Here is a 228,982-nt window from a genome sequence, read left to right as displayed (position 1 = left end):
TCAGCAACCCTGCCATGGCGGATGCGCCTGCGAACCAGAGGATGGCGATGGTGCTGATGTCGTAGACAGTTCCGAAGCCGTCGCCGAGGAATTTGTGGGCGAGGTAGGCGAGCGCGCGGCCCTCGGCTTTGCCGCCGTCTTCGAATTCGGCGGCGGGGATCAGCATGACGGTGGTGAAGCTGGACGTGATGAGGAATGAGCTCATGATGATGGCGGCGGTGGTGAGGAGTTTGTGGGCGCCTTTGATCCGGCCTGCAGGGTTGGCTTCGGTGTCGGTGGCGTGGCCCTTAATTTGGGGCATGACGGCGACGCCCGTCTCGAACCCGGAGAGCCCCAGTGCCAGGCGCGGAAACACCAACAGTGCCAGGGCAATCATCATGATGGGGTCGCCGTGGGAGGTGGTGAGCGCGGTCCACCAGTCGGTGATGACGCGCGATTCCGTGAAGAGGTGGGTTATGGATACTGCGATCACCACAAGGTTCAATGCAAGGAACGCAGCCACCAGGACCACGGCAACGTTGATGGCTTCCTTGAAGCCGCGGAGGAAGACAATGCCGAGGCCTGCGATCAGCGCAATCGTGATGACCACTTGCTGGCCTTCAAGGAAGTGCGGGGCGAAGGGGTTCTCGATGAGGTGGGCCGTGGCGTCGGCGGCGGAGAGCGTGATGGTGATCATGAAGTCTGTTGCGGCAAAGCCGAGGAGCGCCAGGACGAAGAGCTTGCCTCCCCAGCGCGGAAGCAGGCGTTCAAGCATGGCGATGGAGCCTTCGCCGCGTGGGCTTTCCTTCGCCACGCGCCGGTATACCGGGAGGGCGCCGGCCAGGGTTGCGAACACCAGGAGCAACGTGGCCAGCGGGGACAGCAGGCCGGCGGCAAGCGCTGCGATGGCAGGCTGGTAGCCGAGGGTGGAGAAGTAGTCCAGGCCGGTGAGGCACATGACCTTCCACCAGGCTTGTGGCTTGTGCGAGTCCGATGGTCGGCCGTGTGGTCCCTGCCGCTTCCCTGAGGTGTCCGGCATTCCTTCCAGCAGCCATGGTTTGAGCTTGAAGGAATGTTTGGGCTTATCGGCCGGGTCGGCCGGAGGCCTCGTCAGGGTGGTCACGGTGTCCTTTCGTGCAGCAGGATGCTGCTTCCGCTAGGAGCGTATGGCCGCGATCGACGCCGGGACCCCCGTTTTTATGGAATCTTAACGCCCGCTGTGACCGGCATCTCATGACGTCTGCAGTCAAATCTGCTTTGTAAACATGTGATGCTTATTAGACAACTTTGAGTGTATGATGGGAGTCACAACCAGTGATCCAATCACCCCATCTACTCAAGGAGTGGCACATTTTGGAAGAGCTCCGTATTGAGGCCAACGGGAACCTTGGCCCCATCGATTCATCCCGCATCCCGCGCTACGCCGGTGCCGCCACCTATGCCCGCCTGCCCCGCCTGGACCAGGTTTCCAAGGCCGACGTCACAGTAGTGGGCGTCCCCTTCGACTCCGGCGTTTCCTACCGCCCCGGCGCCCGCTTCGGCGCCAACCATGTACGCGAGGCCAGCCGCTTGCTGCGCCCGTACAACCCGGCGTGGGACGTCAGCCCGTTCGAGAACATCCAGGTTGCCGACGCCGGCGACATGGCTGTGAACCCCTTCAACATCAACGAGGCCATTGAGACCATCCAGCAGAACGCGCTGGACCTCACGGCCAACGGCAGCAAGCTGGTCACCCTTGGTGGCGACCACACCATCGCCCTCCCGCTCCTGAGGGCGGCAGCGGAACGAGCCGGTGAGCCCATTGCCATGCTCCACTTCGACGCTCACCTGGACACCTGGGACACCTACTTCGGCGCCGAATACACGCACGGCACCCCGTTCCGCCGCGCAGTGGAGGAAGGCATCCTGGATACGGAGGCCATCAGCCACGTCGGTACCCGTGGTCCGCTGTACGGCAAGAAGGACCTCGACGACGACCACCGCTTCGGCTTCGGAATCGTCACCTCCGCAGATGTCTACTACCAGGGTGTCCTGGAGACCGTGGCCAAGATCCGCGACCGCATTGGCAACCGTCCGCTGTACATCTCTGTGGACATCGACGTCCTGGACCCGGCCCACGCACCCGGCACCGGCACCCCCGAAGCGGGCGGCATCAGCAGCCGCGAGCTCCTGGAAATCATCCGTGGCTTCCGCGGCATGAACCTCGTCGGTGCGGACATTGTGGAAGTCGCCCCGGCCTACGACCACGCAGAGATCACCGGCGTTGCAGGCAGCCACGTGGCCTATGAACTCGTGACCCTCATGGCGGATAACGCCGTGGAAGGCGACCGGCTCGGCGCCCCCAACGGCTACGCGCAGCAGGCACTCGGTGCCCGCATCGCGGAGCTCGCGCAGGCAACCGGAGCAGCCGGGGACCAGCGATGATCGATTTCGATCCCGGCACAGCAGCCCCCACCAAGGGGACCAACCAGCGCAACGGCGGGGACCTCGTCGTCGAGACCCTTGAAGCGCTGGGCGCGAAAACCGTTTTCGGTATTCCCGGCCAGCACGCGCTGGGCCTCTTTGACGCCATGGGCCGCGGCAACCTGCACTTCGTCTCTTCGCGTGTGGAGAACAACTCGGCCTTCGCAGCGGACGGCTACTCCCGCGCCACCGGCGAGGTAGGTGTGCTGTTCCTGTCCACCGGTCCTGGCGCGCTCACCTCCCTGGCTGGCCTTCAGGAGGCCTACGCCACCGGCGTTCCGATGGTGGTTGTGGCGAGCCAGATCCCGCTCGACGGCCTGGGCGCACGCCGCAAAGGCATGCTGCACCAGCTTGATGACCAGAAGGCCTCGGCTGCCAACGTCACCAAGAGCCAGCGCCTGATCCAGCACGCCTCGGGCATCCCGTCGGCCATCCAGGACGCTTGGACCGAAGCTATTTCCTCGCCGCAGGGACCCGTATGGATCGAGATTCCGCAGAACGTCTTGCTGGATCCCATCATGGTTCCTCCGGTGGAGGACGCCCTCGCTGAGGCATTCGACAACCCGCCCCGCGTCGAGCTGATCCGCGAGGCCGTGAAATGGCTTTCGACGGCGGAGCGTCCAGCGATCATCGCAGGTGGCGGTACCCGCCGTGGTCGGGCTGAGAAGTCGCTGCTCTCCATCGCCGAGCAGCTGCGCGCACCGGTCATCTGCACCCCCGGCGGTAATGGCGCGTTCCCTTGGACCCACGAGCTGTCCCTGCAGTCCTGGATCGAGGACCGGTACATGACCGACGTCCTGGAGGATGCCGATGTCCTGATCGTGATTGGCTCATCCCTGGGTGAAGTGACCTCCAACTACTTCACGTTCGAACCCCGCGGCCGCATCATCCAGATCGACGCCGAACCCCGCGTCCTTGAGTCCAACCGACCAGGCCTGGGCATCCGCGCCGACGCCGGCCAGGCGCTCGCAGCCCTGGATGAAGCCCTCGCAGCAGCGGGTGCAGCGGACTCGACACAGCGTTCCTGGCACGGCACCAGCCCTGAGGACGTGGTCAAGGAGTCCCTGGCCAAGGTCAAGGCACGTCTTGAATCACAGGATCTGGCCAAGGAATTGAAGTTCATGGCTGACATCCGAGAGGCTGTCCCGGCCGACATGCAGACGTTCTGGGACATGACCATTTCCGCCTACTGGGGCTGGAGCTGCTGGGACGCACGGCAAGGACAATTCCACTCCGCCCAAGGCGCCGGCGGCCTCGGTTACGGCTTCCCGGCGGCAATTGGCGGCGCCGTGGGACTGGAATCCACCGGCAAACCGAGCCGCGTGCTCGCAGTTTCCGGTGACGGATCTTCCATGTACTCCATCTCCGAGCTCGCCACCGCCAAACAGCACAACGTCCCGGTCACCTGGCTGATCGTGGACGACGGCGGCTACGGCATCCTGCGCGAATACATGGTGGGCGCCTTCGGCCAAGCCACCGCCACCGAACTAGCCCGCCCGGACTTCGTGAAGCTTGCCGAGGCCTTCGGCGTCCCGGCCCGCCGGGTCGCCCCCGAGGAAGTGGGGGAGGCGCTCAAGGCGTCCTTCGAAGCGGACGGACCCAACGTCGTCGTGGTTGAAACACTGCTGAAGATGTTCGGCCCTACTCACCTGGACGACTAAACAACTAAACAACCAAAACAGTCAGCCCCCGCACGGTCATCCGTGCGGGGGCTGACTGCGTTGTTGGGCCCGCTCTGCGCTCAATTTCGGGGAAATAGGGCGCAAAGCGGGCCCCACAAGTGCAAACTCATCGCATCTTTAGTTTCCCAAAGCAATCAAACTGAGTTATAGTTGCTTTAGGCAAACAAAAAGAGGGGTGTTTCGCATGTCCGTCGGTTCTGCCACAGCAACCGATCTTGTGCATCAAATCTTCGATCTCCAGCGCACGCTGCGCTGCGTGGTGACCGCCCACATGGCCCGCGTTCCCGACGTCGGAATGGCTGTGCAGGGAGTGATGCGGTTCATCGGCGAGGGGGAGGCCCGCGCCACGCAACTGGCCACGCGCCTGGGTGTCAGCGCACCGGTCCTCAGCCGGCACATTACTGAACTCGAGGAGCTTGGCTTTGTGGTCAGGCGGCCTGATCCTGCCGACGGACGGGCTCAACTTCTTGCCCTGACGGAGGAGGGCGCGGCGAAACTGCGCGAATTCGAAGAACAACGCAGCGTGAGACTGCGGGATTACCTGGCGGATTGGAGCGAGACTGACGCCCTCGAGGCCTCCCAGGTGATCAACAAACTCACTGTGTCCCTCAAGGACTCAATCCGGGCAACGGCGGCCGGCTCCATCACAACAAACCAAACAGCTTAGGAGCCCACGCATGGCTGCACCAGCACTACAAAACTCCCAGGCGGTGGACGCCTCAGTTAACGCCCCGGCCAACAAAGCCGCCGCTCCCATGACCCACCGGCAGATCATGGAAGCCCTGACGGGGCTCCTCGCCGCCTTCTTCACCGCGATCCTCAGCAGCACGATCGTTGCCAACGCACTGCCCACCATCATGTCCGAGCTCAAAGGCACGCAGACCGACTTCGCCTGGGTCATCACGGCCGCGCTGTTGGCGAATGCTGCCACCACGCCCATCTGGGGCAAACTTGCCGACCTCTTCGACAAGAAGCTCCTGGTCCAGCTGAGCATCATCATCTTCGTGGCCGGTTCGGTGATGGCCGGCCTGTCGGAAACCATCCCGCTGCTGCTGACCGCCCGCGTCATCCAGGGTGTTGCGATGGGTGGCCTCACCGCCTTGGCGCAGGCGATCATCGGCTCCATGATTCCGCCGCGCGACCGCGGCAAGTATTCCGGTTACATGGGTGCCGTCATGGCCGTTGGCACTGCCGGTGGCCCGCTGCTGGGCGGCTTCATCGTTGACAGCCCGCTCGGCTGGCGCTGGACGTTCTTCGTCTGCGTACCGCTCGCCGTCGTCGCGCTCATCCTGCTCCAGGTGACCCTGAAGATCCAGCACATCAAGCGCCCCGCCAAGATCGACTGGCTTGGTTCCGTCCTGCTGACGTCCGGCGTGAGCCTGCTCCTGATCTGGGTGTCCTTCGCCGGCAACCCGGACTACTACGACTGGTTCTCCTGGCAGTCCGCGCTCATGGTAGGTGGCGGGGTAGCCCTTCTGGCGCTTCTGGTGCTGGTGGAAACCAAGGTTTCGGAGCCCATCATTCCGCTCAAGATCATCTCCGAGCGCACCACCGCACTGGCCATTGTTGCCTCCGTTGCCGTTGGTATCGCCATGTTCGGTTCCTCCACCTTCCTGGGCCAGTATTTCCAGGTAGCCCGCGGCGCCACGCCCACCGAGGCCGGCTTGCTGACGCTGCCGATGATCGCCGGCAACCTGATCGGTTCCGTCGCATCCGGCATCCTGATCAGCCGTTTCGGCAAGTGGAAGAGGTTCCTGGTTGCAGGGTCCGTCCTCCTCATCGGCGGCCTCGCGTTCGCCGGAACCATGGACCACACCACTGAACTGTGGATCGTGGCGATCTACACCGGCGTATTCGGCCTTGGCCTCGGCATGCTGATGCAAAACCTGGTGCTTGCTGTTCAGAACACGGTCCAGGCCAAGGACATCGGAACCGCCAGTGCTTCGGTGGCGTTCTTCCGCTCGGTGGGTGGCGCGATCGGCGTATCCGTCCTGGGTGCCATCATGTCCAACCATGTGAAGGACCTTGCCGTTGAAGGCATGGCTGCGGCGGGCATTCCAGCCCAGGGCGGGGCGTCCGGAGCCAGCATGGACCTGGCCGATATGCCCGCTCCCATTGCCGAGATTATGCGCGCTGCCTACGGTGACGCGACAGCGCAGATCTTCCTGATTTCAGCGATCATTAGCGTCGTTGCCCTTTTGGCTGTGCTGTTCATCAAGGAACGTCCACTGCGTCGCACAGTTGATGCCGCTCCGGAGAAGGAACTCATTGCCACGGCTTCGGGAGACGCCGGAATGTCACTTGACACGGCGTCGATGGACGCGGTGAAAGCTTCCGACGGCGGCACACGCCTCTTGGGTGCCGACTCTGCGGTTCCAGGGGGCGGGCGTCAGGTTCAAGGACGCGGGAGCCATGTCCCCTTGGGCGACCGTCAGGTTCCGAACTCGGAGTCCGGATCCGACCTTGACCTCGAGTTTGCGCGGATCCTCACACAGGAACGACCCCAAGGCACGGCTGATGCGAAGGACGTCCAGGAGCAACTCTCACGTACCCAGTACGTCCTTGCCGAACAGCAGCTACAGCTCAGCCGCGCCAACGTGGAGCTGCAGGCTCGGTTGCGGGAGCAGCAGACCATTGCTGAGCAGCAGGCCCAAACCGCGGAGGAGCTCGCCGCGATCCGCAAGGAACTCAAGCACGAACGCAGGCAGCAGGAACGGATGGCGTTGTTGCTCCTCCAAGGCGTCGAAGCCCGGCCGGAACACGGCAAGCACGCGGGGTAACTGCGTTACAGATCCTGCCCAGGTTCGAACTGCCGGCGTAGTAGGCGGGCGTGGCGAACAAGGGCGGGAACGAAAGCGCCGGCTGGGTGACCAGCCGGCGCTTTGCTGTTGTGTCCTGCTCCATCGGGAGCACCTGCGACACAGGAAATACTCCGCTGGGATGATCTTTTCCGTAAGTTGTTTCGCCCGGGCAACGGATTTCGTAGAGTGGGGAGGCTAATACTGTCAGCCCCTGCTGCCAAACTTCTCTTATCTCATTCACGCACTCTTTCTAAGGACCCGTGGGCATGCTTGTCACCCTTATACGGCGCTACTCCAAGCCGTATTTGCCGCAGATTGTGGCTGTGCTGATTTTTCAGTTGGCGTCCACCATCGCCACGCTCTACCTCCCAAGCCTCAACGCCAAAATCATTGATGAGGGAGTTTCCCGCGGCGACACCGACTTCATCTGGCAGACCGGTGCGCTCATGCTCGCTGTCGCCCTCGGACAGGTGCTTACCGCGATCATTGCCGTGTACTTCGGCGCCCGCGTTGCCATGGCCATCGGCCGGGACCTGCGCCGGAGCGTCTACCGGCAGGTCAGTAGTTTCTCCGCCCAGGACGTCAACCGTTTTGGTGCTCCCACGCTGATCACCCGCGGCACCAACGATGTCCAGCAGGTACAGATGCTGGTGCTCATGGGCCTGAACTTCATGGTTTCCACGCCCATCATGTGTGTTGGCGGCATCATCATGGCCCTCCGTGAGGACCTCAACCTCTCGTGGCTCGTATGGGTTTCCGTTCCGGTCCTGGTGGCCGTCGTGGGCTACCTCGTAGTCCGACTGATGCCGCTGTTCCGTTCCATGCAGACCAAGATTGACGCCATCAATGGTGTGTTGCGCGAGCAGATCATCGGTATCCGCGTGGTCCGCGCCTTTGTCCGTGAACCCCACGAGGCGAAGCGCTTCGGCGACGCCAATGAAGACCTCACCGCAGTATCTGTGAAGATCGGCAACCTGTTCGTCCTGATGTTCCCGGCCATCGGCATGATCCTGCACCTGTCTACTGCTGCCGTGCTGTGGTTTGGCGGCCAGCGTGTGGACTCCGGCGATATGCAAGTGGGTGCGCTGACTGCCTTCCTTCAGTATCTGTTGCAGATTCTGATGGCCGTCATGATGGGCACGTTCATGGCCATGATGATTCCCCGCGCGTCCGTCTGTGCAGACCGCATCGGCGAGGTGCTCGACGTCGAGCCTTCCATTCACAACCCCACCTCAGCGGTGGTGCCGGCCGAAAAGAAGGGACGCGTGGAGTTCCGCGACGTCACGTTCAAGTACCCGGGCGCGGAAGCCCCAGTGCTGAGCAACATCTCTTTCACCGCAGAGCCGGGCAAAACCCTCGCCATCATCGGGTCCACGGGCGCAGGCAAGACCACCCTGGTCTCGCTGCTGCCGCGGCTTTACGACGTCGCCTCGGGTGACGTACTGCTCGACGGCGTGCCCGTCACCAAGATGGACGCATCCGAGATCACCAGTCGTGTTTCCGCGGTTCCGCAGAAGCCGTACTTGTTCTCCGGGACCATCGAGCACAACCTGCGCTTCGGCAAGCCCGAAGCTACGGACGAAGAACTGTGGGACGCCTTGGAGACGGCACAGGCCAAGGGCTTCGTCGAAGAAAAGTCATCCGGCTTGAACCGGCGCATCGCCCAGGGCGGCACCAACGTGTCCGGTGGCCAGCGCCAGAGACTGTCCATTGCCAGGGCGTTGGTAACCAAACCGAATGTGTACCTGTTTGATGATTCGTTCTCGGCTTTGGACGTCGCTACCGACGCAAGGCTGCGCAAGGCCTTGAAAGCCAAGACCCGCGACGCCACGGTCATCATCGTGGCCCAGCGCATCTCAACCATCGCGGATGCGGACGAAATCCTCGTACTGGATAACGGCCGGATCGTTGACCGAGGAACTCACGACGAACTGCTGGAGACGTCACCCACGTACCAGGAAATTGTTGAATCCCAGCTGAGCGTGGAGGAAGTGGCATGAGCGAGCAGAACCAGCAGAAGAAGCGTGGCTGGGCTGTTAAGGCAGACGCCGCCCAGGATGCCAAGGCAACAGCCGAGGCTGAGGTAGCAACCGAAGCGCTTGACGACGAGGACTTCGTCGAAGAGGAATACGTCCCTTCCGAAGCCGACGGCGGCATGTTCGGCGACGTCCCGGCCAAGAAGGCCAAGGCTTTTTGGCCGTCCGCAAAGCGACTCATGGGCCTGCTGAAGCCCGAGAGCGTTGGCGTTTACATCGTGATCGGCCTTGTGATTGTCTCGGTGGTCCTTAACGTGATCGCCCCCAAGGTTCTGGGTAGTGCCATGGACGTCATTTTCGGCGGCGTCATGGGCAGGCAGGTCCCCGAGGGTGTCTCCCAAGAGCAGTTCGTGGAGCTCATGCGCCAGGAGGGCCAAGGCAACTTTGCGGACATGGTTTCCAAGATGGAACTCACCAACGGGATCGACTTCCCCAAGCTGACGTTCCTGATTTCGATCGTGCTCCTCATGTACTTCGTGGCCAATATCTTCCTGTGGGCCCAGGGCTGGTTGCTCAACAGGATCGTCATGCGGGTCATCAAGAAGCTCCGCAACGACGTCCAGGCCAAGCTCAACCGGCTCCCGTTGAATTACTTCGACACCCGCCAGCGTGGCGACATCCTGTCCCGCGTGACCAACGACGTCGACAACGTCCAGCAGGGTCTGCAGCAGGCTTTCTCCCAACTGGTCAGCTCCGTGCTCACAGTCCTGGGCATCACGGTCATGATGTTCATCGTGTCCTGGGAGTTGGCGCTGATTGCCTTGATCGCCTTGCCGTTGTCCGGCATTGTTGCGGGCGTTATCGGTGCCCGCAGCCAGAAGCTCTTCGCCGCGCAGTGGAAAAACACCGGCGCACTGAACGGCCAGATCGAGGAATCGTTCTCCGGCCACGACCTCGTGAAGGTGTTCGGCCGCGATGCCGACATGCTGGAGCGTTTCGACGAGAAGAACGACGAACTCTACAAGGCATCCTTCGGAGCACAGTTCGTATCCGGCGTGATTTTCCCGGCCATGAACTTTGTGTCCTACCTGTCCTATGTCGGCATTGCCGTGGTGGGCGGCCTGCGTGTTGCCTCGGGCTCCATGAGCCTCGGCGACGCCACGGCGTTCATCCAATACTCGCGTGAATTCACCCAGCCGCTGGGTCAGATTGCGGGTATGGCCAACATGCTGCAGTCCGGCGTTGCCTCCGCAGAGCGCGTCTTCGAGTTCCTGGACGCCGATGAAGAAGTTGAAGAGACCGGTACGCGCCACCTGCCCTCCAAGACCGACGGCCATGTTGAGTTTGAGCATGTCTCGTTCAGTTACGTGGAGGACAAGCCGCTCATCGAGGACCTGTCCTTCGCCGCAGAACCTGGCCATACCGTTGCGATTGTGGGACCCACGGGTGCCGGCAAGACCACGTTGGTGAACCTCGTGATGCGTTTCTACGAGCTCAATGCCGGCCGGATCACCTTGGACGGTGTGGATATCAAGGACCTCAGCCGCTCCGAGCTGCGGTCCAAGGTGGGCATGGTGTTGCAGGATGCCTGGCTCTTCGGCGGGACCATCTACGACAACATCAAGTACGGCAACCTGGACGCGACCGAAGACCAAATCATGGAAGCGGCCAAGGCCACCTATGTGGACCGCTTCGTGCGTGCCCTTCCGGACGGTTACCAGACGATCATCGACGAAGAAGGCAACAACGTCAGCGCCGGTGAAAAGCAGCTCATCACCATCGCCCGTGCCTTTGTCTCCGATCCTTCCTTGTTGATCCTGGATGAAGCCACGAGCTCCGTGGACACCCGTACCGAACTGCTGCTGCAGAAGGCCATGGCAGCGCTCCGAACGGACCGTACGAGCTTCGTGATCGCCCACCGCCTTTCCACCATCCGAGACGCCGATACCATCCTGGTGATGGAGAACGGCAAGATCGTGGAGCAGGGTAACCACACCCGGCTGCTCGCCCTCCAGGGCGCGTACTACCGCTTGTACATGTCCCAGTTCGCGGGTGAGGAAGAGATCGCAGTGGACGACTCGACGGCGGTGCACAGCTGAGCACGGAATCCGCAGCACCCCAGCGCATAGAGGTCCTTGTGCCCATGCGCTGGGGTGACATGGACGCCTACGGGCACATTAACAATGTCCAGATTGTGCGCATGCTCGAGGAAGCCCGTATCGCAGCCTTCGGGCCGCCCCGCGGTGCGGGCCTCCCCGGCGTAGAACCTCCTGCCGCCCTCTTCAACGATGTTGAGGAGGGCGTCATGACCCTCGTGATTGAGCACAAAGTCCGGTATGTCCGGACGCTGGACTACCGCAACATCCCCGCTGTCGTGGAGATCTGGGTGGGTGCAGTCAAAGGCGCAAGCTTCGATCTCCACTATGTGATTAAGGACCCCGTCACGCGGGAAGACTGCGTCAAAGCCACCACTCACTTGGCTTTTGTCGCCGAGGCCACCGGGCGGGTCCTCAGGCTCACGCCCGAGCAAAAGGAAAAGCTGGAGAGGTACAAGGCTTGACCTCCGGGGCACGTAGAGTTTCAGCATGAAACTTGAAATTGCCGTGGTCAGCGCGGCCGGTGCCGGCACGGCTGCTGCCGAAGGCGCTAACCGAGTCGAGCTCTGCAGCGGCCTCGAACTTGGTGGCATTACGCCCAGCCAAGGGCTGATGGAGGCAAGCGTGGAGCACGTGGATGGGCGCTTGGAAATCCATCCGCTGATTCGCTCAAGGCCCGGCGATTTCCGTTACTCGGCATCGGACGTGGACACCATGGTCCACGAGATCCGCCACCTGCTGGCCCAGGGAGCGCACGGTGTTGTGGTCGGGGCGCTCACTCCGTCCGGAGAAGTGGACGTTCGTACTGTTCAGCGCCTGGTTGACGCCACCAAGATGTCCAACTCCGAAGCCCAGCTGACCTTCCACCGGGCCATCGATCAATCGCAAGATCCTTTCGCGGCCCTGGAGCAACTCATCGAGCTGGGCTTTACCAGGGTGCTGACCTCCGGACATGAACCCACCGCGGGAGCAGGCCTACGCACGTTGGCCACGATGGTGGAGCGGGCAGGCGGCGCAGTGGAGATCATGGCCGGTGGGGGATTGTCCCTGGAAGACATCCCGGCGATGCATTCAGCGGGCCTGGACGCCGTCCACCTGTCCGCGAAGAAGACCGTCTCCACCCTCGGGGATGGGGCGATTTCCCTTGGCACGCAGGACGGCAGCGATCCAGCAGCCTACACAGTCACCGATCGTGAGGTTGTCCGTGCCGCCCGGGCGAAAGTCAACGCGCTGAACCTGGCAGCCTCCGGATAAGCCGGTTGTCCAATCTCGCCGGGCAGAAATGCCAGTGTCGCCGGGCAGGAATGCCAGTGAGTACGCATCGCAATAAGTCTTTACAGTGGTCCCGTGTCCGCCAATGATTGAAGGATTCACCAGCTCGGTGACAAGCACCGGAAGCTACCTTCAGGAGTCCCAGCGATGCCGCTGCCCGCGCCGGTTTCACCGGCCCTCATGTCCCGTCCAGGAACCAGCAGAAGCAGTAGGCTGACTGAAGCCCATCCGGAGGTGGGATGTGGCATCGGGACGTGGGACAAATTGCTCTACGGCAACCACCGATTTGTGGTGGAAGTGGCCCAGGACGGTGCTGGATCATCCGAAGCCCACAGGCTGGTCATCCCGTGGCGTCGGCAGGACAGCAACCCGGCCTCGGTTGAGGTCATCGTCGTGTCGGAAAAGACCGGTACCAGGGTCCGGAACGTGATCCTGGAAGAGGCCACCCGGGAGTCCGGAAGCATCGTTTTCGACCCCATTGATGGCCACGGAACCTACTTCGTCTATTACCTGCCCTACGCCATGCTGGGGAAAGCCCACTATCCCCAGGCGCAGTACCTGCCGTATCGTTCGGCCGCAGACCCGGCGTGGGCTGCAGTGATCGGGCGTTCAGCGTGGGTGCCCGCGAAGACCGGGCTACCGGACACTGAACTACCCCGGGCAACGGTCCTCCGCTACGAGGCGGCCAGTGAGCGCGACTCCTTCGCGCCGATGAACTTCACGGCCCGCACTGACGAGCTGGAGCAATTACACCGGAGCCACGCGGGCGAGGCCTTCCTGGTGTTTCCGGAGGACCGCCTGAATCCCATCTCGATGCACAGGGACCTTCCAGCACACTGGGTGCTCAACGGACCGGCGAGAACCTTCACTGGCGATGCACAGGCGGGGGAGGACTACGTGGTCCAGCTTGGGCTGTACGCGCAGGAGGATCTCGACGGCGTCGCAGTCGAAGTGAGCTCGCCGGCCGGGGGACATTGCATCAACACCGACGGGGTGGACCGTCTGGGCAGGCCATGGCACAGGGCCCTGACTGTTCCGACCGGGAACGTGCAGGCACTGTACGTGATCCTGCCAGTCCCTCGGAACGCCGCCGACACCACCTTGGACGCGTTGGTCAGAATCTCCGCTGCTGGCAAAGCCGCCCAAGAGGTTGTGGTCAGGCTGAATGTGGCCAGCGAAAAGGACGGCCCGGCGATTGCCGCAAGCGGCTCCGGCGATCCGCGTTTTCTGCGCCGCCTGGCGTGGCTGGATTCGCGCGTGGCCCAGGACGCGGAGCTCGTCAGGCCTTTCACGCCCATCACTTTGGACGAATCGAGCAGGACGTTGGGGATTCTGGGCAGGTCCCTGCGGCTTACGGAGTCAGGACTCCCGGCGCAGGTGACGTCTACCTTCACTGCAGCTGTCACAGCAACTGATGGTCTCGCCGTCGAGATTTTTGATGCTCCGATGCGGCTGGACGTGGAGGGCATTGATTGGACCCACGGCGAGCTCACCTTCACGCAGGAAGGACCGGCGCGGGTCTCGTGGCAGTGCAGCTGGACGGGCCGGAAGGACAGCAAGGCAGCGCTGGCGGTGGAGCTGAACGGCGTTCTCGACGCCGATGGAGCGGTTTCGTACTCGCTGCGGCTCAGTTCCGAGCGGACTCTGGACGTGCCCGACGTCGGCCTGGGGCTCGAGTTTCATGAGGCTGCGGTTCCGCTGGCCATGGGGTTGGGTGTTCCGGGTGGACGCCGGCCGAAGACCTTGACCTGGATGTGGGACGTGGCGGGGAAGAATCAAGACGCGCTGTGGCTGGGGAGTGTGAACGTCGGGATCCAGCTGACCCTCCGGGATGGCGGATATGAACGGCCGCTCAACACCAACTTTTACCGGGAAAAGCCGTTGGTGGAGCCGGAATCGTGGGCCAATCGTCAGCCGGCCAGCGGCGAAAGCACAGTCCGCGGCGGGGTCATGCTGCGGACCGTTGGAAACGCGGTGAAGCTGAACGCCTTCAGTGGCGCCCGTAGACTGACTGCGAATGAGCCACTGGACTTCGATTTCCGCCTGGTGCTGACGCCGTTCAAGCCGATCGAGCCCGGCAAGCACCTTGGAAAACGGTACTTCCACGCTCCTGAAAATCCGGCGGACATCAAGGCTGCGGGAGCCACCGTTGTCAACATCCACCACGCCACCGCACCGGCGCCGTTCATCAATGACCCCCTGCTGACCCAGGACTCGCTGCGGAACTACGTTGCCGAGTGTCATCGGCAGGGTCTGAAGGCCAAGGTGTACAACACGGTCCGCGAGCTCACGTTCCACAGCCCGGAGCTGTTGCCGCTGCTGCACCTGGACCATGAGATCTTCAGTGACGGCCCAGGGAAGGGACACATCTGGCTTCAGGAACATGCCGGGAGCGGCTACGTTTCAGCGTGGTTCGCGCCCAACGTGGATGACATCGCAGTGGTGGCCACGGGCGAGTCACGGTGGGAGAACTTCTACGTCCGCAGCATGCAGGAACTGGCCGGCGGTGACGACGGGATCGACGGTATCTACCTGGATGACATTGCCTATGACCGCCATGCCATGTTACGAGTCCGCAAGGTCCTGCAGAGGGCCTGCGAGGCGCGAGGTGTGGACGGGCCGGAAATAGACCTTCATTCCGCCAACCAGTTCACGGCCCACGACGGCTATGCGTCCTCAGCCAATCTGTACATGGAGCACCTGCCTTATGTGGACAGGCTGTGGCTGGGGGAGTACTTCGATTACGACACCACAGACCCCGACTATTGGCTGGTGGAGCTTTCCGGCATTCCCTTCGGCCTCATGGGCGAGATGCTGGAAGGTGGTGGCAACCCGTGGCGTGGCATGGTGTTCGGTATGACGGGCCGGGCACCCGCCGTGGATAACCGCCCGCTCTGGGAGTTCTGGGCCGAAACCGGGCTGGAGCATGCCTCGATGACAGGGTTCTGGGACCCACAAGCACCAGTGAAGACAATCCACCCGGACGTGCTGGCCACCACGTGGCTCACGGAGCGCGGAATGGTTATAGCGCTGGCGTCATGGGCCGAGGAAACTGAGCATGTGACGTTGATATTCGATGACGCTTCTGCCGCCACCAGCCGCCTGACAGCCCCGGCCATCCGCGGGTTCCAGTCCGCCGCGAGCTACGCGCCCGGCGAAGCCATCACCCTTGAGCCGCAGGGCGGCCTCCTTCTCACGATCGGATACTGACGTGGCCAGCACCGCAAGTTCCAACCTCACCGTCACCACTATCTCCCTGACAATGGCCGAGCTCGGCCCTCTCAATCCCTTGCCGGTGGTGGCAGCCGAACTGGACCAGCCTTACACGGTGGGCGAGGGTGTTCCTGAGGAGCTCCAGGCGTCGGCCCGCTATGGAGTGGTGCCCAACGTTTACCCGTACCTCATGCAGGACGGTTACAGCCGCGAGGCGGCACCGAGGGAACTTCCCGCCGTCGTGCTTGAAAACAGCAAGCTCAAGGTGACCGTCATCCCGTCCTTGGGTGGCCGCATCTGGGAGCTGTTCGACAAAAACACCGGTAAGCAGCTCCTTCACACCCACGATGCTCCGCAGCTGGCCAACATTGCGCTGCGCAAGGCGTGGTTCGCTGGCGGACTGGAATGGAATATCGGCACCCGTGGCCATTCGCCCACCAGCTGCGATCCGCTGCATACCGCGATTGTCCACACTCCGGACGGCAATCACATCCTGCGCGTGTGGGAGTACGAGCGGCTGCGGGAAGTGGTGTTCCAAGTGGACATCTGGCTCCCCGCGGATTCGCCTGTGGTGTTCGCCGCGGTCAGGCTGCGGAACCCGAATGATCACGATGTCCCCATGTATTGGTGGAGCAACGCAGCCATCCCGGAAACGGATGGTACTCGGGTCATCGCTCCGGCGGACGAGGCTTTCAGCAGCGACTACGCCACGGACATCACCCGGGTTCGGCCCACTGACCACGAAGGGTATGACGGCACGTGGCTGGTCAACAGCCCGCACGCGGCGGACTTTTTCTTCGACATCGATCCTTCCGAGCGGCGCTGGGTTGTGGCAGCGGACGACGACGGCGATGGGCTGGCCATGCTCTCCACGGGCCTCCTGCGGGGAAAGAAGCTCTTCGTGTGGGGCCAGGGACAGGGTGGCAAACGGTGGCAGGAATGGCTGAGCCCTGGCGCCGGTCCCTACGCCGAAATTCAGGCAGGCCTCGCTCAAACGCAGTTTGAACACTTGGTCATGCCGGCGGGTGCCGAGTGGGCGTGGGTTGAGGCTTACGGGAACGGGCATCTTGATCCGCAGACCTCGCACAGTGGCGACTGGGACGCTGCGGTGGCACACGCCGGCGAGCGTTTGGAACAGCTCCTGCCGCACGAGGAACTCGAAGCCATGCTCCCGGCAGCCGTCGGCAATGCGGACGTCCCGCCGTCGAAAATGCTGCTGCACGGCAGCGGGTGGGGTGTAGTTGAGCGTGCCCGACGGCAGAAAACCGGTAAGGGCTGGGTTGACGAAAGCGGGACCCCTTTCGTGGATGAGAGCGTCACGGCGGAGCAGGAACCGTGGCTCGGGTTGCTGCATGGAAGGACGTTCGACGGCGCACCCAGCTTTGTCGCGGGGGCGGCCTGGGAAGGGTTGCTGGCCGAACAGGACACCCCTGAAGCAAACGTCCACCTGGCCACCATGAAACACGCCCGGCAAGACCTGGACGGCGCGAAGACGTTGTACCGCGAGGTGCTCTCCGCGAGCGAGGTAAGGCCTGGCATCAAGGCGCTCGCGCATCGAGGAATGGGCTTGGCCCTGCTCGCCGAGGGGCAGGAAACGGAGGGACTCGCTGAGCTTCGAAGCGGCGTTGAGGCTGACACCATCAACACAGCCTTGCTCACGGAAGCGGTCACACTCAGCATCCGGCACGGGGACCCTGCCATGGCGCTGGAACTGGTCGAGGGGGCACCCAAGGCGGCTGCCGCCGTCGGACGTTTGAGGTTCCTGAAGGCGCTGGCGCTCGCACGTACGGGAAATGCCGGTGAGGCGGCTGCCATCCTGCGTGCGGGCGTCGAGATTCCAGACCTCCGCGAAGGCGAGGACGCGATCGCGGCGTTGTGGGAAGAAGTGTGCCCCGGAGAACCGGTGCCGGCGGCGTACCAGTTTGGGATGCACTAGCCGTGCCGCGGTGTGGCCTCCGGCATATCCGGGGCTTTCTCTGAAAGCGTGTTCAGGACATCTGACGAGCCGAAACCAAGGAGCACCGATTGATCCCCGAAATTGCAGGACTTCCGCCCCTGGAGTGGACGTCGTCTGCTGGTCACGCCAGCTATGACCAGGCAGAGGGGACGCTGACGCTCACGGCAGCACCCGGCGTGGACTGGACCAACGACTCTCTTGGGGGAGAACCGCAGCATGGTGCCACTGCACTGGGCTTCAGGGCTCCTGCGGCTTTCTCGCTGTCGGCGAGGGTCTTGGTGGCCTCCCCAAGGACAACGTTCGACGCCGGCGTGTTGAGTTTGTGGGCGGACAGCGACCACTGGGCCAAGCTGTGCTTCGAGTATTCACCGCAGGGTGAGGCGATGGTGGTCAGCGTGGTGACCAATACCTATTCCGATGATTCCAACGGGCCTGTAGTCACTGCTCCATGGGTCTACCTGCGTGTGAGCAGGGTGGGGCCGGGCTGGGCGTTTCACTCGTCACCGGATGGCCGGGAGTGGTCCTTCGTCCGACTGTTCAGGCTGGACACCGAGAAGCCGGTGCACGTCGGGTTCCTGTCGCAGGCGCCCATGGGTGAGAGCTGCGAGGCACGCTTTGACGCTATCGAATTGGCGGAAGAACCTCCGGCGGACTTGCGCGACGGGAGCTAGCAGGGCTCCTGAAGGCGGAGTGGCGGGCCTGTTGATATCCAGATGCTTGGTTAATCCAAACAGGGTAAGTTGGCATGGTGATTCCCTCCGTAAAAACTGCCACTGACCGCGCCCCCGGAGTCTCCAAGGAGATCGAGGATGCGGCCTGGTATGTGCTCGGTCCGGCGCTTCACGGGAAACCTTCGGCGCTGGACGGCAGGACACTAACGTGGACCGCGGAAGCCTCGGGCGAGTTGCTGGAACGGCTCGAACGCGGGGTGGAGGACTCCAAAGCCCCCATGATGACCAACCTGCGGCAGAACCTGGAGGGTGCGTCCCGGGAGGCGAAGCTGCTGGCTGTGGAATTGCTGTTCCTGCAATCGTTGCCCCTCGCGCACGAGGTCAAGTCCCTTAGGGTGAAACGCGCCAGGGTTGCCGAGGCTGCGTCCTGGGTTGAACCGCCCATCGAGCTGCCGGAAGAACTCTATGAGGGCATGACGGACCACGGTGTCATTCGGGATCGGACGGCAGAGTTTAACTGGACTATTTGGGATCACTTGAGTTGGCTGTGCCGGTTCGTGGCCCACGTGGACAGCCAAAGCACCGCCACCATCAACCAGGCGCTCTCGGACCCTTTGGCGTTCCACGAACTCGCGGCAGGCACGCCCGAAGACCAGCCGGCCTTGCGCCGCAGCATCGAGTACTTGGTGTGGCCGAGTTACTTTGAACCGGTGGTGGCGGATGTTGAACGCCAGGAGATCCGGGACGCTTTTGCTTCGCTCGTGGGCGGTGCCAAAGGTGATTCGGACGAAGACATCACCGCGGACATCCACCGCATCCGCCTGCACTTGGACGAGCAAGCCGGGCAGCGCATCGACTGGTACGCCCGCCAACTGGTGAGCCAGTGGCGCAAGGTTGGAGATCCTGGTCGACGCTCGTGGCTCCTGCGCACCCATCACGACAATGCGGACCTCCTGGCCGCGTGGGTTGGCGAAGAGAAGGCCACCTTGGACGTGGAGCACCTGCGCGCCCTCACCGCAGGCGTCACGGCAGGTGTGGTTCAGCATGCCGTGGACGAGGATTACAAACATCTGGGCTACGTGGAACGGGAAGACACCAAGACAGCTGTCTTTGCTTTCCTGACGGTCATGAAGCCGGGCGACCTCACCCTGTACCAACACGCCGGCCGGGTGCGCGTGGGTGTGGTTCTTGGCGAACCTGAACACCACGAGGACAACCGGCGTTTCCGTCGTAAGGTCCGCTGGTTCGAAGACAGCTACGCCATCCCGGAGCTTCCCCGCCACGCACAGCGGCAGCTCTCCACGCCCGGGATCATCGTGGACGTCACCAGGGTCATCCAAGCCCTGCAGGAGCTACTCCCTGTGGAGGCCGAGACCGACGGTGAGGACGAAGCCCCGCCCACCACGGTCGTCGAGGTTGTCCAGCAAGGCTTCCGCCCCCTGACGGAAGAGTTCGCAGATTCGCTGCACATGGACCTGGAACCACTCAAGGAGATCGCCGAACTCCTCGAAGAGAACCGTCAGTTGGTTCTTTACGGTCCGCCGGGTACCGGGAAGACGTTCCTGGCCAAGCACCTCGCCGCCGAACTCGCAGGCGACAGCACGGACGAACGCGTGAAGCTGGTGCAGTTCCACCCGTCGTACGCGTATGAGGACTTTTTTGAGGGTTACCGCCCGGACAAGACTGACGACGGGCAGGTCTCCTTTAAGCTCGTTGCAGGACCCTTGCGGCGGCTCGCGGAGGAGGCAGCCAAGACGGAGAACGCGCACAAGCCGTACTTCCTGATCATCGACGAGATGAACCGCGCCAACCTGGCCAAGGTCTTCGGCGAGCTCTACTTCCTGCTGGAGTACCGGGATGACCGCATCTACCTGCAGTACAGCCCCAATGAGCCTTTCAGCTTGCCGGACAACCTCTACATCATCGGCACCATGAACACTGCGGACCGCTCCATTGCCATGATGGATGCCGCCATCCGCCGTCGTTTCGCGTTCATTGAGCTGCACCCCAAGGAGGAGCCGATCCGCGGCACCCTGCGTCGCTTCCTCGAAGCCCGCGGGCTGGGTACCCTCAACGCAGACCTGCTGGACGCGCTCAACGACGCGATCGACGATTGGGACAGGGACCTGATGATCGGTCCTTCCTACTTCATGAAGAACGCGGCCCAGAACCCCACTGGCCTGCGCCGTATCTGGAAGTACGAGCTCATGCCGCTCCTGGAGGAGCACTACCACGGACAGCTGAACCGGGCACAGTTGGAGGAACGCTTCGGCCTGGACCAGTTGCTGGGACGTCTTGCAGCACGCTAAAGCCATCCCGCCCAGGCCGGGTCGGGCACCTGTCAGTGCCGGACCTCGGCACATCGTCATGGATGAGCTCTCCCGTGGCGTTGTGGACAAGCTTGATCCCCAATCGGCGGCGTTCATCAACACCAGCGGCCTGGCCAAGGCGTCGCCCATGGGCATGGGCCTCTACAGGATTGAGCCCGTTGGCAAGGTGGGCTCAGTCCGGACCGCCTCAGTGCAGCTGGAAATCCGTCCCAAGGATCGGCTTGGCCTCAGCCGGCTTCTTTTCCTGCTCAGTTACGCCGGGGAACAGGGTTTCCGCGATCATTCAGTGGAGGCCGTGGAGCACCCGGACCTGTGGAGTGCGCTCGCGGAATCGCTCGCTCAGTTGGCAGATAAAGCCCTCAGCCGTGGCGTCCTGCAGGGCTATCTGACCGTGGAAGAATCGCTGCGCACCGTCAAGGGCCGCATTCGTATCTCCGACCAGATCTCCCGACGCCCGGGGATGATGGTGCCTCTGGAGGTTTCCTATGACGAGTTCACGGAGGACATCGCGGAGAACCGGATCCTCCGTGCGGCGTTGGAGCGCATGGGCAAGGTGCCAGGTGTCCGACCCGACGTCCTGAGCCGCTTGCGGCAGCTCAAAGGAAAGCTCGACGCCGTTACCCGGCTTCAGTCCGGAGCACCGCTGCCGCCGTGGCGCGCCAGCCGGATGAACCTCAGGTATCACGCCGTGCTGCGTCTGTCCGAGGTAATTCTTCGGAACGCTTCCGCCGAGGCGGGCGAGGGCAAGCAGCAAACCGCGTCCTTCGTGGTGGACATGGGCCAGGTCTTCGAAGAATTCGTGGGTACTGCCCTGAGGTCCGCCATGAGCGCGCACCCGGGGGAGATGCGCCTCCAGTACGGTGCCTTGCTCAATGAAGCCGTGCGGGACTCGGACCGCCTGACGGTACGTCCCGACGCCGTCCACTTCCTGGGTGGCCGCCCCGTGGTGGTCTATGACTCCAAATACCAAGCAGCTTCCGACGCCGGTGCCTCCCTGAGCGCCGACCACTACCAGTTGCTGGCGTACTGCACTGCACTCAGGGTTCCCACCGCTTGGCTCGTCTACGCGGGGGCGGGGGAAATGAAGCTCCGCCGCATTCTCAACACGGACATCGACATCGTGGAGTACCCACTGGACCTGTCCCTGACGCCGTCGGAAATCCTGGCCGCCGTAGCTGACTTAGCCGAACAGTCGTGGGGCGAAGTAGTACGCCAAGCTGTGGCGGGCCGGTCGGCGTCGGACTAGCCTGATAACTAAATCTTCACGGATGGAGGCATCATGGCCCGCAAGAAATCGTGGCGCGATATGACCAAAGGCCAACGGATCATGCTGTTGGTTAGTGGCGCGGTGAATATGGCCCTTTTGGGTGCTGCGCAGAGAAGCATCGGCAAGACCCCGGACGATCAGATCCGCGGCAAGAAAGCCATCTGGCGCGCGGTCTCCTTCATCAACTTCTTCGGGCCCGTCAGCTACTTCCTGTTCGGCCGCCGTCGGGATGCAGAGATGGGCAAAGCGGCAGCTGAACGCTGAAGCTCAGGCGGGCATCTTCACCGTAAAAGTGGTGCCCCGGCCTGGTTCGCTTTCCAGCGTGATGGTCCCGCCGTGCGCTTCAACAATGGCTTTGCTGATGGGAAGCCCAAGGCCAACGCCGGGAATGGTGCTGTTGCGGACGCCGCCGGCGCGGAAGAACTTGGTAAAGGCCTCCGCCTGCTCCTCTTCGTTCATCCCCATGCCTGTGTCCTTGACCCGGCAGAAAACAAAGTCCTGGTCCTCCCACGCCGCTACTTCCACGTCCCCGCCGTCGGGGGAGTATTTGATGGCGTTGGACACCAGGTTGTCCAGTACCTGCGCAATCCTTGATGAGTCAACGTGCGCTTCCAACGCTTCGGGGAGATCCACGGAGAGCCGGATGCCGGCCTTCGCTGCGCGTGGTTCTGCAGAGTTGACGCTGCCCCGCACCAGCTCGGCCACGTCCACGGCGTGCGGCTGAATGACCATCTGGCCCGACCGCACGGCCAGGAGGTCCGAGACAAGGGTCAGCAGCCGCTCGGCATTGCGCCTGACAATATCGAGTTGCTTGCGGGCCCGGGCATCAAGAGCGTCCGGCTCGTCCAGGATGAGCTCGACGTAGCCCAGGATGGACGTCAACGGGGTACGGAATTCGTGGGAGACATTGGCAACGAAGTCGTCCTTGGCAGCCAGTGCATTCACCAGGTCCGTGACGTCGCTGAACACCACCACCGAACCGGCGAACTTCCCGGCGTCGTCCACCATGGGGCGTGCGCTCGCAGTGAACGCGCGTTGATCGCTTCCCGAGCCCAGCCATACCAACTGGTCGGTGAACCTTTCGCCCAGGACAGCACGACGCACCGGTCGGCGGTCCGCGGGCATCGGCGTGGTCCTGTCCGTGTCGAAGACCAGTAATTGGGATTCGTTGGGATCGTCATTACCGGGGGGAGTGGCCAAGGCATGTGTTTGGCGTTGGCGTCGGTTCATGAGGATGTCGTGCCCCTCGCCATCAACAGCCACCACGCCCAATGGCAGGGCTTCCATGACAGTGTTGAGAAGGCGTTCCTGCTTGGTGCTGACGTCCAGCGCCTCATTGAGTGCCTCGTCTTTTTGCTCCAATGCGCGTTGCTGGCGCACCATGCTCAGTGTCAGGACGCTGACGGAAACTCCAATGCCCAGCATGAGGATGGGAAACAGGAAGGGCTTGGTGAAGTCTTGTTCGCTGAGGGTACCGCGCACGAATAGGGGTACCCAGACGATGCCCAACGGTCCAAGGAACGACATGGCTATGGCGAGCTTCGGGTACAACCCTGAAGCGCATAACCAAATCACGGGCAGTACCACCAGGACACTGAGGCCGGTGATGGATTCCACGGCACCTTCGCGTGCGAAACCGATGGAGATCATGTCCAGGATGGGGATGGTGAGGAAGCTGGCGAACGGCAGCCGGTGCCACGGCACAATAATGCACAGTGCCAGGAGGAGTGCTTGGCTCAGCAAGAAAATGAGGAACAGCGGATTCTCAAGTGTGGCAGGGAAATACAGCCAGACCAGGATGGCTGAAATACAGACACACACGGACAACGGCAGCTGGCTGAGGACAACGCGCATACGCAGGGTATGTTCGTGGAACGAGCGCTTAAAGACCAGTAGTTTCTTCTTTTCACCAATATCCCAAGTTGAAGGGTGGGTCATGGCACATCCACCAAAGATGCGGAAGAAAGTCGGTTCATGAGATCAGCCTAACCATAATGGATATACTTCTGGGGTTATCGAAGGGGCTGAGGGGCAGCGATGAGTGAAGCACGTGTGGGGCTGGTCATTGAAGATGACCAGGATATCCGGGAATTGGTACGCGTAGTTCTATCCCAGGCGGGATTTGATGTACACGTCGCGTCCACGGGATCCGCAGGCGTGACATCGGCCCGTGAGCTGAATCCGGATGTTATTACTTTGGATCTGGGGCTTCCCGATATTGATGGTTTCGAGGTAGCGCGCCAGATCCGGAAGTCTTCAGACGCCTACATCATCATGTTGACGGCACGCGCCGAAGAGCTGGACACCCTCATGGGTCTCGAAGCCGGCGGCGACGACTACCTCACCAAGCCTTTCCGTCCCCGGGAACTGCGCGCCCGTGTTGAAGCCATGATGCGAAGGCCCCGCGCGTCGTCGGAATCCAAGAACGTGCCGGCAGAAGTGGACCCCGAAGTGAGCCACAACGGCCTGGCCGTTTCTGCCGGTTCCCGCACGGCGGTCCTGAACGGCACAGAGCTTAGGCTGACCCGCACCGAGTTCGACCTCCTGCTCGCATTGCTGGAGACCGGACGGATTGTGCGGACCAAGGCAGACCTCGCGCGTCGCCTCCGCAATGAACCGTACGACGTCGGCAGTTATGTCAGCGACGCAGACGAGCGTGCCGTCGAGGTACATATGGGGAACCTGCGCAAGAAACTTGGCGACAGCATCCAAGCGCCGCGCTGGCTCGAGACGGTCCGCGGCGTCGGTTACCGGCTGGCTCCCTCAAGCAACAACTGAACAAGCCCAACTGGGTCGCAGTAGTGCGCGTTTTGAGCGCTCATAACGCGCACTATTGCGACCTATTTGGGTAAGCCGACGCGCAGAGGCTCTCCAGTTAACGTGAAGATTGTTACGAGAGAGGGGTTTCCAGCTCGTCGATCGTGCCGAAGACGAAGCGATCGATTTCCTTGACCTGAGGGTTCAGCTCATCCAAATGATCGCCACTGGGCAGCAGGCGGATGCTGATTTCCAGCTCCGTCGCGAGGCGGTGCATGCAGATTGCGCCCACCATCTGGCTTGACGTCTTTAGGCTCAGCACTGCATCCATGGCGTCTTCCATGTCCAGTTTTTCCAGTGCCCGATGCAGCCGTGAAACCCGCCACGGCAGCAAGGCTATATAGTTCCGGACGAAGGCGCCGATGATGGCTTGGTCGCCGCCCAGCTCAGCTTGGAGTTCGGTGAGGACAGTGCGATCCACCAGGGCGTCGGTGCACTCGTCATACTCAGACACCAAACCCCTCCTGCCGCCAAACAATAGATTCACGATTCAACAGTAGGACCCGTGGAACTTCCGCAGCGCCATAAAACCAAAGATTGATCCAATCTTGAGCGGACTCAGAGGCACTCTTGATCTCCGCCCAACACAGTGGTGAAAAGCAGATCTGGGTGTTTCCAGTCTGAATCAGGAGACGGGAAACAACATGGATAGCGGTGCTCGCCCGTCACCGGGCCTCATGCTCATCATCGTGGTCTGCATGACCGTCCTGTTGGGGATTGGCGGGTCGGCTGCCTTCACGCTGTGGCAGCAGAACTCCCACACCGGTGTCACAGATCAACCCGTGGAGTCCGCGCCGACCACCACCACCGCACCTTAGTGCGCCACTGATTCCAGAAACGCCGTGAGTCGGTCCTCGAGCATTGATCTGTCCCCAAGTTCGCACTCCCACACCGTGAGCACCTGCCAGCCAGCAGCCTCCAACTGCGCCCGCTGCAGCGCGTCCCTTTCGCGGGTGCGGGTTCGCTTGGTTGCCCAGAACTCCGCGTTCGCTGCTGGAGCATGTTGCCCTGCTTTGCAGTCATGGAAATGCCAGAAGCAGCCGTTGACGAAAATGACCTTGTGCCGGCCCGCGAACACCAGATCCGGGCGGCCGGGAAGCTTCGTCGCTCCGGCCTGTCCGTGCAGCCGGTACCGGTAGCCTTTCGCGTGCAGGAGTTTGCGGACCAGCAGCTCAGGTTTGGTGTTCTTCCCACGGATTTTGGACATGTTGCGACTGCGCTGCTCCCGCGTCAAAAGGTCCCGGCTCCCGGCCATACATCCAGCCTACCCAGGCTCCACGGTCACTGTTCGGGGTGCCTGGAAGGACAGCAGCCGGATCCAGTCCGGGTTTGAGTCACGCAGCCGGACCCCCTTGAGGGCCGCTGCTGTTTCATGAACGACGACGGCGGCCTCCAGCTCTGCGAGTTTGGCGCCGAGGCAGCGGTGGATCCCGGAGCCGAACGCCAACCCGTAGGGAGTCGGGCCGGAACGGTCACCGCCGGGAAAGCCAGCCCCGGAAGGATCAGCGTTTGCCGCATCGGCGTCGGCTGTTTCGGCCCAGGGGAATCCGTGGTTGCCGGTTAATTCCAGCAGGATCTCCTCACCTGCCGCGATGGGCCGTCCGTCCAAAACGGTGTCCTGGGTTGCCATCCGCCGCCATGTAGGAACGGATGACTCGGTCGCGAGGACGTGCCGGACCAAGCCGCGTGCCTTGAGCCCGGAAGCTGCCTCGCTCCACGAGATGCCCCGGGAGCCCTCCACCAACCGGAACAGGGTGGTGCTGATGAGTTGGGTGGTGGTCTCTTGCCCGGCGATCAGCAGGAAGTAGCCCAGCGAGCAGATCTCCGGTGTGCTCAGCCCGTGGCGGGCCAGCGCGTTGAACAGGTTGGGGTCAGGCGCGGCCACGGACTCCAGAACCAATTCCCTCAACCAGCGGTAGAAGTCCGCTGCGCTGTGTGCCAATTCGAGTTGACGGTCAGCATCCGGCCAACCCCAGAACAGTTCCAAAGAATCCAGGCTCCACGCCTTCAAAGCAGGCAAGTCGCGGACCGGCAGCCCCAACATTTCCAGCATGACGATAGCGGGGGGATTCGCGGCCACTGCCTGCACCAGGTCCACGCTGCCTTGGGCTTCCAGCAAGCGCATTGCGCGGGCTGCCGATTCCCGGGCCAGGCCGCGAATGCGGGGTTCCATGGCCGTAACTTTGACTGGGGTGAAAAAACCCGCCACCACTTTCCGGATACCGGCATGGGTCTCGGTATCGTTGCTCGCCAGGATAGGCGGCAGCGCAAATCTGGCCTTCTGCAGTATGCGAAGGGCCTGCCCGCTCAACGGAGTTACCGCCAGCAGGGCGTTGGCCGGGCTGAAATCCTGGGGCCGGTGCAGTACTTCCCTCACCAGGTCCGGGCTCCGGAACACCCGGTAAGGACAGCCGCCGGACCCAGGAAGCCCCACTTCGGCAGCCATCGCCGCGCTCATGCCGGCAACCCTTCCAGCCAATCGCATGCTTGAGCGCGGAAAACGGCAGGATCCAGTCCGGAGGCATCGGAAGGTACCGTACCCAGGAACGGAACGGGCCACGACGCGATGGTCGCTCGATTACTGAGCTCCACCGCCCCCGGCGTCGCTGGCCAGCTCCCCAAGACCACCCCCACCACCGGTAGGGCCCTGGTGTCCAATGCCTCCAGCGTCAGCGCCGTGTGGTTCAACGTGCCCAGCGCCGGCCGTACCACCACGGCAAAACCAGCCATGCCACCAAGGTGCGTGCCTAGGTCAGCCAGCGTCCCGCCGTCGTGGTCCAACTCCACCAGCAACCCACCGGCACCTTCCACCAGCACGTGGTCATGGCGGACAGACAACTCACGGATCCGCCGGACATGGGCGGCGAGAAGCGGCAACGTGACCTCATCCAGCGCGGCGGCAGCGACGGGAGCCATGGGCTCTTCAAGAACGACGCCGGCTTCCGCCGTCAGCGGATCCGCCAACCTCACCACCTCGGCGCAGTCAGAATCACCCAGCACATTTCCGCTTTGGCATGGCTTGTAGACGGCAACTGAACGGCCGCGTCCGTGAAGCGCGGCGGTGAGGGCCGCCGTCGTGATGGTCTTTCCGACGCCGGTATCGGTACCGGTGACCAGGATGACGGGAGGCAGTTTCATGATGTTCTTTCCAGGATGATGCGCAACGTTGCGCAGGCTTGCTCGATGTCGCCGGGTGTGAGGGTGGCCCGCGCCGTGAGGCGAAGGCGGGACACCCCATCCGGGACGGACGGTGGACGGAAGCACCCCACGCTGACGCCCGCCCCGTGTGCCGCTTTGCTGGCTGCGAGGGCAGCTTCGGCGGACGGCATAGGGATGGACTGGACTGCTCCAGCGGAACGGTCGACGGCGGTGCCGAGCCTCTCCAGCGCGGGTCGCAGTTGGGCAACCAAGGCGGCTGCATTGTGGTGGACAGCCGCGGCTCGCCACGGCTCGCCCCTGATGACGCCGATGGCTGCGAGAGCGGCGGCTGCCGCTGGGGGAGTCAACGCGGTGTCGAAGATGAAGCTTCTGGCCCGGTTTACGAGGTGCTCCCTGATCAGGGATGAGCCGAGGACAGCGCCGCCTTGGCTGCCGAGCGCCTTGGAGAGGGTGGCGGTGACGATCACGTTGGGATGTCCTACCAACCTGGTTCCTGCGACGGCGCCGTGCCCGGCATTGGGCCCGTTGCCCGTGACGCCCAAGCTGTGGGCTTCGTCAATCAGCAGCATGGCGTCGTGTGCTTCCGCCAGCTGCAGGAGTTCCGGAAGCGGTGCCGCATCCCCGCCCACGCTATAGATGGACTCCACGGCGATGAGCGCCCGCGGCTGGGTACGGTTGGCCAGTTTCTCCGCCGCGTCCTCCGCGCTGTTATGCCTGAAATTCCTCAGCTCGGAGCGACTCAACCGAAAGCCGTCGATTAACGAGGCATGGCATTGCTCGTCGGCCACCATCAACGTCCCTGGTCCGCCCAAGGCAGTGGTGACGCCGAGGTTCGCGAGGTAACCGGAGGAAAAGACCAAAGCTGCGTCCGTCCCTACCAGCTCAGCCAGTTCGTGCTCCAACTCCAGGTGCAGTTCGGTAGTGCCCGCCACCAAACGCGAGGACGTGGCGCCGGTGCCCCACTTCACGATGGCTTCCCGCGCCGCATCGGCGAGCCTGGTATCAGTGGCCAAGCCGAGGTAGTCGTTGCCGGCGAGATCAATCATCCCGTCGTCCACCCCACGGACCTGCGGCGTCCGCACCAAGCCCCGGCGCTCGCGGACCCGGGCTTGCTCCTGCAGCCACCGGGTCATTGCGATGCTCACGCAGCCACCCTTCGTTGGGAGGTTTCCGCCACGGCAGCCACCATTGCTGAGGCCATCACGCCCACTTCGGTGGCGGAACTGATGTAGGGCGGCATCGCGTAGACGAGGTTCCTGAACGGGCGTACCCACACTCCGCGTTCGACGGCGGCGCGCGTCACCGCAGTGACGTCCACTGCGTCTGTTAACTCAATGACTCCTACAGCGCCGAAAGCGCGGACGTCCGCAACGGCGTCGAGCTTCAACGCAGGAGCCAAGCCGGTCGCGAGACCGGCGCCAACGCGTGACACGTCCTCACGCCAAGCGCCCGTGGCGAGGATGCCGAGGCTTGCGTTCGCCGCAGCGCATGCGAGGGGATTGGCCATGAAGGTGGGCCCATGCAGGAGTGCCCCCGCTTCGCCTGCGGAAACGGTGCGGGCAACCTCGTCTGTGCACAGCGTCGCAGCGAGCGTGAGGTACCCGCCGGTGAGCGCCTTGCCGACGCACAGAATGTCCGGGACAACGCCCGAATGATGCGAGGCAAAGAGTTCTCCGGTTCGCCCGAAGCCCGTGGCGATCTCATCCAAGATCAGCAGCAAACCGTGATGGTCCGCGATGTCGCGCAGGATCCGCACGCACTCGGCCGCGTACATGAACATGCCGCCGGCGCCTTGCAGCATTGGCTCCACGATAATTGCAGCGAGTTCGTTGGAATGCTGCCCGGCCAGCTCTTCCACGGTTGCCCGCCACTGCTCGATGGCTGCTGAGTCGGTTGCTGCCGGGGTGGCCGTTGCAGCCGCAGGCGGGCGCGGTGCAAACACGTTGCCCGCCAGCAGCCCCGGGAAGGACGAATGCATGCCGTCCACAGGATCGCAGACGCCCATGGCCGCGAACGTATCCCCGTGGTAACCGCCCCGGATGGTCAGGAAACGCTGCCGTTTGGGCCGGCCGCCCGCCGTTTGGAATTGCACAGCCAGTTTGAGGGCGACCTCCACGGAGATGGAGCCCGAATCTGCCAGGAAGACGCGTTCCAGACTTCTGTCCGGTTCGCCCGGTGCCATTGTCAGCAGTCTTTCCGCGAGTTCCACGGCAGGTTCATGGGTGAGCCCGCCGAACATCACGTGGCTGAACCTGGTGAGCTGTCTTTGGATGGCGGCGTCCATGATGGGGTTCCGGTAGCCATGGATCACCGACCACCACGACGACATCGCATCCAGCACCTCATGCGTCCGCCCCTCTTCATCGCGCAGGTGCAGCGCCACGCCGTCGGCCGCTTCCACTTCCCACAATGGCAGCGTCGCCGAGGCCGGCGCGTACGGGTGCCACAACGCAGCGCGGTCGCGCTCGATCAGCGAGCTCATGACATCAGCCTTCCGTGCCGGGAACACTCCGCAGCCCACCCCATCGGTGTGACCTGCACCTTCATGCGTCGTTTGCACTGCGGGCAAAAGCGCGGAGGCTCCATCGACAGGCGCTGTTGGCAGCTGTGGTGGGTGTCCGACGTCGAGCCGTCACCGCTGCCGTCGTCGTCACCGCCGCAGTGCCCGCAAAAGTGCTGTGAGACTGCGGTGGTCACAGCGACTTCTGGAATTCCTTGATGGGCATGTTGAGCTCCATCAGGAGGTTCAGGTCGGCGTTGGCGGGGCGACCCAGCGTGGTGAGGTAGTTGCCCACGATCACAGCGTTGATGCCGCCGAGCAGGCCCTCGCGGGTTCCGAGGTCGCCGAGGGTCAACTCGCGGCCGCCCGCGTAACGGAGCACAGTGCGTGGCATCGCGAGCCGGAATGCGGCGATGGCACGGAGGGCGTCCTTGCCGTCCATGATGCCTTGGTTCTCCAAGGGCGTGCCGGGGCGGGGGTTGAGGAAGTTCAAAGGGACTTCGTGCGGTTCAAGGGCTGCAAGCTGGGCGGCCAGTTCCGCCCGTTGCGCCACGGATTCGCCCATGCCGATCAGCGCCCCGCAGCACAGTTCCATCCCGGCAGCCTTGACCATGGCACAAGTCTCCAGGCGCTCCTCATAGCTGTGGGTCGTAACGACCTCGGGGAAGTAGCTGCGGGCTGTTTCAAGGTTGTGGTTGTAACGGTGCACGCCCCACTCGGCCAACTGGTCCACTTGGCGTTGCGTGAGCATGCCCAGGGAGCAAGCGATGTTGATGTCCACTTCTTCTTTGATGCGGTCGATCGCGAACTTGATCTGGTTCATGAGTTTGATGTCCGGGCCCCGGACTGCCGCGACGATGCAGAACTCGGTGGCACCCGTGGCGGCGGTTTCCTTGGCGGCCTTGACGAGCTCGGGGATGTCCAGCCACACGCCGCGAACGGGGGAGTCGAACAAGCCGGACTGGCTGCAGAAGTGGCAGTCCTCAGGGCAGCCGCCGGTTTTGATGGAGATGATGCCTTCCACTTCCACATCTTCGCCGCAGTGCTTGAGGCGAACCTCGTGGGCGAGTTGCAGGGCTGCGGGGATGGCGTCGTCTGGAAGCTCGAGGATTTCCATCAGTTGGGACTCGTTCAGGCCTTCGCCCCGTTCGAGGACCTGCTGGCGGGCGGTTTCCAGGATCGCGTAGGCAGCGTGTTCCTGACTTGCTTGAGGTGTTGGGGTTGTTTGGGTGGTCATGTCCTTGACGGTATCCGTGCTGGTGACGCGCGATTTTGTGGGGTGCGTACAAACGGCGCTGACTGATTTTGGAGCTGAATGCGCGTGGCAGCCGATACAGAAGTTACAGCTGTGAAACATGCACGTGACTGAATTGACGCGCTGCATGACTAGCGTCGTGGGCGAGGCACAGTCCCCGACGAAAGCGACTACGAATGAGCGACGACAAGACAAGTACCGCAACACTGGAGCCGACGACGGCGGCAGGCACCGCCGTCGGAATCGGCACTTCGGGGGCACCCGCGGCAGGCAACGCCGACGCAATGAGCGCGGCGAAAGAGAGCCTGGAGGATTACACGCTCCGGTTCGCGCCGCGCTCGTACCGCAAGTGGAGTGCCGGGGTTGTTGCGACGAGTGCGCTGGGTGGGATCGCCTACCTGGCGGACTTCTCGATCGGCGCGAACATTGGAATCGCTTACGGAACAGTGAACGCAATTTTTGGCATCATTGTGGCAGCAGTGATCATTTTCGCCACGGGTTTCCCGCTGGCGTACTATGCAGCCCGCTACAACATTGACCTGGACCTCATCACCCGCGGCTCAGGATTTGGCTACTACGGCTCAGTGGTCACCAACATCATCTTTGCCACCTTCACTTTCATTTTCTTCGCCCTCGAAGGCTCCATCATGGCCCAAGGGCTGCAGTTGGGTCTCGGCATCCCACAGTGGATCGGTTACGCGGTGTCCACCGTCATCATCATTCCGCTGGTGATTTACGGAATGAAGACTTTGGCTACTTTGCAGGTGTGGACTACGCCCCTGTGGCTGCTGCTCATGGTGGTTCCGGTGGGCTATCTGCTCCTGTCCCACCCCGAGAGCATCGAGGCCTTCTTCGCTTTCACCGGCGCTTCCGGCGAGGGTGGCCCCAACCTCGCTTCGGTGATGCTGGCCGCAGGTGTCTGCCTGTCCCTGATGGCGCAGATCGCTGAACAGATCGACTACCTTCGCTTCATGCCGCCCAAGACGGCCGAAAACAAGGGTGCTTGGTGGCGCGCCGTGATCCTCGCCGGACCGGGCTGGGTCATCTTCGGTGCGATCAAGCAGATCATCGGCCTGTTCATCGCGATCTACCTCATCGCCAAGCTCGACCCCGCTGCTGCCGTCCACGCTAACGAACCCGTCCACCAGTTCCTGGGCGTCTACGAAGAGATGATGCCCGCATGGCTCGCAATGACCTTGGCAGTGGTGCTGGTGGTCATTTCGCAGATCAAGATCAACGTCACCAACGCGTACTCAGGCTCGCTAGCTTGGACCAACTCCTTCACCCGCATCACCAAGACCTACCCGGGCCGCATGGTGTTCGTGGTGGTCAACCTGGTCATCGCGCTGATCCTGATGGAGTCGAACATGTTCGAGTTCCTCAACACGATCTTGGGTTTCTACGCCAACTGCGCCATGGCCTGGGTTGTCACGGTTGCCTCTGATATCGCGATCAACAAGTACCTGCTGAAGATCTCGCCCAAAGTCCCGGAGTTCCGCCGCGGGATGCTCTACGCCGTGAATCCCGTGGGGTTTGTGTCCATGCTCGTCTCTGCCGGGGTATCCATCGCAGTGTTCTTCGGGGCGTTCGGTGCAGTTGTCCAGCCGTTCTCACCAATCTTCGCCGTGGGCTTGGCTTTGGTGCTGCCGCCCGTGCTGGCTTTGCTGACCAAGGGCCGCTACTACCTTCGCCGGACCGACGACGGCATCGACCTCCCCATGTTCGACGCAGAGGGAAACCCCAGCGACGAGAAGCTGCTCTGCCACGTCACCGGGCTTGAGTTCGAACGCCCGGACATGCTCCGCTCAGCCCAGGACGGACCCGACGGCGAACCCTTGTTCATCTCGTCCCTCGCCTTGTCCACGGATAAGTCTGGCGAGCTGGTGCTGCCTGCCCAAAAGTAGGTCCCCTGACCCAAGTAAGTAGCAGTTAAGCGCGTTTTGAGTCGTCATAACGCGCACAACTGCTACTTACTTGGGTGCACGCAGAACGCCCCGGGTTCCTTTTCGGGAGCCGGGGCGTTCGCGGGTGTTTTTCGTTCAGTGTGTGCTGTGGTGCCTACTTGTCGAAGGCGTCCTTCGCGGTGTCCTTGACGTTCTCGCCCGCCTGCTTGGTCTTGGCAGCCGCTTGATCAGCGACACCTTCGGCCTGCAGCTTCTCGTTGTTGGTGGCGTCTCCCAAGGCTTCCTTCGCCTTGCCGGAAACTTCTTGTGCCTTGTTGCTGATCTTGTCTCCGAGTCCCATGGGCCCTCCTTCGATGTAATCCAACACTGACGATTGCTAGGCTAACGAGCAATTCTGGGTACTTCCTGAACGGCGCAAAATTGTAAGCATGCTTACACTGTGAGCATGGCTGAGGAGACCCGCGACGAAAAAACGGAGCAAACCGACCTTGACGAGGACATCGCCATGGCGTTGGTGAACCACGTCATCAACACTCCGGACGATTCCGAGGGCACGGATCCGAGGACCAAGTATCCGTCCGAAGAATTCGAGCCGCAGACCCAGGACTATCCCGGGTGGACCGAGGGCATGAATCCCCGGCCTGATCACGGCGAGCAAAGCTATATGGGACACCACCGAATGATGGGCATGCGGGCATTGATCACTGGCGGTGACAGCGGGATCGGCAGGGCGGTGGCCATTGCCTACGCCCGCGAAGGCGCAGATGTTGCCTTCACTTACCTCCCCGAAGAAGAACAGGACGCCGAGCAAACCGTCCAGCTCATCGAAGACGCCGGCAGCAGGGCCTTGGCATTGCCCGGCGATTTGCAGGACGAGGAATTTTGCCAGGAAGTCATCGCCCAAACTGTGGCCGAATTCGATGGGCTCAACGTCCTGGTGAACAACGCGGGCTACCAGATGACCACGAGCCACGGCATCGAGGACCTCAGCAGCGAACAATTTGACAGGACGTTCAAAACCAACGTCCATGCGTTGTTCTGGCTTACCAAGGCCGCCTTGCCGCACATGAAGCCCGGCGCCGCAATCATCAACACTTCTTCCATCCAGGGTTACCATCCGAGTCCGTCGCTGATCGACTATGCAGCCACCAAAGCAGCCATCAACAGCATGACCTTCTCTTTGGCAGAGTCACTCGGACCCAAGGGGATCCGGGTCAATGCTGTGGCTCCGGGTCCCGTGTGGACACCCCTGCAGCCGCCCACGCAGCCCGCGGAAAAGATCGAAAAGTTCGGCCAGGACACTCCACTTGGCAGGGCGGGGCAACCTGCCGAACTCGCCGCCACCTACGTCCTCCTGGCAACTGAGGAATCCAGCTACATCTCCGGATCCGTCATCGGTGTGACCGGTGGAAAGCACTTGGCCTAGGGGAGCTGGACTCTGCGCACGCGCCATTGGCTTCGCCCATGTTGTTTCAGAGGAGGGGGACGAGCTCCTCACGGATCCAGCTCCGCAGTTGGGTCTGAGTGGTGGTGACGATCGAACGTTCCTGCTCGGGCACGAAGCCTTCTCGCAGCCCGGTGGACATCCCCAGCACCGCGTCCGCCATGGCGGACGGCATGCCAGCCTGGAGGTACTGCTCGCGCATCTGCTCGTCGGCGATCCGCTCGACGCGCACCTCTCGACCGAGCTCCTCCGCGAGGATCTTCGCGACCTGCGTCCATGTCAGGTCTTCGGGGCCGTGGACGGCTTGTACGCGGCGTCCGCTCCACCCGTGATTCAACAAGCTGAGCGCGGCCACCTCGGCGATGTCCCGCGGTGCGACCCAGCTCATCGGGGCGTCGACGGGCTGTACGGTCTGGAGCAGCCCGGTCTTCACCGACTCCGCCTCGAACAGCAGGTTGGTGAAGAAGTAGCCGCACCTCAGGTACGTGACGTCCGCGCCGGAGCCGTCGAGGGCGACTTCCGTCTCCGCGAGGCCGTCGATCTCGCCCGCGCCGTGTCGCTTCTCCGCGCCGACGCTGCTCTGAAAGACGACCCGTCCGATCCGGTTCGCCTCAACTGCGGCGACAACGGACTCCGACGCGCGGCGATAGTCGCCCATCGGGTCGGGGGACTCAGTGGGCGGATCGACCCAGTAGACCGCGTCGACGCCGACGGTGGCCGAAACGACCTGACCCGGCTCGCGCGAGTCCGTCGTCACCAGCTCGACGTGCGCGGCGAGGGCAGCGGGAATGTTCTCGGGGTGGCGGGTGAGCAGCATCGGCCTGACGCCGGCCCGGATGAGCATCCGCGTCAGATGTCGGCCGACGTTGCCTTGAGGTGTTGTGACGGCGATCTTCATGGACTCCCTTTCTTCCGTTCGTGCTTCCACGCTATAAGCAGATGCGGCCCCATTCTGGCCGCATCTTGGGTGATCATGGATCTATGGACTCCCCCTCGACACGGTCGCTGGAGTTGCTGGCGCTTCTCCAGACGGGGCGGGCGTGGACCGCACACGACCTCGCGGCCCGCCTGCGGGTGAGCGCGCGCACCGTGCGCCGGGACGCGATGCGTCTTCGCGGCATGGGTCACGACGTCAGCTCCCGCCCGGGCCCAGGTGCTCTGTACGCACTGCGGCCGAGCATGAAGATTCCTCCGCTGCTGCTCAGCGCGGACGAAGTTTCGACGATCATCACGAGCCTGCTGGTCCTGGAAGCGTGGCTGCCGGATGATGCCACAGCCGCGACGGCGCGCACGAAGCTCGAACAGGTGCTGCCCGGCGGCCTGCGGCGGCGGGCCGCAGCGGTGGCGCTGTCGACACAGGTTCTACGCGAAGCTCCTGCGTCCGTGGACTGGGAGCTTGTCGGCACGATCGCTGACTCCGTCGCGACGGGCGTGCGCCTCGGGTTCGACTACACGGACCAGCATGGCCGCCATTCGCGCCGCACGGTCGAGCCCTATCGACATCTCCTGCGGCAACAGTACTGGTACCTCGTCGCTTATGACGTTGACCGAGACGACTGGCGTCTCTTCCGACTCGACCGGATGCAGGCCTCCACAATCTCGCCCGGGCCACATGCGTGTCGCGCCTTCCCTTGGAATTCAATTGAGGACTGGCTCACAAGCGACTTCGGAGCGAGCGACGCACAGTAGACCTACCCTCATTCATCAAAAACGACCGGGCCTGGCACCGCCGGCCTCAAGCAGAACCCTACGTCCGGTACCCCTGCTCGTACTGATCGGAACCATGGCGTCAGTGATGAAATCACCCGCCTGCATCCCGGCCCAAAAAACCTGCAAAAGATCAGGTCGCAAATGAATCGAGTACCCCGCCGTGACAACACCCATCCGCTAAGTGTTGCAATCACCGCAAGAACCCTAGGATCCTTTACCGGGCGCTCAGGAATTCGCGATGATTCCAAGAAACGGCAGCGCCCCCAACGGGAGGGATCTCCAAACCCGCATCCGCGGTCCTAACCAGACACATCATGCGGTGTCCGAACAGAGAGGCGTATGTGGCTTGTTTCTCGAATATGTCCAGAAGGAGATGGGCAGTCAGCGCGTCCTTGCCCGCGAAAGCTTCATACCCGTCAATCACGAGAACTAGTCCGGTGTGCTCTGCGGACCATCCATAGGATCGAACAGCAACGTCGCTTAGACAATCGTTGAGGGCGTTGAGGTTTGAGCCGTAGTAACCGGGAAACTCAAGGACCCGGGCCATGTCCTGGTGCATGTCGCCCTGCGATTGCCACGCAGCTGAGTCGACCTGCACGACTTTATAGCCGTGGTTTCGTAGCCACGAGATTGCCTGTCGACAACCTGACGCCCATCGCCAACGAGACGCCAATAGCCGCTGGCTCATTGGACGCTGCTGAGCTCATTTGAGGATCCGTTGACGGGCGCCCCCGTGGTCTGTCCAAACTTTCAACTGTCGGCGCTGGCCTTCTTTCGGGCTCCCAGAACGCAGAACTCGTTGCCTTCTGGATCCTCGAGTACAGTCCACGGCTGCTCGCCTTGACCTACATCGACCCTGCGGGCACCCAGAGCGACCATCCGCTCGACTTCGGCGGCTGGATCGTCCGGCCGAAAATCGAGGTGAAGACGGTTCTTTGTCACCTTCGAATCTGCCACTGGAACGAAGACTAAACCTGGCAACCGGTCCGGTGCAGAACGAATTTCGAACTCATCGTCAGCTTCCAAAGTCACGACCCAACCCAAAGCTTTGGCCCACCAAAGTCCAAGCTCAGCCGGTCGTGCCGAATCGACAATTACTTGTTCCCATTCAAGACTCATGCGTTCCACTCTACTGAGCCCGGTCCCTGCCCGGTGAAGAATCCCTGCGGTCACCCGGGCGTCCGCTGAACCACAGGCTTTCGGGTGCCAAAGTCAGCCGACGCTTGCACCGGAGACTCGCGATGTGGACCATAGGAAGCCCTTGTTATTGCGGGAAGCAATAGAACTGGAGCGCCCAAGGGCGCTTTCCGCATCGCGCGAAGCGTTGCTTGAACGCTAGCACTCCCTTCCCACGAACAAAGGAACTGCGCTCAGGCTCGCATTTATCTGACTACGACTACGACATCGTCCCTGTTCGCCGAGCTGGCTGCCTTCCTCACACTGGCGGAGGAGATTGACACCACGGTTCGCTTCGTCCTGGGTTGGATGTCGAAGTCGTTCCCCTGGCGTTGTGGCTGCGGTCCGTCGCCCTGGGAGTCTGTTGGTGAAAAGCTGCGGTCCGAGTTCGAGATAAGCGGCGATCTGGACCTATCGGACAATAGCGAGTACGAATCAACTTCACTTACACCTACGCGTCCGCCTAGCAGAAACGGTTGGCCGACACTGGTGATTAGCACCGCCGCTAAAGGATCGGCTAGCGGCACGCGGTCCGCGCCTCTGTCCGGGGCGGGTATGCCGGGCTTGCTTTACTGGGGGAATGGAAATATCCGATGGCGAAGACCGCACTCTCCACGCTGAGGGGCTAATCAATGGCCGCGATCTCGGAGGGCTCAAACGTGCCGACGGGACCTTCACACCACGTGGGGTATTCTTCCGCAGTGAAAATGCTGACTTGCTCACCCCGGGCGGGTGGGAATCCCTCTACGACGCCGGGATCCGCACAGTCGTCGACCTGCGTCAACAACGGGAGCGGGAGATGGACATCCAGGAGCGACCTCCGTGGCTCACAACCGTCCACGTCGATCTCGACGGCTTGGAGAACACCGAATTCTGGGCAGGCTACTGGAACAACGGTCTGGTGGGCACAGCCCTCTATTTCCTTCCGCACCTCACTGCAATGCCAGAACGCGCAGGCGCAGCTCTTTCGTCGATCCTGAACGCGCCCCCGGGCGGTGTCCTTTTCCATTGCATGGGTGGCAGGGACAGAACTGGGATTGTTGCCATGCTCCTGCTCTCGGCGGTGAGCGTCCGGCAGGAGGCCATTGTCCACGATTATCTGGAAACAGTGAGACTTGGCGATCTACGAGCTGCTAGCAGCAATCGGAACAGTGCTGAACCCCAGCTCAACGAACTCTGTGTACGCCACGGAACGACCACGGAGGGAGCGTCCCGAGATGCGTTGGCCGGCTTTGAATTGGACGATTTCATTGTGGCGGCAAGGCTTAATGACGAAGACCGTAACGCACTTGCTTCCTGGCGCGGTAGCGTCGACTGCCGTCGTGCAGGACCCGTGATCTGAAGCTGGAGCTACTGCTACATGGAATAAGCAGTCGCAGTGTCCGGTGAAGGATCCTTTACCCGGCGTCCCGCCGTAGGGCCGTCCGTGCTGAGAACGGGGCACGGAGGATTCTCGTCCACAGTGACCGGTGCGAGCGGGGGCGGGGTGAAGCGCCGCACTCCCGTTCAGCACGATCCAAGCCTTCTTTGATGAGCGCATCATGCAGGGGCCGGAAGAATATCGGCCAAGTGAATACCGCTGCTCCGCTCAGTGAGATACCAAGCTCGTGCCGGAGCAGCGTTGAGTTTTCCGCGAGGCTCATTGCGGTGAAGGAATGGCGTCCGTTAAAGCCCGCTGGGCTGCTGAACTGGAATTCGACCCGCCGTCCTGGTTCGTATGAGGTTACGAAATAGCGCACTGGACCGTGCCCTCCAGTCGAGCCCACACTGAGCGGCCCGTCTAAGCGCATCGCCGGCCATTCATTCCGTGGCCAGAGACGATCGTTCTTGCTCGCGAGCGAATCGATCAGCATTCCTACTTCTTCCGCCGACGCAGCGATTGCTCTCTCATGCACGTTATGGACCATGCGACGAACCTACCGTTCTTCGACCCGTCATCGCCCGGCTAAACCCAGGAGAGCGCCCGATAGCCGATCCGTTACCGGGCGGCTATCTCTATCGGGGCTTCCAGCAGTTGGCTGCCTCTGCTGGACGTTGGCGCCGTCACTTGGACAGAACCGACGGACATCGCCGCTAAAGACTGAGGAGGAAGCACGGTTCTGCGTGGCTCAACTATCCCTCCTTATGCGCCTGTACTCTGGAAACCTTGCGGTCTAGCCGCCCCAACATGTTGCTGAAGATTGAGGATTCGAAGATGGTCCATCCTGTCGCACAAAGGACAGCAGGCAGCCTCCCCAAGGTGCTTCGAACATCAAGTTACCTCTGGCTTTCAGCCGCAATCCTAGCTTGCATTCAGCCAGTCATCTTGATTGTCACGCGCGACGCAGGCGCCGTTGTAGTGCTCGTTATCGGTCTGGTCCTCCTTCTATTTACGGTTATTCAAATCCAGGCAGCATTGGGACTCCTTCGAGGTCAACGCCGCGCGAGGATAGTTCTTTCTATCTTGGCTGTTTTGGCTCTCGGAGGAGTTTTCAATCTCGTCCTGACGCCTCTCGCAGGTGCGGTCCTGATCTTGACGTTTGCCGGTTCCGTGCTGATGTGGATGCCAGCATCCAGCGGATATATCCGACAATGCGGCCCCTCCAGCGATCAAGCGCCAGCTCGCGAGTCCCAGCTCTAGAACTGGTAGAGCAGTGCCTTCCTTCCTCCGCTTGGCCTCATCCCGGTAAGGGATCCCCCTGCGGGGCGCTTGGACGCCCTTAAGCCGGTCCTCCACTGGCCTTCCTTGTTTTCGAACCAAATACACTGGGGCGAACTGCGGTCAGGGGATCCTTGTTTGAGATCAAGGGCAGTAGTAGCTCGATGTACCGCATGACGGAAAGAACTTTATGAAATTGAATTCGTGTCTCCGAGGGCACGTGAGCGTCCTAATTGTCGTGTCCTTGTTCGTTCTTACAGGTTGCACCCGCATGCAGGACACTCAACGCGATGAGTTGATCGGTACCTGGTCATACTCTGCGGACGAGAGCACCGTAGGCAGTTCCGTCCTTGCCGCAACTGTCGAGCTAAGGGCAGATAACACGGTTCGCATTGATAACTTTCCCGCGGCACAGATGACGAAGAAGGATTTCACCAAGGATCCGATAACCGACACAGGTACCTGGGAGTTTCTTGCTGAGCTCCCAGAGGGGTGGGCTCGATATCAGAATCAGTCGGGTGTGCAGCTTGAATTTCAGCCGCCCCGCTCGGTGCCGGGCACGAAACAGCTCGTGCGTCTGGTTATTGAGCGCTATGCCAACGAGGCACCCAAGCTTCTTTTCTATGTGGGATTCCCGGACATCCTGGATGAGCACTACGTGCTGGCAAAGCAGGACTAAATGAGTTTCGATTTGTTTGACTTCATTTAGGATCATCCGTGAAAGAACGGCCACGGACGCCGTCCTTGGGGCCGGTGATTGTGCGCTTCGGCTGCGGTTTCGTCCGGCACCTCGGCGAAGTGCCGCCGCGGTCAAGGAAGCCAGTATCTAGTACCGGCTACGGCGTTTCTAAGTCTGTTGCATTTGTTGCGTCTAGCCAGGCTGAACGTTCCCGAAGGAGAACCGCCTGCCCGATACGTTCTCCCTCCGGTGTGGCATCGAGCCACGTTATGTCTCCGGTCCTAAGCCGGCTCAAATCGGGAAAGGAAGTCCACTCAGCGGCGATGCGGACGATGGCCTCATCTCGGGAGCAGTCCCACGGACGGTGCGTCTGCCCGCCTATTTCACCCGGCACGAGCAGGCCCGTGGCTATCATGCGCGTGATCAGGCCAAGCGCGAGATCCCGAACATCATCCAGGTCATTCAGGCCTCGCCGGTGGCAGACCGAGATTACTTCGAAGGGGGTGACCCAATCTTCAACTGCTCTGGCGAGAACGTCCTCGGTTAGAGTACGCATGTCATGCCATTGCTCAAGGTTCAATGTGCACCTTCATCAGGTCGTTCTCGGGACAATCAAATTCTATTGTGGAACCGCCGGTACTGAACTCATCCCTGTCCGGTGAAGGATCCCTTACTGAGTCAGATGACGTCAGCTACAGCCGGTCGATTGGTCCACGAAGTTCGCCCCACCCGAATTGGCTTTCAGCGATGAAGTCTTGAAGATCGCTTTGCACGAAAGAGATAAGGGCACTCGTGCCGTCGTCGAGCGGGAGGCTGCCGGACCCGCCAGCTTCGCCAAGCACCTTCCACCGGACCCAGGCTTCGTTCGACGCAATGAGTGCACCGTCGGGAATCTCTTTTTCGTTGGGGTAATCAGTGACCCTCTCGATTCGCCACACCAAGGTCCGAAGCTCTGTTTCACTAAGCATCGCCTCAAATATGGGTTTGAGGATTAGCTTCACGTCTCGGACATACATTAGCTCGGTCATGTGCTCACAATAGAGACGTCAGCTCCACCAGCGCTGAATTCACCGTCCGCTAACGGATCCCCTGGTGGAACGCCAGCATGTCTGTGCGTCACATGACGGTGAGTCGCAGTGGACTCCTACCCCCTTAGGCAGAAATACGCCATGCCGAGTACGCCTCGGTAACCCTCTTCATATGCAGCGCGCTGTTCCTCATATTGCCGACGGACCTGCTCTGCAGCGGGATGGTCGGCGTCATGCGCTTCTAGCCATCGGGTAAACCTGTCGCGATACCCGGCCTCGAACACGTCCCACTCCTGAACGCTTGCCTGGTCGTCGTCCACCACCTCGAAACCAGCGGCGCGGATCTGCTCGAGTAACGCATCTTCTGTTAGGTACTCGTCATCACGTCCAGCCAGAGGGGCCGTGGCAGCCGGATGAGGTGCTGCTGACCAGATCGCCTCGCCGTAGACGAGTCGGCCGCCGGGAAGCACCAGAGCTCGAAGGGCGCGCAGGGCTGCGGCGTAGTCGAGCGGCTGCGCGTCCTCTACCGGCGGCCCCCAGATCTGGCTAGCGCCGATGCAGATGACAGCGTCTCCGCGGCGATCCTGGGCTTCCAGCCCAAGCATCGAATCAAACGTCACTCTGTCGAGCAGCCCACGAGTCAATGCTTGTTGCCTCGCTCGGTCGATGAACGCGGAAGCACTGTCCACTCCGCGTCCCCGTGCCTGCGGGGCCGAGGTCAAAACCCGAAGTAGTAGTTCACCCCATCCGCACCCCATGTCCAGAACCTCGGCCGGCGCCGGGTCGGACAGGAACGCCACAAGGTGTGCAGCACGTTGCTCGGATAGCGGGGTAAGCCAAGTCAGGGACTCGTAGAGGGGCGGCAGTTCAAACGAAGTGTCGTCGGTCACTCAATGATGTTCTCACGATTCACAGAAGCGACTGCTTGTCCCTAAACCTGTGGTGCTGCGGACGGCCTGGGCCCGTTCAGGGATCCTTTACCGGACATCGCTCACTCGTCCTTCTCAGCCTCCGCATGACTCTTTAGTGAGGGGGTCGGCCCGCCCGTCTGCTCCGGCACGTCGCTTCGGGCTTGACCGTCCTGAATGAACGTAATCCTAATTTGGCTCCCCCGCTCAAGGACCGACCCGGCGGACGGATCTTGGGAGGTCACCCAGAACAGCCCTGGCCACGTACGCGAACGGAGCCCCGGCCCATCAAGGTTACCGTCTGTGAGACCCAGCCCCATGTTCGCCGCCATCTCTTCTACAATATGCACAGGCTGCCCAACAAGATCGGGAACGGTCACCGTGCGACGTTCAACCATGTCTGCATCTCCTTTGAGCCTGATCAGCAAGAACGGTGAAACCTAACCTCCTGCCCAACAGAATACTGCCGGTGGCCGGCGCGGCGCCCGGCAAGGGATCCCTTTGCCGGAAGCGCCAGATGACCAGAAGTCTTGCTACGGTAACGGCATCATGAGCGTTTCAGAAAGTCCAGCAATCAGCCGATCGGTTCCTTTGCGGCGACGAGTCCATGCGGGCTGCACAGGCGTTGGAAGGAGTTCTTATCGACGAGTATCTCGGCGACGACCGGACGGAAGAGTTGCTGTACGTTCTTTCGCTGTATTCGCCTGGAAGCGGTGTGCCTTACTCCGAGGCATCAGACGTTCGTCCTCTAGTTCTTTCAACACTGGAAAGTCTGGCCTAAAAGGGTTGATCTCAGGCGACAGTGATGGGTGCACGGTAAAGGATCATCTACCGGACGTAACGAAGAGTGCTGGTCAAGGGTTGAGCGCGGAAAACACCCTCGCGCGAAGCAGTTGATACTCCCTGGCGTACGCTCGGGGACCTTCTGCCGGCCGGACGACGACACGAGGTTCTCCGATGACGCGGTAATTCTTGAATTGTTCTCGCGTCAGGTCGATCTCGAGGCCCCCGGGGAATCGGTTCCAGTAGTGGACTTCGTCGTCCTCGTTGCCACCACTGACGTCTGCGATGAGCAAATCACCGCCGAGTAGGTCTTGAACAACGAGAGCTGTGGGTCCGCATTGGCCATGCGCTGCATTGTCCGAGCGCCACTTCATGAGACTCTTGGCGTCGAGGCACGTCGTATCCTCGCTCCAGGACGAGCGGAATGCACGTTCGAGCTCGAGCAACGTGTGGGCCATGGTGACAGCATATCTAGGTCAGCCACTGAACACTAAAGGCTGCCGCCGGATTCTACGCTGAGCATGGTGAGGGTCCGCTAAAGCATCCCTGACCGGGCTGACTATTTGGCGAGTGGCTTCACCATGACCAGCGAGGGACCATCCCAGTCGATGCGTTCAAACTCTTGTAGCGGTAGGAACCCGGCTCGACGGTAGAAAGCCCTGCTCTTCGCGTAGGCGTCGTCCTCGAATGATGGACCCACAGTATGGACTTGAAGCAGTCGGCAGCCCTCATCAATGAGCGACGTCGCGACCGCGTTGACCAGGGCCGAGCCGACTCCGTTGCCGTGGTGATTTGCCTGCACGGCGATCAAGCTCAGTTCCGCGGATTCAGGGAAATGACGGTTCACCAAGGCAACACCGACCACCTCGCCGTCGGTAGTAGCGAGGAATGAGTCCCGCTGCGACGCGCTCTCGACATAGTTGACGACGGCTTCTTCAATGGCGAACCAATCAGGTAGAGAGCGCAGGATCCGATCTACGGCGGCGGGGTCCTGACGGCGTTCGATCTCTACGACGGGCATGCACCGAGTACATCACAGACGTCATTCAGCGGCGGCCCGTTGGCCGGTCGCTTACAGGGCGTCTGTCTTGTCGCGAAGATCGAGAGCGTAGGTCAGGTAAACGACGGGCGAGCCGTCCGGACTCCGGTCGGTCATCGGAGCGATGTCGGCGATATAGCGGAAGCCGCAGCGTTCCGCTACACCGATTGATGCAGTGTTCTGCGGGTCAGCGCGGATGATTGCCCGGTCACCAATGTCGTTGTCCGCGATGTAGCGGCAGACTAGAAGGACAGCAGTCGTCGCGACAGATCGACGGCGTGCCCAAGGATGAACGGCGTAGGAGATATTCACATCGCCGGCGGCAGGCAGGTCGTTCATCTCGGGGTCGAAATCGATGTATCCAGCCAACTGGTCATCAAGCCATATCGCGAATCCGCGCTTACCTGTCCCGCGGCTCGCATTCCCAGCCAGCATCGCAAAGTGGCGGCGGGTTGAATCGACGGTCCCAGCTCTCCCGGAGAGCCAACGAACCGTCTCGTCGTCCTCACCAGCGTTATGCGCTTTTATATCCGCATCGGTGAATGCCCGAAGTTCGACCATGGGCACAACGTACACGCAATCCCTGAAACGGCACTCAAGGCCGCCCGTAAGCCGGTCGATCACCGTGCTGTCAAAGCCTGTCGCCACGTTCCACGCCATTGCTGGCTTGGGACATGTACGTAAGACCGGCACGATGAAAATGCACGATGACGGGGGATTACTGCAAGCATGTTTTCTATGACGGGAAGGAAGATCGGTTATGCCCGGGTCTCGACGAACGACCAAGACCTCACTGCGCAGCGAAATGCCCTCCTTGCTCTGGGTGTGGACGAGAAACAGATCTTCGTTGACCACGGACTCACGGGAGCGAATCGGGTGCGCCCTGGGCTCCGTGAAGCGATGGCGGCGTGCCGTGCCGGCGATACGCTCGTGGTGACCAAGCTCGACCGGCTGGCGCGCTCTCTTTCTGATGCCAGGGACATTGCCGATGAGCTGACGGCCAAGGGGGTTGTTCTGAGTCTCGGTGGAAGCACCCACGACCCAACTGACCCGGTAGGCCGGCTGCTGTTCAACGTCCTGGGAATGGTGGCCGAGTTTGAGGCGGATCTGATCCGGATGCGCACCCGCGAGGGCATGGCGGTCGCAAAAGCGAAGGGGCGGCTGAAAGGCAAGCAGCCAAAATTGTCCAAGACGCAGCGGAAGCACCTTCTGACGCTGCATGACGCTGGCGAGCATACGCAGGCCGAACTGGCCGAGCTGTTCCGGGTGTCACGGACGACTGTGTACCGCGAGCTCCAAAGGCGCATAATCTGAAATTGGTGCGGCGCCCGCCTGCTAAAAGTGCCTATTTGCGCTGTGAAAAGACCGCAATTTGGCGGGGTGTGTGGTGCAGACGACTTCTGAAAATGACATGGCAGCACAGTGAAAGGAGTTCGGTACGTGGACTGCTTTCCGGGTCAGCCCGCCTTTAATCTCGTCGAGTGTTAGGACGAGCTGATGCTCCAGAAGGTTCGAAGGCCGAGTACGAAAGAGTCGGCCCGCAGCGAACACCAGTTAGGAGACAGCGAACGCTCGATAGCGTGGCTAAATGATTGCAACGCGCGAAGTCACGTACGAAGCTGACGGTCTGACAATGGCCGGCCACCTCGCGCGACCGCAGGGCGACGGCCCCTGGCCGGCCGTGCTTATCGGACACGACGGGATCGGCCTCCACGACTATCAACGCCGCCGCGCCGAGGCCTTGGCCGAGCAGGGCTATATAGCCCTGGCAATGGACTACCACGGTGGTCAGCTATTCTCCGGTAATCCAACAGCGATGCTGGCCCGGGTCATGCCGCTGATTGCAGATGCAGGCCGGATGCAAGCTATCGGCCGAGCCGCAATCAATGTGCTGCTCGCGGTGCCCGGTGCCGACCCCGACCGACTCGCTGCACTCGGCTACGGCGCCGGAGGCAGTATCGTGCTGGAACTTGCCAGCGCCGGGGTGCCGTTCAAGGCCGTTGCAGCAATCCATCCCGGCCTTCCAGCAGCCCGCCCCGAGGACTGGTCCAGCGTGATCGGTCCTATCCTCCTGTGTACAGGTTCCGAAGACCCGATCTGCAGCCCCGACCACGTCCTGACATTTACCCGCGCGCTCGAGGAGGCCGGGGTCGACTGGCGCGTGAACATTTACGGCGGAGCCAAGCACGCCTTCTGGGCCCAGCCGACAAACCCTGACGGGTCGCCCACTGGTGGGACCACCCACGTCGAAGCGACCGTGCCCGGAGTGGGCTACCACCCTGCACACACGGCCAGAGCGTGGCGGGCAGTGCTCGACCTGCTCGAAGAGACCGTCGGGAACTCCATCGTTCCTGCCTGAGTGAGCTGGTGACCCCACCTGCCTCTCCCTAGATTGGTTTGGGCCCGGTCACAGATGTTCCAGCACGTTAAATGGTGTCTTTAGCAACGACCGCAGGAGATATTGAAGGCCCAGTACTTCGTAAAGGTGGAGGTCGGAGCCGCAATGGCTGTGGACGTGATCCGGACAATCGCATCCGTTGGTTCCTGAATGGAAGGGCCGGGGACGTCTTCGACGCTGGCTGAGCACCGGCGCACAAGGTTGCCCAGCCTCGACACCACCAAGGGGCGGGCTTAGATTGAAGCTATGAGCAAAGAACCGAGCGACCCTGAAGTGACGCGCACCGAAGCCTCGGAACCTGAGGTGCCTCCCGCCGTCGAGCGTGACAACGGGGGCGCGGGCACGGGCGACTTCACCACCGAACTGGACCCCACCTTCATCCCGGACGAAAGCGGCGAGACCCCGGAAGAAAAGCGCGCCAGGGAGCACCCCGAGGCGACCGGAAGCTGAAACGAGTAAGTACCAGTTATACGACTCGAGCCGGGACCTCGCTGCGGTGGAGCTGGCTGTGAACTCATCCGCGAGTAAGGGGTGTAGATGTGTACCTGAAGACCCGCCTCATCCAATGCCGGCGTGGCTTCAGGATGGAGCTGCCCGCCTGAGAGTCCGGAATCGTTTCGAGCTGGACTGATCGGGGTACACCTCAGGTAGCAAGCACAGCGTGGGCCACGAGCGGCGCCCACAAAAGCCCGCTCATCAGGGAGGTAATCCACATGGATACAGGACAACTGGTACTTATCATCGTGTTGGCCGTCGTCGTCATTGCCGCTGTGATTGTCGCAGTTGTTTTTGGGCGCCGCAAAAAGGCAGAGGTTAACCGCCACCGCGCCGAGGAATTGCGTGAGAAGGCGGCTGAAGAAGCCATCGGCGCCCACCAGGCCAAGGCTGAATCAGCACAGGCGGAGGCCAACGCTCTGCAGGCCGAAGTTGAGGCGGATCGACTCCGTAAGGACGCTGAACGCCACGCCGAGAAGGCCAACGAAGCACACGGGCGGGTCGAGGAACACCTTCGCCATGCAGACAAACTTGATCCGAATGCGAATCCGGACAGGTCGAATGCTGCGGACCGCAACCGGGACCGTCCGGCCGACACGGACCGTCGGGCCGACACGGACCGTCGGGCCGACACGGACCGCATGAACGACGCAGCCCACTCAGGCGACGGAGACCATGATCGCTCCAATGTCGCCGAGGGAGAGCGCCTCCGGGACCGCAGCGGGCGTGAGGGCTCAACACGCGATGGAGACAGGAACCTATAGGTTCAGCGGAGAAACGGAGGCAGCGTGTGAGTATCGTGGTGAGGCGAACAGGGCAGGCGATGCGCGCCACTGAGACGAAGGCCAACAGGCATGCAGTCGACGTGGTTTTGGGGCACTTGGGCGAGATCGGGCCGGCTGTCGCAGCCCTGCGCCGGGAATCTTCTAGGCTTGCCGAGTGGGGCGAAGAACTGGCTCGTGTCAGGTTGCGTGGTGGGAGTGTTTTCGCCGCAGGCAGCGACGGATCCTCGCACGAAGCGCAGAGGTTCACGTCCGAATTGAACGCCCACGATCCCGTGAGTGGATCCGGGTTCAAAGCCATCTCCATCACCAAGGGCGCGGCCGGTCCTGACGACTCCAGCGAAAGCATGAGCGCCCAGGTAACAAATCAGGTGCGCCGGGGGGATATCGTGGTCCTGCTCGCTGCGAAAGGCATCACCGACGAACTCCGAGAGGCTGCCGCCGCTGCTAAGTCACGAGGCGCACGTGTATGGGCACTGACTGGCAAGGAGTCCAAGGACCTCGCCCAGTCGGTGAACGAAGCCATATGCATCGACACCGATCCGCCACATGCCGAGGAAGCACACCTTGTAGCGGTTCTGGCACTTTGCGAGTGCTTCGAGGACGCTCTGAAGCACATCAAGCCGGAGTAATTCCTCACTTGCGGACGTGGACATGTGATCTGTGCCTCTTCCGGAATAGTTGCAGACGCCGTGCAGTTGCGCAGGATGAACCTGATTCATTCTGAAAGGAACTGCGCATGCTGTTTTCCCCTCTGGCCCTCGGCGAGCTTGAACTTTCCAACCGACTGGTAATGGCGCCTTTGACGCGCCTCCGCGCGGGCGACAATGGCGTACCTGGTTCATTGATCGCCGAGCATTACCGCCAGCGGGCCTCCCTCGGCTTGATCGTCAGCGAAGGAACCTACCCGACGCCGGCTGGCCAGTCGTATGCAGGGCAGCCGGGAATTGTCACCGAAGAACAGATCGCAGGCTGGAAGACGGTCACCGACGCTGTTCACGCTGAGGGCGGCCGGATGTTCGCCCAGATCATGCACGGCGGCCGCGTCTCACACTCGGACATCACGGGTGGCCACGAGATCGTTGGCCCAAGCGCCGTCGCCATCGACGGTGAAGTCCGCACCCCCAAGGGCAAGCAGGCGTACCCTGTACCCCGCGAACTCCGCACTGACGAGCTGCCGGGAGTTATCCAGGAGATCGTTACAGCCGCGACGAACGCGATCGAGGCAGGATTCGACGGCGTCGAACTCCACTCCGCCAATGGTTACCTGCTGCACGAGTTCCTGGCACCGAACTCGAACGTACGCACGGACAGCTACGGCGGCTCCCCTGAGAACCGTGCCCGCTTCGTGATCGAGACCGTCAACGCAGTGGTCGAGGCGCTCGGCGCCAACCGTGTAGGTATCCGCATTTCCCCCGAGCACAACGTTCAAGGCATCGCGGAAACTGATGCCGCCGACGTCCGCGCAACCTATGAAGTATTGGTGGACACCATCGCTCCACTGAACCTGGCCTACTTGAGCATCCTGCACCACGATCCCAAGAGCGCCCTGGTGCAGGATCTGCGCGAGCGCTTCAACGGAACCTTCCTGGTGAACACCGGTTTCAGCGAAATCACTACCCGCGACGAAGCCTTCGCGATCATCGAAGACGGCCTCGCCGACGCCGTGGTGGTGGGTCGCCCCGCCATCGCCAATCCGGACCTCGCCCGCCGCTGGCGCGAAAGCCTGCCGCTCAACGAACCGGACGCTTCCACCTTCTACGCCGACGGCGCCGAGGGTTATACGGACTACCCGTTCTACGCGAACTAAGCGCGTGACTCACTAACAGCGCAAAGTACCTCGGCAAGATCACGACGTCGGCACTCTCCAGGGGTGCCGACGTCGTGGTTTTAACGTGTGGTGGGGTGCGTGCGCGCGGAATGTGACAAGGGCATTTACCCGGCCACACGACTGCGTTCCTATAGGATTTGTGCCATGGCTGATCCTTCTCCGTCCGCTGGCCGCGCTGGCTTTCCCGTCAGTCGCCAAGTGCTGGCCGACCATGTCTACGAAGCCCTCCTCGAGTGGCTTATGGATGGTCGACTGGAGCCCGGGGCGGCAGTGAGCATCGACGGGATGGCGCGGGAACTCGACGTTTCGCCGACTCCAGTCAGGGAAGCGCTGGCGCGTTTGGAGCACACGGGGATGGTGCGCCGAGTCGCGCTCAAGGGGTATCGGGTTGCGCCGGTGTTCACCCGGGAAGATTTCGCCGAGCTGATGGAAGCCCGGCTGTCCATAGAGCCGGTCAACGCTCGATTGGCCTGTTCACGGATGACACCCGACGGCTTGGACGCGCTGAAGCAAGCTGTGGAGGATTTGAAGACTGCTCCCAGGGGCGGGTCGTTTGCGGAGTACCGCAGCTACCTCGAAGCAGATGAACGCTTCCACCAACTCATCGCCGCCCAGGCCAACAACCAATTCCTGCTCGCGGCCTACAACACACTGGGTGGCCAGATCCAACGCTTCCGATTGTTCGGGGGAGTGGGTATCACTGACGCCGAGCAAGCGATTGCCGAACACCAGGCCGTGCTCGACGCCCTGATCAGCGGAGACCCTGAGAAGGCCGCGGCAATGATGGTGGATCACGTCGAGAAGGTGCGCGGCCGAGCGATGGCGGACGCACCGGAGGACTAGCTTACGGGCAGGCAAGGGCTCGCTGGCTGTTGCCGGCGGGCCTTCTTTTGCGTATCGTGACCCTCTTCACATGCATATGTAAGACATATAGGATCTAGGAAGTTTCGCGAAAAGGGTTGACAGCTTTGCGTGGTTCGTAAATCCTATAGGAAACAGGATTCCACGAAGGAGTGATCATCATGGCGTATACCGCCGAGAATTGGCCCATCACCGCCGCCCTCCTGCAGTTCCCGGGCACCGACGCTGCGGGGAACCAGATCAACGACGCCGATGCTTCCGTTTGGGCCTCCGTCCTCCAGGAAGTGAAAGAAGCAGGTTTCGTAAACGCGGACCTCACCGACAGCTGGGTTCGCCCGGGCGACCTAAGCAAGGAGCGGCTCGCCGAGTTCAAGCAGACCGCTGATGAAGTGGGCATTGGCGTACCAGTCATCTCCGCCATCCGCCGCAGCGTCATCCACGCCACGGATTGGTCCGCCAACCTCGCCTACAGCCACCGCACCATCGACGCCGCTGCGGAACTCGGCTGCGAAGTCGTGTCCTTCGGGCTCCACCAAGCCATCACCCCGGAGCAGCAGAAGCAGCTGTGGTTCTGGACCGTGGAAGGTTACAAGGATCCGGTGGGTGACAAGGAAGCGTGGGGCAACGCCGTCTCCCGTATCCGTGAACTCGGCAAGCACGCAGCAGATGCCGGCATCCTCATCTCCTTGGAAATGTACGAGGACACCTATTTGGGCACCGCCGACTCTTCCGTTCAGCTGGTCCAGGACATCGACTTGGACAACGTTGGCCTGAACCCGGACCTTGGCAACCTCATTCGCCTGCACCGGCCCATCGAGGACTGGCGCGAGATGGTGGCCAAGACTCTCCCGTACTCCAACTACTGGCACATGAAGAACTACATCCGCGACGAAGACGTGGCCCGCGACAGCTACATCACCATGCCGGCCCCCATGGAAAGCGGGCTCATTAACTACCGCGAAGCCTTCAAAGTCGCGTTGTCCGTCGGCTTCCAAGGCATCCTCTGCACCGAGCACTACGGCGGTGACGGCCTGAGCGTCACGGCCAGCAACCAGGACTACCTCCGCAGGCACGTCCTCCCGAAGACCGACGGCTATGAACTCGGCAAGAGCCAAGTAGCCCAGGGACGCCAGGTAGCGGCAACCCAGCTCGCAGGAGTCTAGGAAATGACCCAAATTTTCGACAACCCGGCAGACTTTGCCGATGAAGCGCTGGACGGTTTCGTGGCCGCCAACCGTGGTCATGTTGCCAGAGTAGACGGTGGCGTGGTCCGCTCCACAGAAGTCCCATCCGGTCAGGTAGCCCTGGTGGTAGGCGGCGGCTCGGGGCACTACCCGGCTTTCGCTGGCTTGGTTGGACCCGGGCTTGCGACGGGCTCTGCGTGCGGCAACATGTTCGCCTCACCGGCTGCCGGCCAGGTTTACCGCGTAGCCAAGGCGGCCAACGCCGGCGGTGGTGTCCTGCTCAGCTACGGCAACTACGCCGGCGACGTCCTGCACTTCGGCCAAGCCCAACTGCGGCTCAACGCCGAGGGCATCGAAACCCGCACCGTTACCGTCACCGATGACATTGCCAGCGCGCCCATCGAGCAGCTCGAGAAGCGCCGCGGTATTGCAGGGGACCTCACGGTCTTCAAGATTGCAGGCGCCGCTGCGGAAGCGGGACTGAACCTTGACGACGTCGAGCGTTTGGCCATCAAGACCAATTACCGGACGCGGTCGCTGGGGGTGGCCTTCGATGGCTGCACGCTTCCCGGCGCCAAGGATCCGCTGTTCCACGTTCCTGCCGGACAGATGTCGCTGGGCCTGGGAATTCACGGCGAGCCCGGAATCTCCGAGCACCCCATGCCCACTGCCTCCGAGTTGGCGGAGCTCCTGGTCACCAAGCTGCTCGCGGACAAGCCGGAGGACGCGGGGGACCGCGTGGTGGCTATCGTCAACGGTCTTGGCACGGTGAAGTATGACGAACTCTTCCTGCTGTACGGCAAGGTCGAAAAGCTTCTGACGGCTGCAGGCCTCACCGTGGTGGAGCCCGAGTGCGGCGAGCTGGTGACCAGCCTGGACATGTCCGGACTCTCCCTGACACTGCTGTGGTTGGACGATGAACTTGAGCAGTACTGGGCTGCCCCGGCCGACACTCCGGCGTTTCGCAAGGGCAGCATGTCGCCTCGAGCACCTCGCACTGAGGCAGCAATCGACGACGCCGAGACCGCCGACGTCGAACAGCCCACCCCTGCTGCCGCTGAACTCGGGCGGCAGGCAGTGGCGATTCTCGCCCAAGTGCGTGACGTCGTCGTCGAGCATGAGGAGGAACTCGGCAAGCTGGACGCGATCGCCGGCGACGGTGACCACGGTATCGGCATGCGCCGCGGCGTCGATGCTGCCGCGGCTGCCGGAGATGCTGCTGGGGGTTCTTCCGTTGCACGCATCCTGACAGCAGCCGGGGAAGCATGGAGCGAACGAGCTGGCGGGACGTCGGGAGCACTCTGGGGTTCCGCAGTGATTGCTGCCGGGCTGTCGCTAGGCAACCGTGAAACGTACACCTCGGAGGACGCGGCGGCCGTTGTGAAGGCCTTCGTCCGCGCGATTACCGAACTCGGCAAAGCCGATCCCGGGGACAAAACCATGGTGGACGCGCTACTGCCCTTCCGGGACACCTTCCTCACAGAGCTCGACGGCGGGACTCCCGTTGACCGGGCCTTGGCAGTTGCCGCGGCGGCAGCTGAGTCCGCTGCCGCGAAGACAGCTGAACTCCGGCCGCTCAAGGGCAGGGCGCGTCCCCTCGCCGAAAAGAGCCTCGGACATCCGGATCCCGGCGCAGTGTCCTTTGGCTTGATCGCCGCCAGGATTTCCCACTTCATCGATTCACAACTGGCCACCGCTTCTTCAGCGGCAGCGGCCGGAAACGGAGCCTGAATATGAGCAACACCCAAGGTTGGCGCATCGTCGTCGGCAACGATGAGGCGGGTGTCGAGTACAAGCAGGCACTCGTTGCCTTGCTGGAAGCAGACCCGCGCGTGGCCTCGGTGACGGATGTCGGCGTCGGATTCAATGACTCCACCGCCTACCCGCACGTAGCCGTTGATGCAGCCCGCAAAATCGCTGCTGGCGAAGCAGACCGGGCACTCTTGATTTGCGGCACCGGACTCGGAGTGGCCATCGCAGCCAACAAAGTCCCCGGAATTCGCGCCGTCACAGCCCACGACAGCTACTCAGTTGAGCGATCCGTGCTGAGCAACAATGCCCAAGTCCTGACGCTCGGCCAGCGGGTGATTGGCTTGGAACTGGCCAAAAAGCTTGTAGGGGAGTGGCTCGACCACCGCTTCGACCAAACCTCATCCTCCGCCGCCAAGGTGGACGCCATCTGCTCCTACGAGCCCGACTACACGAAGGCAGTCTGATCATGACCATTTCTGAAACAACCGAAGCCATAGCGAACAACGCAGCCCGGAAGATCGCCGTCGTGGGTTCCGGCTACATGGGCGGCGGCATCGCCCAGGTGCTGGCGCTCGGTGGCGCGCGTGTTGCGCTTGCCGATGTTTCCGCGGAGGTAGCGCAGAAGAACTTCGATCGCTTGCTGGTGGAGTCGGACCAGTTCGTTGCGGATGGGCTTTTCCCTGAAGGCTCCACCGAGATCCTCAAGCAGAACCTGTGGGCCGCCAAGGACATTGAGGAAGCTGTATCGGAGGCGGACTTCATCGAGGAGTGCGTTCCCGAGGTACTGGCGATCAAGCATCAGTCCTTGGCCCGGATCAGCGCCGCAGCCCGACCGGATGCCGTGATCGGTTCAAATACCTCAACCATCTCCATCGCCGCCCTGGCCGAGGCCGTGACCAATCCGGAGCGCTTCCTGGGCGTGCACTTTTCCAACCCGTCGCCGTTCATCCCCGGCGTTGAGATCATCCCTCACGCTGAAACTTCTGCCGCGACGGTGGCTGCATCGCGCGCGCTGGTCCATGCCGCAGGCAAGCAGACCGCCGTCGTCAAGGATGTCACCGGTTTCGTGTTGAACCGCCTGCAGTACGCGCTGTTCCACGAGGCAGCGCAGCTGGTGGAGCAGGGAATCGCAACAGCGGACGACGTCGACACCCTGGTGCGTACGACGTTCGGCTTCCGCTTGCCCTTCTTTGGTCCGTTCGCCATCGCCGATATGGCCGGTCTGGACGTGTACAACTTCTGTTACAAGTCACTGCAAACGGGTTTCCCGGAACGCTTCGCGACGCCGAAGATCCTCTCGGACCTCGTGGAAGCAGGCAAGCTCGGCACCAAAACCGGCGCAGGCTTCCTCAACGTCCCCGCCGAGCGCACTCCGGAACTCATCGCCTACCGCAACAAGGCCTACGTCGCAATGCAGAAGCTCATTGAAGAGCTCGGCCCGGCCCCCATCAACTAACTCTTTCAGGAGAAAACACATGACTTTCCCCGCTGAACGCACAGCCATCGTCACCGGCGCCGTTTCCGAACGCGGCATCGGCCGCGCCACCGTCAACTACCTTGCTGCCCAAGGCTGGAACATCGGCATCATCGATCTTGATGACGCCGCCTGCAAGATCGCAGCCAAGGAAATCGCCGCAGAGTACGGCGTGCAGGCTCACGGCGTTGGCGCAAACGTCGCCAGTGAAACCGAAGTCCGTGCGGCCATCGACGAACTAGAGGCCGAACTGCCGCAGATCGTTGCGCTGGCCAACGTTGCCGGTGTCAGCTCGCCTGTCGGCTACCTGGAGCTCGAACCCGCTGAGTGGGACCGCGTGCTGAACATCAACCTCAACGGCGTCCACTACGCCACCCGCCGTGTTGCCGAGTCCATGGTCAAGAACCGGATCGGTCGCATTGTGAACATCTCATCGGTCTCCGCCCAGCGCGGCGGCGGCACGTTCTCCAAGACGCCGTACTCCGTGGCCAAGGCAGGCGTCATCGGCTTGACCCGCGCTACCGCCCGTGAACTTGGCGAGTACGACATCACCGTCAACGCCATCTCTCCCGGCCCCATCGACACCGACATCATGGGCGGAACGCTGAGCCAGGAACGCAAGGATGAGCTCACCAAAGACCTTGTGGTGAACCGTGTGGGCTCCACCCGGGACATCGCAGCCGCCATCGCCTTCCTCATCAGCGAGGACTCCGGATACATCTCCGGGCAAACGCTGAATGTCGATGGCGGACTGTACATGCACTAGGGCCCGTGCCATGAAGACCTGGACACGAGAACGCAAGATCTACCTTGCCGTGGGCGTCCTCGCCTGCGCAGTGGGCATGGTGCTCATTTTCTTCCCGCGCTGATCGCACTGCACTAGTCATTTCCTGTCACTCAAAGAGGAGTTTCAATGTCTGTTGCCACCAATTCCACTAAGGAGTTGCTGGATACGCCGGTCTTGAAGTCGGCGATTTCCAAAGCGTCGCGGCGGCTCATGCCAATGCTCGTCATCCTGTACGTGGTGGCCTTCCTTGACCGTACCAACGTTGGTTTCGCCGAAGCCGCCCTGGAAGTGGATAAGGGTATTACCGCAGGTGCTTACGCGCTGGGCGCCGGTATCTTTTTCATCGGCTACGCGCTGTTCGAGATTCCCAGCAACCTGCTTCTCACCAAATTTGGTGCCAAGGTGTGGCTCGCCCGCATCGCCATTACGTGGGGCATCGTTTCGGCGTGCTTCGCTTTCGTTCAGGGTGAGACGTCCTTCATCATCCTGCGGTTCCTGCTTGGCGTCACCGAGGCCGGCCTGTTCCCCGGCGTCATCATGTTCCTGGCGGCATGGTTCCCCAACAAGGTCCGCGTGAAGATGTTCGCCATCTTCTACCTTGCCCAGCCGTTCTCCCAGATGATGGGTGCGCCGCTGTCCGGCTGGCTGATCAACATCGGCGACCAGGTTCCCGGCGTCGCAGGCTGGCAGGTCATGTTCTTCGTCGAAGGCATGCTCGCCGTCGTGGCCGGCATCGCAGCTTACTTCTTCCTCATCAACAGCCCTCAGGACGCCAAGTTCCTCACCAAGGAGGAGAAACGGGCCCTGTCCGATGTCATGGCGCTCGAGGACACCGTGAAGGAAGAAACCGGCCCCCGCGGAGTCCTGGCTTCCATGCGGAACAGCCGTGTCTGGTACTTCACTGTCATCTACTTCTGCCTGCAGGTAGCGGTATATGGCGTGACGTTCTACCTGCCGCAGCAGGTGGCGCAACTAACCGGCCAAAAGGTGGGTATCGCCGTCGGACTCCTGGCAGCGATCCCGTGGTTCTTTGGCATCTTCGCCTGCTACTTCATCGGAAAGGCAGCCAATACGGTGGCTCGTCGTCGCCGCTGGGGCACGGCTTTGTTCATCTCCACGGGCCTCTGCATCTTCGGGTCCGCGTGGGCCGGTGCCAACCAGCTCCCCGCGCTCGGCATCATCTTCATCACCCTCGCGGTGTGCAGCTTCCTGTCGACTGGACCCATTTGCTGGTCATACCCGACGGCGTTCCTTACCGGCACTGCCGCCGCTGCGGGTATCGGGTTGATCAACTCGCTGGGCAACCTGGGTGGGTTCGTCGCCCCGATCCTGCGCACGACAGTCAACCAGGTCACCGCTTCGGACACCGGCACCATGGGCGTCTACGCCCTGGGTGTACTGCCCTTCGTGGCAGCGCTGCTGATGTTCGGTACCAGGCGTTTCAGCAACAAGGCCGACGAACTGTTGGAGAAGTAGACCGTGAAGCTGCCTGCTCCTGACGCAGGCCTGAACACTATGTTCGTGGGGGTCAGCACCAAGATGTATATGGGCTACGCGCACAGCCTGGCATGGTTGGAGCAGCTTGTAGCTGAAGTGGACGCCCGTCCGGCCCTCGCGGCCGGGCGGGTGGTCCCGTTCGTGATCCCGTCTTTTCCGGTGTTGCCCGAGGCCGCGAGGTTGGTGGAGGGCTCGCAGTTGGTGCTGGGGGCGCAAAACTGTAGCTGGGCCGACGGGCCGTGGACCGGGGAGGTTTCACCGTCGATGCTGGGGGAACTCGGCGTTGGGCTAGTGGAGATCGGCCACGCCGAACGGCGTCGGTACTTCGCCGAGGACGAAGGCGTGGTGGCGCTCAAGGTTCGTGCCGCCGTCGACGCTGGTGTGACGCCATTGCTGTGCGTCGGGGAATCAGAGACCTTGGCCCCGGTTGCAGCGGCAGACACGGTTTACCGGCAGGTAAAGGCAGCAGTGTCCGGCGACTGGGCTGTTGCCGCCCAGCTGCTCATTGCGTATGAACCTGTGTGGGCGATTGGTGCTCCTGAGCCAGCGTCGGCCGGGTATGTTTCCCGCGTGGTTGCTGCCCTGCGGGGATCGCTGGGGCAGCACGGACTGGCCGGGATTCCCATCATGTACGGGGGCTCGGCCAAACCGGGGCTGTTGCCGCAGTTGGACGGGGTTTCCGGGCTGTTCCTCGGCCGCTTCGCGCACGACGCCACCAACTTCGGACGTGTCCTCGACGAAGCCCTCGTGAGCGCCAACCGAAGCTAGCCGACCCCACGCTGGCACAGGGCCACGAAGCCGCCGAGGTTCTCGAGACCCTCGGGATGCGTTGGCAGGTAGTTGGTCAGTTCGGGTGAACGCACCACGACGGCACGCCACTGACCGCGGGATACCGCCACATTGATCCGGTTGCGGGACAGCAGGAATTCCATGCCGCGCGGGACTTCTCCAGCTGCCGACGCGGCCATGGAAACGATGACTACCGGAGCTTCCTGGCCTTGGAACTTGTCCACGGTTCCCACACGCGCCTTGCTCAATCCGGCGCTCCGAAGATGGTGCTTGATCAGCTGGACCTGGGCGTTGTACGCGGCAACCACGAGGATGTCGGTCTCCTCCAAGGGCCGGCTTTCGGCGGTCTGTGATTCGGTGGACTGTGATTCGGTGGACTGCGAGGGGTCGAGCCAAGTCAGGCCGAGGTGGGCCTGGACCTGCCGGACCACCTCCGCCGCTTCCTCGGGTGAGGACGTTGAGTTACCGGTATGCGGAACGTAGACGCAAGAAATGCCCGGGGCAACACCGTCCAAGTGTCGTTCCTTGGCCGCAGGGGCTGCCTCAAGTCGGTTGTCGTAGGAAAGCTCGGAAACTGCGCTGCAGAGCTCTGGATGCATGCGCCATGAGAGGGCCAAAAAGTAGCCGAGTTCAGGTGGCAGGGTGTTGTACCCATCTGAGAGCCAGCCGAGTGCTGATTCATCCACTGGTTCAGGGTGCTTGCCTTGGGTAACCTGCGGCAGTTGCTGTGGATCCCCGAGGAGCAGAAGCCGCTTGGCAGCACGGCTCACAGCCATGGTGTTGGCCAGCGAAAACTGTCCGGCTTCGTCGATGACCAGGAGATCCAACGAGCCCGCCGGTACCGAACTGCCTACCATGGTCCAGGCTGTGCCGCCAACGAGGGCACCGCCCGGTTTGGACAGCACATCTTCGACGTCTCCTTTGGCGCATTGTGTCCACGGCACGGGTTCGTCATGCTTGACCTCCTTGGCCACCCGCAGCGGATCAACACCGGCCTTCTGCACAGCAGCGCAGAGCATGTTCTCCACCACGGCGTGGGACTGGGCCACCACGCCCACTTTCCAGCCGGCATCGACGAGCCGGGCGATGACGTGCGAGCCGACATACGTCTTGCCGCTGCCTGGAGGTCCCTGGACGGCAAGGTAAGAGTTGTCCAAGTCCTTTACTGCGTCAGTGATGGCATCAATGTAGCCGTTCGGCCCGGGTCCTACGGGAGGTAAAAACGGCAGTGAGCGAAGCTCCGGAGGCCGTCTGCGCACCAGATCCAAGGAACAGTCCCGAGGCCACGATGGCAGTGAGGCGCTGAGCTTTGTGGCCAATGCCGCGAGGGCAGCCCGCTGGCCATCAGTGGAGATGGGACTATCCGGGGTTAGAGCCATCGGCAGTTCGGTGTACTCGGCGGCGCCGCGGGGGAGTCGCTCGGAGATGGTGACCGTTTCGGCGTCGTCGGTTTCTCCGACCTCGATCACCTCAGTGCCGCCCCAACCAGCGCGGCCAAGTACTGACGATTCCTTCTCCACCAAGGCCTCCGGCAGGGGAGGGCTGTACATGCGGAAGTACGTCTTGCCCGGCTCCAAGCCTGAGCCGTCCCCGGATCGGCCAGTGAGTGTCGAGATCCGCACCGGATTCTTACGCGGAGTGGGTTTCGCCCAGTCCTGCAGCACCGCGGCACGTTCCACCGTGAAAATGTCACGGCCGTCCTCCCATTGCGAGACCGGCTTTTCCAGACGGTCGAAGTGCCCCCACCAATGCTGTTTGTCTTCGCGACGGTGGTACCCGACCCCAGCCGCAACAATTCCCACGGCTCGGGCGTCGGCTGAGCCTCGTTTCTCCTCAGGCAAGCCGGCCAAATAGTCCATCAAGGCGGCTTCTTCGGGCGCCGCCTCGTACTTCGCCGGAACCTCTTCAGCAGTCGAAATTGCCTTGTCCTCAGCCACGCCGCCCGGCACGATGGAACGTTCCGCGGCGAGGGCGAGGAGCCAGTTGCGCAGTTCCAGCGTCGAGAGACAGTCGTACTCGTTGTAGTCCCTGATGCCCTCGAGGATCACGGCCGCTTCGTCGGAGTGCCCGGTATCCCTGGCCGTGCAGTAGTCCGCGTAGGCAACAACAGAAGCGCCGGCGTCGGTCACGTCACCCGAGCGCAGGTGCTGCCCCATGTAGAGCGGCTCGAGTTTCTTGATGCTGTACGAGTTCTCTGAGACCCGGATGCTGTGGCGGACAGTGTCGTAGAGGTCCACCAGGACTCCCTGGCGCAGGAGGTCGTCGACGGCGGTTTCGCCCACCACATGCGTCAACGACAGGTGGCGCAGCGCAGTCTTCTCGTAGGCGGCGTAGTGGTAGATGTGCATGCCGGGATACGTGGCGCGGCGCTTGGCCACGTAGTCCAGGAAGTTTACAAACGCCGTGCCTTCTTCAGCCCGGGAGTGCGCCCAGAAGGGTCTGAACACCGGTTTGGCACCGGGTTCCACAGGGTTTTCGATGACCCCGAACAGGTACTCCAACCCCCACTTTTCCGTAACTGGATCCTGCCATAGTGGATCACCTTCGAAGTCGAAGAAGATGTCTCCTGGATCCGGGGCGGGCAGCCTGCCCAACGTGTTGTCCGGCAGCACGTTGTACCTGATGGCTTTGGCTTCTCCGGACTTGTCCGTGTACTTGACCGTGCCATCCGGCGTACCTGTTCCGGTCTGTAGCCGGGCCTGCTCCCGGAGCCGCAGCAGCGTGGGGTCACCCGCTTCGGGGAGGGCTGCCAGTTCGTCAATAGTGGTGACCCCGGCCTCGATCAGCTTCTTGCGGCGAGTGATCCGCATGCCCGCCACCATGAGGAGATCCCGATGAAGTTGTACTTGCTCAGCGCAGTAATCACAGCGGCCACACGCGGAATACCGGGAGTCACCCCACTCCACAGACCCAGCTTCAGCAACATGCGACTCGGTCATGCCGAGGAAGCGTTCCCTGCGTTCCTTAAACACAGGGAGGATCTGCGAAAGCGGGTGGTCGCTGTGGACCCGGTTGCCGAGGACCAGCGTGACCGTTGGATCAGGCGTGATCCCCGCCTGCATCAGCTGATCGCCATAGGCAGCCAGCTGCAGCAGGGCTGTGACCTTGGCATGCCTTGCGAGCTTGGTGTCGAACACGGCATACTGCCCGCCAGGGCGTTTGACCAGGAAGTCGGAGCGACCATGAAATTGGCCGTCGAAGAAGGCAGCTTGGAACACGACATCCGCGCCGGAGCGCAGGGCGTCGACGGATTCCGCATGCTTGGCAGAAAGGGTGGCGCGGTCCATCGCTGTGGCGGGGACGACGTCGTAAACGCCTTTTCCTGTGGCCGCATCCCACAGCCCAAACTCAGCCACGAACTCATCCAGGACCCGGTGCTCGTGGACGTCGCCCAGCTTGGCGGTACGCTCCAGCATGGCATCCGTTGCGAAGTCCGGCTTAGGCGTGCGTCCCAGTTTTTCATCGAGTTTCCGGAGCAACTGATACTCGCAGGTGGCAGCGATAACGAGGTCGCTGGCCGAGAACACCAGGTCCTGCGGGGCGCCCGCGATCTGAGGATCGAGAAAGAACAAAGCGACCCACCTGCCTTTCGATGCCGTGAATAAACCCTTGCAGCCAAGCTATCAGCGGGCCCTGACAATATAGAGCGCAGCCACTTTAGACTGCACCCATGACTGAAACAGACCCCACCCTGGACCCCGCGTTCGAAGCCGCCTACCAAGCCGCACAAAAGAGCCTCAGCGAGGGCGGCATCCCCATCGGAGCCGCATTGGCCCGTGGAGGGGAAGTCATTGCCAGCGGCCACAACGAACGCGTTCAGCACGGCGACCCGATCGCGCACGGGGAGATGTCCGCGCTGAGGGCCGCCGGCCGCCAAAAGAGCTACCGCGACACCACGCTCTACACCACCTTGGCACCCTGTGCGATGTGCACGGGAACCATCATCCAGTTCAAGATCCCTCGAGTGGTGGTAGGCGAGGCCGAAACGTTCCCGGGTGAATTCGACCTCCTGCGTTCACGCGGCGTGGACGTCGTGGTCCTGGGCGACCGCCGGTGTGTGGACATGATGCGCACTTTCCAGGAGGAATACCCCGAATTATGGGCTGAGGATATCGCCGAATAACTGCCGCAAAGTGGACACTCGAAAGGGTACCGGATCGCCTAGCCACGGATACCCGCCGAGCGTAGGCTGGCATCATCGGCGTCGGTGCCGAGAGGCCCCGCGTCGATAACCCTAATCGATGAAGGAGGACCCATGAGTGCCGTACGTGAATTCATGACAACCAACGCCCAGTGCATCGAAGAAGACAAGACTCTTCAGGAAGCCGCCAGGCTGATGAGGGATATGGACTGCGGTTCACTTCCCATCTGCGGCCACGACGGCAAGCTCACTGGTTTCATCACCGACCGCGACATCGTGGTCAAGTGTTTGGCAGAAGGTAAGGACGCCCGGGAAGTCCGCGCCAGCGAACTCGCCACCGGCAAGCCGTACTGGGTGGACGCCGATGCCAACGTTGACGAGGCCGTCACCATGATGGAGGAACATCAAGTGCGCCGCCTGCCCGTCATCAGCGATCACAAGTTGGTAGGCATTATCAGCCAGGGCGATATTGCCCGGAACCACTATGCAGAACAGCGCCTGGGTGAAATGGTGGAGCATATTTCCGCCAAGGAGCGCATGTCGCACTGAGTGGCCTCACTGATAACCCAAGCCAGCCGCCGCGAGGCACTCCTCTAGAGGAAGGCCTCGCGGCCCGTTCCTTCACGCAGCACGAGTTCATCGTCTTCAATCGAGACGAGCAGGCTCTTGGGTTTCCCCGCGAGCTTCTTCGTGGCGCTGAGTTTTCGACTGCTGACTTCAACGCCCACGGTGGCGCCCTTCGCCGGCAGTTCCACTGTTAGTTCATCGGCCATCCCCAACAGCGTCTTGGTGGATACATCCCTCTCAGACACAGCTTCCTTCCCGTTGACGGTCACCGTCACGTCATCGGAAGCGAACCCGTCCTGAAAAATGATGAGCAGTTCCTGCATGGTCCAACTACAGCACTAACACGGCCCCCCGGATAGGCCTTCCCGCTACCTGCCTCGGAAACTGTCGGCCCGGTGAGGCAAACTGTCATGGTGACTTCAAATTTCCAACACCCGTCAGCTGACTCCGCCATCCATGCCCTGATCGCCGAAGAACTCGGCGTCAAGACCTGGCAGGTCAAGGCCGCGGTAGAACTGCTCGACGCCGGATCCACCGTCCCCTTTATCGCCCGCTACCGCAAGGAAGTCACCGGGACGCTCGATGACACCCAGCTGCGCGACCTCGAGGAACGCCTCAGATATCTGCGTGAGCTGGAAGAACGACGCAAGTCCGTCCTGGAAGCGATCGCCGCCCAAGGCAAGCTGACCCCGGAACTGGAAGCCGCCGTCGTCGGGGCAGATACCAAGGCGCGCCTGGAGGACATTTACCTCCCCTTCAAATCCAAGCGCCGCACCAAGGCCCAGATCGCCCGTGAAGCAGGGCTGGAGCCGTTGGCCGATGTCCTGCTGGCCAACCCGCAACTGGACCCCGCCACCGAAGCCGCCAAGTACTTGAACGCCGAACACTCCATCGACGACGCCGCCACGGCGCTCGCAGGTGCGCGCGCAATCCTGGTGGAGCGCGTCGGGCAGGACGCGGACTTGGCTGAGGACCTCCGCGAACGCCTGTGGAAGCAGGGCCGCATGGTATCCCGCGTCAAGAAGGGCATGGAGGCCGAAGGCCAGAAATTCAAGGACTACTTCGAGTTCACACAGGTGCCCTCCGGCATGCCGTCGCACCGCGTACTCGCACTGCTGCGCGGTGAGAAAGACGGCGTCCTTGAGCTGGATCTCGCCGAAGCAGACCCAACCGACGACGACGCCCTGGCCGCCGCCCGCGGCAAGTACGAGAACGCTGTGGCCAAGTGCCTTGGGGTCGCCAACCAGGGGCGGCCCGCCGATACCTGGCTGACGCAGACAGCGCAGCTCGCTTGGCGCGGACGCATCTTGGACCGGCTGACTACCGACCTTCGCGGCCGCATGTTCGCCGACGCCGAGGATGAAGCTGTGCGCGTCTTTGCTGCCAACCTGCGCGATGTTCTCCTTGCCGCTCCTGCCGGCAACCGCGCCACGCTGGGCCTCGATCCCGGACTTCGGACCGGAGTGAAAGTTGCAGTCGTGGACGGCACCGGCAAGGTTGTCGCCACGGAAACCATCTACCCGCACGCCCCCGCGAAAAAGTGGGACGAAGCCTTGGCCACGCTCGAACGGCTCGCCAAGCAGTACAACGTGGAGCTGGTGGCGATCGGCAACGGAACGGCTTCCCGCGAAACGGACAAGCTGGCCACCGAACTCATCAAGTCCCTCGAAGCTTCCGGCTCCAAGGGAATCCAAAAGCTGGTGGTGTCCGAGGCCGGGGCTTCGGTGTACTCAGCATCTGCTCTCGCAGCTTCCGAACTCCCGGGCATGGACGTCTCCCTGCGCGGGGCCGTCTCCATTGCCCGGCGGCTTCAGGACCCCTTGGCCGAATTGGTCAAGATTGAACCCAAATCCATCGGCGTGGGGCAGTACCAGCACGACGTCACTGCCGCGAAGCTCGACCGCTCACTGGATGCCGTGGTGGAGGACTGCGTGAACGCCGTGGGCGTGGACGTGAACACAGCGTCTCCGGCGCTGCTGAGCCGCGTAGCCGGCGTCGGGCCGCTGCTCAGCGAGAACATCGTGGCCTACCGGAACGAGAATGGCCCGTTCGCCAAGCGCAGCGACCTGAAGAAGGTGCCCCGGCTAGGCGCCAAAGCTTTCGAACAGTGCGCCGGCTTCCTCCGGATTACCGGCGGTGCCGAGCCATTGGATGCCTCCAGCGTGCACCCGGAAGCATATTCCGTGGCTCGGAAGATCCTCGTAGCGGCCGGTGGCGGTCCCGCCACGGCGTTGGATCCGCAGGCATTCGTCGATGGCACGTTCGGCCTGCCCACGGTCAAGGACATCATGTCCGAGCTGGAGAAACCCGGCCGCGACCCCCGTCCCGCGTTCAAGGCGGCATCTTTCTCTGAAGGCATCGAGAAGATCTCAGACCTCAAGCCCGGGATGATCCTGGAGGGCACTGTCACCAATGTTGCTGCGTTTGGCGCATTCGTTGACGTCGGAGTGCACCAGGATGGTCTGGTTCACGTCTCCGCGCTGTCCAACAAGTTCGTCTCGGATCCGCGGGAGATCGTGAAGTCCGGGCAGGTGGTGCGGGTCAAGGTCCTGGAAGCGGACCCCGAGCGCAAGCGCATCTCGCTGACATTGAGGCTCGACGACGAACCCGGCACCGCTGGTGGGCGCACCTCAGGTGGACGTGTTTCAGGCGGTCAGGGTGCTGGCGAACGAGCTGGTGGTCAGCGTTCCGGCCAGCCCGGTCAGCGTTCGGGTCAGCCTGGTCAGCGTCAGGGCCGGCCACAGCAAGGCAATCACCGCCAAGGCAAACCCCAGCAGGCTCCGGCCGCTCCTGCCAACACAGCCATGGCTGAAGCCCTGCGAAGGGCCGGGCTCGGGAAGTAGCTCCAAGCCAGGATCGCGTCCGCTGGTCCCTACAAACCCGCGGTCCTGGCCTCCCACACCTCTGCGTTCGATGGTTGCAAAGCCATCGGCAGCCAACGACCGATGCGTTCGAACGCCTCGCGCCTGACCGGTTCCGGCGAGAGGAAGATGTCGTGGAACGCATTCGGCAACCGGCTCACCGTGACAGTGTCCGCCACGGACAACGAGCGGTGGGCCACGGCGTCGACATTGAGTGCCACGTCAGCGGTGAGAGCGTTGGCCGACCACTTTGGCTGAAGGTAACTCTTGTCCGAGAGCAACACGAGTACCGGAACCTCGATGCCCAAACCGGCTGCGACGGTGGCTTGGCCACGAAACACGGCGTCGAGGAAGGCCGGAGTGATAGGGAATCCGCGGTCAGGCCGCCACTCGAGGTTGTAGTCCCATTCGCCGTCCAGAGTGGCTGATACGGCCCGAGTGTAGATGCCAGGATCTACTGGCGGCAGCGGCGTCAAGGGATGAAGCCGGGCGTGAAGCCCCACGAGGGGCGCGATCGCGCGCCTGCCGAGTTCGGTTGCCTGAAATTCCAGCCAAGGGCTGTTGAGGATCAGGGCCGATGCGATACCGGGATGGCGGGCGGCCCACAGGCTAAGGGTGAGCCCACCGGTGGAGTGTCCCAACAGGATGAGCGGCCGGTCCCTGCCAGGAACACCTGAACGGCCCATGGCTGACAAAGCTGCTGCGATGTCGGCGTCATAGTCGCCGAGGTTGGTGACAAATCCCGGCACCAGTCCAGGGCTCAGGCTGCGGCCGTAATTATGCAGATCCAAGGCGTAGAAGCGAGCGCCTGCCCGGTGCCAGAACTCAGCCACGTGGCGTTGGAAGAAGTAGTCGGACCAGCCGTGGACGTACAGCACGTCGGCGTCGATTCCAGCGATGTCCGGAACACCGTCCATTACCTCCAGCCACTCCGGGTCGGTGCCGAGGTACCGCACCAAAGTGGCGACAGCACCGCCGTCGAGCTTTAACGTTTGTTGCTCGAAGCCTTCGCCAAGAATGTCCGGGGTCCACGGCTGCGTCATGCGTCCTTTTCTTTCTGCCACGGCCAGCGGCCCGTAATTTCGAGTTCGAGGGAGAAACTGAGGAAGGTACGGATCAGCACGATGATGGCCAGGACGCCGACGCTCTCAAAGGTAGGGGTCACGGCGACGGTCCGGATGATGTCGGCGGCCACCAGGAGTTCGAGCCCCAAAAGAATGGACCTGCCCAGCAGCTGCCGGTACGAGCGGTAAGGGGAGAAAGGGGCGAGACCGCGGGCCCGCTTGGGCTGGTATCCGCGCAAGGCCAGGGGAACTGAAACCAAGGCTCCGATTACCATGACTGCCACTCCGGCGAAGTCCATGTACCGGCCGACTTCTTCGATGACGTGCTGGAAATCCATGGCCCTCCTCGGCGGGTGCGTGCCTCCACCGTCTCACAGTGCAAGCGCCGCACGCAGCAAACAGCGACGGCGGCACCCGGGTTCCGTAGAAACAGAACCCGGGTGCCGCCGTCGTGCGTTGGTGAAAGGTGCCGCTACAGCGCCGGGGCCGGGACCGGGAAGAAGACCCGGGGATCCTGAAGCAGTGCGGGGTAGTCGAAATCGGTGCGCTTGATCACGTTGGTGACCTCGAAGTTGCGGGCGAACCGGCCGTCAACGGTGATGGGTCGGCCTTGGATGAGGCCAACAGCGAAGGTTTGGCCACCGTCGAAGGGAACGGCAAGTTCGGTCTTGCCGGGCAGGGTGTTGAACGCCTGTTCCTGGGCCTGACGCTTGCGCGTGGGCTTCTTCTCTTGCTGCTTGACGGGCCGCTTCTTCGGGCCCTTAACCTGACGGCGGGACTTCTCCTCGGCGTACACGAACTGGTACTCGTCGGGGTCTGCCGGGGCAGCTGCACGGGCCTTGCCGTGCGGCGGCATGGCGACGGTGGTGAGCTGCTCCGGACGGAGGTCCTCCACGTTGGCGCGCAGGATCAGCAGGCGATCCTCTTCCGGGTCCTCCGGGTGGAACTCGTGCTTGGGTTCCGGCCACACATACTCCAGCTTTTCCTCAGTGCCGGGGAAGATCTGGGAGTAGTGCTTGGGATCCTTGGCGACCAACTTGGAGCGGTGGCTGAGGTGCAGGTCCTCGTGTCCGAGCCACGGCGGCATGACGATCCTGGAGGCGTAATCCGGGTGTGCCGCCTGCGGTGCGAACTCCGTGATGTTGGTGCGCGTGTTGTCCGGGTGGCCGCGCGCAATCCACTCGTCGGCCATCGCCAGGCCGTACATGGTGAGCGCGGGAACGTGGCCCATCCACATGCGCACGGCGGGGTGGGACTGCCAACCGTACTCCGGGATCACCAACGCGCGGAGAACCTGGAGGGCTTCGACGCGCTGTTTGCCGAGCCTTGAAGTGTCGAGCGCCGCGGCACTCTCACGGAAATCGGCGAAGGGGAGGAAAGTCTGCATCCTTTCAGTTTGAGGGTGCAGGGCGTGAGAACCAAGTTGAGTGCTCCGGGACACGTGCCGGTGTTGGGGCCTAGAGTTGTCGGGTGGAAACTTTTGGCGAGAAAACTACGACCACGGCGCCTCCGGTTGCCGAACTGCACCTGCACATCGAAGGGACTCTCCAGCCAGAGCTGATCTTTGCGCTGGCCGAACGAAACGGCATCGAACTGCCGTATGAAGACATCGAGGAACTCCGCGAAAAGTACGAGTTCAGTGACCTGCAGTCTTTCCTGGACCTCTACTACGCCAACATGGCCGTCCTGCAGACCGAGCAGGATTTCACTGACATGACGCGTGCTTACCTGGAGCGGGCAGCGGCCGGGGGAGTGCGCCACGCGGAAATCATGATGGATCCCCAGGCGCACACTTCCCGGGGTGTGGCACTGGAAACCTGCGTCAATGGTGTGGCCAACGCCCTGGCTGCATCAGAAGAAGACTTCGGCGTCTCCACTCTCCTCATCGCTGCGTTCCTGCGTGACATGTCCGAGGAGTCGGCACTTGAGGTGCTGAATCAGCTCTTGGCAATGCACGCACCGATCGCCGGCATCGGCCTCGACTCCGCAGAGGTGGGCAATCCGCCGTCGAAATTTGAGCGCCTGTACCAGCGCGCCAGCGAGGCCGGATTGCGGAGGATCGCGCACGCGGGCGAGGAAGGACCGGCCTCCTACATCACCGAGGCACTGGATGTGCTTCATGTGGAGCGGATCGATCACGGTATCCGCTGCATGGAAGACACGGACGTAGTTCAGCGGCTCGTCGCTGAGCAGGTTCCCCTGACGGTCTGTCCGCTCTCCAACGTCCGGCTCCGCGCCGTGGACAAGCTGGCTGACCATCCTTTGCCCGAGATGTTGGCGATTGGGCTGAACGTTTGCGTGAATTCGGACGACCCCGCTTACTTCGGCGGTTACGTGGACGACAACTTCGAGCAACTGGTCAAGGTCCTGGAGTTCTCGGTTCCGGAGCAGGCCACCTTGGCTGCCAACTCCATCCGGTCCTCCTTTGCCAGTGACGCCCGCAAAGCGGTGCTGTTGGACGAGGTCACGGAGTGGGTCAAGGCATCCGTGACACCCGCTTAGAAGCATGCCAGCCGAGACCAGTGGATCACTTGCGCCGCCTGTGATGTCACACTCGGTCACGACACACGGTGTTTACCTTCTGCAGTCGCGGGAATTAACAATTCATTGGCAAACTGCAATGGACTATCCACCGTTGAAGGAGAAGCATGGGCGCGAACACCGCCGAGAACACCAACCTTCGTCTGAAGGCCGTACTGGACATCCTCGCCGAGAGCGTATGGTCCGGGGCAACGCTGAACGCCGGCGAGGTGCTGGCCGAAGCGATCGTCCGAGTACCTTTCAATGACCACGAGGCTGAACTTCTCAGTGGCGGCATCCCTCGCGGACACAAGACCCTGACGTCGGCATCGGCCAAGCTGGTCAAAGCCGGCTGGCTGGTCAAGGGCCGCTCGGGCTGGACCATCCCAGAGGACGGCTTGCGCGCGACGGTGGCCTTCCCTGACGTCGCCGCTTTTGCCGGAGCCCTCGACGCCGGAACTCCGGTACCTGCCGACGTCGCCGTTCCGACGGCCCCGCCGGTGAAGCCCCAGGCCAAGAAGGCAGCGGCGTCGAAGCGGGCCGCCACGAAGAAGGTCACTGCGCCCAAGGCCGCGGCTTCTGATGTGGCTGAGCCGAAGGTTGCCGCGGCCAAGGTCTCGGCGCCGAAGGCCACAGCCACCAGGGCTGCTGCAGCTAAGGCAGCACCTGCCGCGAAGAAGTCCACCCGCAAGGCGCCGGCGAAAGCCGAGGCAACCTCCGCCGTCGAGACTGTGCCGCAGCCGGACGCCGTCGCGATTGCCGGTGACTTCAACAAGATCCTTGGAGCACCCGAGGATTGGGCACCGCAGTACGACGAAGCCCAGATGGAGTTCAACCCGCTGGTCCAGGTGTGGACGCTGACGGCTGAATTGCCCGCCGGCTTTTACACCTACAAGATCGCGCTGAACCGCTCGTGGGACGAGAACTACGGTGCGTTCGGCGCCCGTGATGGTGCGAACCATGAGTTGAACCACGACGGCGGCCCCGTCACCATCACGTACAGCCACGCGACCCGGGATATCGTGGTCGGCTAGTTTTGCCACTGGATGCTGCCCTTGTTCGACCCACGTCCCGTTGTACGGTGAGTGGGACGAACAAGGGCAGGTCTCGTTAAGGTGGTTCCATGACTGACGAAACCCTTCGCCTCACAGCCCGTATCACCGGAATGGTCCAAGGGGTTGGGTTCCGCTACTGGACTGCCCGAAAAGCTGACGAGCTCCTGCTGACAGGAACGGTCCGTAACGATCAGGACGGTTCCGTGCAGTTGGTCGCCGAGGGATCTCCGGCCGACGTTGACCACATTGTGAAGTGGCTCCATTCCACGCGGGCACCTGGCCGCGTGGAGAACGTTGACTTCGAGGTCTCCGACGCAACAGGGGAGTTCGACGACTTCCGCATTGTGGGCTAGACGTTACTACGCCCGGGCGATGCCGTGATGAGTCCTGACTCTGTAGCGGCGAGAAGGAGCTCGTGGTCGTAAGCAACCATCTTGTCGGTTTGGAGCCGAATGGCTGTGGCCAAGTGAATAGCATCTGCACTCCGCAACTGTCTCGGGAGTGCTGCTGCATACATGAGATCTGAACGGGTTACGTCTACCAGATTGATTCCGGCCAGAACGGCGTTGACAACATCGAACGGCATATTCCTGCGACGAGCCGCGCAGTGAAGCTCCGTGTAGAGGAGCATGGAAGCCACGAGATGCGCTCCTGAGGCTGCCATCTCCACCAAGTAGGCAGCAGCGGCGGCTGATTCCTGTTCGTTAACCACCAACTTCATGACCGCAGAAGTGTCAACGTAGAGGATCACCTGTCGCCGCGCAGATCGGCCAGGATATCGGCTGTAGCCATGTCGCTGCTGATGCGAGGCAAGATTGTGAAGTCCACAGGTGTCTCGCTTGCCGGCCGGACGCTTCCTGCCTGGAGCAGACGCTCGAAGGGCGAAGCCGACGGTGGAATGAGGGTTGCCGCCACCTCGCCGTTGTTGGTGACGTCGATGACTTCCCCATTTTTGACGCGTTCCAGAATCTTACTGCTCTGATTACGCAGTTCCCGGTGCGGAATGGTTGTCATGGTTAGCCTCCGTAGCAATCGTAGCACGCTCCGGGCTGGAGGGGTCGTCTGCTGTCTCAGGCAAACTGAACGGCAGCGCGCGACGCCTCGATGTAGTGCTCCAGCGGCTTCAGTGCAGGCTGTGAGGAACTGTCCCTGACAGCATCGGCACCAACGGCGTTGGCTACAGCGAGGGCGTGCGCATACTCAAGCCCGGCCTGGAGCGCCAGGACCAGCGCTGCACAGAAGGCATCCCCGGCTCCGATGGTGTTGGCGATGTCAGTGACGCGCACGGCAGGAGCTCCGGCCACCCTTTCGCCGTCGACGAAGATTGCCGAGCCATCGCCACCGTAGGTCACGGCGACCAGGGGAGCGTTCTTCAGCGCTGGGATGAGTTCATACTCTGTCTCGTTCACGATCACCAGGTCACAGCGTTCCAGGAGCTCGGGAAGGATCGGCGCTGCGGGTGCAGCGTTGAGCGCGAAGAATCCCTTGGCCCGGCGAGCGGCATCGAGGACAACTTCCTGGTCCACTTCGAGCTGGCAAAGGACGGCCTCGTCGTCACCGAAGGAGACGCCGTCCAAGTCCACTACAGCGTTGGCGCCTGGGCAGACCACAATCTGGTTTTCACCCTCGCTGTCGACCAGCACCAGGGCGGTTCCCGTGGGGGCGTCCACTCGGGCAATGTCCTGGACGTCGACGCCGGAACTCGCCATTGCGTCGAGCAATGTACGTCCGGCGTCGTCAAGGCCTACCGCCCCCACCATGCGGGAGTTGCCCGTAAGCCGGGCCGCAGCAACAGCTTGATTGGCACCCTTGCCGCCGGGCTGCTGGCGGAGAATGCCTCCGCCAACGGTTTCACCCGGCGAGGGGAGGCGGTTCGCTGTCGCCGTGATGTCGAGGTTGATGCTGCCCACAACGGTGAGAGCGGACGGCGAAATGGGCGCGGAAGGCTGAACGGGAGTGCTCATGGAAGAACCTTTTCGGGAGAAGTCAGGAAGACTGGATAACGGAGAGGTGCCCGGCCTTTGCGGCCACGAGGCATTTGGCGAGGTAGAACGGAGATCCGTTCCGCCGCACGTATTGGGTGAGGACCAGCACGGGATCTGAGGGGCGGAGCCCCAGCAACTTTGCACGGCTGGGACCGGCGGTGCTGAGGCTGATCTGGCATTCGCCGGGCCCAAGGGAGGCGCCGGGAAGCCCGCTCAGCACCTCCAACAGCGTGGAAGCGGAAAGGGTGGGAGCTTCGGCGGCTTCCGCGAGGGCCTCAGCTTCAGGGATTCCCTGGGCGACGTTTTCCTGCAGGTGGGCTACGGGCTCCCCGTTCCGGATGAGCACGCTCTCCCAGAACCACACGTCCTCGTCGGGTTGAACGCCAATGCCTGGCGCCACGAATTCCGACGCCGGCTGTTTGATCGCAGCTACGCGTTTGACCTGGATGTCCTGGTCAAGACCGCCAAGAAGCTGATCGAACGGGCGGATGTGTTCGATGCCGATACGGGGCAGCGAATCGGCCACAAAACGACCCACTCCGCGGCGTGCCCGGGTGAGGCCGCCTTCTTCGAGCAACATCAGCGCTTCCCGGATCACGGTGCGGCTGACGTCCATCATGATGCCGAGCTCGGTCTCCGTGGGGAGCAGGGAACCTGGCGGCAGGATTTTGGTCCGGATCGCTTCGGCGATGCGGGAGTAAGCCGCGACGCGCAAAGGCTGTCCTGGTTGGGTGGCGATGGGTCGGGACAGGAACTGGACGGCGTTGTCGGTCAAGGGTGCCTCACTTGAGATGGGTTACGGACACTGTACCGGATGACTGTGATAGGTTGCACAAGCTCGTAATACATGCTTGTATAACAACTCACATCTTGTGGCGCCGCCCCGCGCCCTCGGACAAAGGAGTTTGATGTGAACGTCCCCAATACCGCGGTAGACCCGCAGGCTGTAGACCCACAGACCGCAGCTTCTGAGACGACAACAGCAGCTGCGCCCACTGATGAAGGCCGCTTCCACGGCAAGGCCGCTGCGCTGCTGATCACCACACTGGTCCTGGCAGTGCTGGCGTTCCAGCTCAACGCCAGCATGATCACCCCGGCCTTGCCGCACATCGGCACCTTCTTCGGCGAAACCCCGGAAGCTGTGGCCCAAGTACAGTCAATGTTCTTCCTTGCCGGTGCCATCGCCGGTCCCGTGATCGGCCGATGGAGCGACTTCATTGGTCGCCGGAATGCACTCCTCCTGGTGCTGGCCATTATGGGCGCCGGAACCGTCCTGTGCATTTTTGCTCCCACCCTCCCGCTGCTGGTCACCGGCCGTTTCATGCAGGGTGTCTCGAGTGCCATCTTCGCGCTCTCCTACATCGTCCTGAACGAGTACCTGCCGGCGCGCCTCTTCGGCACCTCCATTGGCATCATCGCCGCCATCAACGGCGGCGTGGGTGGCGTGGACGGCTACTTCGGCGGACTCATGGCTGAGACACTTGGCTTCCAGTCGATCTTCGTCGCAGTGCTCGCCCTTGCCGCGGTCGCCGTCGTCTGCGTCATCAAAGTGGTCCCGGGCGGTAAATCCGCCGTGGCTCCGGGCCGGATGGACTGGTGGGGTGCAGGTTCCCTGTCCGTATTCCTGGTCTTCATCACCTACTTCGTTTCCACAGGTTCCTCGGCCGGCTGGACCTCGCCTGCGGCCCTTGGCCTGCTGGCCGGCAGCATCGCGTCCTTCACGGCCTTCTGGCTCATCGAAAAGAAGCGCGAAACTCCCTTGGTGGCAGTTCACCACCTCCGTTCACGACAGGTGTGGCCCGTCATCGCCACCACCGTGCTGACGCTCGCGGGTATCTTCGCCATCATCAACTTCACCGTGGTGTTGCTGAGCCAGGACAAGGAGAACGGCTTCGGACTGTCCGCATCGCTCGCAGCCCTGCTGTTCCTCACACCCGCAGCACTCATCGGTGTGTTCGCCGCACCGCTCGCCGGCTGGATCGCCGACCGCCGCGGCTGGATCAAGACAGTCCGCGTCGGCACCGCCACGAGCCTGGCCTGCGCAATCGTCGCTGCCATGTTTGCCCACAACCAGATTGCGGTCCTCATCGCTATCGCCGCCCTGGGTATCTTCTACAACGGCTTCTTCCTCACCGCCATCAACGGACTGTCCGTGCTGCTCTCGCCAAAGGAAGCACCGGCCGCGCTGCCGGGAATCAATGGTGCCTCCTTCGGCATCGGCGCGAGCCTCGGCGTCGTGGTTGTTGCACCGTTCGCAGGTCAGGGCACTGCGGCCGGATACTCTGCGGCCCTCTGGATCTCGGTGTCCATCACCGCCCTCGCGTTCATCGTTAGCCTCTTCATCGCGGCCCCCAAGGGCGAAAAGATCTAACGCACGACGTCGGCACGCGGCTGCGCGTGCAACCCACCCCAGCTTCACCTCAGTCCACAAGCAGTCCGCTACACCTGAAACGAGAGACCATGACTCAGCCCGCCCCCTTCTTCCTTGACTGCGATACCGGCATCGACGACGCCCTCGCCCTGGCCTACCTTCTGGCATCCCCGCGGGCGAACCTCGTGGGCATTGGAACCGTGAGTGGCAATGTCAGTGCGGCTGGAGGCGCCAGGAATACCCTGGACCTGCTGAACTTGGCCGGCCACCCGGACATTCCCGTGGCTATCGGCGCCCACGATCCGCAGGTTGGCACTTTTCACGGCGGCGCTCCGCACGTCCATGGAGACAACGGTATTGGCGGCGTAGATCTGGTCCCGTCTGACCGTGAGCCCGTCAAGGCCACAGCTGCCGAATTATTGGTCCAGTTGGCGCACCAGTATGCGGGGGAGCTTCGCCTTGTGGCCATCGGTCCGCTGACCAACATCGCCAAAGCCCTGCGCCTGGAACCGAAACTGCCTGAGCTGATCGCCGAGGTCACCATCATGGGCGGCGCGGCACTGGCCCCGGGAAACATCTCACCCGTGGCTGAGGCCAACATCGCCAACGACCCCGAAGCCGCTGCCGAGGTCCTGGCCGCCGACTGGAACGTCACGCTGGTCCCCCTGGATGTCACCATGACCAACGTCCTGGAAGAAAACCACCGTCAGGAACTGCTGGCCACCGAGCACCCGGTCTCGCAGGCGCTCGGCGAGATGCTCGGCTACTACTTCGGCTTCTACGTGGATATCTTCGGGCGGGCATGCTCCGCGATGCACGATCCCCTCGCGGCGGCCATTGCAGTCAGGGGAGTGGAACTCACTCTTGCTCCCACCGTTCGCGTCCAGGTGGACACCACAGACGGGCCCGGCCGTGGCCAGACGGTCTGTGATCTCCGCGGACAGTACGCCGGGTTCCCGGAACAGCGCGGTGCACGATGCCGCGTGGTGCTGGAAATCGGCGAGAATTTCGCGCCGCACCTGCTGGGTACCATGCAGGCGGCCTGGCTTACTGAAGCACAGTTGGCGTCACCCGTCGCCTGACTGGCGGAAGACTGAGGTATCGACGACGACGGCGGCAGTGGCCCGCCGTCGTCGTCCTCGTTTAAGCTGTCGTTCCCTACATCGCTACGCGTACATGAGTGAGCCTGGCGTGGTCAATGTTTCGCCGGTTTCCAGCCACGTCTTGAGGCCCGAGAGGATCATCGGCCAGCCGCCGTAGAGTTGGTCGTTCGCACCTTCGCGGAGCTGATCGTGCGTGACGGTGAGATGGCAGGAATCGCCGACGGGCTCGATTTCCCACGTGATCCGCGACGTTCCCTCGGCCTTTACGTCCTCGCCCCAGAGCGCGCGCATGGTTTGGACGAGCCGGCGTGGGGGATCCACCTCGATGTTCTCGCCCTCGCCGAGCGGCGCATCCGCCTTGACGTTGTGCATCTCGAAGCGGCTGCCCGGAGTCCAGTCCGAGGTGAAGGTGTTCCCGAACTGGTATTTGCTACGGATGTCGCTGTTGGTGATGGCTTCCCATAGCCGTTCCGGAGTGGTCTTGATGTAAATCTCGAAGATCTTTTCCATGGGACTTTCCAATCTGGATTTGAGGTCGCTGAGGGCAGCGGCCCATGGTTCTGCGTATTTACTCACCCAGCGATCGTGGATGAGGCGGATGGGTACCGGGTTCAGGAAGTGCAGCTTTTCGCGCCCCCGACGGCGAGTGACCACCAAGCCTGCATCCTCCAACAACTTGAGGTGCTTGGCGATACCGAAACGGGTCATTTCGAACCGGGCTCCCAAGGCGGAGGAAGACTGGCCGTCCTCGCGGAACAGCTCATCGAGCAGTTCCCTGCGGGTCGGGTCTGCCAAGGCCTTGAACACTACGTCCATGGGCTCAGAATAGGTGACCAATTAGTCACATGTCAATGGATTTTCTGTAGGGCCTCTATGTTCGGTGGGGTGTGTGGTGGTGGTTGCGTCGGGGTGTTTGGTTGGGGTCGATGTGGGGTGGGGGGATGAACCAGGGGACGCCGGTTGTCATGTCGATGCGCCAGTTTTCTTTGTGGATGAGGTGGTGGTGGTGGCTGCAGAGCAGGGTGCCGTTGTTGGTTGATGTGGTGCCGCCGTGGGACCAGTAGGTGGTGTGGTGGGTTTCGCACCAGGGTGCGGGCATGGTGCAGTCGGGGAAGGCGCAGCCTTGGTCGCGGGCGGTGATGGCTTTGCGGATGTGGGGTGGGAAGATCCGGGTGGTGCGGCCGATGTCCAGGACGCGGGATTCGCTGCCGAGCAGGACGGGGATGATGTCGGCGTCGCAGGCGATTTTGCGGATGGTGTTCGGGTGGATGGGGCCGGTGAACGTCGCTGTCCCGGTGCTGAGCCGTTGGTGGTTGTTGAGTTGGTTGAAGAGGTCGCGGTGGTCGATGGTGACGGTGAGTTGGGGTCGGAGGCCGCCGTTGGAGGGCAGTTTCCCGGTGCTCATCGCGACGGCGCAGGCGCCGACGAGGCCGTTGAGGAGTTTCTGTGCCCGGCTGCGCCGGTCCAGGTCCGGGCCGCTTGGTCCGGGCTGCGATCCTGTGCCGGTGCCGGTGTCCGCGGCGTCGTCGGCATTGGCTGCGGGTGCGGTGCCGGGCTCGTCGTTGTGGCCGGTGAGTCGTGGGTTGGTGGCGGTGTTCATGGCCGTGGCCAGGGTTTCGTATTGTTCGGCGGTGGCGAAGATTTCGAGGTGGTGGAGTCCGTGGCGGCGTCGACGGCGGAGGAACGCGCCTTGGAGTTGGCGGCGAACTTCTTCGGACGGTTCGGGGCCGTCCTGGTCGATTCTGTCGGTCCAGCGTTTGGCCATTTTGGTGACGAAGTCCGGGTCGGATTCAATGGCCGTGGTGGTGAGGGCGTGTTCCATCCGGGTGATGGTGTCTTCATCGGTGAGTTGCCGGACAGTGTCCAGGGCGGTGCTGATGATCGTCGCCGACCGGGTAGGCACCAGGGCTGAGGAGAGGGCTTCGGCCAGCATTTCGCGCCGGGCCGGGATCTGTTGCCCGGCCAGTCCAGCCTGCGGAAGCACCTGCCCGGCGAGAGCAAGCCTTCGCCGGGCTTCACCGATGCTGATCCGCAACCGGGCCCGAAGGAACTCAGCGGCATTCCGGTACCCGTCATCCAAAGGGCTCACTGTTGAAGCGGCGGCCCGTCCTCCAGAACCCTCGCCGACTACCGAACCCTCGCCGACTACGGAACCGGCCTCATCCACGGAAGGTGCCGATTTAGTGGAGCGTGCTTCACCAGCGGCAGCTGATGCCGGGTTGGGTTCTGGCTCCGGTTCAGACCACCCCGTCCGCCATCCCGGCGCGGCCCCAGACAACCCGGGTCCTGCTTGCTGTGCTTCTTTCCGGGTCCGTTCCACCGCCTGCGCCGCGACGACCTGCAAGTACTCCAACGACCGGGACATCTCCTCGACCCTGCCCGCAAAATCAGCGGCCTCAACAAAACCAAACAACCGCGCCTCATCGGCTACGGATTTACGAAGCGACCCCAAGGCTTCGCTCGCCTGCTCAAGCGGCTCGCCCACAGCACTGGGTGAAGGCCGGCCGGCTTCGATCAGACTTGCTCTGCGCTTGATGTCGGCGGCCAAGACTACGGGCAAACCAGCCTCAGCGTCCATGGAGTTCACGCCGTCACTTGTGCTGAACTCCGGTAAGCCGCTCAATGACTCGAATCCGGGAAGCAGCCCAGCGCCTCGAGAGCTACCCGCGAGAGTGTCGGTCGCCGTCGAACCCCTTAACGTGGCCGTCCGGACAGGGACGCCAAGGGACCGCTGACGCAGCAGGGCATCGGCGCGTGGCGAACCCGCCCGCCGTGCCACGACCTGCCCGATGATTCCCATACATAAACCCTGTCATGGAGCTCTGACATTATTAGCGCGTGCGGTTACCGGGTGATCTGTTCGCGCAGGATGTCGGCATGACCGCAGTGCTGTGCGAGCTCGCGGAGCATGTGCAGGTAAACCCATCTGAGTGGCAGCGGGCCGCGTTGGTTACCCAGCACCAGGTCATCGAGTCCAAGGGGAGTGGCCGCCCGTTTGGAGGCTTCGCACGCCTCTCGATGCGCTGCCTGAATACTGGCAATGGTGTCTTGGTCGTCCAGAATGAACGACTCGTCAGGCGTGGCCGGGATGCCAATCTCGCTCCGCGGCCGAGAGGTGATGGCTTCGTCGAACCAGACTTTCTCCACGAACGTCACGTGCTTAACCAAGCCCAGAAGTGTTGTTCGGGAAGACACCAAGGATCGGCGTGCCTGCTCCTCCGTGAGTCCATTTAGGCACTCGTTGAGGGCTCTGCGGTGCTCGTCGAGGAAGGCGTCGAACTGCGTCCGGGCATCGAGTTTGATGGCATCCTCAGCCAAAGTCTGCGGTGTGGCACTCATCCGAAAACCACCGTGCCGTCGTCGTTAATGCCCCAGCCGGGGTTGTGCGCGATTTCCCAAACAATCCCATTCGGGTCCTTGACGTGACCGTGGAAGATGCCGCCAAACGCACCGGACTGGGCGGGTTTCACCACAGTTGCCCCGGCCGACGCCAGGGAGTCGATGGTGCTGGACACCTCAGCCGGGCTGCCGACGTTGTGTGAGAGCGTCACGCCGCTGACTCCTGGCGTAGGAGCAGCGGCGCCGAGGTCCTGATCGAACTTGCCGGCGTCAAACAGGCCGAGCATCAGTCCCGGCGCAACCTGGAAGAAAAGGATCTCGCCGGGAACATCCATGGCAGGATCCCAGCCGAGCCCGTCCTTGTAGAAGGCTCGTGCGGCGTCGAGGTCCTTTGTGGCGAAGGTGAGGAAGTGCAGTCGCTGGTCCATACGGGAATCGTAGCGGGAAGGTACGACGGCGGCAGCCGCCTATCGTCGCGGCGGCAGACCCGCCTAGGTGCTTCTGCAACGATCCGGTGGTCATTCGTGGGAATCAGGAACCCCTGGCCATCCACCGCGGCAAGAACAACCGGGTAAGCAAGGGCGAGCCTCCACTCGAGAGGGCATCCTGCGTCCGCCCTACGAAGCCCCTCAACATCACCAAGTAGCCCGACTTGCCGGGTCCTGTTGAGGCCCGGTCAAAGCTGGTGGGAGGATGGAGCAGTGGAACCCCTCTTCGACTTCCTTGGCAGTTACTGGTGGCTCATTTTCCCTATCGGCGGGATGGCTGGTGGCTGGGCAAGGTCGTGGTCGAAGGCCAGCGAGGAGCGGCACCGGCGCAAGGTTGAGTTGCTGAAGTTACGGAACCAACTGGCGGTCCATGAGGAAGCCAATCAGGCCGAAGTTGCCTCGTTGATGGCCGCACATGATTCAGTGAACCAGCGGTGGCTGGAGTATGAGCTCGACGTCGGTAACCTCATTGATTTCCCGCTGATGACGGACGTCCGCGAACCCCTTACGGTCGCGTTCCTACGGGCCAAAAAGGAAGCTGACGGGCTACGTCCCGCTGCAGCGGAAGACATTTCGACGCCGGCCCGGTTGGCTGAGTACCGTGCAGCTGTCCACAGCTTTGAACTCGCTTTCGACGTTGCGGAACGGGAAGCAAGGCGCATCAAGGACGGCAACTTCAGCGGCCCGGAGCGGCAGCGGTTGGCCACGGCAAGGAAGCTGCTTCGCATCGCTGAAGACACCGCAGCCACCCCAGCCGAACGTCAAACGGCTTACAAGCGCGCCCGCAAGGAACTCGATGGCCTGATCGTCCTGCCAGAAGCCACGGTCGCCGCTCTTGAAAGCAAGATCATCAGCATGTTGGACACCCGCAAGGACCCCGACACGGACGTCCGGTTCGCTTGAGGCTCTGGTGCTGTGGCATCCCCACCCTCTTTGAACTCCCAAGGGCAGTCATCCAACCGAAATAGGGTGCATTCTGATCTCTCAGGATCCAAAGTGGGTCGCCACGGCAAAGCCGCTAGCCGAACTCAATTCCCATCACCGTCCGCACCAACGCCCCGCCCAGGTCGTCCTCGAGCTGCCGCATTCCCAGCCGTTCAGCCACCCGACGCGAGGCTCCGTTGTCCGGGTGGATAATTGCCACTAGGCGACCAACCCTAAGAACATCCCGCGCATATTCCAGGCAGGCCATAGCCGCCTCCGTTGCATACCCCCGGCCTTGAAGGTTCAGGCGAACGTGGTAGCCGACTTCAAGCTCGGCCCGCCCGTTGACTTGTTGCCACGTCAACCCGCAGTCGCCGACAAACCCGCCGTCGTGCGTTTCGACGATCCACAACCCAAAACCGTCGCGAGCGTAGTTCGTCTGGTTCCACTCGATCCAAGCCAGTGCTTCTTCCCGTGTTTTGGGCGCTGGGTAGTACCTCATGACCGCGGGATCGCCGAGCATTGAGTTCATTACCTCAAGATCGGCGAGCGTCATCTCGCGAAAGCGGAGGCGGGCTGTCGGGTGGGGGAGCATCTCCGAAGCCTAGCTGCAGGAGACCCGCGCCTCCACCACCTTCTTTGAACTCGGCAGGGCCCTAAAACAACCCAAATCGGCCGAATTGGAGCCCCGAAGAATCCAAATTGGGTGGTGACGGCACGCCCCTTCTCCGTCCGAGTCTCTTAGCCCCGGCCCATGCTCGTCGATGGGTCGCCGCCGCCTTCTGAGGGGTCGGCGCGTAGGTCGTCAGGGTCGCCGCTGGGCAGGCCGGCCGGGCCAGACACGTCGCCTGAGCCGGCAGAAACGTCAGCGTCCGCCTGGCCGTCCTGGTGAGTTCCGCCGTCGTGAGTTCCGCCGTCATGCGAGCCTTCGGCGCGGTGCCTTGGCGCGTCGCCTGTCGCGGCGGGGCTCCGCTGGGTGTCATTCGGAGAGAGGTCCTCATCCATGGCGTTGGAGCCTTCGCTGATGGAGGAATGGACCTGGACGTCGTCGTCTTTGTCGCCCGGCTCGGGGACCCGCCCGTCGTCGACGGGATCGGAGGTGCCCGCCAGATCTTCCATCGCGTTTTCGGTGGCCTTGCGGATGCTGTCTTCTACGCCCATCAGAACGACTCCTTTACACGAATGGTCCGTACCCGGTTTTCGGATTGCATTAGTAAGCCTACTTACTTTCATGATCATGCGAAACCCTTCCCGAGGTTGACAAACGCCTCTTTTCGACTCATGTATCCGCAGGTCAAGACCACTCGGGCCGCACTTTGTACCGGTGATCGTTGGAGGATAAGGTATTGCCAGACCGTTTTGCAGAGGGCGGCAATATTCGCTCCTTTGCTGTCTGCTGGGGACGCTTTTCAGTCAGTAGGAACGTGCATGGTCAACCCCCGCCCTGAGCAGGAAGCTCTCCAGAATGGATACTTTTTGGATCTCGTCCTGGGCAGCGAAGACGTCGAGGCTTTCCTCGGTGATCTCGCGGCTTTCTCCGCCGAAAGCCTCTCGCATCCAGAAACACCCGTCTTCTGCGGCATCACTGTATTGCGTCGAAAGAAGTCGGCCACCGCAGCCAGCAGTGACCAACGGGCCAGAGCAATGGATGAGCTCCAAAACGACTTTGACGGCCCTTGCCTCACGGCCATGGACAAGCTCACGCCGGTCATGGTGCCAGACCTTCTTCAGGAGCACCGTTGGCCCGGGTATGTGCAGGCTGCCGCTCATTCAGGGCTGCGATCGATCCTGAGCGTCCCCCTTTTGGTGGAAGGCGATACGCGTGCGGCGTTGAACCTTTACTCCGAGCAACCGGACGCGTTCAGCGACACCGACGTAGAGCGGGCAGAAGTTTTTGCGTCCCACGCCTCAAAATCGTTGCGCCTCGCCCTGAAGATTGCACAGCTCAGTGATGCCCGGAACGATCTCGCAGCGGCCATGCAGTCCCGCACCGTGATTGATCTCGCTGTCGGGGCAATCATGGCTCAGAACCACTGCAGCCAGGACGAGGCCTTCACCATCCTTCGCACCGCTTCCAGTAATCGCAACATCAAGCTGCGGCACTTGGCCAAGTCGATCATCTCCGCCGTTTCGTCGGGGAAGATCACCACGCACTTCGAGGAGTAGCCTGGCACGCCCGCCCCGTGAACCTGTTTCGTGACCCGAGGCAACAATGGAGCAGACTTAGACGGGTGACCGTCAACAAACCTCGCCCCGGCCTTGCAATAGCTGCGCTGAGCCTCGGGACGGCGCTGAACCCATTGAACTCGTCCATGATCGCCGTCGCGCTGGTGGTCCTGCGGGAGCATTTCGAGCTCGACGTCGCCACCGTCACTTGGGTGATCACCTCGTTCTACCTCGCGTCCGCAGCCGGCCAGCCCCTGATGGGCCGGCTCGCCGACCGCTTCGGACCGCGCCGCTTGTTCATGTTCGGCATGGCGTTGGTGGCGGTCACGTGCGCGATCGCACCGTTCCTGCACAACTTCGCGTTGGTCTGCGTGGCCCGCGCGCTCATGGCTGTAGGGACCGCGACGGCGTACCCGTCCGCCGTCGTGATGGTCACCGAGCTGAGCCGGCTCACGAACCTCCCATCCACGCGGCCATTGGGCCGGATCCAGATGGCGAACACGTCGGCTGCGGCTGTGGGCCCGGTGGTCGGCGGCCTGCTGGTGAGCCTCGTTGGTTGGCAGGCGCTGTTCGCGATCAATGTGCCCATCGCTTTGTTGGCGATGATCGTGGTGTACAAAGTTGCGCCGGTGGATTCCGGCCGCGAGACCGGCAAGCTCGGCCAACTTATCCGCGATTCCGACATCCCCGGCATCCTCGCGTTCGTCTCCTCGCTGATGCTGGCCATGATGGCGCTGCTCAACGTGATGCCCGGCTACCGCTGGTACCTGCTGGGCGCCGCTACGGTGATCGGCGCGCTCTTCGCCTGGCGCGAGCTGCGCTTCCAGCCGCCGTTCCTGGACCTGCGTCTGCTGGGCCGGAACCGGCCGCTGCTGCTGGTCTACCTGCTGTTCGTCGTGTTCAGCGGCGTCTACTACTTTGCGTTTTTCGGCCTCCCGCAGCTGCTGCAGGAAGCAGGCAATTACGACGCCGGTGTGGTGGGCCTGCTGATGCTGCCTCTTGCGGCGTTGTCGGTTGTGGTGACGCCACTGACCGTGCGGTTCATTGAGCGCTTCGGTGTGCGGTCAGTACTGATCACCGGGGTGTTGATCCTGACCATCGCGACCGGCACGCTCGGGTTCCTGACCATGACTTTGTGGGCGCCGCTGGTGTTCGTCCTGACTGCCTTGATGGGTGTCCCGTATGGGGTGGTCAGCACCGCGTCGAACCAAGGCCTCTACGTTTCTGCGCGCCCCGAGGAAAGGGGAGTGGCTACCGGGATCTTCCAGACGTGCCGATACCTCGGGGCTATCACCGCGACCGTACTAATTGGTGTGCTTTACGGCTCTGGGGTGAACCAGGCGAACTGGGGGCTCATGATCGTGGTGATGCTCGGTCTCAGTGCCGTGGTGCTGGTGCTCGCGGTGATGTGGCGGAAGCCCACGGTCTAGGGATTCAGTGGGACCAGAAGTCCCACCGCGCCGGCCACGGAGAGTGCTGCGCGCGCATGATTGGCGGGCACCCAGCCTTGCAAGAACTGGGTCCAGTCTTGGCTGGAACCCTGGGCCAACCGGTTGTTGAGCGGCACATTGATTGCCATGGTTGAGACGAATCCAGCCAGGCAAGCGGCGGCTCCCGCCACACGCAGTATCGGCTGGCTTCCGGGATCAACGACGGCGGTAATCACCACGGCCGCGGATGCGGCGGCCGAGCCGAAGAACAGGATCATGAACGGCGGGGTCACTGCTTTCTGGTTGATGGAGTTCATGGCGGTGATGGCTTCGCTTGCTGGCCGGCCCCTGAGGGCAGGCATCACGAGTGCGGAGAAGGCGAAGTAGAAGCCGCCCACCAAGGCCGAACCAGTTCCAGCGGCCATCGGAAGCCAGGTGCTGAGATTTGTCATGTTCTCAGCCTGACCCGAAGTAGTGAGACTCTGAACGGCTTGGAGTCTAGTTTTCATATGCAAGCGTCTAAACTGACCTCATGGATCCCTTGTCGCAGTTCTTGACCGGCCCCAGGGCGCAGGCTGCGTTTGCCCTGCGCGTGGTGATGGACCCGCCGTTCGCCATTGACGTGATGGACCAGGCAGCGCTCACCGTGATTGTTGCCGTCCGGGGACAAGCGTGGATCACTGCGGAAGGCGGGGACCCTGGGCTTCTGGTTCGAGGCCAGGCGGCCACTGTCCGCGGACCGGGCCCTTATGTCGTGGCTGATACACCCCGTAGGCCAACCACTGTTGTGATCGCCCATGACCAGTCCTGCCGAACCCCCGACGGTGAGCATTTGGAACTCACTTTCTCCCAAGGCGTGCGGACGTGGGGCAACAGCCCGGACGGGGAAACGGTGCTGCTGATCGGCACGTATCAATCGGAGGCTGCGGCTGGCCAGCTGGCCATTGCGGCCCTGCCCACTATGGCGGTGTTCGTAGAAGAAGACATCGACGCCGGGTTGCTTGCGATGCTGGAACGTGAACTCACCCACCAAGGCTTGGGGCGGGAAGGCGCACTGGACAGGATTCTGGATCTTCTCCTGCTGCAGCTGGTGCGGGTCAGCGTAGACCGCGCCGAATCCGGCAACCCAAGCTGGGCTGCCGGAACCCGCGACCCCGTTGTTGCCCAAGCGCTCGCGGCCCTGCATCAAGAGCCGGCGACGCCGTGGACCGTGGCGAAATTGGCGCTAAGGTGCCACGTCTCAAGGGCGACCATGGCCGCGCGCTTCCGTGCCGCCGTCGGGCAGTCACCCATGGCTTACCTGACCACGTGGCGACTGGCGCTGGCCGCCGACAGATTGGCGTCCAGCACTGATACCACTGCCGTGATTGCCGAGGAAGTCGGCTACAGCAACGCCTTCACGTTTAGCACTGCATTTTCTCGTGAGTATGGGGTGAGTCCGAGCGGATATCGGAAGTCCGCCTCGGGAAGTTAGCGCTCACGGTGAGCCCCTTGACTTAATAACTGAGTGCACTCATAATTGAGTTAAGTCAGTAATTATCAAAGGAGTGTCCTGTGAAAGCCTTCGTCCTCACCCAGTACAAGCAACCGTTGCAGCAGATCGACGTCCCTGAGCCCGTGCTCGGGGATCATGACGTGCTGGTCCAAGTGAAAGCCGCCGGACTGAACCAGCTCGACGAGAAGATCAGGCTTGGGGAGTTGAAGCAGGTCCTCCCATACAAGCTGCCGCAGGTTCTTGGCCACGATGTGGCCGGCACCGTTGTGCAGGTCGGGGCGAAGGTGCGGTCCTTCAAGCCCGGCGACGAGGTGTTTGCACGCCCTGGAAAAGACAGCATCGGGACGTTCGCGGAGCGCGTCGCTGTCGCCGAGGAAGACCTGGCCATCAAGCCGTCAACCATCACCATGGAAGAGGCCGGCTCGCTTCCGTTGGTGGCGTTGACCGCCTGGCAGGCACTTGTTGAGCGGGGCTTCGTGGGCCCGGGCCACAAGGTACTCATCCATGCTGGTGCCGGGGGAGTGGGCTCCCTCGCTATCCAGCTCGCCAAGTACCTCGGGGCCACCGTAGCTACTACGGTCAGTGCCGGGAACAGGGACTTTGTTCGGGAACTCGGCGCGGATGTGGTGATCGACTACCGGACAGAGGACTTCGCGGAGATCCTTCACGATTACGACCTGGTCCTGGACAGCCTCGGGGGCGTGAACCTGGAGCGCTCCATGACAGTCCTGAAGCCGGGCGGAAAAGTTATCGGCATCGTCGGACCTCCGGATGCCGGCACCGCTCGCCAGTTGGGTGCGAATGCGCTGTTGCGGGGTGTCATAGCTTTGCTCAGCTCGGGCGTGCGACGCAAGGCCAAGCGCCTTGGTGTCACGTACGAGTTCCTCTTCATGCGCGCCGACGGCAAGCAGTTGCGGGAGATCGCGGCACTCATTGATGCCGGAGAAATCAGGCCAGTAGTTGGACGGGTCATTCCGTTCGATCAGACCTCCGAGGTCCTGTCTGCCCTTGATAAGGGCGGGGTCCGCGGCAAGACCGTGGTCAGCCATCACTAGTCACCAAACAACACCGACAGGACGAACATCATGAGCAGCAAACCGCACAAGCAGAGCAGCAGATACTTCCAGGTGCCCGCGAAAACCGTGACGACCGACGGTGTCAGCTACGCGTACCGTGAGTTGGGGCCCAAGGGTGGAATTCCGGTAGTTTTCCTGATTCACCTTGCCGGGACTATGGACAACTGGGACCCGCGCATCATCGATCCCATCGCCGGGAAACATCACGTGATCACGTTCAGCAACCGCGGCGTAGGAGCCTCCACAGGAACCGTTCCGGACAGCATCGAAAGCATGGCCGACGACGCCGCTGGCTTCATCAACGCCCTCGGTTATCAGAAGGTGGATCTCTTCGGCTTCTCACTCGGTGGCATGATCGCCCAGTCGCTGGTGGAAAAGCACCCCAACCTAGTCCGCAAACTTGTGCTCGCCGGTACGGGTCCTGCCGGTGGAGAAGGAATCCAGAAGATCATCGGAACCACGTACTACGACATACTCCGGGGTACTTTGACCCGGCAGGATCCTAAGGAGTTCCTCTTCTTCAACCGGAATGCCGCCGGGAAACCTGCTGCGCGAGCTTTCATTGAGCGGCTGAAGGAGCGCACCACCAATCGCGAGGCGCCCATCAAGCTCCAGGCGTTCCAGACGCAACTGAAGGCCATTAGGCGGTGGGGACTGTCGCCGTCGGCCGATCTGGGAGTCATCACCCAGCCGACGCTTATCGCCAACGGTGACAACGACCGCATGGTGCCCTCCGAGCTTTCCCATGACATGCACCGGAGGATTCCCGGCAGCGAGCTGGTCATCTACCCTGACTCCGGGCATGGTGGCATCTTCCAGTTCCATGACAGGTTCGTACCTGTAGCTCTCGAATTCCTGGGCCGCTGATTTGTCGGACCGCTGATACGGTAGCTGAATGCAGCCTGCGCCCCAGACACTTGGCCGACGTGAACGGAATAAGCAGGAGAAGCTGGACCGAATCACCGCGGCCGCCCGAGAGCTCTTCACCCAATACGGAGTGGATGAGGTCACCACCCAGCAAGTGGCGGAAAAGGCCGATGTCGGATCGGGAACCTTGTTCTTGTACGCCAAGACCAAGGCGGAGCTGCTTCTCCTGGTGCACAACGTGAAATACGCCCAAGCCCTCGACTCAGGAATTGACGCCGCCTCCAAGGAAAATTCGGTGGCCGACGCGGTGATGGCCATCATTCGTCCCATCATTGAGTGCAACCGCGTTCAGATTGAGAACGGCCGCACCTACCTGAGGGAAATCGTCTTCGGTGATCCTGCCGAACCCCATCATGCAGAGGCGCTGTCGCTCACCATGCGCACAGAGACCGCCATTGCAGAGATTCTTGCTCAGGACGAGCGACTGGCTGCCCGTGATCCGGAAAAGCTGGCTCAGATCGTCACGTCCGTCATGTTTATTAGCATGGCGTCATCGGCAAATACCGAACTCACTGACGCCCAGGTTGGCGACGAGATCCGGGATCAGATCAGCGTGCTCCTGGGCGTCTAGCTAGTAGAGGGCTTGCCGTTCATTGGGCAGGATTGTCAGCGTTGGAGGAACGCCTCGTGCTGGCGGTGCGCCTCGGCAACCTGCTCGCGGATCTTCTCCACATCCTTCGCCTTGTTCCTGTACTTCAGGGGCATCTGCACGATCTGGGCTTCTTCCGCAGTCAGTGCCCGGTAGATGCGCTCACGCTCGTTGGCGTCGGCCGTGTAGTCGAGGTCGAGGTAGTTGACGGCGTGCCGGCGTGCGTTGTTGATGGCGGTTTGTGCCTTGCCGGCCGGGCTGAGAAGTGAGAGCACCACGGTGATGACCAGGGTTCCGATGATCACGCTCAGCGACAGGCCCGTGGTGATTTCGATGACGTTGACGTGTTCGCCGTCGTTGATGAAGGGCAGGGTGTTCTCGTGCAGGGCGTGCAGGATCAGCTTGACGCCGATGAACGCGAGGATGGCTGCCAGGCCGTAGGAGAGGTAGATGAGGCGGTCAAGCAGGCCGTCGATGAGGAAGTAGAGCTGGCGCAAGCCCATCAGTGAGAAGGCCGTGGCGGTGAACACGATGAACACGTTCTGGGTGAGGCCGAAGATCGCAGGGATGGAGTCGAGGGCGAAGAGGATGTCCGTGCCGCCGATGGCCACCATTACCAACAGCATGGGAGTGAGGGCCCGCTTGCCGTTGACCAAGGTGAAGAGCTTGTCGCCGTCGTACTTATCCGTCGTGTGGAAGAACTTCTTGGCCAGCCGGATGATGAAGTTGTTGGCTTGCTTGTCGCCGTGGCCATCGGGCTTGAGCAGGTTGCCTGCAGTGAGGAGCAGGATGAGGCCGAAGATGTAGAACACCCAAGCGAACGAGTTGATCAGTGCGGCGCCCAGGAAGATGAAGCCGGTCCTGGCGATCAGCGAGAAAACGATGCCGAAGAGCAGGACTTTCTGCTGATCTTCACGCGGGACCCGGAAGCTCGCCATGATGATCAGGAACACGAAGAGGTTGTCTACTGAGAGGGCCTTCTCCGTGATGTAGCCGGCGAAGTACTCCGAACCCATTTGGCCGCCGCCAAAGATCAGGACCAGAACGCCGAAGACCACAGCCAGTCCCACGTAGATGCCGGACCAGATGGCCGCTTCCTTCAGTGAGGGGACGTGGGCCTTCCGGATGTGGAAGAAGTAGTCGAAGGCGAGCAGCGCCAGAATAACGACGATGGTGATGCCCCAAATGAGGGGAGAGACAGTCATATGATCCTGCTTTCGTGAGGTGCGGCGTGGTACTCACCGAGGGTCAGAACTTCTGGGTTCAAATTTACCGGCTTCGTTGCGGCTGGTGATAACTGGATGACATGCAGCTGCTTAGGAAAGTACTTGACAATATGGAAAGTACTTTCCTAGGCTGGCGTCACAGAACATCACCACTTGGGGGAACCATGAGCGAGAACACAGGCAACATGTCAGCAGCTGAAGCACGCGAACTCCTGGCGAGGGCTGATTCGCTGGGTAGGGCATCAATAAACGCAGCCGCCTGGCCTGTGGCCGTGATGTTCACCAGTCTCGCGATCATGGGTTCGCTGCTGATGATCGGGATGCACATCGTGGCCCACACCGGGTACGGCGCGGCACTTCTGGCCTGTTCAGTGGGTGCTTGGGGCGCCGTGACGGCTTGCATCTGGCCCATGTTCCAAACGTCAACCAAGGCCGGCTACACAAAACGGTTCGTCACATCCCTCATCGCCTACTTCGCCCTGTACGTTGTGGCGCTGGTTAGCGGAGCGTACTTCTTCGCCGACGGAAACCTCTGGTTCTACATTCCGGCGGCTATTGCCTTGGCTGCCATCGGCCTAGCTGCCGCCTTCCGCGAGCTGCGCGCATGAGCACACCAGCAGAACACCCGCGGCACAAGCTCAACGAGCTCGTCCACTCGCCGGTCCGCTTCTCCATCATGGCCGCCCTCGCGAAGGCTGAATCACTCGACTTCAAGGACCTGCGTGACGCCATACAAGTCAGCGACTCAGTGTTGAGCAAGCAGCTCTCAATTTTGGAAAAGGCCGAGTTCGTGAAGATCAAGAAGAGCTTCGCCGGCAAGATGCCGCGGACATCGGCAAGCGTGACGGCCTCCGGGCGGGACGTATGGGCAGGACACCTGCAGACTCTGCGGGACATTGCCGGCGGCTAGGTTCCGAAGTTGTGGCTCAGCTCCTGAGCAGGAGTTCCAGTTCCAAGGAAGTGGAACGGGAGGCTTCCAGCGTTGGCTGTTTGCGGAACCTTTGGCTGGGCGCGGACAAGGACCCAGTACGGTTGGAGGATGGCTGATGTTGCGGGGAGTCGCTGGGTAATCACGGGTGCTGCTGGGACGATCGGATCCGCCCTTCGTGCGGCCCTCTCCGAGCTGCACGTTGGGTTGGTGTCCACTGATATTCGCTCGGTATCGCCGATTGGGCCGAATGATGTCGTGGTGACGGCGGATCTCAGTGACCTGAACTCGTTGGTGGAGCTGTTCGCGAACGCGGATGGTGTGATCCACCTTGGAGGGATCCCTGATGAGGCGGATTTCCATGACCTGGCGGAGGTAAACATCGTCGGTACGTACCACGTTCTGGAGGCTGCCCGACGGGCAGGTGTGTCCCGGGTGGTCTACGCCAGCAGCAACCGCCTGACGGGTATGTACTCCGCCGGCGTTCGGGTCTCACCTGAGATGCCGCCCCGACCGGACGGCTTCTACGGGGTGTCGAAGGTAGCGGGCGAAGCTCTTTGCCGGCTCTACGCGGACAAATTTGGCCTCAGCACCATCGCGGTGCGTATCGGCAGTTACGAACATCGTCCGGGTTCTGCGCGCGAGCAGCGGACCTGGCTCAGCCCGTCAGATGCGGTTCGGGCGTTCCTGGCCGCCATGACGACGACTGAACACGTAGCCGTCTTTTACGCCGTCTCGGCAAACACCGCTGGGTGGTGGGACTTAGATGCGGGAGAAGCTGTCGGGTTCCTTCCTGAGGACGACGCTGCCCAGTGGGGAGCGGAGGCGGACTTCGATCCGTCGTTGCCCCAAGGCGGGATCTACGCGGCCGAGGAGTATTCGACCGACAAGACGCGCCTGTAGCAGGGGGGCTAACAAGGCTCCACGGTAAACGGCGCACACGGCGGTCCGCGGCTTAGAGGTTGTCTCCTTTCCTGTTCAACAGGCCTTCCGTAAAACTCTATTCCTCATACCCGCTGGGGGTATCAACTTTCTGTGTCCCTAGGTGTTGACACCCATACCCCCTATGGGTATACCCTGCATCTAGTCGGTATCTCCGGCAGTTCTCAGGAGGAAGATAAATGTCTAACCATCCACCCCTTTCGCCGGCGAAGCGCTGGCTAGGCCTGGTGCTGATCGCTACGGCGCAGTTCGTCGTCATTATGGACACCTCGATCATTGGTGTCGCTCTGCCCGATATTCAAAAGGACCTTGGATTCACGCCGGAATCTCTGTCATGGGTCTTCAACGCGTACGTCGTGGCCTTCGGAGGCCTGCTCCTGTTGGGAGGTCGTCTCTCGGATGTCTTCGGCGCTCGGAAGATCTTTGCGTTGGGATGGATCATCCTCATCGCGGGCTCGTTGCTGGCTGGGGCGGCCAACAATGTCGGACTGGAGATTGCTGGCCGCGCTATCCAAGGTGCCGGTTCCGCGTTGATTGCGCCGGCGGCTCTTACTCTGCTGATGATGCTGTTCGGCGGTACGTCGGACCTTCCGAAAGCATTCGCTGTCTACGGCGCAGCGGCGCCCATCGGAGGCACTGCCGGAGTCTTCCTCGGTGGAGTGCTGACGGAGTATGCAAGCTGGCCTTGGGTGTTCTACGTAACCATCCCGATCGCGGCCTTCGTTCTCGCATTCACGGCAACATCGCTTCCCCGAACTGTGCGGAAGGCGTCTGGTTCCATCGACGTCGCCGGGGCGCTCACGGTCACCGGCGGGCTTGCCGCAGTGGTCTACGCCGTTGTCAACGCACCTGAAGTTGGCTGGCTCACTGTCCCCACCCTCAGCATCCTGGCTGGCGGTCTCGTCCTGCTGGTGATTTTCTTCATCATCCAGGCACGGAGCCGTAACCCCCTGATGCGTCTCGGCTTGCTTCGCGCACCCTTGCTTGGCGCCGCCAACGGCGCACAACTGCTGCTGGGTGCTGCATGGGTGTCCATGTGGTTCTTCCTGAACCTGTACCTTCAGCAGGTTCTGGGCGCGACTGCCTTCGCAGCCGGCGCCGCGCTCCTCCCGATGACAGGCCTTGTAGTTCTCGTCATGATCGCATGGGCTCCACGGCTCCAAGGGAGGTTCGGCGCCAAGTCGCTGATTGTTAGCGGCCTGCTCTTGTTGGCTGCCGGGCTCGTGTGGCTTTCCTTTGTTCGTCCGGACGGCAATTATGCTGTCGACGTTCTTCCTGCATCGCTCTTAGCCGCCCTCGGAATGTCACTGGCGTTCGTCCCCTCGCTTGGTACCGCCATTAACGCGGCCCCGCCCGCTGAAACCGGCGTTGCTTCGGGGCTGGTGAGCACCAGTTACCAGATCGGGTCCGCACTTGGACTCGCAGTCCTGACGGCAATCGTTTACGGCATCTCCGGTACCGACCCCTCTCGGGTAGAGCTGACGCAAGGGTATTCAGCGGCCTTCATCGGCGCTGGAATCCTCGCCTTGGCCGGCGCCGTGATCACAGGCTTTGCAATGAAGAAGCCCCGGTCATCCATTCCGGCAGCTGACGAATCGATCTCGGTGTAACCGGCAGGAGAGTTCAGGAACCGACTCTCTTCCGGCTGCGGACAGAGCTCCAACAGACTTGCCTGAGCGAAATTGAGCTCAGCCATCAATCACTAGAAGGGAAATGCAATGCACACCCCAAAACTGCTCATCGCTTACGACGGGTCCCCCAACGCGCAGAGCGCAATGCAAACAGTCGCAGATCTATTTCCAGGCGCAACAGCCGTGCTGCTCTATGCCCGCCAACCGCTGGAAGGCTTCGCCGCGCATCTGGAAGGCCATCCGGCGCTGGAGGAATTACAGGAGCTTGACGCCGCAGCACTGGACGTTTCAGAACGGATTGCCGCTGACGGTGCGGAATTGGCACGCAGCCTCGGCTTGATCGCCGAGCCGTTGATCGCGTCCACGATGGCCACGGCGTCCGAAACCATCGTGGACACCGCCGAGGAGTTGGATGTTGATCTGATCGTTCTGGGTTCCCGGGGGTTGCGTGGCTTCAAAGCAACCTTGCTGGGAAGCACCTCGGCCAACGTCCTTCACCACGCCACCCGACCAACCTTGGTGATTCCCTCGGAAGCGGTGGCATCGGCTCGCCGGAGCAGCCGCATGCTGACGGACACGAACTAGGCCGAACCCCAAGTGGCCGCCCTGCACCTGCAGGGCGGCCACTTCTTTACCTGCGCCCGATCTGGGCTATCACCGTGACAGCCACCAGGGCGATAAGGGCGGCACTTAGCCCGTTGAATCCGATGTATGCCAGGACGGGCCCGGCGGCTGCGCCGCCTGCCGCTCCTGCCAAATTCATGAGTGAATCAGAAACGCCCTGCAGCCGTGGTCGATGAGTGGACGCAACCGCTTGGCTGACCATAGCGGAGCCAGCCAGAGTGGAGGCCGACCAGCCCAAGCCCAGCAAGCCCAAGCTCACGCTGACCAGGACGTCATTCCCGGACCCCAGCATGGCGAACAGCAGGGCACCAAGGAGTATGGCCTGCCCCGCCAGGGCAACTATCCGTGCGCCAAAGCGGTCCGTGAGGTAACCAAGGGCCGGGGAGAACGCGAACATGCCAACCACGTGCAGGCTGATCGTCAGCCCAACCATGTTGAGGGAGGCGCCATGTCCGGTCACATGCACGGGGGTCATGGCCATAAGTGCCACCATGACGGCGTGGCTCAAAGCCAGGGTGAGCACCGCACGTTTGGCACGCGGCGAAGAGCGCAGCAGCTGGAAACCGCCAACTGAAGTTCCTTGGGTCCGGGGCAGGATGCCTCCCGCGGCACTTTGGACTCCAGCTGCAATGAGCAACGGATCCGGCCGAAGGCCAACGAGATAGACGGCTGCTCCGAGCAGCTGCGCGATCCCGCCAATAATGAACCCTCCGGTGAACGGTGGCATCCCTATGATCTCGCCCAGCTTTTCTCCTGGCCCAAAGAGATTCGGCCCGACGACGGCCCCGATGGTTGTCGACCATACAACGCGGGATAAATCCCGCCCCCGGGTCGCCTCGCTCGCGAGGTCGGTTGCAGCGAAGCGGGCCTGCAGGTTCAGGGCGGAACCCGAGCCCATGAGGACCATGCCAATTAGGAGCAGCGGCAAACCGTTCACGCCCGCCGCGATGATCACAACCACGCCACCGAGCACAGCGATGCAAGCTCCTGTACTTAGCGAAATGCGCCGGCCCTTGGTCTGAGCCAGGCGGGCGAGGGGCACTGCCAACAGCGCGGCGCCCAGAGCCCCCATCGTCATGGCCATACCCGACCAAGCTGCGGAGCCGGAGACGTCAGCGACCAACATCGCCCCGAGGCTCATGGTGGCGCCGGTGCCGATTCCTCCAAGGATCTGGGCCAATGCCAGCACGCGGACAACTTTTCGTTGCATGGTGCGGGCGCGATTGGTATCGGGAAAAATGCCTGCGGACATGGTCACCTTCGGGTGGGGTTCGCGCGAAGGGTGCCGGGCGAGCCTTTGGCTTCCGTCGTCACTATCTTGAGACGAGCTTGTTTCATTACATGACCTTTCTGGTTGCTCCCTGGCGCTGGCCATCCTGTGGTCAGTGCGGGAGCCGAGTGGATAGTAGGACTGACTCCGGTCGGGCTCCTCTGTGGTCGGCCCGTTTGGGAGGCTTCTATCTATTGCTGATTTGATGGATCCGGATTGATCGCTTCTGCGTCTCCGGCGGTGACGATGCCATGATGGGAGCGGCGGGACTCCACAGCCCGGGAGGGAGATCGGCGATGTCGTGGAACCCGGCAAATCAGGAGTTACGGGACGGTGATTTTGCTGCGTGCAGCGAGCAATTCGGTGAAGGCATTCAGTCCGGCCACCGCGGTGATACCGCCCCCGGGCCGGTGGAAGCCAGTCAGTATTGCTTGGGGATCCTCGCTTCCCAGATGACGTTGGTGGCTGCCGGGCACCACTGCGCCGTACCCGGCCGCGGAGTGCTTGTAGACGGTAAGAGTGAATCCGGTGTCCGGGGTGTACGGACCCGGATCGGGCGCCCCAGTCAGATCATGCAGGGCCGCTCGGGCCGCATGGGCGCCTTGGGCAACGGCTGCATCCCAATGGTCGATGCGGTAAAGCTGCCCGTCCTTGGTCTGGTGAAGTGCTAGGCTGCCCGCTGCATAGACGGCCCGGTAGTCCCGGGCGCGCAAACGGGTATCGACGGCGACGCCCTTATCGGCACCGGTGAGCCAGTCGGAGCTTGGCATGGTGCCGTGGGCGATGACTACAAGATCTGACTCCAGGACCTGACCATTGCCCAACGTGATAGTGACAGAGGCGGGACCGGTAGTGAGAGTGGTGACATCCTGGCCGAAGTAGGCGTCTACGTTGTGTCGGTGAAGTTCGGCGATGCGCTCCGCGATTCGACTGCCCAACGCAGAGGCCAGTGGTGTTGCAGATCGCGCAATGAGGTGAACCCGGGTGCCGGCATCAGCGAGGAGGCTGGCGGTTTCAGCGCCGATGAACCCCGCACCCAGAACCGCGACACTCTTGCTTGCCGGGTTCTGCCCCAGTCGGTCGCGCAGCCGTGCGGCGTCGTCTGCCGTGTGGAGGTGGAAGACCTTATCGGGTGCGTCTGGCATACGGTCGGCAGGACGTGGGGAGCTCCCGGCAGCGGCGATTAGCGCGGAGTATGGCACAGTGCGACCGTCCGCCAAGGTGAGGACTGAACGTTCCGTGTCCACAGCGGCAGCGCGGGCCTGGAGGAGATCGCCCTCAAGTGCGCGGGCTCCAGGCTGAGTGATCTGCTCTCCAGTGAGCAGACCGGGCAGGATTCCCTTGTTGACCAGCGTCCGGTTGTAGGGCTGACGGGGCTCCCCGTTAATCAAAGCCAGCGGCCCCTCGAAGCCTTCAGCCCGCACCGTAGCTGCTGCGCTCAAACCCGCAGCCCCCGCACCAACAATGACGATTCCCTGCTGCTGATCCATTCCGGTCTCCTTGTCGTAAGCCACGTTTGACATTGATACCCCCTGTGGGTACCTTGGCAACTATACACATACCCCCTAGGGGTACAGCGAAAGGTAATGCAGACCATGAACACCACTGAATTCCAGGTCACCGGAATGACCTGCGGACACTGCGAAATGTCCATCCGCGAAGAGGTCCTGGATGTGCCCGGCGTCGAGTCTGTGGACGTAAGTCACCAGAGCGGCAGGCTGGTGGTCACCGGCACCGGGCCGGTGGAGGACGCGGCTGTCCTGGCCGCCGTGCAGACTGCCGGCTACCAGGGGGTGCGGTCGGCGTGAACGCAGCCGGAAGACTTGGTGCCTACGCGGCGGGGCTTGCCGTGATTTTCACCGGCACCTTCGCGGGCGCGGCGGCCCTTGTGCCGGAACAGGCCGTAGCAGCTTGGACGCACTCGGAAGGTTCCATGGACGGGCACGCCGGGGGCGGGCACGCAGAACAAACCACGCCTGATACCTCCACCGCGGCCGGTTCTCCGGTTCAGGGCGTAACCTCGGAACGCGCTGGCTACCTTTTGGGGAGCATTTCCGCGCCCACAGCCGTGGGCGCGGACGGAGAACTGGCATTTACCATTACGGGCAAGGACGAGTCACCGGTCACCGAGTTCGAGGCTTCCCATGAAAAACAGGCCCACCTGATCGTGGTGCGTTCGGACGGGACACAGTACCGTCATGTGCACCCCGTCATGGACGAAGCCGGGCGGTGGTCCCTGCCGTGGCGGTGGGAGGCGGCTGGTACGTACCGGATTTACGCCGACGTCGTCCCTACCGGCTCGGACGGGAATGTGACGCTGACCCGGACTGTCGATGTAGCCGGTTCACTCAAGCCAGCGGCACCGGAACTCACCGCTAATGATGAGGTCCAAGGGTTCCACGTCTCTCTCCAAGGCAACCTGCTAGCCGGATCACCATCGGATCTGACGGTCACTGTTAAGCGCAGTGGGCAGTCGGTGACAAACCTGCAGCCCTATCTGGGGGCTTATGGGCACCTGGTGGCTTTGCGGGCAGGCGACATGGCCTATCTGCATACCCATCCTGAAGGTGCCGAGCCAGGTCACGGCGGGGTCTCCGGGCCCGAAGTGAAATTTGCTACCACGCCCCCGACGCCGGGCCGCTATTACCTCTATTTCGATTTCCAGGTGGACGGGCAGGTCCACACTGCCCAGTTCACCGTCGACACCACGGGATCACCCCGCACTGCGACCGCACCCGCCCAGGAACCGGCACCCACCGACGGCGGCACAGCCGACGACGGACACGGCGGGCACTGACCCATCCCTCTACGACCCCCCCAAGGAGCGTGACCCTGACAGGTCGGGCTCCGTAGCGGGAGAAAGAAGCACCCCATGTCTGCATCAGCAGCCTGGCAGCCAGCGCCGGAACTCGACATCGAGCTAGAGATCGGCGGGATGACGTGCGCCTCGTGCGCCAACCGGATCGAACGCAAACTCAACAAGCTCGATGGCGTCATCGCCTCCGTAAACTACGCTACCGAAAAGGCCCGCATCACCGCTCCTGCCGGATACGATCCTCAGTCCTTGGTTGCGGAGGTCGAAAAGACCGGATACTCCGCGGCCCTGCCCAGCGCACGGCAGGAACATCAAAACGACGAAGACGACAACCGTCCCGACGCCGAACTGCGGTCGCTGAAACACCGTCTCATCGGCAGTGCCGTGCTCGCGATCCCCGTCATCGCCATGGCGATGCTCCCTGCCCTGCAGTTCAATTACTGGCAATGGCTTTCCTTGGCGATGGCCGCTCCGGTGATCCTCTGGGCGGGCTGGCCCTTCCACAAAGCCGCGTACACCAACCTGCGGCACGGTGCCGCGACCATGGACACCCTGATCTCCATGGGCACCACTGCTGCGTTCCTGTGGTCCCTTTACGCCCTGTTCTTCGGCACCGCCGGGATGCCGGGGATGACGCACCCCTTCGAACTGACCGTGGCTCCCACTGATGGTGCGGGCAACATCTACCTGGAAGTCGGCGCCGGGGTGATCCTGTTCATCCTGGCAGGCCGCTACTTTGAGAAGCGTTCCAAACGCCAGGCCGGGGCAGCGCTGCGTGCCTTACTGGAGTTGGGCGCCAAGGACGTGGCCGTGCTGCGCGACGGTGACGAGATTCGCATCCCCACCGATCAGCTGTCCGTCGGCGATGAGTTCATAGTCCGGCCGGGCGAGAAGATTGCAACGGACGGCGTGGTCGTCAGCGGCCGCAGCGCGGTGGACGAGTCGATGCTCACCGGCGAATCGGTGCCTGTGGAAGTCGGCGCCGGCGACACAGTGACCGGCGCCACCGTCAATTCCGGTGGCCGGCTGGTCATCCGCGCCACACGCGTAGGTTCGGACACCCAGCTGGCGCAAATGGCGCAACTGGTGGAGAACGCCCAATCCGGCAAGGCCGAGGTCCAACGTTTGGCTGACCGGATCTCCGGTGTATTCGTGCCCATCGTGATCGCAGTGGCTGTTGGCACACTGGCCGCGTGGCTCGGCGCAGGATTTCCGGTAACGGCCGCATTCACCGCGGCCGTGGCCGTTCTCATCATCGCCTGCCCGTGCGCCCTGGGATTGGCCACGCCAACCGCACTGTTGGTCGGCACCGGCCGGGGAGCCCAATTGGGCATCCTGATCAAGGGCCCAGAAGTCCTCGAATCAACCCGCAAGGTCGACACCATCCTGCTCGACAAGACCGGAACTGTCACCACCGGCAAGATGACCTTGCGGGACGTGCACACCGCGCCAGGCACCAACCCTGACGAACTGCTCCGCGTCGCCGGAGCCTTGGAGGATTCCTCAGAACACCCCATCGCCCAAGCGATCGCCCGCGGTGCCACCGAACGCGTCGGGGACCTGCCAACCCCCGAAAACTTCGCGAACGTCGAAGGCCGCGGCGTTCAAGGCGTGGTGGAAGGGCATCTGGTGATCGTGGGACGCGAATCCATGCTCGCTGACTGGTCACTGACGATGCCGGTGGAGCTGGCTCGTGCCAAGGCTGAGGCCGAAGCAGCCCGCGAGACGGCAGTAGTCGTAGCCTGGGACGGGCAGGTCCGCGGTGTGATCACCGTTGCCGACGCAATCAAGGACACCAGCGCAGAAGCCATCGCACAATTCCGCGCCCTTGGTCTGACGCCGGTGCTGCTCACAGGCGACAATCGTGTCGTGGCCGAACAGGTCGCCGCCCAGGTGGGGATCGAGCAGGTCATCGCAGAAGTCATGCCCCAAGACAAAGTCCGTGTTGTCACGGACCTGCAGAAGCAGGGCAAGGTCGTGGCCATGGTCGGCGACGGCGTCAACGACGCCGCGGCGCTGGCCCAGGCGGACCTGGGCCTGGCCATGGGAACCGGGACGGACGTGGCCATCGAAGCGGCTGACCTCACCTTGGTCCGAGGAGATCTACGTGCCGCCGCCGACGCGATCCGGCTTGCCCGTAAAACCCTGGCCACGATTAAAACCAACCTGTTCTGGGCCTTTGCCTACAACGTAGCCGCGATACCGCTGGCCGCCCTAGGGCTGCTCAACCCCATGCTGGCCGGAGCCGCCATGGCATTCAGCAGCATCTTCGTGGTCACCAACAGCCTCCGCTTGCGCTCCTTCAAAAGCCACGCGGTAAACCCGTCCCCGACTGCAGCCCGCTCCCGCGCGCTGCAGCCGGTCGACGCCTAACCCCCCACCCCCGAAAGGAAAACCCACCATGGGAAGCTGCTGCAGCACCTCCGCCAAGGACACTTCGACAGAGGACCTGACTCTCACCGAGCGTCCCTCGCAAGACAATGACGCAATTGCCCACTGCCCCGTCATGGCCGGCACGCCTGTAGTCAAGGCTGCGGCCGAGGCCAGTGGCCTCTACCGTGACTTCGAAGGAAAGCGCTACTGGTTCTGCTGCGCAGGCTGCGGACCGGCCTTCGACGCCGACCCGGCCAAATACGCCCACGCCGGCTGACACTCTCGGCGAAGCATCCTGGGCGCGGTGACCTGAAGTCACCGCGCCCAGGGGCATACCACCGGGCATCAGTTGCGCGAACGCATCCACGGCCAGCCGCGCCACCGGAGCGGACGGGCACATATGACGCCCCAGCCCTAAGTACACGGGCAGTAGGGCCCGCTCCGTTGCCCGCCTTAGACGGATGGAGGGCCACGGTCAAGGAGTCGCCCGGATGTTCGACAGAGAGCAGTAGAGGACTCGACCGCCACTTCGTGGCCCCAAAGCCAGCTCGAACCCGCATAAAAGAACGAACCCGCGGCTCCCTTCCCGACGAGCTGAGGCTCTCACTGACCTGGGGCCAGGGCACCGAGATGCGCAGGCACAAGGATCTACAGCCAGACAGACCTTGATTACATCGCCCATGCACTCAACGACAGACCCCGCCAACGATCCGACGGCTGCACCCTCAATGAGATGATCAGAACCTTCCTGTTGCGATAACCGCTGGAAACCGCCCCGGCTCAAGGTCCCCTTGCGGCGAACTGTCCGGTCTCCTAAGTGACGAACTCATTAATCCGCCCGAGACGTCTCACGGCAAGATTCCCCGGGGCACCACAAACTTTTGAGCCGGTTGCCGGAACCCCGCAGAGGGTCCCGGCAGCCGGCTCTATGAACGTCGGAAACCGACGACTCTTTGTTCAGGGATCTTTTGTTCAGGGAATACGCACACAAGCGCACTGTCCCGCGGCCAGCGTGCCTTCTGCCACCCCGGTTTCTGAAATCGTCTCTACGTGACTTGCCGCAGGCTTCGGATGCACGGGGCTCGGAATAACAGCGTCATGGTGTCCATCATGGCGAGGCCACAGGTATAGGGCAGCTGCTGCTCCTGTGACAGTGAGAATTGCCAGCGCAGACCACGTTATGGTCAAGCCGGCGTTTGTTCCGAGCCAGCCGGCAATGGGATAGGTGATCAGCCAAGCTAGGTGAGAGAGCGAAAATTGCGCTGCGAAGACCTCCGGTATCCGGTTTGGTTCGCCGGCAGCGCGGAGGACCCTCCCCGTCGGGGTGATGATCATCGCCATTCCAGCACCGATGACCACCCAGATGATCGCTGTTCCCGCCCAGGTAGCGATCCCAGCCGCACTGAACGTAACGGCCCCTGCACTACCGGCTACGAGAATGGCGGCGCCGATCATCATGACAGTGCGCTCGGTGATCCGGTCCAGCACACGCGGGAGTGCCAGCGCAGCCAGCAGAGTTCCACCACCAGAGGCTGCCATCATCCAGGCAACGTCGGATTGGGAGCCGCCCAGTTCATCGCGAACATAGTTGACGGTGTTGACGATCACGATCGATCCCGCTGCCGCGACAACCAGGTTCAGCGCCATGATGCCGCGCAGCCTCGGTGTCCTGAAGAATGTTCTGATTCCGGCCGCAGCCCTGTCCCAGGGTTTGGTGTGGGCGCTTGGCTGCGCGTTGGGGATGCGTGTCGACATCACGAGAAGAGCGGAGACTACGAATCCAACCGAGGTGCCCAGGAAAAGCCAATTGAAGCTCATGAAGCTCAGCGCGAGTGCGGCAAGCAGGGGACTGAGCAGGCTCTCCATGGTGTAGGCGACCTGGGAAGCGGACAGGGCACGCGTGTAGGCGGCTTTGTCGGCCACGATGTCGGGTATCACCGCTTGGAATGTCGGCGTGAACGCCGCCGAAGCTGACTGCAGGAGGCCGATCAGGAGGTAGATATGCCAGACCTCGGTGACAAAGGGCAACGCAAGAACCACTGCAGCTCGAACCACGTCGAGAGCGATAAGGAGCGCCCGGCGGGGTAGTCGGTCGACATATGCGGCAGCCAGAGGTGCGATGATCACGTACAGGACCATCTTGATCGTCAGTGCTGTCCCGAGGACCTCGCCCGCGCGCGGGCCCGCGAACTCGTACGCGAGCAGGCCAAGGGCCACCGTCGCCAGACCAGTGCCGAACAAGGCGATGACTTGGGCGCTGAAAAGATAGCGGTAGTCGCGGATTGCGAACAAACGCATGGGTTTCCTTTCATCCATGCAGCGGGGCAGCCTCAGAGGCCGCCCGCGAAAAATGAGGCTTCAGCCTCCTGCGAGACTGGATTGGTGGCGGATCTCAGCCGACGGCCAGGTTGAAGGCGCACCACGGTTGGATTCCCCGCTGACGGTGGAGGTCAGGCGTGGTGGTGATGCTTCCCATGGTCGCCATGAGATTCCTCGCCGGGCTTGCCAGGACCTGTTGCGGCCCCTGCGGCAAAACCCTCGGTGGACGTCGCTTTGGCCGGCGCCGTGAACTGCGCGGTAATAACGGCGCCCTTGTGCTGGAAATCCAGATGCAGACGGTACAAACCAGCTGAAGGTGCAACTGCCATGAATGAGACGTCCGGGCCCGGCTGGGTTGTTCCGTCACCAGGTTCTCCCTCGGGATGGACATGAAGATAGGCCAGGTCTTCGACGCGAAGTGCCACCAAGTGCCCAAAGGCACCAAGATATGGCTGCAGATCCGTCACCGGCTGTCCGTTCCTGGCGACGCCGAATGTAAGTTCGCTCGCCTGACCCGGAACAAGTCCGCCCTCAAGCGTCACGGTGTAGCCGCCGATGTCCACGCTCTGTCCAACACCGGGAAGCGGTTGCGGGATGTACTCGCCGGCGACGGAGGCGTCGATGCCCAAAGTCATGGGCCCGTGGTGTCCGGACGGGTGGAAGTCCGTGAAAATCCGCCAAGGTCCAGGAGTGAGGTCCAGAGCGATAGTCCACAACCCTGATTGGTCCCTGATCGGGTGGACATGCTGGAAGCCAGTCATGTCACGGCGGATGGCGATCAGGTGCAGTTCCTTCTCATGCGTGGGCGTGAACTCATTCATGGTCTGTCCGGCCGGGCCAACAATCCGGAAGGTTACCGTCTGCGTTCCGCTGCCGAGCGGTTGGGAATCGAAATCCAAGGTGTATCCATGCTCCGACTGCATCAGGCCGCCGGCTCCTTCACCGCCGTGGCTGCTATGGCTAACGTCAGTCATATCGTCTCCTTGCTTGAGAATTCGGTTCCGGACGTATTGTGGCGAGGAGCTGGCAGCGGCACGTCGTACCGGCTTTCGCCATCCGGAACACCATACCCCGGGAGGGTATTGAATTACTCGTGACTATACCCCATGGGGGTATCAATTGACAAGCTTCGAGCGGCGCCGGACTGGCGCGTTTGTCCGGCTCACAAAGGAGGGTGGTCTTGAATTCCCCATCGCCGACGTTATACCCTTGGGGGGTACCTGTAGCGAAGAGGAAAAGCGGATGAACCGGACCAACAGCGTGACTGTAGAGCCCGGAAACGAGGACCGCGCTAGTACCATAAGTAAGGTGATTCGCTGGGCGTCGGCCTGTCTGTTCCGGTGTGTGGTCGATCTGACAGTGAAATCTCTGGAAAACAGATCTTCCCGCGACGGCACGGGATACCCACACCCACTACCATCTACGGCTACCCACAAGGAATAGAATGACCACGAAACAGCTGCCTCCCAGCTCTGAAACAGGGGCCGAGGGCCACGCAAACCACGGCTATATCACCGACAAGGAGCGGTACTTGGCCCGCCTCAAGCGGATAGAGGGCCAGGCGCGGGGGATCGCGCGGATGGTCGATGAGGAACAATACTGCATTGATATTCTCACCCAAGTATCAGCGCTGACCTCTGCCCTGCGCGGTGTGGCCCTGGGGTTGCTCGATGACCACATGAAGCACTGCGTCCTCGATGCCGCCCAACTCGGCGGAGACGCAGCCGAGGCTAAGCTGCAGGAAGCCTCCGAGGCCATCGCTCGCTTAGTCCGCTCCTAACCGCTTATGGGCTGATTCAAGGCGGAAAGTCCGAACTTTGAAAGACCCCGCTTCAAGACACGCGCCAGGATGGTACGGCCCGCGTTATCCAACGTCAATCACCTATGGCCGATAGTTGTCGGAGCGCAGGGTAGCCGCCCTCCGGTAGTTGCAGATCGGACCTGGTTCCTGGCAGTGTCCGTGATTCAGCAAGCCCGCGACCTGGACATAGCCCACGGCCTCGATTTGCTTTCCTGGCGCACGTTTGGCGCTCCCGCCTCGATCATGGCACTTGTTGGAGTCGTGTCCGGCGCTTCTTTTGTCCGTAGCTTGTCATGCCGGGCGGTTCATAGACGGCCAGAATGGTTGCCAGCAGAAGCACCACGAGTGCTCCGCTGGTGTGCAGCAACGGTGAAGGCATTTGCGCGCCGGCCATGACAGGGCATTTAGCTATGTCCGCCAGCGGCTCGATGGTATCCGTATACATGACCAGGACGACTGTGGCGATGAGGGTGAGCGCGAGCTTCAGGAGAACCCAGTAGTGGCGGAAGAGTCCCCGCCGGGTGGCAAGTGCCAGGACCGTTCCGGTCAGCAGGGACCCCAGGGCCAAAGGGATGAGCAGCGACCAGACTGTGGCTTGCAGGGCAAGCCAGAGCAGGCGGCCTAGCTCGGGGCTGTCACCGCTGAGGCTCGCAATGTCGAGGACGACGAAAACAGCGACCGCGCCAATCCAGCCCAAGGAGCAAAGGACGTGAAGGGTCAGTAGGAACTTCCGGGAGCAGAGCTAAGAACCATCAGTGACCTATCCCAGGGCTGGTAGCCGGAGCCTGTCCGGCCGCTGAGCCGGGTGCCGTCACGCTGGTGCCGCGCTGCGGCTCGTCGGAATCACCATGGCCGGATTGCGGCCGCAACCGCAAACCTCCGCCCTCTAACCCACCATGGCAGAAAACTCCCTGCGCGTTTGCTAGTCCTGAGAGGTGCCAGCGGTAATGTGAGAGTCTCCAAAAGGGAGGCACAGGCGTTCTCGCAACGGCGGCACGCCACGGCACAGATCGTGCAATGCCCGTGCATCTCCGCGTGCTGTTCACAGTCCTTGGCGCAGACGCCACACGCGGTCCGGCACGCTTCGAGCATTGCCCTGACGATGTCGGTGTTGGTGGCGGTTTGGCGGCTGAGGATGGTGCCGGTCGCGGCGCAGATGTCGGCGCAATCGAGGTCGGTGCGGATGCAGGCGACCAGATCGGCGACCATTTCCTCACTAAGACACGCGTCGGCACAGGCAGTACATACTTGGGCACATTCGAAGCAGGCAGCAATACACTCAGCCAACTTTCTCCTTGTCCACAAGCCCTGACGTTCTTGGGTGGGCATCGATCATCGCGCTGATACGGTGGCTCATGGGCTCTGCTCCTCACACAGGTCATGAAGCGGCCGGCCCGCCGGGGGTGAACTGTCGGCTCAGATGAACGTTCCAGGATCCACTGTCTTGTCGTTCACCATGACCTCGAAATGGAGATGGCATCCGGTGGAGTTGCCCGTCGTCCCCACCCCGGCAATCTGGGCACCTTTGGCGAGGACCTGTCCGACTGAGACTCCGATGCTGGCCAGGTGGTTGTACGTGGTTTTCAGTCCGTTACCGTGGTCAACGACGATCCTGTTGCCCCCGCCGTATTGGCTCCAGCCCGCCTCCACGACGGTCCCTGGCCCGGCAGCGAAGACCGGAGTGCTGCACGCTCCGGTCAGGTCGATCCCGGTATGCCATTCTCCGGTTGCTCCCGTCAGCGGATTCACCCTGAGGCCGAAGGGTGAGCTGACGTTGACCGAAGCCATAGGTGCCCGGAGGCCGGGAGCAGACTCAGCCGGCGGGGCCTGGGGGACAACCACGGGGGCTGGGGCGGCAGCCGCCGGGGCTGCTTCTACCTTTGTTGGCGGGGCGGCCACCGGAGCAGGCGCCGCCTGCGAACCGACGAGCGGGCGGTCAAAAGAAAGGGAAGCCGCTGCTTCGGCGCCGATCATCGGCTGCGCGGCCGAGACTGGTTCAGCGGCCGGGACAAGGTTCGGTGCAGCGCCAGATCTCCCGGGCTCCGCTTGCGCGGCGGATAAGACAGAGGCGGCGATCAGGCCGGTCGCTGCCGCCGCTGCACCGAACCGAGGGCCACGGTTAAGCAGCGAAGAAAGATGATAAGCGGTCCCACGGCCAGGGCTGGTGGGAGTTGACATGGGGGCGGCGCGACGGCGCCGGTGCTGGGAACGGAAATGCAATGCGGGGGTCCTCTCGGCGCCGGCGAAGTTAGCTGTCGGATTCGGACGAGTGGACTGTCCGGCCCGCCCCGCTGCCCCGCCGATGGGCGGGCAATCGCAGGGCCGGCTTCACCCCAAGGTGCTACGCGCACCGCTGTTGGGTCCTCCGCCCCCGCCTGGATCTAGAAAGTCATGGACCGCCGACGGGGTTTGGCGAAACGGGCCAGCATACCCATGGCGGGTATGTACGAATCCAAGACTAACCAAAAGGAGTAAGAAGTTACAATTTCGTTACCATGGGATTGGCGTGTCCATCAAGAGTCGTGCCGTTTCGTCGACTATGGCGTATACCGTGAAGCGCGATGCATGGCGACACCCAAAGTGGAGGCACACCCTGCGGCGGGATGCGGTAGATGGCCTTAAACCCAGGGCATACGCGGGGGTAAGGTCGCACCTTCCGGGCCCGATATCTTCGTGTGACTCAGCCCGAGCCCCGGCCAACTCCGGGCAGGACCTGACGACTCTCTCGACGGCCTCCGACGCGGCACCCACACAGGCGGAATCCACAACTCCTCCGCAGCCCACTGCACCGACGCAGACTACCGGCCCCGACGACAGCAAGGCGCCCTTGGTCGCCGTCGTCGGGGCAGGGATCCTTGCCCTTGTTGGGCGAGGTTTCCTCCTTTCAGAGGTCACTTCGGAAAAGCCCTAAGCCGGAAGGGCGATACGTACCCGGCAAGCGGCAGCGCCGCCGGCGCGGCCATAGTTTCAGCAGCGGCCAGGAACGCATTGGTCAGGGGAATCCGACAGAGACCTCCTTGCGGAGGTCCCGGTCGGAATCGACCCCCGTCGGCCCGTGTCAGGGGGCGTCGGCGGGGCGGTAGCTCGTGCCTCCACCGGTGGAGACAACGATCCCTTCGGGCGTGGCAGCCCAGATCCAGGGATTCCCGTCGGCGCCCTTGAGGGCCGCAATGGCTAGAACTTCACCGTCGATCCGTCCTTTCTTGGTCCACGACTTGCCGGCGTCCGCCGAGTAGTAGGTGGTCCCGTCAGGGGCGACGCCTGCCGCTTCGTCCGGGTTGGCGAATGCGGCGTACTGAATCACTGGTCCGGTCTTATCCAGGGTCCAGGTTGCCCCGCCGTCGGTGGAGCGCTGGATTCCCTCGGTGGTGGTGCCCAGTATGGTGTCGCTGTCCGGGTGTCCGGCCAGGACTGCGGGGGCGAACATGGCCGCTACGGTGTTCCAGGTTTTCCCGTCGGGGCTGCTGCGCAGTTCCCCGTCGAAGGCGACGATCCCGGATTTGGTGGTGGTCAGGGCGTGGAAGTCGGATTCGCCTTGCCGTGAGAGTTTCTCCCAGGTTTGTCCTCCGTCGGTGGACTTGAGCAGACCGAGGGGGTTGGGCAGGTCAGAGCCCGGGCCGGGGTGACCGGAGGCGTAGAACACGCCGTTCTCTCCGGCGGTGAAACCCATCAGGTCGTTCGTGCCGCCGATCTTTCTGGCCGGTTGTTTGGTGACGTCGAACAGCCCGTCGTGGGTGGCCAACAGCACCTGGCTGGTGTCACCGTTGACGGTCAGTCCGTGGACATGGCTGCTGGGCAGGGCCTTCTCCGTCAATTCGACGGAAGGCGTTGTGGAAGCCTGTGGGCTGGCCGGGGCGCAGGCAGCCAAGGAGAGCAGGAGCGCGGCACCCGCCGTAAGGGCGCCGGTCCGTGCTGTCGCGGTGGTGAAAAATTGCATAGGAAGCTCCAGGTTAGGGGGGAAGGCGGGTATGCAGAGGGCACCGGGCCCCTCTTTGGGTGAGGGGGCCGGCGCCACTGTGGGGCTGGCTAGAGGGCGGCCAGCAGCGTCTGCATTTCCTTGATCTCGGTTTCCTGGGCGCTCACGATGTCCCTGCTGAGCTGGACAGCTGCGGTGTCCTTCCCGTCCGCGGTTTCTGTCTTGGCCATGGTCACGGCACCTTGATGGTGGGCGATCATTTGGGTCAGGAACAGCTTCGCGGCCTCAACACCCTGGGCGGCTTCCAGCTTGGTCATGTCTTCGGCGCCCATCATGCCGTCCATGCTGTGCCCGGCGGCCATCTGAGTGGGTTCGCCCCAGCCTTTCAACCAGCCGGTCATCTTTTCGATCTCCGGTCCCTGTGCGTCCTTGATCCGGGTAGCCAGGGCTGTGACTTCGGCGGGAATGTCCTGCTTCTTGAGGATCATGTCGCTCATCTCCACGGCCTGGGCGTGGTGCGGGATCATCATCTGGGCGAACATCACGTCGGCGGCGTTATGGTCCGCGGCCGCTGCCGGACTTGATGCGCTGGAGGAGCTGCTGCCGTGGTCCATTCCCGGCATGGACGTACCGGAGGAACTGGAACCACCGGAAGCGCCGCAGCCGGCCAGTGCGATGGCGGCAGCGATGGCCGTTGCGGCAGCAGGTAAGAATTTCTTCGTATTCATCAAAATCAGGTCCTTCACAAGAGTTCGGGGGGCGCAAAGACGCCCGCGCAAAAGGGGGATGCATCAGCTGGGCCGTCCCACGGCTAAGGGCTGGGAGGGCGCAAGAAAAGAATGGCTGGGCTTGGGCCCGGGCAGGCGGAACGCCTACGTTCTGCTGATCGACAAGTCACCCGGTGAAGGACTGCCGGGACGGTAGGACAAGGGGACACGATCTGTGCTGGTGGAGGCTGCGGACTGGCCCGTGATGGAGATCGAGTCATCCGGCGCCGGCGCCGCCAGGCCACCGGTCGCGACGGTGGGAATGCAGGAGGCACTTATGGAGTGCTGGCTTGAGCAGTTTCCGGAGCAGGAGCACTGCGTCAGGGAGGCTGCACCGTTCGACGTAGACAGCGCCTGCAACACGGCAGGCTCCGGCGATGAGACCAGGTGATCGGCGTGCCCGGATGCTTCGCTTCCGGATGTAGACCAATCCGGTCCGGTCGTATCCGGCGTACCTGCGGAAACGATGCCGCTTGAGTGTGCCGAGTGGGTGCCGGTCATGACGTGCATGCCCAGGATTCCGGCGACGATAGCGAGGACGGTGGCCAGAAAGGAGGCCGTGAGCAGGGCGGAACCGGCCATGGTGCGTTGCGCGGCCATGCTGCTCCTCCTCCCTGCGTGCTTGCTGCTTCCTAGGCTACCGGCACCGGCGCGGCATCAGGGGATGCGTTGCGCCGGCGCCGATGGCCCCAGATGGTCAACGAACCTGCGATGGATTCAGTTTCACCCGGCGGAGCAGCTGGGCGTTGAGGGCGACAACGATCGTGGAAACCGACATCAGGACCGCCCCAGTGGCCGGGGACAGGACGATCCCCGCGAATGCCAGCACGCCCGCTGCCAAGGGCACCGCGATGACGTTGTATCCGGTGGCCCACACCAGGTTTTGCCACATCTTGGTGTAGCTCGCCCTCGATAGGTCAACCATGGACAGCACCGCCCGCGGGTCGTTGCCGGCCAGGATCACCCCGGCTGATTCCATCGCCACATCGGTTCCGGCACCGATGGCGATGCCGACCTCGGCCCGGGCCAGCGCCGGGGAGTCATTGACCCCGTCCCCGACCATCGCAACCTTCAGGCCACGGCCCTGCAGTTCAGCGACCTTCTTATCCTTGTCCGCGGGCAGCACTTCGGCGAAGACCTCATCGATGTTCAGCTCCTCACCCACGGCCTTCGCCACCTGGATGGCGTCGCCTGTGATCATGGCAACTTTGATGCCCCTGCTTTGCAAGGCTGCCACGGCCTGCCGGGACTCGGGTCGGATGGCATCCTCCAGGCTGACCGCCCCCAGAATCCTGTCCCCATCCACCACGTGCAGAACGGCTGCGCCGCGGTCCATCCATTCCCGGGTCGAGCCGGCCAGGGCCTCGGGTTCCGTGAGCCCCAGCTCGCGCAGCAGCGCAGGCCCCCCGACTTGGACGGTCCGGCCATAGACCGTCGCGCGCACGCCCCGGCCTGTCATGGAAGTGAAACCTGTCGCGTGCGGGAGCAGCAGGCCTTTGTCTTTCGCTGCCCGGACGATGGCCCGGGCTGCAGGGTGTTCACTGTCGGATTCGACGGCTGCTGCCAGCGCCAGCAGCTCGTCGGTCGCCCCGCCGTCAGGGGTGGCGGTGTTCCTGACCTCGGGTTCGCCCTTGGTCAGGGTTCCGGTCTTGTCGAACAGAACGACGTCGACGGTGCGCATCCGCTCCAGCGCGATCCGGTTCTTGATCAGCACCCCGGCCCGCGCGGCCTGTTCGGTGGAGATGGCGATCACCAGCGGAATGGCCAAACCCAGGGCGTGCGGGCAGGCGATTACCAGGACCGTGACGGTCCGTGTCACCGCTTCGGGCAGGCTGCCCAAGAGAATCCACGCTATGAAAGTGATGACACCGGCGGTGGAGGCGAAGTAGAACAGGAACGCCGCGGCCCGGTCCGCGAGGGCCTGGGCTTTCGAAGACGAAGCCTGGGCTTCGGCGACCAACCGCTGGATGCCGGCCAAGGCCGTATCGTCCCCGACCGCCGTCACTGTGACCCGGACAGTGTTGTCGGTGGCCACGGTCCCGGCCACGACTGGGTCGCCCACGGCGCGGAGCACCGTTTTGGATTCCCCGGTGATCATGGATTCGTCGAACTCGGCTTGCCCGTCAGCGATGGTGCCGTCGGCGGGCATCCGGGCCCCGGAACGGACCAGGACGATGTCCCCAGTCTTAAGTTCGGAAACCGGGACGGTTTCGACGCCGGTATCGGTGACGCGTTCGGCTTCGTCGGGCAGCAGAGCGGCCAGGGCGTCGAGGGCGCCCTGGGCCGAGCCGAGCGCGCGCATTTCGATCCAGTGTCCGAGCAGCATGATGGCCACCAGCAGCGCCAGTTCCCACCAAAAGTCCAGATCAAAGTTGCCGATCCGAAGGCTTGTGGCCCAAGACGCGGCGAACGCGACGGTGATGGCCATGCTGATCAGCAACATCATGCCCGGCTGCCGGGACTTCAGCTCATTCAGGCCACCTTTAAGGAAAGGCATGCCCCCGTAAACGAAGATCACGGTTCCCAAAACGGGCGGGATCCAGGCCGACCCCGGGAATTCCGGTGGCATGTACCCCAGAAGATGCCCGAACATCGGGCTGAAATACACGACCGGGACCGACAGCGCCAGCGTCAGCCAGAACCTGTCCTTGAACATGGCCGTGCTGTGCCCCGCATGCTGGCCGTGGCTGTGCACCGCGTGATCGTCCCGGCTCTCGGCCCCGTGTGGGTGGGGGTGGTGCCCATGCTCGTGAACATGTGTCCCGTCCTCACCGGACTGAGGGGTTGAATCCAGGTCACCTTCGCTGACCGGTGAAACGTGGTGATGGTCGTGCTCTGCCATGATGAGCTCCTCCAATTACGGCCGCGGCATCGCACGGGGCGGCGCAGGCCATGTGGGTTTGATCTAGCTGGTCAGACTGTATCCAGCCGACGTGACGGCATCCCGGATCGCGGCAGGTGTGGCTGATCCGGAAACGACTAGGCGGGAGACTCCGCCGGGGACGAGTTCAACGGCCGCGGCGTCCACGCCGTCTACAGCATGGACGGCCTTTTCGACGCTGGCTTTGCAGCCGCCGCAGGTCAAGCCTTCCACGGAGTACTCGAGATCGACAGTGCCCGCCTGGGGGCTCTGGCTCGCTTTGGTGGAGCAGCAGCCGCAGCCTGCGGGGGACGCAGAAGTCAGGGGCAGTTCGGTACGTGATGGTGTTTGCACGTCAGTTCCTTCATTGCAGAAGATGCGATGGTGCTGTGGTTGAACGGTTGTAAAGAGGAAATCCGTAAACCTCCGCGACATACCACTCGCTGACAACATGCCGAATATACCCCTAGGGGGTATCGTCGTCAAGATCTCCGTACTGTTCAGCCCCAAACGAAGAGGAGAGAACATTGAATCGGGCAGCAAGGAAGGGTCATTCTTGAGGAAGTGCAGACACGAAAGGAGGCTGCTGTGGATCATTCAGACCCGGACAGAACGGAACTGCAAGTGGCCGGAGTGCTCGCGGCCCTGACCCACATCGACAATGTAGGATTCCACGGAATCGCCACAACTCTCACCGAGGCAGAGCCGACAATCGACCGGAACTGGGCGGCCTTGATCCGTAATGCCCGCATCGCCGTAGCCGTTACCGTCTGGCCGGAGGGCCTCCAACCCGAAGTCGATAGGTTTACCGCGGCCGCCGGAATGATAGTCGCCGTCCTGGAACGGCGGGACTTAAATGCCGTCTCAGATCCGGCGAAGGAACTCCATATCGCCTACCACGCGCTCAGCGACGCAGGCTGGAGCCACCTTGCATCAACAGCAGGGATTTCCAGCGGCAGTGACCATCACGACGCCGGACACCACTGAGAAATTCATCCCGATCCATACGGCGAGCGGCGTCGGATGGTTGCTCGGGAGAGTGTCGGCCTCCGCATGTCTCTCTCTTCTGCGCTCAGGTGTCCTTGTTCAAACCTGTGCATTTCGTTGCCTCGGCCGAGCTATGAACAGAGACTCCTTGAGGAAACCCACTCAATGAGGAGCCTCACTTGCACCCACAACCCATGGCCAAGCGACTGGCCGCAATAATCACGTCAGCGACAGTGATGGCGGCGACGCTGGTAGCTGCTGGAATCGCTGCCAGCCCCGCAGCAACCGCAGCCGAACTACCCCCGCCGCCCACCGGCGTCGTATATGCCAGCGACGTTCCTTGGGCAAGCATGACCAACGGTTGGGGACCGGCTGAACTGGACATGAGCAACGGCGGCCAGGCGTTGGGGGACGCCAACCGCAGGCCGCTGACCATTGGCGGCACTGTGTACGCGAAGGGCATTGGTACGCATGCGGCGTCGTCCATCACGTACAACCTTGGCGGGCAGTGCCGGCAGTTCCTCGCTCAGGTGGGGGTGGACGATACCCAGGGGGATCGCGGCCGCGTGGACTTCAAGGTCCTGGTGGATGGCGTGGAGCGCTTCGCGGGGGAGCGGAAAGGGGCGGATGGAGCCCTGCCTATCAACGTGGATCTCAGGGGCGGGACCCTGCTGCAGCTCAAGGTAGAGGCCGGCCCGGAAGGCAACGGCAACGATCACGCCGACTGGGCCGATGCCAGGATCAACTGCTCCGATGAGTTCCTTGCCGTGCCACTCCGCCTCGAGGCCTCAGGTGAGACCAACCTTGGTGCGCTTGTTCCAGGAACTCCCGCGATCGTCGTCGTGCGTGACCTGCAGCCCTTGGGCGCAGTGGACCTGACGCTGGGTGGGGCGACGGTGACCAGCGGCGTCGCAGACCAGAACGGGGTGGCTACTCTGACGTTCGTGGTTCCGGTGGGTAGCGCAGGCGGTGCCACGGAAGTGGGCGTCAGCGGCCCGGGACCGTTCGGGACACCATCGGTGGGCAGGACCCCGGCGAACATTGTCACGATCAGCAGCACTAAGTTCTTCGTTGACTGCTCTGCCAGTGTGCCAGGAGACGGCACTGACCAAAGCCCCTTCAACTCGATCGCCCAGGTCAATGCGCATGGCGCTTTCGCCGCGGGTGAGTCCATCCTGTTCCGCGCCGGAACCGCATGCGAGGGCGCGCTGACGCCGGGCGGTACTGGCGTCGCGAACCACCCGATCACGGTCGCGAGCTACGGCGACGGCGACAAGCCAACCATCAACGGCGGCGGCGCTGTAGCCGCCGTGCAGATCACCAACGCCAGCCACTGGACCGTGAGCGGGCTGCACGTGATCAACCCGTCGGCTGAGCTGGGCCGCCGCGTGGGCATCCTGTTCAACACCACCACGGCGTCCCCGCAGGCGGGAGTGGTGATCACCGATAACCATGTGGAGGACGTTGCCGGTTGGTCGAACAAGACCGGGGCCCGCAGCGCCGAGTTCCCGCTGTCCGCCGGGATCATGGTCCAGGTGCAGGGCGGTTCGGGGGCCTACAACGGCATCACCATCACGGGTAACGAGGTCAACGACGCCGGTGCCGGTGGCATCAAGCTGGCCGGCGATACCTCGCTGTATCACCGCAACGTGTACATCGGGCGCAACTCGATTCACGAGGTTGGCGGCGACGCGATCGTGGTGCACAACTCGGACGCGCCGCTGGTGGAGCACAACAGCGGGCTGAACCTGGGCATGGGCAAGTACCCGTTCATCGCGGGCAACTTCGCCGGAATGTGGCCGTACAACTCGCGCAACACGCTGTTCCAGCACAACGTGGTTGGCAACAGTGTCATGTCCACGTACGACTCCACTGCCTGGGATTGCGACATCAACGTGGTGGGCACCTGCATCTTCCAGTACAACTATTCGTACGGTAACGCGGGCGGCTTCTACCTCAACTGCATCTCCAACTGCGCGGGCGGCGCCACCTCGGCCAACGTCATCCTCCGCTACAACATCGCCCAGGACGACTGCCGGATGGGCGGCGGCAGCAGCGGCACGGGCAAGCACTACATCTACAACAACACCTTCTACTGCCCGTCCCGCACCTTCCTGGATGACATGACCGGCCCGCGCGAGGTCCGCAACAACCTCTTCGTTGCACCGGGCGGTGCTTTGAAAGTCGCGTCGGCTGTGTATGCGAACAACGCGTACTTCGGGGGCATGGTGCCGCCCGCGGGCGAGACGGGTTCCGTGCTCGGCGATCCGCGGTTGGTTGCCGGTGGCAGCGGGCAATCCTCGTTGGACGTGCCGGGGTACCGGCTGTTGTCCGGGTCTCCTTTGCTGGGTGCGGGCGTTCTTGTTGCGGACGACGGCGGGAAGGACTTCTTCGGTAACCCCACCTCTGGTGCGGGTTCTGTTCCGAATATTGGCGCCTACCAGGGGCCGGGTGTTGCTGCTTCTGCTTTGCCTTTGGGGGCGTTGGTGAACCAGACGTCCGTTGCGAGCGCGGCGAATCCTCGGAATGGGGCTGTTACGCCGGACCGGCGGACGTTCTCCGAGGAGGCTTTGGCTGCCGCCGGGCTGGTCTCGGGCGAGCGGTATTCGGCGTTTGGTGTGTCATCCGTGTGGCATCCTTCGGCGGTGGGGACGCCGGACACTCTCAAGGCTGCGGGGCAGGAGGTTGCTGTTTCCGGGAAGGGGCGGACTTTGCTGGTGACTGGCTTCTCTACTGGCGGTGTGTCGACCGGAATCGCGACGGTGCATTTCACGAATGGCCAGAGCAGGCAGGTCACTCTAAACCTGCCGAACTGGCTCACCGGGGTTGCTACGGATTCCTCGGTGGTTGTGGCTTCTTCGGCTTATCACCAGCGGCACACGCAGGCTTACATCGGAGGGCCTTCCACGGTGCTGCGGGTTGATGAGCGGGCGCGGGTTTTCGCCACGAAGATTGATATCCCTCCGGCGTTCGAGGTGGCGAGTGTGACGCTGCCGCAGGGGAGTGCGCTGGTGAATGAGGGGCTGAACATCATGGACATTGCTGTTGGGAATTTGCCGGTCGGCTTGAGGTGAATTTGGCTGGCTGGATGAGATAGGGCCCGTGTGGGATCCGCTGGGGAAGCGGGTCCCACACTGTTTTGTTCTTAGCCCGGCTCGCCATCGTTGTTCGTCAGCAAGAACTTCCGCAAGAGGTTCGCCAGCTGCGTCCGTTCGGATTTGGTGAGGCCCTCGAGCATCTTGTGCTGGTTCTCCACGTGGTGCTCAACCACCTCATCCACCAAGGCGAGCCCCTCGGGCGTGAGGCTGATTAGCAGTTGTCTGCGGTTCTCGGGGTTGGTCTCCCGATGAACCAGGCCGCGGGACACCAGGCGGTCCACGCGGTTGGTCATGGCTGCGGAACCGATCATGGTCAGGCTGGCCAGTCGCCCAGGCGTTAAGGGAGCTTCGACCGCAGAGCGACGCAGCGTAGCCAGGACATCGAACTCCCACGGCTCAAGCCCGAATTGGTTCATGAACTTCTGAACGTCGAGAGCAGCCAAGCGACTGGCCCTGTTGAGTCGGCCGAGGACACCCATGGAGCCGACGTCGAGGTCGGGGCGCTCCTTGTTCCACTGCTCAAGAATCATGTCTACTGCGTCGCGGTCCATCGTCCTCCAATGCTTGACCTCAAACAGTACAGCACCTACATTGTCTTACATCAAATAGTTCGACATCAAAATGTATGGAAGTGAATAATGCCCGTGTCCGTAGAGACTGTCAGCAGCAAACCGGGAGGGTCCGCCCTGTCTAAGGCATCCTCTCGAGACCTTTTCATCACCGCACTCGCACCCATGGTCTGGGGATCCACCTACCTGGTGACCACCGAGTTCCTTCCCGCAGACCGACCCCTTCTGGCAGCAACCGTGCGAGCCTTGCCGGCGGGCATCGTTCTGATGCTGATCACCTGGACCTGGCCGCGGGGGAGTTGGTGGTTCAAGGCCGCCGCGTTGGGGGCACTCAACATTGGGCTGTTCTTCTTCCTCCTGTTCTTCACCGCGTACCAACTGCCCGGAGGCGTCGCAGCGCTGGTCGGGTCCGTCCAGCCGCTGTTCGTGCTCTTCCTTGGCGTGCTGCTGCTGGGGGAGAAGATCCGCGCGGCGCACATCGTGGCCTGCGGCGTTGGAGCGGCAGGTGTCGGCTTGCTGGTTCTGCGGTCTGACGCAACGTTGACTTTTGTGGGTGTGCTCGCCGGGATGGCGGCGGCGTTGAGCATGGCGGCCGGCATCGTCCTCACCAAACGCTGGGGGAGGCCCGACGGTGTGGGGCTGCTTGGGTTTACCGGCCTGCAGTTAGCGATGGGTGGGGTCATGCTGCTGCCCGTGACGCTGGTGGTTGAAGGGCTGCCGGGATCGGTATCGCTGCCTAACCTGGCGGGCTTTGCTTATCTCAGCGTCATCGGTGCCTTGGCTGCGTATGCCGTGTGGTTCCGAGGCATCCAACGCCTGCCCACGATGGTGGTGTCGTTCCTGGGATTCCTGAGCCCGCTTGTTGCTACGGTGCTGGGGTTTGTGTTCCTGGGGGAGTCGTTGTCGGGCTGGCAGCTGGTGGGTGCGGTGCTGGTGTTGGCGGCTGTGTTCTTGGTGCAGCGGCCGGAGGTAGAACGTGCAAAAGAATTGCCGAAAACTGAGACGATCCGTTGAGCGTTGGGGCGCGTGTTCGACGGGGGTGCGTTCGGACGGGCCCACTCTCGAAGGTCGGGGTATCCGTTGACTCGTGCTGCCTGTCGGTGTCTTACGGGAGGTTCGCCAGTTGTACATCGGATGAGGACGATCTAGACGGCTGCAGTGTAGATGGCTTCGTCATCATCGACGGTGGATCAACTTACTTAGTGAAAAACTTGCGATTTGCGTTCTCTTTGCAACGGGCTAGTATCACCCGTCCTAAGTGGTTGCTGCTTGCTTTATTGAAAGCAGGTTCCGGCGCGCATGCCGGTCCCCGTTTACCTAAGAATAGAACTTAGGTCTAGTACCTATGCTTTCTATGGTCCACAAGGAACGTCTGTTACTTCATCCCATGCAGCTGCTGAGTACCTCGTTGAGCCAAGGAAGATCTCACCGTACGTTTCAGTGCGGTAGGAGGTGCTGTTCCCATTTGCGCACCAATAAGCATAGTCATTTGTGAATGAACTCGCCGGTCCCGAATATATCGTGTTCGAAGCGACTTGGTTATTGTAGCTGAACCACGCATAGAACCCCATCCAGGAATCCATGTCAGCCGTCGTGAAAACGAAAGGACATGAGGTGAGGTTGCTCGAAACGATTCTATTGGAATCTTGGTAAACCCATACCGATAGTCCGCATCCAGAAGGATAGAGCATTGGAGTTACCTGAGTTCCTCGCTTCTTTTCTTTAGGCTCAACCTCTGTGTAGGCAGTGGTTGAGGTAGACAAAACCTTTGCACCTGATGCCCGAATCTTGGCATCTTTCGCAGCGACCTTAGGGTCACTGAGGTCCAAAGGTCCGCCCTTCACTGGAGCGTGATGAAGTTGGCCTGTACTCGTGTTTTGATCCTTGGATCCAATTCCAGAATCTGCGTTGGCGCCAGGGACGATTGTCAACGCCCCAAACAGTACGGACGCAAGCACGGCCGTGGTAAATCTCATCGCTATTTTCATGGTTCCTCTCCTTTATCATGGAGGATCCACAAATGAACCGACCTGGTTGATCGACTTCCCCCAATGAAGGGGAGCCTACACAAAGGTGGAAGTGAGACAAGACCTTGACTTAGTCCATGGGATTGACTATGGACAGGACATGTGTCCCAAGATCTGCTGTGTAGATTTCGCTGGGCGGAGTGGACCCTCCAACGCCGAGCCACATGAACACAATTTCATCAACTTGAGCGACCAGACCGCACCCCTCCGGCTGCTTGAGGCACCATCCCTCCGTTTCACGGCCATTAATTCGTACCATCGTGGGGCGTGCGCTGGTCTGCTTCAGGGAATCCAGAAATTGCCTTTCGTTCGAAAGCACGAGCTGTTTGTGGCAGAACGAGGTCAACTCTCCGGCCAGGATGTTAGCGAGGCGGCCTGGATGGATGCGGGCTGAGCTATCAGACTTTAAAGTGACCAGGCACTCCGAGGCGGGCCCAAACGTTTGATTGTTAAGGGTGTTTTGAAAGTTTGTGACGACTGATTGGCCATCCGCCGTCGTTTGAGGTGATGAAACTGAAACTGGACTGATGCCTGCATTTGATGAGCTAGCAGCGTAGTTCCCAAACTGAATCGATGACGCCAGGGCCTGTTCGTGAACTGCGGCCCTGCGGTCGGTGAAGTTGTTGGGCAGCGGTTTAGGATTTCTCATGCAAAGATTCTCCATCCAGATGTGCGAATTGTGCGGGACTTTGGCTGCTGGAGCCTAGATCCAGCCTGTTGTACTGCGTCTGGCCGTGGAACGGAACGCCCCGAACTTCGCTTGAAGCGAGGGGCGTTCGTGCCTTATCGCTACACGTAGGAAATGGGATTCTGCGCCCGGTTCAGTTCCACCACTTTTCCTACCCGCGGATCACCTTCCTGGAGATCCCCGACCACTTCGAGGCGGTTTCCGTGCTTGATGAGACCGCGGATTTTAGCTATGGCAAGGATGGTGCCTGACGGATCAACGACTCGTACCTCATCTTCGTCAATGGCACGGCTTGCTTTCATGACCCAGCATCCTCGCCCGGCTTCCCAAGCATCTCGCTCGGACATGCCAGGAGTGGCTCCGACGGTTGTACGTCGCAGGGGATCCTCGGCGGGGTCGACTACACGTTGTTGAGCCAGTTTGATTTGAAGCATGGAGTTCCTTTCGGTAAACAAGGCTTCTAGATAACTAGACATCTTGTTGTCTTGTTATCAAGATACATGGATGGCGGCGAGTTGCAAGGGCCGTTCGAGAGTTGGTTGGAAATTCGATGCTCGCAGTCGAGTCGAGCGCGCACCGTCTCGCTGTCTCGCGTCTGAGGTTCGTGTTGACGACCGAGACTGCATCGGACTGGATGCTGCACCAGCGGTCGTATCTCGTGGCGCTGTTGGAATACGAGGTACCCACCCAATACCCTGGCGCAGTGGATACATTCAATGGGGGAACCGCAGGAAACAACCTTCTGGAAGGGCTGTACGAACTTCTTCACACAACAGAAGTCGCAGCCAACCTTGAACTGGTGCCGGAGCTCCAAGCGTCAGTGACCGAGGTCGACGAGAACGACACACCGGACATTCTCTCCCGGCACGTCGCAGATGCGGTTCGAAACGCACTCACGGACGCGAAGCCCGAAGATCGAGTTGCCCTGGCCAACCGCTTGCTCGCCGAGATACAAACGAACAATCAGATCACTCCGGGTCCCCGTCAGTTGCTCTCGCTGCATCGATCAGATGCATTGAAAAGACGACAGCTGAGACGCCCCAGCACGAAGCTCAGTGATTCGGCACTTCTCACCAATGGCAAGAAAGATCCCAACCTTGCAGCTGAACTTCGATCCGAAATTGAATCGGCAAACACAGTCGACCTGCTTTGCGCTTTCGTGCGGTGGACAGGACTGAGGCTCCTTCAGCCAGCGCTCGAACAGCTAAGAGAACGTGGCGTGAAGTTCAGGGTTATCACGACCACTTACATGGGAGCCACCGAACGTCGGGCCATCGACGAGCTCGTTCGTCGTTATGGCGCTGAAGTGAAGATCAGCTATGAAACCCAGGCAACCCGTCTGCACGCGAAAGCCTGGCTCTTTCGTCGGGATACCGGCTTTGACACAGCGTATGTTGGCAGTTCGAACCTGAGCCAAGCGGCGCTCCTGGACGGTCTTGAATGGAACGTTCGTCTGAGTTCGGTTGCGACGCCCGCGCTGCTGAAGAAGTTCGAGGTCACTTTCGACAGTTACTGGGAACAGCGCGCATTCCAGAGTTACGACCCTGATCGTGACGGCGCCAAACTGGATGCTGCGTTGGAACGCAACGGTGGTAAGCGGACGGCTGCTCCAGATGCAGTCACAGGCCTCGAAATTGTGCCATTTGTTCATCAAGAAGAAATGCTTGAAGACCTCGAAGCTGAGCGCTCAAAGGGATTCAACAAGAATCTCCTCGTCGCCGCCACCGGGACAGGTAAGACAGTCATCGCAGCGCTAGATTACAAGCGCCTCTGCGAAGCGGCGGGCAGGCCCTTAACCCTGCTCTTTGTGGCTCACCGACAAGAGATCCTGAAGCAATCCTTACGGACCTACCGAAACGTCATGCAGGATGGCGCCTTTGGTGAACTCTTTGTGGGTGATCACAGGCCCCAGCGGTGGACGCATCTTTTCGCTTCAGTACAGTCTCTTGCGACGCTTGGGGTCGACAAGTTTGAGGCCAAGAAGTTCGACGTCGTCGTCATCGACGAGTTCCACCATGCGCTGGCACCTACATATCGCCAACTACTCGACGTCCTGCAACCTCAGCAGCTCCTAGGTCTGACTGCTACGCCGGAACGCGGCGATGGTGGCAACGTTGCCAACGAATTCTTCGAGGGGCGAACGGCCAGCGAGCTACGTCTTTGGGACGCATTGGACGCCGACCTGCTGGTTCCGTTCCATTATTTCGGTGTCTCCGATGATGTCGATCTCAGCCACGTGGAGTGGAAGCGTGGTAACTACGACACCTCGCAACTCGACCGGCTGTACACGGGCAATGATGCCCGCGCCGCGAAGGTCATTCGGGAACTTCGGGACAAGGTCGTCGGCACTGAACACATGCGCGCCATCGGCTTCTGCGTTTCAGTCCAGCACGCCCACTACATGTCGAAGGTGTTCAACGACGCCGGCATCCCGTCCGTTGCGGTTGACGGCGGCACGCATGAAGCGGAGCGTACTGGCGCTTTGGAACAGCTTCGCAATCGAGAGACCAACTGTATTTTCGCCGTGGACATTTTCAATGAGGGCCTTGACGTTCCCGAAGTGGACACCATCCTCATGCTGCGGCCTACGCAAAGCGCCACAGTCTTCCTGCAGCAGTTGGGTCGTGGGCTGAGGCGAGCGGACGACAAGGCGGTACTAACGGTCTTGGATTTCATTGGGCAACAGCGACGTGAATTCCGATTCGATCTCCGTTATAGAGCACTTACCGGTTATGGACGAAAGCAACTCGAAAAGGCAGTCGAGGAAGAATTCCCGTATCTTCCGTCTGGGTCCCAGATTGTGCTGGATCGTGTGGCGCAGAAAGTCGTGTTGGACAACATCAAAGCCCAGCTGCGCTTCAATCGGAATCAGTTGATCAGTGACGTAGCCTCCTATGGTGAAGTCGATCTGGCCGCATACTTGCGCGAATCAGGCAACGACCTGAAGACGATCTATCGCTCGACCCGTGACTCATGGACTGGCTACCTTCGCCAAGCTCAGCTCATTGAGGGATTCTCTGGTCTTGAGTCAGTGCTCAAAGGTGTACACCGCGATCGTTCAAGTGCCGGCGAAAAGAAGCTCCTTGGCCGGATGGCTGCTCTCATCCACGTCGACGATCCGGAGCGGGCAGAAGCGTATTCCATGCTCGTGGATGCCGACGCACCCCGCTACGCAGAGCTGGGCCCCCGAGAGCAGACGTTCGCACGGATGTTGTTCTACACGCTTTGGGACGACGGCGGGGGCTTCAAGACATACGACGACGGTCTCGACCACCTGCGCAACTACGGGTTTGTGTGCAGCGAGATCCGGCAGATCGTTCGCCTTGGGGTGGCATCCTCAAAGCATTCGGCTAAGGGCTTGGGTGCGGGGCTTCAACACATCCCACTATCGACTCACGCCACCTATCGCCGTGAGGAAGTTCTTGCCGCCCTTCAGTATGGCTCGCTGGAACAAGGGAGGAACGTGCAGCATCGTGAGGGCGTGGCCTGGTGCCCTGCAACAGCAACAGACGCTTTCTTCGTCACGCTTAATAAGGACGATCGGAAGCACTCGGCAACCACCATGTACAAGGATTACGCGATCAGCCCAGAGCTATTCCACTGGGAGTCGCAAAATGCCACATCGCCGACGAGTCCAACTGGGAAACGTTACCTGGACCGCCGAACTCATGGGTCGCACATCCTGCTGTTCACTCGTAATACCGCCGACGACGAAACTGGCCTCACGGTTCCGTACATGTGCCTTGGCCCTGTCGATTACGTCGAGCACACGGGCGAGAAGCCCATTGCAATCACGTGGAGGCTCCACCGTCGGATGCCCGTCGACATTTACGCGACGGCGGCAGCCGTGGCTCGCTAGGCAGTTGTCCCTGCCCGAAGTCAGGCAGCTCATCACCCGCCTCCGGGCATTGGTTTCGCCTTGACGGCCTGACCGTGGACGAGCCTGAGTGGGTTGTCATTCACTTTCGGCCTCGCTTGGGCCGGCGTGGGCTTGGTGTACCTGGCCTTCCTGACTCGCGGTTCCGGAAGCCAGCGCCGCAGTTGGAACTGGAGGAAGTCTAGAGGCGCTGATCGCCGGACCTTTGGTGAGGTCACAGCGGCACGTGGGGTCGCCGTCGTCCATGCTCTCCGTTGACCGTTGCTTCGTAGGGCATCCTGTTGAAGCCTCAGAGTGATCCCGTCGCCGGGGTGACGACGGGCAGACGAGAAGGAGCCCCGCATGGGACTCATCCACATCAACCTGCTCACCACGCTCGACGGCGTCGCGCAAGCTCCGGGCGGACCCGAAGAGGACCCGGCCGATGGTTTCGGTATTGGCGGCTGGCAGGCGCCTCTGTTCGACGACGCGGTCGGCCAACAGTTCGAATCCGGGATGGTGGGAATGGACGTGCTGCTTCTTGGGCGCCGTACCCACGACATCTTTGCGGGTTAATGGCCGCACCAGAACGGCGGCATAACACAGCTGTTCAACCGCATCCCGAAATACGTGGCCTCGCGTCAGGCGCTGAACCTTGAGTGGGATGGCTCGCCTCAGCTCCGTCCTGATGTGGTGGCTGCCCTGTACGAACTGCGCGACAAGCATGAGCACATCCACGTCATCGGCAGTCTCGACTTCGTGCAGATCCTGTTCGCCGAGCGGCTCTTCGATCGGCTCACGTTTTGGGTGCATCCGATCCTCCTCGGTGGCGGGAAGAAGGTCTTCGCCGACGGGGTGGTTCCGACGAACCTACAACTCATCGAGCCGGTGGTCGCCTCGCCGAAGGGTGCAGTGGTGCAGCGCTACGCCCTGGTTGAGGGGACGCCTGGGGTGGGGGATATGTCGGCGCAATAAACCTTCTTCGCCCGGCTCAGTCGGTGGGGTTGTCTTCTCCGCGCGGTTCCCGTGTTCCTTCAGAACAGCAGCGAGCCGATAGGGTTCGATCCGGTGCGGGGGATCGAAGTGGTGACGATCCTCAAACACCTCCACGCGATAATCCTGGACCACCCTGGACAGTCGACCGGCGATGTCCCCGTACTGGTCCGGGTTGCTCAGCCCTCCGAGCATGAACAGGACTGGTGTTGAGAAGGCGCTGAGTTGCTCGCGGTCCAGGTGGTACTTCTCGAAATCACGCAGGAACGCTCGAATTCCCGCAGGTCGCTTGGCCATCCACGGCGGCGGGTCGCCGGCCGGCGGAGGCGGAAGGACGACGTCGGGCCTTACTGCCAGCCTTGTGAAGGCCTCCATGAACTGCTTTGGCGGCAGCGAGTCGAGCTCTTCAATCCGCTTCCAGAATCGGGAGTGTGCTTTGCTCCAATCCCAGTCTCCCGCCCAGGCAGGTTCCAGAACGGTCAGGCTAAGGAGGCGCTCGGGGTGCTTGGCGGCGAAGGCGAGGGCTGCAGCCCCGCCACCCGAGTAGCCGACAAGGTGGAACGTGTCCCATTGTTTGGCGTCTGCTTCGCGGAGGACTCCATCGACCTCTGTATCAAGGGACCAACCGGGTGGCGGCTCGTCGGCCTCGTAGAGGTCCAGGTCCTTCGCAAACGCGTCGACGTCAGGGCCCAGCGCTTTTATGAGGTCGGTGTAGGCGGGCGCAGCAGGAAGGACGCTGCCTGGAAGGAAGAACGCGCGGATTGCTCCCATGGGTGAACCATACGCTTGGGGAGGGGCTAGGGGGAGAGGCCTGCTAAGGCCCCGTCGTCGACGTTTCCGCGTGCCCGTGAAGGTGCATGCCGCGGCGGCCGAAATCGCGGAGGTGGATGTTGTGGCCGCCGGTACCCGCGAGCAGAGGGTTACAGGCAAGACGGGCCGCGGGAGATGGGAGACTCTCGCGGGTGTGGGCGTTTGTTGCGGTAGTCCGGCCCGCCTTGCCGACTTCCAGTGGCCAGCACCAGCCAGTAGGCGGGGGCGTGGCTGCCGTTTCCTGGGATGATTTCGCTTCAACGTTGCCTGGTCTCTCACCACCCACGGTCGTGGGCAGGTGCGCGAGATCATCATGTCGGTGTCGTTGGCCAAAGTCGCGGTGCGCACCGTCACATATTGACTGTGATCCGGCTCACCGCTTTAATAAACGAACGCCATTCATTTATGACTTATGCCGGATTCTCCTCCCCGGTTCGCGAAGGGCTGGCGATCCCAGCTCGGCCGAGTTCCCCAGCTCCCCGTCATTAGCCTTAGGATCCCCATGACTCCCACGTTCGATACTGATACACCGGCAGGCGAGAGGCCTGTGGGGCCAACATCTGCTCAGTCTCCAGCTCAGGGCTGGCGCCGCGTTCTCGGCGTTCCGTCTCTGGTGTTGCTGGGCTTGGTCTACATGGTGCCGCTGACGATCTTCAGCACCTACGGCATCGTCGTTGAGTTGACGGGCGGGCGTCTCTCGGCCGCCTATGCCGTGACGCTGGTGGTCATGCTCTTCACCGCGCGCTCGTACGGCCGGATGGCGCAAGCCTTCCCGTTCGGGGGATCGGCCTACACCTACGCGACACGATCGTTTGGACCCGGTCTTGGCTTTATGGCTGGATGGTCCCTGCTGCTGGACTACCTGTTGCTGCCGATGATCAACTACCTGCTGATCGGCATCTACATGAATGCGGCCTTCCCAGCCATACCGGCGTGGGTTTTCATGATCGTCTCAATCCTGGCCGTGACCGTTCTGAACATCTTGGGTATCACCGCGATTGCCAAGGCCAACTTCGTGGTCGTAGGGCTCCAAGCGCTCTTCATCGTGCTGTTCGTGGCGCTGGGACTGTCATCTATTACTGGTGCCGGCAACCTCGACTTGATGGCCCCGTTTACCGGCGTCAGTGGGGCCGAGGGCGTCTCGCCGATTCTGGCTGGCTCCGCGATTTTGTGCCTGTCCTACCTGGGTTTCGACGCCGTTTCCACCTTCGCTGAGGAGACCAAGGATCCGAAACGCAACCTGCCCAAGGCCATCATGCTGACCACCGTGCTGGCCGGCGTGATCTTCCTTGGACTCGCGTACATCAGCCACCTTGTACTGCCGGTCAGCACATTCAATGATGTGGATGCAGCGGCCATCGAAGTTATTGGCGCAGCCGGCGGAAATCTACTGGTCGCCTTCTTCACCGCCGCATACATTGCAGGAAGTCTTGGATCGGCGCTGACGTCTCAGGCGTCTGTTTCGCGAATCATTCACTCGATGGGTCGTAGTGGTGTGTTCCCTGCTGCATTAGGTCGGCTCCACGCTCGATTCCGCACACCCGTGCTTCCGATTCTTTTGACGTCAGCCGTTTCATTTCTGGCCTTCGTGCTGGATCTCCTGACAATCTCGTCGCTGATTAGCTTTGGGGCGCTGGTCGCGTTCTCTGTGGTCAACCTGGCCGTGATCAAGCACTACTTCATCGATGAGAAAGCCCGTGGAACCCGCGGGGTAGTTCACAACCTCGTACTGCCGGGCATTGGCTTTGCCTTGACAGCCTGGTTGTGGACGAGCCTGAGTGGGTTGTCGTTCACGTTCGGGCTCGCTTGGGCGGGCGTCGGGTTGATCTATCTTGCCTTACTGACCCGCGGGTTCCGGAAGCCGGCGCCGCAGTTGGAGCTGGAGGAAGTCTAGAGGACGCTGCTTTCGCCGGACGTTCGGTGGGCTCACCTGCAAAAGGTGGGGTCGCCGTCGTCGATGTTCTCCATTGGCGGATGTTTCGAAGGGCATCCTCTACGGCGACAATGCCCATGTCACAAGATTTTCGACAGCCGCGTGCACTCTTCCCACAGTCGCTTCCGGGCGGCGGGATCAGAGCCCATGCCCGGCGTGGGCAGTTCCTTGCGCTTCGCCCAGAGCTTGCCGGAAACCGCCGCAATTTCTGGCGAGGTGGCCAACCAGACGGGTGTGTCGGCTGCTTTCTCTGCGGACTTGCCGAAGGTGTTTGTCACCCAGCGGAACGGCCCCCCAACGTCCTGCAGAAGACCCGTGTGCTTGACGAGGCCCGGATGCACTGCGTTGGCGACCACGTTTGATCCACGAAGGCGCTCCGCGAATTCTTGTGTCAACAGGACCCGGCCAAGCATTGTTGGCGGGGTTGAGCGCAGGTAGCTGTAGCTGCCTTTCGCGGTTTGCAGGTCGTCGAAATCAATCTTGGTCATTGAGGGCCCGCCCGAATACTTGGAGGCGATGTTTACGATCCGCGATGGCTGCGCCTCATCCCTGATCGCGCCCCGCTTGAGCGCATCAAGGAGCAGATTCGTAAGAAGGAAGTAACCCATCACGTTGGTAGCGAACGTGAGCTCGAGGCCATCCGCGGTCACGTGGCGTTCCTTGCGGAAAACGCCGGCCGCGTTGACGAGTACGTGCAGCTCATCGTGGCGGGAAAGGAACTCCTCACCCGCCGCGCGGATTGACGCCTGGCTTGAGAGATCGCAGGCAAGGGGTTCCAGGATCGCGTGCGGGGCGGCCGCCCGGATGTCGCGCATAGCCTCTTCTGCCCGAGCTTCTGTCCGTCCAACCACGACGACGGTGGCTCCTTCACTTGCCATTGCTGTGGCGATGGCCTTCGCAAGACCACCTGTAGCGCCGGTTACGAGCGCTGTTCGTCCATTCATCGAAGCCATGGCTTGATCTCAGCACGAAACGGCGGGTTTCGCGAGGGGCCGGCAACGCTGGTTGGGCGAGCAGTTGTTACTTCTTGGACGGACGCGACTTTGGCGCCTTCGGCGGTAACGAGGCCACATGGTCAAAGGCTTTGGCCACCCAGGGCTCGGCCTTATCAGCGTCATCGTTCCAAGCTTCGGGAAGACCTGTGTATCCGCCCATAGGACGTTCTTCAGGGCCGAACGGTTGAGTTTGATGATCAGCCTCGAGCTCAGCTTTGTCAGCCTCGGAAAGGCGGACGCCGATGGTGGGGCCGAACAGACCAGCAAACATGTTGCCATTCACGAAGGCGCCAAGATTGCCGAACATCGGCTTGACGATGACATCCGGGTGATCGGGCAGCACCGAACGGAAGCGTTCCTTATCGGCGTCCGAGGGCTGGGCATCTGCATTTGGTTGTCCTCCTACCTTAGTGACGGCATTCACGTCCGGACCCAAGGCTTTGATGACCGTGCCTTTATGCCGGCTCTGCCAAAGAACGCTGCCAAAAGAAGGAAGGCCCGGAAGCTGCCATGGATGAACTTTACGCTGGGGTGCGCCGATCATCTATAAGGCGGGGAGCCCGGACAGAGTTTCGAGTTCGTCGCAGGCTTCAGGCACGTCAATGGTCGCCATCATGGCGTCGAACACTTGGGGAGCCATGAAGGTGACATCACGGCTTGCCGTTTGACTGCTTTCAGCGTTTGTCATCAAGAACCTCCGGCACTAACTCTACGTAACAGCTCACTGTTCAACCCTTAGCCTATCCAGCGCCCACTCCCACCTAACCAGCTCCTGCTCCAGCCGTACCCCATCCCCATACGAGCCCGACTGCAGACCCTCGTAGACGCGAGCCTCGCCAGATGTCAGCCGCCCCAACACAGCCTTTGAAGGCGACGCCTCCACACCCCACGCATCCCGATGCGCAAGCAGGGTTTCCTCGTCCATCAGTACGCTCAACACGTGCGGATGGACTGACCGCAATTGGTCCAGAATGCGGAAGCCATGGGTGTCCAGGTCACCCCAGTACAGAACCTCACAGTCCTGCAGCCACGCCGCATCCCGGAGGGATGAGAAGCCGTAGCCGGCGCCGAAAATTGCCAGCGTGTCTGCCCGATCTGGGAGGGCCAGGAAGTTCACGAGGTTCTCGGTGATGATCACTGTGCTCACCGGAAGTCTCAGCGACTCGAACGCGGAGGCCGTCACCGTAATGTCCCGGGCGTCACCCAGCAACGGGATCCCTGAATCCAATACGCGGAATCGGACCTGCTCCGGCTGGTGGAGGAAGCCGTGGCGCTCCGCGAACCGTGCGGCGGGTGTTCGCGCGATCGGTCGTCCCAGCAAGGACTCATCAACAACCGGAGAATCGACCACCTTAAGCAGCTCGTCGTCAGGCGCCGCGCCGTCGGCCAGATCCGAACCTTCCGATGGCCCCAACACCCCCGCCATCTCATCAATTGTCCGTCGGCGCGACTCGATGAACTTCGTGTGAACCCCAGACAGGCTCAACTGCCGCACATAAACACCGGGGGAGGGGTTGTCGCGCAGCCACATTGCCACTCGTGCAGCAGTCAATGCCGCGTCGCCCAGCTCCAACAGCGCAAGTGGCCTCTTCAAAGCCCACCCCGTAAGAGCGGGATCAAGAGCTACAAGCGAAGAAGTGAGAGAACTGAAGCGCTCCAACTCCCGCGACTTACCAATGAACGCAACCTCGTCCTCCACCGAATCAAACATGGCCACGGCGGGAAGCTGGTTGGATCCGATAGTGGTGCGGCCGACGTCGACCGTTTCCAGACTGTACCGCCCTGCCGCGGCGAACAGTTCGGCAGCCCATTCGCGGGCGGCAGCGTAGTGGTCCCGCAGTTCCGTTGCGGAGGGTCGCTTCAACGCGCGACGCCGGGGATACAAGTCAGTCGGTTCCAGAGCCTCGCGCAGCAGTTGACCACGGTCCCATGCGGTTGCAGACAGCGACCGCAACCCTGCCAACGTCGTCCAGCGATGAGCAGGAGCAGACTTAGCCGGCACGCTTCTCCCGTTCCTCGCGATACTCGGTGATGGTCATGTTGCGCAATTGAGAGTCGTTGCCGTTGGTGTTGGCGACGAAGCCCACGTGTGCCACAAACGGCTCGATGACGTTGATCTTCTGAAGTGGTGTGACGATCAGCAACTGCAGTTTCATCCGCTGGAAGAGTTCCATCCCGTAACGGGCGGACTCGTCAGAGCCACGACCAAACGCTTCGTCGATCACCACAAACCGGAAGCTCCTCCCCTTGGCAGGAACGCCTGCGCTGGAGCGTGAGGCGCCTCTAACCGAAGCCAATCCAAACTGGAAAGCCAAGGCAGCAGCAAGGATCGTATAGGCGAGCTTCTCTTTCTGTCCGCCGGACTTGCCGCCCGAATCCGTGAAGTGCTCAAATTCCTCGCCGGTCTCGGTCCACTTTTCCGATGCCGAGAACGTAAACCAGTTCCGCACGTCCGTTACCTTGGCCGTCCATCGCTCGTCCAAGGTGGTGAACCCTTCACGGCCACGGAAACGCTCGATCAGCCGTTCCACCTGCAGGTACTTCTGCTCCGAGTACTGATCATCATCGCCAATGGTGCCCTCGGAACAAGCCCTCAGGTCGATCCCGAACTGCCGCACATCCAAGTCCGTGGAATTCTGATGCTCCAGTTGAATGTGCCTGCCTGGGTTGTACTCGATCTCCGCCAAGGACAGGTTGATCTCGCTGATCCGGTTCACGATGTCCTGCCGGCGGCTGTCCAGGAATGCGTTGAAGGCCACCACTTCATGGATGGTGTTCTGCGTCAGCGAATCCTTGAAGCGGGCCTCGAACCTGGGAAGGTCATCACGCTCCAGCTGTTCGAGGAGCCGGTTGAACTCCTCTGCAGCCTCCAGCGTCGCGTCGATGTCTGTGGTCTCGTTTGGATAATTGTTCCGGAAGTCGGCCATGAGCCTGACCGTAGAGGCCGCGGCCGTCGCGATCTTTTTGGTCAACGCATCAATCGTTCCGGTCAGCCCGGAACGGACAGAACTCTCCGTAGAAACTGTATTCCGGTAGGTGAGCGACTTTTCACCGAGTGCCTTGGCGGTGAGCCGTGCTACGGCAGCCAGTACGTCGCCGTCGTCCGTTATCGGTTGTTCGTGCAAGGTCAGGCGACATTCCTCGATCACCGCTGCGATGTCCCTGGCGTCCTTGTCGTTGGCCCCAATTCGCTCGCGGACCTTGTCAGAGCGCTCCTGAAGCTTCTCGATCCTGGCAGCGATCTCGGACTCCTTGACCGTCAGCTGTTGCAGCACGCTGCTCGCCTGCTGGAGTTGCAGCTTCTCATCCTTGAGCTCTTGGACGCGGCGAGCGGTCACTTGCCAGCTGATCTCCGAGAACTCGGTCACGGATCCAACATTGCCCAGCAAGCGGTTCAGCCGGGCAGCGTCACCCAGCGACGCGTCCACCTTCGCCAGTTGCGTCCCGACGCTGCGATGCTTGCCATCAACGTCGTCCCGCTCAGCCCGAATCCGCACGATCTTCTCGTGGTTGTCCCAGCCCAGAACAAACGTGCGCCGGTCCGTCAGGCCCGTGCGGTCGTCCTTCTCATGCCTTCCCCGCGAGCCCTTCAACTGACCATTAACCGTCAGCGCCTTGGGATGCCGGCGGAAGTCCTCCATGGTGTCGCAGCAGACGTAATCGAACCTGGTGCTGAGTTCATCCAGCAGGAAATCGCGGAACGGCGTGCCCTGCTTAATTGCGATCTTCGCGCCCAGCGTCCCGGGTGTTGGAGGCCGTTGCGGGTACGAGTCACCGATCCGTCGGTACACCAGCTTGCCCTTGAGATCATTCGCGTCAACCCATGAGCTCACCGCGGCATAGTGCTCAGCGGAGACCAGCAGCTGGAGCGCAAAGCTCCTCAGCGTGCGTTCAGCCGCGCCTTCCCACTCGGCCTCGCCGTCGCGGACGCGCAACAATTCGGCAGAGTAGGGGAGCACCGACTCCGCGATGCCCGTGCCCTCACAAATACGACGCCGGAGCTCCAACTGCGGACGAGCCAACAGAGTCTGTCGGGAGCCAAGGCTGGCCAGTTCGGCGTCGAGGTCCTCCCTGCGCGCGGCCAGCTCCCTCAGCTCCGAATGCAGAGCCGTTCGCCGGTCTTGCAGCTCCTCACCCTGGGCGGCGAGGTTCTGCTCAACCTGGCTCAAGCGTTGCCGGTTAGCATCGAACAGCACTCGGTCTTCGGGAGTGTCCAATCCAAGTTCGACGGCGGCACTCGTGTACTGCTCGAAGCGCTTGCGTTGCGTTTGGGACGCCTCATCAAGTTGCGCCACTTCAGCGTCGATGGCAGAAAGCCTGCCGCCACCGCTGGTCCGGATGTCCTCTTGCACGATCGCGAGTTCGTGCCGCAGACGGGCAATGTCAGAGCTCAGCTGGGTGCTGTCCTCGCGAAGCTTCTGCCCTGTTCGCTCCAACTCATCCTGATGTTCCAGGCTCAGTGTCAGCTGTTGGTCTGTGAACCAGGAATGCAGCTGATCGCGTTGTTGGCGGGCTTGGCCTTCCTCCGCGCTGAGCTTCTGATGCGTGGCCGCGCCCTCTCGGATCGGCTTCAGCAGCTCGATCTGGTCCTTCGCCCGGACCACGGCTTCGTGTGCCTTCTTGAGATCGTCAAAGTGGCCGATCAGCTTGCTGATCCTCGCTTCGACGTCATCGTCTTCCAGCATGTTGGTCCGGACGAAATGGGTGATGTTCTCCACTTGCTTCATCGAGACCGTGCGGTGGAACAGCTCCATGGCCTGATTGCCGCTGATGCCAAAGTGTCGCTTGAACGCCGCTGCATACGGATCGAAGGTGTCGTGAACGGTGACGCCCTCCGCGCGTAGCTTCTTCTTCAGCTTCGCGGGATCCTGACCGAAGTTGGAGAAGTCCTCAGCGATCGACTGCTCCTTCTCGGCCAAAGAGTAGAACCGTGTTGGCTGCCCGGCTTCCTGCATCGTCCAGAGGGTAATAGCCAGTGTCACGGTCTTCTGGAGCACAGCGTTGTGAAAGACGCCGAGAACCACTGACAACGTTCCCGGCGCCCGCAGCGCCACGGGCTTGGAGTACTCGCCACCGGTGCTCCGGGTGCTCTTGTGGAAGCCCCTCACATAGGACATTAGTGTGCGTTCCCGCTTTTGCGCGCCTGCGGCCTTGTTGTACTCGATGCGATTGGCCGGCAGAAGGAGCGTCGTGATCGCGTCCACCACAGTTGACTTCCCTGAACCGATATCGCCGGTCAGCAGGCTGTTGGCGCCATCCAAACGGAAGGTCCGCACCCCGCCGTGGAACGTGCCCCAGTTGAGCAGTTCCAAACGCTGAAGTCGGAACCCGGGCGGCAGGCCGCCGTCGTGCGCCTTTTCTGTGGTGTCTTCGATGCTGAACAGCGTGTCCTGGATGTCAGTGGTCATGGTCACTTGCTTCCGGTGAGGGAGTCACGATAGTCAGCCAACCGCGCGTCGAACTCTTCCAGCCACTGCGCGTCGACGTAAGCCTTCAAAATGCGCATCACCTCATACGCTTCCGTTTCGCCCTTCAATCTCCGGAGGAAACCGAGCTCCACAACCTTCTTGATGTTGGTCCCCAATCGGTCCAGGATCCGGGCCTCATTGCTGGACTCGGGCAGGAAAACTGAGACCATGTCCTTGATTTCGGCCTCGGACATGATGAGACGGAGCTCGCTGCTGTTGGTGTCGAACTCCAGCATCCGCTTCCGGAGGAGGGCGAGCAGCAGGCTGACATCGAACGTGAGTTGCCTTCGGGGGATGAGCCGCGGGAGCGTGCCCTCAGGATCCTCGCGCGACTTCAGAAAGGCGTAGCCCTCCGACTCGTCCAGGATCAGGTTGAGGCCCAGCACGGCAACGTAATCCCTGACCTGGGACGTGAGCGTGATCAGCGACTGCCAGATCTTATGGTCAGCCTCCGCGTACACCACGCCCTTGAAGAGCCTGGTCACGACAGCGGGCAGTTCCTCGGGGGTGCTTGCTGTTTCGGTTGTCATACCGGCCTCACGAAGATGATCTGGTCAATGGTTGCCTCTTTTAGCGTGCCATCCGGGAGCTGCCACTGGAGGTTCTGGGTTGTTTCCGCATCGATAGTGGCCCAGTCCGAATCGACCGCCAGCTGGTAATACTGCACCAGCTCCGCGAGCCCCTGGGTCAATGGATGTGCGGCGGTGATGTCTGCGAGCGTTGCCTGGTCCGCTTGTTCAAGGACGTCGTCGATGTTCGACTTCAGACGCTCCCTGTCCACGTGGAATTGGCTGAACAGCGCGCTCGCATCCAGGTCCTGATCATCCGCGGTGACCACCTCGTCCATCACCATCACGCGGCTGCCAGGCTCGTAAAGCGGCCGTTCGAACGGCAAGGCGACGTCCACCGACGGTGTATCGATGTCCATTGAAACGCTCGACGGCGGGTGGTCGCGTGTGTCCAGTGCAGTCGCCTCGACGCTTCGGATCAGTTGCATGATGCGTTTGTTCTCAAGGAAGACCTTGTCATCCAAAAGCCTGCGCATCTGTTGGGAGAGTTGCCGCACTGTGCTCTGTGTCTGCTCAACCGCAGGCAACCAGTCCTGGTGAAGGTTGGTGATGGAGTTGAGGTTGTCCGCTTGCGACAACGCCTCGATCTGAGTGGCTCGCTGGAGAAGGTCGTTCAGCTCGTTCCGCAGCTGGGGCGACATGAGGTAGTCCCAGAAGCCCTGGAACGTGCGGCCTTGGAGGGAACTGCCTATGTCCTGCTGATTTGCGAAGATCGTGTCCAGCAGTTCGCCCTGGCTGCCGTCCCACGTGGCGATCTGCTCGCGGACTTGGCGGTCCAATTTCCGGAAGTTCTGTTCGACCTCCCGGAAATCGGAGAGCAAGTCCTTGGCCAGCGCCGTGAGCTGCTGGAAATGATCCAGAGCCTCGGGGCCGCTCATGACCTTGACGTCGCCGGCACGGATCCGCTGCATCTCATTGTCTATCTGGTCCCTTTGCTGCTGCAGCTCGGCAAGCCGTACCTCTGGGTCGGTCTCCGATTGCTGCACTAGGGTTTTCAGGACCGCGAAGATGCTGGTGAGCCTGGATTGCGTGGCCACGAACTCACGGCCCCTAAGGGTCTCCACCCACCTGACGACGTCCTCTGCCGCGGCTGTGAGATCGTAGTGGGGCTCGTCCTCTCCGGGAACATAGTACTTGCGCAGCCAGGCTCGCTCCGGTGCTGCCCAGTCGTCAAGATACTCTGATGCGCTGCGGGGGAACCTGTCCTCGCCGAAGGATTCCCGGACGCCGAACAATGTGTCGTCCAAAGTATCAATCAGTTGCTGGCGGCCGACGTTGCGTTGGTTGGGGTCTGTGAAAGCTGCCATGAAGAAGTCCAGTGCCAGCGGGGCGTTCTGGGCGCGGAGGAGAGCCCAACCTGCGTGGTTCTCACGCAGCGCGTTGATGGCGTAGAAGTCCATGTGATCTCTCGACGGTCCGGGTCTGTACCGGCTTGCTGCCGGTCTCCTCATTCACAGGCTAAGGCAGATCACGGACACTTTTTGAGTCTTCCGATCAACACCGGATGGATAAATATTTCCCAGCACTAGCTATCTGCTCAGATGTATGTAGACTTGACGGTGTTGTTGTGTTTGGCATTTGGTAGTTCAGGCAGTCCCCACGATCCTTCCGGATCGTGACTTTCTGAAGTAACTGTGGAGAACACCCCACACCCGGAGACCCGAAAGTCGGGACAATCTCCACCTTCAGTAAGGACTGAAAAAATGGCTACAGGTACCGTGAAATGGTTCAACTCCGAAAAGGGCTTCGGCTTCATCTCTCCTGAAGATGGCAGCCAGGACGTTTTCGCTCACTACTCTGCGATCAACTCCTCGGGCTACCGCTCCCTCGAAGAGAACCAGAAGGTTTCCTTCGACGTCGAGCAGGGCCCCAAGGGTCCCCAGGCAGTAAACATCCAGGCTATCTAGTCTTCGGATAACTCAAAAACAGGGCCGGTCACTGACCGGCCCTGTTTTTTGTCTGCCCTTAGATAGAACATATCTTCTATGGCTGCTTCTGGTCGTAGAACATATATCCACATAGTGAATTACACCCATGTAATTCACTTCCAGTTCTCCGTAGCGTGGGAAGTAATCCACCCGCAGAGCTGAAGGAGCGTGCCATGGATCGCCCAATATTCGAACAGCCCCACCACCTAGACGCATCGTGCCAGTACCTAGTTTCGCCCAAATCACCACCTAGACTGCCCCAAATCGGTCTGTGCAAGGCCGTTTTGCCACCTAGTCCCGTTTTCAAGATCTAGCCTGCGAAGTGAGCCGCATGTCGGGCATCCACAAAAACAGAAGGCTAGGTCGCGTGTTCGATTCAGAGGTTCAGCGAATCCTCGACTTTGTTGCCCGCGGCATTGGTGTCAGGGTTGTTGGCGCACCGGGTAGTGGTAAGACGTCGGTAGTACGCAGCGTCATGAGCCAATTGGAGAAGACCGGAGTTTCCGTGCACTTCATCAGCGGACTCCGTACACACCGCACCATCCCGTACTCGGCCATCAAAGGGCTCGGACTGGAAATGAGGCCCGGCCGCAGCGGAGTCTTCGATATCGCTGATGTGTTCTCGAGCCAGCTGGCCAAGGCCGGCAAACATCTGCTGGTTGTTGACGATCTCCACCTGGTGGATAGCGAATCCTTGGCAGTACTGGAAGCTGTGAGGCGGAGATCCGATTGTCCTATGGTGGCCACGGCCCCGGAAACATGGGCTTTCTCCAGAGGCCAGTTGGCCGTGCTCAACAACGGCAGGGAAGCCCATCTGCAATTGGACCCACTCCATTACGAGCAGGTCCACCTACTCATCGCCCAGGTTCTTGGTGCCCCCGCAGACGCAGACACAACTGCCCGTATCCTTACCAAGTCAGCGGGAAACCCGCGGCTCATCGTACGGATCGCCGAGACCGCCTCGTTGAGCAACCTCTTGGTCATGAAGGACAAACAGTGGTGCATGACGGCCGACACCCTATGGAACGAACACCTTCGCGGCACACTTGAGGCGCTCCTGGCCGAACTGAATGCTGAGGAGTTCACGGCGCTGCACATCATGGCGATTCTCGGTACGGCACGGGTTGATGTCCTCCACAAAGTCATCCAGCCGGATGCCTTGGAAGGCTTGGAGCGCAGAGGATTCCTGTCTGTCCTGGCAGACCACCACAACGGCTCAATAGCGGCAATAAGTCCGCCCGTCATCGCTGACTACTTCCGAGGGAACAGGAAGCTCCGGGACCGCAAACTGCTCCGCAGCAAGATCGCTGGCGTCCTTGAAGCTGCCCCTCAGCTGGCCCCGGAGAAGCACACCACGGCGGACTGCCTCTCCCGCGTGCTTTCATCTCTTCGTCTGGAGAAGGGCGACGACGACGCCATTACTTCCAGGCACTTCCACGACCACAACGCGGACCGGGAACGCATCCGCTTCGAACGCTGGCAAGCCAACAAGTCAGCGGCCAATGCCGCAACCCTCCTCCGCATCTACTGGGGTGCTCCTGTGAATGTGGAGCGTGCCAGTCTTGTCTGCGCCGAAACAACAGACTACGACGCCGATCCCAGGGACCGCCTGTTTGTTACCATCACTGAGGCCATGCTTGCGATCCACACGGGCCGCGGGCCAGGTGCCGCCGTCGACATCCTCCAAAAGTTCGCCGGGGACAATCCACAGCTGGTACCTGAAGTAGAGGATGCCATTCTGTTTATCAGTGCTTCCCACGACAGGGTTCCAGCTGATGCCACTGAGGAGCCTGATGCTTTGGGGAGCCAAGGATCGGGAATGGGGATGTTGGTCCATGGGTTGCTGGAGCTGTACCGCTTCAAACCAGCTGCAGCTTTGGAAGCCGTCGACGGCGCAGGCGATGATGATGCTTTCTCCCATCTTCGGCCGTTCATACGCGGCTTCGCCCTCTTCGCCGCCGGACACGTAGAGGACTCGTTGGTCTTCGCCCTGGACTGGCGGGCAGAAGCGCGCAAGAATCTGGACCAGTTCGGCGTGGTCACCAGCAGCTATGTGGCCGCGCACGGCCTGCTCTACCGAGGACACTTTGAAGAGGCCGAGTACCTCATGAGCAGTGTCTTTGCGATGGGCCGGCCGGGGTTCGTCGTCGACTCGCTATACGACGCCATGCTCAGGCTGGCTGGGCTCAGGCACGCGACAACTGCCATATTGCCGACGCTTTCCATAGCCGCACAGGCGCGGACAGAGGTGCCCGACGTCGGCCCGATACCCGGCATTGGCAAGGGAGCTTACGAGCTCATCGCTCATTACAACGCCCAACCTGCAGCGTTCGACCGCAAAGCTACCAAACTCATCAGGCGACAGTTGAAAAGCGGTTACGTCCTCGAGGCCATGATGACAGCGCTGCTTTGTACGTGCCTTTGCCCGGGCCGACCAGTTCTGGACCTACTGCAGAGAGTCCTGCGCGAGAGTGGCATCTCTGTCCATGACCAGTTCATTGCCATTGCCACCGCGGTGGTTGAAGGTGACCATAAGCTGCTGGGACTGCTTCTTAAGCACTACGAACCTGACATCGACACGTACCAGGTGGGAATGCTGCTCCGCGGAGCCCTCAAGCGCCACGTGATCGACGGTGATGCGGCCGCAGCTGACGCCTTGGCGCAAGCTTCGTCCATCTTCGCTGTCCGCTTCCCATCGGCCAACGAGCAGCTCTCTTTCAATTCCTTCAGGACTACGCCTCTGACAGAACGGGAGATCGAGGTCGCCGTACTAGCCGGACACCGCACCAACGTGGAAATCGCGGAACATCTCGGCATCAGCGCGAGGACGGTTGAAAACCACATCTCCAACGCGCTGCGGAAGACTGGTGCAACATCCCGCAATAGTCTTTTCATGCTGGTGGGGAATTCACTTCCGCCGCGCTGACCCGGGATAGGCTGGATATTCGTGAGCAACTCTCCGGCTTTGGCTCGCCGACTAGGCACCTTCGATGCATCGCTGATTGGTTTGGGGTCGATGATCGGTGCGGGTGTGTTCGCGGCGTTCACGCCAGCCGCTGCGGCCGCAGGATCAGGGTTGTTGATCGGGTTGGTGGTGGCCGCCTTTGTTGCCTTCTGCAACGCGACCTCGTCTGCCCAACTAGCTGCCTCCTATCCAACCTCCGGCGGGACGTACATCTACGGTCGCGAACGGCTCGGCCCTTGGTCCGGGTTCCTGGCAGGATGGGGATTCGTCATCGGCAAAACGGCGAGTGCCGCTGCCATGGCGATGACCTTTGCGGCCTATGCCGCACCGCAGGGTTGGGAGCGCCCGGTGGCGATTGCCGCCGTCGTGATTCTGACCGCTGTGAATTATCACGGGGTGACCCGCACCGCCGGGCTGACGCGCGTGCTGGTGCTCGCCGTACTGGCTGCCTTGGCGATCGCCGTCACAGCAGTTTGGGGTGGCTCGGGGCCTGACTTTGCGGGCTTTGTGGGCGAGGGGCTGCTGGCACATGGCTGGTACGGCATCCTGCAATCGGCAGGGCTGCTGTTCTTCGCGTTTGCCGGGTACGCAAGGATCGCGACGATGGGTGAGGAAGTGCGTGAGCCCAAGCGCACCATACCCCGCGCGATCAGCATTGCATTGGGGATCACCATCGTCATCTACGCCGTCATAGCGGTCACTTTGCTGGCGGCGCTCGGCCCCGACGGCGTGGCCGCTACGGCGACCCCCTTGGCCGACGCGGTAGGTGCGGGCACCTTGGCCTGGGCGTCGCCCGTGGTTCGAGTCGGCGCCGCTGTTGCCTCACTTGGGGCGTTGTTGGCACTCGTCGCAGGGCTTGGCCGGACGAGCCTGGCCATGGCGCGCGAACACGACCTGCCGCACTGGCTCTCTGCTGTGCATCCCCGCTATAAGGTCCCGCATCGCGCGGAGATCACGCTAGCTGTGGTGATCTGCCTGATCATCGCAGTGGCCGATCTTCGCGGGGCAATCGGCTTCTCATCGTTCGGAGTGCTGCTCTACTACTTAGTGGCCAACATCGCTGCCTACACTCAGCCGTCGGAAGACCGCCGCTACCCGCAGTTCGTGCAGGTGGCAGGCGCACTAGCCTGCGTGGTTCTTGTTGTGACGCTTCCGCCGATTTCCGTTGGGGCGGGCGTGCTGGTGTTTGCTGTGGGCATTGCCTACCGCCTGGTACGTTTGCGGCTTCAGTCCCGCAGCTGAAGTTTCCGGCTGGGCACGGCCCCACCTTGGGGGTATTCGGGTGGAGCCGTGCCGCAGTGCCTCCTACACCTGGAGCGAGTGGGGAACCCGCCGGACAACGGGTATCCCGCCCCGGAGGCACACAAAGAGACTATGGCCGGCAAACGGCCTCTAGGTGTTCGAATCCTCAAACTAGGTGGTCCCGAGACAGGTATTTGGGGGCAAGTTCATCAAAAATAGGTGCTGTGCGGCAGCGTCTAGGTGGTGGACCGGCGTCGAGCGTTCCTAGGTTCAACCCCTGTCCGTAGTGGTAGTAGTCCGAACCAAGGACACATGACGCGAAACCTTCCGGTCGCACTGGCAGAATGGCCGGTATGGAATCACCCACCACCGTTCCAGCCGTTGAGTTGCGCATTTCAATAAGTGAGACTGAACCGCTCATCTGGCGGCAACTCGTCCTCCCCGAAACCGCCACAGTCGCTGAGCTGCACGGTGCCATCCAGAGCGCATTCGGATGGAAGGACGCCCATCTCTACGCCGTTGCCGGCCATGACCGCGCGGGCAAGAAACGCGTCATCATGGGAGTCGACGACGGCGACGGTCCAGACGGTACCGAAGTAGGGGCTGACGTGCGGCTAGTTGAGCTTTTTGACCCGCACTCGCCAGGGCTCTCGAACCTTGAGTACGACTACGACTTCGGGGACAACTGGACCCACGAGATCGAAGTTGTTGGACCTGCCGTGCTCCACGAGAACACCATCGCTTGCCTTGACGGTGCGATGCGGGGACCGATTGAGGATTCCGGGGGAGTGGGTGGGTATGCCAACGTGGTTGCCGTTGTGTCCAACCCCAAGCATCCAGAGCACAGGGAAGCCGTGGAATGGCTCGAGTTCGTGACGCAGGAGAGTGTGTCCAAGTTCGACCCGGCTGCTTTCGATATTACTGCCTTGAACGATCAACTGCGACTGTTGGCTCGTCGGCTGTGGCCGGGGGACGTCAGCGAAGAGGACGTAGTGTTCGTCTTGGGGCCCGCCCTTTGGTTCCTTAACCAGGCGGACCCAGATGGGTTGCCGCTGACATCGGCGGGCTATCTCAAACCGATCGTGGTTAAGCGAGCAATGACAGAACTCGGGTGGATCGAACCTTGGAACACTAACGTCTCCACAGAAAGTCACGCAGCACCTGTCCGCATCGTGCGCGAACGGCTCCAAGACTGGAAACTCCTTCGCAAGAGCAAGGACAGGCTGCTCCTAACACCGGCAGCCAGAAAGCTCATAAACAGGCCCGCGATGCTCTGGCATTACATCGCTGACCGATTGGCGTCACCCGGGCACCAGGGCGTGAAGATCGCGACTCAGCTGAGAGTGCACTGGGACTTATCGGCAAGCCAACCGCCCCGCAAAATCGTGGATGATGTGGTTCAGCTCGCGCTCCACGAACACGGTCTGCGAACCGCGAAGGGTGCCGATATTCCACTGGACTGGGCACGTGGCTTGAGGATCGATGTCCATCAAAGCTTGCTCTGTCTGAGGCTTTGGGGCTCGACAAAATGGGGTTCGGATGAGCTGGGACTATCCGACGCCGGCGTCAAGTTCCTCCTCGACGTGCAGAGCCGCTGGGACGGCCGCAGCGTCTAAGGCTGCGGCCGCTCCCGCCGACGGCTACTTCTCGCAGCCGATCCCATCCTTGTCGTTATCCAGTCCGTAAATGTCGGACCCTGTGACTGTCACTGGCCCTCTCACGTAAGCCGGACCGTTGCCGCTACCACCGGCGCAGTCCACATCGGAGGCAATGGGTACGCATCCGGAGTAGTTGGGGTCGCAACCGCTCTGGGCAGGAGGGGCAGCCGGAGCTACTTTCGGCTGGACTTGGGCGGCAGCGGCGTCCGCAGCTGCCGCCCAAGTCCAGCCGAAAGTAGCTCCGGCTTGAATGGCTGCCGCCGCTTTATCTGCAGCGGCCTTGTCCGCCGCGGCTTTATCTGCAGCCGCCTTGTCGGCCGCTGCTTTATCTGCAGCTGCCTTTGCCGCCGCTTCCGCTGTTCGCTGATCGGACAACTTCTTGGCGCTCGCAGAGTCCAGCCACGTCAATTTGCCGGCCTGGTCGACGGCGCAAACGAAAGTCTCACCCGCAGAAGTCTGCGTCGCCTTCTCAGTTGTGCAGACCGTGCCAGCGACTTTGCTGGGTGTAGGAGAAGGTGTTGCGGAAGGAGTTGCCTTCGTACTGTTTACAGAGCTGGCGCTTGTGGGCGCTCCCGGAGCGCACGCTGTGGCCGCAGCTAGCAGCGACGTCATGGTCATCAGTCCCAGTGCTTTTCGACCACGCGACCACGAAGACTTACTCAGCAAATGCCAGTTTTTGGACGTGCGAATAGAACGCTTTTTCAATGCATTGCCCCTTGTAGTTGCGCCGATGCGATGGCGCGTGCAGTGACCATAACACCGTGCAGAACAGCAATGGGAGGGGGAGCTTTCTATGACTTAGCGCGCTGCGTGCTTCTTCCTTTCTGCAGGCTTCGCAGAGTTGCTCGCCTCAGCCCCAACCGAAGCCCCCGTACCCAACCCGCGGACCGTCCACCCCGCACTCCGCCAGGCCTCAGCGTCCAGTACGTTCCGGGCGTCCAGCACCATCCGGCGTCGTACGAGTGATCCAGCAACAACAGGTGAGAGTGCTACGTATTCGTCCCATTCGGTGAGTAGCAGCACCAGTTCGGCGTCTTCGAGGGCACGCTTGGTGGAGGCTTCGAAGCGGATCTGCGGGTACCGGATCCAAGCGTTGTTGATGGCTTTGGGGTCGGTGACGGTCACGTGTGCGCCGGCGGCGGCGAGTTGTTGTGCGACGTCCAAGGCGGGGGAGTCGCGGATGTCGTCCGTGTCGGGCTTGAAGGCGGCGCCAAGGATGGTCACCGTGCGGCCGGACAGGAAGCCGCGGCACATCTCGCGGGCAACCTCCACGGCGCGGGAACGCTGGTCCAGGTTCACCGAATCAACCAAGGCCATCCACTCATCCACGGACTGCACAGACAGGTCGCGAGCCTGTGCACGGAACGACCGGATGTCCTTGGGTAGGCAACCTCCCCCGAAGCCGAGCCCAGCGTGCAAGTACCGGTTGCCGATGCGCGGATCCAGGCCCATCGCCTCGCTGAGCTCGCTCACGTCTGCGCCGGACGCGTCGCAGAGCTCAGCCATTGCGTTGATGAAGCTGACCTTCGTGGCCAGGAACGCGTTCGACGCTGACTTGATGAGTTCCGCCGTGGCAAAGTTACAGACCAGACGCGGGATGCCGGCGCTGATCAGCGGCTCGTACACCGCGTCCAGCGCGGCTGTAATCGGTGCACCCGCAGCGGCACCCTTGCCGCCCGGGACGCCGTACACCAAGCGGTCGGGAACCAGGGAATCCTTGACGGCCGTGCCTTGGCGCAGGAACTCAGGGTTCCAGCCGAGCAGCACGTCCGAGCGTCGGGCCAGGATTGCCCGGAGCGTCTCCACCGTGCCTACCGGCACTGTTGATTTACCGACGACGGCGGCGCCCTTGGCCAGGTGCGGCAGGAGGCTCTTAGTGGCGCCCATCAGGTAGGAGAGGTCCGCTGTGTCAGAGGTTTTGGACTGCGGGGTGCCCACGCAGAGGAAGTGCACCTGGGCATCAGCGGCAGCGGCGAAGTCCCTGGTGAACACGAGCCGGCCGGTGGTGCGACCGTCTTTGAGGAGCTCGTCCAGGCCCGGTTCATGGAAGGGCGCCATCGCTTTGTTGAGCTGGTCAACCTTGTGGGAGTCGACGTCGATGCCCACCACGGTGTGGCCCATCGAAGCGAGAGTCGCGGCATGGACTGCGCCGAGGTAACCGCAGCCGATCACGGAGATCTTCATGAGGAGGGTCCTTTGCTTGAGGTGAATTCGCGGGGCTCATTTCCATTGGGAGCCCCGGCGATGACGGCGTTGTAATGGCGCACCAGGTCTGCGCTGAGCACAGGCCACGTCCGGCCCTGGACCGAAGCTGTTGCTGCCGTTGTGAATGCCCGGCGCTTGGCGTCGTCGCCAATCAGGTCCTGCACGTAACTGCGCAGCTGGACAAGGTTGCCGGGCTCGTACAGCCAGCCGGTACGTGAGTTCTCCACGAGGTCCAAGGGGCCGCCCCGGCCGGTGGCGACCACGGGAACGCCCGAGGCCATGGCTTCTTGGATGGTTTGGCAGAAGGTCTCAAACTCGCCGGGATGGACAAAAAGATCGAAGCCGGCGATCGCTTGAGCCAGTGCATCGCCGCCAAGGAAGCCAGCAAAGTGGGCGTTCGGCAGCGCTGCTTGAAGTGCTTCCCGTTGCGGGCCATCACCAACGATGACCAGTTTCGTGTTCGGCAAATCCGCCAGTACGGCGAGATCTTCAACTTGCTTCTCGACGGCGAGACGGCCAACGTAGCCGATGATGCGGTGACCATCGGGCGCTACTGAGCTGCGCCACGCCGTCGAACGCTTTGCGGGATTGAAGCGCGCGGTATCCACACCGCGGCGCCACATGTCCACGCGCAGTATGCCGCGTCCGCGCAGCTGGTTCAGCGCGAACGTTGACGGCACCAGGGTTCGGGTGGCCAGAAGGTGGATGTTGTCCACGCGGTTCCAGGCCCAGTTCTCCAGGAACGGCACACCGTAGCGGGCGGCGTAGCTGGGAACTTCGGTTTGGTAGATCGCGACAGTCGGGATGCCGAGCTGATGGGCGGCCTGCACGGCGCGCCAGCCGAGGACGAACGGGGAGGCGAGGTGCACCACGTCGGGGGAGAAATCGGCAAGGATTCGCTTGACCCGATTCACACCACCCAACGCAACCCGCACATTCGTGTAACCGGCCAGCGGCACCGAGGGAAGCCGGTGCACATACGCACCCTTCTCGACGCTCGAGACATCAGTGTCCGACGTCGACGGCGCGATCACCATCACCTCATCCCCGCGCTCCTGCAGATGCTCCAGCACCCGCAGTATCGAATGGGTTACCCCATTCATCAATGGCAGGAATGATTCGGCGACGATTGCGATCCTCACGCCTTCAACGGTGGTCGCGGCGGTTGGCTTGGCGGGTTCGAACGGGTGGCCTGTGGAGGAAGAGTTGGTTAACAGGTGGGGCTCCAGTTTGTCTCAGGGCGCGCGTAGACTCTGGTTCACCGACGCGCTGGGGCGTCTGACGATCACTGTCACTCCGGTTACGAACGAGGCGTGCGCTGCCTCACTCATAAGTTAGGGGCAAATGTCGACCCCGCAGATTCGAATCAATTGTTGAAGCGATTCATCCAGCTACGTCTGCGAGCCTCGTTGGCTGTCGAGCGTCTAGGTACCTGGAACTAGACTTGAGGCATGGTTGAACGTTGTAAGGATAAGTTGTGACTGCATCCGTACTGGACTCCCGGATGGTGCGCCGTGCTGGTTCCGTCTTCTCCACGGCCACAGTCCGGAAAGTAATGCGGGGTGAAACTCCCAGCCAAGCTGAGGGGATTCTTGAGGCGATGGTAAAAGACAGCCTCGTTCCCAACGGTATTAGCAGGCATGAAGCCATCGCGGTTCTGGACTCGATCCTTCGAAAGTCTTATAGGAACGAACACGTTTACAAGTCAGCACTGGTGGACAAGATTCTCTTAGGCAGGCACAGCCTGCGCACCGCTACGGTGGTCAACGAATTCACGATCGGCGGGTCCTGTGTTGATGCGATCGTCATCAATGGTGAAGCAACAGCTTACGAGATAAAGACGGAGCTGGACTCGGCGGCAAGATTGCACAAACAGTTATCTGACTATCAACGTGGATTTCGTAAAATTTACGTTGTGGTGCATGAATCAATGGTTCCTGCATATGTGGACATACTTGAGGGCTCGCCAGTTGGCCTGATGGCGCTCACTCACCGCCATCAACTGTCCATGCGAAAACTGGCGACGTCCTACAGTGCCGAACTGGACGTAACTGCAATGATGAAATCTCTTCGCAAGGGTGAGTACACCGCCATCCTTCAGCGTCACTTTGGGGAGATTCCTCAGGTGACTGCTACTCAGCACTTTTCGGTCTGTCTTGAGATGGCCTTGGCAATCCCTGCGGATCAGTACCAGCGCTACTTTGAAGATGCGCTTCGCGCTAGAAAGCCTCGCGAACCCGAGCTCGCGTTGACAGCCCCCTGCGAAAGTTTGCGGTATGTTTATCTTCAATTAGACCCTGCTCGCCTGCAATATGAGCGGATTGAACGCTGGCTGAGAGGCACTGTGAACGTATGTACTATCCCTACCTGCGAGGAAAGCAATTTGAGCTCCTAGCTGTTAAGGAAATGGCGCAGGATGAGTCGCTTTCTCACCTAGTGCATCCGGTCATCGAACCAGTAAGGGACCTGAACTCTGGCGGTCTGGAACGTTGCCTGATAACCCTAAAAGAGAACGGAACCTCCTGTACTCTCATCGTCAATCCGCAGGTTGGTCATCTAGCGGGTGATTCCGGCTCCGTGCAGAAGTTGGTGGCTTTCTTGAATGATCGACCGCATCTGTTGGACTACGTCAATCTCGGTGTGGTTGTATCTGCGGTTGATGATCTGGAAAGCGTTCAGCTGAATCTTTCAGGCTTGAACGCTCGTATACCTAAGGTCTCGCTGTTTCATCTTGACTTTCCAGAGGATGCAGCCCAGGTCTTTCCTTTTTACGGCACGAGTGTCGTCGAATCGCACTTTGTCGAATCTACAAGTGATACCCGCCGCTACAGGAGCTTGAGTGGGTTTCAATCCGTTGCTTCAGCATGGCGAACAACGCCGTTGGTCAAGTGGAGGGATCCGTTCCCTAGGCAGGCTAGAAATATTGACTACGTGGGCATACCGGAGCAGCTTTATACGGATGATCACCTATATTTCGCCGAAGATGGATTTGTAGGTATCTCGGACTACCAGACCATCGGAGATGACTACCAGGAAGGTGGACGACTGCCTAGGGCTGTAGTACTCCACCTCACTTATCAAAAAGAGCCGAGAGGGCCCGTATACATCAGGCATTTCCCCTCTGACTCGAATCTCGACGCCGCTGATACCGCGGGCAAGTTCGCCGAAGCAGTCAAGAAACTGGTTGCTTTTGCAGAGGAGCGCGACCTTGGCAACCCTGCCATTGACAAATTTAGGTTCTTTGCCGCAAACGGAAGCTTCCCAGGACTTGGAACTCTCAAGAAGGTGTCCATACAAAACCACATTTATGTGATGCAACAAGCGTTGGGTGAGATGTGAAGGGCTGCAGGGCCTGCTTTGTAGGCTCGGGCCCCATCGACGCCGCGGCGGTGCGTCCCAGCCATGGTGATTGCGGCTTCTGTGATCCTATATCGTCCGACGGCATGGTCTGGGACGTAACGGTCTGGGAGAATCAGTTCGCGGGTCTTCTCGACAAATATGAAGTTGTGCCAGACGGCTCTGCTGATGGTCGGAGCATTGAGGAGCGAATCGCAAGCGACTGGGACATATTCAGCTTCGACGACCCTGCCCGTGTTCGTGTCTTTCTTGAGGCCGTGTTCGTCGTACCGCATCCGCTGCTGATGGCAGGTCTGCTCGTGAGACCCAGAAAAACTCCGGACTACGTGGATCATATAGACGTATGGGACAAGTACGTAAATCACTTGAAGCTCGTGAATCGTTTTTTTGCTCCGAGGGATCTTCCAGATGATGCTCTGAACGTTTTAGGTGAGCTCATACTTGCAAACGGCCGAACAGTAGAGATCGGTAAGTCGTATTACCGTGGCCGACCAATGTCGGGACCGAAGCCGTTCACTATTGATGATATGGGCATGCCGCCGGCCGTGTCAGCCTCGGGCGGTCGTGGCAACCCTATCGGAATACCACATCTCTACATTGCATCAGACCCTGAAACATGTGCCGCTGAATGTCGCGTGGGACTAAATGGCTTCGTCTCCGTCGCCACTTTTCGTGTAACGACAAAGCTTACCGTTCTGGACCTGGCAGTTGTGGATTCCATCAATCCATTCACTAATGATGGAGACGTAAGTAAGTATTTACAGGCTCGGGCATTCCTGACACGATTGCGCGACGAGATTTCCCAACCGGCGCGGAGTACCGATGTCCAAAGGGACTATGTATCCACGCAGTTTCTCTGTGAGTATGCCAAGCACCTAGGCCTTCATGGCGTCATGTACCCAAGCACTCTGAAAGAGGGCGGTACCAACCTCGTGTTGTTTTCTACGGATAAGGTTGAAGGCGATCAAGCGGTTGACGCGTTCGTCGTAGTGCGAGATGAACTCAGGTTGGAAACCGTCAGGTAGAACCCACGCCCCCGCCCCCCGCCCGTTTCAGATCCTTCCGCAACCCGCGGTTATCTTCCCTTAGCCCACGGTTGTCGTCCGCCAAGCCCTTATTGTCTTCCGTCAGCCCCCGGTTCTCCGCTTCTAACTCCAGCACCAGCTTTACTCCCGCCAGGTTCAGCCCCTCATCCAGGAGTGCGCCGATCCTGCGCAGCGTCGCGAGGTCGCTTTCGCTGTAGCGGCGAGTGCCCCCGTCGGTCCTGTCCGGGGTAAGCAGGCCCTTGCGCTCGTACTGCCTGATGTTCTGCTGCCCTGTGCCGACGAGCTCGGCCGCCATCGAGATCGCGTAGACACCACGCTCGTCACGACCACCGTCAGTGGCGCCGTCGCCCGCAGAGGCGACCAGTCCGCCGTCGTACTCCCCAGCAGCAGTTCCGCTCTCCGAAGCGGCCATCAAGAACCTCCAAAAATCTTCCGGAAAACTACTTGCATCCACTCTCTCACCGGTGCTATAAAAAATCTATACCAGCCAGCACAGATTGAGCGGGACTGAGCAGGCTGGTACGAACAACAGAATCAGCATCAAGACCAAAGGAGTGAGAACCAAATGCTGATGCGCACTGACCCGTTCCGCGAATTCGACAGGCTCGCCCAACAGGTTTTTGGCACAACAGCACGCCCCGCCGGCATGCCGATGGATGCATGGCAGGAGGACGGACAATTCGTTGTTGCCTTCGATCTGCCTGGTGTAAGCCCTGATTCAGTTGAGCTGGACGTCGAACGGAACGTCCTTACGGTAAAGGCAGAACGTAAGTCGCCCGCTGGCGAGAACACCGAGATGATTGCCGCCGAGCGCCCACAGGGCGTCTTCAGCCGGCAGCTCATCCTGGGTGACACCCTGGATACCGATGGCGTCCAGGCCAGCTACGACGCCGGGGTGCTCACACTCCGCATCCCCGTCGCCGAGAAGGCCAAGCCGCGGCGCATCGAAATCCAATCCAGCGGGCAGAGGCAGGAGATCAACGCCTAATCCCTTCGGCCCTGCCGGAAGGCTCACCCGGGGGTGGCCAACCGGCAGGGCGCCAGCCGGGAACAACGGAGGCGGCCGCATCGGAATAGTTGGGCGCAGGCTTCGCGCCACGTCACAGCGTTTCTTAGCGCACATAAAGCGACCCCCGCCCGTCGTCTCCCGATTGATGGCCCCCGGCCCACGCTGGGGGCCATCGCCAAATCCGCAGCAGGAAATCGGAACAGCATTGAGCACGCAACCTGACCACTACGCCACCCTCCACGTGTCGCCGGACGCGACGGCCCGTGAGATCACCCGCGCTTACCGCACGCTGCTTCGGACGCACCATCCGGACACACGCCGAAAGGTCGACGACGGCGACACCACCTCAGCTGCCGACCTCCAGGAACTGCACGCCATCATGCAGGCGTACGTCGTCTTGTCGGACCCAGGGAAGCGGGCGGCTTACGATCGTGCGCGTCGGACGCCAGCCGGTGCGGTCGGAACGCCGGTGAAAGTGCGCTTCCATCGATCCGAAACTCCCGCTACGCAACGTGATCAGTCACCGCTTTCGTTTGGACCAACCCGGTGGGACCCCCCGTCCCGAACCCTAAGAACCCGAAGGAGTAATCCATGAGTGCTTGGCGTCCCTACGACGGCCACATCATTCCCGCGTTCTACGAACGGTTCGAGAAACGCTGGGGGAGAGGGACGGCCCCGTTCCTGGATCCCGAAGTCCACGAACAGCCCTTGCCCCGCGCCCAATGGATCAACCCGGACACCGGTGCTGCCGTTGCCGTGGTCCCCATTTGGACCGACGACCCCGAACACCGCTCCTTTGGCGTCTTCTACCTCCCACCCGCCGGGGACATCTGGATGCTCCGCCCCGGGCCCACAACGTTTCTGGAACCCAGCGGCGGATCCAGCAAGGAGCAAGTGACACTCCGCAACGACGCCTTCAAGAAGGCCGTTAACCACGCCAAGGAGTTCATCTACGGGCCTCAGCTGTAAGAGGCGTACGCGAGGGGTCAGGTCTGGGCTGAATGTGGACTCCAAAGTGCCGAGATCCCGCCCCTCAGCGGGAGTACATCGCGGACGCATCCTGACCTCGAGCGGTCGTAGTCTGAAACCACTGAACCCCGACCCAGAGGACACGGACATGACCGCGGCAGACCCGAGCATCAGCACAGTCCCCACCGGCTACTCCAGTGTCAGCCCCTGGCTCATCACTCGCGACACCAACGCCCTCTTCGACTTCATCACGGCAGCGTTCGGCGCGGAGGAGATCGACCGCGTCGTTGGTGAGGACGGCAGCATCGGTCACGCCGAGGCGCGGATCGGCGACTCAGTAGTCCTGGCGTTCGATAGCCGTCCGCACTGGCCCGCAACGCCGTCGTACCTCCGTCTCTACACGCACGACGCCGATGCCGCCTTCCATGCCGCCCTCGCCGCGGGTGCCACCACAGTTTCGGTTCTCGACAACAGTGCCTGGGGCGACCGGGGCGCTCGCATCCAGGACCCGCTCGGGAACGTCTGGTGGATCATGTCGCACATGGAGGACGTCTCCGACGACGAAGCGGCCAGCCGCTGGCACGCCCCCGAGTACGCGGCGGGCATGGAGTACGCCGTAGAGTCCCTCCGAAGGCACATGACTGGCCAACCGGATGCGACGGTCCCTGATGAGGTCAAGGCAATGGCCCCCATGGTGCGAGCCGAAGGAGTCAGTGCCGTGCCGACCGGGTATCGCTCCGTTGAACCGTGGATCATCTCCCGCAGCACCCCCGAACTCCTCGACTTCATCACCGCTGCTTTCGGCGCCCAGGGCGCGTTCCGCGTGCCCATGGAGGACGGCTCCATAGGCCACGCGGAGGCGAAGATCGGCGATTCCAACATCCTCGCCTTCGACTCCCGACCGGACTGGCCTCCGACTCCCGCCTTCCTCCGCATCTACGTCGACGACGGCCATGCCTCCTTCGCTGCCGCACTCGCCGCCGGCGCGACGGCAGTGACCAACGTGACAGAGATGTTCTGGGGAGAAGAAGTGGGCCGGGTTCGCGATCCGTTGGGGAATCTCTGGTGGATCCATTGCCGGGTGGCCGAGCTCAGCGAGGATGAGGCCTACGCGAGGATGGGGGATCCGAAGTTCGTGAAGGCCATGGAATATGTATCGGGCGTGGACTTCTTCGCGAGGGGTTAGCTCTCGGCAGTATGTCCGCCTCTAAGTGCCGAGAACCAACCCCTCGGCGCAGGGTAAAGAGCAAAAAGAAGGCTGGTGCAGCCTTTGGAAAGAATCCCAAGGCGGCTGCACCAGCTGCTAGTACGACTTTCTGTTATTAGTTGTGACACCTATTCATTGGCCGCTCCTAGTTCCCGGCTTCGATTATTTTCCGGGCCTTTCAAAGTCTGTGCAGGGCGGGGTGGAGCTGAGGTGGTCATTGCGGGCTTCGTCCCCCCGGGAGAATACCTCCAATTTTACGGCGGCCCATGGGAAAAAGCGCTGGAATTCGCGGTATTTCAGGGGCGCCTGCCGGGGGAGTGCTGCCTACCGTGGCACGATAGATCACGATGAAACTGCGCGCTGATCAGACCGGAAACCGTGGCCTCCCGATGCCCCTTTGGCTGCAGGGTGGTTTGGAAGCGGCCCAGGCAGCGTTCATCTCGGCCATTGTCGTGATTCTTCCGCTGGTGGGAGTGTGGGCTACCGACGGGTTCCAGAACCGGAACGTGGACGCCTTGGCGCGCTTGGGCGGCCAAGCCTGGCTGCTGATCCACGGCGTCCCCTTGGAGCTGGCGCATGTCAACCTCGGCACTGCGGCCCAACCAGGTTCGGGCTTACTGTCCCTCATTCCGCTTGGCCTGACACTCATTCCATTCCTGCTCGCGTGGCGGGCAGGCCGTCGACTTGCCCGGGCGTCGTACACCGACCAGCTGTGGCAGGCGTTCCTTGGCGCGTTCGTTGTGTATGCGGCATTTGGGACGGCCACCGGATTCGTGTGCCGAACCCCGGAAGTCGTCATTAACCTGTGGTTCGCCATGACCATTCCGCTGATCTCCTTCGGCCTGGGCATGATTGTTGGTGCACGACGCGAAGCAGGCTCGTGGAGCCGGCTGATCGGCGTCGACGCCGTCGCCTGGCTCGCAAAGACCAGTCAGCATTCCCGCTGGGCCGGCTCATATGTTGGCTCGGCGATGAAGGCTGGCTTCGTGGCGACGATGGCCGCTGTTTGTTTGGCCGCGCTGTTGCTGGCTGTGACCATCGTGTGGCATTGGACGGACATCATCGCCGTCTATGAGGGCCTGCAGGCTGGCGCCATGGGCGGTGCCGTACTCACGATCGCACAGCTCGGCTTCCTGCCCAATCTCGTCATCTTCGCCCTGTCCTGGTCCAGCGGCGCAGGCTTCTCACTGGGTGTTGGCTCCACCGCGGGTCCGCTGGGCACCGCCGTCGGACCGCTCCCGGCGGTGCCGGTCCTTGGCGCACTCCCCCCTGGACAGCTCGACTTCGGTGCCATGGCCCTCGCACTGCCCGTCGTCGCCGGCATCCTGGCGGGCTGGTGGTTCCTGCGCGAAGGCGAGAACCATTTCGACGAATGGCTCTCCATCAAGATCAAAGCCCGCTGGTTCACGGCCACCGTCTCCACCCTGTTTTTGGGCGCGTTCATTGGCGCCGTTGCGGGGCTTCTCGGCGGGGCCCTGGCCTGGATCTCCCGGGGTTCAGCAGGCATTGGACGGCTCACGGAAATCGGACCCCACCCGCTGTGGACGGCAGTCTGGCTGGCCGCCGAAGTGGGGATCGGCGTCGTCATTGGCTACGCAGTGGGGCCGTGGCTGGAACGCCGTCAGAAGCTGCGCGAGGCGAACCTGGACGAAGTAGCGTACGACGACGAACACGCCTGAGCCGGTCCGCTCAGTAGCGCTGGTCTAACGCAGCGGGCAGGTCAGCGCAGCGGGCAGGTCACCGCAGCGGTGCGGGCATCGAGTCCTCGAGCTGCGTGAGGCACTGTGTCTTGGCGGATTCCGTGAGCGCCCCGCGTGCGCAATCCTGGTACGTGCTGACCTGGTTGAAGAAGAGCACCGACGTCAGGATCAGCAGGCACATGACGGCCGTGACAACAAGGCCCGAGATCGTCCCGAACAGCATCAGTTTGGGGTGCTTGTACTTCAGCGTCCGTACCAAAACGACGATGCCCAACACCAAAGCTGCGAGCGTCAGAATGGCGCTCAACCACACGTAGTTCACGTTCAGGGAGAACACGAAGAACGCGCCCAAAGCAGTCAAAAGGAAAGCGCGGAAAAGGATCTGGGTCACGCCGAGGGCGGACTTTTCGGCCTCGGAGCGGGGTTGCTGGCTCGGCTTGGGACCGACGTCGGGATTCATGTTTTCCAGCCTACGCGAGCCGCCCATAAGCTAGTGCAATGCGCATTGTTGTCCTCGTCTCCGGTACCGGTTCAAATCTTCAGGCAGTCATCGACGCCGTGAAGTCGGGTGAACTGGATGTCGAGATCGCAGCTGTAGGCGCCGACCGGCCCGACACGTACGGTGTGGAGCGCTCCGACGAGGCCGGAATCGAGACATTCGTGGTCAACTTCAACTCCTTCGAAACCCGCGCCGAGTGGGACTCTGCTTTGCGGGACAAGGTCCTGTCTTACAAGCCGGATGTTGTGGTTTCCTCGGGTTTCATGAGGATTGTCAGCGAAGACTTCATCAACGCTTTCGGCGGCAAGTACGTCAACACCCACCCCGCCTTGCTCCCGTCCTTCCCGGGTGCCCACGGAGTGCGCGACGCAATCGCGTACGGCGTGAAGGTCACGGGCTGCACAGTCCATTGGGCCGACGCCGGCGTGGACACCGGCCCAATCATTGCGCAGGAAGCCGTGGTCATCGAGCCGAACGACTCCGAGGAAACCCTGCACGAGCGGATCAAGGTAGTAGAGCGTCGCCTGCTGGTCCAGACCCTTGCAGACCTCGCCGCCGCACCTGCCCCCTGACCCAACTGAGTCGCATTTAAGCGCGTTTAGACCCCTCAAAACGCGCTGTGCTGCTACCTAGTTTCCGTAGAGCATCTTGCGCCTGTGGATAACGCCGCATGGACATGGTGATGTTTGTCAGCATTGGGCCATGAAGACTCCTCGGCCGATGCCTGAACCACTCTCGTCGATGCCATTCACATGGCAGGAAGCTGTTGCAGCCGGGATATCTCGACGGCGGTTGAGTCACCACGGTCTGGACTCGCCGAGCCGGGCGATTCGAGTCCCTCGTCTGAAAACAGAACATGCGTTAGCGGACATGGTTCGACCGGTCACTCTGGTCACGCCATTTTCGGCGGCCTCGCATGCCACTGCTTTCTTGCTGTGGGAGTTCCCTGGGTTTCTACCTGGGAGTCACAGATCCGACATCCACATCTCGCGGCCCCACGCCATGGCCATCCCTCGACGGCGCGGTGTGGTGGGCCACAGGGGACAGTTCTTCGAGGATGAAATCACCACGTTCAGTGGCCTCCTTATCACCAGTCGGGCTCGCACGTGGCTGGACTGTGCTCGGAAAATGGACATCGACGAGATCACGGTCGTGGCCGACCATTTGCTCCGCATTCCCCGGTCGGAATTCGAGGGCCGCAGTGAGCCACACTGCACCATGGATGAGCTGGAGGAAATGCTGGACAGACACTGGGGGACACCGGGAATCCGCAAGGCCCGATTGGCTCTGGAACAGGCGTGTGTTGGCGCCGACTCCGCACCCGAAACGAGGCTGAGGCTGGCGCTCAAGTGGGCTGGCCTGCCCACAGCGGAAGTCAACGTACGCACGGAGCTAAGTCCCGGCGTCGTGCGTCAACCGGATCTCACCTATCGCGAGCAGCGCGTTGGCGTTGAATACGAAGGTGAAGGGCATTCGGATCCGGCACAGATCGTGCGGGATATCGCCCGCGAAGAAGACTTCAGCCGCGCAGGATGGATCCTTGTGCGGATCTCCAAGCGCCACATGTCTACTGGCGCGACGACCGCAGTGACCAAGGTGAGGCGGGCGCTCGAACAACGCGGTTGGGCACCCAAGTAGGTCGCAGTAGAGCGCGTTTTGACGGCTCAAAACGCGCTCTACTGCGACCCAGTTGGGGGCCGAGGGACGGTTATTCGAGGACGCGCTGCTTCGTCTCCGGGGCACAGAACGCCATCCACAGCACGGACAGCAGGACCAAGCCCCCAGCCATCGCGAAGGACTGCGCCAACCCGAACTCAGGCCAGAAGAACGAGGCAAACACCAAGGGGCCGAAGCCTGCCCCAATGCGGGAGAATGTCGATGCCCAGCCGAAGCCGGAGCCGCGAAGCTCGGTCGGGTACAGCTCGGACACATACGCGTAAAGCACAGGAATGGCCACCTGCACCACGAAGCCGAACACCAGCAGCCAGAACACAGCGGCCGACGGCACGTCCACCACGAACGCCACGATCACCAAGGTCAACGCGGACAACGGACCTGTGATGGCCAAGATCCACTTGCGGCCCACGCGCTCCACCAGCAGCGCTGCGACCACCACGCCCAGAAGCCCGACGGCGGCCATGCTCGCCGTCGTGACGAACGCCTTGTACTCCTCGAATCCGGCACCGATGAGAATCCGGGGCATCCACGTCAGCGACAGGTAATAGACCAACAGGATGCTGAAGAACAAGGCCCAGGCCGCCGTCGTGATTTTCCAGTTGAATGTCCAGATATTGCGGAGCTGGGTCCACGCGCTGCCGGGGGAAAGCCTCGGTGCGGCTTGCGGTTCGGGCAGGCTATACGCGCGGGGCGAAGCACCCGTCGCCTCGACCAAACCATCGATCACCGCCGCCGCCTCTTGCCGGCGGCCCGCCCGAATCAGGAACAGCGGCGACTCCGGAACCGAACGCCGAACCCAGAAAACGAGCAGCGCGGGCAGCACCATGATCAGCATTGTGAGCCGCCAGTCGCCGAATGCCGCAACCAGCCCAGCGGAGACGAAGCCACAGAGCGCGGCCCCGATAGGCCACCAACCATCCATGGCCGTGAGCACCTTGCCCCTTTGCTTGCGGGGCGTGAACTCACCTACCAGTGCATAGTCCACGGGGATGCAGCCACCCAAACCAAAGCCGGCCATGAAGCGGAAGATGCAGAACCATACGATGTCCGGGGCAAAGGCGCCCAGAACCGTGAAGATGCTGAAAATGAGGAGGGTGGCAGTGAAGGCCTTCTTGCGCCCGATGGTGTCCGCGATGGTTCCCCATGCGAACGCACCCACCGCCATGCCGATCAGGTTGGCCGTGCCGATCCACGCGGCGTCAGCCGGTTGCAGCGACCAGTGCTTGGACAGCAGCGGAATCAGGATGCCGTTGAGCGTGACATCCCAGGCGTCGAACATGAACCCGAGCCCACCAATCAGGAAAATCCGCCCCTGGACCTTCCACCGCCACGGCAGTTCCTGCACAACTTGTTCGCCGCTGGGCACGGCTGTGTATGTATTCATTTGCCCTCCTGCATGCAACTTTATGCGCTGGGGCCAACACCGCCGTCCGCGTTACTTCTGGTTCTCGATGGCCCTCCGCAGGAAACCGCCGGCTTCTTCCAGGGCACCCTTGGCCTGACCAGCGTCGATGCCCGTCAGGAGCACCAAAATGGCCGCTTTCACCGAACCACCAACCGAGTCCAAAGCAGCAGCAGCTGTGTGCGCGTCCACACCCGTGGCGTGCTGCACGGTTCGCTGCGAGCGGGCCAGCAGCTTCTCGTTCGTGGCACGAAGGTCCACCATGAGGTTCCCGTACGTCTTGCCGAGCTTCACCATCACCAACGTGCTGATCATGTTGAGGACAAGTTTCTGGGCAGTGCCCGAGTTCAGCCGAGTGGAGCCCGCGATGAACTCCGGACCCACCACAACCTCGATCGCGGCGTCCGCCAGGTGGCTCACTGCCGAGCCCTTGTTGCACGCCAGCGACGCCGTAAACGCACCCCGCTTCCGCGCTTCTTCCAGCGCGCCGATCACGTATGGCGTCCGGCCCGAGGCAGTAATACCTACGACGGCGTCCGCTTCCGTCACGTTGATGTCGTGCAGGTCGCGTGCGCCGGCAGTTGCGTTGTCCTCGGCGTACTCCACCGGCTTCTGGATCGCCTGCACACCGCCGGCGATAAGTCCGACGACGAGTCCCGGCGGAGTGCCGAACGTAGGCGGGCATTCGCTTGCGTCGAGCACACCCAGTCGTCCGGCCGTTCCGGCTCCCACATACAAAAGGCGGCCACCGCGCTGGAGTCGCTCTGCAACGGCGTCGACGGTCTGAACAATGGCGGGAGTTGCAGCCTCAACCGCAGCGTGTACTCCTGCACTGTGGGCAAGCATCGCAGCAACCAGTTCTTCAGTGCCCAGGATGTCCAGGTTGTCCAGGCCGTCGGCCGTGGCTTCGGTCTGTAATCCGGCGAGTTCCGTGCGCAGGCCCGCAAGTTTGTCGGCGTTAGTCGGGCCAGTTTGTTCCGTCACGGTGGATATACCTTTCCTGGATGAGCCCGCGGCGCGTCGCAGCGAGGGCAGCGCCATCCAAGCCATCGCCGAGCGGTGCCACCACCTCAATCCCAGCCGAAGCGAGGGACTTCCGCAAGAGCGCTGCGAAGAAGTCCGATCCCACCACTCCGCCCAGCATCGCCACACGGGGCGTCCCGGCCTCATCGCCGCCGGATGCGAGCTTCACGGTATGGGTCAGGATGCGGCACGCCTCGCCGATGATGTCATGTGCGACGGCGTCACCGGCCTCCGCTGCGTGCAGAACCAACGGCGCGAAACGGGCCATCGCCCGGTAGGGGTTCTCGTTCGCCGCGAGCCACCCCGGGAGCATTTCCGGCGACTCAACCAGAGCGCCGGCCGCGGCAGACAACGATGTGGCGGGCCCGCCGTCGTGCGCTTCAAGAACTGCCTGGAGTCCCTGCTGACCGATCCATCGTCCGCTGCCGCGATCACCCAGGTAGGGTCCCCATCCGTCGGCCCGGTGCAGGACGCCGGCTTCATCGAAACGGAAGGCCACCGCACCTGTGCCCACAATGAGCGTGGTGCCGGGGGCGCCTTGAAGTGCGCCGAGTTGGGCGGCCGTGGCGTCGGACAGGACGGCCGCGGGGACGCTGAATCTTTGGGACAACATGGTGGCGAGTTCCTGCGACTTTTCCGCGGACGCTTCGACGCCGGCCACAGCGGCCCCAACGCCGGTCAAGGTGCTGACGGGTAGGCCCGGCGGCAACAAGCCAACGGTTTCAAGGAGGAGTTCGAAGGCGAGGGTGGGCCCGTTGTCCACGTGCACTCCGGGGAAACCACGCTGATCCGCTGCGCCCAGCAACTCTTCACCGCTGCGCAACTCCACGCGGCAACGGCTCTTCCCTACATCGGCAACAAGAACGACCTCAGTGGCTTCCATGGGTCAACCCTATGTTGCGGGGCCCGATCTGCGCTCTTGATTGCGGGTTTGCCGCGCAGAGTGGGCCTCACAACTGGTGGACCCTGTGTTGTGGGGCCTGTTCTGCGTGGTAAACCCGGGAAATGGGGCGCAGAGTGGGCCTCACAGTGGATGGGTTACGAGTTGCGGGGCCTGTTCTGCGTGGTATTGGGCGTGCTTTGCGTGCAGAGCAGGCCTCGCAACTTCTGTGGAGGAATAGTCAGGAGCGGCTCCGAGGGTGATTTCTGTGGATAACCGGATGTGAGCCATCGTTTCCCGCAAACATGGTCCTATGCGGAATCCCATCCCTTTGCCGTCGGAGGTCAATTCACAAGGCTTTCTCGTCGCGGACGCTTACGCTGCCGGTGTGCCACGGTGGCGACTCCAGACGAAAGAACTTGTGACGCCGAGTCGTGGCATTCGTATAGCCAGGTCAAACGAACGCGACCTCGAACTGCTCGGACGGCTGCACACCGCCGTCACTCCCCGTTGTGCGGTCAGCCATGTGACCGCTGCGCGCCTCTGGTCGATCCCTCTTCCGATATATCTGGAGGAGGAGGGCAATAGCGGCGTTATTCACGTGACGCGACGACACGAGATCGGGCGGGTCAAGCGTCGCGGCGTAGTCGGGCACCGGGCTCCGCTGCTGGCCCGGGACGTTCGGGCAGTGAACGGGGTCCAACTGACGTCGCCGGAATGGACGTGGGTGGATTTGGCCAGACACATGGGGAGGTCGTCGCTCGTTGCGGCCGGAGATTTTCTGTTGGCACGGGAGAACCCGTTGTCGTCGATCGACGCGATCCAGGAAGTCATTGACCGGCGACCGAAGGTCAAAGGAATCCGAATGGCCCGGGAGATACTGCCATTGTTGCGGGTTGGCGTCGATTTGCCGCGGGAGTCAAAGCTGCGTCTGAAGATAGTCGACGCCGGTCTGCCGGAGCCAGAAGTCACCCAGCCAATTTTCGACGATCAGGGCCGATACCTGTCCACGCCCGACCTCCAATACAAGGAATACAAAATTGCCATGGAGTACGAGGGGGACCATCATCGTTCAGACCCCTTGCAGTGGGGAAAGGACATCGAGCGCGACGACCGTCTTCGCGCCTTGGGATGGATCGTGTTGAAGTTCTCGGATGTTCAGATGAAAGGTGGTTGGGCCAATGCTGAACGGAAGGTGCGCGATGCGTTGGCTTCGCGCGGGTGGCGACGACCGTCGTCGTAGTTTGGAAGGGCCCGGACTTGTGGGGCCTGGTGTGCGCCTTTCGCGCGCGGGGTGGGGCGCAGAGTGGGCCTCGCAACGAAGGGGACCAACTTGTGGGGCCTGGTGTGCGCCTTTCGCGCGCCGGGTGGGGCGCAGAGTGGGCCTGGCAACGGGGGGTCCAAACTTGTGGGGCCTGGTGTGCGCCTTTCGCGCCCGGGGTGGGGTGCAGAGTGGGCCTGGCAACGGGGGGAACCAATTTGTGGGGCCTGATTTGCGTGGGTCGAGCAGGGGATGGGGTGCAGAGTGGGCCTGGCAACGGGGGGTCCAAACTTGTGGGGCCTGGTGTGCGCCTTTCGCGCGCGGGGTGGGGCGCAGAGTGGGCCTCGCAACGAGGGGTCCAAACTTGTGGGGCCTGGTGTGCGCCTTTCGCGCCCGGGGTGGGGCGCAGAGTGGGCCTCGCAACGAAGGGGCAACCGCGACGCAAAACCGGGGCGGCAACGAAACACGATAAACTCTCCGTATCCCCACCATCCGCGCCATCTACGCGAACTAAGACGGAGACTTTTGTGAGCTTGACGCAGCTTGACCGTGTTCCCATCCGCCGTGCACTGATCTCGGTTTACGACAAGACGGGACTGGAGGAGCTCGCGAAGGGCCTGCACGCAGCGGGCGTCGCCATTGTTTCCACCGGCTCCACCGCCAAGAAGATCGCCGCCGCCGGCATCCCGGTCAAGGAAGTCGAAGAAGTCACCGGCTCCCCGGAAATGTTGGACGGCCGCGTCAAGACCCTGCACCCGCGTGTGCACGGCGGCATCTTGGCCGACCGTCGCGTCCCGGCCCACATGGACACCCTGGCCGGCATGGAGATCGAAACGTTTGACCTCGTGGTGGTGAACCTATACCCGTTCGTCGAGACTGTGAAGTCCGGCGCAGCACAGGATGACGTCGTCGAGCAGATCGATATCGGAGGCCCGGCCATGGTGCGCTCCGCTGCGAAGAACCACGCCGCCGTCGCCATTGTCACGGACCCGAACTTCTACGGCGCAGTTGTCGACGCCGCTGCACACGGTGGTTTCGATCTGAACACCCGTCGTCGCCTGGCTGCCAAGGCCTTCGCGCACACGGCCAGCTACGACAATGCTGTTGCTTCCTGGACCGCCAGCCAGTTCCTGGACGAAGACGGCGACGGCATCATCGACTGGCCCGCCTACGCAGGTCTGTCCCTGGAACGCTCTGAGGTCCTCCGCTACGGCGAAAACCCGCACCAGCAGGCCGCACTGTACGTGGACAAGGCTGCTCCGGCAGGCATCGCGCAGGCCGACCAGCTGCATGGCAAGGCCATGAGCTACAACAACTTCGTCGACGCCGATGCCGCCCTCCGCGCTGCCTTCGACTTCGCTGACCCCGCCGTTGCGATCATCAAGCACGCCAACCCTTGCGGTGTCGCTGTCGGTTCCGCCGATGCTGCAGACCCGATCGCAGACGCACATGCCAAGGCCCACGCCTGCGACCCCGTCTCGGCTTTCGGTGGCGTCATCGCAGCTAACCGCACGGTCACCGCAGGCATGGCCCGCACGGTTGCCGACATCTTCACCGAGGTTGTCATCGCCCCGGACTTCGAGCCCGAAGCCGTGGAGATCCTCTCCAAGAAGAAGAACATCCGCCTCCTCGCCCTGCCCGAGGGCTACGGCCGCTACCCCTCCGAGATGCGCCAGGTTTCCGGCGGCGTCCTGGTCCAGATGAGCGACAAGGTAGACGCCGACGGCGACAACCCCGCCAACTGGACGCTCGCCGCCGGTGAAGCCGCCGACGAAGCAACGCTCGCCGACCTCGCCTTCGCCTGGACCGCCTGCCGCGCTGCCAAGTCCAACGCCATCCTGATCGCCAACCACGGTGCAGCTGTCGGCATCGGCATGGGCCAGGTCAACCGCCTGGACTCCTGCCGCCTGGCCGTCGAGCGCGCCAACACGCTGGGCGTGAAGGTGGAGTCCGACGTCGAAGGTGCCGGCGGCGCGTCCAACGCCAGCGGTGGCGACGCACCTGAGCGCGCACGCGGCGCCGTTGCATCCTCGGACGCGTTCTTCCCGTTCGCTGATGGCCTGCAGATCCTGATCGACGCCGGTGTCCGTGCCGTCGTCCAGCCGGGCGGCTCCGTCCGTGACGAGGAAGTCATTGCCGCAGCCAACGCTGCCGGCATCACGATGTACTTCACCGGCGCGCGCCACTTCTTCCACTAGTCCCCACCGCCTCCCTAACCTCGCTGCGCTTCGGCCAGGGAACCCGGGCGGCGTGGGCCCAGCCGCAAGGCACAAAGCAGCACAACGCAACGGCGGCCGCCCCCGGAAGGGGACGGCCGCCGTCGTGCTTAACAGGGACGTGCCAGGAAATTCAGAACCGCTACGAAGCCGCCGCAGCAGTGTTGTACGTGGACTGGATCACGGTGCCCCAGTACGGGCCGTACATGGTGGTGGAGTTGCTGCCGTATCCGTAGCTGTTGACGGAGTTCTGGTAGCCGGTGGAGCTGGTGCCGATGAACCACGGACCGCCCGAGGAGCCACCGGTCATGTTGCAGGGGATTCCCTGGCTGTTGAACTGCGGGTTGTAGGGATCGTTGCTGGCTTTGCCGGAGCAGCTCTTGAGCGATTCACCGTTGAAGGGCGAGCCTGCCGGGTAGCCGAAGGCCTTGTAGCTCAGGCCGCGGGCAGCGTTGAACTGAACGCCGGAGGACCCTACGACGTCGGCGAGGCGCTGGCCGTTGAGGGTGTTCATGACGGCGAACGCGGTGTCGTACTGCATGTTTCCGTTTGAAGCCCACTGGGTGGGGGCGTACAGAGCCTTTGCCGTCCACTTCCCGTAGGGTGCTGCACCGTTGAGGTAGGCGGGAACGAAGACGAAGTTGGTGGCGTAGGCGCCCGGGCCTTCGTTGAGGCAGTGTCCTGCGGTGGACACGGTGCTCTTGTTGGATGCGGTGACGGAGTTGCCTGAGCAGACGTAGTTGGAGCCGCCCAGGGTGAAGAAGATCTTGCCGATGTGCTTGACCGGTGTTTCGCTCTGGTTCACTTTGCGGTCGATGGTCTTGGAATCGGTTGCTGCCGGCTGTCCGGCGATGCTGCTGATGGCGCCCGGGGCTTCAGTGACCGGGGCTTTGCCGAGGTTGAGGAGCTTGCCGCGTTCCAGTGCTTTTGCGGCCAGGATATCGCCGGACTTGGCATTCTTCATGCGTTCCGGCGTCCAGTAGTCTGCAGCGCCGGCGTCCGACACTACATGGCTGCTGACCGCAGCGCCGCTGGAGTCTGTGGTGTTTACCGGAGCCGCATTTGCGCTGGTGGTTCCAACCAGCGCCAGGATTGCGGCAGCGGACAGACTCAGCAGGCTTGTGGCCAGGGTCTTGGTTTTTGTCACGTTGTTCCTACCTATCGAGGGAGTGAGGCGGTCAGTGATGGCGACCGCCGACTGACGGAATTGAAGGTATCGAACGTATGACAACTTTGTAAAGAGATGTTTCATAGTTTGTGATAATTTGCTGTCACTTCCTTGTTGAGTAGCGAGGTCCTTTTGGTGCGCGGTTGCACAGGTCTTGGATTGCATGAGTCGAAACTGATCTCCGTCCGACTCTCATTGTCACGGGTTCTCTGCCGGAGGAGACTTGACGCGACGGCTTCCCATCTCGGACCGCCCGCGTGGCCACCCGGCTGCGGGGCCTCACAGCACCAAGTAGTGGCCTGGTGGATCAATGAGTTCCATGACGCCCCTCGAAAAGCCCGCTCAGCGGTCGCGCCATCTCTTGCCTTTGGTGACTATCGCACTGATTGGATGTCTCGGCGGGTGCGAATATGAGTCTTACGACGCCTCCCTGCCGTCTGCCAGTTCTCCGATTACGGAGGCCCGCACGGTCCCACCGCTGCCGGAGAGGCCCGTTTCTAGCACGGTCCGCCCGCTGCCGGAGAGTGGCGATATCGACGCCGGCACATACCTGGTCCCCGTCGCCGGCTACAAGGAGCCTTTCCAGATCACCGTCCCAGACGGCTGGTTTGCTCTCGACGGCAACAGCCTGGGCAAGGATGACCCGGATCACCCGGCTGAATGGGCCGTCTACCTGGCTCTTTCGCCCGCGTTCTATGTGTCGATGGACGCATGCAAATGGAGGGGCGCCCTTGCCGATGTCGGTCCGTCGGCCAAGGCCTTCGTTGACGCGATGGCAGCGCAGTCGTTTACGGCAAGCACTCCTCCCGTCAAGGTCATGGTGGGCAATTACTCCGGCTTCGAGTTCGACCATTCCGTCGAGAGCAGCGTGGACTTCAACGCCTGCAACGGCGGCAAGTTATGCATCCACTCAGAATTTAGATACGACTGCTCACGCTGGTACTTAACTCAGAATGAACACGAAACCTACCGGGTGGTCGACCTGAACGGCAAGCGGGCTGTCGTAGCGGTTGGCCATATCGACGAATCGATCAATCCGGAACTGATGAGAGAGGCGCGCACTGTCTTCGACTCGATCGTGTTCGAGTCCTACAAGTGACCAGCTGATCCGATGGCCGATCCCGCCCCCGCTGTATGAGGCAGAACGCACAATCCCACCCTGCACGGAAAGCAGCAAGCGCTCGACGGCGGCGGGCAGCAGCGGCGGTCAGGCCGCCGTCGGGCGTTAACCACCGGAGAGTGGTAACGAACACGTGATCCCGGACACGAAGGGCCGTCAAAACGGTCTACTCGGGTAAGTTAGAGATGTTGAAATCTGCAGACTTTCAGGGAGAACCCCGCCAATGGCCAAGATTATCTATACCCACACAGACGAAGCGCCGATGCTGGCAACTTACTCATTCCTGCCGATTGTGGAAGCGTATGCCTCGACCGCAGGAGTAGAGGTGGAGACCCGCGATATTTCGCTGGCCGGCCGCGTCATCGCCGTCTTCGGTGATTTCCTGACTGAAGAACAGCGCACGGGCAACGCCCTTGCTGAACTTGGTGAACTGGCAAAGCAGCCGGAAGCCAACATCATCAAGCTGCCCAACATCAGCGCCTCCGTGCCGCAGCTCAAGGCTGCCATCGCCGAGCTCCAGGCCCAGGGCTACGCCCTCCCGGACTACCCGGACAACCCTTCCTCGGACACCGAGACGGACATCCGCTCGCGTTACGACAAGATCAAGGGCTCCGCTGTAAACCCGGTGCTGCGTGAAGGAAACTCTGACCGCCGCGCACCGCTGTCGGTGAAGAACTACGCCCGCCAGAACCCGCACAGCATGGGTGCCTGGACCGCTGAGTCCAAGACCAACGTTGCCACCATGGGCGAGAACGACTTCCGCTCCAACGAGAAGTCCGTTGTCCTGGACGCCGACGATTCCCTGACCATCCAGCTGGTGCGCGAAGACGGCACCACCAAGGTCCTGAAGAAGGGCTTCCCTGTCCTGGCCGGCGAAGTTGTGGACGCCACCGTCCTGCGCGCCGACGCCCTGGACGAGTTCCTCAAGGCACAGGTTGCCCGCGCCAAGGAAGAGGGCATCCTCTTCTCCGCACACCTGAAGGCCACCATGATGAAGGTCTCTGACCCCATCATCTTCGGCCACGTGGTCAAGGCTTACTTCTCCGAGCTGTTCGACACCTACGGCAAGCAGCTCACAGCCGCAGGCATCAGCCCCAACAACGGCCTCGCAGCCATCCTCAGCGGCTTGGAAGACTTGCCCGAGGACGTCCGCGAAGGCGTCAAGGCAGCCATCACCAAGGGCCTCGAAGACGGTCCGGCCCTGGCCATGGTCGATTCCGACAAGGGCATCACCAGCCTGCACGTTCCGTCGGACATCATTGTTGACGCCTCCATGCCGGCAATGATCCGTTCCTCCGGCCACATGTGGGGCCCGGACGGCAAGGAAGCCGACACCCTGGCAGTCATCCCGGACAGCTCCTACGCCGGCATCTACCAGGTTGTCCTGGACGACTGCCGCGCCAACGGTGCCTTCGATCCCACCACCATGGGCACTGTTCCCAACGTGGGCCTGATGGCGCAGGCCGCCGAGGAATACGGCAGCCACGACAAGACCTTCGAAATCCAGGCAGCCGGCACCGTCCAGCTCGTGGACAGCAAGGGCAACGTCCTGACCGAACACCAGGTATTCCCCGGTGACATCTGGCGCGCATGCCAGACCAAGGATGTCCCGGTCCGCGACTGGGTCAAGCTGGCCGTTACTCGTGCCCGTGCTTCCCAGACCCCGGCTGTGTTCTGGCTGGACGAGACCCGGGCCCACGACGCCAACCTGATTGCCAAGGTCAACGAGTACCTCAAGGAACACGACACCGAGGGCCTGGAAATCAAGATCCTTTCCCCGGTTGAGGCCACGGCCTTCACCCTGGAGCGTATCCGCAAGGGCGAAGACACCATCTCCGTCACCGGTAACGTCCTCCGTGACTACCTCACAGACCTGTTCCCGATCCTCGAGCTCGGAACCAGCGCCAAGATGCTTTCCATCGTTCCGCTGATCAACGGTGGCGGCCTGTTCGAGACCGGCGCCGGTGGTTCCGCTCCCAAGCACGTCCAGCAGTTGGTCAAGGAGAACCACCTCCGTTGGGACAGCCTGGGTGAGTTCCTGGCCCTGGCCGTCAGCTTCGAGCACCTTGCCACCACCACGGGCAACGCCCGCGCACAGGTCCTGGCTGACACGCTGGACCGCGCCACGGGTACTTTCCTGCTGGAAAACAAGTCCCCGCGCCGCAGCGTTGGCGAGCTGGACAACCGCGGAAGCCACTTCTACCTGGCCACGTACTGGGCCCAGGAACTGGCCAAGCAGACCGAAGACGCCGAGTTGGCCAAGGACTTCGCGGCAATCGCTGAAGCCCTGACCTCCAACGAAGAGGCAATCGTCGGCGAGCTGGCCGCTGTCCAGGGTCCCGGCGTCGACCTCGGCGGTTACTACCGTCCGGACGCTGCCAAGGCCGCTGAGATCATGCGCCCGTCGGCTACGTTCAACAAGGTCCTCGCGACCCTGAAGTAGTCCTGGCATAACGGAACTGGCCCGCAGGCATTGCCTGCGGGCCAGTTGCTTTTAAGCATGGATTCAGCGGTCCGCGTGGAACCGCTCCGGTGCCACGCCGCCGTCGACGATGTCCTTCAGCACCCGGCCGATAGCCGGCGTGAACTTGAAGCCATGACCCGAGAAGCCTGCGCCCACCACCAGCGGACCGAAGTGGTCCAGCACAAAGTCCTCGTTGGGCGTGGTGGTGTAGGTGCAGCTGATGGGCACGGCAGTGGAAGGGTCGACGCCGGGAAGCCACTCTTCTGCGTACCGCACCAACGCTTCCATCTGGTGGGGGATGGGCTCGAACGTGCGCTCGTCTGGATCCATGACCGGGCCGACTCCGTGCCAGCCGGCCTTGACGCCTTCTCCGGGAGTGAGCATTCCGTAGACGGGGCTGTACCAGTACTCGTAGGCTTCGTTGTTCGGATCGGGGTCGGGGCTGTGGTTGAAGCTCGGCCACACCAGCGTGTTGTCCTTGGGAGTGAAGTGGGCCGGCTGCTCCTGGGTTACCACCAAAGCCGGCAGGTCAGTGAGCTTGCCGATGAGCTTGGGTGTCCAAGCTCCGGCCGTGACCACCACGCGGCTGGCCGTGTACTCCGTCTCCTCCGTCACCACCACCGCTGATTCGCCGCCAGTGACACGGATGTCCAGGACCGGCGTCGAGTACTTGAAAACGGCACCGTGGGCCTCCGCTGACTTGCGCAGCGCCACCAAAGCGTCTGCCGAGCGGATCCGGCCGGAGCCTGGCACGAAGAGCACATCGGTTGCGAAATTCATGCCCAGCCAGCGGTTGGCGGCTTCATCAGGGGAGATGAAGTAGCTCTCGATGCCGCGGGCCTCGTGGGCCTCCCGCACTTGCTGTAAGCGGGGGACGTTGCCGTGGTTCACGAGCCCCACCATGTCCAGAAGGGGGGCGCCGTGCTCGGCTGCGAGTTCGTCCCAGAGCGTCTTCGATTCTGCGAGCAGATCCAGGTAGTCGGCCTCGGCGTAGGCGGTGTTGAAGTTGCGAGTGGCGCCGTGGGAAGCGCCTATGTGGTGTCCGGCCTCGAACTGCTCCAACAAAACCACCGAGCGGCCCGACCGGGCGAGCTGCCAGGCGGCAGCCGATCCCATGGCTCCTCCGCCAACAACTACAACGTCAACCTGCATGCCTGCTCCATCCACCGTTGGCCCTCTTGAAAACGCGACCCCCGAAGAGGGCCACTCCCATTCTGCCCCCACTGACCCAACTGGGTCGCAGCACTGCGCGTTTTGAGGGGCCAAAACGCGCTCAATTGCGACTCAGTTGGGTCAGGCGGGTGCGTTAAGCGGCCAGCCGCCTCCGGATCCATGCAGAGAACTGGTCCACCACGATGATCAGCACCAGCACGATCAGGATGTGCGTGAGCATGGAGTCGAACTGGAACGACTTGATGGACTGGTTGATCAGTAACCCGATACCTCCGGCGCCCACCAGGCCTAGGACCAGCGAGGACCGTACGTTGACGTCGAAGCGGTAAAGCAGCAGGCCCACGAACTGCGGAACCACCATGGGCAGCGTTGCGTTGGCTACCTGCTGGATCCGGTTGGCACCGGCCGTTCGCAGCGCTTCCTGTGGCCCGGAGTCGATCTCCTCCATGGACTCCGCCCACAGCTTCCCCATCACACCGGTGTTGTGGCAGATCAGGGCGAGCACGCCCGCGAACGGACCAAGCCCCACGGCGGTGACGAAGATCAGCGCGAAGACGATGTCCGGCACGGCGCGGAAGAAGGAGAGGATGGCGCGGGCAGCTTGGTAAACCAGCCGGTGCGGGCTGGTGTTCTCAGCAGCCAGAGCTGCCAGGAGCAGGGCGAACGGTACGGACAACGTTGTTCCGAGCAGGCCGATCCACAGCGTCACAAGCGTCGCTTCGAGGCCGGGCTTGAGCGTCTTCTCCCAGCTGAGGTCCGGCGGGAAGGCGTCGCCAATGAACGCGGCCATGCCCTTCCAGCCATCCACCAGCAGTTCCGGTTTGAAGTCCGTCCCCTCGATGGCCACGGCATGAAGTCCGACGACGGCGGCCGCCACTGCCGCCGTCGTGATCCACCGCAGCGGCTTCTTGGGGCGGAGCAGTGCCACGCGGGTATTCGTTGACGCATCCCGGCGCGCGACGCCCGGGGTCAAGGTGTGGGGTGTCATGCTGCCTGGGTCCTGTCTGAAACGTCCCGGTCCGGGGCGTACAACGTGTCGAGGTGGTCGGCCGTGACCTCTGTGGAGGGGAGGTCGAAGGTCATGGAGCCCTGGAGGAGCCCGATGGACCTGTCCGCGTACCGCAGCGCGAGATCCGGCTGGTGCAGGACGGCGGCCACGGCCAGCCCTTCAGAATGTGCCAGTTCCCGTAGCAATGCCATGACCTGCTCGGCGGCGTGCGGGTCCAGTGCAGATACCGGCTCGTCGGCGAGTACGACGTCGGCCCGCTGGCAAAGTGCCCGGGCTACGGCGACGCGTTGCTGTTGTCCGCCGGACAGCCGGCCCACGCGGTCGAAGGCACGGTCGGCAAGGCCAACACGATCCAGGCATTCGAGGGCTTCCTGCTGAATGTCGGCTGGGAACAGAAGTGGACTCAGCGACCTCACCGTGGGGATTCGGGCAAGGGCGCCGGCACAGACGTTATCCAAAGCGGTGCGCCGCGGAACCAGGTGGATCTTCTGGAAGATCATCGCCATACGCTGGCGCGCCTGCTGCAACTCACGGCCTTGCAGGGTATCCAAAGCGTTCCCGGAAATGCTGATGCTGCCGGCGTCCGGGGTGGTGATGCCCATGACGCAGCGCAGGGTGGTGGACTTGCCGGAGCCGTTGGCGCCCAGGAAGGCCACCAGCTCACCGGCTGCAACTGAGAAGTCGACGCCCTGCAACACGGTCCGTCCGTTGAAGGACTTGCGCAGGCCTTGGACAGAAAGGGGCATTACAGATCCTTCTCGGTGAGGCCCATGGTCTCGGCGAGCTCGAACAGTGGCGTGTAGTCGTCCTTGGTTACCTCGAGCAGCGGGCCGGGAGGGGTGACGTCCAGGAACTCGCCCACCTTGGCAACGTCAGTGGGATCCAGGCTCAGGAACGCGTCTTTCACAGCAGACTTGAAGGCGGGATCGGCATCGCCGCGCACGGTGATGGGGTCGTTGGGGATAGGGTTGGACGTCCAGACTTGGCGGAACTCATCCGGAGTGAACGTGCCTGCGGCGATGGCAGTGGCCAGTGTCTGGGAGTTGATCTCCGCTGCGTCCACCTTGCCGTTGGTCAGGGCGAGCAGAGCTTCAGGATGGCCGCCGGTGTAGTCCATCTTGATGTCGGCGTCGGCGATGCCGGCTTCGCGGAGGCCGAAGCGCGGCAGCACGTCACCCGACGTCGAACCCACGCTGCCCAAGGCGAGCGACTTCCCCTTGAGGTCGCCGATCGCCTGGATCGTGCTGTCCTTGGGAACCCAGATCCCGGCGGTGTACGTGCTGAGCTCCTTCTCAGCAGTGCCAAAGGAAACCAGCGGCTCAGCGCCCGCTTTGGCGTCGGCGAACACGTAGCCCAGCGGACCGAACTGGCCCAGGTCCAGCTTGCCATTGCGCATTGCCAGGACTTCTGCGGCGTAGTCCTCAACCACCTGAACGCTCACCGGGCATTCGAGCTTCTTGGACAAGGCTGCAGCCAGGACGTCGTAGGCCGGCTTGAGCTTGGCAGGGTCCTCGTAGGGCTCGATCCCGAACTTGATCTCACCGTTGGGACAGGTGGCCGACGTCGCTTCAGGAGAGGACTGGGCCGAGCCGCCACAGGCTGTCAGTGCCAAAACGGTGGCCAGGGCAAGCGCGGAACCGGTGAAGAGCGAGGTTTTCATGGGAATCCTTATGCGAAGGGGATTGGAGGGGGAAGGGAAAATCAGGACAAGCGCGAGACGTTGCGGTGCGCCAGGCCGAAGGACAGGGTCATGCCGACGCCGGAGGTTACCGAGACCACCGTGACGCCCGGCTGCGTTTCGCGGACAAGAATGGGGGCGACGTCCGAGGACGCATAGATACCCTGCCAGCGCTGGATGATCTCCAGCGGTTCGCCGATCCTGTCCGTGATTTCGGCGTTGAGCGTAGTGGTCACCGCTTCGTCGAGGAACGGATCGGCGGTGGGGTGGTAGTGGTGCGAGTCGCCCAGGATGACGGTGCCGTCCGGGCGCTGGGTGAACATGACGTTGGCGCCAATCTCCAGCAGTTCCGGCTGGTTTTCCAACACCTCGGAGCGGAGCGCTGCAGCGGCGGGCATGTCCGTGAACGCCGGGTACCGAAGCATGGACGTTGCGGTGAGAACAGCGGGTGCGAACTCAACGCCCGACGGTTTGGCGGCCAAGGACATCTGCAGAGCACACCGCTGGATCTGGTGTTCCGCGGCGAGGTCCGGAAACAGGTAATCGACATCGTGGCCAACGCACACGAACACCTGCTTGGCCCTGAGCTCGCCCCGCGACGTTTGGACGGTCACGCCTTCAGGGTCTTGGTTGAAGCCCAGCGCGGCGGTATTCCAGTGAAGTTCGACGCCGGGCTGCTGGCTCAGCCATTCGGCCAGCTTTGCCACAGTGGTGCGGGGATCAACGCGGAGGTCGTCCCGGAGGAAGGCGCCACCTACGAGGCCCGGCCAGCCTGCGCCCGAAGTACCGGCGTCGTCGTGCGCTTCTTCAGCGGCCGAAACAGAGGCACCCAACCTGGCCCGCGTCCCGGCGGGTGAGAGCAGCTCCACCTGTCCAGGCTCCCGCATGGCGGAGAGTTCACGCAGGACGTCCATCTCGGCCTCGGTACGGGCGAGGACCACGGCCCCGGCCTCGGAGGCCCAGAACCCGGCACGTTCAGCGAACTCAAGCCAGTACTTACGGGAGGTCTGGGCGAGTTCGTACAGTTCGCCGGACTGGGCCGTGATGCAGCAGTGGCCGAAGTTGCGGACGGAAGCGCCTGCGGCATGGTGGTCGCGCTCGATGATGGTGACAGTCAGGCCGTTGGCAACAGCATGGGCGGCGTGGGCCAAGCCCACGATTCCAGCGCCGACAATCACGACGTCGGTGGGCTGGCTTGGGCTGCTGGTAGCGGCTTTGGGAGAGGTACTCGGGTTGTTCACACCACTGACATTGGCCGCTCAGTTACGGGGAATCAAGCCAGAATGGCACTTGTATATACAAGTTAATCTGAATTTAACGTCCGTTCATTTGAATTCACGCCAAGTTCATCTGGATCCGTTCAAAACCGGCCTGGCCAATGAAGCAGACTTGTATTATCAACTTGTGAGCACACAGCAGAACGCCCCTCTCCACGTCAGGTTGAGCGAAGAATTCATGCGCCGGATCACCGACGGTGAGTGGCCTCCGGGTTTCCAGCTGCCCAGTGAAGCGGAGCTGTGCCGTGAGTTCGGGACGTCCCGCGGCCCGATCCGCCAGGCGCTCGCCTTCCTGCGCTCCGAGGGTGCCGTGACGGGTGGGCGGGGACGGCCCCCGATGGTCCGTTCGTCCGTGCCATCGCAGTCGTTCTCCACGTTCAACTCATTCACTGAATGGGCCAGCGGGATCGGCAAAAAGCCCGGCCAACGAACCCTTGAAGTGGCAAGGCGCGAAGCCAGCCCGGAAGCAGCAGATGCACTCGGACTCCTGCCGGGCACCACGGTGGTGGAGGTCTTGCGTGTCCGCTACCTGGATGAAGCTCCGGCCATGATTGAGCGCACCACGTTCGTCCTTGACGTGGGCCGGAAATTGTTCGACTTCGATACCGACTCCGGTTCCATTTTCGCTTTCCTCAAGGAACAAGGCGTGGATCTTCACAGCGCGCGGCACACCATTGACGCCGTCGCAGCCAGCGACGAGGACGCAGAACTGTTGGAACAACCCGAAGGCATTCCGCTCCTGCGCGAACGCCGCATCACCCGTTCCGCCGACGGGCAGCCCCTCGAATACTCCGAGGACCGCTACCTTCCTGCACTCACCAACTTCACCATCGACAACACCGTGGAACGCCGGGCCGCGCTGGTCCGCATCCACACTGAAGGAGTAACCCCATGATCAAGCTTGTTGCCTGCGATATGGCCGGAACCACCATTGACGAACACGGCGACGTTTACGTTGCCCTGGCCCGCTGCGTGGAGGAGACCGGTGTGGCCACCACCCCGGAAGCTGTGCAGGAATGGATGGGCGCGGACAAGGTGGAGGCCATTACGGCCCTCATTGAAGCCGGGGGAGGAGCGGCCACGCCGGAAGTAGTGGCTGCCGCATTCAAGCGCTTCAAGGAACTGCTGGTGGAGTTCTACGACGCCAACCCGCCAGTGGCTTTGGAGGGTGTGGAAGAAGCCTTCCGCGATCTCCGGAGCAGGGGCGTCAAGGTTGCGTTGACTACCGGCTTCTCACGCGACGTCGCCGAGCCCCTCCTGGAGCGGCTGGGCTGGGGCGTCGACGACGATAACCTGCTTGACGCCGTCGTCTGTTCCGATGAAGTAGCCGCCGGCCGTCCGGCGCCGCACATGATCCACCGGGCCATGGAACTGACCGGCGTGCAGGACGTCCGCGCCGTGATTGCTGCCGGCGACACCGTGAACGACCTCGCAGCCGCCAACAATGCTGGCGTCACAGCAGTCGGTGTCCTGACGGGCAAGCTGGACCGCGATGCCTTGGCCGCGCATCCTCACCACCACATCCTGGACGGGGTCAAGGACATTCCGGCGCTGCTGTCGTAGCACCTGGCGCTTGGCGCTCCCGGGTTGGCGGTGGGGACGCAGGCATGGAAGATTGGAACCCGTGAAATTCCTTCACCCGTCTCCCAAGTCCTCCGCCCGCGGCGTCACCATCCTGCGCGTGGTGTTCGGTGCGCTCCTCATGGTGCACGGCTTCCAGAAGTTCATGGCGGGGCATGCCGCCTTCGCCGCGTCTGTTGCTGCCATGGGCGTGCAGAAACCGGAGATCGTAGCCTGGCTGGTGATCGCCGGGGAACTGGGCCTCGGACTGCTCCTGATCCTGGGCGCGCTCACCCGAGTGGCCGGGTTCCTGGCGGCGATCATGTTCGCAGGGATCTGGTTCGTGACGGAAGCGGGCAAACCCTTGCTGACGGATAAATCCGGCGTTACGGCCGAGCTCCTGATTGTTTATGTCGCTATCTCCATAGCGTTCGTGTTCCTCGGCCCGGGGGCGTTGTCCTTGGACCGCAAGCTGGCGAGGCAACCAGCCCGCACAGCACGTTAACCCGACCGGGTTAACTCACGACGGCGGCACGCGCCACGGGGGATTCACCGCGCGTCGTTGGGGTACCGGATGCCCAGCTGTGACCGCACGCCGTCAAAGAGGCGCATGACGTTGATGGAGTCCTCCAACGGCATGACCGGGCTTTCGGTAAGGCCTTGCTGGACGCAGCGGGTCACTTCCCGGAGCTCGTAGGTGTAGCCGATGCCCACAACGTCAAAGTGCTCGCGACGTGGCTCGTCCCAACCAATCCGGATCATCAGCTCGCGGGGGTTGTTCACCGAGCCCACGGTCTGCAGGAAACCGAGCCCGCCGGCCACCGTGGCGGTCCGAGGGCCGTGCGCCATCAACGACGACGTCAGCTGCGCATGTGCACCGGTGTCATAGCCGAGGGTCAGGGCGTTCTGGCTGTCCACGCCGTCCTCGTTGAGCGTGCCGATGGCGGTGACCGACTGCGGGAAGCCGAGCGTTCCCAGTGCCCAGAGCAACGGGTAGACAGTAATGTCCAAAAGCGCTCCACCGCCGTCATTGAGAGCCCAAATTCGTGCGCTGGGATCGTAGGGTGCCGGGAATCCGAGGTCGGCACTGACCCACTGGATCTGTCCGAGTTCGCCGGAAGCCGCTATGGAAAAGGCCCGCTGCATGCTCGGCAGGAAACGGCTCCAGACGGCTTCCATGAAGAACACCTTCTGCTCCCGTGCCAGCCTCACCAGCTCGGTGGCTTCGCGGGCGTTGATGGTGAGGGCTTTCTCGCACAGTACGTGCTTCCCGGCCCGCAAAGCGGCTGCGGCAATCTGGAAATGTTGAGCGTGGGGCGTCGCCACGTAGACCACGTCCACAGCGGGATCATTGAAGAGGCGCTGGTAGCCGGGCACGCCGTCGTCGTCCCCGTAGCCCTTGGTGAAACCAAGCGTGTGGACGAACGCATCCGCGGCAGCCTGTGTCCGGGAGCTGACCGCGTACAACTCGGCATCTTCCAGCAGGGCGAGGTCTTGGGAAACACTGTTGGCGATGTTGCCCGTGGACACCACGCCCCATCGCAGAGGCTGCCCGGTGGCTGCCCTGGGATCCTGGTTGGTCTGGGTGGAAAGCCAAGGCACGGCGATAGGAAGTGTCATGCCGTTCATCCTCTCATTTCCCGAAAACCAGCCCTAAGGGCTCAGGCAGCGGAAATCAAGACTGACGTCCCGACACGATAAGCAATCTGTCAAGTCATACGAATGCCCGGCGTACCCAAATTCCTCGCCTAGGCTTATGAAATCATCCCTCGCAGAGGTTCTGTGGGGAGTTACCGAAATGGAGCAGGGATGGGTACTTTTCGGCGCGTCATTTTGCCGGTTGCCTGGTTGTTGGTTTTCGCGATTATCGCAGTGGCCCTCGTCAAGATCGCCTTCGTGGACGGCTTGGAATCAGCCGCCGCCGAGCCGGCACCCTTGGCGCAGGTGGATATCCCGGTAGTCCCGGCCACCCGGGCTACCGTCACCAACACCGTGGAAATCAAGGGCACAGTACAAAGCGACGCCGCCGAGACCGTCCGCAGCACTTCAGCGGGCAAGGTCATCAAGATTTTCGTTGAGCAAGGTGCCACCGTGGCCGAGGGCGAAGCCCTTTTCCAAGTCAAAGCTGAGCGGACGGCCCAGGCCCCGCAGGTTTCCAAGGACGGCACCCCCACAACACCCAAGCCTGTGTACGACTACTTCGACATCATTGCTCCGAGCGCTGGAACCTTGCAGTCCCTGTCAACGCTCATTGACCAGCAGGTCACCGTGGGCGAGTCCGTGGGCAAGATCGATCCCGGAACTTACACTGTGGCGGGATCCGTCACGGCCGCGCAGCAGTACCGCCTGCTCGGTAAACCCGGTCCTGCGGAAGTCGCCTTGGTGGGTGGACCGGCGCCGTTCCAGTGCGCCGACGTGACGCTCAAGAACAACACGTCCGACGACGGCGGCGCCGCCTCGGGCGGGCTCGCCGCCACAGGCGGAGGTGCCGGAATGGGCGTCGGCTCAGCGATTGCGGGTCCCGGCGGCGGCAACCAGCCCGAAGAGGGCGGCACTCCCACGGGAACACTGAGCTGCCCGATCCCTTCAGGCCAGCAGGTGTTCGCGGGACTTGGTGCCACCATGACAGTCAGCGCGGGCGTTGCACCGGACGTTGTGACTGTCCCCCTGACTTCAGTGAAGGGCAGCGTCAAGGACGGGATCGTGTGGATCGCCGGCCCGGGAGGAACGGGCGCAGCTCCTGAGCAGCGCACTGTCCAGCTGGGTCTCAACGACGGCTCCGTAGTTGAAGTAACCTCCGGCCTGACTGAAGGCGAGCAGGTCCTGGAATTCGTTCCCGGGGCACCGGCCGTTCAAGGTCCCATGATGGGGCCAGGCCAGGCCGTCTACGGTCCGATGGGCTAACGGCATGGATGAAACAACTAAAGAAACTCTCGTCAGCCTGCGGTCAGTGACCCGGTCCGTCAGGCTCCCCGACGATCAGCAACTGAATATCCTCCGGGGCATCGACCTCGAGGTCCACAGCGGAGACCACACCGCCATCGTGGGCCGTTCCGGTTGCGGCAAATCGACGCTACTCAACTTGCTCGGCTTGCTGGACATACCGACGTCGGGGGAGCTGGAGTTCCTGGGCCAGCCCGCGGACCGGCTGGGCAACAATGCCCGCGCCCGTTTACGGGGCTCCACGGTGGGCTTCGTGTTCCAGCAGTTCAACCTGTTACCTGGCCGCACTGCCTTGGACAACGTCATTACGCCGCTGTTCTACGCCAAAGGCAAGGAGTTCTGGCGGCGTCGCGAGATTGCCATGGACATGCTGGACCGGGTTGGCCTCGCCTCCCGCGCCAACACCATGCCCAATATGCTGTCCGGTGGCGAACAGCAGCGCGTGGCCATCGCCCGTGCCCTGGTCCGCAAGCCGAGACTCATCCTCGCCGATGAACCAACCGGTGCGCTGGACGTGGAAACAGGGCAGTCCGTGATGGCCCTACTGGATACCGTGGCCACCGAAACGGCAGCCGCCTTGGTGACCATCACGCACGATACCAACGTGGCAGCCCTGGCCCGGGCCTGCTACCGCCTTGATTCCGGCGTGCTCAGCCCGCTGTCGGTGGCAGCGCCTGCAGGAGTCGGCGCATGACCGGCTTCATCTCCACGCTCGTAGAAGCGTGGCAGGAACTCCGCATCAACAAGGTGCGCATTCTCCTGGCGCTCCTTGGTGTCGCCTTGTCCGTTGCGGCGTTGACCTCGGTGGTAGGCGTGGGCAGTCTGGCCCGCGAAGGCATGAAAGTTCAATCCGAACGAAATGGTGGCCGGGTGGCCACACTGTCCCTGAACGTCCAAGGACAAACCATGCCCGACCCGGTGAAACTTGAGAAGGCCTACCAAGGTATTCAACAGCGCTACGGAATCACCACCTCCACCCACGTGAGCCAGACCCAAGCCGGCTTTCAGTTTCCCCGCGGTGTCACCACCGTGAACGTGTCCATCGTGGACGTCGGCTACGGCATCATCCACCGTGTCCCGCTCCAGCAAGGGAGCTGGTTCGCTGCCGACGACGGCACAAGGCTCGCGCCCGCCGTCGTCGTCTCTGAAACCTTTTACAACCAAGCGGGCAGGCCCAACCTCACTACCCACCCCACGGTGAGTATTCCCGGTGAACAGCCGGCCACGGCGGTGATTATCGGCGTCGTGCCTGATTCCTACCCGGACATGCCCCCTTCTGCCTTCATCCTTGCCGAGGGCGCGGCCATGGCCGGGATCAAGGCGCAGATGTCGGAGTTCAAAATGTGGGTTGGCGAGGAACAGGCCGGCTCCCTCACGGCAGCAATTGCCGCCGATCTTCAGGGCCAGTTCCCCGGCTATTACGCCCAAGCCAACCGCATGGACTATGCAGCATGGGGAGATCCGTTGGCCCCTGTCCAGCTGGTGGTGGGCGGGGTAGCCGGGCTGGTGCTCCTGCTCGGAGCCGTGGGGATGCTCAACATCTCCATGGTCACCGTGCGCTACCGGGTGCGGGAAATCGGCATCCGGCGCAGCTTCGGCGCTACCTCAGGGCGGATTTTCGTTGGCGTCATGATGGAATCCGTGGTGGCCACCGCAGTTGCGGGCCTGGCAGGAGTCATGCTGGCAGTGGCAGTGGTGAAGCACCCGTGGATCGAATCAAAGGTGGCACCGGGACTCACCGAATACCCGGCCTTCCCCATCGACGCCGCGCTGATGGGCTTTGGCGCGGCAGTCCTCGTGGGCGCACTCGCCGGAGCCATCCCGGCGCTGGTTGCGGTGCGGGTCAAGGTCATCGACGCGATCCGGTTCTGACCTCCTCGGTGAGCCTGCAGGGCATGGATGGTCCAGTAGATTTGAGCACAGAGAAAGCCCCGGCCCGCCGAATAGGCGGACCGGGGCTTGCTGTAAAGAGGTATTACTTGGTGACCAGTTACTTGGTGATCGGGCCGAGTACCGGATCGTCAACGTAAGCCGTCTTGACGTTCTCTGCCGTCACGATCTGCGGCGGGAGGAGGTAAGCCGGGACGGTCTTGACGCCGTTGTTGTAGGAATCCTTGTCGTTGATTTCCAGTTCCTTGCCGGCCTGGAGGTCCTTCACCATGGTGATGGCGTGCTCAACGAGCTTGCGGGTGTCCTTGTTGATGGTGGAGTACTGCTCGCCGGCGATGATCGACTTGACGGACTCCACCTCGGAGTCCTGGCCGGTCACGACGGGCAGGGGCTTGCCAGCGGCCTTGACGGACGTCAGCACTGCACGTGCCAGCGTGTCGTTCGGGGAGAGGACGCCGTCCAGAGAAGCGGTGCCGTAGCTGCCCGTGAGCAGTGTGTCAGCGCGACGCTGGGCGTTTTCTGCCTTCCAACCCTGGGTAACAGCCTGCTCGAACGAGGTCTGGCCGGAGACAACCTTGAGGGTGCCGTCGTCGATCTTCGGCTTCAGGACGCTCATGGCGCCGTCGAAGAAGACCTTCGCGTTGGCATCATCCGGGGAGCCGGCAAAGAGCTCGACGTTGTACGGGCCGGAAGGCTTCTTGGCCTTCATGCCGTCCAACAGGGCCTGACCCTGCAGTTCTCCAACCTTGAAGTTATCGTAGGCCACGTAGTAGTCCACGTTCTCGGTGTTGAGGAGCAGCCGGTCGTAAGCAATGACCGTGGCGCCGGAGTCCTTGGCCTGCTTGAGCTGCGTACCCAGCTGGGCGCCGTCGATGGCCCCCACGATGATGACCTTGGCACCCTTGGTGACCATGGCACTGATCTGGTTCTGCTGCTCGGAAACGCCGCCGTTGGCGAACTGGACGTCGGGCTTGAACCCGGCGCTGGTGAGGCCGTCGTTGAACAGCTTCTCCGCCAAGACCCAGTTCTCACTGGTCTTCTGCGGAAGTGCGACGCCGATCATCGAGTCTTTGGGGAACGCTTCCCCGCCTGCTGTGCTGCTGCTTGAGCCGCTGTCGGTGCGGCCGCAGGCTGTCAGCGCCAGTGCCGCGATGGCAGCGACTGCTGCTGCCTTTCCTGCTTTACCAAACATTCGCATATCTAGGTTCACTTTCTGTGTGGGTGGGGTGGAGCGAGTCTTGTGGAGATGGGTCAGGCTTCCTTGGAGATGACCTCTTTGGTGGAAGTGGTTTCGTCCGGCTTGATGTCGTTGTTGCGTTGGAAGCTCTTCATCAACATGCCGGTGATGGACCTCTTGCCTTGGGACTTGTTGTACACATCGAAGGCGACAGCTGCCAGGAGCACCAGGCCCTTGATGATCTGGGTGAGGTCGGCGCCGACGCCCAGGAGCTGGAGGCCGTTGTTCAGGACAGCCATCACCAGGCCACCAACGATGGATCCGATGACGGTACCGACACCACCGGTCACGGCTGCGCCACCAATGAAGACGGCCGCGATGGCATCGAGTTCCCAACCGACACCGTCAAACGGGCCGGAAGCTGTGGAACGGCCAACGAAGATCATGCCGGCCAGGCCAGCAAGTACGGACATGTTCATCATGACCAGGAAGTTGACCTTCTTGGACTGAACACCGGACAACTCGGCTGCGTGGCGGTTGCCACCCACGGCGTAAACGTGGCGGCCGAGGACTGTCTTGTCAGCGATGAAACCGTAGATGAGAACCAGCACGGCCAGGATGAGGCCCGGGATGGGGAAGGAGGTCCCGGGGCGACCCGTGGCGAACAGGTACGTTGCATAGAGGATGGCGCCGCAGATCAGGACCAGCTTGGTGACTTCAACCCAAAGTTCAGGGACTTCGGCGCCCAGCGCCTTGCTGGTGGCGCGGGCACGCAGGGACATGACGATCACGAACGCCGCTGCCACGATGCCCAGCAACAGGGTGAGGTTGTTGAAGCCGGTGTTCGGTCCGATTTCGGGGAGGTAGCCGGAACCCAGGAATTGGAAGTCTTGAGGAACGGGGATGGTATTGGACTTGCCCACGAACTGGTTGAAGCCACGGAACAGCAGCATGCCGGCCAGCGTCACGATGAAGGCTGGTATGCCCACGTACGCCACCCAGAACCCTTGCCAGGCGCCGATCACTGCTCCCAGGAGCAGGCCGAAGAGCACGCCTGCCCACCAAGGCAGGCCCCAGTCCCGCATTGCCAGGGCTACGAAAACGCCGACGAAGGCAGCCACCGACCCCACGGAGAGGTCGATGTGACCGGCAATGATGACCAGAACCATGCCGATGGCCAGGATCAGGATGTAGGAGTTGCCGTTGAACAGGTTGATCACGTTGCCGGGGGTCAGCGTGCGGCCCTCGGTGAAGATCTGGAAGAAGACGATAAGTGCCACCAGGGCGAAGATCATGCCGAACTGGCGGGTATTGCCACCAAATAGCTTCTTGAGCGCGTTCATTGTTTTGGTCCTTGTGTCAGGAAGGGGTGGGTCTGGGCCAACGGTCAGGCTGTCTTGCGTGCGGAAGTCATGAGCTTCATGAGGCTTTCCTGGCTTGCTTCGTTCTTGTCCAGGACGCCGGTGATGGCGCCTTCAAAAATGGTGTAGATGCGGTCGGACAGGCCCAGGAGTTCCGGAAGCTCCGAGGAAATGACAATCACTCCCTTGCCTTGGTTCGCCAACCTCTGGATGATTCCGTAGATCTCGAACTTGGCACCCACATCGATTCCGCGGGTGGGCTCGTCCAAAATCAGGAGGTCGGGATCAGTGAACATCCACTTGGCCAGCACTACTTTTTGCTGGTTGCCGCCGGAGAGCTTGGCTACGCCTTCCTCAACCGACGGGGTCTTGGTCCGCAGGGATTTCCGGTACTCCTCGGCCACGGAGAATTCCTTGCGGGTGTCCACCACCGAGTAGTTGCTGATCTTGTCCAGTGCCGCGGCAACAGTAGTGGTCTTGATGTCATCCAGCAGGTTCAGACCCAAAGACTTGCGGTCTTCAGTGACGTACCCAAGGCCGGCGTCGATCGCTTGACGGACGCTCCGGAGATTGACTTGCTTGCCGTCCTTGTAGACCTGACCCTTGATGAAGCGGCCGTAGGAATGTCCGAACAGCGAGCGGGCCAGTTCCGTGCGTCCTGCCCCCATGAGCCCGGCGAACCCAACAATTTCGCCCCGGCGTACGTAGAAGTTGGAGCCCTTGCAGATCAGGCGGTCCGAGATCTGCGGGTGTCCCACAGTCCAGTCTTTGACCTCGAAGAAAACCTCGCCGATCTTGGGCTCGTGCTCCGGGAAGCGGGACTCAAGCGTCCGGCCAACCATGCCTTTGATGATGCGGTCCTCGTCCACGCCGTCACGCTTGACGTTCAGCGTCTCGATCGACTTGCCGTCACGGATAATGGTGATCTCGTCTGCGATCTGCTCGATCTCATTGAGCTTGTGGGAAATGATGATCGAGGTGATGCCCTTGCCCTTGAGGCCCAGGATCAGGTCCAGCAGGTGCTGGGAGTCCGATTCGTTCAGCGCCGCCGTGGGCTCGTCCAGGATCAGCAGGCGAACGGACTTGTTCAACGCTTTGGCGATTTCCACCAACTGCTGCTTGCCGACGCCGATCTCCTTGATGGGGGTATCGGGATCCTCCCGAAGGCCAACGCGGGCCAGGAGTTCAAGTGAACGCTTGCGGGCTTCGGCCCAGTCAATCACTCCCCATTTGGTGGGTTCGTTGCCCAGGAAGATGTTCTCCATGATGGACAGTTCCGGGATTAAAGCCAGTTCCTGGTGGATGATCACGATGCCGGCTGCTTCGCTTGCGCGGATGTCCTTGAACTGCTGCGTCTCGGCCATGTACACGATGTCGCCCGTGTAGCTGCCGTAGGGGTAAACGCCGGAGAGGACTTTCATCAGCGTGGATTTTCCGGCACCGTTTTCGCCGCAGATGGCGTGGATTTCGCCCGCCATCACCCGCAGGCTCACATTCGACAAGGCCTTCACGCCTGGGAATTCCTTCGTGATCGAGCGCATCTCCAAAAGGATGGGATCACCTTGCGTGTCGAGGGATGTCATCAGCCCTTACGCCTCCAATGCATGACTTCGTTGTCGGCCCCGCAATGGCGAGGCTGTCTGATGAAAAAGTAAACTGGATCACCCGTCTTGTCGTCAAGACTTGAACGCATGATCCAGCTAACGATTTCGTTACCTACCGGTAATCCCGGCGTGTTGGAACACTAATGCTGCCGCCCCAAGGGCTTCTGCGCGCGCCCCGAGGGAGGACATGGCGAGGTGGGTTGTCTCGCCCACCACAGGTACTGCGTGCCGGACCAGGCCCCTGCGAATGGGGTCCAGGAGGAGGTCCCCGAGGCCCGCCAACGGGCCACCTACCACAATGACTTCAGGATTAATCAGGTTGGAGACGTTGCCCAAAGCACGGCCAACTGCCAGCCCTGCGTCGTCCACCACGCGCTGTGTTGCGGAGTCGCCGGCGAGGCAGTTCCGGACGATGTCCTGTGGCGTCAAGAGCGTCTCCTGGCCGCGCCCCAACAGCTCGATCATGGTAGTGGTGGACGCTATCGTTTCGAGGCAACCTCTGTTGCCGCACCGGCATACCAGCCCATGTTCGTGGATGGTTGCATGGCCGATTTCGCCTGTGATCCCTACATTGCCGTAGTAGGGAAATCCATTGAGGATAAGCCCCGCTCCGATGCCCGAGCCGATCTTGAGGAACATCAGGTTTGAGACTCCGCTGTGCGGCCCCCACGTCACTTCGGACAACGCGCCCAAATTCGCGTCGTTGTCAACAAAGACGGGGCAATTCAGCGCTTCCTCCAGCCGACGGAGGATGTCGATGCCTACCCACTCGGGCAGGATGGCGCCCTGCGCTACCGTGCCGGACCGGCGGTCGATGGGCCCTGGAATTCCCGCTCCCGCTCCCACTACGGCAGTGCGGTCGATGCCGTTTTCCCGGAGTAGCTTTTCGAGCAGTTGGACTGCGGCTGCGATGCCTTCTTCCGCTTGGTGACCCAGCGGCAATTCAATGTAATCCTCGGCAATGACGTGATAGCCCAGCGACGCAAGGACCACCCGCAGGTGGCGGCGCCCAAAATCAATTCCGACGGCGACGGCACCGTTGCTGTTCAGCCGCACGTTGGTTGCCCGGCGGCCCGAGCTCGTGGTGGGTTCCGTGGAAACCAAGCCTGCATCCTGCATGATCTTCACGATGTTGGAGATGGTGGCCGTGGAAAGTCCGGTCTGGCGTGAAAGCTCCGCTTGTGTGGACGGCCCGCTCAGCAAACATTCGATGATGCGCTGCTGGTTAAGGTGGCGGAGCGCGGACTGCGAGCCGGGTTTTCTTGGATGGCTCTTCGTTGAGCGCTGCGTAGCGGGCATGACAAGAAGATTGCCCCACAATCAACCTTGCAGTCAAGAAGTGAACACAGCGAGTCATCCCTGCGCGACATTCTCCAACGCAAGAACATCGAATACGTACCCCTTGCGGGGCCCGATATGCGCTCTAATTCCGACTTTTATCGCGCAGAGCGGGACTCGCAACAGGCAAGTTGCGTGCATTGCGTCCCACTTTGGAAGTGTCCGGGTCCAATTGCCTCACCCTGTCTATGCGTCCCACGCCTACGCTGGAAATGAGAAACTTCCCGGGCACTTGTATGAGCACGGGACCAGGCGAAAACAAGGTGGTAATGATGCTGCTCTCAGTCCTTCAGGCGAACGCTTCCGTCATGGACGTTGAGGCGAACCTGCGCACAATCGACGACGCCGCACGGCGCGCCGCGCACGCCGGGGCCGGGCTGCTCCTCACACCGGAGCTGTTCCCTGTGGGCTACGCACCGCTGCGCCTCCATGCCGAACTGGACCCTTCGAAGCTGCCAGGCATCCGCGAACGCCTTGCCGACATCGCCCGTCGGCACAGCGTTGGCCTGGTCTACAGCCTCCCGGCAGTCGCCAGCGGTGGGAACGCCTGGCATATCACCGCCACCCTCCTGGATGCCAAGGGCAACGAGGTCCTCAACTATGCCAAGGTGCATCTCTTTGGCGCGGAGGAAGATAAGGCCTTCGTCGGCGCCCAAGAACCCCCCGCCGTCGTGAATTTCAACGGGATCCGGACATCGATGCTGATCTGCTACGACGTGGAGTTCCCGGAAGCCGTGCGGGCAGCGGCCACGCGCGGTGCCGAACTCCTGCTGGTACCAACAGCCCTTTCCGCCGGGTTCGAGAACGTGCCGCAGGTCCTGATCCGTGCCCGCGCGCTGGAGAGCCAACTTAACGTGGCCTATGCCAACCACTGCGGACACGAGGACATCTACAACTTCCTGGGCGGCAGTGTTGTTGCCGGACCTGACGGTTCGTTGCTTGCCGCTGCGGGGGAGTCGGCTACCTTGTTGTTCGCTGAGGTCGGCACTGCGGCCGTAAAAACGGCACGCGATGAGGTCCCTTACCTGAATGAACGCCGGCCTGAACTCTATGAGGAGTGGGACAAGGGCGCCTAGCCGTCCGTCCCATCAACAGGAAGCCCGGCAAGCAGCTCGTCCACGTACTGCAACGCAAACCACAACTCGGCCCGAACCTGCGCCTGGTTGAGGTCCATGTCCAGGAGTTCAGCCAGCACGCCGATCTGCCGCCGCACACTATTTCTGTGCAGCCCCAGCAGCTTGGCCGAACCGTCCCAGCTGCCGTTTTCGGTGAGCCAACCCCGCAGAACACCCAGAAGCGGCTCCCGCCGGTCCGGTTCAAGCGCGAGCACGGGCGCAAGGAGTCGACCGGCCAGCATGGTGCCGGCCTCGCGACCCAAGAGACCGGTGACTGACCATGTCACTTCGTCCACGCGTGCGCTCTTCCGAGTAGTCGCCACTCGGCTGCGCAAGGAACTCGCGCGCTGGTAGGCGGCGGCAAGGCCGGTGAGTTCCGTCGGTTCGCCAATGACCAGGCGCCACCCCAGTTTCTCGATGTCGGCAACAAGGGCATCATCCACCTTCAACCGTGTAATCGCGGCGAAACCGTACTCGGTGATCTCGACGAGTTTGGTGTCGAACAGCCTCCGCCATTGCAACAGCTCCCTGACCGGACCGTCGTCCACCGCACCGTCCACCTTGACGCCCTGCACCACCCGCATCTGTGCCGACCTGGTGGAGGACAAACTTTGGGCAAGCAGGTCCTTGAGCCCATTGACGTGCTTGGTCCCACCTGTGGCCAAGGAATCCGGATGAAGCAGCACGGCAGTAGCCAGCTGGCTCGGTGCCAACGAGCCACTGGTCCGCTGCCGCACCAGAAGCTCAAGCAAACCCACGGCAGACTGCACCACACTGTTTTGTGCAGGCGTCAACGGCGCATCCGAGCCGAGGATCAAAGCCCCAAGGTTGGCATCTTTGGTGCTGCGCAACGGATGCCCGAACACCAGTGCTGATCCCGGCTGGTCGAATCCGTCCATCTCTACACGGGGGCCGCTGCCGGACAGCAGCCGCTCCAGTAGGGGTGCCAACAAGGAATGCTCGACGCCGCTGCTGCCGCCGGCGTTGTGCCCGCGCGCGCGGACCCGTCCGTCAGCGCCCACGAGAACAGCCCAGACGGGTACCCTCTGCACGAGAGCGGCAAGCAGTTCGTGCTCGGGTCTGGGGGAGAGGACCGCACGCATGAGCTTGCGATTGGTGTCCGCCAGGTGCCGGAAGACCCTCGCGTTGTCAGACTCCAGGAGCTGGGAGAACTCCAGTCCGATCGCCGCGAACGGAACAGACTCCGGTACCTCGAACAAGGTGAGGTTGTGCTTGCGGCAAGCCTCGAGCAGGACTTTAGGGACGGCATCAAAGTATGGCCTGATGCCGAACCCGAGTGCCGCCACTTTCGCGGCCACCAGCCGCCGGACATAGGCATCTACCTTGGCCGCCGAGCCGCCCTCCCCGAGGAAAGGCAGCCCTGCGGTCAACAGGAACTCGCCCTCCGGGAGGTACGGCGTGGGGTCCTCAAGCTCACTCGGTTCCACCCACCGCAGCAGCGAGGCGCCGCTGCCGCCGTCGTGAAGCATTTTCAACTCCGGCGGCAGTTGCTCCAGGAACTGTTCGAGCGTGACGAAACTCAGGCGGGCGGTGGCGGGCTCAGGCGACATTGCCCTGCCCGGCGGCTGCCGGCTCCTGGTAGTCGGGGCACTCGTAAGCGGTAGCGTACGCGCGGGGAAGGCGCGGAGCGATCCTGTTGATGATTTCGTCGCCGTGGCTGCCGATCGCGGCGCCCCAGTCGTCGGCGCTCGCGGCCCCGCATGCCGGGTCACCGAACAGCACGGCGGTGTCGCCGACGTCGATTCCCGACGCGTCCGGGCCCAGGTCCACCATGAACTGGTCCATGCAGACCTTGCCGATCACGGGCACGCTGCGGCCAGCGATGTTCACCACGGAGCGGCCGCTGATGCCCTTGGGGATGCCGTCCGCGTAGCCGAGCGGGATGAGTCCAAGGTATCGGGGCTCGTAGGTGATCGCTTGGTGTTCGTAGCTCACGCCTGTGCCGGCGGGGACCTTCTTGACCATGACCAGCGGCGCCGTCACGCTGAGCGCCGGCCGCAATCCGAAGTCTGCCGGGTTGAGGTGGTCGGCCGGAGCGAGGCCATAGATGGCCAGCCCTGCCCGGACCATGTCGAAGTGGAACTCGGGCCGGTCCAGGATGTTGGCAGAACTGGAAACGTGCCTGAGCTCCGGATCCAAACCTGCTTCGCGAGCCTCGCGGACAGCGTCCTCGAACTCGGCCACGGCAGCGGCGTTACCGGGGTGTGCGGGAACATCGGCCCAGGCCAGGTGGGTCCAGAGACCGCGGACACGGAGGGTCCCGTCCACTTCCGCTTGCCGTGTCCGGGCTACGAGTTCAGCCCAATCTTCCTTGCGCGCGCCGCCGCGGCTCAGGCCGCTGTCCAGTTCCAGGTGTACGACGGCGGGACGGCCAAGGCGTCCGGCGATGCCTACCAGCACCTCAAGTTGGCCGACGCTTCCGAGGGAAACATCGACGTCGTTTTCTAGGGCCTCCAAAATGGTGGCGCTTGTCTGGGATGCCAGATATAGCCACGAGAGGATGGGAACCGTGATGCCTGCCTGGCGGAGTGCGATTGCTTCGGTGAGCTGGGCCGTGCCGAGCCAATCCGCTCCGGCATCGACTGCGGTGCGGGCAACTTCCACCAGTCCATGGCCATAGGCGTTGCCCTTCACCACAGCCATGAAGCACGGCGCCTCGGTGCGCTTCTTCAGGGCCTTGACGTTGTCTGAAATGGCGGACAGGTCCACAGTGACCTGTCCGGAGAGGGCCGCCGGAGCGGTCGCTTGATAGTGTGCATTACGTCTCATGGTTGAACACTATAGGTCATTTTGCACCGCGGTGAGAGGTGGCTCACATGCCAGTCTTGTGGAGGGGAAATCGAAACTACTTTGAAGGGACGTCAAGGGTGACTGTGCCTGTGAACACTAAAAATCCGGCAGCAAGCGACGCGAGGCCGAGCCTCGGCGCGCAACTCCTACGCCGCAAGCCCATTGGCCAGATGGTCAGCGAAGCCGGAAGCAGCGAGGGCGGAACGCCGCTGGTCCGCAGCTTCGGAGTCTTCCAGCTGACCATGATCAGCGTCGGCGCCACACTCGGCACCGGCATCCTGGTGATCCTTGGCGAATCCGTGCCGCTGGCGGGTCCGGCTATCTGGATCTCCTTCGTTGTTGCCGGCCTCGCCGCACTGCTCTCCGCCGTGTCCTATGCCGAAATGGCTGGGCTCGTCCCTGTGGCAGGCTCCAGCTATTCCTACTCCTACGCCACCATGGGCGAGGGAATGGCCTGGATCTGCGGCTGGTGCCTCGTGCTGGAGTATGCGGTCTCCGTAGCCGCAGTTGCTGTGGGCGCAGGGCAGTACGTCAACGAGACCTTGGCAGCCTTTGGACAGTACCTGCCGGACGCGATGAGCCAGCCGCCAGGGGACGGCGGACTGGTGAACGTGCCCGCCATGGTGATCGTGATCCTGGCTATGCTGCTGCTGGTCCGGGGCGCCCGCGAGAGCGCCTGGATCAACACGGCGATCGTCGTTATCAAGGTTGGCATTCTGATCTTCTTCTGCGCGGTAGCGTTCACTGCATTCAGCGCCGGCAACTTCGAGCCGCTCCTGCCCATGGGTGCTGCTGGTGTTTCAGCCGCCGCATCCAGCGTCTTCTTCTCATACATCGGCTTCGACGCAGCCTCCACTGCAGGCGAGGAAGCCAAGAACCCCAAGCGTGACCTGCCCCGGGCCATCATGCTCTCCATGGTGATCGTCACCACCATCTACGTGCTGGTTGCTGTTGCAGCTATTGGCGCCCGCCCATGGGGTTGGTTCGACGGTACGGAAGCTGCCTTGGTCCAAATCCTGCATGAGATCACCGGCCAGCCGTGGATCGCTTTGGTCTTCTCTGCCGGTGCCGTACTTGCCATCGCCAGCATCGTGCTGACTGTCCTCTACGGCCAGACACGCATCCTGCTCTCGATGTCCCGCGACGGCATGATGCCCAAGATCTTTGGTCGTGTCTCACGCCGCACCGGCACTCCGGTGGCCGGAACGCTCATTGTGGGCATCGCCGTCGCCATTGCCGCCGGCTTGGTCCCCCTCGGTGCGCTGGCGGACGCCACCAGCATCGGCACGCTCTTTGCCTTCGCGCTGGTCAACGTGGCCGTCATCTACCTGCGGCGCAACCGACCCGATCTTGAGCGAAGCTTCCGGGTTCCGCTCTACCCCATCACGCCGATACTGGGCACACTGATGTGCGCCTACTTGATGCTCAACCTCGGTGCCGATACTTGGATCACCTTTGGTGTTTGGATGCTGGTGGGCATCGCCATCTACTTCGGCTATGGACGCCGGAACTCCAAGGTAGCCGCGCTCAGCGAGCAGGACTACCGTGAACTAACGGCCAGGGCAGTAAGCCCGGAAACTGTGAAAGCAGCTAAGTCATGACCATCGCCACAGAACTCCCGCTCGTCGAGGCGCCTGCCTCGGACACGACCGGAGCCCCCATCACCATGCTGAACCCGGACTTCCCGTTCAGCTACGACCACTACCTGGCACACCCCGACGGGCTCGGCTCAGTCCCGGAAGAGCTCTACGGCACGGAAGTAGCCATCATCGGCGCCGGCCTGTCCGGCCTGGTGACCGCCTACGAACTGATGAAGCTTGGCCTCAAGCCTGTCATCTACGAGGCCGACCAGATCGGTGGACGCCTCCGCACTGCGAGCTTCCCATCAGCGCCCGGCGTCGTGGCGGACCTTGGCGGCATGCGCTTCCCGGTTTCCGGGAAGGCTTTCTACCACTACGTGGACCTGCTTGGCCTGGACACTCAAGACTTCCCGAACCCCATGGCACCGGCAACCTCCTCCACGGTGATCGAACTCGCGGGCAAGAAGCACTACGCCACCACTGCTGACGAGCTGCCGGAGTTCTTCCGCGAAGTAGCCGACGCGTGGAAAGCAGCCGTCAACGATGGCGCGGCCTTCGCCGAAATGCAGGAAGCCATCAAGGCCCGCGACACCAAGCGGATCAAGGAACTCTGGAACGCGCTCCTCCCGGAACTGGACGAGCAAACCTTCTACGGCTTTATCGCTGCCAGCAAGTCCTTCAAAGAGGCGGGCTTTGCGCACCGCGAGGCATTCGGCCAGGTGGGCTTCGGTACGGGCGGTTGGGATACTGACTTCCCCAACTCCATCCTCGAAATCCTCCGCGTGGTCTACACCGACGCCGACGATCGGCACCGCTCCATTGCGGGAGGAGCGCAAAGGCTCCCCGAGGCACTTTGGAACCACGCGCCGTCGGACCTTAAATACTGGCCGCAAGGCACCTCGCTCGCGTCCCTGCACTCGGGCTCGCCCCGCGGAGCCGTGGACAACATCCGCCGGGCAGAGAACGGCGACCTCCTGGTGCGCGAGAACTGGGGACGCGAGGCCACGTACCAAGCCGTGGTGACCACCTGCCAGTCATGGCTGCTATCCACCCGCATCCACACTGAAGAGGCCCTGTTCCCGGCCGAGCTGTGGACCGCGATCGAGCGCTCGCACTACATGCAGTCGTCCAAGACCTTCGTGATGGTGGACCGCCCCTTCTGGAAGGACATCGACCCGGAGACCGGCCGCGAAGTCCTGTCGATGACCCTCACCGACCGCCTTAACCGGGCAACGTACCTGCTCGACGACGGCCCGGACAAGCCCGCTGTCATGCTCCTGTCCTACACGTGGAACGACGACGCCCTGAAATGGCTCGCACTAACTGCAGAGGAGCGCGTGAAGCTCATGCTGCACTCCTTGGAACAGATTTACCCGGGCGTAGACATTGCAAGCCACATCGTGGGGCAGCCGATCACGGTGTCCTGGGAAGCGGATCCCAACTTCATGGGCGCCTTCAAGGCCAACCTGCCCGGGCACTACCGCTACCAGCAGCGCCTCTTTACGCACTTCAAGCAGGACCAGTTGCCTGAACATCAGCGGGGCATCTTCCTCGCCGGGGATGACGTGTCCTTCACCGCCGGCTGGGCAGAGGGTGCTGTGACTACGGGCCTCAACGCCGTGTGGGGAGTGGTGAAGCACCTGGGTGGTTCGTCAGATGCCGGAAACCCGGGTCCGGGTGACCTCCTGGACGAGCTCGGCCCGATCTCCCTGGACTAGCCTCCTTACGTTGCGAGGCCCGCTCTGCGCCCCAAACCCAATCGCAGGGCCCACACCGCCCGGGTTCCCTGGCTGAGCTTGCGAAGTCAGGGAGGCGGTGGGGACGCAGAGCGGGCCTCGCATTTGGCGTTAAGCGTGCATCTCCCTGTGCGCCGCAGCGAGTTCCTTGTAGTGGGCGGCGTTGTGCTTCACGCCCTCAAACTCTTCATCGGTAAGTTCGCGGCGGACCTTGGCTGGAACACCGGCGACGAGGGAGCGCGGGGGAATGACCGTGCCTTCCAGGACCACGGCGCCGGCAGCGACGAGCGAGCCCGTGCCGATCACCGCGCCGTTGAGGATGGTGGCGCTCATGCCGATGAGGCAATCGTCCTCCACAGTGCATCCATGGACCACGGCGCTGTGCCCCACGGAGACGCGCTCGCCTACCGTGCAGGGGAAACCGGGGTCTGCGTGGAGGACTACGTTGTCCTGGAGGTTGGACCCTGCGCCAACGCTGATGGCGGCCGTATCTGCCCGGACAGAGACGCCATAGAAGGCACTGGTGTCCTCGGCCAACGTGGCTTTACCGATGATGGACGCAGTGGGCGCCACGAAGGCGGTTTCATGGATGGCCGGGGTGTCCCCGGCGAAAGTGTAAGAGGGAGCCATGGAGCCAGCTTAGTTCCCATGTAGGTCGCAATTGAGCGCGTTTTGGGCGCTCAAAACGCGCTCAACTGCGACTCAGTTGGGTGCAGGGGTGCGGAGGACCAGGAATTGGTAGTGCTGGGACCAGTTACCTGCACCGGGCCCGGACTCCACGCCCACACCTTCCGGCCACGTCCGGAAGTGCTCCACCGGGCCGTGTTGGCCAAAAATCCGCCGGACGGTGTCGTCGCTGCGACGACTGAAGAAACGCCGCGGCTCCTCGAGGTCTTCCGGGTTCAGGACCTCGTCGTCCTCCCCTGACCAAAGCCCGACGGCGATTGGCGCACCAGGTGCGGTGACCCGCACGAGTTCGCGGACGACGTCGTGAATCCCGCTGTTGGGCACGTGTAGAAGGGTGCTCATGGTCCACGCAGCTGAGAAGACAGCATCGGGAAATGGCAGGTTCCGGCCGCTGGCAACCGAGGCGTCGAGACCAGCCGAGCGCGCCAGGTGCACGCTCTGCGACGACAGGTCCACGCCGGTGTAGTGCAGACCGGCCCGGACGAATTCCACGCCCTCAACGCCCGTGCCGCAACCCAGTTCGAACAACGAATGACGGTGCTCGGACTTCAGCAGCCGGATGAACCATTCCCTGCATTCGACGCGATGCGGCGTCAGCGCGCGGGTATTCCGCACCGGTGCTTGGCGGTCGTAGAAGACAGCCAGGTCAGCCTCGTGGTCGGAGTCAGGGATGCCCCGCATACCCCCAGCATAGGAGTGGCGTTAGTTGAACACCACGGTCCGGGTGCCGTCGAGGAGCACACGGTGTTCGGCGTGCCACTGGACCGCCTGGGCCAGCGTGCGGCCTTCGACGTCGCGGCCCATCTGGACGAACTGGGCAGCCGTGCGCGCGTGGTCAACGCGGATGACTTCCTGCTCGATAATTGGGCCTTCGTCGAGGTCTGCCGTCACGTAGTGGGCCGTAGCGCCGATGATCTTCACGCCGCGGGCGTGCGCCTGGTGGTACGGCCTTGCGCCCTTGAAGGAGGGGAGGAACGAGTGGTGGATGTTGATGGCCTTGCCGTTCAACTCCGTGCAGAGATCGTTGGAGAGGACCTGCATGTACCGGGCCAGGACAGTAAGTTCCACGTCGTGTTCGGCAATCAGCTTCAGCAGTTGCGCCTCGGCCTGCGGCTTGGTCTCCGGCGTTACCGGGATGTGGTGGAACGGGATGCCGTAGAACTCCGCCAGTTACTCAAGATCCCGGTGGTTGGACACAATGGCCGGAACGTCGATGGGCAAGGTGCCGGTGCGCTGCTGGAACAGGAGATCGTTGAGGCAGTGTGCGTCCTTGGAGCACAAGATGATGGTGCGGACCTTTTCGCCGACAGGGTTGATCTGCCATGTCATGCCGAAGGATTCGGCTACCGGTCGCAGCGCCGTGGCAAGCTCCTCCTGGGAGGACGACGTCGTTGCCTCCACCCGCATGAAGAAGTTGCCTGTGCTGGGGCTTCCGTACTGCTGCGAGTCGGCGATATTGCAGCCGGCCCCAAGGAGGGCTCCGGCTACCGCGTGGACGATGCCGGGGCGGTCCGGGCAGGAGAGTGTTACAACGAAAGCGGTGGAGTCAGTCACACGATCAAGCCTACCTCTGCTGCGTTGTTGTACTGTTAACGGGTCGCAACTGGCGTTGGGTGGACTACCACCAGGGAGCGGCAATCATGAAGACCACGGATCGTACGCCTGGGCCGAGGGTCATGTCTTACCGCTGCACGCACGTGACCGATCCCTCCGTAATCAAGGGGACGCGGGAATGCTGCTGCCGGTAGCCTGACCTGTAGCACCACCCGTCGCCCAGCCAGGAGATCTCCGTGACTACCACAACCACTTCCGCGTCTGTCAGCAACCAGTCGCTCGCCGATCTCGATCCCGAGATCGCAGCAGTCCTCAACCAGGAACTCGGCCGCCAGCGCGGCACCCTGGAAATGATTGCGTCCGAAAACTTCGCACCCCGCGCCGTCATGGAAGCCCAGGGTTCCGTCCTGACCAACAAGTACGCCGAGGGCTACCCGGGCCGCCGCTACTACGGCGGTTGTGAGTACGTCGACGTCGCCGAGCAGCTCGCCATCGACCGCGTCAAGGAACTCTTCAACGCCGAGTACGCCAACGTCCAGCCGCACTCCGGCGCCCAGGCCAACGCTGCTGCGCTGTCCGCCATGATCACCCCGGGCGACAAGATCCTTGGCCTGTCCCTGGCACACGGTGGACACCTGACCCACGGCATGAAGCTCAACTTCTCCGGCAAGCTCTACAACGTGGCTGCCTACCAGGTTGAAGAAGACAACTTCCGCGTGGACATGGACAAGCTGCGCGAGCAGGCCATTGCCGAGAAGCCGCAGGTCATCATCGCCGGTTGGTCCGCCTACCCGCGTCACCTCGACTTCGCGGCCTTCCGCTCCATCGCTGACGAGGTGGGCGCCCTCCTCTGGACGGACATGGCACACTTCGCCGGCCTGGTCGCAGCTGGCCTGCACCCGAGCCCGGTTCCGTACTCCGACGTCGTCACCTCCACGGTTCACAAGACCCTCGCGGGTCCGCGTTCCGGTGTGATTTTGGCCAAGCAGGAGTGGGCCAAGAAGCTCAACTCCAACGTCTTCCCGGGCCAGCAGGGCGGCCCGCTCATGCACGTGATTGCCGCCAAGGCTGTTGCCTTCAAGATTGCCGGCAGCGAAGAGTTCAAGGAGCGCCAGGAGCGCGTCCTCGAGGGTGCCAAGATCATCGCCGACCGCCTGAACCAGTCCGACGTCGCCGAAGCCGGCGTCTCGGTCCTCACCGGCGGCACCGACGTTCACCTGGTCTTGGTTGACCTGCGCAACTCGCAGCTGGACGGCCAGCAGGCCGAAGACCTCCTGCACTCCGTGGGCATCACCGTGAACCGCAACGCTGTTCCGTTCGACCCGCGCCCGCCGATGGTCACCTCCGGCCTCCGCATCGGTACGCCTGCGCTGGCTACCCGCGGATTCGGTGCCACCGAGTTCACCGAGGTTGCCGAGATTATCGCCACCGCGCTGAAGGCAGGCTCCGCTACGGATGTTGAGGCCCTTCAGGCCCGCGTCGACAAGCTTGCCGCTGACTTCCCGCTGTACCCGCAGCACGAGCAGTGGTAAGCGGCCTCCCCAAGCCGTAACAGCATCACCCGGACATTGAACCGGAGCCAACGGGATCCGCCGCCACACCTTCGGCGGCGGGTCCCGTTGGCATGAGCCAACAGGTCACCCACCAGAAAGAGCAGATGGAATGACACAGTCCACCGCACAAATCCTTGACGGCAAGGCCACCGCCGCAGCCATCAAGGCAGAACTGACCACTCGCGTTTCCGTCCTTGCCGCTAAGGGAATCGTCCCCGGCCTGGGCACCATCCTGGTGGGTTCCGACCCCGGCAGCACCTGGTACGTCGGCGGCAAGCACAAGGACTGCGCCGAGGTTGGCATCCAGTCCATCCGCCGCGACCTCCCCGAAGACATCTCACAGGAAGACCTCCTGAAGGTTGTCCGTGAACTCAACGACAACCCTGAGTGCACGGGCTACATTGTCCAGCTGCCCCTGCCCAAGCACATCGACCAGGACGTCATCCTGGAAGCCATGGACCCTGACAAGGACGCCGATGGCCTGCACCCCATGAACCTCGGCCGCCTGGTGGCCAACGTCAACGGCGAGATGAAGTCCCCGCTGCCCTGCACGCCCAAAGGCTGTGTGGAGTTGCTCCGCCGCCACAACATTGAGCTCAAGGGCAAGCGCGTCCTGGTGGTCGGCCGCGGCGTCACCATCGGCCGCCCCATTGGCCTTCTGTTGACCCGCAAGGAAGTCAACGCCACAGTCATCCTCGCCCACACCGGAACGGTGGACCTGCCGGCGGAACTCAAGCAGGCCGACGTCGTGATTGCCGCCGCAGGCGTCCCGCACATGATCAAGGCTGAAAACCTCAAGCCCGGCGCAATAGTGCTCGACGTCGGCGTCAGCCGTGTGGACGACGGCAACGGTAAAGCTGTTGTCACCGGAGACGTGGACCCGGCGGCTGCCGACGTCGCCGCTTGGCTGTCCCCGAACCCGGGCGGCGTAGGTCCGATGACGCGCGCCATGCTGCTCGCGAACGTGGTGGAGAGTGCGGAGCGCCAGGCGGGCATCGCCTAGTACGTCCCAAAACCGAGAGGGCTCTTGCAAAAGAATCTGCAAGAGCCCTTTCACATGTCAGGGGGCGCTACTAGTGTGCTGAGGGTGCACAATGAAGCAATCCGCTCTCCGACACCATCACCAACTCAGTCAGAATCGTCGCAATCCGGCTTCGACATGAACCGACCAACCGTCATTAGCGCCCGGAACCTCACCAAGGCCTATGGTGACCTCACCGCCGTGGACAACATCTCCTTCGACGTACCAGCGGGGGAGTCCTTCGGGCTGCTGGGGCCCAACGGTGCGGGCAAGTCCACCACTATGAAAATGATCGGTGGCGTATCCCAACGCACCTCGGGCACGCTCAGCATCATGGGCCTGGACCCCGAATCCCACGGCCCCGAAGTGAGGGCGCATCTGGGCGTCGTTCCACAGCAGGACAACCTGGACGAAGAGCTTAGGGTCCGCGAAAACCTGATTGTCTATGGGCGCTACTTCGGCCTGCCCCTGAGCTACCTACGGCCGAAAGCTGATGAGCTCCTGGAATTCGCGCAGCTGACTGACAAGGCCAACTCGAAGGTGGACGCGCTCTCCGGAGGCATGAAGCGCCGGCTCACCATCGCCCGATCTTTGATCAACGAGCCACGGATCCTGCTCCTCGACGAACCGACTACCGGGCTCGACCCGCAGGCGCGCCACATCTTGTGGGACAGGCTGTTCCGGCTCAAGGAAAACGGCGTCACCCTCATCCTCACCACGCACTACATGGACGAGGCCGAACAACTCTGCGATCGCCTGATTGTGGTGGACAAAGGCCGCATCATGGCCGAGGGATCTCCGGCCAACCTCATCCGCGAGCACTCCTCGCGCGAAGTACTCGAGCTCAGGTTCGGGTCCGAGCGGAACGCGACCATCGGCGTCGAACTTCAAGGCATCGGCGAGCGGCTGGAGACGCTGCCTGACCGCGTGCTCATCTACGCGCACGACGGCGAGGCCGCCCTGGAGCAGGTCACTGCCCGCGGGCTGCACCCGATGACCTCGTTGGTGCGCCGCTCGTCGCTGGAGGATGTCTTCCTGCGGTTGACCGGCAGGAGCCTCGTTGACTGAGTCGGTGAACAAACCACGCACGACGGCGGCGCAGCCGTTGCGGGCCCACTCACCTGAGATTTCGGCTGCCCGGGCGCGACGCTGGGGTTCCTTCTTCTATGCGGAGCAGGTGCTTCGCGTCATGCGGAACTACGGCTGGTCCGTGATCCTGTACAGCGTGGGGCAGCCCGTGGCGTACCTCTTCGCCATGGGAGTTGGCCTCGCCAGCTTGGTGGACGCCAACAGCGAGGCGGCGTTCGGCGGTGTCAGCTATCTGGAGTTCGTGGCTCCGGCTTTGTTGGTCTCCGCGGCGGTGATGACGGCGTCGGGGGAGTTCTCTTATCCCATCATGGACGGTTTCAAATGGCGCCGCGTGTTCTACGGACCACATGCCTCGCCGCTGATTCCGCAGCAGATCGCCAGTGGACACATCATGGCCAGTTCCCTGCGGTTCCTGTTGCAATCGGTGGTCTACTTCGCGGTCGTGGCTATGTTTGGCGCTTCACCGAGCCCATGGGGTTGGGTATCGGCCATCGTGGCAACGGTGGCTGCCCTGAGCTTTGGCCTGCCCCTGATGGCCTATGCAGCAAGCATCACCCAGGACAAAGGGCAGTTCGCGTTGGTGCAACGCTTCATAGTGATGCCGCTGTTCCTGTTCTCCGGGACGTTCTTCCCGCTGGATTCGCTGCCGATCGCCGTTCGTTGGATCGGTTGGATCTCACCGGTGTGGCATGGAACCGAGCTGGGCCGGGTATTCACCTACGGGATGGACCAGGACCCGCTGCTGACGATCATCCACATGGTGTTCCTCGTGGCGACAGCGACGGTGGGCTGGATACTTGTCCGGCGCCAGTTCGTGAAAAGGATGGGCTCGTGAGTGTCCTGACAGGTGGCCACAGCGCCACGGACCTTGCCCGTGAGCGGAAGTTCGGTTCCCTTTACTCGCGCAACGCCAAGGCCGTGGTGGGCCGCGGGCTCATGGCTGCCAAGAGCAGTACGTGGCTGGTGATGGTGTCCGGGTTCTTCGAACCAGTGCTGTTCCTGCTGGCCATGGGCGTGGGCATGGGTTCGATAGTGGGCACGGTCCAAGGGCCGGGCGGCGAGGAAATCAGCTATGCCGCGTATATTGCGCCGGCACTCCTCGCGGTCTCGGCCATGAACGGAGCAATTTACGACTCCACGTGGAACGTCTTCTTCAAGATGAACTTCGCCAAGCTCTATCAGGGAATGCTCTACACGTCCCTGGGCCCGCTGGACGTCGCCATTGGCGAGATCTTCCTGGCCCTCCTGCGGGGCCTGCTTTACGCCACGGGATTCACCGCTGTCATGGGGGTGATGGGGCTGCTCACCAGCTGGTGGGCCATCCTGGTCATTCCGGCGTCGGTGTTGATCGCGTTCGGCTTCGCGAGCTTCGGCATGGGCATCACCAGCTTCATGAAGACCTTCCAGCAGATGGACTGGATCAACTTCTTCCTGCTGCCCATGTTCCTGTTCAGCGCCACGTTTTACCCGCTCAGCGTCTACCCGCAGGTCATCCAGTGGTTCATTCAAGCCATGCCCTTGTGGCACGGGGTGGAGTTGCTGCGGCAGATCAGCGTGGGCTCGTTCAGTCCGGCCACTGCCATCCACGTGGGTTACTACGTTGTGATGATCGCGCTCGGGATCATGCTGACCACGGGAAGGCTGCGCCAGCTTTTCCTGAAGTAGGACCAGCGGCGCAGCCCGCACGGGTCCTAGGCCGTCTCGATCTCAGCCATGGTCAGCTTTGCGTTGTCGCGCAGGCCCCAAGAACACAGTCCCATGACTGCCAGCGCGGAGACTGTGTAAATCACGACGCCGATCGGGTCGCCTTGCGTGGCGATCAGCAATGCCGTGGCCACAGTGGCTGCCGTGCCGCCACCCAGGGCTGAGCCGATCTGATAGCTGGCCGAAATGGCCGAGTAGCGGGAAGCTGCCGGGAACTGTTCGCCAAGGAATGCCGGCAACGGGCCCTGCGGAACGGTGTTCAGCGCGCCGCCCAGCGTGAACATCAGGAGGGCAAGCCAGCCGGTGTGTGTCTCGATGGCCGGAAAGAACGCCAGGAAGTAGATGATGAGCATCACCGAACCACCTATCATCACCGGCTTACGGCCGATCCTGTCGGAAAGTATCGCGGCGAGAGGCGCGGAGATGACGCTGGCCAGGGCACCCCACAGCTGGAACTGAAGTGATTCACTGTCGGAATAGCCGCGCTGGAGCACGTACGACATGAGGAACACTGTGGCGATGTAGGTGAAGGTGTTGTAGCCGTAGCTGACGCCGATCGACATCAGGATCTGCCGCGGATGCGACTTGAGGACTGCCAACAGTGGAATCCTGGGTGCCTGGGTGCCGGAAGGGCGTTCGTCCTGGGGTAGGGTCAGCCGGGCAATAAGGCCAGCCAGCACCAGGAGGCCGCCGATCCAGAAGGGTACCCGCCAAGCAAAGCTGGCCACTTCGCCGCCCGCGAAGGCGTCAGTGAGCGTAAAAACGCCGGAACCCATAAGCACGCCCAGCCCAATGCCCATGCTGGTGAAGCTTCCCCACAGTCCTCGGCGACCCGCCGGTGCCGCCTCGATTCCTAACAAGGCAGCGCCTCCCCATTCACCGCCGGCAGAGAATCCTTGAACCAGACGCAATGCGATGAGCAGCATAGGGGCCGTGGCACCGATCGAATCTGCACTGGGCAGGCAGCCGATCAAGAAGGTGCTCCCACCCATCAGGATGAGCGTGAGGATCAGGATCTTGCGCCGGCCGAGACGGTCGCCGAAGTGGCCCAGGACGATACCGCCCAAGGGCCGGGCCAGGAATCCGGCACCGAAGGAAGCGAACGCCACCAATGTTCCGGTCAGAGGATCAAGGTTGGGGAAGAAGAGCTGCGGAAACACCAAGGCTGCAGCCAACCCGTAGATGGTGAAGTCATAAAACTCCAGTGCGGTTCCAAAACAGGAGACGAAGAAAGTACGTGCAGCTGAGACGGGGCGCTTGGACGACGGACCTTGTGGTTCCAGCGCAACATTGGGCTGAAGGGATTGCGGCAAGGAAGTGCCTTTCGTTGGTTGTTTTGTTGGGGTCGTGAGGCTGGTCTGGCTTAGAAGGTCAGGAAGCCATCGCGTGCGGCGTCGGCGGGGTTGGCAGCTGCGTAAGCGAGGGAGCAGTCGCCGGCATCGACGCTGATGGTCAGCAGCGTCTGCCACTGCTCGTGTCGCGGCGCCGAGGCGTCAGGATGGAAACAGACCACGGATGAAGCTCCCTCTGACGAGCAGAACTGCTTGGCCCGGTCCGCGATGCCCAGGCCGGCGAGCTCCGTTCTCACGCGCCCAAGGTGGGTCAGGCGCTGGGGCGACAACGCGCCGTCGTCGATTGCGTCCTCTTCCGCGAGGACGGGGTCCAGGAAGTGGTTTGTGTGGAGCAGCCAGCCGTCGCTGCCGGCATCCACGACGCCGGTGCCGGCGGGAGAGACCTCGATGCTGGCGGCCAGGCGCGGGGTACTGGTGCCGGAAGCGGTAGCTGTGAAAACAGTGAAGACGGTAGAGGCGCTAACTCTTGCTGAGGACGCGATGTCGATAGCTTGGTCGATGGTCGAGGCCTCATCGAGGATGCGGCGGGCGATTGCGTGGACCGGAACTCCAGCGGAGTCATCATCCCTTGAGTGGGCAAGGATGTTGAAATGCAGGCCGAGGCCCTCACTGTTGACACCGATCTTGCCCAGCGTCCCGAACTCCGTGAACGTCTTGGTGGTCCGACCGGGGGATGGGGTTAGCTCGAGCAAGAGTCCGTCGGGGGCGAGGTGGTCATGCCAGTCCCAGGTCTGAATGGTTTCCGGCGCCGAAGTCCGGGCTGGTGCGTAGACCGCCGTCGAGCATTCATGGGAGACGACCTTCCGGGGTGCCGCCGCAAGAATCTCAGTGCGTGCGTTGACCACACTCAGCTCCCAGGTCTCGAGTCCGGCGCCGGTGGCCCAGCCCTCAGCTTCCTCGGCCAGTGCCGGGCACCAGGCATGGAGGGCTGCATGGCTCTGCTCCGCAACGTCCCGGATTTTCTGCGGGGCGATGCCAAGCGTGGCGAAGAAGTCAAAGTAGAGCTTTGCGGTATTGCGTGTTTGAGCCTCCCAAGTGCGGCCGATGTCCAAGCCGCGCTCGCGGGGATTGTGTGCGGCGGATGTGTGGCGGTGAAGCTGCATAGGTCTCCTAGAGGGAGCCATCCCCGTTTGAGTGCGGGTGGGCTCTTGGATGAGGTGGATCACTTGTGACGCTCAAAGTACGGAAGAAAAACGTTTTTGTGTAGCTGGTCCGCGAGATTTATCGTTAATTTCGGAAGTCGGATCTCACGAGGTCCCTCGGAGACGAATACAGGAGGCCCATGGCCCGCGAACTACAACACGGCGCCACGATCTGGGACGTAGCGCGGAAAGCCGGAGTGTCGATCACCACGGTGTCGCACTCCCTCAATGGCAAGGGCAACATCAGCGAGGCCACCCGGGAACGGGTCCGCGCCGTTGCCTCGGAGATGGGTTACGTTGCAGACGCCATGGCACGGGGGCTTCGAAGTTCCAAGATGAATGCGATCGGGCTGGTGTTCCGTTCCTTGGACAGCTTGGGCAACTATGGTCCCAATGGCGTGGACGTCTTCATGAAACTCGCGGGAGCAGCCGCGGCCGAGACGCTGAATCGGAATCTGGGCCTGATGCTCGTCCCCGACTTGAGCCGTGGACCGCTTCCCCCGTTTTCCATGTCCCTGGACGGTTACATAGTTTTCGCCCCGCATCTGGATGACCCAGTGGTGGCTTTGCTGGAGAAGCGTGGAATTCCCTATGTGACCTGGGATCGCGATCCGGGCCGCCCCGACTTCCGGAACTGGGTCGCTCACGACGACGCAGCGTCCACACGAGTCGTCTTGGACCACCTGGCTGCAGCGGGCGCTGGATCCATCGCCTACGTGGGCGGCACGGACAGGAACGCTTGGAACTTCGATTGCGAGGCCGCCTACGTTGCCTGGTGCCTGGAAACCGGCAAGGAACCCCGGATTTATCATGTACCGGAACGGGACGGCGTGGAGGGTGGTCGGCAAGTGGGTGCCAGGATTTTGGGCGACGGCCTGCCGGGCGCAGTTTTTTGCTTAACGGGTAGGCACGCCAGCGGGGCAGCCCAGGCCATGCAGGAACGTGGAGTCCGTATCCCGGGGGACCTGCTGGTGTGCACGGGCTCGGACTCTGAACACTCACGGCAGCACAAGCCCCCGATTTCCGCCCTTGACGTGGATATTCCTGCCGCGGCCGCCGCGCTGGTTGAGAGACTCTGCGAAGTCATGGAGGGTAAGTCAAGGTCGGACCCGGTTCTGCTGGCGGCGCGGTTCCTGCACCGCAAATCCACGTCGGCGGGCAAGACCCGGAATCAGCAGAGGCGCGGATCCTAGCATGGCATGTTCGCCGTCCGTGGAAGCGGACAGGGCACCTTTCCGCATTTGAGAGAATGGGTTCATGCAATCTCTTGGTGACCCGCACCCGTCCACGTCCCCCGCTGGTAAAGGCCTGTTCAAAGGCTTCCGCATCGGCGGCCTGGGGATGACAGTCGTCATCATCGCTTTCCTGGTCGCCGTCATCTTTGCGGCCAACCAAAACGATGTTGTGGGCTGGGTTGTTGCCGTTATCGCTTTCGGGTGGCTTGCCTTGGCAACGTTCGTGGTGCTGAGCATCCGCAAGGCCGCGCAGCGGGCCGGTGCCAAGCTGAGCGAAGCGCAAAATGCCTTCAACGCCGCAGCCGGCCGCGCGCCGTCGTCGTCCGCTGCTGACAGCGGTGGCACGCGCGTAGTCGCCGAGCGCAGCAACGCAGATGAAGTCCGCGACCTCAAGCTGGACCACTCATTCAAGATTGTCCAGGTGCAGGTCCGGGTGGTGGACGAGGAACGTGCCAAGGGCGCAACGGCGGACCAGGACACCATCAACCGCGCGCTGGAAACCATCGCCATTACGGCCACGAATGCGCGGGACATGATCAAGTCTTCAGGTGGCGCGGACGAGCCCGTGGCCGGCACCATCATCGACTAGAGTAGAGCGGGTGAGTACGGCATTGAAGAAGGACTTCCTTCGCATCGCATCAGTTAACGTCAATGGCCTGCGGGCTGCCTACAAGAACGGCATGGCGGAATGGCTGGAGCCTCGCGAGGTAGACATTCTCTGCCTTCAGGAAGTCCGCGCCCCTGATGACATCGTCAGGAAGCTGATCGGCGAAGGCTGGCACATCCTTCACACCGAAGCTGAGGCCAAGGGCCGTGCCGGTGTGGCCATCGCGTCCCGCGAGGAGCCCACCGCCACCCGTGTCGGCGTTGGCGACGAGTACTTCGATACGTCCGGGCGCTGGGTCGAAGCGGATTACACCGTCAAGAACACAGCCGGCGAGCCCGCCACCCTCACCGTTGTCAGTGCCTATGTGCACTCCGGAGAAGTGGGAACCCCCAAGCAGGACGACAAGTTCCGTTTCCTCGATGCCATGACCGTCCGCTTGCCTGAGCTCGCCAAGCACAGCGACCACGCTTTGGTGGTTGGCGACCTCAACGTCGGACACACTGAACTCGACATCAAGAACTGGAAGGGCAACGTCAAACGTGCCGGCTTCCTCCCGGAGGAGCGTGCGTACTTTGACCGTTTCCTCGGTGAAGAAATCGGATGGAGGGATGTCCACAGGGGCCTGGCAGGTAATGTCGTCGGCCCCTACACCTGGTGGTCCCAGCGCGGTAAGGCCTTTGACACTGACACAGGCTGGCGCATCGACTACCACCTGGCCACTCCGGACCTCGCAGCAGCCGCTTTCTCGGCTGTAGTGGACCGTGCGCCTTCGTGGGACACCCGCTTCTCTGACCACGCTCCGCTGGTAGTCGACTACCGGCTCTAAGCTTCCTAAGGTATTGCTCCATGACTAGTTCCACCACGACCGAAACCGGCGCATCGGCTAATGCTGCTGCGACCGAACCGAAGCATGTGACGTCCACCAAGCTGGCCGTTGGCGCCAAGCATCGGGTCCTGTCCGGCATGCAGCCTTCCGCCGACTCCCTGCACCTTGGCAACTACCTCGGCGCTTTGGTCAACTGGGTCCGAATGCAGGACGAGTATGACGCCGTGTACTTCATTCCTGACTTGCACGCCATCACGGTGCCGCAGGATCCGGCGGAGCTCGCCCGGCGCACACGGGTTACCGCCGCCCAGTACATCGCCGGCGGTGTAGACGTGGAAAAGTGCACCCTCTTCGTCCAGTCCCAGGTTCCCGAGCACGCCCAGTTGGCGTGGGTCCTGAACTGCATCACGGGTATGGGCGAAGCCGCCCGCATGACCCAGTTCAAGGACAAGGCGCAGAAACAGGGTTCGGACCACGCCAGTGTTGGCCTGTTTACCTACCCCATCCTGCAGGCCGCTGACATTCTGTTGTACCAGCCGCACGGTGTGCCGGTGGGTGAAGACCAGCGCCAGCACGTGGAATTGAGCCGCGATCTCGCCACCCGCTTCAACAGCCGCTTCGGCGAGACGTTCCAAGTGCCCGAGGCCTTCATTCAGAAGGAATCGGCAAAGATTTACGATCTCCAGAACCCTACGGCCAAGATGTCCAAGTCCGCGGAATCACCGGCCGGGCTGATCAACCTGCTGGATGACCCAAAGACGGTAGCCAAGCGGATTAAGTCCGCTGTCACGGACACCGAAACCGAGATCCGGTACGACCGCGAGAATAAGCCGGGTGTATCCAACCTCCTGACCATCTACTCGGCCATCAGCGGTACGCCGGTGGAGAAGATCGTGGCTGACTATCAGGGAAAGATGTACGGCCACTTGAAGGTTGACCTGGCCGAACTCGTTTCCGGACACTTGGCACCCATCCGGGAGCGTGCCAACGAACTCCTGGCTGATCCCGCCGAACTCGATCGGCTCCTGGCCCTCGGCGCGGACAAGGCACGCGAAATTGCGGCCGCAACCCTCGCGGACGTCTACTCCAAGGTCGGCTTCCTGCCATACCGCGGCGATGCCTCTCGCGGGAACCAGGGAGTCCGCTAAGTCCATGTGCTCCGCTGGCCAGCTCAACGTCAAGACCGGCACCCGCAAGGGTGCCGGTCCGGACGACTCCCGCCAGCCCGCTGTTTCCGGCACCGATTGCGGCGCCGATGACACCATGTGCGTCGGTGTAATCCTCGGTTTCCCGCCGGAGATCGCCCGGGAACTCCAGCAATGGAGGGCTTCCTTCGGTGATCCGATGGCCGAGGTCATTCCTGCCCACATCACCTTGATCACCACCACACCCACCCAGGACTGGGCGGCTACCCGCGAACACGTCCGGGAAGTCGCACGGACCCAGGAACCGTTTGACATCACCATTTCCGGCACGGGTTCTTTCCGTCCCATCTCGCCGGTGGTGTTTGTCAACGTAGAGGAAGGCTTTGAGGAGTGCGTGCAGTTGCACGAGAAACTCCAAACAGGCCCACTCGAGCGGATGTTGCCCTTCCCGTACCACCCGCACGTCACTGTGGCGCACGATGTCGCCCAGGAAAACCTTGACGAAGCGGAAACGGTCCTCAGGGATTACCGGGCGACCTTCCCTGTGGTTAGCATGGGACTTTACGAGCACGACACCAATGGAATTTGGCAGCTACGGGAAGAGCTCGACTTTGGCGGCGATACTGACGAAGCACAGCAAGCGGATCCAAGCCACAGAGGCGGACGTTCCTCCGCTGCCAACTGAGCTGGCAAAACTCAAACTCCAACTTCTCCGTAAGAGGCAGGACTGGGGCCACGCCAAGCGCGCCGGCGAGGGCCTACCCAAAAAGTCGGGCGCGTTCTTTGCACTCTTACTCGCCAGGCTGAACACCAACCGGGCCCTGCGATCCTTCCAGCACTACACGCGGCAACACGGGCCGTTGTTGAGTGCCGGCATCGGCTTCAACATGTTCTTCTCCGTGACGGGTCTCCTCACCACAGGCTTCGCTATTGCCGGCATCGTCCTGGGCGGTAACCCTGCGCTGCAGGATGCCGTGATCGACAGCGTGGCCGCGGCTGCTCCGGGTCTTCTTCAGGTGGATGGCGGCGAAGGGCTGGTGGATCCACAGTCCCTGCTGAACCCGTCGGGACTTGGGTGGACGGCCGTCATCGCGGCGGTTGTCACTGTCTTTGTTTCCCTTGGCTGGATCGCCAGCGTCAGGGAAGGGCTTCGGGGGGTCATGAAGGCGGACCCCTTGGTACGCAACGCGATCCTTCAGAAGCTCATCGATGCCGGCACGCTGCTGCTCCTCGGCGTCATCCTCGTCATCAGCGCAGGCGTCTCGCTCGTCTTTGGTATCGCAGCTGAGTGGCTCATCGGCTTGCTCAAGCTGGACGAGGACGTTGCGGCGCCCATCGCGGCAACCGTCAAGATCGTGGTTCCGCTCCTGCTGAACTGCGCGACGGCGGCAGTACTCTTTCGTATCGCAGGTGGCCTGAAGCTTGGGCGCCGCGCGTTCTTGGAAGGCGTGGTGCTTGCGGGTGTCGGCACCACTATCCTGCAATTCTTCAGCACTGAACTTCTGGCCCGTTCCGGCAACAACCCGGTACTGGCATCCTTTGCCATCATCATCGGCCTGCTGATCTGGTTCAATCTGGTGAGCCAGGTGTATCTCGTCTCGGCGTCGTGGTCAGCTATCCGCGAGGCTGACACGGAGGCGGGGGAGTCGCCGCGCAAGAAAGTCCTCGGTTCGCGCCGCGTGGCACCCCGCGCCTGACAGTTTCTCAACGGAGGCCGCCATGAATAACCAATTGTGGATCGCCTGTCTCCTCGGTGCTGCAGCGGGACTCGTCGTTGGCCAGCTTGTCTTCAACTCGCCCTTCCTGGGCATCCTCATTGGTGTTGGCCTCGGGGCTCTCGTCGGAGCTGCGGTGGGACCCCGCCGCGAATAAGCGGACGGGTCCTATTGCTGCCAAGTTCTTAGGGTGCCTGCACCAGCCCTTCCCAAGTAACAGTCCAGTCGGCCGGAAATCCTGGCGCATGACGGTCCGGTCCGTTGTCCCAGCCGGCGGCCATGAGGGCAACTGCGGCAAGAAGTCCACCATTGCCCGGTAAGTAGAGCGGCAGTGAGTCGGTTTGGCGATTGTGCCCATTGAGGAGGACGGTATTCTTGCCGGCGCCCAGGAGGAGCGCATCCACTGCGGCCTCCGGATCCTCCAGCCGCGCGGCGGTCATGGCCATCACGGCGTAGTCCCAACCCCAGGTGCTGCCCCAGTCCCAGTCGGCCAAAACGTCGGAGAGGGTGGCGCGCATGATGTCGGGATCAATGAGATCGGTCTGCGGGAGGACACCGAGAGCGCACAGCATGGACGGATGGTCGGTACGAATGGTGAACGGTTCGACGTCGATCGCAGCGTACACGCCCTCAATCACCCGCGGCGGCACCATGCCATCCGCCACTTCCGACCATTCCTGCACAGGTTCCAGTCCCAGCCGTTCACGCCACGCGGCCGCCGTCCGCAATCCCCATTGCCAGTAGGCCAGTTCGAACGTGGGGTTGGTGACCTTCGCTCGGATGGAGCCGTAGCTCTCCTGCGCCGGAATCAAGGGAGGGCCGAGCTCAAAACCGCGTGACGCGGGATGCGCGAAGCTGGCCATGAACGCAGCCGATTCGAAGACGATCTCCGCGAATTCCTCCAACACTTCCGGGCTCGGATGGGCGCGGTACACCAGCTCGGCCAAGTGGATCGGGTGTGGCTGTTGCCAGATTAGGAAGGTTCCGATGGGGCTCGGGCTTTCCCGTCCGTCCGGTCCTGCCTGTTTCGGCCAGCGAACGCCGTCGAATCCTTGCGCTTTCGCCGTCTGCCGTGAGGTTTCCAGCACAGTGGAATACCACCGCAAGGAGGGCAGAAGGAGTTCCACTCTGTTCCACTGCGCAAAGTGCGCGGCATGCCACCAGTGCATCTCTAAGTGGAAGCGGCCACGCCACGAATTGCAAACCAGCCCGGTCTCCTGCGGCGGCAACGAACCCGAGCAATTGATCGCGGTCAAGTACTGCGACAGCACAATCCTGCGTTCCAATTCCTTGGCTCGGGGATCATCCGTAGCATCGAGGTCGATCGCCCCTCCTGATGTCCAGAATGCGGGCCAATAGGCTGCGGACGCGTCCTCCACGCTGCGAGCAGGCGAAGGTCCGACGCCGGAATTGGCGTGGGCGTCCGGGCTCGCTGCCTGTGTGGGTCCGGCAAGCCTGTTGTTGCCTCGGGGGATGCAGCCGCCATCCCCGGCGGAAAGGAATGCAATGGAGACATCCATGGTGGTGGCGGCTGAGGCGGGCGCGACCCGGAGCCGGTGCTGCGCAGTCTGTTCAACGGTCAGTTCGTTACCTGCGATGACCACCTGGTAGCGGGAATCGTCCAGCTCGCGTTGGGCTGTCCATGCTGCGGCACCGTCATGCCCATGTGTGGGGAACTTCGGGCCTTCGAGGGAGGTGGTGTGAGATTCCGGGTGGTTCCAGTCCGCGGCGTCATGCCAAGCTTCGGACCCATACGGAAAGTCGACGCCCACAACTAAACCCGCAGCAAGCGCTGCCGACTCCACGCGAATGCCGAGCTCATCACGGTCAGGGTGGCACGCCGTCGTAACTGTGACGGGGTGACCCGCCAGCGTGAAGCGGCTGGTTACTACGCCGGTCCAGAGGTCGAGCGTCTGTTCGGCGTCAGCGATGTCGGCTGGCGTGAGGGGACGTTCCGCGCCGCCCTCCGTCCAACGGAAGCCGATACGCCCCAAATCCAGCCGATGCGCATTTGCCCTGAGCCACGTTTCGGCCAGGGAGGTGGCGATTTCACAGTCGTTCACGATGTCTCCCACCATGTCCACGTAGGGGACGGGGCCACGGGGCGAATCGTAGAGGACGGTGGAGCCCGCGAGGTCGTAGGGCTGAGGCGGTGGAACGGAGTGCCAACCCCACTGCGCCTGAATCCCAAGAAGCGTTCCCGGAGGCAAATCATCACGTGCGCCCACCGGGTAGTCGTTGGGGAACGACTGAAGTCCGGTGAGGTCCACGGTGAAGGCGAATTCGCCATTGCCCACCGAGACCGGGCTTCGCGGGTCCAGGTGCTCCTGCCGGACGTTGTGTCGCTGGACCAATGCTTTGCGATCGATCGCGGGGATGCCAGCTGGGTCGGAGCCAGCTGAAGCCAGGACCACGGTGTCCTCGAGTTCACGGAGCGGGAAGAACGCAGCCCGTTCGTCAGGGCTGTTGTTGGGCTGATGAAGTGTGAGGAACAGGCTTCCGTCCAGCGCCCGGCCGATCATGCCATGCCCGCCATCGGTGCCCCACAGCGGTTCAGCCTCTTGGGTCCATGGCCCCAGCACGGTTCCGGATTCGCTCCGGGCAATGCCCATGGAATAGCCCTGGTCGCCAAAGCTGGACCACAGCATGATGAGCTTGCCGGTGCCAAGTCTGAACAAGAACGGGCCGTCAGTGACATACACAGGGGACTCCCTGTCCCGGACTGACGGGATATCAAGTGCGCGGGCCCATGGTGCTTCGGACGCGCTGAAGAGGAAGATTGGTTGGCCTACGGCTTGCCGCAGGTCCGGGCTGAGGAGCTGGGCCATGATGGTGCCGTCATGGACCTGTTTCCACTCGTGGCAGAACACCATCCACGGTGCGCCTTCGTGGTCAACGTGCAGAGTGCCGTCCAGGCACTCCCAATCGCCGGGAGTGATGGGACCATCGCTCCATGGTTCATAGGGACCTTCCGGCTTGGCGGCAGAAAGTACCTGTGTTCCCCGGGAACGTCCTGGAGCGGTGAACGTCGCAAACATGAAGTAGCGGCCTTGATACTCGTGCACCTCAGGCGCCCAGAATTGCTCCGAGCTCCAGAACCCGTTCGGTGGTCGAAAGGCCTCGATCGGGCCGTCCCACGTCATCAGGTCACTGCTCCGATAGCAGTCGAATCCTGTGGCGGGCCCCGACCAAATGTTCTTGTCGGTGCTTCCGAACAGCAGATATTGCCCGGATTTCGGCAGAGTAACTACGTAGGGATCCCGAATCTGGATCTGGTCCAAGTGGTGGGTCAAAGCGTGCTCCTTTGGGCGGCCCAAATAGTTCATGGTGAAAACTATTGACGAATATACACCGTCTTGATACGTTTCAGGAACCGTTTTCTTGAGTCTGAAAGAAGCTTACCCAATGGCGCGTAAATCTCTTCGAAGTATCCGCAAATCCATAGCATTCTTCACGGCGGTGGGCCTGCTTGGCCTCACTCCAGCGTGTTCCAGCCCGTCATCCAACCAGCCCGAAGACGGCCCTGTAGAGATCCGGTTTTCGTGGTGGGGAAATGCCACCCGTGCCGAACTGACCAACAAGGCCATCAAGGAGTTCGAAGCTGCCAACCCCGACATCAAGGTGAAGCCGGAGTACGGAGACATCGGGGGCTACTTCGACAAGCTGGCTACCCAAGTCGCTGCAAACGACGCCCCTGATGTCATCACTATGGGTGGCGCCTACCCGGCCGAGTACGCCAACCGCGGCGCACTGCTGGACCTCTCCAAAGTTGAAGGGTCCCTCGACCTCTCCAAAATGGACCAGGGAGCACTGGAGAACGGGCAGGTGCAAGGCAAGCAGTACGGTGTCTCCACTGGTGCCAATGCTCTGGCTATCGTAGTGAACCCCGCCGTCTTCCAAGCTGCCGGAGTAGCCCTTCCGGATGACAGCAAGTGGTCCTGGGATGACTTCGCAGAGACAGCCGACGACATCACAGCCAAGAGTCCCAAGGGAAGCTACGGCACCGCCACTGTCCTCACACATGACTCACTGGATGCTTTTGCCCGGCAAAGGGGAGAATCCCTGTACACGAAGGATGGCCAGTTGGGACTTGGCAGGGAAACCGTTCAGGACTACTTCGATTTCTCCGTCAAGCTCAGCGAATCAGGCGCAGCACCCAGCGCCTCCGAAACCGTGGAGAAGCTCAACGTCAGCACCGAGCAGACACTCATGGGTATGGGGCAGGCCGGCATGATGCTCACTTGGACCAACTCCTTGACCGCCCTCAGCAAAGCCTCCGGCGCCGAGCTGAAGCTGCTGAAGTTGCCAGGCGAGACTCCTACACCCGGCATCTGGCTCCAGTCATCGCAGTTCTACACCATCTCGGCCCGCAGCAAGCACACGGATGCGGCCGCCAAGCTGGTCAGCTTCCTGGTGAACAATGAGGCCGCCGCAAAGATCATCCAGAGTGACCGTGGCGTACCCAGCAACTCCGGTATGCGCACGGCCATCCAGGACCTGCTGACACCCCAGGGAAAGGTAGAAGCCGCCTACATCGACCAGATCGGCAAGATGGACTTCGCCCCAACGTTCATCGGTCCCACCGGTTCAACCGCCGTCTCCGAGATCACTGCCCGCATTAACACCGAGGTCCTGTTCAAGAGGCTGACCCCGGAGAAGGCTGCCGAGCAGTGGCTCAATGAAAGCACAGCGGCCATAGGCAAATAGTCACCCATCCAGGTCGCAGCAGAGCGCGTTTTGAGCTATCAGAACGCGCTCTGCTGCTACCCAGTTGGGCCGGCAGGGTCATCAGCCAGCGTCGCGGACCTCAAGGTAGGGGTCCGCCCAGGCGCTGATGATCCGAGCAACCCGTGCTGCCTGGCCCTTCCCGGTAAGGAGATGCTCGCTGCCCTCCAAGGAGATAAAACTCCGGGGGTGCCGGGCAGTACGGAAGATTTCGCTGGCATTGTCTATCCCCACGGTGTTATCGGTGGGAGAGTGCATCACCATCAGCGGCTTGTGGAGGGTACGGATGCAGTCGCGCAGATCAGCGCGTTCCACGTCCTCCACAAAGTGGCGGCGAACCTCCATGGGCCGGCCGCCAAGGTCCACCACTGCGCTGCCGTCACGCAGGATGTCGTCAATCTCGGTGTCGAACATGTGCTCAACATGCTTGGGTTCGTAGGGTGCGCCTACCGTCACAACAGCATTGAGGCCGGGGATGTCGCGGGCTGCGGCCAGCACCGCTGCGCCTCCAAACGAGTGGCCGACCAGGAGTGAGATTCCCCGGCCCTGTTCGCGCATGAAGTCCGCAGCCAGAATCGTATCGGCCACTTTCACGCTAAAAGATCCCGCCGACCATTCACCAGCGGAGCCGCCCAAACCCAGGTTGTCGAAACGCAGCATCCCGACACCTTGCTCGGCGAGTCCCTTGCAGATGCGGGAGGCGGCAGGGCTGTCCTTGCCGAGAGTGAGGCCGTGCGAGTACAAGCCCCAGCCCCGGACGGGACCCTCGGGCACGTCCACGACGCCGGCCAATGTGTCGCCGGTGCTTCCCGTGAAGCTGACCTTCTCAGAGCGTGACACGCTGTCTCCTTGCGTTGTGATGAACGGTTACGGCGGTTGATTAACGACGACGGCGCCACCCACCATCAGTGGTGAGCGGCGCCGTCGTCGTTTGGTTCCTAAGGGGACCGGCGAAACTAGATCTTGCGGGCCAGGATGGCCTGCTTGACCTCGGCGATTGCCTGGGTCACCTGGATGCCACGGGGGCATGCTTCCGAGCAGTTGAAGGTGGTGCGGCAGCGCCACACGCCCTCTTTGTCGTTCAGGATCTCAAGGCGCATGTCGCCGGCGTCATCACGGGAATCGAAGATGAAGCGGTGGGCGTTGACGATCGCAGCCGGACCGAAGTACTGGCCATCGGTCCAGAAGACCGGGCAGGACGAGGTGCAGGCAGCGCACAGGATGCACTTGGTGGTGTCGTCAAAGCGCTCACGGTCCTCAACGGACTGCAGGCGTTCCTTGGTGGGCTCGTGGCCCTTGTTGATGAGGAACGGCATGACTTCGCGGAAGGACTGGAAGAAGGGTTCCATGTCCACGATCAGGTCCTTCTCCACGGGGAGACCCTTGATCGGCTCGACGGTGATGGGCTTGGTGGTGTCCAGGTCCTTCAACAGCGTCTTGCAGGCGAGGCGGTTGCGGCCGTTAATGCGCATGGCATCCGAACCACACACTCCGTGGGCGCAGGAACGACGGAAGGAAACGCTTCCGTCAATCTCCCACTTGACCTTGTGGAGGGCATCCAACACGCGGTCAGTGCCGTACATGGTCAGCTTGTAGTCATCCCAGCGCGCTTCGTCCGAGATTTCGGGATCGTAGCGGCGCACGCGCAGCGTGATGTGGAATGTGGGGATTTCACCGTCGCCGGCAACGCTTGCCGGGAGCTCGATCTTGGAAGCGGGCTCTGCCATTTCGGTCGTCATTAGTACTTACGCTCCATCGGCTCGTAACGGGTGAAGATGACGGGCTTCGTCTCCAGACGGATGCCCGCAACGGATTCCGCCGAGGAGTCGACGGTGACGGAAGTATCCAAGTAGGCCATGGAGTGCTTCATGAACTTCTCGTCATTGCGGTCCGGGAAGTCCTCGCGGTAGTGGCCACCGCGCGACTCTTCACGGTGCAGTGCACCGACGGTCATGACCTTGGCCATGTCCAGCAGGAAGCCCAGTTCCACTGCTTCCAGCAGATCCAGGTTGAAGCGCTTGCCCTTGTCCTGAACGGTGACGTGTTTGTACCGCTCTTCGAAGGATGCGATGTCGCGAAGGACCTGCTCCAGGGATTCCTTGGTACGGAAAACCTGCATGTTAGCGTCCATGGTGTCCTGCAGTTCCTTGCGGATCTGCGCAACACGCTCGGTGCCGTTGCCGGTGAGCAGGCCGTCCAGGATGCCACGCGTCATTGCTTCGGGGTCCTCGGGGAGCTCGACGAAGTCGGCGGTCTTCGAGTACTCCGCAGCGGCAATACCGGCGCGCTTACCGAACACGTTGATGTCCAGGAGGGAGTTGGTGCCGAGACGATTGGAGCCGTGCACGGACACGCAGGCAACTTCACCGGCAGCGTAGAGGCCCGGAACGATCGTGTCGTTGTCCTGCAGCACCTCGGTGGTGATGTTGGTGGGAATGCCACCCATGGCGTAGTGCGCGGTGGGGAACACGGGGACAGGATCGGTGAACGGTTCCACACCAAGGTAGGTGCGGGCGAACTCCGTGATGTCCGGAAGCTTGGCCTCGATGTGTGCGGGCTCAAGGTGGGTCAGGTCCAGGAGGACGTAGTCCTTGTTCGGACCACAGCCGCGGCCTTCACGCACCTCGTTCGCCATGGCCCGGGCCACGATGTCACGGGGTGCAAGGTCCTTGATGGTGGGGGCGTAGCGCTCCATGAAGCGCTCACCTTCGGAGTTACGAAGAATGGCACCTTCACCACGTGCACCCTCGGTGAGGAGGATGCCCAGGCCGGCCAGGCCTGTCGGGTGGAACTGGAAGAACTCCATGTCCTCCAAGGGGATGCCGCGGCGGAACGCGATGCCCATGCCGTCGCCCGTGAGGGTGTGCGCGTTGGACGTGGTCTTGAAGACCTTGCCGGCGCCGCCGGAGGCGAACACCACGGACTTGGCCTGGAAGACGTGCAGTTCACCCGAGGCGAGGTCGTAGGAAACCACGCCGGCAACACGCTTCTGCTTGTACGGGGTTCCGTCTTCGCGTACAGCGTCTTCTTCGACGATCAGCAGGTCAAGGACGTAGTACTCGTTGTAGAACTCAACGTTGTGCTTGACGCAGTTTTGGTACAGCGTCTGCAGGATCATGTGACCCGTACGGTCGGCTGCATAGCAAGCACGGCGGACGGGTGCCTTGCCGTGGTCACGGGTATGGCCACCGAAGCGGCGCTGGTCAATCCGGCCCTCGGGCGTGCGGTTGAACGGCAGACCCATCTTTTCCAGGTCCAGCACGGCGTCGATGGCTTCCTTCGCCATGACCTCGGCTGCGTCCTGGTCAACCAGGTAGTCGCCACCCTTGATGGTGTCAAAGGTGTGCCATTCCCAGTTGTCTTCTTCGACGTTGGCCAGTGCTGCGCACATTCCACCCTGGGCTGCACCGGTGTGCGAGCGGGTGGGGTAGAGCTTGGTCAGTACCGCGGTGCGTGCTCGCTGACCGGATTCGATCGCGGCGCGCATGCCGGCGCCACCTGCACCGACAATGACGACGTCGTACTTATGGACCTGCATACCAGATGCTCTCTCTTTCAAAAATTCAGATGGTCGGCGGAGGCTGCTCCGCTACGTCAGGCGAACCGGCTTACTCCAGGGAGCGGCCGGAAGGCGCCGCTACGGGGCCGGGCAGAAACCGCCAGGCAACTGGACGCCGTCGACGACGGGGCACGGGTTGAAGGTGAAGATCACCAGCGTGCCAAGGATGATGATGACCAGCGTTGCCGCGTAGAGGACCATCTTGAGCCAGAAGCGAGTGGAATCCTTCTCGGCGTAGTCATTGATGATGGTGCGGACGCCGTTGGTGCCGTGCAGCATGGCAAGCCACAGCATGGCAAGGTCCCAGAACTGCCAGAACGGATCGGCCCACTTGCCGGCAACAAAGCCGAAGTCGATTGCGTGGATGCCCTCGCCCACCAGCAGGTTCACGAAGAGGTGGCCGAAGATCAGCACCACCAGGACGATGCCGGAGAGACGCATGAAGAGCCAGGCGATCATCTCGAAGTTGCCACGGCTGGAGCCGGTGCGGTTGTACTTCGGAGCGATTTTTCCGCCACCGATTTTTCCGCTGCGGGGGGATTCGATGGTTGTCATGGCTTAGTGGCCTCCCAGCGCGAGGGAAAGGTGGCGGATGGCGAAGCCGGCGAACGTGACAAGCCACAGCGCAAGCACGACCCACAGCAACTGGCGCTGGTACTTCGCGCCCTTCTTCCAGAAGTCGATGGCGATCACACGCAGGCCGTTGAAGGCATGGAAAATGATCGCGGCGACCAGGCCCGTTTCACCCAGGGCCATGAGGGGGTTCTTGTATGCGCCAATGACGGCGGTGTAGGCCTCAGGGGACACGCGCACCAATGAGGTGTCCAGCACATGGACCAACAAGAAGAAAAAGATCACTACACCTGTAATGCGGTGTCCAACCCAGGACCACATGCCTTCACGGCCGCGGTACAAGGTGCCAGCTGGTTTTGTCGGCACTGATTAAACCTTCCTGCAACACAGCGGCGCTGGCATGGGATCCATGCGGGGGGAACGCCTGCTGCGAGAGCACTCGTAGCTCACGCCTAAATCTAGGCTTCGCTAACAGCATATTCAATTTAGGACGGGCTTCTTTGCTTGTTAATTCCATGTTTCCTGCCCACATTCAGGCGATTTTCGGCAGTGCTTGAGACGAACGCCACACGTGTGTCCTGCTGCGGGGCTTGCGGCCGGCACAGGATAAAGTGTTGCGGTGAGTACAGAAGACGCGAAATACCCGGAATCGCCATTGAACCGCTTCCATGCGGTTATTCCGGCGGGCGGTGTGGGGACCCGGCTGTGGCCACTCTCGCGTGCCGCTGCGCCCAAGTTCCTCCACGACCTGACCGGTTCCGGCAGCACGTTGTTGAGGGCTACCTATGACCGCTTGGAACCGCTGGCGGGTGAGCGGGTCCTTGTTGTCACCGGCGAGGCGCACCGCGCCGCCGTGTGCCGCCAGCTTCCCGAAATAGGGGACGACGAGTTGGTGCTGGAAAGCGAGCCCAAGGACTCCGGTGCCGCCATCGGGCTCGCCGCCGCCATCCTCTACCGTCGCGATCCGGACACCATCATGGGTTCCTTCGCTGCGGACCAGGTCATCAGCCCGGACGATCTTTTCCTGGAGACTGTGCGCGAGGCCATCTTTACTGCGGCCACCGGCAAGATCGTCACCATCGGCATCAAACCGACCCACGCCTCCACCGGATTCGGATACATTCGTTCCGGTGCAGCCCTGAACGTGGACGGGGCCCCGAACGCACTTGCAGTTGCGGAGTTCGTGGAGAAGCCCAGCCAGGAAGTGGCCAACAAATACGTCGAGGCAGGCGACTACGTCTGGAATGCCGGCATGTTCGTTGCTCCGGTGGCGCTCATGCTCAAACACCTCGAAGCCAACCAGCCGGAGCTGTTCAAGGGTCTGCAGGAAATCGCCGAGGCTTGGGACACGCCGCAGCGCTCGGAAGTGACATCCCGTGTGTGGCCCACGTTGCCGAAAATCGCCATCGATTACGCAGTGGCGGAGCCCGCAGCGGAAGCCGGTGACGTCGCCGTCGTGCCTGGTACTTTCCGTTGGGACGACGTTGGCGACTTTGCCGCGATCGGCCGCCTCAACAATGCTGGCGACGTCGATGAAGTAACGGTGCTTGGCGAGGGCGCACGGGTGTTCGCGGAGAATGCCAGCGGCGTGGTGGTTTCCGATACCAAGCGCGTCATTGCCCTGATCGGAATCAAGGACGTGGTCATTGTGGACACGCCGGACGCATTGCTTGTCACTACCAAGGAACACGCCCAGCTGGTCAAGGGCACTGTTGACGCCCTGAAAGCCAGCGGCGATACGGACGTGCTGTAGCGCACCTGCTTATACCGTGAGCCACCTCTTTGGTTGTCCTGCGTCTGAACGCAGCGTAACCAAGAGGTGGCTTTCGTTCTTCGGGTGCCGCGCATGGCTAGAGTTGTGACGTGCGCAATTACACGACTGAAACCGAGCCCGCTCCCGTTGTGAGTCCTTGGGTTGATGAACTGCTTCCCGGACTTATCGAGTTCCGGCGCGACCTCCATGCGCACCCGGAGCTGTCCTTCAAGGAATTCCGCACCACGGACAAGCTCGTGGAGCGGCTTGAAGCAGCCGGACTGAAGCCGCGGCGGTTGGAGGAGACCGGGCTGACGGTTGACGTGGGCGAGGGCCCTATTGCCACGGCCCTCCGCGGGGACATCGACGCATTGCCGATCATTGAGGAAACCGGCCTGCCGTTCGCGTCGAAGAACCATGGCGTTACCCATGCTTGCGGGCACGACGTCCACACCACTGCCATGCTAGGCATCGCCTTGACGCTGCAGCGGATGCATAAGAACAATCCGTTGGGTGGCACGGTCCGGATCATCTTCCAGCCGGCCGAAGAAACCATGCCGGGCGGCGCATTGTCCTGCATCGAGCAGGGCGTGCTTGAAGGTGTGCCGCGTATCCTGGCGTTGCACTGTGATCCCCGGATCAACGTGGGCCAGATCGGCACGCGCATCGGTGCCATTACCTCCGCTTCTGACACCATCAAGATCGAGCTTTCCGGCCGCGGCGGGCACACATCACGGCCGCACCTGACCGAGGACCTCGTCTTCGCACTGGCGCAAATAGCGGTCAACGTGCCGGCTGTCCTTTCCCGCCGGGTGGACGTCCGCAGCGGCGTGTCGGTGGTGTGGGGCCAGATTTCAGCAGGCTCCGCACCGAACGCCATCCCGGGTGTCGGTTACATGGCCGGCACAATGCGTTGCCTCGATCGGGATGCCTGGCATAGCGCGGGCGAGTTGCTGGACGACGTCGTGAGGCAGGTTGCCGCGCCCTACGGCGTGGACGTCCGCCTTGAACACACCCGTGGCGTGCCGCCCGTTGTGAACTCCGAGCATGAGACGGCCCTCATCGAAGCCTCTGCCCGGGCTGAGTTGGGTGAGAACGCAGTTGTCCTCACTCCGCAGTCCATGGGTGGCGAGGACTTCGCCTGGTTCCTGGCCGACATTCCAGGGGCCATGATGCGCCTGGGCACGCACACTCCCGGCGGCGAAGAATACGACCTCCACCGCGGCGACTTCATCGTTGACGAACGCGCGCTCGGCTACGCCATCCGGGTCCTGACGGCAGCAGCCCTCCGCACGGTTCGCGATCTCGAGCAGTAAACCCAACTGAGTCGCATTTAAGCGCGTTCTGACAGCCCAAAAGGCGCTTAAGTGCGACTCAGTTGGGTACGAACAGTCGAGATAGGTTGTGCACAATTGAATTGTGCACTATCGTTTTATCCATGAGTGATGCCCCCCGCCTCCGCCACCAGGTTTGCTTTGCGCTGTACTCGGCGTCCAAGGCGGCGACGGCGGTCTACCGCCCCGTGCTGGAAGACCTCGGCCTGACGTACCCGCAGTATCTGGTGATGCTGGTCCTCTGGGAGCAGGAACCGCGGAGCGTCCGTGAACTCGGTGCGGAACTTGGCCTCGACTCGGGAACCTTGTCGCCCCTGCTCAAGCGCCTGGAGGCCATGGGGCTCGTGGAACGCCACCGCTCGGCAGAGGACGAGCGCCGGGTAGATGTCGTTCTGACCGACGCCGGCACCGACTTGAGTGCCCGTGCCCAGGCTGTGCCCCAGCGTCTCGCTGACGCCGCCGGCCTATCGCCCGATGAGATCGAGCAGCTACATGCCACGCTCGGCAAGCTCACGGCAGCGCTGAACAGCTCACTCTGACAGACCCCCGGAGAACCCCGGGACATCCATTCCCAAAGAGAACGGAAACACCATGAAGACTCTTTACACTGCCGAGGCACTGGCATCCGGCGAAGGCCGCGATGGCAACGCCCGCACCAACGACGGCAAACTGGACGTCGCCCTCGCCAGCCCTGTAGAGCTCGGAGGAAACGGGGAAGGAACCAACCCGGAGCAGCTTTTCGCTGCCGGCTACGCTGCCTGCTTCCACTCCGCGCTGCGTTTGGTCGGACGCAAGGAGCGCGCCGACCTCAGCGATTCGGCCGTTGCCGCCAAGATCCACTTCGGTGCCTTGACGGACAGTGAAGGCTACGGCCTCGCTGCGGAACTCGAAATCGCCCTGCCCGCCCTGGACCGCGACACCGCAGAACAGTTGATGGCCAAGGCGCACCAGATCTGCCCCTATTCCAACGCAACACGCGGCAACATGGCCGTAGACATCAAGCTCGTGGAGTTCGCAGCATGAGCGCCACGACTGAAACCCGCGAAATCCACCTTGCCTCGCGCCCGGTAGGCCGGCCCACTCCAGAGAACTTCCGGCTGGAAAAAGCCGCGCTGCCGGAGCTTGCTGAGGGCCAGGTCCTGGTGAAGAACCAGTTCATGTCCGTGGATCCCTATATGCGCGGCCGCATGAATGACGTCAAGTCGTACTCGGCGCCGTTCCGCCTTGATGCAGCGCTCGACGGCGGTGCGGTAGGTGAGGTGATCGCGTCACGTTCGGACGCGCACAAGGTGGGTGACGTCGTCGTGCATCAACTCGGTTGGCGGGAGCATGCGGTGGTGGACGCCACGGCGACGACGCCCGTCCCGTCGGGCCTGGCCCCCACCTCCGCGTTCCTCGGCGCTCTGGGCATGACGGGCCTGACCGCCTACGCCGGTTTGCTGAAGGTCGCTGAGTTCAAGGAAGGCGACGTGGTGTTCGTGTCCGGAGCGGCAGGTGCCGTCGGCTCGATGGTTGGCCAGATCGCCAAGGCCATGGGCGCTTCCACGGTCATCGGCAGTGCCGGTTCGCCGGAGAAGGTTGCCCGCTTGCTGGAACTCGGCTTCGACGCCGCCTTCAACTACAACGATGCTCCGGTGCTGGACCAGCTCCGTGAAGCAGCGGGGGAGCGCGGCATCGACGTGTACTTCGACAACGTCGGTGGCGAACACCTTGAAGCTGCATTGGCCACGCTCACCGTGGGTGGCCGTGTAGCCATGTGCGGCGCCATTGCCCAGTACAACTCCACGGAGCCCGCAGTGGCGCCCCGGAACCTGGCAGTGGCCATCGGCAAGCAGCTCACGCTGCGCGGATTCCTGGTGGGCGGACAGCGACAGCACGCCGCCGAGTTCGCGCAGAAGATGGCCGGCTGGCTGGCCGATGGGTCCGTCAGCTACGACGAAACAATCGTGGATGGACTGGAGAATGCACCGCAGGCATTCATGGACCTGTTGGACGGCGCGAACACGGGAAAGATGCTCGTACGCCTCTAAGCCACAGGTGAAACGCGTGTGACTTGCGCACCCGGCTACTGCTTGGTAACAAAAGGTCAACAATCTGACCTGGAGTGATCATTTGTGGTAGCTGGGTGTGTTTCAGGCCACTAGTGTTGGTTTCATCAATGCGCTTCGGCGCAGCTGCGAGCATCAGTGAAAACAGAATTTCTGCCTCAGGTATAGGAAACGGACACTCATTGACCATCCGTCGTAGCGCCAATCACTTTCTTCCTGGAGGAAAATTGAAGAAACCACTGCGTGCCACCCTGAAGCGCGGTTCAATGGCCGGTGTTGCCACTCTCGGTGCAGCAGCGCTCCTGCTGACCAGCTGCGGCCAAGCTCCCGACGCCGGATCCGGCGCGGCGACCAAGAGTGACTTTACCGGCTGCATCGTGTCGGACTCCGGCGGATTCGATGACCAGTCCTTCAACCAGTCCTCGTTCGAAGGCCTCAAGAAGGCAGAGACTGATTTGGGCATCACGGTAAAGTCGGCCGAATCGAAGGCCAACAGCGACTTCGAAACCAACCTCAACGGCATGATCTCCGCCGGCTGTAACCTCACTGTCACCGTTGGCTTCCTTTTGGGCGATGCCACTAAGGCCGCCGCCGAGAAGAACACCGACAAGCACTTCGCGATCGTCGACTACACCTACGAGACTCCGATCGCCAACGTCAAGCCGATCGTCTATGACACGGCACAGGCGGCATACCTGGCAGGCTACGCAGCTGCCGCAACGTCCAAGACCGGCAAGGTGGGTACCTTCGGAGGCATCAAGATCCCGACGGTTACCATCTTCATGGACGGCTTCTACGACGGCGTACAGGCCTACAACAAGGCCAAGGGCAAGTCCGTCCAGGTTGTTGGCTGGGACAAGAACACCCAGGACGGTTCGTTCACGGGCGACTTCGAGAAGCAGGACACCGGCAAGCAGGTCACCATCAACCTGCTGGACCAGGGCGCGGACATCATCATGCCCGTAGCCGGACCGGTTGGTAAGGGTGCAGGTGCTGCTTTGAAGGAAGCCAAGGCTGCCGGCAAGGACGTCAAGCTCATCTGGGTTGACTCCGATGGCTACCTGACTGCTCCCGAGTACAAGGACCTGATGCTGACCTCCGTGGTCAAGCAGATGGGCGAAGCTGTTGAAGCCGTGGTGAAGGACGACACGGAAGGCAAGTTCAACAACGAAGCCTACGTAGGAACGTTGGAGAACGATGGCGTTGCCCTCGCTCCGTTCCACGATCTTGACTCCGCCGTCACCGCTGAAACCAAGTCCGAGCTCGATGCCCTGAAGGCCGACATCGTCTCCGGCAAGCTGGTTGTCGAATCGGCAGCGAGCCCCAAGAAGTAAATCAATTCCTGGACGCGCCGCCAGTACCGAGTCCCGGTACTGGCGGCGCGTTTTTGCCCTGACTACGCTGGGCCTCAAAGCCAGTGGCTTTGGTGCAATACAGCCGTCCCTCGGACTCACAGAACGGTGGGAGTTGTGAAACTCGAATTGAAGGGGATCTCGAAAGCCTTCGGGACCTTCTACGCCAACCAAGACATCGACCTCGTGGTCGAATCCGGCCAGATCCATTGCCTCCTCGGTGAAAATGGTGCCGGCAAATCAACCCTCATGAACGTGCTGTACGGGCTGTACGAGCCAACAGCCGGCCAGATCCTGGTAGATGACCATCCGGTCAGTTTCCGTGGACCGGGTGACGCGATGGCGGCCGGCATCGGCATGGTGCACCAGCACTTCATGCTGGTCCCCGTCTTTACAGTGGCGGAAAACGTTGCCCTCGGCGCGGAACCGACCACGTTCGGGGGGGTGCTCAGCATCGACGAAACCCGGAAGAAAATCCGGGAGATTTCCGATCAATACGGCTTCGACGTCGATCCCGACGCCCTGGTGGAGGACCTCCCCGTGGGCGTGCAACAGCGCGTCGAGATCATCAAGGCGCTGGTGCGTGAAGCGAAAGTCCTCATTTTGGACGAGCCCACCGCGGTTCTGACGCCTCAGGAGACCGATGAACTCCTGGACATCATGCGGCAACTCAAAGCCGGCGGCACGTCCATCGTCTTCATCTCGCACAAGCTGCGCGAAGTGAAGGCTGTCTCGGACGTCATCACCGTCATCCGCCGCGGCAAGGTGGTCGGAGATGCGCCTCCCACTGCGTCAGCCACTGAACTGGCTTCCATGATGGTGGGCCGCCCGGTGAGCCTGAGTCTGAACAAAGCTCCCGCGCAGCCAAAAGAAACCACGTTCGTGGTGGAAAACCTGACGGTCCGCGCGGCCAACGGCACCAACGTGGTGGACGGGATCAGCTTCGACATCGCCCAAGGCGAGATCCTCGCCGTCGCCGGTGTTCAAGGCAATGGCCAGACAGAACTGACCGAGGCAATCCTGGGCATTCAGGAACACGTGACCGGTTCCGTGACCCTGGACGGCAAGCAGCTGCTGGGTCTTCCCGTGAAGGATGTCCTGCGTTCCGGCGTCGGTTTTGTGCCGGAGGACCGCTCGGTGGACGGGCTGGTCGGTCCGTTCTCCGTGGCAGAAAATCTGGTCCTGGACCTGTATGACCAACCACCGTTTGCAAGCGGCATCAGCATGAAGCGTGCAAAGGTTGAGGAGCACGCGAAGGCCAAGATTGACGAATTTGATATCCGTACGCCCTCCGCGGCATCGGCTGCCGGAACGTTGTCCGGCGGCAACCAGCAGAAAGTGGTCATGGCCAGGGAACTGTCCAGGCCCTTGCGATTGTTTATAGCGAGCCAGCCCACACGCGGCGTGGACGTCGGCTCCATCGAATTCCTGCACAAGCGCATCGTTGCCGAGCGTGACGTTGGAACGCCGGTCATGATCGTTTCCACTGAGCTTGATGAAGTCATTGAGCTCGCAGACAGGATTGCCGTGCTCTACAAGGGCAAACTCGTGGGCATTGTCCCTTCGGGAACGCCACGGGACACCCTCGGCTTGATGATGGCCGGCGTCGGCCCGGAAGGAGCCTCCGATGACAAATAACGACCAGCCACGAAACGGAAAGTCCAGCGAAGACCAGACGCCGGAGGTATCCACGTCGGAAGTACGCGCAGCAGACGTTGCATTGGATACTGCCGGCGGAACGCTTGAACCGTCCATCGTTCCGGTGTCTTCCCAGAGCGGAGACCCGGGCCATCACCAAGGTAGTCTTGCGCGCCGGATCGTCATGGGCAGCGGCTTCGTGTCAGTCCTGGCCGTTATCGTGGCCCTCTTCCTGGGCGGCCTGCTGATCGCCAGCACGGACGCCCAGGTTGCCAAAACCGCAGGCTACTTGTTCGCACGCCCCACGGACTTCCTGAGCGCATTGTGGACAGCCATGACCGAGAGCTACGTTGCACTCTTCCAGGGCTCAGTCTTCAATCCCCGGCAAGGTTTCCAGCCCCTGCTGGAAACCTTGACCGTGGCCACCCCGCTTATTTGCGCCGGCCTTGGGGTTGCCTTGGCATTCCGCGCAGGCCTGTTCAACATCGGTGCCCAGGGACAAATCATCATCAGCGCCACACTCGCGGCTTATGTCGGGTTCGCCTGGCACCTGCCGTTCGGGCTGCACCTGCTGGTGGTCATCATCATGGGTGTCCTTGGTGGTGCTGCCTGGGGTGCGATTGTGGGCATCCTCAAAGCACGGACGGGTGCGCATGAGGTCATCGTGACGATCATGCTGAACTACGTGGCACTGTTCCTGCTCGACTTCCTCCTGAACACTGCTGCGTTCCGGCGTCCGGGGGATAACAGCCCCATCTCGCCACGCCTCGACGAATCGGCAACGTATCCCGTCCTTATCCCGGGCTCCCGGCTTCACCTGGGCTTCCTGGTGGCAATAGCACTGACCTACGGCGTGTGGTGGATGCTGAACCGCTCCACCATTGGTTTTGAGTTCCGTGCCGTTGGTGCCAACCCGGTTGCCGCACGCACGGCCGGCATCAAGGTATCCCGCGCCACGATCCTGGCCATGGCTTTCGCAGGAGCCCTCGCCGCGTTTGGCGGCGTGGCCCAGGTGGCGGGCACCGAAAAGGTACTGACCGGGGGCGTCGCAGCCCAGATCGGCTTCGATGCCATCACGGTTGCCTTGCTGGGCCGCAGTACCCCGTGGGGAACGTTCTTCGCAGGCCTGTTGTTCGGCGCGTTCCGTGCAGGAGCCGTCCAAATGCAGATCCAAACGGGTACGCCCATCGACATCGTGCTGGTGGTGCAATCACTGATCGTCCTGTTCATCGCCGCACCGCCCCTCATCCGGTCGATCTTCCGGCTTGAGCCCAAGAAGAAGACCAAGAACAAGACACCGAAGGCGGCCCCGAAAGCTGCCCTTGCCAACGCCTCCGGAGGTGCCAAGTGAGCGCGACAACCACCGCTCCGAAGTCGGGTTCAACGGCCCTGCCGGCGTTCCGGCCATCCATGAAAGTCCCGCTCTCGCTCGGCATCCTTGCGCTCATAGCCTTGGTCTTCTTCGGCTTCCTTGGGCCGGACCGGACAGCCGAGATGAAGATCAGCGACGCCGGCGACGCTGTTGCCGTTCCTGCCCTGATGATTCCGGGACAAGTGGGCGGCATTGTCCTCGGCATCCTGCTGCTCGCCATGGCCGCGTATTCGATCTACCTCTGGACGCAAGGCGGGCGGTCACCCAGGTGGCTACCCATTGCCTTTGCCGTGGTATTCGTTTTCGCCTTGCTTGTTTGGATCGTCGCAGGCGCCCGCCAACCCTCCATCTCGCTGGCCGGCCTCGTGGCCGGTTCGGTAACGCTTGCAGTGCCGCTGGTTTTCGGCTCGCTGTCCGGTGTGCTGTGTGAGCGCGTGGGCGTGGTGAACATCGCCATCGAAGGCCAGCTTTTGGGCGGGGCGTTCACTGCTGCATTGGTGGCCACCATGACGGGTAGCCCCTACATCGGCCTGATCGCAGCCGCTGCTGCAGGCGCGGCGGTGTCCATGGTCCTGGCCGTGTTCAGCATCAAGTACCTGGTCAACCAGATCATCGTTGGCGTGGTCCTGAACGTGTTGGTCTCCGGCCTCACGGGCTTCCTGTACGGCACGCTGATGGTCCCCAACAAGGAACAGTTCAACACTCCGGGACGGTTGGACATCCTGCCGATCCCGCTGCTTTCGGACATCCCCATCATCGGGCCAATCCTGTTCGAGCAGTCCATCGCGGGCTACCTCATGTACATTGCGGTGGCCGTGGTGTGGTTCGGCTTGTTCAAGACCCGTTGGGGCCTGCGTGTCCGCGCCGTCGGCGAACACCCGCAGGCTGCCGACACGTTGGGCATCAATGTCAACGCGACCCGCTTCTGGAACGTCACCTTGGGGGGTGCCATTGCGGGCATCGGCGGTGCTGTGTTCACACTGGTGACAATCGACTCCTTCACCAAGGACATCTCCGGTGGCCGTGGCTTCATCGCCTTGGCCGCCCTGATCTTTGGCCGTTGGAACCCGATCGGCGCCTTCCTTGCCTCGCTGCTGTTCGGCTTCGCCTACAACCTGCAGTCCATCCTGGGCATCATCGGTACCCCTGTTCCCAGCCAGTTCATGGCCATGCTGCCGTACCTGGTGACCATCTTCGCCGTCGCCGGTTTGGTAGGTAAGTCGCGGCCACCTGCTGCAAGCGGCATACCGTACGTGAAGGGTTGACGATGCCAGCGGAAGATATCGACTGGCATGCGCTGGAGGATGCGGCAAAGCTGGCCATGCAACGGGCTTACGCGCCGTACTCCAAGTTCCCGGTGGGGGCTGCGGCCCTCACCGAGGACGGCAGGATTGTCAGCGGCTGCAACGTAGAGAATGCCAGCTACGGGCTGACCCTCTGCGCCGAATGTGCACTTGTTGGGCAACTCCACATGACAGGAGGCGGCAGGATCGCCGCGTTCTACTGCGTGGACGGCCAAGGCAACATCCTCATGCCGTGCGGGCGTTGCCGCCAATTGCTCTACGAATTCAGGGCACCCGGAATGCAGCTCATGACAACTCAGGGAATCAAATCCATGGACCAGGTGCTGCCTGACGCCTTTGGTCCCGAAAATCTGGAGGAAACCACGTGACCAGCACTGAAGCGTTCGACGCCGTCCAGGTCATTTCCATCAAGCGGGACAAGGGTACGCTCACTCCCGAGCAGATCGACTGGACCATTGATGCCTACACCCGCGGCGTGATCGCCGAGGAACAGATGGCGGCACTGAACATGGCCATCCTGCTCAACGGTATGGACCGCGCCGAAATTTCGCGCTGGACATCGGCGATGATCGCCTCGGGCGAGCGGATGGACTTTTCATCCCTGACAAGGCCCGACGGCGGCCGGAAGGCTACCAGCGACAAGCACTCCACCGGTGGGGTGGGGGATAAGATCACGCTGCCGCTGGCGCCGCTGGTGGCCGTGTTCGGCGTCGCGGTTCCGCAGCTTTCGGGACGCGGCCTCGGCCACACCGGCGGGACGCTTGACAAGCTTGAGGCCATTCCCGGATGGCGGGCCAACCTGAGCAATGACGAAATCATGGCTCAGCTTCAGGACGTAGGCGCGGTCATCTGTGCCGCAGGTTCAGGGCTCGCTCCGGCGGACAAGAAGCTTTATGCCTTGCGCGATGTCACAGGAACAGTGGAAGCCATTCCGCTGATTGCTTCTTCGATCATGAGCAAGAAAATTGCTGAGGGAACAGGCTCCTTGGTGCTGGACGTCAAAGTGGGTTCCGGCGCCTTCATGAAGGACGAAGCCCGGGCCCGGGAGCTTGCCGAGACCATGGTGGCCTTGGGCAAGGACGCCGGCGTTCACACCGTCGCGTTGATCACGGACATGTCCACGCCGCTTGGTTTGACCGCCGGCAACGCCATTGAGGTGGAGGAATCCGTAGAGGTCCTTGCCGGCGGCGGTCCGGAAGACGTCGTCGAACTGACCGTTCGCCTGGCCGAGGAGATGCTGGCCGGTGCCGGCATCCACGACGCCGATCCCGCCGCCGCCCTCAAGGACGGGCGCGCCATGGACGTATGGAACCGGATGATCGAAGCCCAGGGTGGAGATCCCCGGGCCGCCCTTCCGGTGGCGAAGGAATCCGAGGTTGTTTACGCTCCGGCGGACGGCGTCCTGGTGGAATTGGACGCGCTTTCCGTGGGCGTTGCGGCATGGCGCCTAGGTGCTGGCCGTGCCCGCAAGGAAGACCAGGTTCAAGCCGGTGCCGGAGTGCGGCTGCACGCCAAGCCCGGTGCCCTGGTCCGTGCGGGAGAGCCGTTGATGACACTTCTGACGGACACCCCGGAGAAGTTTGGACGGGCCAAGGAAGCACTCCGGAATGCCGTCGTGATTGCTCCTGAAGGGTCACGCCCTGCGCATCAGCTGATCATCGACCGCATCGCATAGGCTTAAGTGTTCCGGGCTGTTTCCAGGAACAGCCCGGAACATTAGTCATCCGGCGCCTGTGGGGGAGCCGGCTACCGTGAGGAAACCGTGCAGGGCATCAACGATTTCATCCTCGCCGCGGCGGAGCAGCCGTGGGTGTTGGCCTTGGTGCTGGCCTGCTGCGTGATTGATGGTTTCTTTCCCCCCATCCCCAGTGAATCGGTGGTAGTAGGCCTGAGTGCCGTTTCCGGCAGCAGCGGCTCGCCCAACGTCTGGTTGCTGGGCCTGATGGCAGCCATCGGCGCGTTCTCCGGGGATAACATCGCCTACATCATTGGACACCGCATCGGCATCCAACGGTGGCGATGGATGCGCACCCAGCGGATGCAGGGCGCCTTTCGTTGGGCGGGCAAGGAACTTCGACGCCGGTCGGCCTCGCTCATCATGGTGGCCCGGTTCATCCCCATCGGCAGGGTGGCCGTTAATTTGACGGCCGGTGCCACGCACTTCAACCACAGCAAATTCGTAGCCCTCACCGCCATGTCGGCCGTCCTGTGGGCGACGTATTCGGTGATCCTTGGGTACTTCTTCGGCGTCTGGTTCGAGGACAACCACCTGCTGGGTGCCGC

209 protein-coding genes, 5 pseudogenes and 2 riboswitches (2 of these 216 cut by a window edge) are annotated in these 228,982 nt (G+C 62.2%); of the genes and pseudogenes, 119 read left to right on the top strand and 95 right to left on the bottom strand.

Annotated features, from left to right (window positions below; translation table 11 throughout):
* Positions 1-1,102, bottom strand: partial view of an APC family permease gene (locus tag AC0J5Z_RS18410; RefSeq protein WP_475035197.1) — the 5' portion only. The gene continues 872 nt to the left of window position 1, outside the view; the window shows 1,102 of its 1,974 coding nt (coding positions 1-1,102); it begins with the start codon at positions 1,100-1,102; the stop codon falls past the left edge of the window.
* Between the two features lie 230 nt (positions 1,103-1,332).
* Here AC0J5Z_RS18410 and speB point away from each other — a divergent pair, with 230 nt between their 5' ends.
* The 14 genes from speB to AC0J5Z_RS18340 all read left to right on the top strand — a co-directional run bounded on the left by speB (position 1,333) and on the right by AC0J5Z_RS18340 (position 21,971).
* Positions 1,333-2,403, top strand: coding sequence for an agmatinase (speB, locus tag AC0J5Z_RS18405; protein WP_475035195.1), 1,071 nt, complete (start codon positions 1,333-1,335; stop codon positions 2,401-2,403).
* Positions 2,400-4,103, top strand: a complete 1,704-nt coding sequence (locus AC0J5Z_RS18400) for a thiamine pyrophosphate-binding protein (protein ID WP_475035192.1) — start codon at positions 2,400-2,402, stop codon at positions 4,101-4,103. Before speB ends, AC0J5Z_RS18400 begins: the two co-directional genes overlap by 4 nt.
* A gap of 205 nt (positions 4,104-4,308) precedes the next feature.
* Entirely contained in the window at positions 4,309-4,791 is a 483-nt protein-coding gene (locus tag AC0J5Z_RS18395; RefSeq protein ID WP_475035190.1) for a MarR family winged helix-turn-helix transcriptional regulator, read from the top strand.
* A 10-nt stretch (positions 4,792-4,801) separates the two neighbouring features.
* Positions 4,802-6,904, top strand: coding sequence for an MFS transporter (locus AC0J5Z_RS18390; protein WP_475035188.1), 2,103 nt, complete (start codon positions 4,802-4,804; stop codon positions 6,902-6,904).
* A 287-nt stretch (positions 6,905-7,191) separates the two neighbouring features.
* Complete coding sequence (locus tag AC0J5Z_RS18385; RefSeq protein ID WP_475035186.1) at positions 7,192-8,925, top strand: ABC transporter ATP-binding protein; 1,734 nt, start codon at positions 7,192-7,194, stop codon at positions 8,923-8,925.
* Entirely contained in the window at positions 8,922-11,000 is a 2,079-nt protein-coding gene (locus AC0J5Z_RS18380) for an ABC transporter ATP-binding protein (RefSeq protein WP_475035184.1), read from the top strand. Before AC0J5Z_RS18385 ends, AC0J5Z_RS18380 begins: the two co-directional genes overlap by 4 nt.
* 44 nt (positions 11,001-11,044) lie before the next feature.
* Positions 11,045-11,461 (top strand): acyl-CoA thioesterase, encoded by a 417-nt coding sequence (locus AC0J5Z_RS18375; RefSeq protein ID WP_475035182.1) that lies wholly within the window; start codon positions 11,045-11,047, stop codon positions 11,459-11,461.
* A 25-nt stretch (positions 11,462-11,486) separates the two neighbouring features.
* Positions 11,487-12,251, top strand: a complete 765-nt coding sequence (locus AC0J5Z_RS18370) for a copper homeostasis protein CutC (RefSeq protein WP_475035180.1) — start codon at positions 11,487-11,489, stop codon at positions 12,249-12,251.
* A gap of 165 nt (positions 12,252-12,416) precedes the next feature.
* Positions 12,417-15,479, top strand: a complete 3,063-nt coding sequence (locus AC0J5Z_RS18365) for a glycoside hydrolase domain-containing protein (RefSeq protein WP_475035177.1) — start codon at positions 12,417-12,419, stop codon at positions 15,477-15,479.
* A gap of 1 nt (position 15,480) precedes the next feature.
* Entirely contained in the window at positions 15,481-17,418 is a 1,938-nt protein-coding gene (locus AC0J5Z_RS18360; protein WP_475035175.1) for a DUF5107 domain-containing protein, read from the top strand.
* Positions 17,419-17,507: 89 nt separating this feature from the next.
* Positions 17,508-18,110, top strand: a complete 603-nt coding sequence (locus AC0J5Z_RS18355; protein WP_475035172.1) for a DUF1349 domain-containing protein — start codon at positions 17,508-17,510, stop codon at positions 18,108-18,110.
* A gap of 74 nt (positions 18,111-18,184) precedes the next feature.
* Positions 18,185-20,419, top strand: a complete 2,235-nt coding sequence (locus AC0J5Z_RS18350) for an McrB family protein (protein ID WP_475035170.1) — start codon at positions 18,185-18,187, stop codon at positions 20,417-20,419.
* A gap of 58 nt (positions 20,420-20,477) precedes the next feature.
* The gene (locus tag AC0J5Z_RS18345) at positions 20,478-21,686 is read left to right on the top strand and encodes a 5-methylcytosine restriction system specificity protein McrC (protein ID WP_475035168.1); all 1,209 of its coding nucleotides are present in this window, start codon (positions 20,478-20,480) and stop codon (positions 21,684-21,686) included.
* Between the two features lie 33 nt (positions 21,687-21,719).
* Positions 21,720-21,971, top strand: a complete 252-nt coding sequence (locus AC0J5Z_RS18340) for a PLD nuclease N-terminal domain-containing protein (protein WP_475035166.1) — start codon at positions 21,720-21,722, stop codon at positions 21,969-21,971.
* A gap of 3 nt (positions 21,972-21,974) precedes the next feature.
* Here the strand turns inward: AC0J5Z_RS18340 and AC0J5Z_RS18335 are convergent, their stop codons facing one another.
* Entirely contained in the window at positions 21,975-23,645 is a 1,671-nt protein-coding gene (locus AC0J5Z_RS18335; protein WP_475035164.1) for a sensor histidine kinase, read from the bottom strand.
* A gap of 99 nt (positions 23,646-23,744) precedes the next feature.
* Between AC0J5Z_RS18335 and AC0J5Z_RS18330 the strand changes: the two genes are divergently transcribed.
* On the top strand, positions 23,745-24,485 hold the full coding sequence (locus AC0J5Z_RS18330) for a response regulator transcription factor (RefSeq protein WP_475035162.1): 741 nt from the start codon (positions 23,745-23,747) through the stop codon (positions 24,483-24,485).
* 112 nt (positions 24,486-24,597) lie between these two features.
* Here AC0J5Z_RS18330 and AC0J5Z_RS18325 read toward each other — a convergent pair whose 3' ends face one another.
* Complete coding sequence (locus AC0J5Z_RS18325) at positions 24,598-24,978, bottom strand: Hpt domain-containing protein (protein ID WP_475035159.1); 381 nt, start codon at positions 24,976-24,978, stop codon at positions 24,598-24,600.
* Between the two features lie 190 nt (positions 24,979-25,168).
* Here AC0J5Z_RS18325 and AC0J5Z_RS18320 point away from each other — a divergent pair, with 190 nt between their 5' ends.
* Positions 25,169-25,342, top strand: coding sequence for a hypothetical protein (locus AC0J5Z_RS18320; protein WP_475035156.1), 174 nt, complete (start codon positions 25,169-25,171; stop codon positions 25,340-25,342).
* Here AC0J5Z_RS18320 and AC0J5Z_RS18315 read toward each other — a convergent pair.
* The 7 genes from AC0J5Z_RS18315 to bioB are packed head-to-tail and all read right to left on the bottom strand — an operon-like array spanning position 25,339 to position 31,420.
* Positions 25,339-25,779: a very short patch repair endonuclease gene (locus tag AC0J5Z_RS18315; protein ID WP_475035154.1), complete on the bottom strand. Its 441-nt coding sequence runs from the start codon at positions 25,777-25,779 to the stop codon at positions 25,339-25,341. The two genes, AC0J5Z_RS18320 and AC0J5Z_RS18315, sit on opposite strands and share 4 nt — an antisense overlap.
* A 9-nt stretch (positions 25,780-25,788) precedes the next feature.
* Complete coding sequence (locus AC0J5Z_RS18310) at positions 25,789-26,982, bottom strand: cytochrome P450 (protein WP_475035152.1); 1,194 nt, start codon at positions 26,980-26,982, stop codon at positions 25,789-25,791.
* A complete protein-coding gene (gene bioD, locus AC0J5Z_RS18305) occupies positions 26,979-27,662 on the bottom strand; it encodes a dethiobiotin synthase (protein ID WP_475035150.1) in 684 nt (227 codons plus the stop codon). The genes AC0J5Z_RS18310 and bioD overlap by 4 nt, the downstream gene beginning before the upstream one ends.
* Entirely contained in the window at positions 27,659-28,816 is a 1,158-nt protein-coding gene (locus AC0J5Z_RS18300; RefSeq protein WP_475039776.1) for an 8-amino-7-oxononanoate synthase, read from the bottom strand. Before AC0J5Z_RS18300 ends, bioD begins: the two co-directional genes overlap by 4 nt.
* Before the next feature lie 8 nt (positions 28,817-28,824).
* Positions 28,825-30,165: an adenosylmethionine--8-amino-7-oxononanoate transaminase gene (gene bioA / locus AC0J5Z_RS18295; protein ID WP_475035147.1), complete on the bottom strand. Its 1,341-nt coding sequence runs from the start codon at positions 30,163-30,165 to the stop codon at positions 28,825-28,827.
* On the bottom strand, positions 30,162-30,380 hold the full coding sequence (gene bsaP, locus AC0J5Z_RS18290) for a biotin synthase auxiliary protein BsaP (RefSeq protein ID WP_475035145.1): 219 nt from the start codon (positions 30,378-30,380) through the stop codon (positions 30,162-30,164). The genes bioA and bsaP overlap by 4 nt, the downstream gene beginning before the upstream one ends.
* The gene (gene bioB / locus AC0J5Z_RS18285) at positions 30,377-31,420 is read right to left on the bottom strand and encodes a biotin synthase BioB (protein ID WP_475035142.1); all 1,044 of its coding nucleotides are present in this window, start codon (positions 31,418-31,420) and stop codon (positions 30,377-30,379) included. Before bioB ends, bsaP begins: the two co-directional genes overlap by 4 nt.
* 194 nt (positions 31,421-31,614) lie before the next feature.
* On the opposite strand from bioB, the gene AC0J5Z_RS18280 reads away from it, so the two are divergent.
* Complete coding sequence (locus tag AC0J5Z_RS18280; protein WP_475035140.1) at positions 31,615-33,342, top strand: purine-cytosine permease family protein; 1,728 nt, start codon at positions 31,615-31,617, stop codon at positions 33,340-33,342.
* 154 nt (positions 33,343-33,496) lie between these two features.
* Here AC0J5Z_RS18280 and AC0J5Z_RS18275 read toward each other — a convergent pair whose 3' ends face one another.
* Positions 33,497-33,682, bottom strand: coding sequence for a CsbD family protein (locus AC0J5Z_RS18275; protein WP_475035138.1), 186 nt, complete (start codon positions 33,680-33,682; stop codon positions 33,497-33,499).
* Between the two features lie 105 nt (positions 33,683-33,787).
* Between AC0J5Z_RS18275 and AC0J5Z_RS18270 the strand changes: the two genes are divergently transcribed.
* Positions 33,788-34,768 (top strand): SDR family oxidoreductase, encoded by a 981-nt coding sequence (locus AC0J5Z_RS18270; protein WP_475035136.1) that lies wholly within the window; start codon positions 33,788-33,790, stop codon positions 34,766-34,768.
* A 46-nt stretch (positions 34,769-34,814) separates the two neighbouring features.
* On the opposite strand, the gene AC0J5Z_RS18265 is transcribed toward AC0J5Z_RS18270, so the two are convergent.
* On the bottom strand, positions 34,815-35,684 hold the full coding sequence (locus AC0J5Z_RS18265) for an NAD(P)H-binding protein (protein WP_475035134.1): 870 nt from the start codon (positions 35,682-35,684) through the stop codon (positions 34,815-34,817).
* 83 nt (positions 35,685-35,767) lie between these two features.
* On the opposite strand from AC0J5Z_RS18265, the gene AC0J5Z_RS18260 reads away from it, so the two are divergent.
* Positions 35,768-36,475: a helix-turn-helix transcriptional regulator gene (locus tag AC0J5Z_RS18260; protein WP_475035131.1), complete on the top strand. Its 708-nt coding sequence runs from the start codon at positions 35,768-35,770 to the stop codon at positions 36,473-36,475.
* A 21-nt stretch (positions 36,476-36,496) separates the two neighbouring features.
* Here the strand turns inward: AC0J5Z_RS18260 and AC0J5Z_RS18255 are convergent.
* The 3 genes and pseudogenes from AC0J5Z_RS18255 to AC0J5Z_RS18245 form a co-directional block, all read right to left on the bottom strand.
* A pseudogene (locus AC0J5Z_RS18255) lies at positions 36,497-36,670 on the bottom strand (IS30 family transposase); the annotation flags it as partial.
* Positions 36,671-36,710: 40 nt separating this feature from the next.
* A complete protein-coding gene (locus AC0J5Z_RS18250) occupies positions 36,711-37,094 on the bottom strand; it encodes a barstar family protein (RefSeq protein ID WP_475035128.1) in 384 nt (127 codons plus the stop codon).
* A gap of 152 nt (positions 37,095-37,246) precedes the next feature.
* On the bottom strand, positions 37,247-37,615 hold the full coding sequence (locus tag AC0J5Z_RS18245) for a VOC family protein (RefSeq protein ID WP_475035126.1): 369 nt from the start codon (positions 37,613-37,615) through the stop codon (positions 37,247-37,249).
* 637 nt (positions 37,616-38,252) lie between these two features.
* Between AC0J5Z_RS18245 and AC0J5Z_RS18240 the strand changes: the two genes are divergently transcribed.
* Entirely contained in the window at positions 38,253-39,014 is a 762-nt protein-coding gene (locus AC0J5Z_RS18240) for a tyrosine-protein phosphatase (protein ID WP_475035123.1), read from the top strand.
* Between the two features lie 1,567 nt (positions 39,015-40,581).
* The gene (locus AC0J5Z_RS18235; protein WP_475035121.1) at positions 40,582-40,989 is read left to right on the top strand and encodes a hypothetical protein; all 408 of its coding nucleotides are present in this window, start codon (positions 40,582-40,584) and stop codon (positions 40,987-40,989) included.
* Between the two features lie 157 nt (positions 40,990-41,146).
* Here the strand turns inward: AC0J5Z_RS18235 and AC0J5Z_RS18230 are convergent, their stop codons facing one another.
* From AC0J5Z_RS18230 to AC0J5Z_RS18200, 7 genes are all read right to left on the bottom strand, one after another.
* The gene (locus tag AC0J5Z_RS18230) at positions 41,147-41,569 is read right to left on the bottom strand and encodes a hypothetical protein (RefSeq protein ID WP_475035119.1); all 423 of its coding nucleotides are present in this window, start codon (positions 41,567-41,569) and stop codon (positions 41,147-41,149) included.
* 112 nt (positions 41,570-41,681) lie between these two features.
* Positions 41,682-42,017 (bottom strand): hypothetical protein, encoded by a 336-nt coding sequence (locus tag AC0J5Z_RS18225; RefSeq protein WP_475035117.1) that lies wholly within the window; start codon positions 42,015-42,017, stop codon positions 41,682-41,684.
* Positions 42,018-42,133: 116 nt separating this feature from the next.
* Positions 42,134-42,907 (bottom strand): SAM-dependent methyltransferase, encoded by a 774-nt coding sequence (locus AC0J5Z_RS18220; RefSeq protein ID WP_475035115.1) that lies wholly within the window; start codon positions 42,905-42,907, stop codon positions 42,134-42,136.
* 101 nt (positions 42,908-43,008) lie between these two features.
* On the bottom strand, positions 43,009-43,323 hold the full coding sequence (locus tag AC0J5Z_RS18215) for a PASTA domain-containing protein (RefSeq protein ID WP_475035113.1): 315 nt from the start codon (positions 43,321-43,323) through the stop codon (positions 43,009-43,011).
* Between the two features lie 456 nt (positions 43,324-43,779).
* Positions 43,780-44,166: a YunG family protein gene (locus AC0J5Z_RS18210; protein ID WP_475035111.1), complete on the bottom strand. Its 387-nt coding sequence runs from the start codon at positions 44,164-44,166 to the stop codon at positions 43,780-43,782.
* 101 nt (positions 44,167-44,267) lie between these two features.
* Positions 44,268-44,729 (bottom strand): GNAT family N-acetyltransferase, encoded by a 462-nt coding sequence (locus AC0J5Z_RS18205; protein ID WP_475035109.1) that lies wholly within the window; start codon positions 44,727-44,729, stop codon positions 44,268-44,270.
* A gap of 51 nt (positions 44,730-44,780) precedes the next feature.
* Entirely contained in the window at positions 44,781-45,407 is a 627-nt protein-coding gene (locus AC0J5Z_RS18200) for a GNAT family N-acetyltransferase (RefSeq protein ID WP_475035107.1), read from the bottom strand.
* Between the two features lie 78 nt (positions 45,408-45,485).
* Here AC0J5Z_RS18200 and AC0J5Z_RS18195 point away from each other — a divergent pair, with 78 nt between their 5' ends.
* From AC0J5Z_RS18195 to AC0J5Z_RS18130, 14 genes are all read left to right on the top strand, one after another.
* The gene (locus AC0J5Z_RS18195) at positions 45,486-46,061 is read left to right on the top strand and encodes a recombinase family protein (protein WP_475035105.1); all 576 of its coding nucleotides are present in this window, start codon (positions 45,486-45,488) and stop codon (positions 46,059-46,061) included.
* A gap of 274 nt (positions 46,062-46,335) precedes the next feature.
* The gene (locus AC0J5Z_RS18190) at positions 46,336-47,106 is read left to right on the top strand and encodes a dienelactone hydrolase family protein (RefSeq protein ID WP_475035103.1); all 771 of its coding nucleotides are present in this window, start codon (positions 46,336-46,338) and stop codon (positions 47,104-47,106) included.
* A gap of 285 nt (positions 47,107-47,391) precedes the next feature.
* On the top strand, positions 47,392-47,595 hold the full coding sequence (locus tag AC0J5Z_RS18185) for a hypothetical protein (RefSeq protein WP_475035101.1): 204 nt from the start codon (positions 47,392-47,394) through the stop codon (positions 47,593-47,595).
* A 263-nt stretch (positions 47,596-47,858) separates the two neighbouring features.
* Positions 47,859-48,404, top strand: coding sequence for a hypothetical protein (locus AC0J5Z_RS18180; RefSeq protein ID WP_475035097.1), 546 nt, complete (start codon positions 47,859-47,861; stop codon positions 48,402-48,404).
* Positions 48,405-48,430: 26 nt separating this feature from the next.
* Entirely contained in the window at positions 48,431-49,054 is a 624-nt protein-coding gene (locus AC0J5Z_RS18175; RefSeq protein ID WP_475035094.1) for an SIS domain-containing protein, read from the top strand.
* A 107-nt stretch (positions 49,055-49,161) separates the two neighbouring features.
* Complete coding sequence (locus tag AC0J5Z_RS18170; RefSeq protein ID WP_475035092.1) at positions 49,162-50,232, top strand: alkene reductase; 1,071 nt, start codon at positions 49,162-49,164, stop codon at positions 50,230-50,232.
* Between the two features lie 165 nt (positions 50,233-50,397).
* Positions 50,398-51,096: a GntR family transcriptional regulator gene (locus AC0J5Z_RS18165; protein ID WP_475035090.1), complete on the top strand. Its 699-nt coding sequence runs from the start codon at positions 50,398-50,400 to the stop codon at positions 51,094-51,096.
* Positions 51,097-51,275: 179 nt separating this feature from the next.
* The gene (locus AC0J5Z_RS18160) at positions 51,276-52,277 is read left to right on the top strand and encodes a sugar phosphate isomerase/epimerase family protein (protein WP_475035088.1); all 1,002 of its coding nucleotides are present in this window, start codon (positions 51,276-51,278) and stop codon (positions 52,275-52,277) included.
* Positions 52,278-52,280: 3 nt separating this feature from the next.
* Positions 52,281-54,029 carry a dihydroxyacetone kinase subunit DhaL gene (dhaL, locus tag AC0J5Z_RS18155; protein ID WP_475035086.1) on the top strand — a complete coding sequence of 583 codons (1,749 nt, stop codon included), beginning with the start codon at positions 52,281-52,283 and terminating at the stop codon, positions 54,027-54,029.
* 2 nt (positions 54,030-54,031) lie between these two features.
* On the top strand, positions 54,032-54,514 hold the full coding sequence (locus AC0J5Z_RS18150) for a ribose-5-phosphate isomerase (RefSeq protein ID WP_475035084.1): 483 nt from the start codon (positions 54,032-54,034) through the stop codon (positions 54,512-54,514).
* Between the two features lie 2 nt (positions 54,515-54,516).
* Entirely contained in the window at positions 54,517-55,506 is a 990-nt protein-coding gene (locus AC0J5Z_RS18145; protein ID WP_475035082.1) for a 3-hydroxyacyl-CoA dehydrogenase family protein, read from the top strand.
* Between the two features lie 19 nt (positions 55,507-55,525).
* Positions 55,526-56,290, top strand: a complete 765-nt coding sequence (locus AC0J5Z_RS18140; protein WP_475035080.1) for an SDR family NAD(P)-dependent oxidoreductase — start codon at positions 55,526-55,528, stop codon at positions 56,288-56,290.
* A 147-nt stretch (positions 56,291-56,437) separates the two neighbouring features.
* Positions 56,438-57,787: an MFS transporter gene (locus AC0J5Z_RS18135; RefSeq protein WP_475035078.1), complete on the top strand. Its 1,350-nt coding sequence runs from the start codon at positions 56,438-56,440 to the stop codon at positions 57,785-57,787.
* A 3-nt stretch (positions 57,788-57,790) separates the two neighbouring features.
* Positions 57,791-58,576: a triose-phosphate isomerase family protein gene (locus tag AC0J5Z_RS18130; protein WP_475035076.1), complete on the top strand. Its 786-nt coding sequence runs from the start codon at positions 57,791-57,793 to the stop codon at positions 58,574-58,576.
* Here the strand turns inward: AC0J5Z_RS18130 and AC0J5Z_RS18125 are convergent.
* Complete coding sequence (locus AC0J5Z_RS18125; RefSeq protein WP_475035074.1) at positions 58,573-62,169, bottom strand: TM0106 family RecB-like putative nuclease; 3,597 nt, start codon at positions 62,167-62,169, stop codon at positions 58,573-58,575. The two genes, AC0J5Z_RS18130 and AC0J5Z_RS18125, sit on opposite strands and share 4 nt — an antisense overlap.
* A 98-nt stretch (positions 62,170-62,267) precedes the next feature.
* Between AC0J5Z_RS18125 and AC0J5Z_RS18120 the strand changes: the two genes are divergently transcribed.
* Positions 62,268-62,720 carry a nucleoside deaminase gene (locus tag AC0J5Z_RS18120; RefSeq protein ID WP_475035072.1) on the top strand — a complete coding sequence of 151 codons (453 nt, stop codon included), beginning with the start codon at positions 62,268-62,270 and terminating at the stop codon, positions 62,718-62,720.
* A gap of 132 nt (positions 62,721-62,852) precedes the next feature.
* The gene (locus tag AC0J5Z_RS18115) at positions 62,853-63,287 is read left to right on the top strand and encodes a CBS domain-containing protein (protein ID WP_011773846.1); all 435 of its coding nucleotides are present in this window, start codon (positions 62,853-62,855) and stop codon (positions 63,285-63,287) included.
* Between the two features lie 44 nt (positions 63,288-63,331).
* Here AC0J5Z_RS18115 and AC0J5Z_RS18110 read toward each other — a convergent pair whose 3' ends face one another.
* Entirely contained in the window at positions 63,332-63,628 is a 297-nt protein-coding gene (locus AC0J5Z_RS18110; RefSeq protein WP_475035070.1) for a hypothetical protein, read from the bottom strand.
* Positions 63,629-63,715: 87 nt separating this feature from the next.
* On the opposite strand from AC0J5Z_RS18110, the gene AC0J5Z_RS18105 reads away from it, so the two are divergent.
* Positions 63,716-66,148, top strand: a complete 2,433-nt coding sequence (locus AC0J5Z_RS18105) for a Tex family protein (RefSeq protein ID WP_475035066.1) — start codon at positions 63,716-63,718, stop codon at positions 66,146-66,148.
* Between the two features lie 29 nt (positions 66,149-66,177).
* On the opposite strand, the gene AC0J5Z_RS18100 is transcribed toward AC0J5Z_RS18105, so the two are convergent.
* The 3 genes from AC0J5Z_RS18100 to AC0J5Z_RS18090 form a co-directional block, all read right to left on the bottom strand.
* Entirely contained in the window at positions 66,178-67,209 is a 1,032-nt protein-coding gene (locus AC0J5Z_RS18100; protein ID WP_475035064.1) for an alpha/beta hydrolase, read from the bottom strand.
* A complete protein-coding gene (locus AC0J5Z_RS18095; RefSeq protein ID WP_475035061.1) occupies positions 67,206-67,568 on the bottom strand; it encodes a DUF1622 domain-containing protein in 363 nt (120 codons plus the stop codon). The genes AC0J5Z_RS18100 and AC0J5Z_RS18095 overlap by 4 nt, the downstream gene beginning before the upstream one ends.
* Positions 67,569-67,702: 134 nt before the next feature.
* Positions 67,703-68,617 (bottom strand): MSMEG_6728 family protein, encoded by a 915-nt coding sequence (locus AC0J5Z_RS18090; RefSeq protein WP_475035059.1) that lies wholly within the window; start codon positions 68,615-68,617, stop codon positions 67,703-67,705.
* An 83-nt stretch (positions 68,618-68,700) separates the two neighbouring features.
* Between AC0J5Z_RS18090 and AC0J5Z_RS18085 the strand changes: the two genes are divergently transcribed.
* The 3 genes from AC0J5Z_RS18085 (at position 68,701) to AC0J5Z_RS18075 (ending at position 71,158) form a co-directional block, all read left to right on the top strand.
* A complete protein-coding gene (locus tag AC0J5Z_RS18085) occupies positions 68,701-69,732 on the top strand; it encodes an adenosine deaminase (protein ID WP_475035056.1) in 1,032 nt (343 codons plus the stop codon).
* A 146-nt stretch (positions 69,733-69,878) separates the two neighbouring features.
* Positions 69,879-70,784, top strand: a complete 906-nt coding sequence (locus AC0J5Z_RS18080; RefSeq protein ID WP_475035051.1) for a pullulanase X25 domain-containing protein — start codon at positions 69,879-69,881, stop codon at positions 70,782-70,784.
* A gap of 89 nt (positions 70,785-70,873) precedes the next feature.
* Positions 70,874-71,158 (top strand): acylphosphatase, encoded by a 285-nt coding sequence (locus AC0J5Z_RS18075; RefSeq protein ID WP_475035048.1) that lies wholly within the window; start codon positions 70,874-70,876, stop codon positions 71,156-71,158.
* On the opposite strand, the gene AC0J5Z_RS18070 is transcribed toward AC0J5Z_RS18075, so the two are convergent.
* From AC0J5Z_RS18070 to AC0J5Z_RS18055, 4 genes are read right to left on the bottom strand one after another with little or no spacing between them, the layout of a single operon-like run.
* Positions 71,155-71,556: a type II toxin-antitoxin system VapC family toxin gene (locus tag AC0J5Z_RS18070; protein ID WP_475035046.1), complete on the bottom strand. Its 402-nt coding sequence runs from the start codon at positions 71,554-71,556 to the stop codon at positions 71,155-71,157. The genes AC0J5Z_RS18075 and AC0J5Z_RS18070 overlap by 4 nt on opposite strands.
* Positions 71,553-71,819 carry a type II toxin-antitoxin system Phd/YefM family antitoxin gene (locus AC0J5Z_RS18065; protein WP_475035044.1) on the bottom strand — a complete coding sequence of 89 codons (267 nt, stop codon included), beginning with the start codon at positions 71,817-71,819 and terminating at the stop codon, positions 71,553-71,555. The genes AC0J5Z_RS18070 and AC0J5Z_RS18065 overlap by 4 nt, the downstream gene beginning before the upstream one ends.
* Positions 71,820-71,875: 56 nt before the next feature.
* Positions 71,876-72,769 (bottom strand): ribokinase, encoded by an 894-nt coding sequence (locus AC0J5Z_RS18060; RefSeq protein WP_475035043.1) that lies wholly within the window; start codon positions 72,767-72,769, stop codon positions 71,876-71,878.
* Positions 72,770-72,791: 22 nt separating this feature from the next.
* Positions 72,792-73,565, bottom strand: coding sequence for a GntR family transcriptional regulator (locus tag AC0J5Z_RS18055; protein WP_475035041.1), 774 nt, complete (start codon positions 73,563-73,565; stop codon positions 72,792-72,794).
* Positions 73,566-73,700: 135 nt separating this feature from the next.
* On the opposite strand from AC0J5Z_RS18055, the gene AC0J5Z_RS18050 reads away from it, so the two are divergent.
* Together AC0J5Z_RS18050 and AC0J5Z_RS18045 are read left to right on the top strand one after the other, a co-directional pair.
* Positions 73,701-75,161 carry an MFS transporter gene (locus tag AC0J5Z_RS18050; RefSeq protein WP_475035039.1) on the top strand — a complete coding sequence of 487 codons (1,461 nt, stop codon included), beginning with the start codon at positions 73,701-73,703 and terminating at the stop codon, positions 75,159-75,161.
* Between the two features lie 89 nt (positions 75,162-75,250).
* Positions 75,251-76,243: a nucleoside hydrolase gene (locus AC0J5Z_RS18045; RefSeq protein WP_475035036.1), complete on the top strand. Its 993-nt coding sequence runs from the start codon at positions 75,251-75,253 to the stop codon at positions 76,241-76,243.
* 84 nt (positions 76,244-76,327) lie between these two features.
* On the opposite strand, the gene AC0J5Z_RS18040 is transcribed toward AC0J5Z_RS18045, so the two are convergent.
* From AC0J5Z_RS18040 to AC0J5Z_RS18025, 4 genes are read right to left on the bottom strand one after another with little or no spacing between them, the layout of a single operon-like run.
* On the bottom strand, positions 76,328-77,080 hold the full coding sequence (locus AC0J5Z_RS18040; protein ID WP_475035034.1) for an ArsR/SmtB family transcription factor: 753 nt from the start codon (positions 77,078-77,080) through the stop codon (positions 76,328-76,330).
* Positions 77,081-77,135: 55 nt separating this feature from the next.
* Positions 77,136-79,064 (bottom strand): HNH endonuclease signature motif containing protein, encoded by a 1,929-nt coding sequence (locus tag AC0J5Z_RS18035; protein WP_475035032.1) that lies wholly within the window; start codon positions 79,062-79,064, stop codon positions 77,136-77,138.
* A gap of 44 nt (positions 79,065-79,108) precedes the next feature.
* Positions 79,109-79,603 (bottom strand): DinB family protein, encoded by a 495-nt coding sequence (locus tag AC0J5Z_RS18030; RefSeq protein WP_475035030.1) that lies wholly within the window; start codon positions 79,601-79,603, stop codon positions 79,109-79,111.
* Positions 79,600-80,031: a VOC family protein gene (locus AC0J5Z_RS18025; RefSeq protein WP_475035028.1), complete on the bottom strand. Its 432-nt coding sequence runs from the start codon at positions 80,029-80,031 to the stop codon at positions 79,600-79,602. The genes AC0J5Z_RS18030 and AC0J5Z_RS18025 overlap by 4 nt, the downstream gene beginning before the upstream one ends.
* Before the next feature lie 273 nt (positions 80,032-80,304).
* Between AC0J5Z_RS18025 and AC0J5Z_RS18020 the strand changes: the two genes are divergently transcribed.
* The gene (locus AC0J5Z_RS18020; RefSeq protein ID WP_475035026.1) at positions 80,305-80,994 is read left to right on the top strand and encodes a hypothetical protein; all 690 of its coding nucleotides are present in this window, start codon (positions 80,305-80,307) and stop codon (positions 80,992-80,994) included.
* A 115-nt stretch (positions 80,995-81,109) separates the two neighbouring features.
* Here the strand turns inward: AC0J5Z_RS18020 and AC0J5Z_RS18015 are convergent, their stop codons facing one another.
* Positions 81,110-81,610 (bottom strand): GNAT family N-acetyltransferase, encoded by a 501-nt coding sequence (locus tag AC0J5Z_RS18015; protein ID WP_475035024.1) that lies wholly within the window; start codon positions 81,608-81,610, stop codon positions 81,110-81,112.
* A 146-nt stretch (positions 81,611-81,756) separates the two neighbouring features.
* The gene (locus tag AC0J5Z_RS18010; RefSeq protein ID WP_475035022.1) at positions 81,757-82,176 is read right to left on the bottom strand and encodes a hypothetical protein; all 420 of its coding nucleotides are present in this window, start codon (positions 82,174-82,176) and stop codon (positions 81,757-81,759) included.
* A gap of 267 nt (positions 82,177-82,443) precedes the next feature.
* On the opposite strand from AC0J5Z_RS18010, the gene AC0J5Z_RS18005 reads away from it, so the two are divergent.
* Both AC0J5Z_RS18005 and AC0J5Z_RS18000 read left to right on the top strand, forming a co-directional pair.
* Entirely contained in the window at positions 82,444-83,181 is a 738-nt protein-coding gene (locus tag AC0J5Z_RS18005) for a GAF and ANTAR domain-containing protein (RefSeq protein ID WP_475035020.1), read from the top strand.
* 65 nt (positions 83,182-83,246) lie between these two features.
* Positions 83,247-84,611 carry an MFS transporter gene (locus AC0J5Z_RS18000; RefSeq protein ID WP_475035018.1) on the top strand — a complete coding sequence of 455 codons (1,365 nt, stop codon included), beginning with the start codon at positions 83,247-83,249 and terminating at the stop codon, positions 84,609-84,611.
* On the opposite strand, the gene AC0J5Z_RS17995 is transcribed toward AC0J5Z_RS18000, so the two are convergent.
* A complete protein-coding gene (locus AC0J5Z_RS17995) occupies positions 84,608-85,063 on the bottom strand; it encodes an anthrone oxygenase family protein (protein ID WP_475035014.1) in 456 nt (151 codons plus the stop codon). The genes AC0J5Z_RS18000 and AC0J5Z_RS17995 overlap by 4 nt on opposite strands.
* Before the next feature lie 80 nt (positions 85,064-85,143).
* Between AC0J5Z_RS17995 and AC0J5Z_RS17990 the strand changes: the two genes are divergently transcribed.
* The 4 genes from AC0J5Z_RS17990 (at position 85,144) to AC0J5Z_RS17975 (ending at position 88,680) form a co-directional block, all read left to right on the top strand.
* The gene (locus tag AC0J5Z_RS17990; protein WP_475035012.1) at positions 85,144-86,085 is read left to right on the top strand and encodes a cupin domain-containing protein; all 942 of its coding nucleotides are present in this window, start codon (positions 85,144-85,146) and stop codon (positions 86,083-86,085) included.
* Between the two features lie 80 nt (positions 86,086-86,165).
* The gene (locus tag AC0J5Z_RS17985; RefSeq protein WP_475035009.1) at positions 86,166-87,161 is read left to right on the top strand and encodes an NADP-dependent oxidoreductase; all 996 of its coding nucleotides are present in this window, start codon (positions 86,166-86,168) and stop codon (positions 87,159-87,161) included.
* 30 nt (positions 87,162-87,191) lie between these two features.
* On the top strand, positions 87,192-88,049 hold the full coding sequence (locus AC0J5Z_RS17980; protein ID WP_475035007.1) for an alpha/beta fold hydrolase: 858 nt from the start codon (positions 87,192-87,194) through the stop codon (positions 88,047-88,049).
* 28 nt (positions 88,050-88,077) lie between these two features.
* Positions 88,078-88,680, top strand: coding sequence for a TetR/AcrR family transcriptional regulator (locus tag AC0J5Z_RS17975; RefSeq protein ID WP_475035004.1), 603 nt, complete (start codon positions 88,078-88,080; stop codon positions 88,678-88,680).
* A gap of 35 nt (positions 88,681-88,715) precedes the next feature.
* On the opposite strand, the gene AC0J5Z_RS17970 is transcribed toward AC0J5Z_RS17975, so the two are convergent.
* Positions 88,716-89,903, bottom strand: a complete 1,188-nt coding sequence (locus AC0J5Z_RS17970) for a TerC family protein (protein WP_475035002.1) — start codon at positions 89,901-89,903, stop codon at positions 88,716-88,718.
* 185 nt (positions 89,904-90,088) lie between these two features.
* Between AC0J5Z_RS17970 and AC0J5Z_RS17965 the strand changes: the two genes are divergently transcribed.
* The 5 genes from AC0J5Z_RS17965 to AC0J5Z_RS17945 all read left to right on the top strand — a co-directional run bounded on the left by AC0J5Z_RS17965 (position 90,089) and on the right by AC0J5Z_RS17945 (position 94,010).
* Positions 90,089-90,532, top strand: a complete 444-nt coding sequence (locus tag AC0J5Z_RS17965) for a hypothetical protein (protein ID WP_475035000.1) — start codon at positions 90,089-90,091, stop codon at positions 90,530-90,532.
* Positions 90,529-90,834 carry a winged helix-turn-helix domain-containing protein gene (locus tag AC0J5Z_RS17960; protein ID WP_475034998.1) on the top strand — a complete coding sequence of 102 codons (306 nt, stop codon included), beginning with the start codon at positions 90,529-90,531 and terminating at the stop codon, positions 90,832-90,834. Before AC0J5Z_RS17965 ends, AC0J5Z_RS17960 begins: the two co-directional genes overlap by 4 nt.
* Before the next feature lie 129 nt (positions 90,835-90,963).
* Positions 90,964-91,755, top strand: a complete 792-nt coding sequence (locus AC0J5Z_RS17955; RefSeq protein ID WP_475034996.1) for an NAD-dependent epimerase/dehydratase family protein — start codon at positions 90,964-90,966, stop codon at positions 91,753-91,755.
* 218 nt (positions 91,756-91,973) lie between these two features.
* The gene (locus AC0J5Z_RS17950) at positions 91,974-93,404 is read left to right on the top strand and encodes an MFS transporter (RefSeq protein WP_475034994.1); all 1,431 of its coding nucleotides are present in this window, start codon (positions 91,974-91,976) and stop codon (positions 93,402-93,404) included.
* Positions 93,405-93,512: 108 nt separating this feature from the next.
* Complete coding sequence (locus AC0J5Z_RS17945) at positions 93,513-94,010, top strand: universal stress protein (RefSeq protein ID WP_475034992.1); 498 nt, start codon at positions 93,513-93,515, stop codon at positions 94,008-94,010.
* Positions 94,011-94,056: 46 nt separating this feature from the next.
* Here AC0J5Z_RS17945 and AC0J5Z_RS17940 read toward each other — a convergent pair whose 3' ends face one another.
* A complete protein-coding gene (locus AC0J5Z_RS17940) occupies positions 94,057-95,301 on the bottom strand; it encodes an MFS transporter (protein WP_475034990.1) in 1,245 nt (414 codons plus the stop codon).
* 341 nt (positions 95,302-95,642) lie between these two features.
* Positions 95,643-96,809: an FAD-dependent oxidoreductase gene (locus AC0J5Z_RS17935; protein ID WP_475034986.1), complete on the bottom strand. Its 1,167-nt coding sequence runs from the start codon at positions 96,807-96,809 to the stop codon at positions 95,643-95,645.
* 105 nt (positions 96,810-96,914) lie between these two features.
* On the opposite strand from AC0J5Z_RS17935, the gene AC0J5Z_RS17930 reads away from it, so the two are divergent.
* From AC0J5Z_RS17930 to AC0J5Z_RS17915, 4 genes are all read left to right on the top strand, one after another.
* The gene (locus tag AC0J5Z_RS17930) at positions 96,915-97,127 is read left to right on the top strand and encodes a heavy-metal-associated domain-containing protein (protein ID WP_475034984.1); all 213 of its coding nucleotides are present in this window, start codon (positions 96,915-96,917) and stop codon (positions 97,125-97,127) included.
* Positions 97,124-98,116: a heavy-metal-associated domain-containing protein gene (locus tag AC0J5Z_RS17925; RefSeq protein ID WP_475034982.1), complete on the top strand. Its 993-nt coding sequence runs from the start codon at positions 97,124-97,126 to the stop codon at positions 98,114-98,116. The genes AC0J5Z_RS17930 and AC0J5Z_RS17925 overlap by 4 nt, the downstream gene beginning before the upstream one ends.
* 75 nt (positions 98,117-98,191) lie before the next feature.
* Positions 98,192-100,507, top strand: coding sequence for a heavy metal translocating P-type ATPase (locus tag AC0J5Z_RS17920; protein ID WP_475034980.1), 2,316 nt, complete (start codon positions 98,192-98,194; stop codon positions 100,505-100,507).
* 28 nt (positions 100,508-100,535) lie between these two features.
* Complete coding sequence (locus AC0J5Z_RS17915; protein WP_475034978.1) at positions 100,536-100,784, top strand: YHS domain-containing protein; 249 nt, start codon at positions 100,536-100,538, stop codon at positions 100,782-100,784.
* 695 nt (positions 100,785-101,479) lie between these two features.
* Here the strand turns inward: AC0J5Z_RS17915 and AC0J5Z_RS17910 are convergent.
* Both AC0J5Z_RS17910 and AC0J5Z_RS17905 read right to left on the bottom strand, forming a co-directional pair.
* Positions 101,480-102,805 carry an MFS transporter gene (locus tag AC0J5Z_RS17910; protein ID WP_475034977.1) on the bottom strand — a complete coding sequence of 442 codons (1,326 nt, stop codon included), beginning with the start codon at positions 102,803-102,805 and terminating at the stop codon, positions 101,480-101,482.
* A gap of 152 nt (positions 102,806-102,957) precedes the next feature.
* Complete coding sequence (locus AC0J5Z_RS17905) at positions 102,958-103,800, bottom strand: hypothetical protein (RefSeq protein WP_475034974.1); 843 nt, start codon at positions 103,798-103,800, stop codon at positions 102,958-102,960.
* A 470-nt stretch (positions 103,801-104,270) separates the two neighbouring features.
* Between AC0J5Z_RS17905 and AC0J5Z_RS17900 the strand changes: the two genes are divergently transcribed.
* Complete coding sequence (locus AC0J5Z_RS17900) at positions 104,271-104,606, top strand: metal-sensitive transcriptional regulator (RefSeq protein ID WP_475034971.1); 336 nt, start codon at positions 104,271-104,273, stop codon at positions 104,604-104,606.
* Between the two features lie 262 nt (positions 104,607-104,868).
* Here AC0J5Z_RS17900 and AC0J5Z_RS17895 read toward each other — a convergent pair whose 3' ends face one another.
* The 8 genes and pseudogenes from AC0J5Z_RS17895 to AC0J5Z_RS17860 form a co-directional block, all read right to left on the bottom strand.
* Complete coding sequence (locus AC0J5Z_RS17895) at positions 104,869-105,324, bottom strand: DUF2269 domain-containing protein (protein WP_475034969.1); 456 nt, start codon at positions 105,322-105,324, stop codon at positions 104,869-104,871.
* A 254-nt stretch (positions 105,325-105,578) separates the two neighbouring features.
* Positions 105,579-105,984: pseudogene (locus AC0J5Z_RS17890) on the bottom strand (four-helix bundle copper-binding protein); the annotation flags it as partial.
* Positions 105,985-106,043: 59 nt separating this feature from the next.
* Positions 106,044-106,805 carry a M23 family metallopeptidase gene (locus AC0J5Z_RS17885; RefSeq protein WP_475034968.1) on the bottom strand — a complete coding sequence of 254 codons (762 nt, stop codon included), beginning with the start codon at positions 106,803-106,805 and terminating at the stop codon, positions 106,044-106,046.
* A gap of 47 nt (positions 106,806-106,852) precedes the next feature.
* Positions 106,853-107,024, bottom strand: a riboswitch (cyclic di-AMP (ydaO/yuaA leader).
* A gap of 661 nt (positions 107,025-107,685) precedes the next feature.
* The gene (locus AC0J5Z_RS17880) at positions 107,686-108,564 is read right to left on the bottom strand and encodes a F510_1955 family glycosylhydrolase (RefSeq protein WP_475034966.1); all 879 of its coding nucleotides are present in this window, start codon (positions 108,562-108,564) and stop codon (positions 107,686-107,688) included.
* Positions 108,565-108,653: 89 nt separating this feature from the next.
* The gene (locus AC0J5Z_RS17875) at positions 108,654-109,271 is read right to left on the bottom strand and encodes a DUF305 domain-containing protein (RefSeq protein ID WP_475034964.1); all 618 of its coding nucleotides are present in this window, start codon (positions 109,269-109,271) and stop codon (positions 108,654-108,656) included.
* Between the two features lie 144 nt (positions 109,272-109,415).
* On the bottom strand, positions 109,416-109,910 hold the full coding sequence (locus AC0J5Z_RS17870) for a hypothetical protein (protein WP_475034962.1): 495 nt from the start codon (positions 109,908-109,910) through the stop codon (positions 109,416-109,418).
* 97 nt (positions 109,911-110,007) lie between these two features.
* The gene (locus tag AC0J5Z_RS17865; protein WP_475034960.1) at positions 110,008-112,152 is read right to left on the bottom strand and encodes a copper-translocating P-type ATPase; all 2,145 of its coding nucleotides are present in this window, start codon (positions 112,150-112,152) and stop codon (positions 110,008-110,010) included.
* Positions 112,153-112,215: 63 nt separating this feature from the next.
* The gene (locus AC0J5Z_RS17860; protein ID WP_475034957.1) at positions 112,216-112,524 is read right to left on the bottom strand and encodes a heavy-metal-associated domain-containing protein; all 309 of its coding nucleotides are present in this window, start codon (positions 112,522-112,524) and stop codon (positions 112,216-112,218) included.
* Between the two features lie 234 nt (positions 112,525-112,758).
* Here AC0J5Z_RS17860 and AC0J5Z_RS17855 point away from each other — a divergent pair, with 234 nt between their 5' ends.
* Positions 112,759-113,157: a hypothetical protein gene (locus tag AC0J5Z_RS17855; RefSeq protein ID WP_475034955.1), complete on the top strand. Its 399-nt coding sequence runs from the start codon at positions 112,759-112,761 to the stop codon at positions 113,155-113,157.
* 194 nt (positions 113,158-113,351) lie between these two features.
* Positions 113,352-116,231 carry an NPCBM/NEW2 domain-containing protein gene (locus tag AC0J5Z_RS17850; RefSeq protein ID WP_475034953.1) on the top strand — a complete coding sequence of 960 codons (2,880 nt, stop codon included), beginning with the start codon at positions 113,352-113,354 and terminating at the stop codon, positions 116,229-116,231.
* A 71-nt stretch (positions 116,232-116,302) separates the two neighbouring features.
* Here the strand turns inward: AC0J5Z_RS17850 and AC0J5Z_RS17845 are convergent, their stop codons facing one another.
* Entirely contained in the window at positions 116,303-116,806 is a 504-nt protein-coding gene (locus AC0J5Z_RS17845; RefSeq protein WP_475034952.1) for a MarR family winged helix-turn-helix transcriptional regulator, read from the bottom strand.
* A gap of 87 nt (positions 116,807-116,893) precedes the next feature.
* Between AC0J5Z_RS17845 and AC0J5Z_RS17840 the strand changes: the two genes are divergently transcribed.
* Positions 116,894-117,838, top strand: a complete 945-nt coding sequence (locus AC0J5Z_RS17840; protein ID WP_475034950.1) for an EamA family transporter — start codon at positions 116,894-116,896, stop codon at positions 117,836-117,838.
* Positions 117,839-118,921: 1,083 nt separating this feature from the next.
* Here the strand turns inward: AC0J5Z_RS17840 and AC0J5Z_RS17835 are convergent.
* Both AC0J5Z_RS17835 and AC0J5Z_RS17830 read right to left on the bottom strand, forming a co-directional pair.
* Positions 118,922-119,500, bottom strand: coding sequence for a hypothetical protein (locus AC0J5Z_RS17835; RefSeq protein ID WP_475034947.1), 579 nt, complete (start codon positions 119,498-119,500; stop codon positions 118,922-118,924).
* 140 nt (positions 119,501-119,640) lie between these two features.
* On the bottom strand, positions 119,641-119,973 hold the full coding sequence (locus tag AC0J5Z_RS17830) for a hypothetical protein (RefSeq protein WP_475034944.1): 333 nt from the start codon (positions 119,971-119,973) through the stop codon (positions 119,641-119,643).
* A 365-nt stretch (positions 119,974-120,338) separates the two neighbouring features.
* Between AC0J5Z_RS17830 and AC0J5Z_RS17825 the strand changes: the two genes are divergently transcribed.
* From AC0J5Z_RS17825 to AC0J5Z_RS17815, 3 genes are all read left to right on the top strand, one after another.
* Positions 120,339-123,398 carry a DEAD/DEAH box helicase gene (locus AC0J5Z_RS17825; RefSeq protein ID WP_475039772.1) on the top strand — a complete coding sequence of 1,020 codons (3,060 nt, stop codon included), beginning with the start codon at positions 120,339-120,341 and terminating at the stop codon, positions 123,396-123,398.
* A gap of 360 nt (positions 123,399-123,758) precedes the next feature.
* On the top strand, positions 123,759-123,971 hold the full coding sequence (locus tag AC0J5Z_RS17820; protein ID WP_475034942.1) for a hypothetical protein: 213 nt from the start codon (positions 123,759-123,761) through the stop codon (positions 123,969-123,971).
* 54 nt (positions 123,972-124,025) lie between these two features.
* Positions 124,026-124,370 (top strand): dihydrofolate reductase family protein, encoded by a 345-nt coding sequence (locus AC0J5Z_RS17815; protein ID WP_475034940.1) that lies wholly within the window; start codon positions 124,026-124,028, stop codon positions 124,368-124,370.
* Here AC0J5Z_RS17815 and AC0J5Z_RS17810 read toward each other — a convergent pair.
* A complete protein-coding gene (locus AC0J5Z_RS17810; protein WP_475034939.1) occupies positions 124,266-125,159 on the bottom strand; it encodes an alpha/beta fold hydrolase in 894 nt (297 codons plus the stop codon). The genes AC0J5Z_RS17815 and AC0J5Z_RS17810 overlap by 105 nt on opposite strands.
* Before the next feature lie 541 nt (positions 125,160-125,700).
* Here AC0J5Z_RS17810 and AC0J5Z_RS17805 point away from each other — a divergent pair.
* Entirely contained in the window at positions 125,701-127,092 is a 1,392-nt protein-coding gene (locus AC0J5Z_RS17805) for an APC family permease (RefSeq protein WP_475034937.1), read from the top strand.
* A 119-nt stretch (positions 127,093-127,211) separates the two neighbouring features.
* On the opposite strand, the gene AC0J5Z_RS17800 is transcribed toward AC0J5Z_RS17805, so the two are convergent.
* From AC0J5Z_RS17800 to AC0J5Z_RS17770, 7 genes and pseudogenes are all read right to left on the bottom strand, one after another.
* On the bottom strand, positions 127,212-128,084 hold the full coding sequence (locus AC0J5Z_RS17800; RefSeq protein ID WP_475034935.1) for an SDR family NAD(P)-dependent oxidoreductase: 873 nt from the start codon (positions 128,082-128,084) through the stop codon (positions 127,212-127,214).
* A 67-nt stretch (positions 128,085-128,151) separates the two neighbouring features.
* A pseudogene (locus AC0J5Z_RS17795) lies at positions 128,152-128,516 on the bottom strand (TfoX/Sxy family protein).
* 154 nt (positions 128,517-128,670) lie between these two features.
* Positions 128,671-128,814: a hypothetical protein gene (locus tag AC0J5Z_RS17790; protein WP_475034933.1), complete on the bottom strand. Its 144-nt coding sequence runs from the start codon at positions 128,812-128,814 to the stop codon at positions 128,671-128,673.
* 33 nt (positions 128,815-128,847) lie between these two features.
* Complete coding sequence (locus AC0J5Z_RS17785; protein ID WP_475034932.1) at positions 128,848-130,128, bottom strand: Wadjet anti-phage system protein JetD domain-containing protein; 1,281 nt, start codon at positions 130,126-130,128, stop codon at positions 128,848-128,850.
* Entirely contained in the window at positions 130,118-133,534 is a 3,417-nt protein-coding gene (locus tag AC0J5Z_RS17780; RefSeq protein ID WP_475034928.1) for an ATP-binding protein, read from the bottom strand. Before AC0J5Z_RS17780 ends, AC0J5Z_RS17785 begins: the two co-directional genes overlap by 11 nt.
* Before the next feature lie 2 nt (positions 133,535-133,536).
* Positions 133,537-134,124, bottom strand: coding sequence for a DUF4194 domain-containing protein (locus AC0J5Z_RS17775; protein ID WP_475034926.1), 588 nt, complete (start codon positions 134,122-134,124; stop codon positions 133,537-133,539).
* Positions 134,121-135,563 carry a DUF3375 domain-containing protein gene (locus AC0J5Z_RS17770; protein ID WP_475034923.1) on the bottom strand — a complete coding sequence of 481 codons (1,443 nt, stop codon included), beginning with the start codon at positions 135,561-135,563 and terminating at the stop codon, positions 134,121-134,123. Before AC0J5Z_RS17770 ends, AC0J5Z_RS17775 begins: the two co-directional genes overlap by 4 nt.
* Before the next feature lie 303 nt (positions 135,564-135,866).
* Here AC0J5Z_RS17770 and cspE point away from each other — a divergent pair, with 303 nt between their 5' ends.
* The 4 genes from cspE (at position 135,867) to AC0J5Z_RS17750 (ending at position 141,914) form a co-directional block, all read left to right on the top strand.
* Positions 135,867-136,070 carry a transcription antiterminator/RNA stability regulator CspE gene (gene cspE, locus AC0J5Z_RS17765; RefSeq protein WP_011773907.1) on the top strand — a complete coding sequence of 68 codons (204 nt, stop codon included), beginning with the start codon at positions 135,867-135,869 and terminating at the stop codon, positions 136,068-136,070.
* Between the two features lie 388 nt (positions 136,071-136,458).
* Complete coding sequence (locus AC0J5Z_RS17760; protein ID WP_475034921.1) at positions 136,459-139,017, top strand: helix-turn-helix transcriptional regulator; 2,559 nt, start codon at positions 136,459-136,461, stop codon at positions 139,015-139,017.
* A 21-nt stretch (positions 139,018-139,038) separates the two neighbouring features.
* Positions 139,039-140,298 (top strand): APC family permease, encoded by a 1,260-nt coding sequence (locus AC0J5Z_RS17755; RefSeq protein WP_475034919.1) that lies wholly within the window; start codon positions 139,039-139,041, stop codon positions 140,296-140,298.
* 353 nt (positions 140,299-140,651) lie between these two features.
* Positions 140,652-141,914, top strand: a complete 1,263-nt coding sequence (locus AC0J5Z_RS17750; protein WP_475034915.1) for a plasmid pRiA4b ORF-3 family protein — start codon at positions 140,652-140,654, stop codon at positions 141,912-141,914.
* Positions 141,915-141,938: 24 nt separating this feature from the next.
* On the opposite strand, the gene AC0J5Z_RS17745 is transcribed toward AC0J5Z_RS17750, so the two are convergent.
* From AC0J5Z_RS17745 to AC0J5Z_RS17735, 3 genes are all read right to left on the bottom strand, one after another.
* The gene (locus tag AC0J5Z_RS17745) at positions 141,939-142,364 is read right to left on the bottom strand and encodes a hypothetical protein (protein WP_475034912.1); all 426 of its coding nucleotides are present in this window, start codon (positions 142,362-142,364) and stop codon (positions 141,939-141,941) included.
* Positions 142,365-142,754: 390 nt separating this feature from the next.
* Positions 142,755-144,140: a UDP-glucose dehydrogenase family protein gene (locus AC0J5Z_RS17740; RefSeq protein WP_475034910.1), complete on the bottom strand. Its 1,386-nt coding sequence runs from the start codon at positions 144,138-144,140 to the stop codon at positions 142,755-142,757.
* Positions 144,137-145,303 (bottom strand): glycosyltransferase family 4 protein, encoded by a 1,167-nt coding sequence (locus tag AC0J5Z_RS17735; protein ID WP_475034908.1) that lies wholly within the window; start codon positions 145,301-145,303, stop codon positions 144,137-144,139. Before AC0J5Z_RS17735 ends, AC0J5Z_RS17740 begins: the two co-directional genes overlap by 4 nt.
* Positions 145,304-145,638: 335 nt before the next feature.
* Between AC0J5Z_RS17735 and AC0J5Z_RS17730 the strand changes: the two genes are divergently transcribed.
* The 3 genes from AC0J5Z_RS17730 to AC0J5Z_RS17720 all read left to right on the top strand — a co-directional run bounded on the left by AC0J5Z_RS17730 (position 145,639) and on the right by AC0J5Z_RS17720 (position 148,543).
* Positions 145,639-146,556, top strand: a complete 918-nt coding sequence (locus tag AC0J5Z_RS17730; protein WP_475034904.1) for a sce7726 family protein — start codon at positions 145,639-145,641, stop codon at positions 146,554-146,556.
* Positions 146,514-147,500 carry a sce7725 family protein gene (locus tag AC0J5Z_RS17725; RefSeq protein WP_475034902.1) on the top strand — a complete coding sequence of 329 codons (987 nt, stop codon included), beginning with the start codon at positions 146,514-146,516 and terminating at the stop codon, positions 147,498-147,500. Before AC0J5Z_RS17730 ends, AC0J5Z_RS17725 begins: the two co-directional genes overlap by 43 nt.
* A 104-nt stretch (positions 147,501-147,604) precedes the next feature.
* Positions 147,605-148,543 (top strand): RES family NAD+ phosphorylase, encoded by a 939-nt coding sequence (locus AC0J5Z_RS17720; protein ID WP_475034900.1) that lies wholly within the window; start codon positions 147,605-147,607, stop codon positions 148,541-148,543.
* Here AC0J5Z_RS17720 and AC0J5Z_RS17715 read toward each other — a convergent pair.
* Entirely contained in the window at positions 148,536-148,976 is a 441-nt protein-coding gene (locus AC0J5Z_RS17715) for a MerR family transcriptional regulator (RefSeq protein WP_475034898.1), read from the bottom strand. The two genes, AC0J5Z_RS17720 and AC0J5Z_RS17715, sit on opposite strands and share 8 nt — an antisense overlap.
* Before the next feature lie 153 nt (positions 148,977-149,129).
* Between AC0J5Z_RS17715 and AC0J5Z_RS17710 the strand changes: the two genes are divergently transcribed.
* The 5 genes from AC0J5Z_RS17710 to AC0J5Z_RS17690 all read left to right on the top strand — a co-directional run bounded on the left by AC0J5Z_RS17710 (position 149,130) and on the right by AC0J5Z_RS17690 (position 153,428).
* Positions 149,130-149,552, top strand: coding sequence for an Hsp20/alpha crystallin family protein (locus AC0J5Z_RS17710; protein WP_420180434.1), 423 nt, complete (start codon positions 149,130-149,132; stop codon positions 149,550-149,552).
* A gap of 166 nt (positions 149,553-149,718) precedes the next feature.
* On the top strand, positions 149,719-150,168 hold the full coding sequence (locus tag AC0J5Z_RS17705) for a J domain-containing protein (protein ID WP_475034894.1): 450 nt from the start codon (positions 149,719-149,721) through the stop codon (positions 150,166-150,168).
* Positions 150,165-150,542: a hypothetical protein gene (locus tag AC0J5Z_RS17700; protein WP_475034890.1), complete on the top strand. Its 378-nt coding sequence runs from the start codon at positions 150,165-150,167 to the stop codon at positions 150,540-150,542. Before AC0J5Z_RS17705 ends, AC0J5Z_RS17700 begins: the two co-directional genes overlap by 4 nt.
* Positions 150,543-150,690: 148 nt before the next feature.
* On the top strand, positions 150,691-151,728 hold the full coding sequence (locus AC0J5Z_RS17695) for a VOC family protein (protein WP_475034885.1): 1,038 nt from the start codon (positions 150,691-150,693) through the stop codon (positions 151,726-151,728).
* A gap of 368 nt (positions 151,729-152,096) precedes the next feature.
* A complete protein-coding gene (locus AC0J5Z_RS17690; protein WP_475034882.1) occupies positions 152,097-153,428 on the top strand; it encodes a cell division protein PerM in 1,332 nt (443 codons plus the stop codon).
* 58 nt (positions 153,429-153,486) lie between these two features.
* On the opposite strand, the gene AC0J5Z_RS17685 is transcribed toward AC0J5Z_RS17690, so the two are convergent.
* Positions 153,487-153,936: a hypothetical protein gene (locus tag AC0J5Z_RS17685; RefSeq protein WP_475034878.1), complete on the bottom strand. Its 450-nt coding sequence runs from the start codon at positions 153,934-153,936 to the stop codon at positions 153,487-153,489.
* A gap of 11 nt (positions 153,937-153,947) precedes the next feature.
* On the opposite strand from AC0J5Z_RS17685, the gene purN reads away from it, so the two are divergent.
* Complete coding sequence (gene purN, locus AC0J5Z_RS17680; protein ID WP_475034873.1) at positions 153,948-154,520, top strand: phosphoribosylglycinamide formyltransferase; 573 nt, start codon at positions 153,948-153,950, stop codon at positions 154,518-154,520.
* A 430-nt stretch (positions 154,521-154,950) separates the two neighbouring features.
* Complete coding sequence (locus AC0J5Z_RS17675; protein WP_475034869.1) at positions 154,951-155,586, top strand: hypothetical protein; 636 nt, start codon at positions 154,951-154,953, stop codon at positions 155,584-155,586.
* Between the two features lie 70 nt (positions 155,587-155,656).
* On the opposite strand, the gene AC0J5Z_RS17670 is transcribed toward AC0J5Z_RS17675, so the two are convergent.
* The 3 genes from AC0J5Z_RS17670 to AC0J5Z_RS17660 are packed head-to-tail and all read right to left on the bottom strand — an operon-like array spanning position 155,657 to position 158,933.
* Positions 155,657-157,009: an MFS transporter gene (locus AC0J5Z_RS17670; protein ID WP_475034865.1), complete on the bottom strand. Its 1,353-nt coding sequence runs from the start codon at positions 157,007-157,009 to the stop codon at positions 155,657-155,659.
* Between the two features lie 51 nt (positions 157,010-157,060).
* A complete protein-coding gene (gene murQ, locus AC0J5Z_RS17665) occupies positions 157,061-158,011 on the bottom strand; it encodes an N-acetylmuramic acid 6-phosphate etherase (protein ID WP_475034863.1) in 951 nt (316 codons plus the stop codon).
* Positions 157,986-158,933, bottom strand: coding sequence for an N-acetylglucosamine kinase (locus AC0J5Z_RS17660; RefSeq protein WP_475034859.1), 948 nt, complete (start codon positions 158,931-158,933; stop codon positions 157,986-157,988). Before AC0J5Z_RS17660 ends, murQ begins: the two co-directional genes overlap by 26 nt.
* A 310-nt stretch (positions 158,934-159,243) precedes the next feature.
* On the opposite strand from AC0J5Z_RS17660, the gene AC0J5Z_RS17655 reads away from it, so the two are divergent.
* On the top strand, positions 159,244-160,173 hold the full coding sequence (locus AC0J5Z_RS17655) for a hypothetical protein (RefSeq protein ID WP_475034856.1): 930 nt from the start codon (positions 159,244-159,246) through the stop codon (positions 160,171-160,173).
* Between the two features lie 545 nt (positions 160,174-160,718).
* Complete coding sequence (gene purH / locus AC0J5Z_RS17650; protein WP_475034852.1) at positions 160,719-162,389, top strand: bifunctional phosphoribosylaminoimidazolecarboxamide formyltransferase/IMP cyclohydrolase; 1,671 nt, start codon at positions 160,719-160,721, stop codon at positions 162,387-162,389.
* 160 nt (positions 162,390-162,549) lie between these two features.
* On the opposite strand, the gene AC0J5Z_RS17645 is transcribed toward purH, so the two are convergent.
* Positions 162,550-163,659: a trypsin-like serine peptidase gene (locus AC0J5Z_RS17645; RefSeq protein ID WP_475034848.1), complete on the bottom strand. Its 1,110-nt coding sequence runs from the start codon at positions 163,657-163,659 to the stop codon at positions 162,550-162,552.
* A 226-nt stretch (positions 163,660-163,885) separates the two neighbouring features.
* Here AC0J5Z_RS17645 and AC0J5Z_RS17640 point away from each other — a divergent pair, with 226 nt between their 5' ends.
* Positions 163,886-164,674 (top strand): hypothetical protein, encoded by a 789-nt coding sequence (locus tag AC0J5Z_RS17640; protein ID WP_475034844.1) that lies wholly within the window; start codon positions 163,886-163,888, stop codon positions 164,672-164,674.
* 244 nt (positions 164,675-164,918) lie between these two features.
* On the top strand, positions 164,919-167,138 hold the full coding sequence (locus AC0J5Z_RS17635) for an NADP-dependent isocitrate dehydrogenase (protein WP_475034840.1): 2,220 nt from the start codon (positions 164,919-164,921) through the stop codon (positions 167,136-167,138).
* A gap of 63 nt (positions 167,139-167,201) precedes the next feature.
* Here AC0J5Z_RS17635 and AC0J5Z_RS17630 read toward each other — a convergent pair whose 3' ends face one another.
* The 5 genes from AC0J5Z_RS17630 to AC0J5Z_RS17610 form a co-directional block, all read right to left on the bottom strand.
* A complete protein-coding gene (locus AC0J5Z_RS17630) occupies positions 167,202-168,311 on the bottom strand; it encodes an FAD-dependent oxidoreductase (RefSeq protein ID WP_475034836.1) in 1,110 nt (369 codons plus the stop codon).
* Positions 168,312-168,465: 154 nt separating this feature from the next.
* Positions 168,466-169,320, bottom strand: a complete 855-nt coding sequence (gene phnE / locus AC0J5Z_RS17625; protein ID WP_475034832.1) for a phosphonate ABC transporter, permease protein PhnE — start codon at positions 169,318-169,320, stop codon at positions 168,466-168,468.
* Positions 169,317-170,087 carry a phosphonate ABC transporter ATP-binding protein gene (locus AC0J5Z_RS17620; protein ID WP_475034827.1) on the bottom strand — a complete coding sequence of 257 codons (771 nt, stop codon included), beginning with the start codon at positions 170,085-170,087 and terminating at the stop codon, positions 169,317-169,319. Before AC0J5Z_RS17620 ends, phnE begins: the two co-directional genes overlap by 4 nt.
* A complete protein-coding gene (locus AC0J5Z_RS17615) occupies positions 170,087-171,001 on the bottom strand; it encodes a phosphate/phosphite/phosphonate ABC transporter substrate-binding protein (RefSeq protein ID WP_475034823.1) in 915 nt (304 codons plus the stop codon). Before AC0J5Z_RS17615 ends, AC0J5Z_RS17620 begins: the two co-directional genes overlap by 1 nt.
* Positions 171,002-171,042: 41 nt before the next feature.
* Complete coding sequence (locus AC0J5Z_RS17610) at positions 171,043-172,260, bottom strand: TIGR03364 family FAD-dependent oxidoreductase (protein ID WP_475034820.1); 1,218 nt, start codon at positions 172,258-172,260, stop codon at positions 171,043-171,045.
* A 163-nt stretch (positions 172,261-172,423) separates the two neighbouring features.
* On the opposite strand from AC0J5Z_RS17610, the gene AC0J5Z_RS17605 reads away from it, so the two are divergent.
* The 3 genes from AC0J5Z_RS17605 (at position 172,424) to AC0J5Z_RS17595 (ending at position 174,361) form a co-directional block, all read left to right on the top strand.
* On the top strand, positions 172,424-173,191 hold the full coding sequence (locus AC0J5Z_RS17605) for a GntR family transcriptional regulator (protein ID WP_475034816.1): 768 nt from the start codon (positions 172,424-172,426) through the stop codon (positions 173,189-173,191).
* Positions 173,188-173,859, top strand: coding sequence for a phosphonatase-like hydrolase (locus AC0J5Z_RS17600; protein ID WP_475034813.1), 672 nt, complete (start codon positions 173,188-173,190; stop codon positions 173,857-173,859). Before AC0J5Z_RS17605 ends, AC0J5Z_RS17600 begins: the two co-directional genes overlap by 4 nt.
* A 61-nt stretch (positions 173,860-173,920) precedes the next feature.
* Positions 173,921-174,361: a DoxX family protein gene (locus AC0J5Z_RS17595; RefSeq protein WP_475034809.1), complete on the top strand. Its 441-nt coding sequence runs from the start codon at positions 173,921-173,923 to the stop codon at positions 174,359-174,361.
* Positions 174,362-174,405: 44 nt separating this feature from the next.
* Here AC0J5Z_RS17595 and AC0J5Z_RS17590 read toward each other — a convergent pair whose 3' ends face one another.
* Positions 174,406-175,476 (bottom strand): Gfo/Idh/MocA family protein, encoded by a 1,071-nt coding sequence (locus AC0J5Z_RS17590; protein ID WP_475034805.1) that lies wholly within the window; start codon positions 175,474-175,476, stop codon positions 174,406-174,408.
* A 189-nt stretch (positions 175,477-175,665) separates the two neighbouring features.
* Between AC0J5Z_RS17590 and AC0J5Z_RS17585 the strand changes: the two genes are divergently transcribed.
* From AC0J5Z_RS17585 to AC0J5Z_RS17575, 3 genes are read left to right on the top strand one after another with little or no spacing between them, the layout of a single operon-like run.
* A complete protein-coding gene (locus tag AC0J5Z_RS17585) occupies positions 175,666-176,760 on the top strand; it encodes an efflux RND transporter periplasmic adaptor subunit (protein WP_475034800.1) in 1,095 nt (364 codons plus the stop codon).
* Positions 176,761-176,764: 4 nt separating this feature from the next.
* A complete protein-coding gene (locus AC0J5Z_RS17580) occupies positions 176,765-177,493 on the top strand; it encodes an ABC transporter ATP-binding protein (RefSeq protein WP_475034797.1) in 729 nt (242 codons plus the stop codon).
* Complete coding sequence (locus tag AC0J5Z_RS17575; RefSeq protein ID WP_475034793.1) at positions 177,490-178,671, top strand: ABC transporter permease; 1,182 nt, start codon at positions 177,490-177,492, stop codon at positions 178,669-178,671. The genes AC0J5Z_RS17580 and AC0J5Z_RS17575 overlap by 4 nt, the downstream gene beginning before the upstream one ends.
* 118 nt (positions 178,672-178,789) lie before the next feature.
* Here the strand turns inward: AC0J5Z_RS17575 and AC0J5Z_RS17570 are convergent, their stop codons facing one another.
* The 4 genes from AC0J5Z_RS17570 to AC0J5Z_RS17555 form a co-directional block, all read right to left on the bottom strand.
* The gene (locus AC0J5Z_RS17570; RefSeq protein WP_475034789.1) at positions 178,790-179,887 is read right to left on the bottom strand and encodes a substrate-binding domain-containing protein; all 1,098 of its coding nucleotides are present in this window, start codon (positions 179,885-179,887) and stop codon (positions 178,790-178,792) included.
* Positions 179,888-179,940: 53 nt separating this feature from the next.
* A complete protein-coding gene (gene mmsB, locus AC0J5Z_RS17565) occupies positions 179,941-181,209 on the bottom strand; it encodes a multiple monosaccharide ABC transporter permease (protein ID WP_475034785.1) in 1,269 nt (422 codons plus the stop codon).
* 44 nt (positions 181,210-181,253) lie between these two features.
* Positions 181,254-182,810, bottom strand: a complete 1,557-nt coding sequence (gene mmsA, locus AC0J5Z_RS17560) for a multiple monosaccharide ABC transporter ATP-binding protein (RefSeq protein WP_475034781.1) — start codon at positions 182,808-182,810, stop codon at positions 181,254-181,256.
* A 129-nt stretch (positions 182,811-182,939) separates the two neighbouring features.
* Positions 182,940-184,130 carry an ROK family transcriptional regulator gene (locus AC0J5Z_RS17555; RefSeq protein WP_475034776.1) on the bottom strand — a complete coding sequence of 397 codons (1,191 nt, stop codon included), beginning with the start codon at positions 184,128-184,130 and terminating at the stop codon, positions 182,940-182,942.
* 308 nt (positions 184,131-184,438) lie between these two features.
* Between AC0J5Z_RS17555 and AC0J5Z_RS17550 the strand changes: the two genes are divergently transcribed.
* On the top strand, positions 184,439-185,245 hold the full coding sequence (locus AC0J5Z_RS17550; RefSeq protein WP_475039769.1) for a carbon-nitrogen hydrolase family protein: 807 nt from the start codon (positions 184,439-184,441) through the stop codon (positions 185,243-185,245).
* Here AC0J5Z_RS17550 and AC0J5Z_RS17545 read toward each other — a convergent pair.
* Both AC0J5Z_RS17545 and alr read right to left on the bottom strand, forming a co-directional pair.
* The gene (locus AC0J5Z_RS17545; RefSeq protein WP_475034773.1) at positions 185,242-186,855 is read right to left on the bottom strand and encodes a PucR family transcriptional regulator; all 1,614 of its coding nucleotides are present in this window, start codon (positions 186,853-186,855) and stop codon (positions 185,242-185,244) included. The two genes, AC0J5Z_RS17550 and AC0J5Z_RS17545, sit on opposite strands and share 4 nt — an antisense overlap.
* A complete protein-coding gene (alr, locus tag AC0J5Z_RS17540; RefSeq protein ID WP_475034769.1) occupies positions 186,845-188,074 on the bottom strand; it encodes an alanine racemase in 1,230 nt (409 codons plus the stop codon). The genes AC0J5Z_RS17545 and alr overlap by 11 nt, the downstream gene beginning before the upstream one ends.
* A 110-nt stretch (positions 188,075-188,184) precedes the next feature.
* On the opposite strand from alr, the gene AC0J5Z_RS17535 reads away from it, so the two are divergent.
* Together AC0J5Z_RS17535 and AC0J5Z_RS17530 are read left to right on the top strand one after the other, a co-directional pair.
* Positions 188,185-189,696, top strand: a complete 1,512-nt coding sequence (locus AC0J5Z_RS17535; protein ID WP_475034766.1) for an amino acid permease — start codon at positions 188,185-188,187, stop codon at positions 189,694-189,696.
* Positions 189,693-191,393 (top strand): flavin monoamine oxidase family protein, encoded by a 1,701-nt coding sequence (locus AC0J5Z_RS17530; RefSeq protein WP_475034762.1) that lies wholly within the window; start codon positions 189,693-189,695, stop codon positions 191,391-191,393. Before AC0J5Z_RS17535 ends, AC0J5Z_RS17530 begins: the two co-directional genes overlap by 4 nt.
* Positions 191,394-191,522: 129 nt before the next feature.
* Here the strand turns inward: AC0J5Z_RS17530 and AC0J5Z_RS17525 are convergent, their stop codons facing one another.
* From AC0J5Z_RS17525 to purU, 3 genes and pseudogenes are all read right to left on the bottom strand, one after another.
* Positions 191,523-192,041 (bottom strand): gamma carbonic anhydrase family protein, encoded by a 519-nt coding sequence (locus tag AC0J5Z_RS17525; protein WP_475034758.1) that lies wholly within the window; start codon positions 192,039-192,041, stop codon positions 191,523-191,525.
* A gap of 72 nt (positions 192,042-192,113) precedes the next feature.
* A complete protein-coding gene (locus AC0J5Z_RS17520; protein ID WP_475034756.1) occupies positions 192,114-192,779 on the bottom strand; it encodes a class I SAM-dependent methyltransferase in 666 nt (221 codons plus the stop codon).
* Between the two features lie 21 nt (positions 192,780-192,800).
* Positions 192,801-193,652, bottom strand: a pseudogene (gene purU / locus AC0J5Z_RS17515) (formyltetrahydrofolate deformylase).
* A 35-nt stretch (positions 193,653-193,687) separates the two neighbouring features.
* A riboswitch (ZMP/ZTP riboswitch) is annotated at positions 193,688-193,773 on the top strand.
* Positions 193,774-193,888: 115 nt separating this feature from the next.
* Here purU and glyA point away from each other — a divergent pair.
* The 5 genes from glyA (at position 193,889) to AC0J5Z_RS17490 (ending at position 198,980) form a co-directional block, all read left to right on the top strand.
* Positions 193,889-195,184, top strand: coding sequence for a serine hydroxymethyltransferase (gene glyA / locus AC0J5Z_RS17510; RefSeq protein WP_475034754.1), 1,296 nt, complete (start codon positions 193,889-193,891; stop codon positions 195,182-195,184).
* 130 nt (positions 195,185-195,314) lie between these two features.
* Positions 195,315-196,208 (top strand): bifunctional methylenetetrahydrofolate dehydrogenase/methenyltetrahydrofolate cyclohydrolase, encoded by an 894-nt coding sequence (locus tag AC0J5Z_RS17505; protein ID WP_475034751.1) that lies wholly within the window; start codon positions 195,315-195,317, stop codon positions 196,206-196,208.
* Between the two features lie 156 nt (positions 196,209-196,364).
* Positions 196,365-197,294, top strand: a complete 930-nt coding sequence (locus AC0J5Z_RS17500; RefSeq protein WP_475034748.1) for an ABC transporter ATP-binding protein — start codon at positions 196,365-196,367, stop codon at positions 197,292-197,294.
* Positions 197,295-197,298: 4 nt separating this feature from the next.
* Positions 197,299-198,150, top strand: a complete 852-nt coding sequence (locus tag AC0J5Z_RS17495; RefSeq protein WP_475034746.1) for an ABC transporter permease — start codon at positions 197,299-197,301, stop codon at positions 198,148-198,150.
* Positions 198,147-198,980, top strand: coding sequence for an ABC transporter permease (locus tag AC0J5Z_RS17490; protein WP_011773963.1), 834 nt, complete (start codon positions 198,147-198,149; stop codon positions 198,978-198,980). The genes AC0J5Z_RS17495 and AC0J5Z_RS17490 overlap by 4 nt, the downstream gene beginning before the upstream one ends.
* A 26-nt stretch (positions 198,981-199,006) precedes the next feature.
* On the opposite strand, the gene AC0J5Z_RS17485 is transcribed toward AC0J5Z_RS17490, so the two are convergent.
* The gene (locus tag AC0J5Z_RS17485; protein WP_475034744.1) at positions 199,007-200,332 is read right to left on the bottom strand and encodes an MFS transporter; all 1,326 of its coding nucleotides are present in this window, start codon (positions 200,330-200,332) and stop codon (positions 199,007-199,009) included.
* 50 nt (positions 200,333-200,382) lie between these two features.
* Complete coding sequence (locus AC0J5Z_RS17480) at positions 200,383-201,474, bottom strand: C45 family autoproteolytic acyltransferase/hydolase (protein WP_475034742.1); 1,092 nt, start codon at positions 201,472-201,474, stop codon at positions 200,383-200,385.
* A 179-nt stretch (positions 201,475-201,653) separates the two neighbouring features.
* Between AC0J5Z_RS17480 and AC0J5Z_RS17475 the strand changes: the two genes are divergently transcribed.
* The 7 genes from AC0J5Z_RS17475 (at position 201,654) to AC0J5Z_RS17445 (ending at position 207,198) form a co-directional block, all read left to right on the top strand.
* Complete coding sequence (locus tag AC0J5Z_RS17475; RefSeq protein ID WP_475034739.1) at positions 201,654-202,706, top strand: LacI family DNA-binding transcriptional regulator; 1,053 nt, start codon at positions 201,654-201,656, stop codon at positions 202,704-202,706.
* A gap of 64 nt (positions 202,707-202,770) precedes the next feature.
* Entirely contained in the window at positions 202,771-203,337 is a 567-nt protein-coding gene (locus AC0J5Z_RS17470; protein WP_475034736.1) for a hypothetical protein, read from the top strand.
* A 10-nt stretch (positions 203,338-203,347) separates the two neighbouring features.
* The gene (locus tag AC0J5Z_RS17465; protein WP_475034733.1) at positions 203,348-204,181 is read left to right on the top strand and encodes an exodeoxyribonuclease III; all 834 of its coding nucleotides are present in this window, start codon (positions 203,348-203,350) and stop codon (positions 204,179-204,181) included.
* 20 nt (positions 204,182-204,201) lie between these two features.
* Positions 204,202-205,329 (top strand): tryptophan--tRNA ligase, encoded by a 1,128-nt coding sequence (trpS, locus tag AC0J5Z_RS17460; RefSeq protein WP_475034729.1) that lies wholly within the window; start codon positions 204,202-204,204, stop codon positions 205,327-205,329.
* A gap of 4 nt (positions 205,330-205,333) precedes the next feature.
* Positions 205,334-206,011, top strand: coding sequence for a 2'-5' RNA ligase family protein (locus tag AC0J5Z_RS17455; RefSeq protein ID WP_475034726.1), 678 nt, complete (start codon positions 205,334-205,336; stop codon positions 206,009-206,011).
* Complete coding sequence (locus tag AC0J5Z_RS17450; protein WP_475034724.1) at positions 205,938-207,023, top strand: YihY/virulence factor BrkB family protein; 1,086 nt, start codon at positions 205,938-205,940, stop codon at positions 207,021-207,023. The genes AC0J5Z_RS17455 and AC0J5Z_RS17450 overlap by 74 nt, the downstream gene beginning before the upstream one ends.
* A gap of 22 nt (positions 207,024-207,045) precedes the next feature.
* A complete protein-coding gene (locus AC0J5Z_RS17445; RefSeq protein ID WP_475034722.1) occupies positions 207,046-207,198 on the top strand; it encodes a hypothetical protein in 153 nt (50 codons plus the stop codon).
* Positions 207,199-207,226: 28 nt separating this feature from the next.
* Here AC0J5Z_RS17445 and AC0J5Z_RS17440 read toward each other — a convergent pair whose 3' ends face one another.
* Both AC0J5Z_RS17440 and AC0J5Z_RS17435 read right to left on the bottom strand, forming a co-directional pair.
* On the bottom strand, positions 207,227-209,410 hold the full coding sequence (locus AC0J5Z_RS17440; protein WP_475039767.1) for a hypothetical protein: 2,184 nt from the start codon (positions 209,408-209,410) through the stop codon (positions 207,227-207,229).
* A 108-nt stretch (positions 209,411-209,518) separates the two neighbouring features.
* A pseudogene (locus tag AC0J5Z_RS17435) lies at positions 209,519-210,367 on the bottom strand (glycoside hydrolase family 43 protein); the annotation flags it as partial.
* Between the two features lie 79 nt (positions 210,368-210,446).
* Here AC0J5Z_RS17435 and AC0J5Z_RS17430 point away from each other — a divergent pair.
* On the top strand, positions 210,447-211,748 hold the full coding sequence (locus AC0J5Z_RS17430) for an ABC transporter substrate-binding protein (protein WP_475034720.1): 1,302 nt from the start codon (positions 210,447-210,449) through the stop codon (positions 211,746-211,748).
* A gap of 81 nt (positions 211,749-211,829) precedes the next feature.
* Here the strand turns inward: AC0J5Z_RS17430 and AC0J5Z_RS17425 are convergent, their stop codons facing one another.
* The 5 genes from AC0J5Z_RS17425 to sdhC all read right to left on the bottom strand — a co-directional run bounded on the left by AC0J5Z_RS17425 (position 211,830) and on the right by sdhC (position 216,264).
* Positions 211,830-212,606, bottom strand: a complete 777-nt coding sequence (locus AC0J5Z_RS17425; protein ID WP_475034717.1) for an alpha/beta hydrolase family protein — start codon at positions 212,604-212,606, stop codon at positions 211,830-211,832.
* Positions 212,607-212,722: 116 nt separating this feature from the next.
* The gene (locus tag AC0J5Z_RS17420; protein WP_011773975.1) at positions 212,723-213,505 is read right to left on the bottom strand and encodes a succinate dehydrogenase iron-sulfur subunit; all 783 of its coding nucleotides are present in this window, start codon (positions 213,503-213,505) and stop codon (positions 212,723-212,725) included.
* Positions 213,505-215,304 carry a succinate dehydrogenase flavoprotein subunit gene (sdhA, locus tag AC0J5Z_RS17415; protein WP_354512474.1) on the bottom strand — a complete coding sequence of 600 codons (1,800 nt, stop codon included), beginning with the start codon at positions 215,302-215,304 and terminating at the stop codon, positions 213,505-213,507. Before sdhA ends, AC0J5Z_RS17420 begins: the two co-directional genes overlap by 1 nt.
* A gap of 99 nt (positions 215,305-215,403) precedes the next feature.
* Positions 215,404-215,880, bottom strand: coding sequence for a succinate dehydrogenase hydrophobic membrane anchor subunit (locus tag AC0J5Z_RS17410; protein WP_214815049.1), 477 nt, complete (start codon positions 215,878-215,880; stop codon positions 215,404-215,406).
* A gap of 3 nt (positions 215,881-215,883) precedes the next feature.
* Complete coding sequence (sdhC, locus tag AC0J5Z_RS17405; RefSeq protein ID WP_011773978.1) at positions 215,884-216,264, bottom strand: succinate dehydrogenase, cytochrome b556 subunit; 381 nt, start codon at positions 216,262-216,264, stop codon at positions 215,884-215,886.
* A gap of 253 nt (positions 216,265-216,517) precedes the next feature.
* Here sdhC and AC0J5Z_RS17400 point away from each other — a divergent pair, with 253 nt between their 5' ends.
* From AC0J5Z_RS17400 to AC0J5Z_RS17345, 12 genes are all read left to right on the top strand, one after another.
* On the top strand, positions 216,518-217,651 hold the full coding sequence (locus tag AC0J5Z_RS17400) for a mannose-1-phosphate guanylyltransferase (protein ID WP_475034714.1): 1,134 nt from the start codon (positions 216,518-216,520) through the stop codon (positions 217,649-217,651).
* 110 nt (positions 217,652-217,761) lie between these two features.
* Entirely contained in the window at positions 217,762-218,967 is a 1,206-nt protein-coding gene (locus AC0J5Z_RS17395; RefSeq protein ID WP_475034712.1) for an amidohydrolase, read from the top strand.
* A 122-nt stretch (positions 218,968-219,089) separates the two neighbouring features.
* Positions 219,090-219,524: a MarR family winged helix-turn-helix transcriptional regulator gene (locus AC0J5Z_RS17390; RefSeq protein WP_475034710.1), complete on the top strand. Its 435-nt coding sequence runs from the start codon at positions 219,090-219,092 to the stop codon at positions 219,522-219,524.
* Positions 219,525-219,576: 52 nt separating this feature from the next.
* Entirely contained in the window at positions 219,577-220,008 is a 432-nt protein-coding gene (locus AC0J5Z_RS17385) for an organic hydroperoxide resistance protein (protein ID WP_475034707.1), read from the top strand.
* Positions 220,005-221,015: an NADP-dependent oxidoreductase gene (locus AC0J5Z_RS17380; protein ID WP_475034703.1), complete on the top strand. Its 1,011-nt coding sequence runs from the start codon at positions 220,005-220,007 to the stop codon at positions 221,013-221,015. The genes AC0J5Z_RS17385 and AC0J5Z_RS17380 overlap by 4 nt, the downstream gene beginning before the upstream one ends.
* A gap of 245 nt (positions 221,016-221,260) precedes the next feature.
* Positions 221,261-222,367: a BMP family lipoprotein gene (locus AC0J5Z_RS17375; RefSeq protein ID WP_475034699.1), complete on the top strand. Its 1,107-nt coding sequence runs from the start codon at positions 221,261-221,263 to the stop codon at positions 222,365-222,367.
* A gap of 135 nt (positions 222,368-222,502) precedes the next feature.
* Positions 222,503-224,023 (top strand): ABC transporter ATP-binding protein, encoded by a 1,521-nt coding sequence (locus AC0J5Z_RS17370; RefSeq protein ID WP_475034697.1) that lies wholly within the window; start codon positions 222,503-222,505, stop codon positions 224,021-224,023.
* Positions 224,013-225,374 carry an ABC transporter permease gene (locus AC0J5Z_RS17365; RefSeq protein ID WP_475034695.1) on the top strand — a complete coding sequence of 454 codons (1,362 nt, stop codon included), beginning with the start codon at positions 224,013-224,015 and terminating at the stop codon, positions 225,372-225,374. Before AC0J5Z_RS17370 ends, AC0J5Z_RS17365 begins: the two co-directional genes overlap by 11 nt.
* Positions 225,371-226,660: an ABC transporter permease gene (locus tag AC0J5Z_RS17360; protein WP_475034693.1), complete on the top strand. Its 1,290-nt coding sequence runs from the start codon at positions 225,371-225,373 to the stop codon at positions 226,658-226,660. Before AC0J5Z_RS17365 ends, AC0J5Z_RS17360 begins: the two co-directional genes overlap by 4 nt.
* 2 nt (positions 226,661-226,662) lie before the next feature.
* On the top strand, positions 226,663-227,067 hold the full coding sequence (locus AC0J5Z_RS17355; protein WP_475034691.1) for a cytidine deaminase: 405 nt from the start codon (positions 226,663-226,665) through the stop codon (positions 227,065-227,067).
* A complete protein-coding gene (locus tag AC0J5Z_RS17350) occupies positions 227,064-228,374 on the top strand; it encodes a thymidine phosphorylase (protein WP_475034689.1) in 1,311 nt (436 codons plus the stop codon). The genes AC0J5Z_RS17355 and AC0J5Z_RS17350 overlap by 4 nt, the downstream gene beginning before the upstream one ends.
* Before the next feature lie 87 nt (positions 228,375-228,461).
* Positions 228,462-228,982 carry the 5' portion of a DedA family protein gene (locus tag AC0J5Z_RS17345; RefSeq protein WP_475034687.1) on the top strand. The gene runs 130 nt beyond the window's last position, so only the first 521 of its 651 coding nucleotides appear in the window; it begins with the start codon at positions 228,462-228,464; its stop codon lies off the right edge, out of view.

It is taken from the genome of Paenarthrobacter sp. TRD_SC_7, assembly GCF_056156245.1.
The sequence above is the reverse complement of the archived record's forward strand: the minus strand, read 5'-3'. Positions and strand labels throughout refer to the sequence as shown.

Bases quoted from the DNA above. Each gene is read 5' to 3' on its own strand.
- AC0J5Z_RS17865 (WP_475034960.1), bottom strand. From the start codon at position 112,152: ATGGCAGAGCACGACCATCACCACGTTTCACCGGTCAGCGAAGGTGAC.
- AC0J5Z_RS17550 (WP_475039769.1), top strand. From the start codon at position 184,439: ATGATGCTGCTCTCAGTCCTTCAGGCGAACGCTTCCGTCATGGACGTT.
- AC0J5Z_RS18115 (WP_011773846.1), top strand. From the start codon at position 62,853: ATGAGTGCCGTACGTGAATTCATGACAACCAACGCCCAGTGCATCGAA.
- AC0J5Z_RS18200 (WP_475035107.1), bottom strand. From the start codon at position 45,407: ATGGCGTGGAACGTGGCGACAGGCTTTGACAGCACGGTGATCGACCGG.
- AC0J5Z_RS18080 (WP_475035051.1), top strand. From the start codon at position 69,879: ATGGGCGCGAACACCGCCGAGAACACCAACCTTCGTCTGAAGGCCGTA.
- AC0J5Z_RS17500 (WP_475034748.1), top strand. From the start codon at position 196,365: ATGAACCGACCAACCGTCATTAGCGCCCGGAACCTCACCAAGGCCTAT.
- AC0J5Z_RS18390 (WP_475035188.1), top strand. From the start codon at position 4,802: ATGGCTGCACCAGCACTACAAAACTCCCAGGCGGTGGACGCCTCAGTT.
- AC0J5Z_RS17645 (WP_475034848.1), bottom strand. From the start codon at position 163,659: ATGAAACATCTCTTTACAAAGTTGTCATACGTTCGATACCTTCAATTC.
- AC0J5Z_RS17840 (WP_475034950.1), top strand. From the start codon at position 116,894: ATGCCCGTGTCCGTAGAGACTGTCAGCAGCAAACCGGGAGGGTCCGCC.
- cspE (WP_011773907.1), top strand. From the start codon at position 135,867: ATGGCTACAGGTACCGTGAAATGGTTCAACTCCGAAAAGGGCTTCGGC.
- AC0J5Z_RS17880 (WP_475034966.1), bottom strand. From the start codon at position 108,564: ATGCAATTTTTCACCACCGCGACAGCACGGACCGGCGCCCTTACGGCG.
- AC0J5Z_RS17780 (WP_475034928.1), bottom strand. From the start codon at position 133,534: ATGACCACTGACATCCAGGACACGCTGTTCAGCATCGAAGACACCACA.
- AC0J5Z_RS17800 (WP_475034935.1), bottom strand. From the start codon at position 128,084: ATGGCTTCGATGAATGGACGAACAGCGCTCGTAACCGGCGCTACAGGT.
- AC0J5Z_RS18245 (WP_475035126.1), bottom strand. From the start codon at position 37,615: ATGAGTCTTGAATGGGAACAAGTAATTGTCGATTCGGCACGACCGGCT.
- AC0J5Z_RS17810 (WP_475034939.1), bottom strand. From the start codon at position 125,159: ATGGGAGCAATCCGCGCGTTCTTCCTTCCAGGCAGCGTCCTTCCTGCT.
- AC0J5Z_RS18145 (WP_475035082.1), top strand. From the start codon at position 54,517: ATGACCATTTCTGAAACAACCGAAGCCATAGCGAACAACGCAGCCCGG.
- AC0J5Z_RS17570 (WP_475034789.1), bottom strand. From the start codon at position 179,887: ATGCGAATGTTTGGTAAAGCAGGAAAGGCAGCAGCAGTCGCTGCCATC.
- AC0J5Z_RS18335 (WP_475035164.1), bottom strand. From the start codon at position 23,645: ATGACCCACCCTTCAACTTGGGATATTGGTGAAAAGAAGAAACTACTG.
- AC0J5Z_RS17835 (WP_475034947.1), bottom strand. From the start codon at position 119,500: ATGAGAAATCCTAAACCGCTGCCCAACAACTTCACCGACCGCAGGGCC.
- AC0J5Z_RS17770 (WP_475034923.1), bottom strand. From the start codon at position 135,563: ATGGACTTCTACGCCATCAACGCGCTGCGTGAGAACCACGCAGGTTGG.
- AC0J5Z_RS17910 (WP_475034977.1), bottom strand. From the start codon at position 102,805: ATGCGTTTGTTCGCAATCCGCGACTACCGCTATCTTTTCAGCGCCCAA.
- AC0J5Z_RS17545 (WP_475034773.1), bottom strand. From the start codon at position 186,855: ATGTCGCCTGAGCCCGCCACCGCCCGCCTGAGTTTCGTCACGCTCGAA.
- AC0J5Z_RS18365 (WP_475035177.1), top strand. From the start codon at position 12,417: ATGCCGCTGCCCGCGCCGGTTTCACCGGCCCTCATGTCCCGTCCAGGA.
- AC0J5Z_RS18065 (WP_475035044.1), bottom strand. From the start codon at position 71,819: ATGACAACCATTCCGCACCGGGAACTGCGTAATCAGAGCAGTAAGATT.
- AC0J5Z_RS17750 (WP_475034915.1), top strand. From the start codon at position 140,652: ATGGAATCACCCACCACCGTTCCAGCCGTTGAGTTGCGCATTTCAATA.
- AC0J5Z_RS17640 (WP_475034844.1), top strand. From the start codon at position 163,886: ATGAGTTCCATGACGCCCCTCGAAAAGCCCGCTCAGCGGTCGCGCCAT.
- AC0J5Z_RS18075 (WP_475035048.1), top strand. From the start codon at position 70,874: ATGACTGACGAAACCCTTCGCCTCACAGCCCGTATCACCGGAATGGTC.
- AC0J5Z_RS18380 (WP_475035184.1), top strand. From the start codon at position 8,922: ATGAGCGAGCAGAACCAGCAGAAGAAGCGTGGCTGGGCTGTTAAGGCA.
- AC0J5Z_RS17845 (WP_475034952.1), bottom strand. From the start codon at position 116,806: ATGGACCGCGACGCAGTAGACATGATTCTTGAGCAGTGGAACAAGGAG.
- AC0J5Z_RS17995 (WP_475035014.1), bottom strand. From the start codon at position 85,063: ATGACAAATCTCAGCACCTGGCTTCCGATGGCCGCTGGAACTGGTTCG.
- AC0J5Z_RS17705 (WP_475034894.1), top strand. From the start codon at position 149,719: ATGGCCCCCGGCCCACGCTGGGGGCCATCGCCAAATCCGCAGCAGGAA.
- AC0J5Z_RS18375 (WP_475035182.1), top strand. From the start codon at position 11,045: ATGCGCTGGGGTGACATGGACGCCTACGGGCACATTAACAATGTCCAG.
- AC0J5Z_RS17875 (WP_475034964.1), bottom strand. From the start codon at position 109,271: ATGAATACGAAGAAATTCTTACCTGCTGCCGCAACGGCCATCGCTGCC.
- AC0J5Z_RS18110 (WP_475035070.1), bottom strand. From the start codon at position 63,628: ATGCAGGAACTGCTCATCATTTTTCAGGACGGGTTCGCTTCCGATGAC.
- AC0J5Z_RS18280 (WP_475035140.1), top strand. From the start codon at position 31,615: ATGAGCGACGACAAGACAAGTACCGCAACACTGGAGCCGACGACGGCG.
- AC0J5Z_RS17830 (WP_475034944.1), bottom strand. From the start codon at position 119,973: ATGCTTCAAATCAAACTGGCTCAACAACGTGTAGTCGACCCCGCCGAG.
- AC0J5Z_RS17530 (WP_475034762.1), top strand. From the start codon at position 189,693: ATGACCATCGCCACAGAACTCCCGCTCGTCGAGGCGCCTGCCTCGGAC.
- AC0J5Z_RS17695 (WP_475034885.1), top strand. From the start codon at position 150,691: ATGACCGCGGCAGACCCGAGCATCAGCACAGTCCCCACCGGCTACTCC.
- AC0J5Z_RS17965 (WP_475035000.1), top strand. From the start codon at position 90,089: ATGAGCGAGAACACAGGCAACATGTCAGCAGCTGAAGCACGCGAACTC.
- AC0J5Z_RS18300 (WP_475039776.1), bottom strand. From the start codon at position 28,816: ATGACCCGGTGGCTGCAGGAGCAAGCCCGGGTCCGCGAGCGCCGGGGC.
- AC0J5Z_RS18270 (WP_475035136.1), top strand. From the start codon at position 33,788: ATGGCTGAGGAGACCCGCGACGAAAAAACGGAGCAAACCGACCTTGAC.
- AC0J5Z_RS17475 (WP_475034739.1), top strand. From the start codon at position 201,654: ATGGCCCGCGAACTACAACACGGCGCCACGATCTGGGACGTAGCGCGG.
- AC0J5Z_RS17445 (WP_475034722.1), top strand. From the start codon at position 207,046: ATGAATAACCAATTGTGGATCGCCTGTCTCCTCGGTGCTGCAGCGGGA.
- AC0J5Z_RS18100 (WP_475035064.1), bottom strand. From the start codon at position 67,209: ATGACGCAGCCGTGGACCCCGGACATTCTTGGCGAAGGCTTCGAGCAA.
- AC0J5Z_RS18135 (WP_475035078.1), top strand. From the start codon at position 56,438: ATGTCTGTTGCCACCAATTCCACTAAGGAGTTGCTGGATACGCCGGTC.
- AC0J5Z_RS18340 (WP_475035166.1), top strand. From the start codon at position 21,720: ATGGCCCGCAAGAAATCGTGGCGCGATATGACCAAAGGCCAACGGATC.
- AC0J5Z_RS17700 (WP_475034890.1), top strand. From the start codon at position 150,165: ATGAGTGCTTGGCGTCCCTACGACGGCCACATCATTCCCGCGTTCTAC.
- mmsB (WP_475034785.1), bottom strand. From the start codon at position 181,209: ATGAACGCGCTCAAGAAGCTATTTGGTGGCAATACCCGCCAGTTCGGC.
- AC0J5Z_RS18090 (WP_475035059.1), bottom strand. From the start codon at position 68,617: ATGCAGACTTTCCTCCCCTTCGCCGATTTCCGTGAGAGTGCCGCGGCG.
- AC0J5Z_RS17685 (WP_475034878.1), bottom strand. From the start codon at position 153,936: ATGGGCGGCTCGCGTAGGCTGGAAAACATGAATCCCGACGTCGGTCCC.
- AC0J5Z_RS17940 (WP_475034990.1), bottom strand. From the start codon at position 95,301: ATGTCCGCAGGCATTTTTCCCGATACCAATCGCGCCCGCACCATGCAA.
- AC0J5Z_RS17935 (WP_475034986.1), bottom strand. From the start codon at position 96,809: ATGGATCAGCAGCAGGGAATCGTCATTGTTGGTGCGGGGGCTGCGGGT.
- AC0J5Z_RS17390 (WP_475034710.1), top strand. From the start codon at position 219,090: ATGAGTGATGCCCCCCGCCTCCGCCACCAGGTTTGCTTTGCGCTGTAC.
- AC0J5Z_RS18320 (WP_475035156.1), top strand. From the start codon at position 25,169: ATGGATAGCGGTGCTCGCCCGTCACCGGGCCTCATGCTCATCATCGTG.
- AC0J5Z_RS18400 (WP_475035192.1), top strand. From the start codon at position 2,400: ATGATCGATTTCGATCCCGGCACAGCAGCCCCCACCAAGGGGACCAAC.
- AC0J5Z_RS18210 (WP_475035111.1), bottom strand. From the start codon at position 44,166: ATGGCCCACACGTTGCTCGAGCTCGAACGTGCATTCCGCTCGTCCTGG.
- AC0J5Z_RS18010 (WP_475035022.1), bottom strand. From the start codon at position 82,176: ATGGGCGTAGAAGACAGCATCCGCAAGGCCACCGAAAACGCGATGGAA.
- AC0J5Z_RS18180 (WP_475035097.1), top strand. From the start codon at position 47,859: ATGGATACAGGACAACTGGTACTTATCATCGTGTTGGCCGTCGTCGTC.
- AC0J5Z_RS18345 (WP_475035168.1), top strand. From the start codon at position 20,478: ATGGATGAGCTCTCCCGTGGCGTTGTGGACAAGCTTGATCCCCAATCG.
- AC0J5Z_RS17615 (WP_475034823.1), bottom strand. From the start codon at position 171,001: ATGAAAACCTCGCTCTTCACCGGTTCCGCGCTTGCCCTGGCCACCGTT.
- AC0J5Z_RS18185 (WP_475035101.1), top strand. From the start codon at position 47,392: ATGAGCAAAGAACCGAGCGACCCTGAAGTGACGCGCACCGAAGCCTCG.
- dhaL (WP_475035086.1), top strand. From the start codon at position 52,281: ATGACCCAAATTTTCGACAACCCGGCAGACTTTGCCGATGAAGCGCTG.
- AC0J5Z_RS17980 (WP_475035007.1), top strand. From the start codon at position 87,192: ATGAGCAGCAAACCGCACAAGCAGAGCAGCAGATACTTCCAGGTGCCC.
- AC0J5Z_RS18225 (WP_475035117.1), bottom strand. From the start codon at position 42,017: ATGACCGAGCTAATGTATGTCCGAGACGTGAAGCTAATCCTCAAACCC.
- AC0J5Z_RS18350 (WP_475035170.1), top strand. From the start codon at position 18,185: ATGGTGATTCCCTCCGTAAAAACTGCCACTGACCGCGCCCCCGGAGTC.
- AC0J5Z_RS18215 (WP_475035113.1), bottom strand. From the start codon at position 43,323: ATGGTTGAACGTCGCACGGTGACCGTTCCCGATCTTGTTGGGCAGCCT.
- AC0J5Z_RS18015 (WP_475035024.1), bottom strand. From the start codon at position 81,610: ATGCTCCCCCACCCGACAGCCCGCCTCCGCTTTCGCGAGATGACGCTC.
- AC0J5Z_RS17525 (WP_475034758.1), bottom strand. From the start codon at position 192,041: ATGGCTCCCTCTTACACTTTCGCCGGGGACACCCCGGCCATCCATGAA.
- AC0J5Z_RS17655 (WP_475034856.1), top strand. From the start codon at position 159,244: ATGCGGAATCCCATCCCTTTGCCGTCGGAGGTCAATTCACAAGGCTTT.
- AC0J5Z_RS18195 (WP_475035105.1), top strand. From the start codon at position 45,486: ATGACGGGAAGGAAGATCGGTTATGCCCGGGTCTCGACGAACGACCAA.
- AC0J5Z_RS17820 (WP_475034942.1), top strand. From the start codon at position 123,759: ATGGGACTCATCCACATCAACCTGCTCACCACGCTCGACGGCGTCGCG.
- AC0J5Z_RS17635 (WP_475034840.1), top strand. From the start codon at position 164,919: ATGGCCAAGATTATCTATACCCACACAGACGAAGCGCCGATGCTGGCA.
- AC0J5Z_RS18060 (WP_475035043.1), bottom strand. From the start codon at position 72,769: ATGAGCACTCCCGTTCAGCCTTCCGCGCCCATTTCGCCGTCCGCTCTC.
- AC0J5Z_RS17960 (WP_475034998.1), top strand. From the start codon at position 90,529: ATGAGCACACCAGCAGAACACCCGCGGCACAAGCTCAACGAGCTCGTC.
- AC0J5Z_RS17670 (WP_475034865.1), bottom strand. From the start codon at position 157,009: ATGAATACATACACAGCCGTGCCCAGCGGCGAACAAGTTGTGCAGGAA.
- AC0J5Z_RS17905 (WP_475034974.1), bottom strand. From the start codon at position 103,800: ATGACTGACGTTAGCCATAGCAGCCACGGCGGTGAAGGAGCCGGCGGC.
- AC0J5Z_RS17920 (WP_475034980.1), top strand. From the start codon at position 98,192: ATGTCTGCATCAGCAGCCTGGCAGCCAGCGCCGGAACTCGACATCGAG.
- AC0J5Z_RS17790 (WP_475034933.1), bottom strand. From the start codon at position 128,814: ATGACAAACGCTGAAAGCAGTCAAACGGCAAGCCGTGATGTCACCTTC.
- AC0J5Z_RS17970 (WP_475035002.1), bottom strand. From the start codon at position 89,903: ATGACTGTCTCTCCCCTCATTTGGGGCATCACCATCGTCGTTATTCTG.
- AC0J5Z_RS17775 (WP_475034926.1), bottom strand. From the start codon at position 134,124: ATGACAACCGAAACAGCAAGCACCCCCGAGGAACTGCCCGCTGTCGTG.
- AC0J5Z_RS17585 (WP_475034800.1), top strand. From the start codon at position 175,666: ATGGGTACTTTTCGGCGCGTCATTTTGCCGGTTGCCTGGTTGTTGGTT.
- AC0J5Z_RS18275 (WP_475035138.1), bottom strand. From the start codon at position 33,682: ATGGGACTCGGAGACAAGATCAGCAACAAGGCACAAGAAGTTTCCGGC.
- AC0J5Z_RS18045 (WP_475035036.1), top strand. From the start codon at position 75,251: ATGACTCAGCCCGCCCCCTTCTTCCTTGACTGCGATACCGGCATCGAC.
- AC0J5Z_RS18105 (WP_475035066.1), top strand. From the start codon at position 63,716: ATGGTGACTTCAAATTTCCAACACCCGTCAGCTGACTCCGCCATCCAT.
- AC0J5Z_RS17630 (WP_475034836.1), bottom strand. From the start codon at position 168,311: ATGCAGGTTGACGTTGTAGTTGTTGGCGGAGGAGCCATGGGATCGGCT.
- AC0J5Z_RS18370 (WP_475035180.1), top strand. From the start codon at position 11,487: ATGAAACTTGAAATTGCCGTGGTCAGCGCGGCCGGTGCCGGCACGGCT.
- AC0J5Z_RS17805 (WP_475034937.1), top strand. From the start codon at position 125,701: ATGACTCCCACGTTCGATACTGATACACCGGCAGGCGAGAGGCCTGTG.
- AC0J5Z_RS18025 (WP_475035028.1), bottom strand. From the start codon at position 80,031: ATGGACCAGCGACTGCACTTCCTCACCTTCGCCACAAAGGACCTCGAC.
- AC0J5Z_RS17430 (WP_475034720.1), top strand. From the start codon at position 210,447: ATGGCGCGTAAATCTCTTCGAAGTATCCGCAAATCCATAGCATTCTTC.
- AC0J5Z_RS18095 (WP_475035061.1), bottom strand. From the start codon at position 67,568: ATGGATTTCCAGCACGTCATCGAAGAAGTCGGCCGGTACATGGACTTC.
- AC0J5Z_RS17950 (WP_475034994.1), top strand. From the start codon at position 91,974: ATGTCTAACCATCCACCCCTTTCGCCGGCGAAGCGCTGGCTAGGCCTG.
- AC0J5Z_RS18120 (WP_475035072.1), top strand. From the start codon at position 62,268: ATGACTGAAACAGACCCCACCCTGGACCCCGCGTTCGAAGCCGCCTAC.
- AC0J5Z_RS17555 (WP_475034776.1), bottom strand. From the start codon at position 184,130: ATGCCCGCTACGCAGCGCTCAACGAAGAGCCATCCAAGAAAACCCGGC.
- AC0J5Z_RS18315 (WP_475035154.1), bottom strand. From the start codon at position 25,779: ATGGCCGGGAGCCGGGACCTTTTGACGCGGGAGCAGCGCAGTCGCAAC.
- trpS (WP_475034729.1), top strand. From the start codon at position 204,202: ATGACTAGTTCCACCACGACCGAAACCGGCGCATCGGCTAATGCTGCT.
- AC0J5Z_RS17480 (WP_475034742.1), bottom strand. From the start codon at position 201,474: ATGCAGCTTCACCGCCACACATCCGCCGCACACAATCCCCGCGAGCGC.
- AC0J5Z_RS17975 (WP_475035004.1), top strand. From the start codon at position 88,078: ATGCAGCCTGCGCCCCAGACACTTGGCCGACGTGAACGGAATAAGCAG.
- AC0J5Z_RS17660 (WP_475034859.1), bottom strand. From the start codon at position 158,933: ATGGAAGCCACTGAGGTCGTTCTTGTTGCCGATGTAGGGAAGAGCCGT.
- AC0J5Z_RS17505 (WP_475034751.1), top strand. From the start codon at position 195,315: ATGACACAGTCCACCGCACAAATCCTTGACGGCAAGGCCACCGCCGCA.
- sdhA (WP_354512474.1), bottom strand. From the start codon at position 215,304: ATGCAGGTCCATAAGTACGACGTCGTCATTGTCGGTGCAGGTGGCGCC.
- AC0J5Z_RS17380 (WP_475034703.1), top strand. From the start codon at position 220,005: ATGAGCGCCACGACTGAAACCCGCGAAATCCACCTTGCCTCGCGCCCG.
- AC0J5Z_RS18030 (WP_475035030.1), bottom strand. From the start codon at position 79,603: ATGAGTGCCACACCGCAGACTTTGGCTGAGGATGCCATCAAACTCGAT.
- AC0J5Z_RS17930 (WP_475034984.1), top strand. From the start codon at position 96,915: ATGAACACCACTGAATTCCAGGTCACCGGAATGACCTGCGGACACTGC.
- bioD (WP_475035150.1), bottom strand. From the start codon at position 27,662: ATGAAACTGCCTCCCGTCATCCTGGTCACCGGTACCGATACCGGCGTC.
- bioA (WP_475035147.1), bottom strand. From the start codon at position 30,165: ATGAGCTCGCTGATCGAGCGCGACCGCGCTGCGTTGTGGCACCCGTAC.
- AC0J5Z_RS18005 (WP_475035020.1), top strand. From the start codon at position 82,444: ATGGTCAACCCCCGCCCTGAGCAGGAAGCTCTCCAGAATGGATACTTT.
- AC0J5Z_RS17955 (WP_475034996.1), top strand. From the start codon at position 90,964: ATGGCTGATGTTGCGGGGAGTCGCTGGGTAATCACGGGTGCTGCTGGG.
- AC0J5Z_RS17990 (WP_475035012.1), top strand. From the start codon at position 85,144: ATGGATCCCTTGTCGCAGTTCTTGACCGGCCCCAGGGCGCAGGCTGCG.
- purN (WP_475034873.1), top strand. From the start codon at position 153,948: ATGCGCATTGTTGTCCTCGTCTCCGGTACCGGTTCAAATCTTCAGGCA.
- AC0J5Z_RS17600 (WP_475034813.1), top strand. From the start codon at position 173,188: ATGATCAAGCTTGTTGCCTGCGATATGGCCGGAACCACCATTGACGAA.
- AC0J5Z_RS17385 (WP_475034707.1), top strand. From the start codon at position 219,577: ATGAAGACTCTTTACACTGCCGAGGCACTGGCATCCGGCGAAGGCCGC.
- AC0J5Z_RS17520 (WP_475034756.1), bottom strand. From the start codon at position 192,779: ATGCGGGGCATCCCTGACTCCGACCACGAGGCTGACCTGGCTGTCTTC.
- AC0J5Z_RS18310 (WP_475035152.1), bottom strand. From the start codon at position 26,982: ATGAGCGCGGCGATGGCTGCCGAAGTGGGGCTTCCTGGGTCCGGCGGC.
- AC0J5Z_RS17590 (WP_475034805.1), bottom strand. From the start codon at position 175,476: ATGACACTTCCTATCGCCGTGCCTTGGCTTTCCACCCAGACCAACCAG.
- AC0J5Z_RS18160 (WP_475035088.1), top strand. From the start codon at position 51,276: ATGGCGTATACCGCCGAGAATTGGCCCATCACCGCCGCCCTCCTGCAG.
- AC0J5Z_RS18170 (WP_475035092.1), top strand. From the start codon at position 49,162: ATGCTGTTTTCCCCTCTGGCCCTCGGCGAGCTTGAACTTTCCAACCGA.
- AC0J5Z_RS17900 (WP_475034971.1), top strand. From the start codon at position 104,271: ATGACCACGAAACAGCTGCCTCCCAGCTCTGAAACAGGGGCCGAGGGC.
- AC0J5Z_RS17715 (WP_475034898.1), bottom strand. From the start codon at position 148,976: ATGGCCGCTTCGGAGAGCGGAACTGCTGCTGGGGAGTACGACGGCGGA.
- AC0J5Z_RS17690 (WP_475034882.1), top strand. From the start codon at position 152,097: ATGAAACTGCGCGCTGATCAGACCGGAAACCGTGGCCTCCCGATGCCC.
- AC0J5Z_RS17410 (WP_214815049.1), bottom strand. From the start codon at position 215,880: ATGACAACCATCGAATCCCCCCGCAGCGGAAAAATCGGTGGCGGAAAA.
- AC0J5Z_RS17720 (WP_475034900.1), top strand. From the start codon at position 147,605: ATGGTCTGGGACGTAACGGTCTGGGAGAATCAGTTCGCGGGTCTTCTC.
- AC0J5Z_RS18040 (WP_475035034.1), bottom strand. From the start codon at position 77,080: ATGGACGTAGTGTTCAAGGCCTTGGCAGACCCGACCCGCAGGGAACTG.
- AC0J5Z_RS17580 (WP_475034797.1), top strand. From the start codon at position 176,765: ATGGATGAAACAACTAAAGAAACTCTCGTCAGCCTGCGGTCAGTGACC.
- AC0J5Z_RS18150 (WP_475035084.1), top strand. From the start codon at position 54,032: ATGAGCAACACCCAAGGTTGGCGCATCGTCGTCGGCAACGATGAGGCG.
- AC0J5Z_RS17365 (WP_475034695.1), top strand. From the start codon at position 224,013: ATGACAAATAACGACCAGCCACGAAACGGAAAGTCCAGCGAAGACCAG.
- AC0J5Z_RS17420 (WP_011773975.1), bottom strand. From the start codon at position 213,505: ATGACGACCGAAATGGCAGAGCCCGCTTCCAAGATCGAGCTCCCGGCA.
- alr (WP_475034769.1), bottom strand. From the start codon at position 188,074: ATGAGACGTAATGCACACTATCAAGCGACCGCTCCGGCGGCCCTCTCC.
- AC0J5Z_RS17870 (WP_475034962.1), bottom strand. From the start codon at position 109,910: ATGGCCGCGCAACGCACCATGGCCGGTTCCGCCCTGCTCACGGCCTCC.
- AC0J5Z_RS18240 (WP_475035123.1), top strand. From the start codon at position 38,253: ATGGAAATATCCGATGGCGAAGACCGCACTCTCCACGCTGAGGGGCTA.
- AC0J5Z_RS17470 (WP_475034736.1), top strand. From the start codon at position 202,771: ATGCAATCTCTTGGTGACCCGCACCCGTCCACGTCCCCCGCTGGTAAA.
- AC0J5Z_RS18385 (WP_475035186.1), top strand. From the start codon at position 7,192: ATGCTTGTCACCCTTATACGGCGCTACTCCAAGCCGTATTTGCCGCAG.
- AC0J5Z_RS18205 (WP_475035109.1), bottom strand. From the start codon at position 44,729: ATGCCCGTCGTAGAGATCGAACGCCGTCAGGACCCCGCCGCCGTAGAT.
- AC0J5Z_RS18260 (WP_475035131.1), top strand. From the start codon at position 35,768: ATGGACTCCCCCTCGACACGGTCGCTGGAGTTGCTGGCGCTTCTCCAG.
- AC0J5Z_RS18235 (WP_475035121.1), top strand. From the start codon at position 40,582: ATGCAGGACACTCAACGCGATGAGTTGATCGGTACCTGGTCATACTCT.
- phnE (WP_475034832.1), bottom strand. From the start codon at position 169,320: ATGACACCCCACACCTTGACCCCGGGCGTCGCGCGCCGGGATGCGTCA.
- AC0J5Z_RS17850 (WP_475034953.1), top strand. From the start codon at position 113,352: ATGGCCAAGCGACTGGCCGCAATAATCACGTCAGCGACAGTGATGGCG.
- AC0J5Z_RS18395 (WP_475035190.1), top strand. From the start codon at position 4,309: ATGTCCGTCGGTTCTGCCACAGCAACCGATCTTGTGCATCAAATCTTC.
- AC0J5Z_RS17725 (WP_475034902.1), top strand. From the start codon at position 146,514: ATGTACTATCCCTACCTGCGAGGAAAGCAATTTGAGCTCCTAGCTGTT.
- AC0J5Z_RS17740 (WP_475034910.1), bottom strand. From the start codon at position 144,140: ATGAAGATCTCCGTGATCGGCTGCGGTTACCTCGGCGCAGTCCATGCC.
- bioB (WP_475035142.1), bottom strand. From the start codon at position 31,420: ATGACCACCCAAACAACCCCAACACCTCAAGCAAGTCAGGAACACGCT.
- AC0J5Z_RS18165 (WP_475035090.1), top strand. From the start codon at position 50,398: ATGGCTGATCCTTCTCCGTCCGCTGGCCGCGCTGGCTTTCCCGTCAGT.
- AC0J5Z_RS18035 (WP_475035032.1), bottom strand. From the start codon at position 79,064: ATGGGAATCATCGGGCAGGTCGTGGCACGGCGGGCGGGTTCGCCACGC.
- AC0J5Z_RS17575 (WP_475034793.1), top strand. From the start codon at position 177,490: ATGACCGGCTTCATCTCCACGCTCGTAGAAGCGTGGCAGGAACTCCGC.
- AC0J5Z_RS17885 (WP_475034968.1), bottom strand. From the start codon at position 106,805: ATGTCAACTCCCACCAGCCCTGGCCGTGGGACCGCTTATCATCTTTCT.
- AC0J5Z_RS17675 (WP_475034869.1), top strand. From the start codon at position 154,951: ATGGCCATCCCTCGACGGCGCGGTGTGGTGGGCCACAGGGGACAGTTC.
- AC0J5Z_RS18265 (WP_475035134.1), bottom strand. From the start codon at position 35,684: ATGAAGATCGCCGTCACAACACCTCAAGGCAACGTCGGCCGACATCTG.
- AC0J5Z_RS17945 (WP_475034992.1), top strand. From the start codon at position 93,513: ATGCACACCCCAAAACTGCTCATCGCTTACGACGGGTCCCCCAACGCG.
- AC0J5Z_RS17710 (WP_420180434.1), top strand. From the start codon at position 149,130: ATGCTGATGCGCACTGACCCGTTCCGCGAATTCGACAGGCTCGCCCAA.
- AC0J5Z_RS18330 (WP_475035162.1), top strand. From the start codon at position 23,745: ATGAGTGAAGCACGTGTGGGGCTGGTCATTGAAGATGACCAGGATATC.
- AC0J5Z_RS17915 (WP_475034978.1), top strand. From the start codon at position 100,536: ATGGGAAGCTGCTGCAGCACCTCCGCCAAGGACACTTCGACAGAGGAC.
- AC0J5Z_RS17620 (WP_475034827.1), bottom strand. From the start codon at position 170,087: ATGCCCCTTTCTGTCCAAGGCCTGCGCAAGTCCTTCAACGGACGGACC.
- AC0J5Z_RS18140 (WP_475035080.1), top strand. From the start codon at position 55,526: ATGACTTTCCCCGCTGAACGCACAGCCATCGTCACCGGCGCCGTTTCC.
- AC0J5Z_RS18190 (WP_475035103.1), top strand. From the start codon at position 46,336: ATGATTGCAACGCGCGAAGTCACGTACGAAGCTGACGGTCTGACAATG.
- AC0J5Z_RS17455 (WP_475034726.1), top strand. From the start codon at position 205,334: ATGTGCTCCGCTGGCCAGCTCAACGTCAAGACCGGCACCCGCAAGGGT.
- mmsA (WP_475034781.1), bottom strand. From the start codon at position 182,810: ATGACATCCCTCGACACGCAAGGTGATCCCATCCTTTTGGAGATGCGC.
- AC0J5Z_RS17355 (WP_475034691.1), top strand. From the start codon at position 226,663: ATGCCAGCGGAAGATATCGACTGGCATGCGCTGGAGGATGCGGCAAAG.